We start from the raw sequence: 230,686 nt of genomic DNA, 5'->3' as shown, positions 1-230,686 counted from the left end.
TGTAGCTGCTTACGTTGCCGTCGTGTTTGTTCCGACGATCGATCTGGCATCGTGGGAGCCGTTTCATGCTTACTTGTTTCGAATCGCCAGTCGTAGTTCGTTAGGGTTTGCGATTGTCACATTGGTGGCGTCGGCGTTCATCCCGATGGGGTACTGCCGGCTGGGATGTCCAACGGGGCGGTTGATTGACTACATTCGGCTAACGGCGACGAGCGATCGGATTCGACGCGCTGATATCGTCGCGATCTCGCTGTTGATGATGGCTTGGGGTGTCCAGTTTTGGCGTGAAAGCTAGTCGCTGGGCGAAGTTCTGACGCCCGGTCGCGGTTTACGATTTCGGTTCGCCAAACGAGCCGCCGATAGGGACAATTGCCCAAACAGGCTAGGATACGAGCTGTCCATCCCCACGATTATTCAAGCTATGAATCCAAAACCGAGTTCACCATCGCTGACGTCGCCGCCCAGTGGAGCAACGAAACGATCTGATGCCAAACCGCCCGGGCCGAAATTGACTCCCGCGTTATCGTCAGACAAGGCGACGGCGGTGGAGATTCGGCAGGCAGCAAATCCCAAGATCGAATACCCGGCCGAACTGCCCATCACAGCGCATCGTGAAGACCTTGTGCGACTGATTCGCGAGCGACAGGTCATCGTTGTCTGCGGCGAAACGGGCAGCGGCAAGAGCACGCAGTTGCCAAAGTTTTGCCTCGAAGCCGGGCTCGGTCGCAGGGGTATGATCGGCCACACCCAGCCCCGACGTCTGGCCGCGCGCAGCATCGCGACTCGCTTGGCCGAAGAACTTGAAACGCCACTTGGCAAGTGGGTCGGATACCAAGTTCGGTTCGGTGATCATACGACGCCTGAAACGATGATCAAGTTGATGACCGACGGCATCCTGCTTGCCGAAACACAGTCGGACAAGCGACTGGATGCCTACGACGTCATCATCATCGATGAAGCTCACGAACGGTCGTTGAACATCGACTTCTTGATGGGTTATCTGCGGCAACTTCAATCGAAACGTCCGGACCTGAAGATCATCATCACTTCGGCAACGATCGACGCGGATCGATTTGCCGAACACTTTGGCGATGACGACGGCCCTGCGCCGATCGTCAATGTCGAAGGCCGCGGGTATCCGGTCGAGATCAAGTACCTGCCATGGGAAGACGTTAACCGTGACGAGACTCGCGGCTACGACGTTTCGCGGCACGTCATCGAAGGCATCGAAGTTGCCAGCCGTACCGGTCACGGCGACATGCTGGTTTTCTTGCCAACCGAACGTGATATCCGTGAAGTTTCGCACCGGGTTGCGGGGCACTACAAGCGATTGGGCGCGACCGGACGCGTGGATCTGTTGCCGCTCTACGCGAGGTTGCCGCAATCGGAACAGCAAAAAATCTTTAACCCGTCGGGCAACAAACGCCGCATCATCTTCGCGACGAACGTTGCGGAAAGTTCTTTGACCGTGCCTGGGATTCGGTTTGTGATTGATTCGGGAACTGCGCGGATTAGCCGCTACAGCGTCCGCAGCAAAGTCCAGCGTTTGCCGATCGAACCGGTCAGCAAGGCGAGTGCGAACCAGCGATCCGGGCGGTGTGGTCGTGTTGGCCCCGGCGTCTGCATCCGTCTGTTTTCGCTTGATGATTTTGAAAATCGCGAAGACTACACGACGCCCGAAATTCGCCGCACCAATTTGGCGTCCGTTATTCTGCAGATGAAAACGTTGCGACTGGGACGGCTCGAGGCGTTCCCGTTGCTCGACCCGCCGCGGCCCGAGGCGATCCGCGAAGGCTTGCGAACGCTGACGGAACTTGGTGCGATTGACGATCGGCATGACGTCACCGAGATCGGTTGGAAGCTCGGTCGAATGCCCGTTGACCCGCGAGTCGGACGGATCATCTTGGCCGCGCACGAAAACGGAGTCCTGGCAGAAGTCTTGCCGATCGCGGCGGCAATGGAGCTGCCCGATCCTCGCGATCGCCCGCCCGAAAAACAACAAGCAGCCGACGAAGCTCACGCGAAATTCGCGGATGGACGCAGTGACTTTCTGTCGTACTTGCGACTGTGGCGGTACTACGAATCGGCACGCGAAGAACACAGCAAGAATAAGCTGATCCGTGTGCTGCGGCAACAGTTTTTGTCGCCGACACGCATGCGTGAATGGTCCGATGTCTATCGCCAACTTCGCGAGATGGCAACGCAGGCCCTTTCGGACAAAGGCAAACCGAAAGCTCATGTGGGCAAGATGCGTTTCGTCGATGACGAAACCAAACTGGTCGCCGAAGACCACTACGCGGCAATCCATCAATCGCTGTTGGCGGGACTGCTGTCGGGCGTTGCCTTGGCAGGCGACAAGAACGAGTACACCGGCGCCGGTGGGTTGAAGTTGTTCTTGTGGCCGGGCAGTGGTGTGTTTGCAGCAAAGCCAAAATGGATCGTCGCGGGCGAGTTGGTTGAAACGGCGAAAGCCTTTGCGCGAACGGTGGCGCAGATTCAACCCGGATGGATCGAGTTAGCCGGCGCTCACATGCTGAAGCGGTCGCATCATGATCCGCACTGGAGCGAGAAGTCGGGGGCAGCGTTCTGTTACCAGAATCAAACGTTGTTTGGACTGCCTGTCGTTACTCGCCGTCGAGTGCCGTTGTCACCGATCGATCCTGCGACCGCGCGCGACTTGTTGATCGACCACGGGTTGGCCGAAGGCCAATTGCGTACCAACGCCAAGTTCGTCCGTCATAACGAAACGCTGCGCGAATCGATTGCCGGGCTCGCCGCCAAAACGCGCAGTCGTGACATGGTGATCGACGAGTATGTGGTGGCCGCGTTTTACCAGTCGCGTTTGCCCGCGGATATTTGCGACCGTGGCCGGCTTGAAAAGTTTGATCGTTCGATCGAGACACCGGATTGGACCAAATCGATTCGTGATTCGGCAGGCGTGTCGCAGTGGTTGGCCGAGCCACCCCCGGAGTCCGACGAACCGTCGTTGTATATGCGGCCAGATGACTTGATTGCAACGGAAACGAAGACGATTACCCGCGACGCGTTTCCGGATGAATTAGAAGTCGGCAGTTCACGATTGCCGCTGGACTATCGGTTTGAACCGGGATCGGACCGTGACGGCGTCAACGTCAAGATTCATCAAGCAGCGCTGTCTCAAATTAGTGACGACCGGCTTGGATGGCTGGTACCGGGACTGCTGCGACCCAAGATCGTTGCGATGATCAAGTCGCTGCCCAAGCGGATTCGTCGCAATTTGGTGCCCGCGGCCGATGTGGCTGAAAAGATCGCAAATGAATTGGCTGACGACTACGGAAAGGTCCCCTTCATGCCGGCCGTTTGTGCGGCAATGTCCCGTCACGCCGAAGTCCCGGTGTCCCCATTCGATTTTCAAGACGAAAAACTCGATCCCCATTTGCAGTTCTTGGTCACAGTTGTTGACGATGAAGGAAACTCGATTGCCGAAGGCCGACAGATCGCGCCGTTAGTCGCCAAAGTCGGCGCGGGGCCAGCAAACCTGCCTGAGTCGACCGCTAAAATCGACGACGTTTGGTCACGCGACAAATCGACGACATTTGATATCGATCAACTACCTCGGGAAGTCGTTCGTGTTCGTGGCGGTGTGCGGGTGGCACAGTACCCTGGGCTGATCGACGAGGGAGCGTTTGTGAAAACGACATTGTTTGCTGATGCGACTTCGGCCGAGTCGTCGATCCGCAACGGTTGTGTGCGTTTGTTTGCGATCGCCGAAAAGAAAGAACTTCGATCGCAAGTGCGACACTTGCCACGAATGGACCAAGCAAAAATCAAGCTCTCGGGTGTCGTCTCGGCTGGCGACATGGAAGAAGCAATGACAGACTTGATGGCGCGGATTGCGTTTGTCGAAAATCAACCCGCGATTCGATCGGCGGCCGAGTTTGAATCGCGTCGAACGGAACGAGCTCGCCGGATTGCCGAAGCGGCACAAGAAGTTGCCAGTTGGGTAGGGCATCTTGCCGACGCTTACTTTGATGCTCGAAAGGAAATTGAATCGGTTGGCAAGAGCGGAAGTGGTTCGCCGGCCGTGGGTGACGTAAAGCTGCAGTTGCAGTGGTTGGTGCATGATGGCTTTATGCGTCGTACGCCATGGGCTTGGCTAAAGCACTATCCTCGCTATTTCAAAGCGATCGCGTATCGGCTGGATAAAATGAAGAGCGGTAGCGCTGGGCGAGATGACGAATCTCGTAAGCTGGTTCAAAGTCTGTGGCAACGTTGGCTTTCGACGCAAACGACCTATGAACCAGTCGATCATGTCGAAAGTGAGTTTCGCTGGATGGTCGAAGAATTGCGTGTCAGCCTGTTTGCCCAGCCGCTCGGTACCGCCGTCAAGGTTTCACCAACACGATGCGAAAAATTGTTGAGCTGAACCTGCCATGCCCGAACCACTGCGATTGACTGAAGCACCACCGACACATCGTCAGCGACTGTCGTCATTCGTGGTGTCGTTGCTGCTGCATCTCGTGATCGCGGTCTTGATGGCTCTGATCATTCGCACCACGGTCATCCGCAAGCCAATCGTCCTTGAATTTTCGGCCGCAATTGAATCTGCGGACCAGGCGGATGAGTCGATCGCACTGGTCAAGCCAGCAACTCTGCCGGCTAAAGTTTCGTCCCAAAATGTCGTCGCAGAGGTCACAGCGACCGAGCCCGAACCACCGTCGCCTGAATCGCTGGTTCAGCCCGTCTCGCAAGCCATGAAGGCGGATTTGGACCCTCGAATCGACTTCTTTGGTGCGCAAGCCAGCGGCGACCATTTCGTTTTCGTGCTCGACAACTCGCTTAGCATGGATGCCCGTGATGGCGAGCGATACCAGCGAGCTTGCCGAGAACTACTTCGCTCGGTCAAAGGTCTCCGTTCGCATCAGTCGTATAGCGTGTTTCTGTTCAGTTGGGAAACAGCGGCGATGTATCACGAAGCTAAGCCGCGGTATCGCAGCGCCACGGGCGAACACCTTGCTGAACTTCGTCAGTGGGTCACCCGGGCAAGTCTTGGTCCCGGCACGGATCCAAGGCGAGCACTTGCCCTGGCTAGCCACATGCATCCTGACGCAGTTTTTTTATTGACTGACGGTGACTTCAACGAGCCCGATCAGCTTCGCCGTGACAGTGGCTGGGTTGATGAAGATGGCAATCCCTATACGGAATCGTTCGATTTGGCCATCGAGCACCTGTTCGTAGATCAAGAGATCCCTGTTCACGCGATTGCCTTTGAAAATCCATTCGCCAAAGGTCGATTGCAAGAGATCGCGGATCAGACCGGCGGCACTTACCGTTATGTCAAAACGAGCGATCACGCGCCGGTCAATTTGTCTCGCTTGCAGAAGGAAGTGGAGAAAATCGAACAACGAAATCGGCAAGAATTGACGCGGATCCGTTCGGCTCGGAATCTGATTCGCGACGGCGAATTGGCAATGGCCGAATACGTCCTTCGTCCCGTCGATTCTGAAAAGTTAACGCGACAACAAGATCGCGAACGCCTTAGCGAAGTCCAGTCGATTCTGATGGACGAACTGGGGCAAGTTCGCTTGGAGGACTTCACCGAAAAGTGAATTGCGATGTAAGCAAAGTGAGCGCACGAAAAAACCACTGGTGGTTTCGCCCAGTGGATTCGTTCTTTGAATTAGCAAAGGATCGACTAGGATGCGATCGCTTTGACCATCTTGTTCAGACGGCTCTTGGTGCGATCGGCCGTGTTCTTGTGCAGCAGGTTCTTGGCTGCGGCCTGGTCGATTTTCTTTTGGGCAACACGCAGCTCGGTTTGCGCCGTCGCTACATCGCCAGCCTTAACGGCGTCACGGACACGGCGAAGTTGGCCACGTAGCGTGCTGCGCTTGGCGCGGTTCGAGACGCGGAGTTTTTCGTTTTGGCGGAGACGCTTCTTCGCACTATCGGTATTTGGCATGTCAAAGGGACGCGTCGACGGCGTCGATTAATTGAGGTGAAACGTATTTCTAAGGGCCGGGTAGTATGCCAATCCGTCGGCCTCCTGTCCAGAGTCGATACAAAAAGCGCAGAATAAGCCTCTATGAACCACTCAAACCCCCTTGGGAAAGTCCATTTGATCGGCGCAGGCCCCGGCGATCCGGGGCTGCTGACGCTGCGCGGCGCCGAGCTGCTGCGTCGGTCGGATGTCGTTTTGTACGATGGACTTAGCAACACTGACTTGCTTGTCCACGCGGCCGCTGCACGCCATATTTGCGTCGGAAAGCATGGTCAGACGCGGATTTGGACGCAGTCCGAAATCATTGACGAAATGTTGACTCACGCCAGGGCAGGAAAGGTCGTTTCCCGGCTGAAGGGGGGGGATCCGGCTGTTTTCGCTCGTACGGCCGAGGAAGTTGATGCCTTACGAGCCGCTGGAATTGAGTTTGAAATTGTCCCCGGCATCACGGCCGCTTTGGCCGCAGGGTCGTTTGCCGGTATCCCGATCACCCACCGTGGGCTGGCGTCGGCGGTTGCATTGGTGACCGGGCACGAAGAACCGGACAAGACCGAGTCGGCACTCGACTGGGACGCATTGGCGCGGTTTCCCGGAACGCTGGTGATTTACATGGGTGTGACAACGGCTGCGGTTTGGAGCGGTGCCTTGATGGCGGCCGGGAAACCGCCCGGCACGCCAGTCGCGCTGGTGCGGCGATGCAGTCTTCCCGACCAGCAGACGGTTCATTGCCGGCTGGACGAGGTAGCGGATCGGATGACACCGGCTAGCAAGTTCCGTCCTCCCGCGATTGTGATCATTGGACCGGTCACGGGACTCGCCGAGTCAATGGACTGGGTCACGCGTCGGCCACTGTTCGGACAAACGGTGATGGTCAGCCGTCCAATCGATCAAGCGGAATCGATGGCCATGTCGCTGCGTGACTTGGGCGCCGACGTGATCATTCAGCCGGCAATCGAAATCGTACCGCCCGACGATTGGACCGACGTCGATGCGGCGATCGCAGACCTGGCAAACTTTGACGTCGTCGTCTTTTGCAGCCACAACGGTGTTCGGTACTTCTTGGATCGCTTGGGCGAAATCGGCTACGACATGCGGTCGTTGGCAGGGTTGCGAATTGCGGTCGTAGGATCGAAAACTGCCGAGACGCTTGCCAGCTATCACTTGCGTGCTGATCTGGTCCCCACGGACTTTCGTGCCGAGTCGCTAGCGGCGGACTTAGCATCGGATGTGCACAATCAGAGAGTGTTGTTGGTTCGCGCCAGTCGTGGCCGAAATGTGTTGCCAGAACAACTAACCACGGCGGGCGCGAAGGTCACTCAGGTCGTCGCCTATCAAAATCGTGATGTTGAGTCGGCCGATCCGGCGATCGTTGCACGTGTTGCGGCGGGGACCGTCGACTGGGTTACCGTCACCAGCAGTGCGTCCGGCGAGAGCTTGCACCGCATGTTTGGTCAATCGTTGCACCAATGCAAACTCGCCAGTCTGTCGCCGATCACATCGAAGGCGCTGCAAGACCTTGGTTACTCGATTGCCGCCGAAGCCGATCCCTACACCATCGAATCGTTGATCCAGTCCATCACTCAATCGCAAAGCGAATCATGATCCCCAAGCCATACAAGCAAATGCATCAGAGTTATCCTGAATTGATGCAAGCGTACGAGTCGTTTGGAAAAGCAGCCAAAGAGGCTGGGCCACTTTCGGAACGCGAAGTATCTCTGGTCAAGTTGGCCGTCTCGTTGGGCGCGGGACTCGAGGGAGCCGCCCATTCGCATTGCCGTAAAGCTCTTGAAGCTGGCTGCACCCCTGATGACCTGCGGCACGTTGCCGTGGTCACAGCGCCGACGGTTGGTTTTCCGACCATGATGCGATCTCGGTCTTGGGTTGAAGACGTCATCAAGAAACAGTCCCAATGAGCGAGCGTTTGCTTGGTGTCGTGCTGTGTGGTGGACGTTCCTCGCGAATGGGACGTGACAAGTCGGCTCTGCCCTATTCCAGCGGCGGTTCCAGCGGCGGCACATTTTTGAGTCATGCGATCGATCGAATGAATCGAGTCTGTGACGAGGTCGTGATCAGCGGCAATGCGATTTTTCCGCCGTACGTGTCGATTCCCGATCCGGTCGCGCATCGTGGTCCGGTGGTTGGCATTTCCGCAGCGCTCGCATTTGCGGCCGGTAAAGACTTCGAGGCCTGTTTCTTTATTCCTGTCGATGTGCCCGATTTCAGCATCAACGATCTACAGCAATTGAAGTCGACTTGGCGTGAAACCGGGCAAACAACGCTTGCGGTTTCGGATCGGACTGAACCGCTGATTGGCATCTATTCGGTTTCAAACCTGCCCGAAATTAATCGCTTGGCTGCGAGTGAAGATCGCAGTCTTTTTCGTTTCTTTAGACGCGATGCAGTGCCTCACTCGACTGTGTCGATCGATCCCCTTCGATGTCGCAATATCAATACACCCGAAGACTTGGAACACCATGGCCGGTAAGTTTGCGTTTGATCATCCCGACGAAGCACTGCGAGCGATTGCCGAGAAGTTGTCGGTCGTAGGAATCGAAAAGTGCGTGGATATCCAAGATGGCGGCGGGCGAGTTTTGGCTCGGTCGGTGATGGCTGACCGGGACAGTCCAGCGGCTGATGTTTCGGCGATGGACGGTTATGCGGTCCGGATCAGCCAATTGCAGTTGGATGCACCGGTAATTGTCGTCGGGCAGTCGGTTCCGGGCGGTCCACCGCCGGCGATGCCCGCCGAGGGAGTTGTGCAGGTTTTTACGGGAGCGATCATCCCCAGCGGTGCCGAAGCGGTTGTGAAACGTGAAGACACGGATGAAAACATAGCAGAAGGTGACGGGCAGATTCGCTTTCACTCCGTCGCGATGCAGACATCGATGGGCGAGAACATCCGACGCGCGGGCGAAAATGCGTCGGCGGGGAAATCCGTCCTTCCGCCCGGCAAACTAATGACGGCGGCCGACAAAGCCGTTGCAGTCAACTTCGGATGCTTCGAAAATGATTTTCATACACCGGTCAAAGTGGGCGTCATCACGACAGGTGACGAAGTCGGTTTGTTCGTCAATGAATGTCCCCAACCGTGGCAGTTGCAAAACAGTAACCGGTTTGCGCTGGATGGCTTGTTGGAAAATAAGCCGTGGATCGAGCGCTGTTTGAACGAGCATTGCCGAGACGACAAACAGTCGCTGGCCGAAGGGCTCGTCAAAGCGATTGCGATGTGCGATGTCGTGCTGATGACGGGCGGAGTCTCGATGGGCGACTATGACTACGTTCCGGACGTCGTCCGCGACGTGGGCGGCGAAGTCGTCTTTCACGGATTGCCCATTCGCCCAGGGAAACCGATCCTGGGTGCGGTAACAGGCGAAGGAAAGCTGATTCTCGGTTTGCCTGGTAATCCCGTCAGCGCCACCATTGGATGTCGCCGGATGGCGTTGCCGCTGATCGCGAAAATCAGCGGGCAAACGGATTGGTTGCCCAAGCAGGCTGTGGTCGAACTCGATGCGGCAGGTTCGAAGACGCTGCCGCTGCACTGGATGAGGCTAGCTCGCTTGACTGATCATGGCAAAGCCGTCGTCGTTGAAAGTCGAGGCTCAGGTGACCTCGTCTCGATGGCACAAAGCGATGGTTTTGTCGAAGTCGCAGCGACTGAACCTGGCGGCACTTGCAGCGCCGCTGGCCCATGGCCGTTTTACCCGTGGTAAACTTGCCGGGTCTGGTCCGGGGGCTTCCCGGTCGCGGACTTTAGCCAGGGGCGACCCTGGTCTGCAAAACACTTTGGAAAAGAGATCGCTCATGTCGCGAGCTTTGTTAGTGATTGATGTTCAACGCGAGTACTTCGACGGCGCGTTCCCAATCACGCACCCCGACGGTCACTTAGAACGCATTTTGTCGGTCATGGACTTTGCCGCCGAGGCGAAAATTCCGACGGCGGTGATCCGGCATCATCAACCTAGTCCCGATTCGCCGATCTTTCAAAAAAATTCCGACATGTGGCAACTGCATGCGGAAGTCGAGAAGCGTCCGCGACAAGTTCTGATTGACAAGCAGTTGCCGGGATCGTTCACCGGAACCAACTTGGGCGACTGGCTGCGTCAGATCGGTGCCGAGATCGTTACCATTGCCGGCTACATGACGCAGATGTGTTGTGACACGACAGCGAGACAAGCGTTTCACCGCGGCTATAAAGTCGAATTTCTACGCGATGCCACAGGCACGTTAGCCGTTGAAAACCAGGGTGGTAAAGTGACGGCCGAACAACTGCACACGGCAACCTTGGTGGCTCAGCAAATGTTCATCAGCGAAGTCATTGACTGCGATGCTTGGTTCGCTCGCTGTAAGACCAGCGAATGAAAAACGGAATCAATCCGTATCAACCCGTGATGCCCGTGGATGACGATCACAGGTCGCCTGGGAAACGCGTCGCCGATGACGTTTCGATCAGCACGGCCAGTTTTGAATTGACGCGCCGGGTGCTAAAGCGAGCCGAAGACCAGTATCTGTTGCAGCGACACATGACCCGTTTGTCGCTGGCGTCGTTGGTGTTGATTTTCTTAAGCCTGATGGTTGTTGTCCGGGCGACGTCGATGGGCGCGTTGGCTTTTGCCGCGGGAGTCGCGGCAAGCATGATCACGTCAACGGTCGTTTACTTAGCTTTAATTCACCGATCGAAGATGGCCGTCCGGAAACGTTTGTCGGAAATGGGGCTGGTCGCGGGCGCATCTTGCGAAGTCGAAAGTTCACCAAGCGAATTCGTGTTGGTCACGCCGGTCGACACGTTTCGGTGGCCGAATATGTTTTTGAAATTACACCGCTTCCGAGGCGGTTTCCTGGTCAGTTCGGGGCCGTTTGAATATGCGATCGTGCCCAAGCAAAGCCGTTTCGGAAACGAAAGCTTTCGTCACTTTCGCAAACGAGTCTCGCAGCGAGTGTTGAGTTGACGCGCCGGAATCGTGCCCCTCGATTCGTCCCCGATCTTCCGCTCGATAGTTTCGTCCGACTTTTCTTGCTTCGGTCACACGTGTCATGCAGAGCGTCTTCGGCTAGATGCAATGACAATATTTGCCATCTATTGCCACTGATGCTGTCTTTTAGGGAACACCAGCAAGGAACTACCTATGGCCAATACGCTTAATCTCTCACTGACCGATGAGCTTCGAGCATTCGTCGATGCCAATTCCGGGGACGGCACACTCTACGCCACTCCCAGCGAATACGTTCGCGACCTACTGCGACAGCAAAAGGTACGACAAGAAGCGCACGCGGCACGAGAAGCTATCCTGGATGGATACCAGGATGCGATTGCAGGTCGCACGCATGAATTCAAGGGCGATTTAGATTCGTTGCTCAAGAAAGTTCGCTAGTGGCCAAGAAGCAATCTGGCGTGACCCAAATTCACCTGACCGATAGGGCGCTTCGAGACATCGAAGGCATACGCGTCTATTCAGTCAAGGAGTTTGTTAAACGAGTAGCCACGCAGTGCGTCGCGAGCCTAGAAGTGGCGTTGACACACATCAGCGAGAACGCTGAGCTACTTCACGGCGAAACGGACTTCGATGCTAAGTTTCAGTTCTATTCCGCTGGCAAGCATTTACTCATTTGTGACCGCCAGCCGAATGGCATCTTCGTGTTGACGGTGCTACATGGCTCGATGGACGTCCCAACGAGGTTCGCCGAGCTACAGCCAACTCTCGTTGCCGAGGTCAGACCGTTGCACCCGAAATTGATGTAGGCGAAGGAGAAGCGGTCTTAGCGTATCGAGTCGGCAGCAAAGTGGTCAGGCCTCTTTTGCACGCATGGGCGACAAAACAGGCCTGACTCCTTTGCTGCCCTTCGCCGACTGGAAGTTCCGCGACTACGAAGATTCTAACTGGGGATGGCCACAACAATGGCTGCGATCAATGGCTCAGTATCCCCAGCAACACGACGCATGGCTGGGTGGTTCCTTCGCACTAGTCGCCAATGGCGAGCCACCGCAGCCACTGGCCTCCAACACAGCCTTCACGACCCTGTTAATGTTGGCCGACCAATCGCTTACCAACGACACCGGCGACAAGATCTGGCTCTATTGTATGACACCGCTTTACACCGAAGAACGGCAACTCGAAATAGACGAAGGAATCCCAGCTCTGCTAAACGCATTCGATGCCCACGACACTCCGATGATCGTCGACATGAACCGCAAAAATGTCGCCTTGGAATAGGCGGGCACAATCGACCTCCCATGTTGGCTCTCGAGAGCAGTGTTCAGGACCTTCCCTGAGTTTCGCAACCAACCAATCCGTTGGTCGTGCGTCTGAAGGACTGTGCCAAATCAACAAACGGTCAGAGTAAACGTGTTACGCCAAGATGTCTTTCGCGACCGTTCCGTGGACATCGGTTAAACGAAAGTCGCGGCCGGCATACTGGTACGTTAGCCGCTCGTGATCGAGTCCAAGCAGATGCAGGATCGTGGCATGCCAGTCGTGGATGTGACAGGGGTTTTCGACGGCTTCATATCCGTGTTCGTCAGTCGCACCATAGCTGAACCCTCCTTTGACTCCGCCACCCGCCATCCAAGTCGTGTATCCCTTGTTGTTGTGATTCCGACCATCGGTGCCCTGCGCGGCCGGTGTTCGACCAAACTCGCCGCCCCAGATCACCAAGGTGTCTTCCAGCAGTCCGCGATCACTCAAGTCTTGCAATAGTCCGGCGATGGGTTTGTCGCATTCTTCGGCGCGAGTCTTGTGGTCGGTCGACAATCGGACGTGTTGATCCCAATTGCCGTGCGTGACCTCGATGAAACGCACGCCCGCTTCGGCAAAGCGTCTGGCAAGCAAGCACTGTTTGCCGAAGCTATCGGTCGGGCCGCCGTCAACGCCGTACATCGCCAGCGTCGATTCGCTCTCGCCCGAGGTGTCCATCAAATCGGGCATCACGTCTTGCATTCGGAATGCTAACTCGTAGGACTCAATCACGCCCTCGACGCCGGGGTTCACCAAGTCATGTTCGAGTTTCTGTTCGTTGAGAGTTTGGATGAAGTCGAGTTGCCGTCGCTGAGCTGTTTTGGACAGTTTTGGATTCTTGATGTCGGGCACTGATTGACTACTCGCACCCGTCATGCCGCGAGACGCGAACCGGGCACTTGGACCGCCGACTTTGGTGCCGGCATAGATCGCCGGCAAGAACGAACTTCCGTAGTTTCGTGCGGTCCCAGATTGTGGACTCAGCGAAACGGATCCGGGCAGCGAATCGTTTTCGGTTCCCAGTCCGTACAGTGTCCAAGCACCAAGCGACGGACGTATGAACTGAGCGGTACCCGTGTGCATCTGGGTCATCGCGCCGGGGTGAACGGGTTGATCACACTGCATCGATCGAATCAGAGTCATCTGGTCGGCGTGCCGAGCGACTTCGGGGAACAGGTCCGAAATCCACAAACCGCTCTCGCCACGTTGCCGAAATTCAAACGGCGACTTCAGTAGCTGACCGCCATATCGACCTCGCTTGCCGTGATCGGCCACCAATTGCGGTTTGTAGTCGAACGTGTCGACATGCGACGGGCCGCCCTGCATGCACAAGAAGATCACGCGTTTGGCACGAGCCGGAAAGTGCGGTGCTTTGGGCGCAAGCGGGTTCACGCTCGCTTCCTTGGCCGCTGCGGCACTGCTGAGGCCAGCGAAAGCGAGGTAACCGAAACCGGCTGAAACACTGCGAAGAGCTTCGCGTCGAGAGAACATGATAAGGAATCCCAGGGGTAAGCTAATCGAGGTATCGGAATTCGGCGGACGCGAACAGGCTTTGGCAAACTGATGCAAGTGGTTGCATCGCAGAACCCTGCTCGGATTCGACGGACTTCATGTACGCCAACGTGGCCGAGCGTTCGGCATCCGTTGGGGGCCGTCCGAGTGCTAAGACAAAGGCGGCTTTGACTTGACCGGTTGGTCGCTTGACGAAACTCGCGATTCGTTGTGCCATCGCATCGCTTTGCGAGATCACGATCGGGTTGTTCATCATGAACAGCGACTGGTTTGCGGTATTGGATTCCTCGCGGGTTCCAATCACGGCACTAGGATCGGCGAAGTCAAATACTTCCATCGATCGAGGCAATTCGTCGCGGACCACCGGCAGGTAAACGCTGCGAAAGGTTGCGTCGTTCATGTCCAGTTGTTGACTGAGGCGTTCATAGGCTGAACTTGCCGGTTGACGACCACGGCCAAATCCTGACCGCCGTGACATCCCCACCATTTGTTGTTGCATTAGTTCGCGAGGGTCACCCAAGATGCCTCCGCGAACGCGAAGGTAGCCAGCCTTGGCGACCTCGGACCCGCGTGGTGGATCCATGTCGATCTGTCCGCTGGCTGCCAGTATCGCATCGCGAATGGCTTCGGAATCGAGTCGTCGTTGATTGGCTCGCCACAGCAACGTGTTGTCGGGGTCGCTGTCGAAACTGTCTTGATCGAAGGTCGACGCGATTCGATAAACACGTGATGTTGTAATTTGTCGGACCAGTTTTTTTACGGACCAGCCAGACTTCACAAATTCGATCGCCAAGAAATCGAGTAGCTCGGGGTGGCTGGGCGGCGAGCCTGTCGTGCCGAAATTCTCGGTCGAGGTGACCAGTCCGGTGCCGATCAAATGTTGCCAGATTCGATTCACCATCACGCGAGCGGCCAGCGGGTTCTGGTCGCTGCCAATCCATCGGGCCATCTCTAAACGACCGCTCGAGTCATCGTCGATTTTGACGGGCGATGCTGTCAGCACCGATGGAATGCCACGCGGGATCGCTCGTCCGGGCAAGTCGATTTCGCCGCGGGTTAAGAGCTTTGCGTTCGAAGGCTTTGGCGATTCTTGTACGCCCATGCAATAGCTAAGCGGCTGGCCGTTTTGATCGACAACTGCCAGTTTTGCCGAAAGGTCGGCGATCACGTTGTTGATTCGTATCCGCGCCGCTTGGTTTTGGTTCGGGTTGCTGCGGGTTTGTCGAGCTTCGTCAATCTTGCTCGTGATCTGCTGACGCAAATCCGCAAGCTCCGACGCCGTGTATCCCCGGTCGAACGGGTTCGGGTCATCGACGGGCAAGACTAGCAAGCTGCTGTTCTGGTTTGCCTGGACGGTATTGAAGCTGCCGAATTCCGAGGGCGGGTTTCCAAAGTAGGTCTTCATGCCTTGGAAGATGCCTGCCATTGCGTAGTAATCCGATTGCGGGATCGGATCAAACTTGTGGTCGTGGCATCTCGCACAAGCAACCGACGTTCCTAAAAAGACTCGCGTCGTCGCGTCGATCTGTTCGTCAGCAACATCCGCTGCGAACTGGATTCGGTTTTGCTCGTTTAAGTTCTTCGAACCAATCGCCAAAAACGTTGTCGCGACCAAATTCTGTGCCCACTGCGCATCACTTTCGGCAGGCAGAAGGTCGCCGGCAATTTGCTCTTGAATGAACTGATCATAGGGTTTGTCGTCATTGAAAGATTCGATGACATAGTCACGGTATCGCCAGGCGTGCGGGAAAGTCATGTTGACTTGACCGCCTGTGGATTCGCCATAGCGAGCGACGTCCAGCCAGTGCCGGCCCCAACGTTGACCGAAAGCTTCGTTTGCCAATTGGCTGTCCACGAATGCTGCGATCGCTCGGTCGGGATCCGATGCAAATAGGCGAGCAAAGGTGTCGATTTGTTGCGGCGTTGGTGGCAACCCGGTGAGATCAAAACTCAGCCGGCGCAGGATCAGATTCGGTGTCGCGTCGGTGGCGAGAGGCAGGTTCGCGGACTCAAGCTTCGAAGCAATGAAACGATCGATGTCTGTTTTGGGCCAGGCCGTTTGTTTGACGCTTGGCGGTGTCGACGGTGCTGGATGTCGGTATGCCCAGAAATCTTGCTTGGCCGTTTCAATGTCGTGTTCTGAGATCGAGGATCGATATTCAACAACTTCAGAGACTCGAGGATCCGGCGCGCCCATCTCGATCCAACGCCCCAGGTCAGCGATCTGCTGATCGGACAGTTTCTTCTTTGGCGGCATCGCCATGTCTTCGTGGTTGATCGCCGACCATAAAAGGCTGTCATTCAGTTCACCCGGAACGACCGCTGGGCCACTGCTGCCACCGATCAGGGTGAACGATTGGGTGTCCAGCCGAAGTCCGCCACGAACGTTGCCGCCCTCGTCGGAGTGGCATGAATAGCACTCTTTGACGAGGACTGGGCGAATCTTGGTTTCAAAGAAATTGAGTTGCTCTGGCGTTGGTTTTTCGTCCGCAATGCCGATCTGGCAAGCGAGGACCAGGAACGCGAAAGCGACCGGTAAGCGATGAAAGAGCATGATGAGATCCGAAAAGAGGTGGTCACCTCTTTTAACCCACCCAACACTCGAATGTCTCGCACGAAATGGCAAAGAGCATCCAAAATCGATTGAGAGCGGTGCGGCGGTCTCCACCCGTCGGGAATCCGCGGTCCGCTTGGGGCTGAGTCGACTTGGGGCCGAGTCGACTGAGTGCCGAGTCGACCCGTTTGCGACCGACGTAATCGATCCACCCGCCCACTGAACCCGTCCACTGAGTCACTGAACGAACATGGACGCGTCCACCAGTTCTGGTTCGTCGCTGTGATGCGACTTTTTCTTCAACCGGATCACGGCGTAGATCGCCAGTGCCGACAAGGTCAACAAGGCAATGCCCAACAACGGTCGCACGGCAATCCATGACAGGCCGATCACGATGCAGGAAACGATCACCCCTAGCAGCGCCGCGATCAGAAACAGGACCGCGCCGGTAAAGTCGCCTAGCAGAGGAACGAAGCTAGCGATCGCGCTGAGAGGTTTCAGGATCATCGAGAAGCCGATCACCGATAACGCTAGGCCAGCGACTCGCAATAACCATGCAATCACCGTGTTCTCGGTTGTCAGTTTTCCGATCACTTCGGTTGCTGTTAGCGATCCCATGTAGAGTCGCTCAATCGGTTCGCCATTGCTGGTGTGGAACTGAGAAAACGATTTGCCATTCTGTTGGGCGATCAAGCTTACCGTTCCCGGTACTACTTTTTCGAATCGAATTCGCAAGTCACCGATTTGCGGTTGGTCGGGCTGGGGAACGCTGCTGCTCCAATACAATTGGTTGCCCTGCATCAGATACTGGTTGCGTTCAGATTCGGGCACGGTCGCTAAAAAGTCGGTTCCGCTGAACTCCATTGGTTGCCAATCCTGCATTGAACGTTTTAACGGTTCATTTAGCGAGTAAGCGCCGATGTTGACATGTTTCGCCATGACTTCGCGGTTCGGGTACTTCATCGGTGGATTTTCGTGTCCCGCCGAACGGTGGAACTGATCGCTGTTGGCGACGTTACTGGACCAGGTTTGGTTGTAGGTGTAGGTCGTTGTGTGTTTTGAATTCGAGTTTGAATTGTTTTTCGACTTCTTATTTTCCTGCCACTGAAACATTTCGACCCGCCGCGCCAGATGGATGGCGGGCAACGAGACATGGAAGTCCGGATCCTCGAGCGTTTCGTCGGTTTCGGCGAGTCCGGTCAAGTGAACCAATTGGCCCTCGCGTGCAGGATCGACCGCGTTCGGATCCGAAATCGTTTCGACTAGCTCTGCCGCTTCGGCCAATCCGCGTGTGCGGTGCACCGTTCGGTATTCGTTCCATCCATGCAAAACCACTGCGCCCGGAACCATCAAAAAACCGACGATCATGGCGCCAAGCGCACTTTTTACGCGGCGAAAGTATCCGAACATGTTTTCCTCTGGGGGCGCAGGTCATTGGGGCATCGTACCACTTTAGCGGGCACGAACGCTCGGGCGGTTTGTCACCGCGTCGGAGTAAGTTCTGTCGTTCGTTCGGCTCAATTTACCTTGGCGGCAATATCTGTCATTTAGTTAAATCGGATTTTTGATATCCGAATGCAGTAGAATGTCTGTCAACTTATGACGACGGGACATTTTGTGTTCCCTATCTTTCAAAAATAACGACGAGACTCTTGTGATGCGAAGTTTGGGAACGTTTTTCTTGTGCCTTGTCGGCGTCGTCACTGCGACGGCCGATACGCCCATGAACTTGGTGATCATTCAAACCGACGAGCATAATTTTCGGACGCTTGGGTGTTACCGCGAAACGTTGCCGGCCGAGCAAGCGCTAGTGTGGGGCAAGCAAGCGGTTGTGCAGACACCCGCGATCGATGCGATTGCTCATCGCGGTGCCATCTGCACATCGTTTTATGCGACCAGCCCTGTTTGCACGCCGTCACGAGCAGCCTTCTTTTCAGGACGCTATCCGCAAAACACAGGCAGTTGGCAAAACGATCTGCCGTTGGCTGGTGACATCGTCACGTTTGCCGAAGTGCTTCGACAAAACGGCTACGCGACCGGTTACGCGGGCAAGTGGCATCTCGACGGTCCGGGGAAACCTCAGTGGGCGCCTGAGCGGCAATTCGGTTTTCAAGACAACCGTTTCATGTTCAACCGCGGACATTGGAAAAAGTTTGAAATCACGGACAAGGGGCCACAGGTTGCCGCGCGAGGCAAAAATGGCGAACCAAGCTACTCACTCGCCGGCGCTGATGAAAAGTCTTTTTCGACCGACTGGTTGTCCGATCGCGCTGTGGAATTTATTCGTCAACATGCGGGCGATCCGTTTTGTTATCACCTCAGCCTGCCTGATCCGCACGGTCCCAACGCGGTGCGTTCGCCCTACGATTCGATGTACGAGAATTTGCCAATTCGACCACCAATGACATTTGCGCATGAGGGCGAAAACCCGGGCTGGGTATCCGGCGGTGGAAAGAATTCGAGTTTGAAGTTTTCGGCTCAGCAAATGGCGTTGTATTTCGGAATGGTTCGTTGCATCGACGATAACGTTGCCAAAATCACGAAGACGATTGACCAGCTTGGTTTGACCGATCGGACGGTTGTCGTGTTCACGTCGGACCATGGCGACTTGTGTTATGAGCATGGGCGTCTGAACAAAGGCAACCCGTATGAAGGCAGTGCCAAGGTTCCGATGATCGTGGCTGCACCTGGCAAGATTCCGGCGGGCACGCGAGTTGATCAAGCGCTAGGCACGGTCGACTTCTCGCCGACGATCTTGACATTGTTGGGAATCGACTCGAAACTTCAACCCAAAGCCATCGAAGGACGCGATGCCTCTGCCTTGTTATTGGGCGAATCCAATGACGACTGGAATGACGTCACTTTCTTGCGATCAGCCGGAATGAAGCCCGGTTGGTTGGCTGCGGTCAGCGATCGTTACAAATTGGTCGTGTCGGTTTCTGATGATCCGTGGTTATTTGATTTGCAATCGGATCCCGATGAATTGGTGAACCAATTTGGGCGTCCCGATCATGCAGCGGTTACCAAGTCGCTTGCCCATGCACTGCAAGAGTACGCGCAATCGTATGGCGACACTCATTTGGAATCGTCGCCAATTGCCAAATCGATCGAGTCCATGATTGGTCGCTAGTTACGGTTGATCGCTGGTGATGGCTCGTTGCCTGTGGCAGTCGCTCTACTGATTGCCGAGATCGGCAAAGACCGATCTCGCCGCTTCGGCGTCTCGAGCGGCGCGTGTTTTCGAGTCTTCAGCCCACCACTCGGTTGGTGCCGAACCCTGGGATTGAGGGCTTAGCTGGATGGCCTGGAATTGTTCGAACGCTTCGGTGCGTTCAAAGCCGCGTGCGATCCGGACCGCACCGTCACTGCCGGTCCATTGCAATCGGTCCGGTGCAGATTCCCACTGAGAATTGGTTTGTTCCGAATAGATTTTGGCGATGTCATCGCCACCGTTTGAAGCGTAGCCGGTGGTCGATTCAAAACCGCTAGCCGATACGTGATAGTTCGTTCCGGTGATGATCGACCGGCCACTCGAAACGCTCATCGTGTCGTCGCCAACCGAGTCATAGATTTCGGCGTTGTCGAATCCACCCTGAGTTGCGTAAGCGTAGACGCGTTCAAATCCGTAGGCTAGTTGAAATGCATTGTCGCTTTTCAAACTTGTGAATTGCGGACGCACAGCAAGGTTGTCGTCGCCGGCGCTGTCTTGCAAAAACGCAACGTCGCTGCCGCCGCCGATTCCGTGGACATAGATTCGCGGCACATCGATCGCTTCGAACGAAAAGCCAGTGCCCTTCAACGTGGCATTCCCCGGACGCGATTCCAAAGTGTCCGATCCAGGTGAATCAAACAAAGTAGCTCGGTCGGGGCCGCCGCCGCCATGAAACGAGATGTTTTCGAAGCCACGCAGTTCAATCGTGAACGCATTGGTCGATAATGAACTTACGCCATCGGCATTGCCGCCCGCGCTGGCGATCAATCGTTCGGCGCCGGTGCTGCCTAAGATCGTCAGGGTGTCGTCACCGCCGCTGACATCAATCACGATTGCCGCATCGTTTGCGCTCGGGGCGAGTGAGTAGGCGACGCCGCCGACTCGAAGCACGATCCCATCGCGAAGATCCAGTTCAACTTCGTCGCTGCTGTTGGATCCGTCAAAGTGATCAAGGGTTGATGGCGATGTTGTCTCACCGTCAAAATTGCCAACCGCAGTGGCCAAGTCGAACGTGCGATAAGTTAGGCCCGACGTGGGATCGATTTGTTCGATCGACGAATCTCGCATTCGTTCCAGGATGTCATTGGCGGTCGGCGAGAGTCCTTCGCCGATCATCGCTTGTCGAACGAGCATCGAAGCGCCGGCAATCTGCGGCGTTGCCATGCTGGTGCCGTCCAGGCCGGCAAAGTCGTCGACTTTCCCGTCCCAGCCAAACACATGATCGGGAACCGAACTGACGATCTGGCGACCGCCGGTAGCAAAGATTCCGGATTCTCTTTGAGCAAAGTCGCTGAGGCTGCCGTCGGGATCAGTCGACGATACCGGCACGACGAACGGGCTGGACGCGGGATACAGCAGTCCCGTGTCGTCATCGCCATCGTCGAAAAAGTTGCCGGCGGCGGCGAAGACAAGAATGTTGTCTTGGCGAAGCAACGCAAATTCGTCTTCAAGCATATCCATCGCGACGACGCGATTGGCGTCCGACAGTGCGGCACCGACGGATAAGTTCACGGTCGTGATCGGTGATTCAAACGAGTGTTGGTTCGCGTGAACCCACTGCAGCGCCGATTCGATCCATTCCAGTTCGCTGTAACCGTTGTCATCAAAGACGCGCAGCGAGACAATGTCTGCTTCGGGAGCGACTCCGACGAAGTCATTTGTATTGCCCGCTAACACGCCGGCGACGTGAGTGCCGTGGTAGCCGGCGGGTCCGTCGTCATACGGGTCGCTGTCGTTTTCAGCAAAGTCCCAGCCACCGACCACTCGATAGCCCGGCCCAAATCCGGGGAGTGCTATGTCGGATTTCAGTGCGACGTGATCCCAGGCGACTCCGCTGTCGATGACAGCCACGGTTTGTCCGGCGCCAGTCAGGTTTACTGTTTCACGCAAGTCCGCTGCTTGGGCGATCACGTTGGAAGCGGGTTCAGGATCTGGCGAATCGTCCAGCAGCGAATCGTCAAACAGATGGGCGCTGTCGAGCGCCTGCAGTAGCACGTCGCCGGCTAACGACGCCGAAAGCGCGAGCCGCGGCTCGCACGGTTCGATGCGCGAACGATTAGCCTCGATTCCGTCGTCGATCGGCTTTTTTTTTTGTACGTCGCTTTTCATGCGTTGCCGTTTAGCAGGCGATCCGAAGGGAAAGGGGGGGCGATCAGTGGTGTCCATCGCGCGATACCTGGTGTCTACCACCAGAACCAGGGCCGTCCTTCAAGGAAGCCTAGGTCGTACACTCGCCCACGGTCTACCTAACCGGATCTTCGCGAGATGCATTCCACGAAGGTGGCGGAAGGTGCCGATAAATCTGGGTAAGTCGTTACATTCGCGCCTGTTCTTCTGGATTTTGAGGCTTCGTCCGATGCCACTGCTGAAACTTTGGAACTCAATTCGGGGCAAATCCAATTCTGAGGCTGCCGAACCGGCAAAATCGATTCAGGACCCCAGCGAGAATTCGGCCAAGCCGGCTACCGGTGCACCAGTGAATTCGAAAACGGCGAAAGCTGTGAATCCTGCGCCCGTCGCCGCCGCTCCGGCACCTGCTGCCGTTCCCGCTCCAGCCAAGTCACGTATTTCTGCGCTGGGGATCTTTGGATCCGCCAGTCCTCACGCTGCGCTTTGCAAGCAAATCAAGTCGATGACGACGCCCGGTCGCGGCGAAGCGAGCGTACGTGAGATTCGAACGGTGCTGGAAATCAGTGCCGAAGACGGATCGCGTGCGATCGCGGTGCTTGAGACGTTGGCCAAGACGCTACCAGTTGCCGCAACAACCGTGAAAATTGCTGACATCGATGCGGGCGACGCAGCTGACGATGCCGTGGCTGCGGCTGTCCCAAGTGTCCGCTACATCGTGATCGATCAGTTTGAAATGGCGGGTGGTGCGACCACGCTGAAGCAGTTCCATCAAACCCTACGTGGGGCGGATATCCGGCCCCAAGTTTATCCCGAGCCGATCGATCGCGGACTTATTCGTGTCGCCCATACGATCGGCGCAGTCGATTTAATCTTGTTTGCCGCACCGGCGGATCAATGGGACAAGCCTGAGATTGCCAAGCTGATCGGACGTGTCTCGCACGCTGATACGAAAGTTTTGGTTCGTGACGGTGACGCGTGGAAATCGCCCACGACCAGTGAAACGCCGGTTCGCCGCGCAGCCTAATGGCGGGTGATCGCCCCCGTCGCGGCGCGACTGTCGATCGAGACTTCCCTAGGGCGCCGTGTGCGCCTATCGTGTTTAGCCATCGAGGCTTGCGAAGCTGAAAAGTTGCGCGGGCGCTAATCGATTTTATGGCCTAGACTTTCGAAATCGTTGAATCGCTCTGGTTCAATGAATGATCGATATGGGAACGAGAAGACTATGTGCGGCATTGTGGGTTACGTTGGCGGCGATGATGCGTGTCAATTCTTGATCGACGGTCTACGTCGGTTGGAATATCGCGGCTATGACTCATCAGGGATCGCGATCCAAGGCGACAATGATTTTGCGATCACTCGGTCAGTTGGACGCATTGATTCACTGGTTGGACGGATCGGCGATGAATTACCGACCGGTACCATGGGCATCGGGCACACTCGATGGGCCACTCACGGACCAGCCACTGAACCGAACGCTCACCCGCATCAAGGCGGTGATGGCGAAGTCGTGCTGGTTCACAATGGTGTGATTGAGAATTTTCTGGATCTCAAGAAGGAATTGATCGAAAAGGGATATGTCTTCAAATCGGATACCGACAGTGAAGTCGTCGCTCACTTGGTCGCCGAGAAGTTAAAAACAACGGCTGAAATCGCTGGCCAGCCGAACATGCGTTACTTGAACGCCGTCCAGGCTTCGGTGGCCCGGCTGCGTGGGACGTATGGTTTGGCGATTGCGTTTCGGGACCGGCCCAACTTTATCATTGCCGCACGATTTGGCAGCCCGCTGGTCATTGGCGTTGGCAAAGGCGAGTACTTCATCAGCAGCGACGCATCGCCGCTAGCCGGTCGCACTGACCGTATCGTGTACTTGGCCGATCACCAGATTGCTGTGCTGACGCCCGAAGGCTTTTCTGTCATTCACCGTGATTCGGGGCGAGTTCGTGTTGACATCCGGCCCTTGGAAGTTGACACCGGCGATGTGAGCCTGAATGGTTTTGACCATTACATGCTGAAGGAAATCTACGAACAACCTGAATCGATTCGCAACGCGATGCGAGGTCGACTGGATGACCAAGACGCCACCGCAGTGTTTGGTGGATTGAACCTAACACCCCAACAACTGCGCAGCGTCGAACGAATCGTTTTGACAGGCTGTGGCACCAGTTGGCACTCGGCGCTGGTGGGTGAGTACCTGATCGAAGAACTCGCGCGGATTCCTGTTAGTGTCGAGTACGCCAGCGAGTTGCGGTATCGCAATCCGCCGATGGAAAACAACACGTTGGTGTTCGGGATCACACAAAGTGGTGAGACCGCCGACACGCTAGCAGCACTGCGTGAAACCAAACGCAAAGGGCACCGGACGCTGGCGATTTGTAATGTCGTCGCAAGTTCGATTGCGCAAGCAGCCGACGGCGGCGTGTACTTGCACGCCGGACCCGAAATCGGCGTGGCCAGCACCAAGGCGTACACGTCCCAGTGCTGTGTGCTTGCGATGTTGGCGTTGTACTTTGGTCGAACTCGGCACATGAGCTATGAGGGTGGCAAACGTTTGATCGAAGAGCTAAGACGCTTGCCCGCAGCCGTTCAACAAGCACTGACGACGGACGAACAAGTGCGTGACGTGGCCAAAAAGTACTGTAACGCCACCAACTTTTTGTACTTGGGACGCCAATACAATTTTCCGACGGCACTCGAAGGCGCTCTGAAGCTAAAGGAAATCAGCTACATCCACGCCGAGGGTTACCCGGCCGCCGAGATGAAGCACGGTCCGATCGCATTGGTCGACAAGGATACGCCAAGTCTGTTCATCGTCCCGCGTGGCACGACGCACGATAAGGTCATGGCCAACATGGAAGAAGTGAAGGCTCGCGGTGGTCCGATCATCGCGGTCGCTAGCCACGATGATCCGCACATCGAAGCAATTGCCGATGACGTGATTCGCGTCCCCTCGGTCCAAGAATTCTTGCAACCAATCGTGACGGTAGTTCCGCTGCAATTGCTGTCCTATCACATCGCGCTGCTGCGTGGCTGTGACGTTGATAAGCCACGAAATTTAGCAAAAAGCGTTACTGTCGAGTAAACTGGCCTGCAAGTCGGGGGGATGCTTGGTCGCCGCGGGTGTGCATTTGAACACCGCTGGAGGGTTTTCTTCGCATTCGCGTTTTCGTATCTTTTAGTCTCAATCTTCGATTTCTTTTCTTCTCCTCTTCCTGAATTTGCATCCAAAAGGCACAACGATGAAACAACATGGCCTCACCTATAATTCACGCAAAGCCCTGATGGTTAACCTTGGCGACGTCGCCGGTGGCGAAATCGCCAATCTGATCTCGCAAATGGCGGCGGAAATCGAAGAACTGCGGCGGACAAAGGTGAACGTCACCAAGATTGTCCCGGGCGTGGTCGATTCGATCAACGATCACCTCATCGAAGAACCTGTCTAGGGTTTTCCCATTCTTCGTCGGGCTGAGTATCTTTTTCCGCCCCCGGCACTCCGACGTTTTCGGCCTTCTATTACCTGACGCCCGCCCACCGTGTGGCGTCAGCCGGACTTAGTGCGGCGTCTGCAAACCGCGAAGGGCCTTCGCCACCATTTGCCACCGCGCAGCGTTTTTCCTAGCCGTCGTGTTGAGACGCCCGCCCTTAGCCGTTGACAGTCCGGCGGTCACAGTTGACAGTGGGTGGACGAAACGTTTCTCTCCTTTTATGCCGCCTTTCGCAGCGCCAAAACGCACATGACCGACGCTTCTTCGTCCGCCCCGCGGACCATGCTCGACAAAATCTGGGAACAACACGTCGTCGACGCACCCGAGTCTGGCCCCGCCATCATCTACATCGACCTGCACCTGGTTCACGAAGTGACCAGCCCGCAGGCGTTTGAAGGTCTGAGGCTGAACAATCGCCCCGTCCGCCGCCCCGAGCGAACAATCGCGACACCCGACCACAATGTTCCGACAAGCGACCGCAGCCTGCCAATTGCTGACCCAATCAGCCGCAAGCAAATCGAAACGCTGCGTCAGAACTGCAAAGAGTTCGGTGTCACGCTGTTTGACATCGATGACGTTCGCCAAGGCATCGTTCACGTTATCGGCCCTGAAAATGGCTATACCCAGCCCGGCATGACCATCGTATGCGGCGACTCCCACACCGCGACTCACGGTGCATTCGGTTCGCTGGCATTTGGGATCGGAACCAGCGAAGTCGAGCACGTGTTGGCGACTCAGACGTTGCTGCAGTTCAAACCCAAGACGATGGAACTGCGAGTCGACGGCAAGCTGCCTCGCGGTGTCACCGCCAAAGACATGATTCTATACCTGATCGGCAAGCTGGGCACCGCCGGCGGAACCGGATACGTGTTGGAATTCACCGGCGACTGCGTTCGTGCACTCACCATGGAAGAACGCATGACGGTTTGCAACATGTCGATCGAAGCGGGCGCTCGTGCCGGCATGATCGCACCGGACCAAACCACCTTTGATTATCTTCGCGGTCTTCCTGAAGCACCCAAGGACTTTGACGCCGCCGTCGAACGTTGGAAGCAATTGCCAACCGACCCGGGCGCAACCTACGACGTGTCAAAGGTGTTCCGTGGCGAAGACATCCAGCCGCAAGTGACTTGGGGAACCAACCCCGGTCAAGTCCGCAGCGTTACCGACAACGTGCCGGACCCGTCGGAGTTCACTGACGTCACGGAACAGAAGTCGACGGCCAGCGCGCTGGAATACATGGGGCTGAAAGCCGGCATGTCGATCGAAGACGTTTCGTTGTCCCGAGTTTTCATCGGTTCGTGCACGAACGCTCGCATCGAAGATCTGCGTGCCGCCGCCGCCGTCGTCAAAGGCTATCACGTTTCCTCGGACGTCAGCGCCATGGTGGTGCCGGGCAGTGGCCGAGTCAAATTGCAGGCTGAAAAAGAAGGCCTGGACAAGATTTTTGTCGAAGCGGGTCTCGATTGGCGCGAAGCCGGTTGCAGCATGTGCTTGGCGATGAACCCTGACAAACTTGAACCGGGCGAACGCTGTGCCAGTACCAGCAACCGGAACTTCGAAGGCCGCCAAGGAAAGGGCGGACGGACTCACCTAGTCAGCCCCGCCATGGCCGCCGCCGCAGCCATCGAAGGTCACTTCGTCGACATCCGTAACTGGAACTATAAGGAATAGGAAAAGAGGGTCTAGGTGTTAGGTTTTAGGATTCAAAACCCAAACGCCCGGACGCCATACCGTTTTTCCTACTACCCAACGCCTAATACCTAACACCTGCTTTCCACCCATGCAAAACTTTACCATTCACACCGGCGTCGTTGCCACGATGGACCGTGCCAACGTTGACACTGACCAAATTATCCCCAAGCAATTCCTAAAACGAATTGAACGAACGGGCTTTGGCCAGTTTCTGTTTTTCGATTGGCGTTTCTTGGACGATGGCAAAACGCCGAACCCCGAATTTGAACTCAACCAAGACAACGTCAAAGGTGCGTCGGTCTTGGTCGTTGGCCAGAATTTTGGCAGCGGCAGTTCTCGCGAACACGCTGTTTGGGCGCTCGATGATTACGGTTTCCGAGCCGTCATCGCACCTTCGTTCGCGGACATCTTCTTCAACAACTGTTTCAAGAACGGCGTGCTTCCTATCACGCTCTCCGAAGCCGATGTCGCAGAACTGTTCAAACGCGCCGCCGCGAATCCGTCGTATCAATTGACGGTCAACTTGGAAAACCAAACCGTGTCCGATTCGGATGGGTTTGAACGCTCGTTTGAAGTCGACGCTAGCCGCCGCGAGAACATGCTGAAGGGACTCGACGACATCGACCAAACCCTGCTTCGCGAAGCAAAGATTACGGCTTACGAGAACGCCCGCACCTGGTAATCGATTTTTCCTCTCAGCACATCCAACAAGAATCGGTTGCACTTCATGACCCATGATATCGGTCCCAAGAGCGTCGCAGCGTTCCAGCGTGCTAGCAAATTGATGCCTGGCGGCGTCAACAGTCCCGCTCGCGCGTTCGGTGCCGTCGGTGGAACGCCGCTATTCATCGACCATGCCGAAGGGCCGTACTTGTTCGACATCGACGGTCGGCGATACCTGGACTACATCGGTTCATGGGGGCCGATGATCTTGGGGCACGCCAACGGCGAAGTGATCGACGCGATCGTGCGAGCGGCCAGTCGCGGAACCAGTTATGGTGCGCCGACCGAAGCCGAGTCGATGCTAGCCGAGCAGATCATTGATGCCGTTCCAAGCATCGAAAAGGTTCGGCTGGTCAACAGCGGTACCGAAGCCACGATGAGTGCCATTCGCGTAGCTCGCGGTGCCACCGGACGTAACAAGATCATCAAGTTCTCGGGCAACTATCACGGCCATGTCGATTCGCTGTTGGTTGCTGCTGGTAGTGCCGCGGCGACTCTTGGCGTTCCCGATTCACCCGGCGTCACACCCGGTGCGGGCGGCGACACGATTGTGTTGGCGTACAACGATCCGCAAGGCGTCGTCGAAGCATTCCAGAAGTACGCCGGCCAAATCGCCGCTGTCATCCTGGAGCCTGTCGTCGGCAACATGGGATGCGTTCCAGGAACGATAGAGTTTCTGACCTGCCTGCGCGAACAAACGACCGCCGACGGCGCAGTCCTGATCTTCGACGAAGTGATGACGGGTTTCCGATTGGCATTTGGCGGTGCACAAGAGCGTTTCGGAATCACGCCCGACATGACGACCCTCGGCAAGATCGTCGGTGGCGGCATGCCGCTAGGCGCCTACGGTGGCCGAGCCGACATCATGAATCAAGTGATCCCAGCCGGAAAGATTTTTCAGGCAGGTACGCTGAGCGGCAATCCAGTCGCCGTCGCCGCCGGCAGCACCACGCTGCGGATCCTGAAGGAAAAGCCGCCCTACGAATATCTCGAAAAAATGGGACAGCGACTGGCCGACGGCCTGGACCGGGCAGCCACTGCCGCCGGCATCCCGCACACGATGGGGCACGTCGGCAGCATGGTCACGCTGTTCTTCAACCCGGATCCGGTTCACTGCTGGGCGGACGCAGATCGCTGCGACCGCGAGGCGTTTGGGCGGTATTTCTGGGGTTTGATCGGCGAAGGCGTCTACATGCCCTGCAGCCAATTCGAGTCGCTGTTCTTCAGCAGCACCCATACCGAAGCGAATATCGACCAGACCATCGCAGCGGCAGAAAAGGTGCTGAAAAAGATTGCCTAAAGACTTCTGCAAGCCCGGCTTGCAAAAACTGCCTCAGGTTTAGATACTTGTCCCTCTCGAGTAGTCGGAAACGGCAACGACGAGAAGCCGGAGTGGCGGAATGGCAGACGCGCTGGATTCAAAATCCAGTTCCCGCAAGGGAGTGAGGGTTCGAGTCCCTCCTTCGGTACTCTTTGTGAGAAAAGGACTTAGGGCTTTGGCTCTGAGTCCTTTTTTCATGCGCTCTCAGAACCATCAGTGGCAGATCAGTGGCACCCCTGCGTTTGTGTTGGGCTTGCGTCGCTGGCCTGAGCACGTCGCCCAGAGCTAGGCTCACTCTCACTTCAATTGAGAGAGACCGAGAAAATGGCATGGCTTCAAAATGATCCTTCCGGCAATTTCCACATCAGCTTTCGATTTGCCGGCCGCAAGTACAAACGCTCCCTGAAAACCAAAAACGAAACGGAAGCACAGACAAGGCTTCACCGACTGGAGGAGAACATTCGGCTGGTTGAAAGTGGGCGTTTGGAGTTGCCTGACAACGCGGATGCTCCAATTTTTCTTCTCTCCGATGGCAAGCTGGAATCCAAAAGGTCGGCCACCGAACGGGTTCAGCTTTCGGGACTGTTCCAGCGATACTTCGATGGCATACCGGACGATGCATTAGAGGACACTACAGTTGATGGCATGAAGACGCACCAGACCCACCTGGAGCGACACATTGGTGCTCGATTCCCCATAGATTCACTCACTCGTGAGACGTTACAGACCTACGTTCAGAAGCGAGCCAAGGCGCCAGGGATTCGCGGTCGAAAGCTGAGCCCGGCGACAATCAGAAAGGAACTCGTCACACTCCGTAGCGTCTGGAATTGGGCGTTGGCGGAGAGCATCGTCGCGACTCCTTACCCACTGAAGGGAGTTCGCTTTCCGAAGACGGATGAAAAACCGCACTTTCAAACGATGCAAGAGATTGCTGACCAAATCGAGCGTGGCAATTTGGACGAGGCTGCTTCCCTAGATTTATGGGACTGCCTCTTTTTGACGCGCGAGCAGATTGAAGAGTTGCTTGACTACGTTGAGCAAACCGCAAACCACCCGTTTATCTATCCAATGTTCGTTGCGGCAGCGCACACGGGTGTACGGCGGAGCGAGTTGATGCGTTCTCAATTCGTTGACTTCAACGCGACGCACATGGTCGTTCGCGAGAAAAAGCGAGTCCGTGGGCAACGGTCAACGAGGCGAGTCCCCATGTCGGATCGCCTGACCAAGGCGATCAAGCAGTGGAGAACGGTTCATCCAGGTGGCCTGCACACGTTTTGCATTCCTGATATCGCCCGCAGCAAAAAGAGTCGCGAGAGCCTGTTGCCAATTACTCGCAACGAAGCGAATGACCACTTCCAACGGACGCTGGCCGGCTCAAAGTGGGAAGTCATTCGCGGGTGGCACTGTCTTCGACACTCGTTTTGCAGCAACTGTGCGTCGCAGGGCGTCGATCAACGAATCATCGACGCTTGGGTTGGTCATACTACCGAAGCCATGCGGAAACGCTATCGGCATCTATTCCCGACAAAGGAGCAAGAAGTTATCAAGAGCGTGTTCGGCTAAGCCAATCTAAGACCACTGGCCGAACCATGTTGCTCCGAGTCACGAAGGCAACTCCGCGAAAGACCTGGATCACCAGAGCTTTCGTTCTGTACGAACATTATCTCGGGGAAAGCTAGCGACCAAATAGCCAATCAACCAGTTTCGCGAACCAAGACCTGGGCTTTTGCACTGCTTTGGGCATCGTCTCGCCAAGTTGGGTCTGAGTACCGTGCTGACGCTCTGTGGCAAGCCGATCTCTTCTTCGACCAGCAACGATTTGCTCGTCGGTCCATTGCCCCGCCTCGCGCACTCTTCCCCGCGTAATCACATAGTGCGAGCGGCATCGAAGCGTCCAGCTGCCGATCGACGGACTTAGCGAAATGCTTCGTCCGTCGTAGGTGATCTGCCAGTCCGCCGGACTCAGTGGAGTGACGACTTCTTCGCCACAACCGCAGCAGCAAAGATGCGACACGCTTTTGTACTCAATCGAAATGTAAAGCACTCCTGGTTCAGGTTGGTCAGGAAAGTGCGTTACAAATTCGTGTTTCAGCGTTTCATACTTCATCACGTTTCAAACCCGTTGGCGATCTTGTTGGTATCGATGGTGTAACTGGAATAGACCTCTTTTTTGAGATCACAATAGAAGCTCCTAATCTTTTTCCACTTCCCCACCGCGAGCATCGCATTCAACGCATTCAGGTCAGCGACCTGAATGTTTGATGCGTACAAGTCTTCTGCGTCATCACCTTTGAACGATACGCCTCCCTTGCGAACGTGATCGCGTTCGCCAGGAACACTAGTGGTGACTCGCAATATCCCGCTGAGCAATCCATCAATCAGCTCGACTCCCATCCCAACATCAATGAATGATGCGTCCATCGCTTCGAGTTTCTCGACAACCGCCCGCTTAGCCTCGCCAGCATCCATGCATAGGAAGGCAAACGTCACCCCGTCAAGCAAACCGACGTTAGAACTGTCGAGAGCTACGGCGTTGGGTGACCTGAAACTGACCGCCGTTTATCGGCGTCTGGCCGAGCAAGATTCATGCGGAACCACTGCAGTTCGAGAAGCGTTCGCCGGAAAGGCATCTGACACCGTCCGACGCAAGCTCGAACGATGTCTTCAGTTACCGGAAGAGTCTCTCAGCTATTCTTCACTTAGCGCGGAAGATTTGTTAACGAGGATTCGAGCTTCGCGCTACACCCACAACGAATGGGTTCGACACCACGACGAAGACACCTTCAAGCAAAGAGCTGAAGAATTGTGTCACCTTTCGCCGATGATTCAGGCGGCATTGGAGTTGCTAAAAGAGGGTCACTACGCTCTGAGTGAACAGTTTGAAGTACTTGACTCTGTCGAATGGCACGTGACCTACAAGCATCTTCTGGAGGATTCCAAGCAGAGCGAATTACAAATCAACAACCTGATTGGGCAAGCTATCGAGGCAGCCAGTCGAATTTTGCTGTACTCCGATCTGGATGAGCATCGCAACGCACGCGCCACCGCACTTATTGCCGAGTTCTATCATTTGCATGTCCCGCCAAGTGGAGATGTTTGGAAACGCGATGCCGTGACTCCCAAAGAGGCACGCGGTGCCTGCGCCTTCCACCGGAAATCGGATTTCTACTTTTCTGAGGCAAGCCGATGGGCAAGTAACAGCAACCCGCACTACGATTTCCGACGACTTGTGGAAGCTGAGGCGCAAACGCGATTGCTTGCGAAGGCAGACCTTGTGAATGAGGCATGTGAACAACTGGCAATCGCAGAAACGCTCGCACTTCAGATTCCGGTACAAGCAGTCCAAGCTGATATCCTCGTTCTGAAAGCGATGGTTGAACGAGCCAAGAACAACGATCTATCGGCGATCCGCCACACGAAGCAGGCAATTGGATTATACGAGGATGAACTGGGCAACGAACACCACTATCCCCAGTCGCTTCACCTGTTCCTTGCTAAGAACTATCCCAATGAAAGCACCGAAGATGGATTGGCGCAGGGACTCGATTTCTTCAGTCGTTCCGTCATGGCAACTCATTGGAACGTTGACTTGGCTGAACTGCCAACGCGAATTGACAATCGCAAATCGGTTTCTTTCCCTCGTAAGAAGAAGCCAAGATAGTCGTTCTCATCTAACTGTATCGCGTGCTTTTTTCCCTTTAGTACTTCTTGTCGAAAAAGACGATCATTCGCATCTTGCTGAGCGAAATCGTCCTGCTCGAAAATGGCGAGTGTAACGGAGTAACCCCTCTCGTCATGGCATCCCTCAGTAGATGCGTCGTGCCCCCTTCGCAAAAGTCTCAGCGGATCGAGAGCAACCCTTCGTTCTGGATTCGCTGTAGTTCGGTGTGCGAGATCATCCATTCTTTTGATCGCCCGCGCCCGCAAGGTCGTTTCTCTGCATGGATGCGGTACAGGCGGCACCATTCGCGGACGGTAAATTCGGCACGCCCCAGAATGTTGGCGACTTCCGAAGTCGTATAGAAATCCTTCACTTTTTCTTGCTGCACCAGCGAACTAAGCAACGTTTCGATTCGTTCGAGCCGTGCGACCACATCGGTCTCATTCATGTTGGATTTCCTTTCAATGGCGGGCGAACCCTTCCGAGTTGTCTATGCATGTTGATAAGCAATCAGATTTGTGATTCGACATGCTAGACAGACTCTTTGTAACAACAAAGAAGGTGGCGATTGCGATGGCACGCGAAACTGGCGATACCCTTTCCCTTTCGCCGGTTTTCACGGGGGAACTCTCGTTGTTTAATCTGACACCTACACCAACTCGGCATAGCGACGAAGTCGATGGCACATTGAATAACCGTGTGGTCTTTCGCTTGCCTCTGCTTCGGTCGCTCATCACAGCAACGCTTACGCCAGACTTCGTCTGTCATTCGCCTTGCCGTTGCTCGCCGCTCTCTTCGCATGCTGCGCGAAAGGCAAACAAAGATTTTTGAATTGTTTTCTTCCGAGCGGGCCTTCAGCAGGAGTGAAAGGCCACTCGGAAGGAAAACAATTTGCCTTCGGCGGGTGGCCGTTGGAAGAAACGGGCAACATGCCCATCATTGGAGACACCACCGTGAATAAGAACGCAACGCACGAGAGTATCAATAGAATAATCGAGATCACAAAGTTCTCGCTTGGGGCGTTAGGGGCGACACCGGGCGCGCTAGAGCACCTGGAGGAGCAAGAGTTGTACGATCTGGTGCAGCGCCACGCCTCAGGCGATTGGGGGAATTGCAGTGAACATGACCGCGAAGCCAACGAAGATGCAATTCGGACCGGAGCACGGATATTCTCGATCTACCAAAGCAAATCAGGCGAAAAGATCTGGATCATTACGGAAGCTAGCCGGGCCTCGACGACCGTACTGCTGCCAAGTGACTATTGACCAAACTGCCGGGCGTCGTGCCCGGCTTTACTGTTCAATCATGGCGATGTTTCATCCGCCTTGATTCTTCGCGAATATCCAGTCGTGGGCTTTCGCCGCAACCTTTTCGATTAGTGGCAAGTCGTCTCGCCCAAAACGTGTCGACTCGACCCAACTGTCACCATTCTTGAAAAGCCGCGTCAACGTCGTCGTGTATCGGCATCCCTGTTTCGTCTGGTTCTCCCATACAGTCGCCTTGATTAGGCCCATCCGAAATTCGATCACTGGTGGTTTGCTCATTGTCTATTTTCTCGTCGTTTGAAATTAGGTAATCCGGCAATCCGCGAACGGCTGCCGGGTGAAGTTTGCCGCACGGTGGACACCGCATCGGCTGAAACGGGGCAAACCATTTGCTCCCGCACCGCTCGCAGGACGCGATGAACCAATCAGCTTTCATCGTCGACCTGACAGCACTGCCATCCGCGAGCCGTCTTATTCGCAAAAAGCTCGACGTAGGGTCCGGGGCTGACGGCCTCGACCAGATCGCGGACGGCGGAGGGCTTACCGCCATTTCGTGGCTTGTTCGCCTTGATCCAGCTATGGACGGTCTTATCTTGGAATGGGCAATCACCTCGGACACCGAGCATCAACAGCTCGTGAGCGCGACGCCAATACGGGCCCGGGCCGCGTTTGGGCCTAATCCAAACGAGAATATCTTGCGGCTTGAACCCCCATGCCTCGACCACACGATGAGCCGCCGCGCACTGCTCATTGCAGGTCCACAAATGAAGGTGTGCATTCTCGGCGGCAAGATCACCGATCGGCAATCCACACAACTGATCAATGCTCAGCGTTCCCTCTCCGTCCCCCGTCGCTGGTGGTGCAGCATAGATGCAACCAAACTTAGCTCCCGATGCAAGGACCTCACTCAGCATAGCTGGCGGCAGCCAATCATTTTCCGTCGCGGACTTTCCACCCTTTCCAGGACCACGAATCGTTCTTGCGTAGCGAAGCGCCTCAGCGGTCGTTAGTTCGACACGACGAACGGTGAATTGCCCGATGAAGTCATCGAACAGGTTTTCGGGAACCGCCGCGAGCAGTTGCCAACGCGACGATTGATCCTTCGAGATTCCCAAGTCCTCTAGCGTTCTTCGGTCGGCACTTTGGTCACTGCGGCGGTCGCCTCCGTGCAGTTTCATTTCCGCGAGCATCTCGCCAGCTTTTCGCTCCGCTCGAAGCTTAAGTTCCGCGGCTTTGTTTTGGACCTCGAGCCCGAGACCTACGCTCTCGATGTACTTGCGAACGGCCTCGGCGCGGTCTCGGATCTCTTTGATGTCTTCGACCCTCGACACGACCGCCAACGCTTGCTGCACTCCATTGAGTGCAATTAGTTGTGCTGACGCCGCGTCATTGTGGTCGTTCGTAGCAGCGACTTCTCGACCCTCTTGCTTCGGTTCCGACTGCGATTGGTCGGAACTCTCTTCTTTCGTGAAGAGTCCCATGCGATTGCCTTTTGTTAGGAACAAACTGATTCGCCAACGGTTGGCGATTACCCTGACCATTGAAAACTCAAAACAGCCAATCGCGAAGAATGTGGACGTTGTGATGGCACGTCCACTGCAAGTTCGGTTGTCGTCGACGTTGATTTTCACGGCGAATACAGCCGTACAAGACCTGACACCCTTTCCGATTTGATTCGTCAAGCATGTGACGCAAAACCTGTCGAGATTGGGGGCGTTCCTCGGTCGGTGCAGGAGCCACGCGGGTACGTCATTTCCGCTTCGCGGAAGATGACCGTCATGCGTTTCCGCGTCGCGGAAAACGCACGCCGCCCTCTGCCATGCTGCTCGCTCGGCCGCAAGGTCCACTCCGCTGCGCTCCGTTCTCCACCTTGCCCCCGGCTCGACAGCACGTCAGGTGTCTCCTGCACCGACCGAGGAACGCTTCGGAGACGGTGCTAAGAATGAACCAACAAATGGAGACACGCCATGTTGAGAAGAAAGAAGGCTCAGCCAACCGCTCAGCCCCAACGAAACGAAACTTTAGATTTCGAGGAGAACCGCCCACTCAAGCAACGAATTTACGGGAGCGTAATCACAAGAATCTGGAAAAACGAAAGCATCACGGGAGAAATCAGCTACACGTTTTCCCAAAACCGCATCTACGAGAGATATGGCGAGGAGCGGCTCGCCAAAAGCTTCCGCCCGAGTGACTACCCGGACGTTATTCGTGGTTGCCAATGGATTGCGGGATTCGCCAAGGTGCCCGCTCAAGATAAGTCGCCCGCAAGCACGCGCCCCGAGCTGCGAGTACATCGCACACAAACGCGACGAACAGGAGGTCAATAATGAACTGGACAGCGGATGACTACCAGATTGAAGCGACGAGTTTTGGTTGCGTTGTTGTTGGAATGCGGCGGCAAACACCAAGCTCAGAAATCGAAATTGGCATGTTTCGAGACGAGAGCCTTGCTGGTGAAACGTCACGCTTCTTCAAAGCGAGCGACACCCGCGACATCGCACTCGCAGTCGCTTGGGTCGAATTGACGACTCGGAAGTGGCGGCGAGAATGTGACGCCTTAGCCGGCATGAAACTTGAAAACGCTACTAAGCAGTAAACACGGAGACAAAAAACATGAGCATGACAGTCAGAGAGAAAGAGCATTGGAAAGAGAGAATTGGAAAACGTATCGAGTCAACGATCGCGCGGATCGTTGCCGAACGCGATCCGAGCTACTTGGAAACGATCGAAACAAGAGCGGAAGAGTTGGCGCAACAGCGGCTTGGGCTTGACGAAACAGTGAAGCGAGCCGAAGAAATCGACGCAACAATCGAGCGGCTGAAGGAAGAAAGGGTGGAGCATCTAAAACGCAATGCCTCCCGATTGAGTGGGCGATCCGTCAGCAGCATCGCCGACAGGGGCGAGTGGGTCGCGAAGGGTATCATCGACAAACGCATGGAGTCACAGCAAAAGTTGGAGAAGCGTCGGCTAATGGAAAGCGATGAGCTTGGAAAGCTGATTTTGGCGTTGCTGGATGAGCAAGACGCAATGCTTGATACCGTTTGGCTCGCAACCTCACCACGTCAAATTCGCGACCTTTGGGAAAGTGTCTCGCGTCTGCTAAACGAGCAGACAACGTCCCTCCAAGAAGGTGTCCTTGCTGAGACTGAATGACGGACAGCCGGAGGCGACATCGTCGCTTCCGGCCTTGTACCACTAACAAACGAACAATCCAGTTCTGCAGCGCAAGCAGCGAGCCTAAGCAACGAATAGAGTGCAGTCGGAACCGTGCAATTTTTCGACAAGAGCGCACGTCGCGTTGCGACGTCCCCTCTGTCCTGGCGTACGATTCCCGATCGCGTGCGCGATCAGGAGATCGGAACGCCTGGCCGTGATTGGTCCGCGCGGCTGGGGCCGCGGGCTTTGTCTTGCCGCTGCTCTCGGGATTCCCCAGTGCTTCGCACTTGGGAGATCCCTCCCTCCGCAGCCATGCGTGCTAGGGCACGCGACCTGAACGGTCTTGCACGGGTCCGCTAGGGCGGACGCCATGAGCGACGAGGGTCGCTCCGCCTCGCTTGGCCGCTCGGCCACCGATCGAACCGCCTGGGGCCGGTTGCAATCGGTCTTGCGAGTCCTGGACGGACTCGCCATTCGGTCGGGCTTGGCCGCCCGACCTCACGCCGCTGCTTCGCAGCGGCTACTTCAGTGCAACGTCGTGGTGGCACCCCACCTCACCGTGCCATGTGCCGCGTCATGTGCCGCCTCTCAGTTCCAAATAGGCGTAAATTACGACGTAAAAGACTTCGTTTCGTGCTGAAGTGTCAGATCTGAGTATCTGGAAACACCTTGGAAACACGATCAATTTCTTTTGTTGAATTTTCAGCTCCACGAATCACAATATGGGAGTTTGGTAGTTCATCGTGACAAGATTAACCCCACGCGACAAGGAGATTCTCTCGATTCTGTGTCATCAGGTTCGAGTCTTGAATCGTATCCAAATTCGCGATACGTGGTGGCCTGATACAGTCGCGACAAGCGACGCAGCGATTCGTCGCATCAACAAGCTCGCAGAGGTCGAACTCGTTTCGATTCAGCACGTGTTTGCGTCGGAACTACCACCGATGGATCACCCCGTAGCAAGTTGGAAGCCAAAGACGCCTGCGCCTGATTTTGGTGCTGTTGCGTGGAAGCTACAGAGTCGATGGACGGCAGGTGTCGTCAAAACTCCGGTTTATACCGCGACATCAAAATCGTCCAAGATGTTTGGTGGCCGAGGCGGCAAACGCCTCAAACTTTCCTTTCATGCCACCCATGACTTGGGCGTATCCCAGATGTTTCTCAACCTCCGCCGCAACGACGCCGACAAGGCCGCGACATGGATTGGAGAGGATGATCTCGCACCGTTTCGCTATCGCCAGAAGCTACCCGACGCAGTTCTAGCAAAGGCACCCGATCAACGTCCGCGCTTGGTTCTTGAGTTCGGCGGTAGCTATGACAAGCAACGAGTTGAAGCATTCCATCGGGATTGCCAGAAACGTCACCTGCCATACGAGATCTGGTAATGGCGCGTCGAAAACCCACCCAACATAATCGTGCCGTTCGCGGTAAAACGATGGATCGAGATTTGGAGATTCTTGATCACGTGCGAGTCTACGGATTGACCACGCGTGATGTTTTGCATCGGTTGTTCTTCGACGATTCCCAGCTCAATGCTGTCACCAAAGTAACGACCAGGCTTATCCGCAACGGATTGTTGGAACGTCATAAGATTGATCATGAATCGGTCTACTACAGCTATGGACCTGCCGCGTGCGATTACTTTGGCTATTCAAGAAATCGAACCGGTGGGTTCGGTAGCCAAGCTTTGCCCACACGACTGGCGATATTGGAATACTGCAGCGCTGAGCCTCAAATAAGAGAGAAGCTAACGCGCGGGAAGATCGACAAAACTCAGCCGAAACTACTGGCCAAGAAAGTCGATGCCAAGAACTACTTTCTTGAAGTTGATCCTGAATTGGGCACAAAGCGACTTGGATTGATCGTCGTATGCCTCGGTGGCCCCGTCGATCACGCTGCTCGAAAATGCAAGGCAGAAATAGACAAACGATTGGAAGTGCCCGCGTTTCAGCAGCTAATCGAAAACCGTCTCTTCTTCATTGTCATGCTGACACCGAGCCAAGCTAAGGCTGACACTCTAGCAGCATCAATCAAGCGACGTCAGTTCCCTGTCTCCGTTCGTGTCGAGCCTTCGCGTTGGCTTGAAACGTTCGCAATCTGAGGCAAAGGAACAAAGAGTGAAGATCCAACAATTCATCGAAGGCTTTTTCCAAACTCCCGCATATCCAGACTCGGCTTACACTTCACGCGACAATCCAACGCAGTATTCGGAACTTCCAGACTACAGCAAATTGGATTTGGAACTTCCGATATTTGGAAATCGTCCCAAGCAAACTACCCCTTGGCTGCGTGAAAGGAGAAAGACCTGGGCAACCATATTGGCCGCGTTTGCTCTTGGTGCGAGTTGGCTAGCGATCGCGGGTCTTGGAGAATATCTGGCGTGGATTGCAGGCTTGGTCACACTGATCTACCTGCGAACAATCATGCTCTCAAGGTGCTCACACTGGCGAGTGACATCTGCGATGTTGCCCGCCTTGGTCGGTCTGGCGATTTGCTATTCGGCTTCTCTTCTCAGCCCATCCTTCGTCACGCTCTTTGTTGCAATGGTCATATCGGTGCATGCCGCAGACCGTTTGGCGACACAAACGATGGAGCTTCAGACTATTCCACCGACGCTCTTGTCCGAATGTAAGATGTTTCGCGAGAGTTGGAAGAAGCGATTTGCTCGGCAGTTTTCTTCGCAATACATTGAGTGGTATCCCCTCGTGCTATTCACGCCGGCGATTCTCTACATCGTTTCGTTCTCGATCTTTTTGCGCGGCTCCGACTCGCCTCTTTCTATTGCGACAACTCTACTCTTTTTGGTCACCGCATGGCTAATCATGTCTGTTAGCTTGCTACTCGCAACTGAGTTTGTACTTGGAAAGATACGTCTTCGTCCGTACCTCACACCGCGACGAATGTACTACGGAATGAAGCGAGCCGTTCGTCGATTTTGCGTATACAACTGGCGGAACCAACCGGGTGTGGGAAACTACCATGCAAGTACCGGCAACTGCCAGCAACGCTGGACTCAAGTCATCACAGTCGCGTCACTTGGCATCCTTGCCGCTGCTGCACAGATCAGCGTTCCGCAAGACTACCAAGCTCCTGCCAAAGCAATTCAGGCTTCCAGTAGCTCGCAATCAACGGTTCTACAGCCGTATCAGAAAGCTTTTCTCGACCGTCTTACGGAAGATGAACGAAATCGTTGGGAAATAGAGATTGCTGGTCCAAGATCATTCCAGAAGAACACAAACACTTCCACATTCGACGCAGAAACCGTTCGCTATCTCACGTGGATCGTTTCACCCATCGTTTGCTTTTTCGCCGGTCTGGCTCTCACACTTACGACACCAATGATCGTGGTTTCTAGATTAGGTGCCCGGTTTCCAAAAGGAGTCCGTGCCGGCCATTTCCTGACACCAGAGATTTGGCAAGACATCACCAAACGTGTCGCCAATTGCGATGACCGTCGCACAAACGAATCAATATTTATGGGGGTCAACTCCAAAGATAACACACCTGTTCTGATTCCTAGAGCGGCGTTTAAGGAGCATGTCCATATCTTGGGGAAAAGTGGTTCACACAAGACGAGCTGCGGATTGATTCCGCTGATTATTCAACTGATGGAGCATGGAGATGCATCCGTTGTTGTGATGGACCTCAAGGGTGGTGACACGGCTCTATTCGAGACGCTCCGTATCGAGAGCGAAAAACGAGCCATGCGATTCCGCTGGCACACACTGCAGCGAGGCGAGTCAACTTATGTCTTCAATCCTGTCGACCAGCAGTATTTAAAAGGGCGTTCGCCGCAAACCAAAGCAGACTTTTTGACTCAGGCTTTGGGATTGCAATATGGCGTTTCTTACGGTCCATCGTTCTTCTCCGACGCCAACTCTGATCACCTTGCAGAAGTGATCACATACGCGGAGAGGAAAGACGAGGTTCGATCGTTCCGCGAGCTTTGCAAAGCGAGTGAAGAGGTCTCGCTCCACAAGCCTAAGCGAGGAAAAGACGACTCAAGCCACGTAAAGATGGTGCTTAGACGAATGGCGGAGCTGGAGTCGGTCAATGCGATTTCTGGGATGGGGCATTCCAATGAAGCTCTCGAAAACGCCATCGACTGCACGCAGTTTTTCAGATCACCGCAGGTTTGCCACTTCGATCTGGGGAGTGGTGACGGAAGCATCACCAGTGCAAACCTCGCCCAACTCGCCCTCCATTCAATCTTCAAATCTGCGTTGCACTTACGAAAACAGTCACGAGTTCAAACCTACGTAGTAATTGACGAATTCCAACGCATTCTATCGCCTAGCCTAAAGGAAGTTTTCCAACAAGCCCGCAGCTTGAATATCAGCCTTATTGTTGCCCACCAGTCTCTTGAGGATCTGAAACAATCCGGCTTAGATTTAACGACCACCGTCGAAGCCAACGTGCAGGTGCAGCAGTATTTTTCGGTCACAACAAAGTCAGAGATTCAGGATCTTTCAATCACCTCCGGTAACAGCGTCGTTTTGTCCAGAAGTACAAGCCAACAACCGGGCGAGCAACCGACCGTATCATTTGCCGAAGTTGAGCATCCGCGTTTGACGGCCGTGGACTGCAATAACATAAGTGCCAAGCGAAAACGGAGCATCATCCGCCTCAAAGCAGACCGTGACTACGCTCAATACGGCGGACTGACGATGCCCATCGACTCCGAATTTGCAATGTCATTCGCCGAGCACGAACGACGCAGCAAGCAACCCTGGCCGGCACTCACCGAAGAAACTGTCATCTGCGAAGATGAGTGGACTCGGCAACGGCGACTCGAGGACGAAATCGCCGGGGCGGATGACGACGAACCGGACGCAGACACTGGTGACGCCGATGACCCACCAGCAGGGGAAAAGCCCGATCCCGATCCAGGCTCAATCCTCGAAAAATTCTGAATACATTCCAACCAGCCTCTGAGAATGCATCAATGACGAACAACGATAAAACTGAAGCAAAACCCACACCTCGCGAACGAGCACTCATTATTCGCGAGCCTGACAAAACCGCATGGACGAAGGCAATTGGCGTTCTTTCCAATCGTGGTTGGTTCAGCGTGCTGCTCGGATCGGCCGCAGTTCTCTTTTCTCTCTGGATGGTCCTGGCTTACGCATCTTCCTGGCGCACTGAGAATGTCTTGAGCGGAATGGAGAGTGACGTAGAACTGCGGACCCGAAAAGCTAACGCTGAACTTCAGGACAAAATACTTCGGCAGGCGGAGTTGGCGAATCAAGAGGCGTTCGCTGTTGCATCTTCCAAGCTGAGTCTCGCTTTGCGTGAAGTATCATCCGCGGGTTCGGCAATTGACCAACTCAAAGCCAACACAAAAGCGATTCAAGTCGAAACGGATCAGTTTCTCGATGGACCGCTAGGACGCAAAGTCGTAAGTGATGCAGCAATGATCGAGGAAGTTGAGTCTTTGGTTGGGGTCGCTTCTGATACGGAAAGCGTCGACGTTGAATTGCTTCAAGAACAATTGTCGACACTCGCGAAACCGCTGCTTGATGCACAAAAGGATTTGCCTGCCGACTTTTCGCCTAGCTCTGAGATTCTCGGCGCAGTGCGAGAGCTAAAGAGACAAGCTGAGCGTGACGACCAAGCTTCCGAGCGTACTCTACTCAGCCTTCGCGACCTCACATCGCGAGCCTCGAAGCTCACGAGCATGTCGGAAACGACATTGCGAAGCCTGCTTGCACAACGAGCCACCGACAGAAGATCTGCCGAACTGCGTCAGCTAGCAGAGCAACTTGAGATCTCACGTCGTGAGAACGCTGCAATGACGACCAACGCAACAATCGCGAAAGAACGTCAAATTGCTGAAGCAGAAAAATCAGCTCTGGAGAAAATCGCACGAGAAGAAGCCGAGCGAATCAGAATCGAGGCGAAGCGAAAAGCAGACGACTTAGCTGATGTTAATGAACGCAAACGGAAAGCAGCCGAAGCAACGAAGCTTGAACAGGAATTCCAGCGTGATCTTCCCGCGATCCGCCAATATCTCAGTCCCTTGTTTGGTAACGGCTATAGCTTGCGCGGAAAAGAATCCTCGAAGCCTGGCCCCGCGTCCTATTCTCACCTCGTTACGCTCGGAACAGAGGCAGCAACTCAAGATGGACTCATTCACATGATCAAGGTACTCGATGCAGGCTGGAACGACCGCACCACCACAAAGTGGGGTTCCGCCGACTATCGTTACCTCAAGCCGACTCATTGGGGTCAATTGGATATGACGACGCTACAGGCCGCACACGATCTGTTCAGAAAGTATGGGAAGACATTGAAGGACAAAGGCATGCTCGACCCCTGAATAGCTACCTGATGCGCGCATGAAAAAAGCCAGTTTTGACAGACCTGGCCCACGTCTGGCCCCCTTATTTTATAACCCGGCGGCTGGGGCAGTGAACCTTCATTATCTTCGCTGCTTCGTTCGTTGCAACCAATATTTTGGACGAAACTGCCGCTTAGTTCGTGACCGCTGACTGCATTCGTCCGCGATCAGTTACTGAATTCACGTCGCCGCATGGCAAAATCGCGAGATCGCGACGTGATTTCAGAATCTGCTCGCTCGCGTGCAATTCACGCTCCGCCAAAGGCACGGCGAGACAGGCAAGCTGCTCGCCCAGCCATCGGCTCCGCTCATTCGTGCCAGAGCCGATTTCGATTTCGACCAGCCCCAAGCGGAATCGAAACAACAAAGCCACTCGTTCGACGTATGGAGTGATTCCGCCAAAGCAGGCTTCATCGTCCTTTCACCGAGCGGGGCCAAGGGCCTTCGGCCTCTGCGGGGCGAGCCCCATCGGTGAAAGGACGACGAAGCCACTCTTTCTTGTTGTTGGCCAAAAAAGCGTGTTAAGGAAGCGAAACCATATGCGTGCAAATTCCTCACTTCTGTGGTAGGGAAAGCTAGCGACCGAGAATTGACAACTGAATCTGAGTAGACGTATGTCGGCTTTATGCCCCACGCTCAATCGTGCGGCATGAGGCCGGTGGTCTAAAAAGGTTTTCGCAGAACATCGCTGCTCGCTGGCAGCGAGCTGAATGTTGGACTGACTTACTTAGAGCCAGCCCATTGTTCAGCTCAAGCGATTTCGCTAACGCACCTTGTCGGTCGTCAACGAATCGTTCTCGCCAACACGCAGGAGTATCTGCCATGGCTACGCTCACCCGAGCAAACGAAGAATTGTTTCGGCGAACGCCGGACCAATGCTTTGCAACATTTGATGCGCTCTACCAGAAGTGTCAGGACGACCAAGAGTCGGCGGAGGATCAATGGATCCTTCCGCAGAACCTAGTTGTCACTCACGATTTGACCGTGTCACTAGGTGATACGCCCGACTACAACTTGAACGATTGGTCGTTCTCGCAATTGTGTCGCACCGCACGTGTCCACAAAGACACGATCAATCGGCTGTCTCCGAAGACGGCAAGTAAGGCTCTCGAGGAAACGCTGCCATCGACGGCGGACAAGCCTTACCAAATTCTTACGGTCAATGACGAGATTCGCTCGGTTCACGGAGTTGCGTACACGCGACTTTGGAACACCGAGATGCTCGACATCGCCAAAGAATTTGCATCGGACTTTGTGCCACCGCAAACAGCCGCCGACGGCGAAAGCACCGGTTTGTACTGTGGTCAACAAGACATGTTCGCGTTCCTGATTGACCCAACAGGTTGGGCGGAAATCGAGGGCGAAGCGTTTGCTCCAGGTTTCTTCCTTTGGAACTCCGAAGTCGGCCGGCGAACGATGGGCGTTCAGACGTTTTGGTTTCAGAAGGTCTGTCGCAATCACATTGTGTGGGACGCCACCGAAGTTGTTGAATTCAACCGCAAACACACCGCGAATGTTCGCGATGGATTGCCCGAGGTGCGCAATGTTATTGAGTCGCTAATTGCGAAGCGAGATGAACGTCGTGACGGATTCGTCAACTGCGTTCGGAAAGCAATGCGTGAAAAGCTGGGTCACGACGATGAGCAAGTGCTTTCGGTGCTCACCAAAGAGGGTGTGCCTCGGCATTTGATCAAGGACGCGATGGAGATCGCCCGTCAACACGGTGCTTTCACGATTTTCGCGTTAGTCGATGCGTTAACGCAGGTGACTCAGCGAGTGCAACTCGCCGGGGACCGCACGGAAATGGACGCCAAGGTTGGCAAACTTCTCTCTCTTGCACTGGCGGTTTGATGATGGACGCTCAGAAATACTGGAATGACTTGATAGCCGTTCGGCGTTTGGCAGATTACGAGTCAATCGAATCATTGGCAACTGATCTTCTCGCTTGCTTGGACGCTGGTGACGCGCCTCCGTCAACGCTTGCCAGCCTTGACCGCGACGACAGTCTCAATGGTCCGATCGCTAAGTTCGTCGCCACAGAGTTTAAGCGAGATGCTTCACTGTGTTTGCTTCAGCCAGAGACTGCAAGTCATCCTACTGCTAGCAGTGGGACGCAACCATTGGCTGAGTCGCAGACGCGATGGGAGGCCATGCTTGCAGCTTGGAGTCGTGAAGGTGGTCTCGAAGACGCGGCGGAAACCGCTGATTCGCTCCTGCTTGACCTGCATGACGGAATGGCTCCGCCGTATTCATTGACGGCTGTGCCATTCAACGATGCGATCCAAGGACAGCTTGCCCAATGGGTTTGCCAGCTCATCTTGCTTACACGTGACGGCGAACGAGACGGTGAATCCCGAGCCGCAATCGAGTCTGTTTGATGGACCCGCAGAAAGCTTGGATCGAGATGCTTCGATCGTGGACTGATCGTGAGTGGTTGGAAGTGACGGAATACGCACGAGCCCTGCTGGACTGGCTTGCTCGTGACGGTTGCGCACCCAAAACAACTCCGATTGGTAATCTCGGAGACGAGTGTCACCGGAAGATAACTCGAACAGTCGCACGATACATGCTCCGACGTGCGACAAGCGTTTTGGAAGACGCTAACGGCATTCCTCCAGGGGTCTACTTTTCGCTCTGTTGTGCGGATTGCTGTGATGAAGGCCCTGACCAATTTACTGTGGCAACGCAGCAAGGTTGGACGGGGATCGAGTACACGCCTGCGGGCTTGTCTGAAAATTTTCTTGGTCGATGCCCGGCATGCAGTCGCGGTGACTGAACCGGCAGCCAAATGCGTCGCCGCTCGCCAAGCGGATGACGTTCCTAACATCCTCTTTACCCAAGAGAATACCATGGCAACGAAAACGAAGACGCGACCCGTTCACGAAGTTCGACTAGGTGTTGTGAAAGCAGCAATCTGGGCGAACGATACTGACAACGGAGTCCGTCACAACGTGACAGTCAGTCGTATCTACAAAGACGGCGAAGAATGGAAAGATTCAACGAGTTTCGGTCGCGACGACTTGCCATTGGTGGCAAAGGTCTGCGACCAAGCTCACACCTGGATCTTCGAGAACGCCAGTAAGTCAACTGATTGAGTCACTATAAGGCGATCTTATGATCAGCCTGGAGAGGTTTCTTTGGTTCCCAGACCACCGATGCCTCTTCACGTTTCGTGTGGTGGCTCAGCCCTATAAGTATGCCTACAAAAGAAACATGTGTTGCGGCTCTTCCAGAATGATTCAACCTGAAAAATTTGAAAGAACCGCAGCGATTGTTCACGTTTTGAAGACTTAGCAACTTTGATGTATTTGCTACTTCTTCTTCTCGGGATCGCGTAACCACTGCCAATCTCGACCAAAAGGGTCTGGATCATCGATGAACATTGAAGCTCGATCATCTTGAGCACGTTGGTCACAGTTCGCAGCGTCTGCTTGATCCGGTGCGACTGTCGAGGGACTGACCACAGGCTCGTTTTCGTCTAGTACTGATCGCCGAAAAAACAGTGAGCGCAAGAATGCGTGCATCGCAAAAACCTTCCTAACTGGAGGACCGAAAGAACCGCCCGCCTAGGCTGCCTCAATTGCGAGGGCTGCGCAAACTGCTGGAATGGACGCTTCGTTGGGCGTCTCGGCGTTCAGGCGTCGTCTTCGCTATCCAGAAAACACTGAACGGCTGCAACACACTTCGCCAAGTGCGAATTCTCGGAAGGCCGCCAGCTCGATCCGACTTCCAACCATTCGCCAGGAACCTTCGTCGATTTCACGAGACGGAAGTACTTCAATATTCGCCATCGAATGCCGATAGTGGGACCGATGACGACCGCTCGCACCGGACCGGAACGTGTCTCGAATAGTTTGACTCCTTGCGGTTTACTCAATTGGTGGGCAGGCATAACTCGGAACGTTACAGCCAAATCGATCGTACGTCGAATCTAGTTTGGTCGATGGTCAGTCAAATGGCCGGCTTAGGGACACGGGCGTTTTCGTTAGCTGATTTTCGGTGGCCCCACATGACGACCAGTCTCTCAATCTCGGAACGTTTGAGCAAGTTCAGCAGGCCTTTATGACCCTATTGCTCGTCAACGTCGATGCCTACAACGAAACCGCGTCGGAGCGAACAGTGCCCAAACGCGTCGCCTTTCGCCAAGCGGCGGGCGTTTGCCCCTGGTGGCAAAAACAGCGACAGGCTCACGACTGGGGCTTCGACAGCGCTAACAAGTCAACGGACTGACAAGCGACATGGCGAAATCACGGTTCCGCCAGAAGAAGTTTCTTTGGTTTACAGATCACCGATGCCTCTTCACTTGTTCACCCAAGTTGCAGGCTCTAACGGATCACTCTGTTGTTCTGGCCAAGCATCTTCGCAACGTCCAATGCCGCGTAGGTCACGATTCCTGAACATCCCGATCGTTTCAAACTAAGCAGTGCTTCGACCATCACTCGGTCAGCGTCAATCCAGCCTCGTTCGCCTGCGGCCTTCACCATCGCGTATTCCCCACTGACGTGAAATGCGAAAGTTGGCATTTGGAACTTGTCCTTTATTTTACGAATGACGTCTAAATAGAAAGTGCCGGGCTTTACCATAATCATGTCCGCACCCTCACGGATATCCATCTCCACTTCATGGAGCGCTTCTTGGTAATTCCCGGGATCCTGTTGATATGTCTGCTTCCCATTCTTTCCCAAGTTCGCTGACGATCCCACAGCATCGCGATATGGTCCGTACAACGCGGATGCATATTTTGCCGAGTGGACGATGATCTTTACGTCGTGCATTCCTTCACTTTCGAGCCGACTACGAATTCCTTTCACTCGACCATCCATCATGTCAGATGGTGCCATCATATCAGCTCCCGCTCTAGCCTGAACAATCACTTGTTCTGCTAACGCCTCGACTGTCGCGTCGTTGTCCACGTTACCGGTACTATCGAGTATTCCATCGTGGCCATGCGATGTGAACAGATCGAGGGCAACGTCACACATGATACCCACATCAACCTTGGCCTCCCGAATCGCTCGCACAGCACGGCAAACCAGATTGTCACCGTTCCCAGCCTCAGAACCTCGATCGTCCTTCTTATCTTGCTTAATGACTGGGATGATGTTGACGACAGGGATTCCAGCCGAAGCTGCTTCCTTGGCGGCTGTAACTGCGAGATCGATGGACAATCGATCGACACCCGGCAATTCTTCGACAGACTCGCGGTGGTTGATTCCTTCAACAACGAAGATGGGCCAGATAAGATCGCTGGGAGTCAACTCGCATTCACGAACGAGGCGGCGGCACCAATCGTCACTCCTCAATCGTCTTAGCCTAGTCATGGGAAAATCACGCATTTCGATTACTCCTTGGTATTTGATTTAATGAGATTTTCTGCCCCTTGCTTCAAGAGCTTCGATGACAGCGAACGTCCAATCTCTTCGGCTTGCTCTATAGCACCTACTTCGCTCCCTGTAAGCTCTTCATCGCACTCCTGGGATCCAATCCATGCCCGTAGGAGAATTTGCCCGTTTTGGACTGACGCATAGATCCCGAGTACGCTGTCGCAACTCGCAGACAAGCCCTCAAGGCATGCACGTTCAGCAAGCCATGCCGACTCTGTCGTCGCATCCACGACTGATGTAATCAGCTTTTTGACCTCAAGGTGGTCGTCTCGATATTGAGCGACAAGAGTTCCCTGCGCGGCGCAGGGCATTAGCTCATTCACCGGAAACTCGCGAACGAATAGTCCACTCAGGTCCAATTCGCCGCTGGCGGAAAGTCGATTGACACCGGCACTTGCCAACACTACTCCATCGATACCATCGGACTCTCGAAGTTTGGTGAGTCGCGTAGTGACGTTGCCATTGATTGAAAATAGCTCGGCATTCGGAATCAACTTCCGCAAGCCAACAGTGCGTCGGAGGCTTCCCGTGGCGATACGAGGCCGCCTCAGTTCGTCCGCGTCTGAACTTGGAAGTTTTGTTACCAGTACGTCCGTGGCGTTCTCACGGACCATGACGGGGCGAAGCACCGTACCCGGCATCACTTCGGAGGGAAGGTCCTTGCCTGAATGAATCGCGAGGTCAGCTACACCAGACTGAACTGCGAGTTCCAATTCATACGTCCATTTGCGTTTCGCCGTTCCCGGATTTGCATCTGTAAACTCAACCCAAGACTCACGATATCTGTCACCGAGAGAGTCTTTGAAGATGATCTCCATGCAATCGCCGCCGTCAAGACTTTCGGTCAATGCCGAGCACACCAGACCAGTTTGATACTTCGCTAATTCACTTTTCCGGGTAATCGCTTTAAGTCTTCTCATTCTTGACGCTCGCTGAGGATGTGGGTGACAAATCTTGGTGAACGCTCTTCATCGCTTCGACGAATTCAGCGATCATTGACTCGGTATGTGCCGATGTGATCGCGACCCGGATTCGCGAAGCACCCGCTTCGACCGACGGAGGATTGATTGCCGTCGCTTCCATTCCAAATTCCAACCTCAGCCGTCGCTGAGCTTCATTGCAGCGTTCTGCCGATCCGAAAACGATCGGAAAGATGTGCGTGCCTTTTCCGAGATACGGCACATTCGCAGTTTGTAGCTCCGACGCGAGCAGGCTCGCATTCTGATGCAGACGTTCACGTTCTTCATTGGATGAAGAAAGATGCTGAACTGAAGCTAGGCATCCAGCAACCACATGCGGCGGCAATGCCGTTGTGAAAATGAAATCGTCGCTGTAGCTCCTGATTGCATCGATAGTGTCCCGGTTTCCGGCAATGTAGCCACCAAAGCAACCGAATGCTTTGCCGAGCGTTCCCATTACGACTGTTGCCTTTGCGCTGACAGCCTGTGCGGCTGCAATCCCAGCACCCTTAGGGCCGTAAGCGCCGACTGCATGGACTTCATCAACGAACGAAAACGCGCCAAAGTCCTCGCAAATATCAAGCATGGTTTCAACATCAGCAATGTCAGCGTCCATTGAGTGCAGCGATTCAAATACAACAACTTTGACCTCAGCAGTTGACCGCGATAGGCATTCGACGAGGTGTTGAGGGTCGTTGTGGTTGTAAACGGATTTTCGTTCACCTGTCGCAAGAATCCCTCGCACCAGAGACGCATGGTTGGCTTTGTCAGAGAAAAACTCAACCGAACCGCTGAATAGCTTGCCCAATGTGCTAAGGGCACCACGATTGGCGCAGTAACCCGAGGAGAATAGGAGCGAGGCTTCTTTGCCGTGAAGTCTTGCCAACTCGCTTTCAAGTCCGCAGTGAAGATGAGATGTTCCAGTGATATTTCGTGAGCCGCCCGACCCAACTCCGAACTCTTCCAGTGCGTCGCGGGTTGCCTGAAAGACAGTTTCGTGTTGGCCCATCGCGAGATAGTCGTTGGAAGCCCAGTTGACCAAATCGGCAGATCCGCCGTTTGAACGCATCAAAGGGAACTCGCCGGCAATCCTGTTGACCTCGGAAAACACCCTGAAGGTTGATGCTTCTTTCAACTCGCGAACTAAATCTCGGAGTCTACGTGTAAATGACATGGCGTCTCTCTTGTGGAGGCGTGGATCTTGATGGACTCTCGGCCTTGCTTTGGAGATCAACCCTACCGTCACTACTTCAAACCGCCATCTGAATGGCCATCTGGTAAACTGGGTAACATTGGTGCTAGGGCAACTTGTGGGGGGCTAACGTGCAGATTCCGGATTTACTAGGCGACAAGACAACATGACTGGCAAGCGTAAGACCGACGAGCGAGTCAACTTCGATGAAAGACGTTTTCGTGTCTTGGTTTCGAAACATGGCGGCGACCGTGGTTTTCGGGATCGATGCATTGAGCTAGGAATCATCACTCCGAAGAGGACGTTGGGTCATCGAACAATCACACCTGAGACTTTTCGCAAGGGCCTCTCATCTGGATTGCTAAATCGCAGCGTGCTTGAAAAAATTGGTCTGAAGTTTGAGAACGACGAATCGTTTTTCTTTGAAACCAAGTTGCAAGAGCACAATCGGCTGACTCAATACTTCAGATCACCCAATGTCTTCAACGGTTGGCTTCCAGGTGTCAGCAAGGAAAAGAAGCTAACCGGTTTGTCGAGTCATTCGGTCATAGATGACTACCAATTGCCAAACATGTATGCCCGTTTTTCACAATGGTTGCCCTTCGTGGGAACGTCAGATCTGTTCTGGAACGAATCTCGCTTCCTGTTAAGTTGCCTGGTTGAATTCTCCACGCATCAACTGATGGGAAATCCGGAAAGACTTCGGGTTAACCACCACAATCGGCTTTTGGATTCCGCTCTCAGCCAAATCGCCCTGATGAAGAAACGTGCCAATGATGAGCAACTCATCGAGCTTCTTGTCATTCGCGGTCAGCTCAATCGCAAGCGTGTGCCGGGAAAATTTACCTGCTGGGACAAAGATGACCCCAACCCCGATGCATCTCAAAAGAAAGCAGCACTACATCAAAAAGCGATAAAGGATTTCAAAAGGGCTCAAGCCTTAGCCCGGAAATTGGATGATCGCTCGATGGAGGCGAAAATCGAATCAATTATTCACCACGAAATGATGGCCTTGGCAAGAGTGTTAGCTAAACGAGGAACGCCGAAAGACTTGCGTGCGAGCGTTGATATTCAGAGAAAGTTCCCAGGCTTTTTGTCGATGTACGAGCAATCCGAAGATCTCACTATGCCTCAACCAATCTTGTCGACGAAGTTTGATCTTGTAGCGTCGATCGCACTGGCCAAAGATGGCCAAGTTCGTGAAGCACTGGCGACGCTCAACCAATGCAAATCCCGTCTTGTAATGAACAACATTCAAAACAACCGACTGGAGCATAGCGCGGTGTTGCTCGCTTGGAAAATCGGTTCGGCACACGGAATCAGGACGAATGATTCACCGACAACGGGATCTGACGAGTTGGAGCGTGCGATGAACTACTTCAATTCCGAGTCTCCGACACAGTTGGACTGCTTCGTCGAAGTTCCCTCAGTGGTCGCTCACCTCGACGGCCACTCTTCGTGAAAGAATTGCAAGTAGCGAGATCCGTTTGGCTTGCAGGGTGCACCTGGCACGTCCAAATTACGTTGCTATTCCTTTTCTGCTGGGGCAAAGTAACGCATCACAAAGGACGTTATGAGCTACTAACTCCGATGCCCGATAAGTTCACGATCGACTGATTCCCGATGTGGACGATGCGTAAAGCATTTGCTTGGTTACACCATGGAAGACTTGCCAACTAAATCAATTGCTTTGTTAGTCAACGACGAGACTCAAGTGGTGTCCGCGTCATCCGGCGACGAGTTGCCCGTTTTGGTCGCCAAGGCTGGTCCCAGTGCTCAGTTTGCCTGGGAGGAGTTCATTTACGGCAAGATTCGCAATCCCCACACCCGCGATGCCTATGGTCGCGCGGTGCGTCAGTTTCTTAAGCATTGCGACGGACTTGGTCGGCAACTTCCGAATGTTAGCCCTCGCGATGTCGGCGACTATCTCGATTCGCTCGACTATGCTCCCGCGACGAAGAAGTTGCATCTGGCTGCACTTCGTCATTTCTTTGACACTCTGGTCACGAGGCATGTCGTGGTCTTGAATCCAGCTGCGTCGGTTCGTGGAGAGAGATTGCAGGTCGTTGAAGGCAAAACACCAGAGATTACGATTCAGCAGGCTCGCAAGCTACTTCGTAGCATCAACGTTTCTTCTGCTGTCGGCTATCGCGACCGAGCCATCATTGCAATCTTGATTTACACAGCCGCCCGAGTGGGTGCGATTGCAAAACTTCGGCGGCGTGATTTCGTGGACGCCGGGGAACAATACTGTTTGCGTTTCAATGAAAAAGGCGGCAAGCAACGAGAGATTCCGGTTCGACATGATTTGCAGCAGTACATCGCGGAATACATGCGAGTGGCAGGACTCAGCAACGCGAGCGACAAGACTCCCCTTTTCCGAACAACGATTCGACGCACCAAACAATTGACCGACAAGGCGATGTCGGCAAACGACATGAGTCGCATGGTGAAACGTCGCATTCGTGACGCTGGGCTGCCGAACCGGCTTTCACCGCACTCGTTTCGAGTCGCCACGATCACTGATCTGTTGAGCCAGGGTGTGTCACTCGAAGAAGTTCAGCAACTAGCCGGCCATGCGGACCCGCGAACAACTCGCTTGTACGATCGTCGCCAGCGAAAAGTCACACGCAACATCGTTGAGAGAATCTCGGTTTAGCGAATTCGGCTAATTGCCACCGCAGGCCGTCATCTCTATGCAGCCTCCTATTGGAAAACCGGCGGAGTGATTCCCTTGGCTTTGAGGGCCGCGAGGTACTTGTCTGGTTCGGCGACCAGCTTTTTGGCACAGCCAGGACAGCAGATGTAGACGGCTTTTCCGTTGACGCTGACTTTACCTGGGACGCCCATGCCGCCCAGCGGTTCATCCATCACGGGACAGGTTTTCTGTGCGGCGATTGCGGCAGCATCGGCAAGCGTGGATTTGAAGACGCCTTCGCGCACCTGTTCGCCTTTGGCGGTGTAGTACTTTGTGAGGTACTGGTCGGGTGAGGCTTCGACTTTCTTCGTGCAGCCCGCACAGCAGACGAAGAGCGACTTGTCACCGATCGTGATCTTGGGTGGCTTGCCCATGCTGCCGAGCGGTTGGCCGCTGACGGGACAGGTGGCTTGCAGGCTGATGAGCAATTCGTCGGATAGCTTGCCGCTGGCGAGTTTACCCATGGCGTGGAAGATCAGTGGTTCCGTGCCGACTTTGGTGATACGGACGTTCATGTGTAGTGGTTGATCGACGACTTTGGAAAGGTCCACACCGACTCCGATGGCGAGGTTCTTGAGCGTCTTGAGTTCGTAGGTGTATTCCTTTTTACCTTCGCCGATTCGTAGTCTCAGATTTCCTGTCGCGTCGGGTGGTGCGATGGGTTGATCGTTCTGGCCAAGGATCATGAACATGATTCCCTTTTCGACGATCACCGTTTCGATTCTGCTGTCGCCAACGGTTTGAACGGTGCCACCATGTGGGCCAGTTGCATCGGCGGCATGGCTGTGGCCAGCGTGGTCGTGTGCGGAGTGGTCATGCGCGTGATCGTGCGGTGCGGCTGCTTCCTGCGCGATCACGAATTGAGGTGTCACCAGCAAAGCTGCTGTACAAGCGGCTGCAAAGAGTTGTCGTTTCATGGGAAGTTGCATTCGGGAAAAGGTCGAGGGAAAGGTAATCAGTCTTGCGTTAGCTGACGTGAGAATACACATGGAATACGGCTGCCCCGTACTTGTAAATTAGCGATTGCTCGAAGTAGTGATCGTTGACAAGTAATTTGGGGAAGCGGAATTCGTCGATGATAAGACACAAGTCTCGCGGATGATCCTTGAGCGACTGCCGTATCATCTCGAGAAATCGCTCTGTTACCGAGCAGCCGAACGGTGAATACAGAAAGAAGACGGTTTCGCTTCCGTCCATCTGATAGTCGAGGATATTGGTGCAGACGACTTTAATCGAACCCGTTTTGGGCTTCGCTTCTTTGAAGGTCGCGACGTTTCGCTCTGCGATCTGACACAAGCCAGGCGAGATTTCTAAACCGACGACTTGGTCAAATCCCTGCTCCGCAGCGAGCAACAGGATTCGGCCCTTGCCGCATCCAACATCGACGAACACTCCATCGCGGGGGAGATCGACTTTCTCCATGATCTTGCGAAAGTATCTCGCGCGAGTCGGTTTGTATTTGTCGGCATGCTCCTTGTCTTCTTGACTGATGTCCAGGTCGTCGATGGCGACCTCGGATCGAGTGTCAAGTTGATAGCGTTTATCGAACACGTAGTCGTCGTAGACACTCAAAGCACTTTGAAGAGTGCTTGTGGGTCGCATCGAGAAAACCCGTTTCAGAAATTCAGTCGTGGCCATTGGTGCTTTCGTTAGTAGACTCAGTCGGTGCCAATCACTTCAACTTCGCGAGGTACTTGTCGGGTGCGGCGAGCAGTTTGTCTTTGCAGCCGTCACAGCAAATCCAGACGGAGTTGCCATTCACGTCAACTTTCTCAGGGGCTCCCATCGTTCCCAACATCTCGCCGCTGACGGGGCACATGTGTTGGGCCATGGCAGACTTGTGATCTTCCGGCGATAGCTCTTTCAAACCCGACATCATCTTGGCCATCGACGAATCGGCATCGGCGGTGTCGCCGTGATCGTGATCGGCGTGGTCGTCATGCTCATGTTCGGCATGGTCCTCGGCCGTGTCGCTGGCAGGAGTCGTGGGTAGAGTCACTGGATCGGGTTCAGGCGAATTGCACCCGTAGATTCCGAGAATGAGTAGCCCGCAGAGTAGGATAGGAATGAGTTTTGAGCGTCGCATGGGGTTTTGCCTTCGCGGATGAGGAGGGCGGGTTTTTCGATTGACGTGCATTTGGATGCGTGGGCGGTCGCTTTCTTCACGCGGCGCGACAAGAATTCTTCTATTTGGTCTAAATGCGTGAAGAAACGTCGACTTCGGGCATCCAAAAACACATCAGCAGAAGCGTCTCACAGAGAATGAGAGGGTTATGTCATCCAACGATTGCAAAACGGTGCAGCCATACCTGTCGGCTTATCACGACGGCGAGCTTGCGGCTGGACAAGCGGATACTGTGGCGGAACACGTTGAGTCATGCGAATCGTGTGCGGCAGAGCTGAGTGCGTTTGAGTCACTCGGCTCGGCTTTCGCTCAAACTTCCTTCCCGGCAAAACCGTCTGATCTGTGGCAACGCATCGAACGTGAGCTGCCAACAGCCGCCGAACCGGTAACATTGTCGAAGCGATTCAGTCTTTGGGTTCGCGAGTCGCCATATGGTGCTGGGCTGGTGTCGATGGCGGCGTCCGTTTTGGTGCTGTTGGGTGCAGGACTGTGGTACGGCGGCGGAAACAATCACGACATGGCAGGCGGTGGTGCGATGGCGACGCACGGCAGAGATGGGCATTCGCATGATGATGAAATGTCTGCCGAACACATGGCTGAGTTCGCCGTGGTGATGGACGACTATTTGCAGAAACTGCCCAGCGATCCAGACGGAGCGGAACAGATGCTGCTCACCAAGTACGACGGTGAGACAGTCGACGCGGAGAGAGCCGTGAAGTTGGTCGGCTATCGACCCATTGTCTCGGGTGGATTGCCCGAGGGCTATTCCTTGGCGTCGACTAGCGTGTTGAAGATGCCTTGTTGCACTTGCGTGAAGGCGGTTTGCAAACGAAGTGACGGTTCGACACTGGTTCTGTTTGAACACGATGACGAAGAGACGGCTTGGTTTGGCGATCGCCCCCAGAGTATGGCAACATGTGGTGACAAAGATTGCTGCCTTGTTGATCTCGATTCCAGTATTGCGGCAACTTGGAGGCAAGGTTCTCGAAGCGTCACTGCCGTCGGCGTTCGCGACCAAGACGAAGTGACGAAGCTAGTGACCTGGTTGGACAAAATCTAGAGCGAACTCATGAACGAATTCTTCAAACGACACCGCGGAAAACTCTGGATTGCACAAGCGGTGGCGTTTGTGGTGCTCGGTATCTTCGTCGCATCTTGGTTTAGCGGCGGCTCGAATGAGCCGAAAGTCTCTCCGACTTCCGCTACGTCGAACTTGGAGGCAATGCAAAGTAAGCCGTCGATTTGGACTTGCTCGATGCATCCCCAAATACGTCGTGACGGGCCGGGCAGTTGTCCGATCTGCGGGATGGATTTGGTTCCAGTCAGAGAATCGGCAGACGGAGTTCGCACCGTTTCGATCAGTTCTGAAATCAAGAGCTTGATGAACGTGCAGGTCAGTCCCGTGCGCCGGCAATACGTGACATCCGAAGTACGCATGGTGGGCAAGGTTGATTACGACGAAACACGCCTCGCACACATCACAGCTTGGGTTCCTGGTCGCTTAGAACGCATGTTCGTTGACTTCACCGGCGTCGAAGTCAACAAGGGCGATCACATGGTGCAAATCTACAGCGAGTCGCTCTACACCGCACAAGAAGAACTGCTGGCGGTGACCAAGCGTGATCGACTGCTGAGTACCTCACGATTAATCAAACCACTCGATCTTGCCGAGTCCGCTCGCGAGAAACTGCGTTTGCTCGGTTTGACGACGAAGCAAATTCAAACCATTGAACAACGCGGCAAGTCTTCCGAAACCGTAACGATCTATTCGCCCGTCGGGGGTGTAGTGGTTGCAAAGAACAAGCAAGAAGGCGACCGCGTTCAAACTGGCGACCGTATCTACACCGTTGCTGACTTGAACGTCTTGTGGGTTCAGATGGATGCTTACGAATCGGACCTGGCTTGGTTGCGGTATGGGCAAGACGTCGAGTTCACGACGGAAGCGTATCCAGGCGAAGTGTTCCGCGGCCGAATCGCGTTTATTGATCCGGTGCTGAACGAGGACACACGAACGGTGAAGGTCCGAGTCAACGTGCCGAACGACGATGGTCGCTTGAAACCGGAAATGTTCGTGCGTGCGATTGTGCAGAGCGACATCGCGGCTGGCGGTCGAGTGCTGAGCGCTTCGCTGGCGGGAAAGTGGATCAGTCCGATGCACCCGGAAATCATCAAAGACCAGCCGGGTGACTGTGACATTTGCGGTATGCCGTTGGTGCGAGCCGAATCGCTCGGGTACGTCACCGCCGAGCCGACGAACGCCGCGAAGCCGTTGATCGTGCCGGTGAAGGCTGTGTTGCTTACCGGAACGCGAGCGATCGTTTACATCCAGGTTCCCGATGCTGATAAGCCGACTTACGAGGGTCGCGAGATTGTGATCGGTCCGCGAGCCGGCGATTTCTATCTCGTCAAAGCCGGTCTCGACGAAGGCGACTTGGTGGTGACCAACGGCAACTTCAAACTCGACAGTGCGCTGCAGATTTCCGCAAAGCCCTCGATGATGACGCCGCAAGGTGGCGGTGGCGGTGGACACAATCACGGCGGCATGGAAATGCCAAAGGCGGACGAAGGCGTGGCGATGGACGCGAGTCCGATGGAGTTGGTGCCAGCAGCACGCGATGCGATGCAGAGCCTCGTTGAGCAATACAAAACGATTCAGGAAAAGGTCGAAGCGGCGAACCTCGCAGAGATGCGTGCAAGCTACGAACGACTGGGACAAACTGTTGAGGCAGTGCCGGCAGACTTGATCGGTCCTCAAATGCGACCGCAGTGGCTCGAGGTTGCGATGTTGCTTCGCAATGACGTCACCGAAGGTCGCGAAGTCAAATCCATGCGTGAAGCCGACCGGGTATTCGCGTTAACTCGCCAGCACGTCAATCAGATGAAGGGCCAGTTTCCGTTGCCGATGTCACATGACGAGATGCAGATGCCGGCCATGGCGAACATGGATGCTCCGCCGGAGGTCGTTGGACAACTGAACGGCTTCGTCGCTCCCTACTTGGCACTCAGCCAAGCACTCGCGGCCGACGATTTGGATGCGGCGAAGCAAGCCGTCGAACCGTTGCATCAACGTTTGGCTTCATTGGCGCCGATCGTTTCTGAATCCAAAGCGGTCGGAATGTGGAGCAAAGAAAAACGCGACTTGTCCGAGATCATTGCAAGATTGCAGAAGGCGAATGATCTCTCCGCCTTGCGGAGCGGGTTCGCGTTGCTGTCCGAACAGATGTTGAGCCTGCAGCGAATGTTCGGGCTGCCGACTGACGAAACACTTTATGAGCTTCATTGTCCGATGGCCTTCGAGGGTCGCGGTGCGTCGTGGCTTCAATCCGATGACGCGGTTCGCAATCCGTACTACGGCGCTTCGATGCTGAAATGTGCCGACAAAGTCGAAAAGCTGTAGGCCAAGTAATCCAACATGACAAACAACGATGAGACCATTAAAAACGCGAAACGCTCAATCCTCGGCCGACTGATTTGGTTCTGCTTGACCAACAAGCTGGTCGTCATGTTGTTGGTCATTGCGACGATGGGTTGGGGCGTGATGGTCGCTCCATTCGATTGGGACACCGGAGCGTTGCCTCGCGATCCCGTTCCCGTCGATGCCATTCCCGACATCGGCGAAAACCAACAGATCGTGTTCACGCAGTGGATGGGACGCAGCCCACAAGACGTCGAAGACCAGATCGGTTATCCGCTGACGGTCGCACTGCTGGGAATCCCCGAGGTCAAGACGATCCGCAGCTATTCGATGTTCGGCTTCTCGTCGATCTACATCATCTTTGGCGAAGACGCGGACTTCTATTGGTCGCGAACGCGGGTGCTGGAAAAGCTGAACAGTCTGCCGGCTGGCACGTTGCCAGATAGTGTGCAACCGACGCTGGGGCCAGATGCGACGGCGCTCGGACAGATTTATCTCTACACACTCGAAGGCCGCGATCCTGATGGAAAACCGACCGGTGGTTGGGATTTGCGAGAGCTGCGAACGATCCAGGATTACAACGTCCGCTATTCGCTGACTTCGGCGGAAGGGATCAGTGAGGTCGCTTCGATCGGAGGCTTCGTTCAGGAATACCAAATCGACGTGGACCCTGATGCGATGCGGGCCGCCGGTGTGACGTTGGCCAGTGTGTTCGAGTCGATTCGCATGACGAACGTCGACGTTGGTGCGAGAACGATTGAACTGAACAAGGCCGAATACGTCATCCGCGGTCTGGGCTTCATCGAGAGCATCGAGGACATCGAAAAGACTGTCGTAAAGGTGACCGACAACGTGCCGATCACGGTGGCCGACGTGGGCAACGTGTCGCTAGGTCCGGCGTTGCGGCGAGGTGCGCTCGACAAAGCCGGTGCGGAAGCCGTGGGCGGTGTCGCGGTCGTACGCTACGGATACAACCCTTTGGCTGCGATCAAGAACATCAAGCAACGAATCAAAGAAGTCTCGCCAGGTTTACCCACGAAGGTGTTGGTCGACTACACGAAGGCGTCGGCTGATGAAGTTGACCTGTACGCCGAGCGTCATGATTTGGAGTCGATCACCGGTGCGACGACCACCAGCGACGCTTGGGTGAAGCACCTTCGTGGAATGTCACAAGAGGAGTGGCCGACATGGATCACGACCAGCCAAGTCGCGGTCGTGCCTTTCTACGATAGAACCGGGTTGATCTACGAAACGCTGGGCACGTTGAAAACTGCGTTGTTTGAAGAAATCCTTGTCACCATCATCGTGATTCTGGTGATGGTCATTCACTTGCGCAGCTCGTTCCTGATCAGTGCGTTGTTGCCGCTGGCCGTGTTGATGTGCTTCATCGCCATGAAGACATTCGGTGTCGACGCCAACATCGTGGCGTTGTCGGGAATCGCGATTGCGATTGGGACGATGGTCGACATGGGGATTATTGTCACGGAGAACATTCTTAAATATCTCGATGAGGCCGATCCCGAAGACGACAAGATGACGTTGATCTTTAAGGCCACTCAAGAAGTGGCCGGTGCGGTGCTAACCGCCGTGACAACCACCGTAGTCAGTTTCCTGCCCGTGTTCACGATGATCGGTGCAGAAGGAAAGCTGTTTCGGCCGCTCGCCTTCACCAAGACGTTCGCACTCGCAGCGTCCGTCATCGTTGCGTTGACCATCATTCCGCCGGTTGCCCACGTCCTGATGGGCGGACGAATTGAATCAAAGAGCCTGCGTCGTGGAGCTTGGTTCGCGTTGCTGATCCTCGGCATTGCTGCGTCGATGCTGCTGACATGGTGGGTCGGTGCAATCTTGATCGTGCTGTCGACCTACAAACTGTATGAAGATCGGATTCCCGAGAGTTACCAGCGTTACGGCCCGTATGCGACCAGCGCACTTGCGGCGCTGGTCGTCGGCGTGTTGCTGACTCAGGAATGGTTGCCGCTGGGGCCACAGAAAGGTTTGCTACTGAATTTGCTGTTCGTCGGCGGATTGATTGGCGGCATCCTGGGGTTCTTTACCGTCTTTCAACGATTCCTGTACGAACCGATCCTGCGCTGGTGCCTCAATCACAAACTTGCGTTCATGACGCTGCCGATCGCGATCCTTTTGTTCGGCGGCTCGGCTTGGCTGGGCTTCGACAAGGTGTTCGGGTTCATCCCCAAGGCGCTCTCGATGGTTGGCGTTTCGGAAACCACCGTTCGGCAATCCGGTCCCTGGAAAGCCGCAACGAACGTACTGCCAGGGCTTGGCAAAGAGTTCATGCCGCCGCTTGATGAAGGCTCTTTCCTCTACATGCCGACAACGATGCCGCACGCTTCGATCGGTGAAGCTCTCGACGTGTTGCAATTACAGAATCAATTGCTGGTGTCGATTCCCGAAGTCGAATCAGTCGTCGGCAAGATCGGTCGCGCCGACACGCCGCTCGACCCGGCTCCCGTGTCGATGCTCGAAACCTACATCACTTACAAATCGGAATACAAAACCGATCAGAACGGTCATCGGCTGAACTTTCGCTACGACAACGCATCCGAAGAATTTGTCCGCGAAGAAACAGGCGAATTGATCCCTGATCCCGGCGGCCGACCGTTTCGACAATGGCGTGATGAGATTCGCAAGCCGGATGACATTTGGCAAGCGATCACGACGGCGGCACAGATTCCCGGCACGACCTCGGCACCCAAGCTGCAACCGATCGCAGCTCGGATCGTAATGCTGCAAAGCGGCATGCGGGCACCGATGGGAATGAAGGTCAAAGGTCCAGACCTAGAAACGATCGAGCGGGTTGCCTTGGAACTGGAATCGCTGCTGAAGCAGATTCCCACCGTTCAATCATCCGCCGTGATTGCTGACCGCATTGTCGGCAAGCCGTATTTGGAAATCGACATCGACCGAGATGCGATCAAGCGGTACGGGTTGCACATCCGCAGCGTGCAGGACGTAATCGAAGTCGCGATCGGTGGCCGGCAAATCACGACGACTGTAGAAGGCCGCGAACGGTTCCCCGTCCGCGTGCGTTACGCTCGCGAACTACGTGACGATCTCGAGTCACTCGACCGAATTCTGGTCCCGACGCCGATGGGGCCACAGATTCCGCTCGGGCAGCTCGCCGACATTCGCTACACCCGCGGCCCGCAGGTCATCAAGAGCGAAGACACGTTCTTACTGGGTTACGTTTTGTTCGACAAGAAGCCAGGAGAAGCGGAAGTTGACGTCGTTGAGGATGCTCAGGCGTTCTTGCAATCGAAGATCGACTCGGGCGAGTTCACGCTACCAGCCGGAGTGACATACACGTTCGCAGGCAACTACGAAAACCAAATTCGATCGCAGAAGACGTTGGCAATTGTGTTACCGCTGGCACTCGGGATCATCTTCTTGATCCTCTACATGCAGTTCAAATCAGCCATCACGACATCGCTGGTTTTCAGCGGCATCCTGATCGCGTGGGCAGGCGGTTTCATCATGCTGTGGTTGTACGGCACCGATTGGTTCCTCGACTTCAGTTTGCTTGGCACGAATATGCGTGAACTGTTCCAAGTCAAAACGATCAACCTCAGTGTCGCCGTCTGGGTTGGCTTCCTGGCCCTGTTCGGCATCGCCAGCGACGACGGCGTCGTGATCGCGTCGTACCTCGACGAGAGTTTTCGCAAGGACCGCATCGAAAACGCCAAACATGCACGCGAAGCCACCGTGACCGCCGGCATGCGACGAGTTCGCCCCTGTCTGATGACCACGGCGACCACGCTGCTCGCCCTTATCCCCGTCCTCACCTCCACCGGCCGGGGCAGCGACATCATGGTGCCAATGGCGATCCCCAGTTTCGGCGGCATGACGATCGAAATCATGACGATGCTCGTCGTACCAGTTCTCTATTGCAGTGCGATGGAGTGGAAGTTGCGACTCGGCATCAAAGACGAACGCTTTACAAAGGACGCATAGATCAACACCATGCCCGTAGTCGCCAGAACCAAGTCGATCGTTTCGGCGATCAAGTTCAATTGGCAAGTCCAATCGTTGCCGGATCGCGTTTATCTTCGACAAGTGATGCTTCCAGCGATGGCGAGGATGAAACCCGCCAATGTGCTGCTTGCTGGAACACGCCGCTACACAAAGCGGTATCCCGAACTCTTTGACCGGGAGATGACGGCGGTTTGGACGATCGACTTCGATCCGTCGGCGGCACGTTTTGGCAACGGTCAACTTCACCGCACTGGCGATATGTGCGAGGTGGACAAGGTCTTTCGTGGCGTCCGCTTCGACATGATTCACATCAACGGGCTCTTGGGCTTCGGCGTCGATACGCCAGAAGGTGTCCGCGCCATGATCACGGCATGCCATCGAGCTTTACAACCCGGCGGCCACCTGATGCTCGGGTGGGACGCCGACCGAACACGCGATCCTTCCCACAACAAAGACATCACTTCCCTTTTTGAGCACACCGGATTCATCGACGCCCCCGAGAGACACGAAGTGCCAGGAGTAGACGGCTACGATCACGTTTTCGACTGGTTTTGGCGTAGAGACACCACACACGCTGGCAGTTCCGAATGTCCATCAATGGGCTTGCTTCGTTAGGACCCGAACATCCCCTGCAACTCGAGTGTCGTTACCAATATGATGGGTTGATCAGTGTTGACGCGGCCCATTCCCTGAATCATAATTCAGTCAGATAAAGGCATTCCTCGGCTGCGGTCGGGGATTGCGAATCTGCAAAGGAAAGGGTCGCTTCGGCGGCCCTTTCGACGTTTACAGAGGCAGATTCTTGTTCTTTCCACAACAGTATTGGTGGGACTCGGCCGCTTGGCAGGTTCCCGATGGGGTCAAATATCTGTCTGAGAGGTGGTGGGAACTACTTAAAGACTGGCACTGCATCACAAGCTACTCACTGCCAAGCAGTTTTTGCGTAAGTGTGCTCGAAGACATCGCAGAGGTTTTGGACGACCTTCAGGGTGGACGCCTTCGTAGCTGTCACCAGCTAGATGCGCTCTATGATGAGCTTGGGCAAATACTTTCGTCAAACCTATTGCTTGCACACGCGTTTCCAGCAGAAGTAAACGCAACGGTTGAGACCTTCAAAAATCTATATGACTCGCTACCCGCGAGTCCACAAGATAAGTACGCGGAGTTGAAGAAGCGTCATAAGGAGTGTCGGCGAGCAGCTGCTGCCGCGAGACGATTGCATCATCGGTGTTTTCGTCGCCGTGCTACCGAGGACGACATGACATGGACAGGGTACGGTGGTCTCGCTGCGATGGAGTTGTGTCGAGAAGTAGCAAAAGACGAGCCCAGCTACAACCGTCTTGATACTCTCGTTGAACAACTGTTACTCGATTGCGTTTACCGTGGATACAACGCAGACTACCTGACGTCTCTGCTCGACCGCTATCTTCCGATGAAGAGCGATCTTCGAGACGGTATGCTGCACATGTTCCGCAGACTAAGCAGTCTGAAACGTCATCGCTACAAAATCTATTTCGTTGTTGACGGAGCTACGGACGCTGAAATTCGTTCGAGCGAACTTCGCATCGATCAACATACAAAACAGAGCGTGGAGGATCTAAAGTCCAAGCTAGACGAGGGGCGATCTGCGCCAACAGAAATCGAGAGCGAAGAAGGCGAAATTGCTGACGCCGATGACGTCGATGAGGGGACTCTGTCAGCAGGTTCCGTCGATGTCGATGAGTTCTTATCGCAGCTGGATTGCGATCAGCTAATTTTGAGTATGCACTGGCAGGACAGCCCTGACGCGGGAGCGGCAGCAGACGATGCAAAAAGACGGCTTCAAGAGATTATTGATTTTCTCGATTTCCAGTCTCCGATGCAGCGGTACGACCTTCATCCAAAGATGTTGGTGACGTGGGAGGACAGGAATGGGAAGCTCTTCGCCCGCACTTACCCTGACGACTCGGCCCAGCAACCGCCTCAGGCGGACTACGCGGCACGTATCGATCCAAATTCCGCTGGAAAGCTGAGCGGTTTGGCCGAAGCGTTGCGATGGTCAGCAGTGGCGAGACGCGAAAAAACACCTGAGGTTTCGTTGCTGGCATCTTGGTTCGCATTTGAGTATTTGGCGGGCACTGTTGAACGAACCGCAGTTGAAGGGATTGTCAGCTATTTTCCCAAGGTAATCGCGATTGGAAATGTTCGTAGGCGATTGCTTTATTGGTGGAGTTCGTTTGCAGCATCTCCTGGTTTCCAAGGTCACGAGAAAAAAGATGCTCTCATCGAGATCGCGGTCGCGTACCGCAACCGTCCGAACCTTTCTGGTATCGCAACGTTGCTTTACGATTCTGCTCAGTCTTCACCCAATGAACTTGGACAGGCAGTCCTAGACATAGCGAGTCAGTCAGTTTTGCTTCGCCATCGTACAAAGATCGAAGGTAAGCGAATGGCCAACCACCAGGTCCTTGCACACACCGTGCAAGACGACGACAAAGAAATTCGCCGTGAGCTGTCACAGTTTCTGATGATACGCAACAAGCTGGTTCACCGAGCAAGAATTGATCACCCGCTTCTAACGGTCGTCAGTGATCGAGCAAAAAACCGACTATACGATCTGCTCCGCGACCTAAGCGTTCAACTCACCGCTGAGCGAATCGACGGCTCGGTCGACGAAGTTCTGATTGACTATCGCGATACGTTCGACGAACTACTCGACGAACTTGGGTCAGGTCCAATCGACATGAACGTACTTATTCAACGAATCTCGCTTGCGTAAAAACCTTCGATTGAAATGCGAGACGAACACACGCCTCATCACCTAAATCGACTTTCTTGTGATTTCTTGCCTTTTCGTCTCGATGGTCTGACGGGTTAGTGCTTGGACACAGGAGCGAAAACACTATCGATCATGTTGCCGGTGGTCTGCGGGATCATCTTTCAGACTTTCATCTTGAATTGAAATCAACCATCAAACCTTCGCTGGAATTCAGCTGCATCCCTATCGCATGGGCTGGCATGCTTCATCATGTTGTGGTTGAACTGCACCGATTTTTGAACTGGAAAGCAGATAATCGAGACTCTAAAGAGTTGTTAGAGATCGAAGGTCACTAGGTTTCCGTGAGTCGACGCAAACAGATGAAAGCCGTAATGGGCATCGACTGATGAGGAAAAGGACGCCGTAGGAAGCTCTTCTCCGCCCGGCTATTTACCCCCTGCGGGTATCGCTAGAATGGTGGCAATGGAGCCTTCGCATGAAAACCCTGCTCATGATTCGATTGACGACCCGACGGTGCAAGCTGCTGCGGCCGGCGATCGACGTGCGCTGCGGGAGATTTATGAGGCTACCAGCGATCGGGTATTTCGGCTGATGGTTCGGATGGTCGGCATTCAAGATGCGGACGATCTGACTCAGCAGGTTTACGTGCGAGCGTTTTCCAAACTCAGCCAGTTCAGTGGCGACGCAAAGTTCGAGACTTGGTTGTACCGCCTGGCGACCAACGAAGCCTTGCAGCATCTGCGACGCGAGAAGCATCGCCGGACGAAGGAGTTGGTCGTTGAGCCTGCGATGCAGGCAACCGACCCCGTCGAGCAAGACGAACGAGTCGCAATCGTTCGCCACGCCCTCGATCAACTCGATCCGGAACTAAGGGCGATCTTCACGCTCAAAGAAGAGAGCGGTTTGTCGTACCAAGAGATCGCAGCGACGCTCGGAATTCCCGAAGGCACCGTCGGATCGAGGCTTAATCGGGCGCGGCGGGAACTTCGGAGGTTAATTGACACGCCTCAATGATTTGCGCGCCCTGTTGCACTTGATCTCGTGCCAAGAAACTGTTGGTAGGAACACACGAAGGAGAAAAATGACAGACAAAAAGAAGAGCCGTCAGATGAATTGGTCAGCAATTTCGGCGATTGCAGCGGTAGTCGCCTCTCTCGTTGCCGTCGTCGCACTGGTGCTTGGAGCGAATCACGCTACAGAGCAACGCGCCTTGGCGGTCGATCAAATGCGGCAACAGCAACATCAATTCGATGCAGAGCGAGATATGAGGATGCAGCCTTTCGTTGCGTTTGATCGTGTCACGTTTGTATTTCCCGTTGAGGCTACGGACGTGAAAGGACACCGGTTTGATTTGGTCCGAAAAGACGGCGCCGTTATTGACCAAACACTCATTCCAACTCTCACCAACTACGGAGCCGGTCCAGCGCTGCACGTTGAGGTCAGCTACGAAGGGGATGACGAAACGCTTTTTCCGACTTCGCCAATGCACCTGCTTCCTGAGCAGCAAACTGGCTTCTTCGCCATCCCGGATGCCTTGAATAACAGCGAAAAACCAGAGCGGATGACTAAGGGCACCGCGCTTATTCGCTGTCGTGATTCCCGTGGCCGTCAGCATCGTGTCGAGCAAAAATACACCTGCAGCACGGATGGGAAGACCATGCAGTTTCAGTTTGGAACTATCACGACCCTACCCATCGACTTCACTATGCCGGAATACTCTATGTATAGTTCGTGGTCGGCTCCTGATGTGAAGCCGACCTATGAACTTCAGCCCTGACGTTCGTTATCGCCACCCAAGCGGGTCGTCCTCTTCCGTGTAGCGACCGAAGGGATCACGCAGTTGATCGGGGCGTTCCTGGCTCCGTGACGTTGCCGCTAAGACGACCATTCGGTCAGCTTCAAGGGTTTGTCGAACGATCTCTTTTAGACAGTCCGTTTGGGCCGATGAAGATCCGAACCATCCAGATCGGACCATGTTGCAAAATTCAGTGTTGTTCAACGAACGAGGTTTGCTTTCCCAATCAATTCGCAGGCCGCCTTTTGGGCCTTTCGATGCTGGAGATGCAGCAAAAGCATTCCACAAACCGAGTGGAATGTAGAAACCGGAGGCCATGCTGTTGTCCAGAGAACTCTTTTGTTTCGCCTCACAGAACTTCAGAAACAGCGTCTCTTCGCCCAGACGGTAGCTTGCAATGGATGGCTCAGCGTCCTCCAATTTTCGCAGCATCGTTGCTGCTTCATTCATCCGCTCCACTTCCCCTGCGTAATTCTTGTCGCTGTTGGGGTAGTAAGTCGGTTTGCCATCTCCTTTAGCGGATAGCCTTTTGTACTGGACCATTACGAACGATTCATGGACATGACTGAAATAGATCAAGTCCACGCCGAGCGTGTGTTCGAGCGGTTGACGATTGCAGTTGATAATCGAGAGCGTCTCACCGGTGTCGTTGGACACATCAACACGACTCGTGATGTAGGGTTTAATGAAGTTGAAACCCGGAAACGACATTGCATCCAAATTGATCTGCGAGTCTTCACGGACGTTGTAGTGTGACAATCGGTTCAGAAAGCTGGTTGCCTCTTGTTGTGCCGGTGTCGTGCCACGCAGGATCTCTTTGCGCAGACGCAACCCGCCGAATATTTCGAGCGACGTTACTACTGCGTCACGCTCGATGTCGGCGATGCCACCTTCGGCTTGGCTGCGAATGGAGGCGAGTTCAGCTATCAGCGATTGAATTCCGGGCATTCCCGCCCGCAAGCTCTGTGACACGCCCTGAAGTGCCCCAAGCAAGGCTTCCGACGTCTTTTCGGGCAATCGGGTCGCCTCACCGAAGTTCGTGTCGACTCTGTTGCGAAATCGCCCGTCCAATCGTTCAAGAACAACCTCAACGTCAGTCCGACCCGTTTCAACAACGCCGCTGACTTTCAATTGCTTCTTTCCCGTTGCGATCCACTTGCCCAGCTGGGACACGCCGACGAAGTCGATGCTTAGCTCGGGGCCATCATCGCTTAGTCTGCTTTCGTCGTCCTGTAGCGATACCAAGCAGATTTGATTCGTCTGTGGCGCCACGTCTGCTACAGATACGACCGCTGTAAACTCGCCTCGATCTTCGATTGCTTGCTTGATGCTTTCCGCATCACCGCCTCGAAATTTCAGCCATATCAATTCATTCTTCATGTGATTTTCCTCTTATAAGGGTTTGATTTACCTTAAAAGAGTTCGCTTCGCAGCACTCTCGCAGCAAATTTCAAAAATATTTTTTGGCCCGCAAATTACCGCGATTCCGTCGTGTACGGGCAGCCGACTGTTCGATCCAATTGAGCGATCGTGCCGGCCAATGTGGCGTCGATGCGGGCGAGTTGGGTCTCGAACATCAACAGTTCGCGGTAGGTTTCGATCAAGGTGAAAAAGTCGGTGCGTTTGCCTCGGTAGTCTGCGATTGACAGTTTGAGTGTGTCTTCTGTCCGTGGGATGATGCGTTCTTCGTAGATGTCGCGTTGCTCGACCAGGGCGTCGGCTTGAACAATCAGGCGGCGAATCTTGCCGTACAGTTCGTCGCGTTCGGCTTCTAGGCGTCGAGTCGTGCTGCTGCGACGGTGAGCTGCTTCGCGGACTCCGGCGTTGATCTTCTCTCGCCAGATTGGCAATGTTGTGCCGAAACTGACACTGAGTTGATCGTTTCCGTTGGCCACTGGGCTAAGGACATCATGGTTGTCGCTGACCAATCCCCAATTCAATCCGACACTGAAGTCTGGGTACTGCTGCAAGCAGGCCAAGCGTTCCTTGTCGCGATCGCGTTGGATTTCCCATGCGAGGCCGCGTAGCTTCGGGTTGCACTGCTCGGCCAACGCGATCAATTCTTCGATTTGCTGTGGCGTGTCAGTGATACTCAGTTCATCCGTCGCTTCGGGAAGAATCCCGACGGGTTGCTGTAGCAAAGTAGCGAGGTCGGCTTGGGCAACCAGCTTTTGTCTTGCAAGCGTGATGAGTTGTTCGTCGAGTCGATCGGTTTCGAGTTGTGCTCGCAGCACGTCTTGTTGAGAACCGCCACTGCGGTAGCGTGCCTCAGCAACGTCGGTCAGGTCGGCAACGAGGTCTTTGGTTTCTTCGATGATGTCGATCGCGCGGGTTGCGAACCAAACTTCGTAATAGGCGAGACGAACTGACTCGGTGATCTCGCGAGCAATCGCGTCAACTTCCGTTTGAGCAATTTGCACTTCGCGGCTGGCGATGACCGCTTTGGTTTTCAGCTTGTCAGGAAACGGCACCTTTTGGTTGACCGACATCTGGTTGGCGACCCGGCCAGCCGCGGTTTGAATGGCGGTATCGTGCAATGGCCAGAACGTGTTGTTGAACGTCGGGTCGGGCAAGGCTTTGGCTTGCGGGATAACATTGGTTGCCGCAGCGACACGTTGCCTGGCGGCGAGGATTTTGGGGTGACGTGCGAGGGCCGTGCCTACGAAATACTCGACGGGCTGGCCATTGAGCGCGGGCGTCGCGATCCGCTCGGCAGTGCGATCGGCCTCACCATCTTCGGAGCCTTCCTTTTCGTCGGATTCCCGATCCTTGGAGTCTTTGCCTTCGGTGTCTTTGTCGTCTTTCCTCCCGTCCTGCTCGTCGCCCTTTTCAATCAAGTCCGGTTCATCACCATCCTTCTCCCCATCTTCCTTCACTCCCTTCGATTCATCTCCCTTGGGCGGATCGAGTTGCAGAAAGTCTCCGAAGCTTCGTTTGCTGTCTTCCTGGGGTGGTTGAGCGAAGACGGCGGGCGATGCGATCACTACTCCGTCGTTGAAGACAACGGGCTGAACGACGGCTGTTTCCGGCTCGCTAAGGACTTGCTGCCAATCGACGTCACTGGTCGCGACCGAAGTCGGGGTGGAAGCGGCGACCGGAGCGGTGACTTTTGCTACCTGAACACCACGCTCGGAGGCACAACCGGACACCGACGCGGCAACCAATGCTGCTAGCAGCAGGCGCTTCGCTTGGGTTCTTCCGGGTCTCGAAGAATGCCGATCCATGGCGTTCAGGTCCTAATGAGCTATAATTGATCTGTCAAAGTTTGCCTAACCGGCTAATTCCTATTGAACTCTTCGGCCAAATTTCCGATACAGTTCATATACCGTGTATGGGTATCCTTTTCGGAAGGTCACAGTGAGTAACTCCCCCCTAATTCGCGCCGCCGTTAATCTTTGTCTGATCGCTGCAATAGTGATTCAGCCGATGGCGATCGTTGCTGCGCAGGGAACATGTGCTCAAGGTCAGTGCTGCGAGGCCGAAACGGTCTGCCAAGCTTGCAAATGCTGTGAAGTGAAAACAGACGGTGATCTGTGCGGCTGCTGTAGTGGCAACGAAGAAGACGCCGGCAGTTGCTGCAAGAAGAAATCCGAACGGCCAAAGCACGATGAGTTGTTCGGAGAAATCTCCGATGTCGTGCCTGAGCCACCGAAACCCGACGACGAGGACTTGGTTCAAGACCGGGTTGCATTGTCATCGTGTATGTGTGGAATTCGCTCGGAACCGATTGCACCAGCACCTCATCGCGTTCCTGTTCCGCAAGTTCGTGAATTGGTCGTGATCGCGTACTTGGATCACGTTGCATCCGAGGCTGGACTTTCAATTCGTCCAGATCAGCTGATGTCACGTTTGGCGATCGGCGATCACTCACCGCATTTCTCTCAGCGGTTTCTTTGCATCTGGCGCATCTAGCGTCGTCTCGATAGGAGAGCTGCGCGCTCGTAGCTCTTCGGTTTCAAGTTGGCTTTCACGTGAATGGTGCTGCGCGCTCATTCCCAGTGGAGTCTTTCCAGATGCAATCCCTACGCGATTTGATTCGCGTCACCCGAAACAATGAACCGGTCACAGCCTGGAGGCGATGACTGGTCGATGATGCGATCCCCCCGTCGCTTCATCGGCCAGTCAACTCTTGAGCTGACGTTCGTGGATGGATCCACAATCGCGTGCCGGAAAACGCTGTGAGAACTGTCATGAATCAGGACGAACCAATCAAGCCCGATGAAGCCGACGTTGACGACCAAGTCAGCAACGTGGATGCGGATGCGCCGACCGATAGCGAGCCAGTCGAGACTGCGACGGAAGCAACAATACCGCCAGTTGAAGCTCAACCGAGCGTTCCACAAAGTGGTGGCGGAATGAAGTGGCTCATACGCACAGGCGTGCAAGCCGCAACTATCGTCACCGTCGCCGGCCTCGTGTTTTTCCTACTCGGTATCGCACAGCGAACGAAGTGGTTGACCGCTGACGGATTTTCGGGCAGCAAAGGCGAAGCCGTGGCGGAAGCTGGCGGTGGCGAAGACAAGCGATACATCTGTCCGATGATGTGTACGCCGCCATCAACGGAACCGGGTCGTTGCCCGGTTTGTGCGATGGAATTGGTCGAAGCGACCGGCGGCGGAGGCGGCGACGGTATCTCGGTCACGATTGAGGCCTCGGCCCGTCGACTCGTTGGCATTCAAACCGCCATGTCCACGATGGGTGAAGTCAATCGAACCATCCGCACCATCGGCTCGATCGACTTCGATGAAAGCCAACTGTCGACCATCAGTGCGTACATCGACGGCCGTTTGGAAAAGATGTACGCCAACTACGCCGGCGTGAAGGTTAACGAAGGCGACGATCTGGCGTTGATCTACAGCCCCCAGCTTTATACCGCCCAAACCGAGTTCATCATGAGCATGAACAGCGACGGAAAAATCGGACGCTTTCAAATCTCTGGCGGCGATCTGAACAAGATGGCACGCGAGAATTTGGCTGAGCTTGGCATGACGCAGGGTCAGATCGACCAGCTGGGGCAGTCCGGAAAACCAATGTCGCGAATCCGCATCAAGTCACCGCAGAGTGGAACGGTAATCGAGAAGTCGGCGGTCGAAGGCGACTATGTCAAAACAGGACACAAGCTCTATCGAGTCGCCGACCTGAGCAGTGTTTGGTTGATGCTTGACCTGTTTCCCGACGACGCATCGGCGGTTCGATTCGGCCAACAAGTTGAAGCGGAAATTCAGTCGATGCCGGGCGAAGTGTTTACCGGCCGCGTTGCGTTCATTGATCCTACGGTCAATGCAACGACTCGAACGGTTCGTGTACGTGTTGAGATCATGAATTTCGACGGCAAGCTGCGACCAGGCGACTACGCGACCGCTCGCGTCACCGTTCCCGCGATACCCATGGACCAAGTTTACGATCCGGCACTTGCGAACAAGTTCATCAGCCCGATGCACCCGCAAGTCATCCGCGACCAGCCGGGCAAGTGCCCGCTTTGCGATATGGATTTGGTGCCGACATCGCAGCTTGGATTCGCGGCGGAGCCGTTGCCGATGCAGCAGGTCGTCACCGTTCCTCGCGACGCCGTGCTGTTGGCCGGCGAGAACAGTGTGATCTATGTCGAAACTGAACCGGGACGTTTTGAGATTCGCCGAGTCACGGTTGGCCCGATGAATCGCAAAGAAGCCGTGATCGTCGAAGGGCTTTCGGCTGGCGAGACGGTCGCCACTGGAGGCAACTTCTTGATCGACTCACAGATGCAGCTTGCCGGTAACCCCTCATTGATGGACCCGACGAAGGCACCGAGCTATTCGCCAGGACCGCTTGAGCTTCCCAATTCCATTCCGGTCATGTTGGCGACCGACGCTGGCAAAGCGCTTGATCGCACCTACGACGCCTACTTCGAGATTCAATGTGCGATGGCGGCCGACCAAACGCCTCCGCCCGTCGCCTTGAACACTCTAATCGCAGGACTCCGCGAGCTGGAAATGTCGGCCGGCGTCCCCGACGATGCCCAACGTAAGTTCGCAATCGCCCGCCGTGCGGCGTCTCGCATGGATGGATCGTTGGAAACCGCTCGCGAAGCTTACCGCGGCGTCAGTCACGCGATGTTGAAAGCGGCGACGGTTGCTCGTGGCCCGAAGACGGCCGTGAAGCTAACGCATTACTACTGTCCGATGGTTCCCGGTGGAGGTGGCGACTGGATGCAGCCCGGCGGCGATTTGCAGAACCCGTACTGGGGTAGCGAGATGCTGACTTGCGGCGAAGTCGTTCGTGACATGGCGATGCCGGTTGGCGAAGTTCCCTCGATCGCTCGCACCGTGCAGTAAGGAAACGAACCATGTTAAATCTAATCATTCGCTTTTGCGTCAAAGAACCTTGGCTGGTCGTACTGCTGACGATCGGCTTGAGCGTTGCCGGCTGGGTAAGTTTCAAGTCGATCCCAATCGACGCGATTCCCAACATTGGCGAGAACCAAGTCATCGTGCTGACGCCTTGGCCGGGTCGCTCGCCGAAGGACATCGAAGACCAGGTCACCTATCCGCTCAGCGTTTCGTTACTGGCTGTGCCGGGTGCCGAATCGGTGCGTGGCAAGAGCATGTTCGGCTACAGCTTCGTGCAGGTCACGTTCAAGGACGAAATTGACTTCTATTGGGCACGCAGTCGAGTTTCTGAGCAACTCGGCAGTGCGGCGTCACAGTTGCCCGATGGCGTTGTGCCACAACTTGGGCCAGACGCGACGGGCCTAGGGCAGGTCTACTACTACACATTGCAGCCACCTAATGAAGGCATGGGTCTTGCGGAACTTCGCAGCATGCAAGACTTCGTCGTGAAGTATGAGTTGCAAGCCGTCGAGGGCGTTAGCGAGGTTGCTTCGATCGGCGGTTACGTTCGCCAGTATCAGATCGAAGTGGATCCCGACAAGCTGCGATTCCATAACGTGTCGCTGGACAAATTGGCGATGGCGATCAAGGGATCGAACGTTGACGTCGGAGCGAAAACCGTCGAAACGACTGGCATGGAGTTTATCGTCCGCAGTAAGGGCTTCCTCGGCTCGGGTGGTGACAAGGACAAGGCGGTCGAGGACATCGAGGACACCGTCATCATGCAGCGTGACGGCGTTCCCGTTCGCGTCCGTGACATTGCCGCTGTGCAGATTGGTCCTGACTTTCGCCGCGGTGCGTTGGATTACAACGGAGCCGAAGCCGTTGGCGGCGTAGTCGTAATGCGATACGGCGAGAACCCACGCGTCGTGATCGACCGAGTGAAAGAAAAGATCGCCGCGATTACGCCATCGCTGCAAGGCGTAACCATCCATGGCGTCTATGATCGCAGCGGACTGATTGACGAGACGATGGCGACGCTGACGCATGCGTTGCGTGACGAAATCATCATCACGGCGATCATCATCCTGTTGTTCTTACTGCACATTCGCAGCAGTTTTGTCGTCGCAATTTGTTTGCCTGCCGCCGTACTGATGTCGTTCATCGCGATGCGGGTAGTCGGCGTCGGTGCGAACATCATGTCGCTCGCCGGCATCGCGATCGCGATCGGCACGATGGTCGACATGGCAATCATCGTTTCGGAGAACATTTACCAACACCTTTCTGATTGGGAATCAGGAAGCGCAGAGGCGAGAATCAAGCAACCTCGTGCGGAAGTTGTCTACGAAGCAACGGTAGAAGTCGCACCAGCCGTCGTAACTGCCGTGGCGACAACCATCGTCAGCTTTCTGCCGGTCTTCTTTTTGACCGGTCGCGATTACAAGCTATTTTCGCCGCTGGCTTATACCAAGACATTTGCGATTGCTGCAGCAATGATCGCGGCCGTCACGATCGTGCCGGCTTTATGTCGATTGATGCTGCGAAGCAATGTACGTCGCAAATCAACCGCGTTGGTTTCTGCGTTGTCGCTCTCCGGATTGCTAGGTGCCGTATCACATTTCCTTTGGGGATCGCGACTGGCAGAACGCTTTGGCCTGGATACTTGGATTGTGACCGCAGTCGCAGCCATGATCGGCTTCATTGGCGGTTGGCAGTTGATGCGAGAACGAATTCGACCCATCGAAGAAATTCCGTCGAGCCGCTTCGTTCGCTGGATTTACGCGGCGCGACTGCGACATGCGCTCAATCACAAAGCATTCGCACTCTCTTTTCCGCTAGTGCTGCTGTTCATCGGTGTAGGAGCCTACATTGGAATGCCGACAGTGATGCGTCCGATCGAGAAGTTCGCGAACCTATTTGGTGCCGAGCTGAATGATTTCCCCGGCTACGTCGACGCCAAGCACGTCTTCACGGGTTTGCAAAGTGACGACTGGATCGCCTTGGACGAGGGAAGTTGGTTCTACATGCCGACGCTGTACCCGGCGGCGAGCTTCTCGCAAGCGATGCAGGTCTTACAAACCCAGGACGTGCTGATCGGCCAGATTCCCGAAGTCAAAGATGTGCTCGGCAAGATAGGCCGCGTGGAATCGGCGCTCGATCCCGCGCCCGCAGCGATGGTCGAAACGTATGTGATGCTGAAACCTGAAAGCCAGTGGCGAGAGGGCGTCACTGCACGCGATGTGTGGGATGAGATCAACCGCGTCGCGACGTTACCGGGCGTCACGCCGGCCTCGGCGCTGCAGCCGATCGAAGGTCGTGTCGTGATGTTGCAGTCCGGTATCAAGGCACCGATGGCCATCCGTGTTTACGGCGACAAGCTGGACACGCTCGCCGACGCCGCAATGGACGTCGCCGCCGAGTTAAAGAAGTCACCACTGATCAATGCCGGCACGGTCAATCCCGACATTGTGCTCGGCAAGCCCTACGTCGAGTTCACTGTCGATCGTGAGGCAGCGTCACGCTACGGAATGAGTTCGTCGATGGTGAACCAGGTCATCGAGACGGCACTCGGCGGAATGAATCTGATCAAGACGGTCGAAGGCCGAGAGCGTTATCCCGTGCGGCTTCGATACAACCGTGACCTTCGCGAACAGATCGACGGGCTGAAACGTTTGCCAGTCGTCACGCACTCAGGTGCTGTTGTGCCGCTGCAAGAACTCGCAAAGCTGGAAACGACCTGGGGGCCAGGTGCGATTAACAGTGAAAACGGGCGACTGGTCGCTCACGTTTCTTTCATGGCCAATGGTAGCAAAGGCGACTTGGAATCGGTCGCTGCGATCGAAGAACAACTCCGCAAAGCGCAATCTCTTCCACCATCGGATCCCAATCGCCTGTCATTGCCAGCTGGCTACTCCCTTGAAGCCGTTGGAAGTTTCCGAAACCAGATCGAGGCAAACCGGCGATTAATGTGGATCATTCCGCTGGTCATCTGCATCAATCTGATGTTGCTCTACATGGAGTTCCGCAACTTCTCGATTTCGTTGGCCGTGTTCTCCGGTATCCCGGTCGCATTTGCCGGCGGCATGATCGCCGTCGCAACGATGGGCGTGGAACTCAACACGGCGGTGTGGGTTGGCTTCATCGCCCTGTTCGGTCTGGCGGTCGACGATGGCGTCGTGATGGCGACCTACATCCATCAACTTCTCAAGAAACGCAAAATCGAATCGGTCGAAGACATTCGCAATGTGGTTTACGAAGCCGGCCTGAAACGTATTCGACCTTGCATGATGACGACCGTGACGACGCTTGCCGCGTTAATTCCGGTGTTGATCGCGACGGGCCGTGGGGCTGACGTTGCCCGAGCGATGGCGATTCCAGTGTTCGGAGGAATGCTAGCCGAACCATTCACTTCATTCATCGTGCCGACACTCTATTGCGGCTATCTGGAATTGAAAATGCGATTTGGATTTCAAGACGAGCTTTGGGAAGGAACCGAAGCGATGCCGGAGGAGGAACTCATGAAAGCGGCATAAATTTCTTCATTTGCCCGTGAAGGAACTCACGACTCGGGCATCCAATTAATCAACCTCACCAAGATCGACGGACCCAACGGATGGCGTCCTGACTTTCACAACGGAGTTCTCCCATGAAACGAACACTCATTGTCACTGCTTTCTCGCTCGCGATGTTCACATCGTCTGTGTTTGGGCAAACGATTCAATCGCAGCACGACCACGCTGGACACAACCACGCGATGCCCGGCATGACCCAGGCTCGAGAAGCAACTCAAGTGGGGCCGCATGGCGGCAGTCTGAAACAAACCGGCAACCTGCAAATCGAAACAATTGTTTCCCAAGGCGGGCTGCAAATGTTCGTCTACGATCGCACGGGCCAGCCAGTCTCGGTCGACCAGGGACGCGGTGCTGTCTCAGTGCGCGTTGAAGGCAACGCGAAACGCTATCGCTACGACTTGCTTCCCGACGGCAAAGGAGCGCTAACGGCTCCAGTGAATCTTTCGCAGCTTGCTGGTCGGCAAATCGACGTCGATATTCAGTTGGTCGGCATGAAGGCTTCGGGCGGAAATGTCGTCAGTTTCAACGAGGTCGCAACGGTTCCCGCCAGCGAGCAACAACTGGCCGCCGCCGCAATTGGCCGTCAAAAGATATGTCCCGTCAGCGGAAAGCCGCTCGGCAGTATGGGCGATCCCGTGGCAGTCGATGTGAACGGACAGAAACTCTACGTTTGTTGTGCCGGCTGTGTGAACGCGGTCAAGTCAGACCCGGCTAAATATGCTGCCGGTCGCCCGCAAATAACGGTCACCACAGCGACACAAGCCGACGCTGCTGCGATTGCCGCCCAAAAGGTCTGTCCCGTGATGGATGAGCCTCTCGGTGGCATGGGCACACCGATCAAGGTGATGGTTGGTGACAAGCCGATTTATCTGTGCTGCAAAGGTTGCATCAAAAAGATTCAAGCTGAACCAGCGAAGTACCTCGCCATGGTTTATGGGAACGGTCCGCAAAACAGTGGCCAGCCCGCTGTCACGACTGCGGCAAAGATTACTGTCTCAACATCAACGCAAGCCGACGCAGCGGCCATTGCGGCTCAAAAGGTTTGCCCAGTGATGGATGAGCCTCTCGGTGGCATGGGCACACCGATCAAGGTGATGGTTGGTGACAAGCCGATTTATCTGTGCTGCAAAGGTTGCATCAAAAAGATTCAAGCTGAACCAGCGAAGTACCTCGCCATGGTTTATGGGAACGGCGATCAAGCGTCCGTCCCCGCCGGAACCGAGCAAGTACGCGACGGCATTTTCAAAGTAGTTTCTGCCGATGTTCCATTTATCGCAGCCCAGAAGAAATGCCCCGTGATGGACGAACCGCTCGATGCGATGGGTGGACCGTACAAGGTCAACGCGGCCGGGAAAGCAATCTACATCTGTTGCCCTGGATGCGCGAAGAAGATCGCAGCCGAGCCGCACAAGTGGTTAGCTGTCCTGAAATCACAAGGAGTCGAAGCTCCAACAATTCGTTAATCAACTCGGGAGCGAGTTTGCAAATTGGCTCCTCGCTTCCCCTCTGACTCACGCGGGGGCGGTGTCGCGTCTGATTCACGCAAGTGATGACGTCACCACGCCGTCCCTGCCTTTTTTGTTTCAACTCACGACAAGGAAGTCGTCATGAAATCGCTATGGAAATCCTGCGCTACCGCTGCGTTCATCTGCACCCTCTCGCTGTCTGCCGGATGCCAATCGCTGCCCTGGGTTGGCAATCGAAAGGACGAACCGTCTATGACTGCTCAGCAATATGCCGAACAGGCCGCTGCCAACATTCAATACGACACGGCGGTCGACCTCGATACTGACTATCAACCGCCAGTAGCAACCTCGTTCTCCGCTGCTTCCACTTCAGCATCGCCCCGCCCTTCGTCGGGCGGCGGAAGCTGCTGCCACTAACGCTGGCGGATTCCCACTGTGAAAATTACATCTTCACGCTCGCTACGGTGGTTGCCGTACCGAGCGATGCGGCGAATAGCGATTGCGAATATCTGTCAATTTTATCAATCGCCCATTGACCAGATGCCGCGAACACCCATCCCCGATGGATACACGATCGACTCGTGTTCCTCCGATCGCCTTCGCTCGCACGCGCACGAACTGGAATATCAAATCCCAGAACGTGACTTTGAGATGCTAGATGCTGGGCATGCCCGGTGCTTCACAGCGTTCCAAGCCAATTCGCTCGCCGGATTCGCTTGGGTCGCCTTCGGAGACATTCCCGGCCAGATGAACCACGACGGCAAGCCCGAAACTGGTCTGCCAATCCAGCTCTCCGACGATGCCGCGTTCGTATTCCAAGTGCTGGTCTTGCCCGCCTACCGAGGCCGTCGCCTTTACGCAGCAATCATGAGCCAAATGGCCGATCAGTTGCAAACCGATGGAATCCAAACGCTGGTGCTAACCACCGAAGGCTCCAACCAACGAGCATTGAAAGCAGTCGACCGCATGGGTTTCCAAAACGTCGCCCAAGCATCACTTTTTCGGCTTGGCCCACTATGCCGAGCAAAGTACCCGACATTGCCAAACGAAATTGGATTCACAATCGGACGGTATGTCGGCGACGATACTGCGGCCCAATCAAGTTAATTGTGCCACCAATAGCGTTGTGTCATCGAAAGCCTTTCGGCCCTTGCGAAACGCTTCGATGGATGACTCAAACGATTCAACAAGTTCACGAGCATTGCAGCTCTGGACGGAATGCAACAAATGTTCAATTCGTTTGGTGCCGTATTGCTCATCACTTGGATCAAACGCTTCAGTCACTCCGTCGCTAACGATGACTAAGCGAGCCGAATCGCCTAGTGGAATTGTTTCTTCGTCATAGTGCGTATCGTCCTCGACGCCCAAGATCAGATCGCCCACGTTCAATCGCACAGGCGTGTCGCGTCCTATCTGCAAGAACGGAAACTCGTGGCCAGCATTGGCGTAGGTCAGTTGCCTGTTTTTAGGGTCAACGACCAGTAACGCCATGGTCGCAAAATGTCCCATCATTACATACTCGCAGTAACGTTGATTGACATCTGTCAATATTTCAGCGGGGCTGGACGACTTCTTTGCTGCTTCCGACACGAACGCCTTCAACAACGTCGCCGCCATCGCGGCTGGAACGCCATGTCCCGAAACATCAGCGACGCAAAGTAGATAACGTCCATCGGACAATGGAATGACGTCGTAGTAGTCACCGCCAACATCGTCGGCCGGCTCAAACAACTCGGCGACGTCGATTCCAACCAGTCCATTCACTGTCGGGCGTAGGTTCTGTTGAATCTGGCGTGCCTTTTCCATGTGAACACGGTGGTCACGCTGAGCGTGATCCAACGCCTCAGTCATTGCATTGATCTGATCGGCAAGGTAACTCAGTTCTCGACAGCTTCGCGTGCGTGCCATCACGCTCAAGTCCCCAGACGCAACACTTTGTAACGCCGAAACGAAGCCTTGGATCGGTTTGGCAATCAATTGCCGCAGCACCGCGCTGACCACGAAGGCTGCAATCGCTCCCAGCAACAAGACGGCAAACATCTGGATCAGCAATGAGCGGCGTGTTGCGCCCACAACGGCTGAACGTTTCTCGGAAATGTAGACAGTACCCGCCGGTCCGGTGAAAGCGCCGACAACGTGCGCGCCGGAGGCTCTCGATTCGGTGCCTATTGAATCAGCTGCCGAACGCATGGCAGAGAGCATTTCGTCGGAAGCATGCCCATGCGAGATCGCTTGGTAAGGCAGCCCTCGCCAATCCGCAGCAATATGGTGACCGGGCGAATCGTCGGTGTTCATTCGAGCACAAACGTTGTCAACCAAATTTTGAATCGCGACATCTCCGTGGGCTTCGGCGACCAACAGTGATTCGTACATCGTTTTTGCTTCTTCGGTCAACGCGATCTGCTTCTCGTTCAAATGTCGATCCATCCGCAGGCGGTAGTCAACGACAAGAAACAAAACGACAAACCCAAAGAGAATCGCATTGACGAGGACAAGCAGTTGCCGGCTGATCGGCAACTGATGCCATCGGTGTTTGAATGTGTCCATATTAGCACCCTGAAAATAGAGAAGCCGGGCGAGTTTTCAGGCTCGCCCGGCTGATGTGGGATCGAACGAAATCAGAAGCGATTAGCTGCGGTAAGCGGGTTCGACTTCTGTGGAACTTGACGACCCTTTGCCGCAGCAGGCATCGCCAACGCTGCAACAGTACGCTCGCTTTGCGCAACAGGTCGGTTGACCGGCCGCGCTGACGACGTCGCTGGTTGTCGCATTCGTTTCAGCGTTCTTTCCGCAGCATCGTGCGTTCACCGAGCAGCAATAGGCACGCTTGGCACAGCAGGTGGGTTGGGAAGTTGCGTTCGCCACTTTGTCAGTGGTCGCTTTCGCTTCAGCCTGTTTGTCACAGCACGGTGCATGAACCGTGCAGCAGTAAGCGTGCTTTGAACAACACGTCGGCCGAGCCGATGCGGCGGTGTCAACATTGCCAGCGGGGACGAAGGAAACGGCGAACAGAACAGCAGAGAATACAGTCGCTAACATTTTAGAAACTCCAGGATTGATGGCGCAGCCGACATGGACATGCACCGATTGGGAAACAGAAACATCTTCGTTTTTTGAATTGGGTCCGGCTTCGCAGGTCGAAGCAGAGCCAACCGCTAAATCTGAAGACGAACGTGCCAATCAATCAGAGAGTTGAGACAGACAAAAGAATCCGGCCGACCAAGAGCGACCGATTCGGTCTTCCAACTGATCCGCGAGAAGTCGCTGCGTTCCAAGCCGCGAGGCGACGGATCGTCGCCAGAAGTTCGCGGCGGCAACCAGACTTTCGTCTCACATGAAGCCATTGCAGGGCATTCGTGCAAAGGATCACTGTCACAGCAGCCGTGCCCGACCGGCTGCGATTGGCAGCAAGCATGAGGGCAAGGCTTCGCGTCGTGTGATCCTGCCCGAGCGGCCGGCGAGGACGCCAACAGCACCGCGATTACTGCAAAAGCAGCAAACAATCGAGCGGCAGGGTTGGTGTGACGACGGTTCATGGCGGACAGTTCCAAGAGCTTTCAAAGGACTCCCACTGAGGGAATCTCTTCTTTGATGCTCTTTGGATGCACGGCCCCGACGTTTCTTCACGACTTCGATAAAGATTTCAGGATTCTTTTCGGGGTTCGCTTCTGGTGCAAACAGCAAGCGCGTTCAGGTCGTGAAGCCACTCGGATTGCTGATCGACAAAGGCGGATTTTAGCTGGTCCGATAAGTCGTCAGAGTCGCCGATCGACCGCGAAATCTCGATCGCCAACCGTGGGTCGGGAACGTCATGCGTCGAGTGACAGATCACGAAATGCCGTTTGGTCTCCTCCAGCATCTGCATGCTAGCGTGCCAAAGCCGATCGACAGCCTCGGCACTGGCGGCGGGCCTGGCAGTATCGACCTGCTGCGCCGCTCGCATCATTGAAGAAACCTCCAAACAGAATCGCAGCATTCGGCTCATCGCATAACGCGGTTCGCTAAATCGAAAGTAATGCAGGACAGGATAGAAATGATGCGACTCCAACAAGTCCGCTATGTTCGACGACATCGTGTATAGGTCTTGGTTGACCAACGAAGGATCGCTCTCGGTCAGATACGCTCGCAAATAGCTAAGGCTGTCGCCCGTTCGTCCGGTGCGATACTCAATTTCGTTGGCAAACTGGTTGCGTCGGGCGAGTGTTGAATAGACCGAAATGACATAAGCCAACACGAGCGTAAAGAAGCTGAACCCCAAGCCGGCAGCGGTGATTGTCAAGAACTGCATCGCTGGCGTTCGCGGCACCAAGTCGCCCACACCCAATGTGGTGATCGTGAAGCCAGCGTAGTACACCGCGCTCGCAAAACCAGTATCCGTCGGTGTCGATCCGGTAGCCGTAATGCCCGTGCCGAGTTGAGGCCACACGACCAGGCTGATGCCAATCAACAGCAACGTCGCCCAACACAACACTTGCGTCACGATCAACGCCGGTCCGCAGTAAACCAAAACTCGCGGATGAGCGAACATTCGCGTTCGGACTAAAAAGTGAAAGCCACGATTGATGCCTTTCGTGATCGGGCCAACCGTCGCACGAGGATGCAGAACTGCCATGAAGGTTTCCCAGACGCCAAGGCAAGTCATCAGAAACCCGCCAGCAGTCAAGAACCAGTTCATCACGTTAATTTTTCACTCGCCGTACTTACGAAAGACCGTCATCAGCTCTTCGATCTTCTCGTCACGTTCCTTGGCACTGCCACTCTTGATCGCCTCGCTGACGCACGTGCGGATGTGCTGCTCCAAGACAATTTGGCCGACTTTATTGAGTGCTCCCGTCGCGGCGGACAACTGCATCAGGATATCGACGCAGTATTCCTCATCCTCGATCATACGACCAACCGCTTCGACTTGCCCGATGACTCGTCGAAGTCGGTTGTTGAGCTTCTTTTTCTCGTCGTCTGAGAGCATTCGTGGAGACTTTTGGATAGGTTGGCTTTGCAAGAATTCCGATTTTAGCGTGATAGGTCGATAGTCGTTAGATGGGTATTGATTGGCTCCTTTAGAAGCGAAAGCCTGCTTTGCCACAGATTAGGCGAGTTTAGCGGCACGCAATCTCAACGCATTCGCGATCACGGACACGCTGCTGAAACTCATCGCTGCCGCTGCAATCATGGGGCTGAGCAACACGCCGAAGATCGGATACAGCAACCCAGCAGCGACCGGGATTCCCAATGCATTGTAAATGAATGCGAAGAACAGATTCTGACGAATGTTGCTCATCGTTTTGCGGCTCAAGTTCGCCGCCGCAGCCACACCGCGCAGATCGCCACCGACGAGCGTGACGCCAGCGGACTCAATCGCAACGCCTGTCCCGGTGCCCATGGCGATGCCAACGTTCGCTTCGGCGAGTGCCGGAGCGTCGTTGATCCCATCGCCACACATCGCAACTGTCTTGCCTTGCTTCTTCAGCTCACGAACGAAGTCATGCTTTTCCTCGGGCGAAACACCAGCATGAAACTCGTCGATGCCCAGCTTTGTCGCCACGGCTTTCGCAGTCGGCTCGGCATCACCGGTCAACATCACGACTTTCAATCCCAGGTCATGCAATGTCATTAGCGCTGCCGGCGTGCTCTCCTTGATTGGGTCAGTGATCGCGAGAATTGCTGCCAGCTTATTGTCGATCGCCACGAACACAACCGTCGCACCTTCTGCCTGATGCGATCCCGCTTTGTCTCGCCCCGCATCGACGCCCTCGATGCCTTGTTCATCCAACAAGTCAGCTTTGCCAATCAACACATCATGATCATCGACGCGAGCGCGAACGCCACCACCGGTGATACTGTTAAATTCACTTGCCTCCACAAGCTGCAGTTCGTCCGCCTTCGCTCGGCGAACGACCGCCTGTGCCAACGGATGCTCGCTCTGCGCTTCGACCGCCGCAGCCAACGTCAACAAATCGTTCTCATTCCAGTCACCAAACGTCTCGACGCCCGTCACTTCCGGTCGTCCCTGGGTCAGTGTGCCGGTCTTGTCGACGACGATCGTGTCAACCTTCTCCATGACTTCTAGGACTTCCGCGTTCTTAATCAATACGCCTTCCTTGGCACCGCGGCCAACGCCCACCATCACCGACATGGGTGTTGCCAGCCCCAACGCACACGGGCAAGCAATGATCAACACGGCAACGGCCGCTACGAACGCATGAGCCAGTTGCGGCTCCGGACCAAACACCGCCCAGCCGATGAACGCCGCAATCGAACAAACGATCACCGCCGGCACAAAGTAACGAGCCACCACATCGACCAGTTTCTGAATCGGAGCACGACTCCGCTGTGCGTCCGCGACCATCTGCACGATGCGGTTCAGAACCGTGTCGCCGCCAACACCGACGGCTTCCATGACGAGCGCACCGGTCTGGTTCAATGTCCCGCCCGTGATTTCGTCACCTTCCACTTTCTTCACCGGCATCGGCTCGCCCGTCAACATCGACTCGTCGACGCTGCTCGAACCGCTGAGAACATTCCCATCGACCGGAACTTTCTCACCAGGACGAACTCGCAGCCGATCGCCCTTGTGGACCGAATCGAGCGAGACGTCTTCTTCGCCATCGTCTGTGATTCGGTGTGCCGTATCGGGGGCAAGCTTCATGAGTTCGCGAATCGCTCCGCCCGTCTGCTGTCGTGCTCGCAGTTCCAACACTTGCCCAAGCAGCACCAAGGTGATGATCACTGCCGCGGCTTCAAAGTAGAGAGGTGGAACACCGTTCTCGAAGAACGCCTCTGGGATCACACCGGGAAGCAACACGACGACCAAACTGAACAGATAGGCCGCTAACGTTCCCACCGCGATCAACGAGAACATATTCAAGTTCATCGTGCGAAACGACTTGGCTCCGCGAACCAACAATGGCCATCCGCACCAAAACACGACCGGCGTCGCCAGGGCCAACTGCAACCAACCAAACACCATCTGGCTCATCCAATCAGCTACCCGCAATCCCACCATCGGCCCCATCGCGATGATGAGCAATGGCACTGACAACGCAACGCCCACCCAAAAGCGACGTTTCATGTCGGAATACTGTTTGTCCTCACCCTCATCAGTCAACGCGACGACCTTCGGCTCTAAGTCCATCCCGCAAATGGGGCAATCGCCAGGCCCAACCTGCTCGATTTCAGGGTGCATCGGGCATGTGTAAATAGCATCCGGGTCTGCCAGGGGATCGCTCGCCTTGGTCGACGATCCACCATATTTTCCGCTGCAACAGCAAGATGATTCCTTCATCGCAGTGGGTTTCTTCGCTGCATCTTTCTCTGCTCTCGATGCCAACGTGCCAGCGGGATCGGCCTCAAATTTCGTTTGACAAACTGCACTGCAAAAGAAATAGGACTTCCCTTCGTGCTCGCTACGACGCGAATTGCCTGGATCAACGGTCATTCCGCAGACCGGATCAATGGCAGAGATGGAAGTAGTGTTCATCGTTCATTCCTTCATGGTCAGTTTGTCAGCCTACAGTATACCCCATAGAGGTATGCAAGTTGCATTCCAAATTCCTAAAGGGGGCCTCGACGACAATGTCACAGGAGGCTCGCGGGTCAAAAGGCAAATTGACGAATGGTGGAAACAGCGACGCTGGTAGTCAGTGTCGGCGCGGGCTGAAGAAACGCTTCCACTGCTGAAGGGCTGCGGGGCAATGATTGATGCCACGATCATTATGATCGAGAATGCCCACAAATATATTGAGCACGAATTCTGCCGGCGATCTAACAAACGGAAAAGACCAACGACGCAACTAACGTGCCGAAGCGTTCAGGCATTGTACTCGGTCTCAAAATTACTGAGGTACTTGAACGCCATCTGTGGAACAGCCGACCGCTCGTTCGATCTGAGCTAGCGTGCTGGCGAGAACGGCTCGCGTGCGCGCTACCTGAATCTCGTGAGAAAGTAGTTCACGGTAGAGATCAATCACATCGGAGTACTCCGTCTTGTCACCTACGTACTCGACGAATGCAATTTGGAGCGCCTTTTCGGTTCTCGGGATGACTCGTTCGGTGAAGAGATCAAGCTGTTCGTTTGCGGCTTGTGCCGCCGCAACTTGTCGCCGAAGAAGTCCGCGTAGTCGATCCCGCTCGGCCTCACGACGGTTAATCGAGCTATTGCGCTGATGAATCGTTTCATTGATTCCACCGTTGATCTTGTCACGCCAGATCGGCAACGTAACAGCGACAGAGAAACTGATTGCATCGTGTCCATCAGCAACCGGGCTAATGACGCTGCTGTCATTACTAACAATCGAATAGCCGACACCCAACTGGAAGTCTGGATAATTTTGCAGATATGCCAATCGTTGTTTGGCGGCGTCGCGTTGAATTTCAGCAGCGAGTCCCTGGAGCTTAGGATTGCACTGCTCAGCCTGAGCGACTAGTAAATGCAGGTCAGGCATTACTTGACTGACATCCAACTCAGTCATCGCGGTCGGCGTGAGATCGACGGGCTGTCGCACGAGAACTCCGAGATCAGCCCGCGACTGGTCCTTCGATCGCCGCAATGCGATGAGTCGATCTTCCAGTCGGTCTTGCTCCAACTGAGCTCGGATAACATCCTGCTGGCTGCCACCTGTTTTGTAACGAGCTTCGGCCACGTCAATCAGATCATCGACTAGTTCCCGGTTCTCGTCCACAATTTGAATCATGCGACCTGCCAACCACAGCTCGTAGTAGGCGACGCGAACGGATTCGACGACATCTCGTTCGGCCCTGGCTACCTCGGCACGAGCAACTTGCACGTCCCTCGCGGCGACCGCTCCACGAGCGTCCAGTTTTTCCGGCCAAGGAATATTCTGGCTGAGTGCGAGTTGATGGCCGATACGGCCCGCCGCAGTCTGCACGGCCTGATCGTGGATGGGATGGAACGTGTTTCCGAATACTGGATCAGCCAAAGCCGTAGCTTGAGGGATGCGATTTTGCAGTGCAGCAACGCGTTGTCGAGCGGCCATGATCTCTGGATGCAAGGCCAGCGCCTTCTCGATCAAGCTTTGTAAATCGGTGGGCGTATCAATGCGGACTGCGTCTACCAACTCTGGCTTTACTTGCTCCAACAATTCGGAAGTCACGTCAGTGCTCTCCAACGCTTGTGCCGATTCATCCTCCTCTTCAGAAGAGTTCTTATCATCGATGTCGTCGGAAACAGACGGATTGGAGCTATCGTCCTCATTCTTCGACTCCCGCGATGCGAACTCGTCCCGAGCTTCCAACGATGGTCGAATGTCAGTTTTGGCAACGCGACCATTCCGAGGCGTGCTACAACCCGTCAAACAGCAAGCCAAAAGCAATGTTACTGCGAGTGTTGTAATGTATCTGCACCCATCCATTAGCCAACTCCATTTGGCGACTTGCTACTTCCGTACTGGCCTTCCACGACACTCGACACAATCCGATCGATGCTCCCACAAGTCAACAGCCGTCGTCAAAATCCCTGACACGCAACTGCGGATACTCTTTCCCTGAAGCGGACTCAGCATGGCTAACGACAATCACCAAGAATCAACTCGGCTAGGAAATAATTGTGATGATAGAATGCGGCGGCTTTGCGGAAAGCGGTATGCACTTCTCGCGTTGCGGAAGTTAATACTCAAAGCCTTCCTCGTCGCTAAATCGGCGTCTCGTTCCAAGAAGTGAAAAAAGTTCTTGCCACCACGCGACCGAGGGTGCTAGATGCTGAAAACAATGGCCCACCGAATCCTACATCGCCTTCTGGCAATTGCTTCAGCGTTTATCGTCCTCACGGTAGCCTCGTCGCATTTGCTTTGCGGCGATCACGATGCTCATGCGGATGAGTGGCAGACCGCTTCATTCACACACGGGCATGCAATCTGCGAATGTGAATCTTGTCCATGTGCAGATCGTGAAGCAACTCTCGCGGTTCAGTACCAGTCCATCGACGGGGTCGAATTCCAGCCCGTCGCGTTTGCCACCGTCTGGCATTGCGAGCAACCATTGCCAAATTCCATCCGATCCATTCGATCGCTGATGCCACCAGATTACGCGACGTCTCATTCTTGGCGCGTCCAAAGAACAACTGTCATTCTTATCTGATTCAGTCAAAGACATCGCTCTCATGCTTGGGACCTGCGTGTCCCGGTTATTGACTACACTCGATTGTGAATCAGCTAATGAAACCGTATCCGATATTAGGGTTGCTGGCGTCTGGATTGTTTGCGTTGACCCTCGTCAATTCGACTCAGGCCCAGGATCTTTCATCCAACAACAGACTTTTACTTACTGAGAACTCATCAGACGCGATTGCATGTTTCGCACAGGTGAGGAAGCGAGTGCTGACACACAACGCCCGGCTAAAAAGTCAGTCGGCTACGCTTCGTTCGCTACGCGCCCAAACTCAGCAGGCCGCTTTGCTGCCCAATCCTGTTATCACATTTGAGGCTGAGAACTTTGGCGGAGGCCGAACAGAAAACGATTTGGAATACACCGGTGGTGTGTCTCAACGCATCGAAACGGGAGGAAAGCGGCAGGCACGTACTTCGTTCGCAGAAGCCAATGCCGACGCTTTTGAGCTTCAACGAGGCATAGCCACTGCTGAGCTTCTCGCAAACGCTCGCGTGGCTTACGCGGAAGTGGTTGCCGCAAAAAGTCGAGTGAACCTTTCTAAAAAGGAGGTCGCAATTCGCAGAGAAGCTCGTCAACTCATTGAACGCAAATCTTCGCACGGCGGAGCGTTGAGGCTTGAGGTTGAGAAAGCGGAAGTTTCCCTGCAAACCGCTGTAGTTGTTCGAGACCAACGCTTACAGGAGTTTCAGGTTGCCAAACGCGTTCTTGCGTCGTTATGGGGCAGCAATCGACCACACCTGGAAATTGCGGCTCAGGAACTAAGGCTTGATGATCCAGAGGCGGAGCTTTTACGCACGGATGCGCGAGAGATTCCACAGATTGCCTTTGCAAAGGCCAACCGCTATGCAGCAGAACAATTCGCCGACATGCAGCGTGCATTGGCTGTACCCGACGTCACTGTTTCAGCTAGATACCGACGATTCGACGCCACTGATGACCATGCTTTTGTTTCAGAGGTCTCGGTTCCTTTACCTCTCTTTGACCGAAATCAATTCGCATCAGTTGGAGCTGAAGAGCAATTGAAGGCAAGTGAGTTTGATGTTGCGAACACCCAATCCACAGTCAATGCAGAGCTTGAATCTCGTCGAGATCGCCTGCGTTTTTTCCTTCGGGAGCGCAACGTTCTTCAGAAAAACGTCCTTCCACAAACAGAGAGAGTTCTTAAGTCGGCAACCGAAGCCTATCAGCTCGGTCGAATTAGCTATCTCGACTATATCGATGCACAGACTACCTATCTCGGACGTCGTGAGCGTCTTATCGCTGTGACGCTTTCGGCGATACGCAACCAAGTGGATATCCAACGACTCAACGGCACACTTATGGAACGAATTACTCAACTAGATCAGGGGAAGTGTAATGCTCAATAGAATTACGATTATCACGCAGAAGCTTGCGTTCTTGCTCTGCTGTGCCGTGGCCTTTGGAGGAAACGTCGTGGCCGAAGCAGGTTCTGATCACGCGACCGAAAACGAACGCAGCGATGAAGAAACTGAATTTCTTGAGTTTTTGTGGGACAAGGCGAAAGGTGAAGGAATCGAATTCGTCGGCGTCGGGCCAGCGGTGATTGGAGTGAGGCAAAGTTTTTACGGCGAGACAGTAATCAACGGCAATACCCTCGTCCACGTCGTCCCTCGCTTCTCCGGCACGATTAAAGGAGTGTCCAAGATGCTGGGTGACACTGTACGAGCCGGCGATGTGTTGGCAACGGTACAGAGCAACGAAAGCCTCAGCAACTACCAAGTCAAGGCTGAGATTGACGGCGTGATTATTGATCAAGATGCGACCAAGGGTGAATTCGTTTCCACCGATAAAGTGCTTTTCAAGTTGGCGAATCTCGAAACAACCTGGGCCAACATCTCCGTTCCGCCCATGATGCTGAAGTCAGTTAAGATGGGAACACCTGCGACCGCCATCTCTCAATCAACGGATGCGCGACTTGAAACCCAAATCACCTACGTTCGCCCGACACTGTCGGAATCTACGAGGTCGGGCCATGCGCGTTTAGAGTTGCCGAACAAGAACCTTGAATGGCCAGCGGGCATGTTCGTTATGGTCGAGGTCGTTTTGTCAGAGAAGAACGTGCCACTAGCGATTCCCGATACTTCAGTGCTGCTTATCGAAAACAAGCCATCGGTATTTGTCCAGAGCGAAGCGCCAGATGGTGACCAAGGATTCGAGGTTCGACACCTCAAGCTTGGTCGTTCTGACGGACGATGGGTTGAAGTCATTGACGGACTGAAGGCGGACGAAGTTGTCGCCGCAGGGAATACGTTTTTACTCAAGGCGGAGATGGGAAAATCTTCTGCTGAACATAGCCACTAAGAGGCACTGTGCTAACAGCAATCATTCGATTTTCAATCAAGCATCGCATTCTCGTCGTGCTTGCATCTGTCTTTGTTGCAGCTCTTGGAGCCTACAACTTCACACAGCTTCCCATTGATGCTGTCCCTGATATCACCAACGTTCAGGTGCAAATCAATACTTCGGTTCCGGCACTGTCGCCAATCGAGATCGAAAAGCGAGTCACTTTCCCTATCGAAGTTTCGATGAGCGGACTGCCTCATTTGGAAGAGCTCCGCTCCATTTCCAGATACGGGTTGTCGCAGGTCACTGTCGTCTTTGACGACGACACGAACCTGTATCTCGCTCGCCAATTGGTCAGTGAACGTTTGCAGACGGCAAAAGACTCGCTACCAAGAGGGCTGGCAGAACCATCAATGAGTCCCATCAGTACCGGACTCGGCGAAATTTACATGTGGGCGGTTGAAGCGGAACCCGACGCAAGAAAACCAGACGGAACAGCCTATTCCCCCACTGACCTGAGAACCATTCAGGACTGGATCATCCGACCGCAACTGTTGACCGTATCCGGTGTAGCCGAAGTCAACTCCATCGGTGGTTTTTCCAAGCAATACCACGTCACGCCGCACCCGGCACGCTTGCTGTCCCTTGGCTTGACGTTGCAGGACGTAGCGGACGCTTTGGAACGGAATAACGCATTTGCAGGCGGGGGATACATTGAACATCGTGGTGAGCAATACATCGTCAAGATGAGCGGGCTTGTATCGACGCTCGAACAGATCGGCAAGATTCCTGTCGTAACGAGAGACGGCACTCCGATCTTAATAAGAGATGTCGCTGGAGTGGAATTCGGGAAGGAACTGCGAACAGGAGCCGCGACGCTTAACGGAGAAGAATCGGTCGTCGGTACGGCCATGATGCTGGTGGGTGAGAATAGCCGAACAGTTGCGAAGGCTGTTGATCAAGCTATGCAGCAAGTCAACCGAACGCTACCTCCTGGCGTTCATGCAAAAACGGTCTACAACCGGACGCGGCTAGTCGATGCGACAATCGAGACGATCCAAAACAATTTGATGGAAGGTGCAATTCTCGTCATTGCTGTGCTGTTCGCGATTCTTGGCAATTTCAAAGTCGCGTTGTTCGTCGCATTGTCGATTCCGTTGTCGATGCTGTTTGCAGTCACTGGCATGGTTAGCAACAAGATAAGCGGAAACCTGCTGAGTCTGGGAGCCATTGACTTCGGAATCATCATCGACGGCTCCGTCGTCATGGCGGAAAACATCATCCGCCGTTTTTCTGAGAAGCAACAGTCGCTTGGTCGAATACTGAATCGTTCGGAACGCTTGAAGGAGACATTTGAAGCAGCTCGCGAAGTCGCCCCGCCCGTACTTTCCGGTGTTGGGATCATCATGATCGTCTATCTCCCGATTCTCACGCTGACCGGCATCGAAGGAAAGATGTTCGTGCCAATGGCGAAAGTTGTCCTTCTCGCACTTCTTGGTTCACTTTTCCTTTCCTTCACGTTCATTCCCGCAATGGCTGCGCTATTCCTGACGGGCAAAGTCAACGAGGGCGATGGGAGAATCATGTCGTTCTCGAAACATTGGTATCGGCGTGCGTTGCTCGCGTCACTCCGATTCAAAAAGGCATTCATTGGAGTCGCGGTTGCCATGCTATTGCTTTCGGGATGGATCGCTGCGGGGCTAGGAAGTGAGTTTGTGCCATCGCTAGACGAACAGGATTTTGCGATTCAATCGCTACGAATTCCCGCCACATCCCTTAGTCAGTCGATCGAAATGCAGAAGCGTATCGAAAAGCGACTTCTGGAGTTCCCGGAGGTAGAAACCGTTTTTGCTCGCATCGGAACTGCGGAGGTCGCTACCGATCCGATGCCACCGAACATAGCCGATGGCTATGTCATCGTGAAACAGAAGAGTCAGTGGCCCGATCCGAGCAAATCGAAGGCTGAATTGATTGCCGAGGTCGAAGAAGCCATCGAGAAGATTCCGGGAAACGCCTACGAGATTTCGCAACCCATCGAGTTGCGGTTCAACGAATTGATTTCTGGCGTCCGAAGCGATGTTGCTTTCAAAATCTTCGGCGATGATATGGATGTCATGCTTGCCAAGGCCAACGAAGTCAGCGGCCTGCTGAACAAGATCGAAGGAGCGAGCGATGTTAAAGTGGAACAAGTCAGCGGACTACCGACGCTACGGATTGACTTCAAACGTGAAAAACTGGCCCGTTTCGGACTAGATATTGCCGACGTGCAGGAGATCGTGTCGATGGCCATTGGCGGCCGGACGGTTGGCCAAGTTTTTGAGGGCGATAAACGATTCGACATCGTGCTGAGATTGCCCGAGTCGTTACGCGAAGACTTGCGTATGATCGAACAATTGCCCATCCCGCTTCCGGGCGACGCCAACTCTACATCCGAAGACGATGTCCACAATCCGGCGTATGAAGCCCGCGTTGTGGCCCTCAATCAGTTAGCAGATGTTTCGATCGTTGAGGGGCAAAATCAGGTCAGTCGGGAGAATGCTAAACGTCGAATTGTGGTACAGGCCAACGTGCGGGGGCGTGACATGGGTTCGTTTGTTGCCGAGGCATCGGATGTGATTGAACAAAAGGTCGAATTTCCATCCGGTTATTGGTACCGCTGGGGCGGTCAATTTGAAAATCTGGAGAGAGCGACAAATCGCTTAATGATCGTGGTCCCGGTTTCGTTACTGCTGATATTCATTATTCTGTTTTCCACATTCGGTTCCGTGCGAGACGCCTTGCTGATCTTCTCAGGTGTGCCGTTTGCTTTGACAGGCGGCGTTGCGTTTCTGGCATTGCGAGGAATTCCGTTTTCGATTTCCGCTGGCGTGGGATTCATCGCACTTTCTGGTGTAGCCGTACTTAATGGAGTTGTGATGGTCAGCTTTATTCGGCAGTTGCTTGCAGATGGGAAGGAAACTGCCGAAGCGGTTGTCGAGGGAGCGGTAACGCGACTGCGGCCTGTACTGATGACCGCTGTCACTGACGCTATTGGTTTCATACCAATGGCGCTTGCGACGGGTACGGGAGCCGAAGTTCAGCGACCCTTGGCAACAGTCGTGATTGGAGGGATTATCTCGGCAACAATTCTCACACTTCTGTTGCTGCCAACGCTCTACGCCACCTTCCATCATCAGGAATCGGAATCACTGAACTAATTGCCCGGCAAAGAGCGGCGTCCGAAGAACCGACTGACTCGACTGCAATACTCCCGATAGTCGGCCCCGTGAAGTTCTTCCAGCCATGTTTCCTCGGCAAAGGGCGTTAGAACAAACGCAATGATTCCACCGACGCACAAAGGCATTGCCCATAACGATGAGGAGAGAATCGCCCACCCGACGATGATTGCAATGTCACCAAGGTATTGTGGGTTGCGACCGTATTGATAGAGTCCATCGGTTACCAGCGGTCCCTTGCTGCCCGAAGTTGTTTTCATGCTTATCTGACTAACACCAACCCATGCGAGGACGTTTCCTCCAACGATTAGTGCTAAGCCGATCGGCCAACGTACGATGGCAGGCCAACCAAGACTATTCCAATCGAGTAGGCCTACGGCAATGAAGCCGCCAAACGAGAGAAGCGTAAGTAGCCAAGCAAAATAGTACTGCCAAGTTTGCTGTCCTCGCGGCGGCCACAAACGTCTTGACGGTCGCATGATCGAGTATGCGAGCATCGCGATTACTAGAAGCAGCAATGCACCGGTAAGGTAGGCGATAGCTAATCTCAATGTAACAATCCTCCTCTTAGGATGGCTGTTTGTAAGCAAGTAGACGCAGGGCGTTGAAGACGACAATCAAGGTGCTGCCTTCGTGCAAGGCGACGGCAGCACCGATGTTCAGGCCGAGGATCGTGGCGGGGACGAGGAAGGCGACCATGCCGAGACTCATCCAGAGGTTTTGACGGATGATTGATTTCGTCGATCGGCTCAGTCCGATGGCCAGCGGCAAGTGGTCGAGGTTGTCGGCCATCAGGGCGACGTCGGCGGTTTCGAGGGCTACGTCGCTACCGGCGGCTCCCATCGCGATACCGACCGAGGCAGATGCCATCGCCGGGGCGTCGTTGACGCCGTCGCCGACCATTGCGACGCCGCCTTCACTTTGTAGTTTTTTGATTTCGTTGACTTTGTCGTCGGGCATTAAGTCGCCTCTTGCTTCATCGAGGCCGACTTCTTTTGCGACCGCGTCGGCGACTTTTTGGTTGTCGCCTGAGATCATGATCATTCGCTTGATGCCGAGTTTGCGAAGCCGCGAGATCGTTCGCTTGGAAGCTTCGCGGGGTGTATCCATCAAACCGATGACGCCGAGGTAACGATCCCCGCGTCGGACGATCATGGTTGTGCGTCCGTTCTCTTCGAGCGATTCGACAATCTCGCGAACGCTTTCTGGTAGTGGCGGCCCGTCGACTTCGGCGAACAAATCGTCTTTGCCAATATGGACGATGTCTCCTTCGACCGTCGCTTGAATGCCGCGTCCGGTGATACTCTGCAAATCTGTTGCGTCGGGAATCGCTCCCCCACTCCCAGACTCCCCCTCTCCCAATCTTTTCTTCCCGTCACGAACGACTGCTTTGGCGAGCGGATGTTTGCTGAGGTCTTCCACCGCAATGGCGTTTCGTAATATTTCGGCCTCATCGACACCGTCAGCAGTGCGAACGTCGGTGACCTTCGGCTCTCCCTCGGTAAGCGTTCCGGTTTTGTCAAACGCGATCGCGTCGAGACTGCCGAGGCTTTCGAGTGGTCCGCCACCTTTGACGAGGATGCCGCCGCGTGCCGCTCGGGCGACTCCGCTAAGCACCGCACTGGGTGTTGCGATTGCCAACGCACATGGGCTGGCGGCGACCAAAACCGCCATGGCTCGGTAAAACGATTCGCTGAAGGTTTCGTCGATGACGAGCGGTGCGAACACCAACAGTATGACACCGGCAATGACTGACGGCACAAAGTATCGCTCGAACTTCTTGGTGAACTTCTGCGTCGGCGACACCCGCGTTTCAGCTTCGCTGACCATTGCGACGACGCGAGCCAGCGTGTTTTCGGATGCGAGCTTGGTGACTTGGATTTCGAGCGAACCCGATTGATTGATCGTTCCGGCGAATGCACGATGCTCCGGCGGAAGCGACTCGGGATCGGATGCCGCAGCGGCGACATCATCGACGGGGCGTTTGTCGACGGGCACGCTTTCGCCGGTGATCGGGGCTTGGTTGACGCTGGACTCGCCCGCGATCACGAATCCGTCTGCCGGGACTCGCTCGTCGGGTTTGATGATGACGATGTCGCCAACGACCAGCTCTTCGACGGGGATTTCTGATTCGTTGCCATCGCGTCGAACCCGTGCGGTTTTCGGAGCCAGTTCGGACAAGGCTTCAATGGCACGTTTGGCTCGCCCCATCGCGTAGCCTTCCAACGCATGACCGATACTGAAAAGGAACAACAGCAATGCGCCTTCGGCCCAAGCTCCCAACGACGCGGCACCGGCAGCGGCCACGATCATCAGAAAGTCGATCTCGAACTTGCTCGCCCGAATCTTCTCGATCGCTTCGGTGACGGTGTAGTAGCCGCCGAAGAAGTAGGCGGCGATGAAGCAACCGAGCGGAATCCAATCATTCAGTTCAGCAAAGGTCTCGATGAGCCAACCGACCAGTAGAAACGCACCGCACAGGATCGCGAAGATCAACTCCGACTTCGGGCCAAAGATGCCGCCGTGCTCGTGATCATGACCGGAGTGGTCGTGATTGTCTTTATGACCCTCGTCGTGCCGATGGTCCTCATCACCGCCGTGGTCTTGAGGAGTTGAGGATGACCATTCAGCGAGAGCTGTTTCGATTGCCGAAGCGTCAGTTTCTTGACGATCGAATTCGACTCGAACGGCACCGTCCGGAGAGACAACCGATTCCATGATGCCGTCGATGCGAGCCAGACGCGACTCGATAGCGGACGCCCGACGTGCGTGCATCGGCCCAACTCGCTTATGCCAATGCCCATAACGCTGATCAAGTTCTGCGCCAGCACGCCGTGCCAATTCGCGAACCTCGCCCGTCGAAGTCACGCTTGAGTCGAAGTGAACGCAGATTTGGCCTGGGCTTTCGTCACTCGGTTTGAGCGAGTGTGCCGCGTCTATTCCTGCTTTGCTTTGCAACAACTCCGCCAGCCGCCTGATGCACGAATCGTCCGCATTATTTACCGTAGGCAAAACCAGTTTGAGTTCAATTTTTTCTTTTTTCATTCGCATATCGCTCTGACACGGTATATCCGTTTAGTTCGGCTTAGAAAAGGTGATTTCACAGCGGACCACGGTGACGCTCGGAGTGGTCCGGGCGATAGCGACGACCAACGCACGATCGTTGACTTCGTCGAGAATACCGCTGAGAGTTACCTGCCCGGTCTTATCGCTGGAAACATGCACTCCATCAAAGCCGAATCGCTTGATGATGCGTTCGACTCTAGCGCTGAGCGATTTAGGATTCGCAGGAGGGTTTCGGGACTTGTTTGATTTCACTTTGCTGCCTCGTACAAGATTCGCTCGTACTTGAGCCAACGTCGAAGTTGCCGTTTCATCACGCGAGCGATGATGTAGAGAACAAGGCCGCAGCCGAACAGGATGTACCACGAGTTCTCGATGGCGACGTTGCCTTGCTGAGCTTCGTGCATTGCGAATTCCAACGCTGGGAATGTCAAAGCGATGACCGCGACAGCAGCAGATTCGGCTCGAATGACTTTGGGGATGTCTAACGGACGCTCCGCCGACTTCCATTGTCTTAGTCTTGGCAAGAATGCGGGGGTGCGATTAGACCAATCTGTAAACACACTGCCGAACTTTTTACGCAAAAACGCTTCCTCGGTGAACATGATGCGTTCGTAGTACAACGCGAATGCCATCAGGAAGGCCACGACCAACCAGGGGGATGCGGAGTGCAACACGATGCCCAGGGCAATCAAGAAGTTGCCGAGGTACATTGGGTGCCGAGCGACGGAGTAGAAGCCAGAGGTGTTGAGTGTTTCGGCAACTTGCGTTTTCGTGTTGCGCCCCGATGTTCCGTCAGCGGCATGCCCAACCGCGTGAGACCGAACCGCTAGTCCGATTAGCGAGACGCCTAGACTTACGATGCTCCAGACGAAATGCAAATTGGGATGCGATTCAATCACGGGATATCGAAGCACGGCGGTCACGATCAACGGTAGGAACACAAAGGGCAGATAACTGCGCCAGCGGAACAGCCAGGATCCCGTGCGTTCAAATTCTTCAACGAGTGCCATAGAAATTTCTGTATTCGGATTGGGAGACGAAAAACGGTTCCCGGTGCGTCGGCTGGTGAGTGACGCGGTCCGGGAACCTAGCTGACGGCTGAATAGCAGCCGCCAGTTTTCAAGTTGGGAGTTAGGAGACAAGCAGAGAGGGAGACAAGAGGACCATCTCTCGTACTCCCCATCTTTTGCTTACGCCGCCCGCGCCATTGCGATTTCATTCGTAACTCCGGCGACTAAGCGGATGGTGCGGTGCGCAAACGCAGCCGTGTCGGCGTCATGCGTGACCATCACGATCGTGCGTCCGTCCTTGTGAAATTCATTCAGGTAACTCATCACCTGTTGGCGGGTTTCTGAATCGAGGTTTCCTGTCGGTTCGTCCGCCAGGATGATTTGCGGGTCGTTGGCGAGTGTCCGTGCCAACGCGACCCGTTGTTGTTGTCCTTGGCTCATTTCTGAGGGACGGTGATCGGTTCGATCGGACAAGCCGACACGGTCGAGCATCTCCATCGCACGCTCTTCTTGTTGCTTGGCCGTTTTGCCGGACAACATCAGTGGGATCTGCACGTTCTCGCGAGCGGTCAGCCACGAAATCAAGTTGAACGACTGAAAGACGAATCCGATCTTTCGGCCTCGCAACGCCGTGCGTTCTTCCACCGACAGGTCATACAACGATTCGCCATCGAGCATCACGTCGCCGGTTGACGGGGCGAGCATTCCACCGAGGACGGATAGCAACGTGGTCTTGCCACTGCCGCTGGGGCCAACGATTGCAATGAAGTCGTTGTCGGGAATCGTGAGGTCGGCGTTGTCGAGTGCCGTGACGATCTGGCCTCGACGTTCGTAGGTCTGGGTAACGGAACTGAGTTGATACATGTTTTGGTTCGATTTGAAATGTGGTTTTTGATAATGGAGCACGACCTTTCGATCACGCGACGCAGCGATCAGGCGTCGTTGAAGACAAGGCACGGATCGAGACCAGCGGCTCGGCGGGCGGGCAGAAGGCTGGCGAGGACCGCGACGATCGTTGCTGTGGCCATTCCCACGCCCAGCAGTATCGGCATCGGGCGTACATGAATACCCAGCAACTGTGGCCCCAGTACTGCGGCGACAATCGTGCCGACAATGAAACCCGCTGCACCACCGGCGAGTCCCAAGATTGCGGCTTTGCCAAGAAACATCTTTGTTACAAAGTTGCGACTGGCTCCGATTGCCATCAGCGTTCCGATTTCTTTGCGACGCTCGGTCACGTTGGCATACATCACACTGGCGATGCTCGCTCCACCGACCAACAGCAGGATCGACAGAAAGACCCATGACAAACGCGACATCAATCCATTAACGGCTATTTGTGTTTGAACAACTTGTGCGATCGTGACGATTCGCGTTTCGGGAAGTTCAGCGGAAAGGTTCGTGATCAAACCGCCAGCGGCATCTTCACAGCACGCCATGATTTCGATGACGTTCACCACCGGCCCTGCACCCGACAAGTCTTGGACGCTGTGCAAGTGAGCGAACATGCGTCCGTCGTCGATCGTTCCGGTCGAAGGCAACACGGTGAGAACAGTGAAATCTTCACCGAGTAGCGGCAACGTATCGCCAGTTTTCGCACCAAGTTGGCTGGCGAGATCGCGTCCGAGGATCACATCGCGATCGCCCAGTTTGGCGATGGTGCGTGTCGTCGCCAACGAGTTTGGATCGTTGTCGGCTTCGCCGGTGTCAGCGGCGGTCGCACAACAACCGCGATCACTGCCGACCGCATTGCCCAACATACCGAGTCCCTGCCAAGAGGCTTTGGCTTGAAACTCACTCTTGGGCAGGATGCCGGTCAGTGTGACGGGAATCGTGTCCACTTCCGCTTCGACGCATAACTTGGGAGCGAGATTTTCAACGCCGGGCAATCGAGCGAGCGCGAGACGCGTGACGTATTCCTCGGGCATCGTATGCCCGTGCATGTCGGCACCGTAATAGTCTTGCAGCGTGACGCTGGGTGGCAGCACCAACACGTTCGCACCGAGCGACTCCATGTCACCGGCGATCTTGCGTTCTGAAAACACGGTGATGTTCTGAATCGCAACAAGCGCTGTGACGCCAAGCGTGACGGCCAGCAAACTGGTGAGCATCGGCGTCGGCCGTTGCCAGAGTTCTTTCCATATTAAGTGACGAAGTTTCATGGAGTCCGTTCCGTTTAATTGAAGGTTGTTGGGTGGAGATTGCCGACCAGGAGCACTAGCGTCGTGCTGGTTGCGAAGCCTGGGCCGATTTGTGGTGCTTGCAGTTTTCGTCGTCGCAGCATTTGCCGGCGGCGGCTAACTTCTCGGCCAACACATCGAAACTGACGTTAGCATTGAAGGTGCCAACCATGACGCCTGGAGGTGCCATGAATGCAACAACGGGTGTCGGTTGGCCTGGTTTCACTCCGATCTTGGTCAAGAACTCAGCCTCGGCAGGATCGTTCGCCAAAACCGTGACGACTTCGGTTCGAGAGGCGTACAGTGCGTCGGCTTGAAATTGTTGAACACCAACGGGAACCGGGGCACCGGCGGTGGGTTGAGCACACAGCAACACGAGCTTGCGGTCCTGCAGCGCCTTTAGGATTTGCGTCTGTCCAGGCGAAACGATCGCGGCGGCAAGTTGCTGCTCCGTCACACGTCGTGGGAAAACGCTGCACACCGCACCGTTGGGAGCGAGGGTGGCGACCGCTGGCATCGGCATTCGGGTTGCGTCGAATTGTTTGACCAAGGCTTGCTCGGCGACGTTACCAATTTGCACAGGCACGACCACGGCGTCTTGCCGGTTGGCCAGTGTTGACTGCAGCGTGCCGTGCATTGTTTTGGTCGCCGCATCGTTGCCGCGATAGAACATCACGAAAGCAAACTGGTTGTTGGCTTCGGCCGCTTGAATCGCTTGCTGAGCAGGACTTGCCGCGTGAGCGGTTTGGGCCATCGCGACACAAGCGGTTACCAGTGTCATCATCATTGCGATCGTCGTTTGATTGAAAATCCGTTTCATCGTCGTCATTCCCTTGGTAATTGGAGATCGAAAATTGGGGTCGCAGATCGACGAAAGCAGATTGGAGAGTTGGATTTCAATCTCCAATCTACGATCATCATTTTTAAATCACTCGTGGTCGTGACCTTCGTGGTCATGGTCGTGTGCGATCGTTCCTCGGAACGATTTGCCGTTGATCGTTAGGACGAGTTTTGGGTCGGCTCCTTCTTCATCTAGGTGCTCGCCGAGTTCCGCGTCTGTCGAAACAAAACGCGACGACTTGCCTTGTGGGTCATTTGCATCAGGCGAAGCGGCCAGCTTGAACTGCTCCGGCTTGCCGTCATGTTTGACATTGATCGTAATCTCGGTCGATTCGATCGGAATTTGCTCAGTCGCGGCTGCGTTGAGCACATAGATTGTTACCGAGCCAGTGTCTTCGTCGTGAACGAGTTCGGCGTGGTATTCCTCGTTGCCCAATTCGATCAATCCGCCATGATGCGGTCCTTCGCTGGGGTGTGCGTGTTCTGTGTGATCGTCAACGGTCGCCGGAGGTGCCGATGTTTCAACGGTCGTTCCGGTGTTGGTTCCCCCGTCTTTGCAGCCAACAAGACCGAAGGTCATGGAAGCGAGTGCGAGCGTGAAGAGTTTTGTTGAGCGTTTCATTGGATTTTTCCTGAAGGGAGTTGGTTGATCTGAGAGTTTCTAGTGAACGTGTTTCGCCTCGAAGCCCGTTTTTGTGAGCCACTGTTCCCAAGTTGTGGCAACTTGGTGCGAACCGACTTCGATGTGTTTCCATTGCGGACAGCGGAAACTCAAGTCGGCGTGGCCGGAATGCTGTGAGCTTTTCAGCTCGCATCCGAGTCCTTTCAACATCGCGGTAAGTTCGGCGAGCTGTTCTTGGTTTTCAATGTGTATCGTTTTCCAGTCGGTGATGCGGTAGTTGACCTCTTCGACTTGGCCTGCCGCGTGACTATGTCCGGCGTGATCGTGATCGTGTGCTGCATGGTCGTGACCTTCATGCCCAGCATGATCGTCGCCGCCGTGATCTGCCGCGTGACCGTGTAAGGTCTCGAATCCCGCTTTCTTGAGCCAAGATTCCCATTGGTGAGCCAGTTTGTCGTCGGCGACTTCCATGCTCTTCCATTTTGGTGAACGATAAACGACATCGGTGTGCCCACCGTGGTTGTCGATCTTGGCTTCACAGCCCAGTTTCTGTACGGCAGCAAGGTGCTGTTGCGCCTTGGCTGAATCGTCGAAGTGCATCTCTTTCCACTCGGGCAAGCAGAATGCGATCGACTCTTCGGCACTGGCAATACTGCCAACCGATGCGAGTGCGACGAAGCACAGCAGTCTTGATATTCTTTTCAACATAAAACTTTCCTTTTTGGAAAATGATCCGTTCGCTTCCTGTCTTAGGTTGCGGGTTCGGAAAGGGGTTGGGAAGTCTCTGTCGTCCTTGACCGAGAGTGGTTGAGTGGTAGGTGAGATTCCTCGTCTTCGGACTCTTCAAACAAAGGAATGTCGGTCTTCGATTCGTTGACAACTCGTTCAGCCGATTTCAGTCCGATCAGCCAGAACAACGCCGGGTGAACGAAGAAGTCGAGGAGAGTCGAACTCATCAGTCCGCCGAGAATCACGGTCGCGACCGGGTACAAGATTTCCTTACCTGGTTCGCCAGCCGCCATGACCAATGGGACCAAGCCGATGCCGGAGGTCAGAGCCGTCATCAGCACGGGAGCGAGTCGTTCCAGACCCGCCCGAACGATCATTTCTTTTGTCCAGTCTTCGCCTTCGTGCTGGACCAAGTGCAAATAGTGGTTGATCAGCAAGATTCCGTTTCGCGATGCGATTCCGGCAAGCGAGATGAAGCCGACCATTGCGGCAACGGTCAGCGTTTGGCCAGTGACGACCAACGCGATCACCGAACCGATGAACGCCATTGGCAGGGCCATCATCACTTGCAGCGAGAGGTTGACGCTGCGGAACATCGTGTACAGAACCAGGAACACGCCCACTAGCGAGACGGCGAACAGGATGCCGATGACTCGCGATGCCGATTGCTGGCTTTCAAATTGTCCGCTGTACTGAACGAAGTATCCCGGCGGCAACGACTCGACAATGGGTTGGAATTTCTTTTGAATGTCTTCCACCACGTCAACCACGCCTCGCTCGGAGACGTTGCACTGCAACACAATTCGGCGACGAACATCTTCGCGGTTAATTGTGTTTGGGCCGCCTGATTGGTAGATGTTCGCGACCGATTCCAATGGCACTTTCCCACCGTCGGCGAGGTCAATCGTCAGCCGCTTTAGAGTTTGCAGGTTCTCGCGGTAATCTTCATCGAGACGCAGCATCAAATCGAACGTGCGTTGGCCGATCAAGATTTCGGAAACGACTTGTCCGTTGAGGGCCGTTTGGATGAACTCGTTGACTTCGACGGCACTGAGTCCGTAAAGCAATAGCTTGTCGCGGTCGAGTTCGATCCGTAATTGCGGAATGATGACTTGGGGTTCGACCAGCACATCCTTCGTTCCGGACACCGTCTTCATTACCGCTTCCATCTCGCCCGCTTTGCGACGCAACAGATCGAGATCGTCGCCATAGATTTTGATTCCAATTTGAGCCTTCACACCGGAGATCATGTGCGAGATCAAGTGAGCGATTGGTTGCTCGACCGCAGTGACGATGCCGGGAATGTCGGCCATCGCCTCGCGAATTTCTTCGAGCTGTTCTTCGCGGGATCGCGGCGATTTGGGATCGAGTTCCAAGATGAACTCGCTCATATTCACGCCCTCGGCGTGTTCGTCTAACTCGGCGCGGCCGGTACGTCGAATGAATCCTTCGATGTCTTCAATCTCTCGCAATCGAGTTTCGACGCGGCTAGAAATGTCGTTGGAAGTAGCCAGTGAAGTGCCCGGCGGCAACACGACGTTTAGTTGAACCGCACCTTCATTAAATGGCGGCAGGAAGTCGCGTTCGAGACTCATTAGGAACATTCCGGACAAAACGACTAGTACCGCTGTGACGGCTAGATTGAATCGCGGAACCGTCAGGCTGAAGCGGATCACCTTGTCACCGACCCATTTGATACCTCGCAGGATGAAGCCGTCTTTCTCGTGCCCCTTGAGCTTCTGTTTGCCAAGCAACCAATACGACAACACCGGTGTGACAGTTAGCGAAACGAGCAGCGACGACAGGATCGAAACGATGTAGGCAATACCGAGCGGAGCGAACAGGCGTCCCTCCATGCCCGAGAGTGCGAACAGCGGTAGAAACACGAGGATCACGATCATCGTGCCGAACACGATCGAATTGCGAATCTCGATACTGGCACGGAACACAACCAGCAAAGGATGCTTGGGGTTATCGCTGGCCCGGTTTTCCTTTAATCGGCGATAGATGTTTTCCACATCGACGATCGCGTCGTCGACCAGTTCACCGATCGCAACGGCCAAACCACCCAGCGTCATCGTGTTGATCGACAAATCGAAGATTGAAAACACGATCGCGGTCATTACTAGCGACAACGGAATCGCGGTCAGCGTGATGAATGTCGTGCGGACGTTCATCAGGAACAGGAACAAGATAATGACGACCAAGATGCCGCCGTCACGAAGTGCCTCGGCAACATTTTCAATGGCACGGTCGATGAATGACTTTTGTGTGTAGAGCGGTTCGATGCGTAGGTCACCCGGCAAAGAAGGCCGCAACTCATCAATTGCCGCCATCACATCGTCGGTCACTCGCCGCGTGTCGGCTCCCGGTTGCTTGTTGATCGTAAGAATGACCGCAGGGCCACCGCTGTAATTTCTGTCCTCATCGCGTACCCAGGCTGAACTGTCGCCGCGTTTGACTTGCGCACCTTCGACGACGCGAGCGATCTGGCCCAGCGAAATGGGGCGGCCTTCCTTCATCGTGACGACGACCTTTTGCAGGTCTTCAATGCTCTGAACACGGCCCAGACCACGAACTAGCAATTCGTTCGGGCCTTGTTCATCCAAGTAGCCGCCCGTGGCGTTGTCATTGCTGTTCTGAACGGCTTGCTTAACCTCGTGTAACGCAATTCCGAATCGCAACATCGCATCGGGGTCGACCAACACTTGAAACTGCTTGCGTCCGCCGCCCATCGTGAATACTTGCGAAACGCCAGGGATAGTCAGCAATCGCTGCCGCACGACCCAATCACCGAGCGTTCGCAGTTCAAGCGGTTCGGTTGCACCGTCGTCGCTCCACATTCCCAACATCAGGATTTGACCCATGATGGAAGAGATCGGTGCGAGCGTTGGCTTTACGCCTTTCGGCATCCGTTCTTGAACGAGTTGCAACCGCTCGGCAACGATTTGACGGTCGTTGTAAATGTCCGTGTTCCAATCGAACTCGACATAGACGACCGAGATACCAACGCCCGATGAACTTCGGACCGCTTGAACGCCGTTCGCGCCATTGACCGCCGTTTCAATCGGAAACGTAATCAGTGTCTCGACTTCCTCCGGTGCCAACCCCGGTGCCTCGGTCATGATGACTACGCGTGGCCGGTTCAGGTCGGGGAAGACGTCGATCGGAGCCTGCATCGCCTGCCAAGTCCCGAATCCCACCAGGAACAGGGCAACGGCGATGACAAGCATGCGTTGCTTCAACGCAAAACGAATGATTGAATTAAGCATGATGTGGCTCCTTAGTGGTTGTGCCCTGCGTGTGGATCAACTCCACCGCCAGACTTGTTTTTGAGAGCCATTTGCATTTGATGAGCGCCACGCATGGCGATGACGTCACCAGGGAACAGCGAACCGTCGTTGTCGATCACGGCGGAATACTGATCGCGATACTTCACATGAACCGGCACGCGGTCGAAGTGACTGCCGTTCTGCTGGAACACGAAAGTTTCCGCTCCTTCGCTCGCCACCGCCTCGACAGGAACCACGATTTGTTCCGGCATTTCTTGGACTGGTACTCGCAACTGCATCCGTTGACCGGGGACGTAACGCCATTCGACGTAGCGATTGCCGTCGGCGCGATGATCCTTGGCGACTTCGTTAGGAAGGCGAACATAGAAATTCAGCGTTCGCGTCTTGGCATCAACTTGATTGGCGAGATACGCCATTTTCAAGCCCTCGATCACACGGGATTCGGAGCCTGGTTCTTCCAAGATCGCGTCAACTGCCCAGCCATTCTGGGACGCTTTCCGAAGCTGCTTAATGTCTTGCTCGAATGCGAGCCCTTCGATGAACAGTTCGTCGTAGTCGGTTAAGATGCAAAGTGTTTCGCCCGCGTTGATGGACTGGCCTTTGTGAACAGCCAAGTCTTGCAGGATCAATGGGCCAGTGTGTTTGGGTTGCTCGTCTTTGACATAACCCGCTTGAATGACTCGTTGGGTCAAACGCAATTCTTCCTCACCGTGGCTATCGACACTCGGAGCGAAGACTTGTAGCTCACGGAGCAATCGTCGCTCCCGTTCAATTTGCTCTACTTGGTTGTCTGACAATCCGTGCAGCCGAAGCGATTCACGCATGGCACTCAAGTTGGCGTTCAGCTTGTCGCGAGCGTACTGTCGTTCCAGCAAAACCTTGCCGGCGATCGCACCACTACTGGTGACCTGTTGCAAGCGAGCGACCTCGCGTTGTTCAACATCGAGTTCCCCGAGCGTGCGAAGGAAATCGGTTTGTGCGTTGACAAGGTCTTCGTGTGTCAAGCGGATCTGAAACAGTAGACTTCCCGGCTCGACCGCTTCGCCTTGCACCGCGTGAACATGCGTGACGACGCCGGTCATCGGCGTGGCAACTTGGACTCGTGAACGACCAGGCCGTTCGACGACGACGGCGGGAACCGTGATGGATCGACGGAAGGTTTCCAACTTGATCGGGCGGATCGTCTCGTCGGACAATCCGATGTTGCGGATCGCCTGCTTTGACAGTTCCAACGAAGTCGCCTCGTCGTGACCCGCATGCGCTGCGTGATCGTGACCGGCATGAGGATCAGCCTCGCCGGCCGCCTCACCCTCGTGCGATTCGCCTCCGCCATTGCGGAAAGAAACAGCGGTTTGATCGACCCACGCCTTGGTGGCCGGGAACCAACGCTGCCAAGTAAAACCACCGACGATCACAACGATCAGCGTGGCGATTAGCCAAACCCACTTCATGGGCACTTTGGGCATACGGATTTTCATGGTAACGAAACCAACGGAACAACTGCCGGAGAAACCGACCCACGATTCAATGTGTGTGGGTCAGAGTAAGGTCAACGCGAAGAAGCGTCCGTGGCAGATGATCGGCGAATGCCAGCAGCACAAATCAGTGCTAGCGGAACTCGCCAAAAGTGTTGGAGCTGATGCCCGAGGATCGAAAGTCTTGACGACTTCCGCTACGGCATAGAGGCACGCACACTCTCATCCAATCACGGACGAGAGCGGACCATTACAGACGCCAGACTTGCGTCTTGATGCGGAGAGGTGACTGCACGTCGTGCGGATCGGGCGGCGAACCGTACTCCGTCCGTAGTGCGAGTAGGTCTTGCGACGAAACCGACAAAGAGTGCGTCAGCAAGGGCGACCAATCAAGGGTCAAGATCAACGAAACGTCGTTGTCTCGTTGATCGGCAACGATGTTGCAGTCAGCTTCGTCACAGGATTCATGGGGGCCATGGGAACCTGAGCATGGCTGACTGGACTCGTCATCAAAGCACTCGCAAGTGATCGAGCCATCTGCGTCGTGCTGATGTTGGCAGGAAGCCTTGTGACCTTCGTGGGAATGTCCGTCGTGATCGTGGCCAGAGTCGGTAAGACCAACCACGTGCGGAACGTCCACCATCACCTGGTCAACGTCGTGACTGTGCGTGTGACCCGCGTGAGCGTGATGCACACAACAACCCAGCAGTGCGTGAAGCACTACGGCGGTCATCGTTGAGTAGGTGAGGAGCTTGTGAAACATGGTCGCTTTGTTGGGACACGGACAATCGGCGTATTGCGCCTAATCGTCGCAGTAGTTCTATCGGCTTGGCCGGGTCGGGGCTATACCGAAATCTTTAGCAGTCAGGTATCGCACAAGTCGTACCAATCACAAGAGGACTGCGAATCGTTGGGAATTATCGCAAAAGGGACGTCTGACAAATCTTGAAAATGTTGTCAATCTGACCTCGACACTGTCCTATCTTGAGACAATATCCAGCGGAATAGGCATCCAGCCTACTGTTGGCTGAGCGTCAAACCTCGCAGGCTATCGTCGCCACTGTTGTCCACCACGGCATCCAAAGCACCCGTCAAGACAAAGCCATCAACTCGGGCGCGGGCTTGAGCGAGTTGCTGCTGCGAAACGATGTACTGCAAGTTCGTGTCAAAGTAAGTTCGGCGGGCCACCAGGACTTGAACAAAGCTTGTCTCGCCAGCTTTGTAGGCAAGCTCGGCGAGCTTCAAACCGTCTTCTGAGTTGGGCAGGATGTCCCTGGAATACTGCTCGACGGCGACCAGTGATGAATCGTAGTCTCGCGAAACCTGGGCCAAGCGTGCCTTGATCGAGTTTTCGATTCGTTCGAGTTCGCGTGACGCACGCACATACTCAGCGCGGGCCGCCGAGATGTTGCCTTGGTTTTTGTTGAAGACGGGGATCGGTGCTCCGACTTGAAAGTTAATCATGCCGTTGTCCGTTCCGTTGTCATAACCCGAGGCGAGTTGCAAATCTAAGTTCGGAATCGGCTGAACCTGTTGGCGGCAAAGATTGGCTCTGGCTTGATTGATTCTCGCCTGCGCCGACTGTACTTCGGGGCTGGATGCAATCATCGTGGATGCAACGATCGACCAGTCCAAGGTGGTTTCCGTGTTGGGCAGTGTCCCTTGGAGTGGAACGGGCATCATGTCAGGGTTGCCAGCCAAGGCGGCCATCTCTCGCCACGCGGCGTCGAAACGAATCTGGGCTTGCCGGAGGGCCAAGTCAATCTCGTTCTTTTGAACCCTTGCTTGGACGATTTCCAGTTGCGAGCCTTCTTGTGCCTCTTTGAGTTGCTCGGCTATATCGACTCCCTTGTCAGCGACCGATTGGAAATCGCGGATCAAATTCACTCGTTGCTGTGCCGCCAAGGCATCGTAGAACGTGATACGAATGTCAGTCGCGATGCGATATTTCTGGGCTTCGAGCTGCATGAGTTGAGCACGCAAGGCTTCATTGAGCACGGCGCGGTTCAATGCCAATTTATCGCCGGTAATGATTGTTTGTGAGATGAACACCGAGTGCTGATCGGTACCTTGGTCGGCGAGTTGGACAGCGCTGTAGCCGAGTACAGGGTTGGCACGCAGCCCGACTTGGCATTTGAAACCCGCGGCTTTTTGCGTTGTCGCGACCAATTCAGCGATGGTCGGATTGTTCGCCAAAGCCATCGACTCGATCGCTTCGAGCGTCAATCCGGCGGGCTGTTCGCTGAGGTAGTACTCATTGCCGGTTGAAAATGGCACAACGGCGACTTCGCTGAGCGACTGTTCGGGCGAATCCAGCGCCATGATGTCTCGCAAGGAACCGGCGGACTCCTTATCGGAATCATCCTCTTCCGTTGCAACGGGTTTGTCGTCATCCGACTTGTCGTTGTACGCGACCGTGATCACGGGTGCCGCAACGATGGCCGTCGCCGGTGTCGAGGCGACGTTCGCTTCACTCGATTGAAGCATTGTGGGATTGTGAGCTGATGTCGCAACGTGATTGCCAACACTCTGGCAACCCGCCGTGAAACTCATCGCTGAACCCAGCGTCAATGTCATACTCAAGACCGCACGCAATCGCCGACGTCGCGATTGACGAAAACGATTGCTGGTCGGTTGGGATGCGATCACCGCATTTTCCTCCGTGAAAAAATAGACCAGCCGCTGTTTTCCATCGGTTTGGTACAAGCGAAACATCGAATCGAATCGCTGTAGTCCGTCTCATCCCACCTGATCCGAGTCCGGTGGTAACGGTTGTGCGGAAGAAGCCCGCAGAAGATGCTAAAACTCAGCCATCAAGCGTCGGATTCCATTCCGACGGAGGCAATTGGTTGCTGACGCTTCTCGGCCGATCTCAGTGGTGACCGTAATGAATATTCGTGGTCGTATGAGGAACCGCGTCAATGTGCGTCGTGGTGTGGGGAACGGCGTGCAAGTGATTGCCATGCCGTTGGTAGTCGATATGCGTTTGCGTGTGGGGAACGTAATCCGTGTGAGTTTGCGTGTGGAGGTGGCCGCTGGACTGATAGCTGGGACGGTACGATTGGTACGGTTGAACGTATCCGCTTTGCTGAATGCCATTTTGATAGATCACCCGCCCCTGTTGCGGATAGGTCTGACCCTGAATGTATTGTCCTTGAATCACTGGACGGGACGAGCGATAGGGTTGATTGTAAATCGGTTGGCTGCCGTAGGGCGAGACATTGTCAAAATGCGTCGTCGTGTGGGGAACGCGATCAATGTGAGTCGTCGTGTGAGGCACCGCATCGACGTGATTGCCATGCTGGACGTAATCAGTGTGTGTCGTCGTGTGCGGCACATTGTGGTGATGCGTGGTGGTGTGTGGCACGACCCACTGGGCTTGAGCGGTAGTCGCCAACGCCATGACGGCAACGGCTGCTGAGAGAAGAATCTTCATCGAACCAAACTCCTTGCGGGGGGATTTTTGCGGGGCAATCACAATCCGTCGGATTATTCACATCACCCACAAGGTTAATCGTATCCATCCACACGAGGGGCGGCAACTAAGTAAATTTACCGATCGAGTCTCGCTTTGTCATCAGAATGGAGTCACTGAGCAGTCATTTCGATGACATAGGATTGGTGAAGCCTCATGAATCGTTGGTTTTTCGGTTTGGCACACGCAATGCGTTAGAAGGCTAGCCAGCGGCACTTGCCGTGAACCTCCCCTCGAATGTCAGGACTGAACCTTATGAATCGTGCCTTCGCAATTGCCGCTCTCGCAGCAGGATTGTTCGCCTTTGCCGGAAATACCGGTGCCACCGCTAGCGACTACTTTCATGGTGGTCACGGTGGACACCACGTCTACTCCGGCGGCCATCACGGTGGCGGTCACCATGGCGGCTACGCTCAAGCACCCGTTCAAACCTATGGCAATTACGGCTATTCATCGAACTACGGCGGTTATGGATACGGCCAAACGTACCAACCGAGCTATCAACCGCAATACCAGCAACAGTACTCTCCTACCTACCGATCACAACCTTATCGTCAACGCGGTGGATTGCACCTTGATATCGGACGCTTCCATGTTCTAGGTGCTGGCGGCCATCACTAATCAAGCGTTGTTCGCTTGCGAATGTTACCGACCGTTCTGAATCAACTGGATGGGCGAGCAAGTCTCGTCCGTCCTTCTTGTTTCAGTCTTCTTGTCTCTGTGCAAAACTTACAACGAAATGAAAAACATGCCGAAACACGCCGTTGTTGCGCTCGCCGCATTCGCTTTCGCTGCCTTTTCGCAAATACAACCAGCAGCTGCTCAGCACTGGCATGGACATGGTCATGGAGCTCATCACCATACCGACCACGGACATTTTTACGGGCACTACCAGGGCGGTCATCACTATGCGCACGACTCGTACCACTACCAAGACAGCCATCACGGTCACGCCCCGATCGCTCTCGGATACGTCGACATGCCGCTGAACCAATATCACAGCAACAACAGCGTGTACTGCCCCGACGATGTCGGTTGCCCGTTGCAGTACAACCAGCCCGCACTAGGTGGATTGTCCCAACAGATTCCACCCCATCAGGATGCACCCTACCTCGACGCACCCCGTCAGTATGAAATTCCAAACGGCGCGACGGGTTCCTATAATGACCACGGCCACCATGCCAACGATGGCCATGATCATGGCGACCATTCACACGATGGTCACGCACACGGCCCTGTGAATCCAAGTCCCCGAAACCCCGCCGTCACTTTCGGCACGCCCGATCGTCAGCCGATGACTGCACCAACGCTTCCCAACCGCAATGCAGTTCCCGAGCTTCCACGCTACGAAGCTCCTCGCGACCGTCCAGCACAGCCAAGCAGTCCACCCACGAACAACGGCCCAATCAGAATGGACGGACCACCACCAAGCCTAACAGCTTTGGGAAGTCCATCTCTTACCGTCAGTTGACGCAGCGAAGGAACCTACCGTCACCGCTTAACTCGCTTCTTCGCCGGAACCGGCCATCCTGAGAATCTTGATGCCACCTCGCACAACGACGCTGGTGATCAGGATTCCGATGACCAGGTCGGGGATTTGCGAGCCGGAGAGTTTGACGATGAGGCCCGAGACGATGACGCCAATGTTGGCGATCACGTCGTTCGCCGAGAAGATGTAAGATGCTCGAAAGTTGACATCACCACTTTTGTGTTTGGCGATCAGCCACAGGCAAAAAGAATTGGCGATCAAAGCAATGAAGCCCATCGCCATCATCGCAACGCCGATCGGTTCCCCGCCACCGATAAAGCGGCGAACCGCTTCGATCAAAACACCAAAGCCGAGTGCCAGTTGCAACACGCCGCTGGCAGTCGCGGCGTTACGGCGGATGTTGGCGGCACGACCAACGGCGTACAGGCTGATTGCGTAGACGCTGGCGTCGGCCAGCATGTCGAGTGAGTCCGCGATCAGACCCGTCGAACTGGCAAGCACGCCAGCGATAATCTCGACGACAAACATTGCAGCGTTGATTGCCAGCACCACGCGCAGCGTCCTTCGCTGTGCGTCGCCTTCTGCTTCCAATTCGCATCCGCAGTCAGTCATGCTTATCCCTGGGGCTCGTGTCGTCGTCTGCTTCGATTGACGAACTGAGAAACGGCGAAAGAGCTTCTATTAGCTCGCCTTCAGTTTTTTCACCACTCAAACGATCGACTTCTTCGCCATTCCGAAAGATCAGCAGCGTCGGATAGCGGTCGATACCATACTTTTCTTTGATGAATGGGTTCTCGTCGATATTGAGTTCCGCAACCTTGGCTTGACCAGTCAGTTCTTCCGTGACCAGTCGCAACGTGGGTTTCATTTCGATGCACGGCCCGCACCATGGAGCCCACATATCGACCAATACCGGCAGATCCGACTCGATCACCTCCGTTTGGAAATTCGCATCGGTCAACTGGACAGGTTTGATGCCATCCGCTTGTGAATTATCCAATGGTTTCTCTGCAACGCGAGAGCCGCATCCAATTTGGAGAACCGCAACAACGGTTAGCAGCGCTATTGAGAGCTTGGCAGACCAGATCATTTAAGTCGTTCCCGCATTGATAGTTTGGCGTAACGCTAAGGCGGCGTTATCTGACCGCTTGGTCAGAAACAGACGACGCCTCAGCCACTACGCTGGGCAGTTCTACTCCTCCGGTTGCGGTGGCTTCTGGCCCGTTTTGGCTTCGTATCGCATTGCGAATTTGTCGAATCGTGCAGGGCTGCAAATGAAACATTGCGATTCTGGTCGATCGTGCTCGTCGCACCAATCTCCATCCTCCTTGAACTTCGACACCAGCGACTTGTCGCAGAGCGCACATTCTTCCTCAGGCACGCCATGTTCGACGCACCACCAACCACCGTGGCTGTGATCGACGTTGGTTGCCGCGACGGGATCTGCTGCACCGTCGCTTGTGACTTGGTCTTTATTGCATCCACTCAATCCGATCGCCATGGCGGCGATGGTTGCGAGCGAGATGCCTTTGAAGCTAGTCATCCAATTCATCATCGTCATCGTAAAATTCTCCTTCGGCATGGCCGAACTAAAGTTAGACCGATGCCGTTTCAGACGCGCGCCTGATATCCGGGTCAATCGGTTCATGGGGTTCAAGACGATGACCGTCATCGTCTCCGTCGTCGTCATCACCTGCATCAGCATCACTGCGCAGTTTTTCCATCGGCGTGTTGAACACGACGTAGAGCACTCGAAGCACGAGCAAACTCATCACCATCGCGCTGCACACGCCGCCAATGACCACCGTTGCCAGTGGTCGTTGCACTTCGGCGCCCATCCCGGTGCTGAATGCCATCGGGACGAATCCAAGGCTCGCCACGAGCGTCGTCATCAAGATTGGACGCAATCGTGTCATCGCGGCCTCTTCGACCGCTTCGTCAAGTGATCGCCCTTTTCGTCGCAGTTGCCGAATCGTTGACACAAGCAGCATGTCATCGAGCACCGCGACTCCGGACAATGCGATGAATCCAACCGCTGCCGAAATCGAAAACGGCATGTCGCGAATCCACAACGCCAGAATCCCGCCAATCCACGCGAATGGAACGCCTGTAAAGACTCGGAACGAGTCAACCCAGTTGCGATAGGTCATGTAAAGCAGCGAGAGAATCATTAGGAGTGCAATTGGCACCACGATCATCAGGCGGGTTTGAGCACGCTGTAGATTCTCGAATTGCCCACCCCATTCGATGCGGTAGCGTCCGGCGGGCAATTGCACCTTTTCAGCAACCACACGTTGAGCTTCGGCAACGAAGCTGCCCAAGTCGCGACCACGGACATTCGATTCAATTGTGATTCGTCGTTGATACCAATCTCGCTTGATCGTGTTCCAACCTTCCACGGTTTCGATCGTGGCCAGTCGGGAAAGCGGGATACGTTCGCCAGATGGCGTGGCAACCAAGATTTGCTTGATGGCCTCCGGATTAGCGCGAGCTTCTTCGGGCAGTCGGATGATCAGTGGAAACCGCAATTGGCCTTCGTAGACTTCGCCGACGTTATGCGTGCCCAAAGAGCGGACAAGATTCATGACCGTGCTGGCGGGGACTCCGTAGCGAGCGATCTGGTCTTGGTTGATGCGAATTTGCAGAACCGGCTGGCCAGAAACCTGTTCGACTTTCACGTCTTCCGAACCGGGAATCGAGTTGAGTGCCCGCTCAATTTCTTCGGCTTTCTCCACCATCACGTCCAAGTCATCGCCGTAAAGAATCGCGGCGACATCCGAGCGTACACCGGAGATCATTTCGTTCATTCGCATTTCAATCGGCTGCGACATCGCCAATCGCGGACCGGGTAGATCACGCAGCTCTTCCTGCACCTTGATCACCAATTCATCCTGCGTCTCGGCGCGCGTCCATTTCTCACGTGGATGCAGCGTCAGAAACAAGTCGGTCAACTCCGTACCCATTGGGTCGGTCGCCACCTCCGCCGTTCCGATGCGACTCCAGACCTGTGCGACTTCATCCGGAAACTTTTCCAGAATGACCTGTTCCATTTTCGTATTGTAACGCATGGATTCTTCCAACGTCGTCCCCGCCAGTCGCACCACGTTGATTGTGATAGCACCTTCAGAAAGTCGTGGGACGAACTCGCTGCCGAGATTCGGAGCGACGAGGCCAAACACGGTTACGAGTAACAACAGGGCCGATCCGATAATGAACGTCTTGTGGTGCATCGTGAACCGCAACACCGGCGCGTAGAGGCGTTTTAACACGCGAATCAGTAGCGGCTCGGTTTCCTTGATGTTCTTGGGAAGGAACAGACTCGCCAACACGGGCATCAGTGTCAGTGAAAGAACCATCGACCCGGCAAGAGCCATAATCACGGTCATTGCCATCGGTCGGAACAGCTTGCCCTCGATGCCTTCGAGCGTCAGGATCGGCAAGTAGACGATCATGATGATCAGTTCGCCAAACATGGTCGGCTTGCGAACCTCAACCGCCGCATCGCGAATGATCTGCAAGCGACTGCGACCGTCCGACTTGTGCGCCAAGCAACGAACGCAGTTCTCGATCATCACGACTGAACTATCGACGACCAATCCAAAGTCGATGGCACCGAGGCTAAGCAAACTGGCAGCAATGCCGAACTTCAGCATTCCTGAGAACGCGAACAGCATCGACAGCGGAATTGCGAGCGCCACAATGATTCCTGCTCGCAGATTTCCCAGGAAAATGAACAACACTGCAACGACCAGCAAACCGCCCTCGAACAGATTCTTCTGAACCGTGTGAATGACATGGTCAATTAGCTCGGTACGGTCATAGACTGTTTGAATCTTGACGCCAGCAGGGAGCGATTCCTGAATACCTTCGATCTTTTCTTTGATGGCCCAAGTGACGTCGTGGCTGTTTTCGCCCATCAGCATGAAGCCCAACCCCAATACCGCTTCACCGCGACCGTTTGCCGTGACCGCGCCCCGCCGAATCTCATGCCCAATCATCACATCGGCGACGTCGCGAATGCGAACTGGCACGCCATCCTTGGAAGTGATGACGATGTCTTCGATCTCCTTGATATTGACCGTTCGGCCAATTCCATGCACCAGCAGCATTTCGCTGCCGTCAGTGACCGTACCGCCGCCGACATTCTCGTTGTTCGTTTCAATTGCATCAGATACCTGCTCGAAGGTCAGGCCGTACTTGAACAGCCCTTCGGGATCGAGACGAATCTGATATTGCTTCTCGTACCCGCCCCAACTGTTCACTTCGGCCACACCTCGAACCGATCGCAATTGTGGCTTGACCACCCAGTCATGAATTGTTCGCAATTCGGTCATGCGTTTGACACGCTCGGCCTGAGAGGCTTCCGAGAAGTCAACACCGTCGTAAACCAGAACGTAGTGAAAAACTTCGCCCAAACCGGTCGAGACCGGACCCATCTGCGGTCGGCTGATACCGTCGGGTAGCTCGACTGTGGACAACCGTTCGTTAATCAACTGACGAGCAAAATAGATGTCGATGCCATCATCAAAAATGACCACGACCTGTGACAGACCGAACTTGGAGATCGAACGTAATTCGTGGAGTCCCGGCAATCCGCTGATTGCCTGCTCGACGGGAAAGGTGATCTGCCGTTCGATTTCTTCAGACGCCAGCGACGGGGCGACCGTGTTGATCTGAATTTGAACCGGTGTGGTGTCCGGGAATGCGTCGATATCGAGCTGTTGGAGTGAGAACACGCCTACAACCGCGAACAACGCCGCCGTTAGAATCACGAGCGCACGATGGCGCAGTGATACGTCGATTAGCCAATTTAGCATCCGTGCTCTCCTTTATTCTGCGACGCAGTCGCAGCCTGCACCAAGATTGTTTTTTAGTAACTGCGCTCGCAGCACGTCACTGCCCGCTGCGGCGATCACTTCACCGGGAAGCACACCAGAAATGACTTCCGTGAATTTCCCGTTCGTTGCACCCAAGCGTACCGAACGGACGTGAAAGACTTTGAAACTGTCGGGACTGTCGAAGTAATGTTTGTCACGCACGAAAACAACTTGGCAGCAACCTTCCCAGTGCGACGATCCTTTGGGAATCACGATGGCGTCTGACTCTTCCCTCAAAATGATTTGGCCCGTACCGAACGTTTCGCTTCGTAACTTGCCGTCAACGTTCGGCAGCATTGCTCGCACCTGCACCATCCGCGTTTGCGAGTCCGCCGCCGTGCTGATCCAGTCCAACTTGCCTTCCACTTCATAGCGACTGCCATCGGCTTGAAAGCGAATGGGTTGCCCGACAGCAAGCTGATCCATGTTCTCTAGTGGAACATTGAGTGTGAGCCACATCTGGCTGGTGTTCGCGACTTCAAACAGAATGCGAGTCGGGTCAACGACTTCACCCGGAGCAACATGCCGTTGCGTCACGAAGCCTTCGATCGGCGAAACGATCGGGATTAAGTTCGACGTGATTGTCTTGCTGTTAAGTTGGGCGCGAATCTCATCGGGAATTCCGAGCAAGCGCAGATTGTCGAGGACTTGTCGCTCAGACAGTCCTCGCAGCGATTCGGTGTCGATCGGAAATCCAAGATTTCGCAACGACTGTTCAGAGGACAGCACATCCGCTTGAGCTTTGGACAGGGCAGCTTCAGCATCGAGAATCCGCGACCCCGCAATTGCACTTCGAGCTTGATTAAGCCGCGAGACGTTTTGTCGTTGCAGGTTTTCTTCGGCCAACGCCCGCAGTAGATTCGTTTTTAGATCACCGACTTGTGCCGCATCCACGACGGCGAGAACTTCCCCCTTGGTGACCAAATCACCAACGCCCTTGGTTACCAACCAAACGCTGCCGGGAACTCGCGATGCCAAGCTCGCTTGCTTCGTGGGGTCGTAAACAATCTCCCCGCTGCCAGTGATCGCTTCGACAATCGGAGCACGTTCAATCAATTCCACATCAACGCCAGCCTGCTTCACTGACTCAATAGAAGCGAACTGAATCCGGGTCTGGTAAATCTTGCAGGCACTGTTGTTCTCTTTTCGCGGAGCCACGGCCAAAGCGCGAGCGGCTCGCTCAAGATCGCTTGGCAATATCGACGGCGTCTCCTTTATCTGTGCTACATCGGGATGATCAAGCACGCAGTTGTGAACGCCATGTACCTCGCACCAACCGTAGTCGGGGCCTTTGGGCATCAGGGTGGGATCACACTCGACACAAATGGATTCAGGCACGGCGTGTTCTTCACACCAATCGTCGGCGACCGTCTCGACACTCCCAGTCAAAGCGGCGAACTTAGGAATTCGCCAATCGTTGTGGTGCCCGTAGTAGAAGACGGCAGCAAAGCCGATCAGGACCAACGTCGGCCCGATGCTGCTCAGTACAAGTGACAGCCCTCGCCGGAGCGGTCTGCCTTGCTCTGTTTTCTTTGCCTTCTCAGGCTCGGCTGTATCGACCTGATGACCTTTGACGGACGGCTCCGCCGGATGACACGACGCGTTCTGTTTCGGCGCATCAACAATGGAATGACTCATGGAACGACTCCTGCTGGCAAAAGATTGGACAAGCTCGAATCGCAACCGTTGCGATCCCAAGCACGAACCGTGGGTGCAGGCCAACCAGACAAGTCAAATCAAACCGCGCAGCGACGAACCAAATTTGGTAACAGCAACGCAGTTCGCTGGTTAGCGAGCGACGGCCAGCAGCGACCTAGATTAAAAGAGAAGCGTGCGCAATACGCACCGATCGACCCGTAGGCAGATCAAGTCGGCGAGGTTGTTCCTCGAACCGAACCACGAGAGCTTCCGGCAGATCAAGCGTGTCCAAACAAAGCGGCGCAAAGTCCAGCATCGACTGAACGTCGATCGCTACCCGATGCCCCATCTCTGGTGTGATCTGGCACTCACATCCGGATTCACACGGACAAGGCGAATCCATGGGCGGCATTTCGCTCTCTCCACACGGTTCGTCCTGGTTCTTGGAGCAAGAGCACGAATGCGTGACCGCAGCCTCAACGCCATCCGCATGACATCCCTCCATTGCACAACACACGGGACAAGCAATTACCCGCAGCGCGATGAACGATAGAAGAAGCAGACGAAACATCAGGGAAATCGCAAATCCAAGAAGTAGGCTAGCGTGGCGATACAGTGTAGTCCGTGACACGCTGCGGGGCAATATCATCCGTCCGGCCAAATTCGCTCGAGCGCACCTCGCGTTTGGCGCCTGTCACAAGCAGCGGATTAGCTTCACTACCAAAAATGCGACTGCAAAATACGCGAACTCTTTTGGATGGGCCAGAATGAGGCATCCACCTGTCAGGAAATAGAAAACAAAGGCTGGTGCAAACATTACTTTGCACTCGTGTTCTTCTCTCTACGGTGCTCGAACGGCCGAACAACCCGTCGACGAAGCGGTAGAACATCAATTGGCACAGTTTGCTTTCCCGCAAGCTTTCGGATGCGGTTCACCTCGCGATGAATCGTCAACAGTTGACGTCGCACCGGTGCGTATGGAGCAATCGGCAATTCATAAAAGGCAAGCGCGAGCTTCGCGACAGACTCCACTCTTGCTCGCTCAGTGAACGTTGCTTTCAGATTAAGGTAGAGATCACGAGTCATCGCAACGTGCGCATGCCACTTATCATCGCGACTGCCGTCCTTCTTGCGACCACCCGGTTTGTAGCTGACACTATATCCTGCGTACTGAAGTGGCCTGCGCCGGATATCTTGAATCGCATTTGCCTCTTCTTTGTAGAATTGATGAATCCCCTTTGTCGCCAAAATGACAAAAACGTGTTGATGACGGATTAGCTGTAGATTTGCTCGTCCTGACTTCTTGCGGCGCGCTCGCGTCGATTCGCTCACGTCAATTTTGTACTTTGTAAGCAATTTGGCGTCGATGATCGACGGATCCTTGTCGAGTGGAATAAACCCTCGCACGTAAAACCAGTACCCGTGACGAAGATATGAACAGGCGATTTGCTGAACGAATCCCTGGATTGAAGTTGCTTCGACGCGATATTTCATGTGCCTCCTTGCCGAACTGGGAAAGACCAAATGGGAAGGATTGTTTAAGGCACAATCCCTCCAGAAAGCCGCGAACCGAAATGACAACACGAGTCGTGCAGTTTGAGCAAACGTCAGGCTTCGACGCAGACAGATGCGTTTCGCCAAGCGTAAAGCTCCGCACACGGCAGCAATTTCAAATTGCGCGGAACCATATTCTTGAATTGGCCCACGCTAATTCATACTGCCCGTCACCCAAAAAAACCGGCCGGCGGACAAGTTGAGTGCAGACGCACTCCTCTTGTCCGCCGTCGATCCGCCGCCTCAGAAGGCCCGTACGTCAATACAGGTCTTCTGAGGCCGCTCGCGCCCTTTCAAGGATCGTTGACTGAAAACTCAGTCATCAACACAAAACTTTGACAGCTAGATACTGCCCGTCAGTCCTTTCGTCGTGCTATGGCCGTCAGCACCATCTGTTACGACAGCAACGAGTTCCGACTGCCTTGCCGGATACATCGCCCAAACAAAAAATCGAGCTTCCGCCCGATTCTCGTTCGACTCTCTACTTGGACCACACTCCCATTCAACGGCGTTTGAAACACCCGGATGACTCGCGAGCTTGCACTCGCTCCGGGCACCGGTAACCACACCGGCTGCCGCTGAACTTCCTGCGTTAGTCAATTCCTTCACCTTGCGAATCACGTCGCTATCCCGTTTTAGCGGGAGGGACGTTGGCCGTATGCATGGCTCGTCAGAGCTAGCATCGTTTAGCGACTCAAGTTCAATTGAACCGTCTCGCATTTCTGGGGACCGAACATGGAAGCATCCCCTTACCCATCGACCAAGGTCTTTCGCTGCTCGGCAGCGTCTTTCGCAAAGTTCACCGACAAGCCCTCGCGGGCCTTTCATGGTTGAGCTATTCGCAGCCGCTGGATTTGCCAGCGGTCCCCGAGTCAAGTCACGCTCGGTTCGGCCTGTCGCCAGGCTCGAAGCTCCCCACGTCGGACACGTTGAACGAAGTCGATGACCCCGAACCCCGTGTGCAGGATTACTCATCATTCTCATGATTAAACCTCACCTGCTTTGGAGATTGACGGCCTCGGATCGCGTTCGACAAGAACGCGGCGAGGTTTTTCCGCATCGCCCCCGATCTGGAATACAGTCCCCAGCGGGATCAATCTCATCGGATCGAATCGTTGTATTACTCGGTGAGATTTCTCGGACATACGAGGCCCGATAGTCAAAACCGGATTACTCAACGAAGCCTCCGTCGAACTGGACAAGCACCTCTCGATGCATCCAGCTCTACGGGCCAATCGCGTCACGGGAGGTTAACTCCATGCCCTTAGCCTTGGTGGTAAGCCAAGGTTTACCGGGTGCGATTGGCTATCAAAGTTTGTCGTGCGTGCCACCACTGGCATGCCGAAGTTGCGGCACACTCGCAGCAGCGCGTTTAACGAAAGCGACAGCCGAAGCCGGGAATCCGAGCCCAGCCTCTACATTTTCCATAGCGCAACCCGAGAGTTAAGCAAGGATAATGAGCATAGCGTCGTTTTTATCCCTGCACTAAGGCGATCCAAACTTCATTTTACTTGTACGTCTTGCGTTTCATGGACAATCAAGCCGGGAAATGGTACCTGCGTTGTATGGAGCCAAAAACAGTTGATCAGCGGTTAGTCTTCTTCGATCTCATCGTAGCGGGAAATGAACTGACTCATCCAATCATCCAGTTTGCGGCGATCGCCGTCGACGAGCACTTTGGCGAAATAGATCGCTTTGAAACGAAGATCCGCTTCCGGCAAAAAGATGTGGAACAAAAGTCGTTGTTCGGCGGAATATATGACCGACGGACGTGGCGCCATTTCGCATTACCTGAACTCGATGCTCTACAACGCGCGCAAAGCTTCTTGCGCAGGCATTCAGCCATGGGTCAGTTCGCGGACGACGAAACCGACTCACCGTTTGCTCAGTTAGTTGCCTACGATGCAACCATGAAATCAGCGTTTCTAGATGCCTGGTTCGCACGTCATCACGCGTTCTTCCCTGCCTCAATGCGTCCCCTATGTACGATGCAGCGAGCGACTTGGCTTCTTTACGAAGACAGACAAATGACACCTATTAGCGATTTCAGATTTGCAACACTTGCGGACTATTTTGGCGTTGAGCTGCGACAAACGGTTCGACACGATTTGCTCGCCTGCGTTGAAGCAAACATCGGAATTTTTCGGGCCATGCAACGTTGGATGCCCAAGAGATCCGAAACGAATCTGTCATCACGTTCAGCGACCGTCTTGATGGCCACGAACTCCAACTGATTTATCACGATCATTGCTCATCGGCAGTTCGAGAGGCATTCCCCCGAACGGTCCATCCGTCTTTGGCCGACGCCGAACATGACAGGCGCACGGCGTGGGCCAACGGCGATTCCGCGACGGATCAAAGTTGGTGCCAGCAAAATCGTCTTTTGCGATTAGGTAAACCGCTTGTTCGGCGACACAGGGTAATGACCTGAAGTATTCATATTGCGGATCAAACTCTGATTCTCTCGCTTCGACCAGATTCGGAAGTTTCGCCGCGTTGCCGTCAATCACTTCCCTGTAGTCTGGATGCGCGAATCCCTGATTGTGTACGACTTCGTGCAGCACAATTCCTGCAACTTCCCACGCCAACCGCTCGCGACCGATTGGCTCATTCGGGAATACAACGTTATTCTCTTCAGCTTCTTCAAGAAAGTAACGCCAGTTCATTTCGATGTTGTTGTCATTCAGCCAAGCTGAGCCGACGGCAAAGTCACAATGTTCGTGCCGCATTGACCAAATGCAAAGTCGATTCTCATCCCCGTCATAGCGAAACTTGCCAAGCTTAAACAAATCCGTCAGATCAGCCGATTTGTAGCCGTTCAGAGGATCGGTGAGTTCAATCGGCGGATATTCGCTCAGGATGCGTTTGGTGTGCTCTAGGATCGTTCCCTTGCGGAGGTGACGATGCAGCAGTTCCATCGACCGCTCGAAGACGTCGAGCATGTAGAAATCGCCGAAGGTAGCAGCAACCAACTCATCGCGTAGAAACGGATGGATCTGCCAGTCGGTTGAGTCGAGAAAAGCCATGAAATTTGGTCCAAGATTTGGGGTTCCCCACCAGTCTAGTTGCCGAAATCCAGAAAGCCGGAGGCTGTGGATAACTTCAGTGACGGGTGTCGGTCCCGTCACGCGAATCACGCGAAAAGGCGTGTCGCTCCCGTCTCAGATCGACGAAAATGCGTGTCGCTCACGTCACAGAATATGCCCCATTCGCGTAACGCAATCTCATCTAAGTCGCCGAATTTACAGCCAAAATAGGGAAGTCTGAGCACAGGTGAGGGGAGGCCCCAAAGTACTTGTACAAAGTAAGTACTTGAAAACAAATGATCTTGCCTTTGAATCTATCCAACTGATCTCAAGATATCACTCGCTGAAGAGACGGAAGTGGGGGAGGAATCCTGGATCTTCGAGGTAACTTGGTCTCGGAAAATTTCTGCTCGGACTTTTTGAAATACTTCATTGCTTTGCGGAGTCATCTCATGAAGCTTGGCTTCTTTTCGCTTCAGATCCGCCCACCAGTCCGGAGGCGTTCGATTGCCTTTTGAAGCTTTGTCGAGTGAGTCCACCAAAAACGCCATTGGGCTTTTATGGAAGAATGACATTCCGTGCCGTTCAATGGCGGCTTGGGTAATGTCACACCATTCGTTGAGTAGGCGAGGGGAGAAACGCTGAATCATACGAATCGCTGGCCCGTCCTCAAAACCAATCTCGCGAAGTGTATCCAGAGTAGGGGAGTCGACCGGAGAATGTCGGTAGCTACCCTGCTTGGCCATCTGAAAGTAGGGGCCGCGATGCAGTCGTACAAACTGATTGCCGCAATTGGTCTTGAACACTTCCGCATCCGCAAGCACGTGAAGGTCCATTAGCCGCTTAAGACAGCGCTTCACCTTCGCCTTCATCTCACGCGGCGCCAACGTGGGGCTGAAGCCAAGCAAGTCCGTGGCGAGTTGCTCCAACCCGATCGCTCGCAAATGCGTTCGCCTCGACAGCACCTTGCTGACAAAGAGAAACAAACGTCGACTAGCCGCGTCGAGTTCACGGTAGACCGCAAGGTCAAAGCGGAAGTGACCGGCGCTAGACTTCACGATCTCGAAAAAGATTGGGTCCCAAGCGATTCGCCATGCTCGTGACGAGCGAGCGTCCTGGGGCAAGCTGTAGCTGAAAAAACTGAAGCTAACGCGTCGATGCTCAGAACGATTCGGATCGTAAAAGTTGTCGCTCATGTAGTTGACGACTGACAGACGACGCAGTGCTTCACCAAATGCTTTGTACTGCCTTCCGCCACGTTTACTTCCCTGGTTGATGATTCCTAGTTGCCTGAGAATCCAGTGGGGCGTCGCCACTAGCTCCGACTCTGGTTCGGCGGGTAAAAGGCTAAGAGCCAGCAAACCCCAAAGGTAAAGCTCGTCAGCGGCTGAGAGACCAAGTGGGCAGAACACGCGTGCTTTCGCATAACCTCGCTGTCCGGACTTGTTCACGAAAGAATGTTTCGCGGCATGCACCAAATTCTCTTTCAGTGATGTCCGTGAATCGAGGGGACATAGAGCGTGTTCGACAATTGACAGTTGCCCCATGCCAGTGACTCGTTTGGATTTTTCGTTTTGTTTCTTCATGTGCCTCCGTTGCTTTAACCTGCTTAAAGCACGTAGCACGTTGGACGTCACTCGGAAACCAAAAACACTCTCGCCCCCTCGACCTAGCTCAGCCCGAAAATGAAACAATTTCGGGCAGCTACCGAGAATTGCATTATGCAATCGAAATGACGGGTTGCATGAGGTGCGTTCTGGGGCACCGAAAGATGTGACGCAAACGACACGTACATACGCCCCACCAAACCGCGTGTATTTCCCTTGACGACCCTCAGCAACCCATGAGAGTTTATCAAGCGTGAAATCGGCAACTTATCGCGAATTGCATTGTGCAATTCGCGGCGTGCCGCTAGCCAAGGAAGCGTATGGCAGGAGTGACCCTGTGTTTGATCAATCAGAAAGGTGGGTGCGGAAAGAGTTCGACCTGTTTTCATCTCGCCGGTGCATTTGCTGGTCTGGGCTATTCTGTTTTGGCAGTCGATGCCGATCCTCAAGGCTCATTGAGCCAAGGATTCTTTGGAAGCGATGAAATCGAGAACCTTCCGCCCGAGGAGACGCTTGCGGCAATTTTTGATGAGTCGACGTTCTTTATTGATCGAAAACAGTTAATTCGCGAGACGGACTTTGAAAACATCTCCGTGCTTCCTACCAACCAGCATCTGGCGGCCTTCAACGCACCAACACCTGAGTCATCGGGCATGATTCAGTATTCACTTCGAGACGCCTTGGAAGAAGTTGGCGACTACGACATCACGTTGATCGATTGCCCACCGAATCTGTATCAGTGCAGTTGGAACGCAATGATTGCGGCGGACTTTGTTGTTATCCCCGTGCCACCGGAAGACTTCGGCACTCAAGGACTTCGAGCGGTTCATCAGTGCATTGACAATGCTCGCAGACTTAACCCAAACCTGCGGCGTCTTGGTCATCTGATTACACGATACGACAAACGACTGCTGGTCCATCGTTCTTACGAGGCAAGGTTGAGAACGCTGTACGAAGAAATGGCGTTAAACACAGTGATGCCCGAAGTCTCAGCCTTCAAGGTGGCTTTGGCTTGCCGGCAACCCGTCGAAGTCTACGCTCCAAAGTCAAAAGCGGCTTTAAGTATGCGAAGGCTCGTCGATGAATTGATGACGCGGATCGCGAGTCGCAAGAACCAAAAAACGATGGCGTAGAACAGAATGACTAATACTAGAAACACTCTTCAACGCATTCAGGGGAATTTGGACGAGTCGATGGGCGTGCGAGACCACGAATCCCGTCCAACACTTAGTCCCGTCGCAAAGACCAAGGATGTCGGGCGCCGAGCTCTGCGATCGTTTGGGACGCTCGACATCGACAAACTCATTCCTGATCCAGAACAACCTCGTGTCGATTTCAGTGATGACGAGATTGAGCAACTCGCCAATAGCATCAAGGAGAAGGGGCAGCTTCAGCCGATTAGAGTCCGTTGGTCCGAGGAACTGTCAACTTGGATTATCATTTCTGGGGAACGTCGGTATCGTGCATCGAAACAAGCCGGGTTGAAACTCGTCAATTGTCAGTTTGTCGAGGACTCACTATCGAAGAGTGAAGTGCTCCAGCAACAGTTGATAGAGAATCTGCTTCGTGAAAACCTGAAACCGATCGAAGAAGCCAAAGCCTTTGAACAGCTCCGAGAGATGACCGGATGGAACAGTAAGCAACTCGCCGAATCGATCCGAGTGACTCCGTCGAAGGTAACACGTTCTCTGGCCCTGTTGCGACTCCCCGAAGAAGTCCGCCAGCGCGTTGAAGAAGGCAAGCTTTCCGCGCTCGCGGCTTACGAGCTTTCCAAACTATCGTCGGATGATCAAATTCTTGCGGCTTTATACAGCGGCGGTGATAGCGTTACGTTTACAGCAGCCAAGGCGCAAAGCCAAGTTAAGCAACGTCGAGGAAAGAGCAGTCCCACGCGAAAGGGAGCGAGACTGACTTTCGCAAGTGAGGAGGGCGTCAAGGTCGTCGTCTCGACTCCGAAGGACTGCAACTACGAGCAGGTCGAGGAAGCATTAACGACAGCGCTCGCCGAAGTCCGACTGCGAATGGACAACAATGTGCAACTGTAACCGCCCTAACCCCCTGAAATCACTCAATATTTGCCGATAAGTCTTCTTATCAGGCGATTTGTTGATTCACAAGCATATGTAATCCAAGACCGAGCCGAAATGGAACTAAGAATCGTCAACACCATTCCACTGTCGGGATGACTTTACGTGTACGTCTGCCCTGCCCACTACGTACTCAGCAATGTACTCAGCCCAAGACTGTATTGCGACGAACCGTCGAGTAAGTGATTTACTCTCAAACTGCCTAAGATACGATGCACTACTGTCGCTCACCTGACTGTCGGATTTTGGCCGTCGGAGAAGACATCCAATGTTGGCGTGCAGCCGATCCAACATCGCAAGTTGCTTAATTCCATCTCGACTCGAATCGAAAGGATTTCTATTTGAACCATCCTGGCCGCATCGCCGCATCGTAATCGCTCTGATATTGGGTGATTTGAAGCCAAGTCGGTGTAATTCCTTGTCCTGGAAAAATCTTGGCTCGATCGTCTCCTCACGTCCCTCAATGTGCTTTTGTAGAAAGACAAGATGCAATAGTAAGTCGTCGGACAAGCGATTTCCCATCGCCAATATGGCCGCATCAACGAAATCAAACTTGCCGTAATCCTCATTTCTGCCCGCTAGCAGCTTTTCAAACATCAAGAGCTCAGGTGGAAGGAGCTGTAAACCATCAACCTCAGTTTTGCGAGAGCGACTTGAGACGAAATCGTCGACAAAGAACTCGAAAGTAAAAGGACTGCCGGTCGGCTGTATTCGACTGACAGAAACGCAATCAAGTTCAACCCCGCGATACTCGCTACAAAATTTGCGAGAATGAAAAAGCTTCTCATCCCAGTTTTCGGAAAACTCAAGCAGATCGTCACCACGCACAAGACTCCGAACGCAACGTCGGTGATCTTGTTCGGCTTCGACTTCTGGCATCCAGTCGATGTCGAGAGAAACCGGCCTGCTCACTTCCCTATGCAGCGAGGGGAGTTCGCTGAGTATGCCATTGGCATCGGTATTCAGGTGTGTTCGCGTACTGTTTGCATACAGAGAAACCGCAACCCCTCCCTTTAGGTAAAGACTGACACCTTGCTGCTTCGCCGTTTCTCCAAGGCATCCAAGCACCTCTGTTACAGCGATCGGCATATCACTAGTGGACGTTACTATTCGAGGCGTAGATATGTCAGTCGACATCATGTCGGCGGCGACAACTGCTTTTGCAACAACGGATTTGCCGAACTCGACTATCGCTGCTTTCGATATGGCTCTCGCGGGAGCATCGATCAAGATGGCCTCGGTATTTGAAATATTGTGGATGTAGCTGATGTCCACAAATCGCTTCAGCAACTCCTGCTGTGGCATTTCGTAAGACTCAAGATCGCGATTATCGAGAACCCTCTCGTCAAGTGATTCTCCGTAGCCAAACCTTGTTAAAAGTCGGGCAGCGATTAGATCAATTGGCACGCTCAGTCGAAGTAGGCCAATCGGGATACCCGGTGCCTCACGTGAGATTGCATATTTCAGCGACAAGAGCTTATCCAAATCTCCAGCAATGACGGCAAGCGTTAGTCGAGATCTTACCATATTCGGGATTGCGAATCCGTATCGCGTGCCGTACTTCTCGTAGAACCAAGAGCACTCACCAACTAGACGTTTTAAAGTTGCAGAGATTTGAGAAGAGTTGTCGTCTGGACGGAGCGGACGAGTGAGGTATCGTGAACCCTCACTGCTTACAACGTGGGCATCTTTCAGGGTTTGGATCAAGAAGCTTTGCCCCGATCCGCTCATGCCACTCACTAAGACGATTGCGGGTTTCATTGTATCGTTCACCTAACTCAATGTCGTTGACCAAGGGCATCTGTGCAAAACTCAACACGCTGAAAGCGCTCACGCAGCTGCAGCATTCTTTCTCGTATGTCGTCTAGTGAAACGCGAGACAGCAGGGCGTCGGCGATTGCTTCAGCGATCAAGCCCATTTCGTCAGGGCCCATCCCGAGCCTGGCAACTTCTGTTGTTCCAAGGCGAAGACCCTTAGCCCCAGCACCAGATTCTCCGCCGGTCGGCAGATACAAAGTGTTTACAATCAGTCCTACCGAATGTAGCGTCTGTACCGCTTCGATAGCAGTTAGTTTCGTGCATTTCTCGACGTCGATCCAAACATGTTGGGTGCTAGTGAACTCACCATTGAAACGACCATAGACGGTGATTCCGTTGCGATCAAGCTGGTGCGACAGCGCCCTCGCGCAGTGGAGCAGCATGGCTCCATACTCGAATCCAAACAGCTCAAATTCGGAAAAGCAAATCCCCAGGGCGGCCACGCTGGCTGGGTGATTATTTGAAATGTGGATATCCACCGTCTCTTGGAGATTTCTAAACACTGCGTCATTCCGCGTAACGGCAATCGCTTTCTGCGGACCATTCATTGACTTGTGAGTACTCCCGAAGATCAGGTCCGCTCCGCTGTCCAGTGGATTTGGGAAATCGCCACTGGCGACGAGAGCCATTACTTGGGAAATATCAACAGCGAGGATCGCGTCTGGATACTGATCTGCCAGTTCTACGTAGTCATGTGATCGCAGAACGTTTGAATGGTCGACAAGGACCAAGGCAGGGTCTTCCTCGGGATCCAGACTCTCTGTCGCGATCTGATGTTTTTCAGGATCGAATGGAAGCGAAGCACTTTGCCGACCGAGGTCTTTGACTATCGACGCCGTCGAAGCATGTCCGCCGTGCTCCTCGGATATTGAAAGAACGAGATCCCCAGGCGTACTGAACGATGCGACTACCAACTGCATGGCCTGCAGACCGGACAGGAAATCGGGACAGACATAGTTGCCTTTTAAAACACGTGCGATTACCTCGCATGTTTCCGAAAAGACAGACTGTAGGTGGTGAATATCTGGGTAAGCAATTGCCTTGTCTAGATTCTCTGGTGGGGCATGAAGATATCGACCACACTGAACCGACAAGTACATTTCCCTCTGTAGTTTGCTCATCAGTCCCTCAGTGGGGATCAGTCGGATTGCCATAGACGACTCCTGATCGTAGCAACGCACCGAGTCTAGTATGCGCTCCAGTGAAGCCGAATTACTTCCCGTCGCGGTAGGGGGCGACGTTCTGAAGGCCGTTGATGATCTGATCATTCTTTTGTCCGTTTCGCGTGTGTTCATCGTCGGCGACTTCTATTGCGTTCCGCCGGTTGTTGGCCGTGCTGTTCCGCTTAATCTGCACTGGTGTAGGGTTGCGTTTACAATCAGAGGATATGTTTCAGCTCGTCCAGCACGAAACGGAATTCCCAAGTCATCCCAGGTCATCGAGAATCGAATGAGCAAGCCTCGCAAGGACAGGAGATCTGCCTACGCAGACCATTTGCTTGACAGTCTCATCGAAGAGGTTGGAGAGGCGAAGTTCTTTCACCGTTGCTCGCATCTAATCGGAGACAAGGCTTCCGTGAAGAATGAGTCGGAGATCTCACGAAAGACCTTTGTGAACGGCCGATCGTCTCAACGAATGCGCGAGTCTGTTTTGCGCGGAATTGAGATCGAGTTCGATTTAGGCTCCAACTACTTCGCACCTCCAGCTGCCGGTGTTGAGCGGCTGTCGACTCACTTCCAAGACTTGCAATCGCTGCAGGGCTGGCTCGGGAACGACACTTATGGGCTGAACTACACAGGGCTTTCAAACCATGGGGTTATCAACCCAACGGATTTTGTTGAAGTGCAAGAGCTGCTTGAAAAACACCTGCGTTTCGTAGGTACGAATGAATTTACACCGTTCGATTCTTTCTCACTCGTCGAGATGGCAATTGAATTCTCAACGCACAGGCTCGTCACCTCTCCTGTGGACGATTTCGCGGAGCAGAGCAACCGGCTCATCGAACTTGCGAGAGGTGGAGTCGATCGAATGATGACACGTAGGCGTGCCAACACCGAGTGGATTGCCAAATTGATTCTTCTTCGCGGTCAGCTCACACGTCGATTGATACCAGGTAGTGAGCCTGTTTGGAGCAAGGATCATCCGAACGCTTCAAACGCGCTGGCAAAGGCGCGATTTCATCGGCTTGCGGCCCTCAATTTTGAAGCGGGGCACAGTCTAGCCATTGAGGATCTCGAAGACGAATCCTTGGCACTTCAGATTTTTGAGATGATTGTTCATGAACGAATGGGGATGGCGAGAATCGCCTCGAAATCCGCAAGTCAAGATGGAATGAAAATTGCGGCCAAGCAGTTTGCTTGGTTTCATGAGCAGCGAGAGTCGCTGGAACAAGTTAAGAACACGAATCGATTCCTGATCGATGTGAGATGGGATTTAGTTCGCGCAATTTGGGAATTTCGCAGGGGCGAGAAGTTGGTCGCGATGCGCATTCTCACGAGATGTTTTGAGAATTTCGAATCGTCTTCGATGACACAAAGGCATGACCTCTATCAGGTGCTGGTGCTGCTTCAGTTCAGCTTCGGTTGCCAGCCTTTTGCCAGGTCAGGAGTCGATGTAGTGTCGCGGACTGATAGTCGACTGGAGGTGGCTCGAGTGCATTTCGATAAGAGCCCGCTACGGTCCCATTGCTTCGTCGAGCTGCCGCTCATCCGACAAATGATCGAAAATGGACGATAGGGTGTTGGCTCTCGATCTGGACGTCGGCACGCTGCGGCTTTCGAGGGATCGCCTCCATACCGCGTAGGTGACACCTGTTTGCGCCATTGGCAAAGACCGCCTAGTCTTTCCGCGTGAACAATCTAACCGACAAAAACTTCGGCCTTGTCATTGCTTACCTCGTACCGGGGTTCATCGCGATCTGCGGTGCAAGTTTTCAGTCCCCCACTATCAAATCGTGGATCGCCGGTGACGGCGGAGTTTCAGTTGGCGGCTTTTTGTATTCGTCGTTGGCCGCAATTTTTGTTGGTTTGCTCAGCAGCACGGTTCGCTGGTTGGTGCTTGATCGAATCAACGAATGGACCGGGATAATTCGACCAAACTGGGACTTCTCCCGGCTGCAAGCCAACTCAGAAGCGTTCACCTTGCTGAACGAAAACCAGTATCGCTACTACCAGTTCTACGGAAATAGTCTTTTCGCTTGGCTATTCGCGTATGGGTGCTGGAGAACGGCTTACCTAGTCTCTTGGCCTGCCTGGCCAGACGTGGGAGCTTTGGCAATCAGCAGCCTGCTTTTTTTGGGCTCACGCGACACGCTTCGTAAATACTACGAGCGACTCGACCTGCTACTAAACCAAAAGCTAACCGGATTGGTTATCGCGTCGCCTTTCAATCTCCCGAAATAGCTTACTCAGCGGAACGTCCAGCGCAATGGCGAGCTTTTCGGCGACGCCGATACCGACCTGGACTTTCCCAAGCTCAATCGAGCTGATGTAAGTTCGATGCAGACCGGCAACATCGGCGAACCCCTCTTGTGAGTGGCCAGCCTTTTCGCGGTATTTGCGTACAACTTTTCCGAATTCGAGTTCAATTTGATCCATTTAGATAAGATCACCCCTTGAACTCGATAGCTCTACAGACGATGTTTATACAGACGATCGTCTGCATCGTCGTTTTTGCTTCTCACTCTCGAGGAATTTGCTATGACGAATGGTTCCGGTAGCCACGAGCCGAAGGGCTCGTCGAACGACAGCGACAAGAAGACCACCCAGTCGCAACCGAAAGAGAAACCAGCCAAGTAGTGCTGGAAAATGCCGCGAAAGTCCCTGCTTGCCTGGGGCTTTCGTTCTGTACGGACGATCTGATCTCGCTTCACCGTCAGCAGGACAGTTAGCACCTAAACGCGGATTGGAACTTCGATTAGCGGCGTCATCGGCTCAATCTGAGTTTGGAACCGTTGGACAATTTTATCGTACAGGTCCGGCATTTTGGGAGCGTTGATGGTAACGATCATTGCATACCGGATCTTGTCGCTCGCTCTCGTTGTGCGGCCCGATTCACGAACTTGGTAGTGGACGTCGAACATTGGGTCTTTCAAGGATTTTGGCTGAAAGCTCCGTTGCCGATGCAAAGTTGTTTCCCATTTGTGGGCGTTTCGTCGTAGCGACCCCTCAGTGTCGTAGTCGGAACTGCGGAAGAACGAGCTCGATTTTGGATGGGCAGCATCTACAGCATACTTGTCCGCGTTTGGCCGGAATGTCACGTCCAATCCGCCTCGCGTGTAGTTCCCCGGATCATTCGGGTCCGTTTCGCTGGCGAAGCAGAACGTGGCTGAGATCGAGACCATTCCTGTTAGCTTGCCAGCCGGCATGGGAACCGGGGCGCGCAGGTATTGTCCTGGTGTCAACTCACCTTGGAACACGACGCGCGCGACGCCATCACCGCAAACGACAAGCTGTTCCACGTCGCCGGGCACTCTCCCCCAACCTATCTCATCCGACGATTGTGTCTCGTGCGGTTCGCAGCAGTGGACCAGCAACGCCTTGATGGCGAGCGCTGAAAAGTCTGCGCCGAAGTGAGCACGCACTCCCATGCCAAGACGCAGCGTTGCGGGCGAAGCGAGACTTGTCCCCGCCTCCGGGATCGCAATTGTTAGTGACGAATCCATGACGAAGAACGGTTCTGCTGAGCAACCACCGAAGGACACGACCTCGGGTTTGATGACGCCGGGACTTCGCCCAGGACCATAGCAACTGTATTTTGCACGCGCCCATTTTTCATTCGATCTGTCTGTTGCTCCGACAGCCAACGCATTGACGCTGTCCGATGGCACTTGAACACGTGCGTTCCCAGAAGGCCGGTCTTTTTCGCCGGCGTTGCCGATCGCAACCGTCGCCAAAGTCTCGCCGCTTGAGAGAAGCGAATCCAAGACGGCGGTCCAGGCGTGAACGTCATCGTCTTCGATTGGTAGCGACGGGCCAATGCTCAGGTTGACGAACCCGTACTTCCGAACTTGCAGGACATCACGAATGCGGGCAAGGGTGTCGTAAAGATCGTAGGGATCTTTGGCAGAATGATCGTCGAGGACTCGATAGTGGTCGACTTGACCGTAAGGTTGCCGAACCGTATCGCCTTTTCGGAGCGGACCGTACAGAAGCGCCGACGTAACCGATGTGCCATGATCGACGAATGTCTCGACCGGCGCTCCGATACCAACGGGTTCGTGTCCATGCACGAACGAACCAAAGCTTGCTTCGTCAGTCAAACCACCATCGAAGACCGCAGCCTTTACCTGCGGATCGAGCGGAGGATCCTTGGGCAACTTTACTGCAAAGGGCTTGGACTTACCTGATGTTCGGATGATTGGTTTCATCGGTCGCAATTCAGGCATTTGCCGGATGGTTCGCAGAAAAGCGAACTGCCCAAGCTTATCAATGTCAGTATTTGCCGCTCGAACTGGTAAGAAACAAAGCGACCCAACTTCAAATCGGCGATCAAAATCAGGACGCAGGTTGAGCGTGTCTGCGTATTCCTCAAACGCCTCAACAATGCGGCCAGCGCGAGGAACGCCCGATGTATGCAACACGACTTCGAGCAACGGGTCTTTCGCTGTTCGGTCAACTCTTTGCGTTCGGTCATTGACATCCAGTGCCTTGAAAACCTCAATTTCAAAGAGTTGCTTCGTGCTCGTGTCAGATTCGGACAGGCCTGGTAGTTGGTTGGCGAAGCTTGCGAAATTGCGACGGCTTGCGGCAACGTATAGCTGGGTTGTCGGTGCCTCTTCCGGGCTAGCTTTTTTGTTCCAGGCTTGAGGTTTAACCCGAGCTGGTCGTGAGCCAATTGCCTCCATGCGAGCCTCGCGCAAAAGTTCGCCAGGGAAATAACTCTTTGCTGTGTATTCAGGATGAAGTGTTAGCAAGGCGACCGCGTAGTCGTCCGGGCAAGCGGCGTCTGGGATCTCCGCTAGCGACTTGGCAGTGGACGAAAATTGAGGAGCGAGTCTCGCCTTGGCCGTCTTGATGTCGTAGGGCGGCGGCTTTGGCTCCAAGATTTTGGTGACCTTCACGCGGCTCGTTAGGTTATGCCCGTTTCCCAGCAGGAATCTTGGTTGGTCCGCCATGTTTCAGTTTTCCCTCACAGCTCAATCTTGCGAATGGTGTCGCGGCTGAGTCCCGTTAATTCGTTGATCGCACGCTGCGACATTCCAGCTTCGACCAGTGCCGCAGCCACCTGCTTTTTCCCAGCCTTCGTTTGCGAGGCGATTCGCTGATGCACAAAATCAATCAATCGTTCTTCCAGCGTGCTTGATTCCAGCACGGCCTGTCGCTTCAGTTCTGTCGCCTCGCATTCAATGTCACTAAAAGACATGCCCGCAAACAAAAATGCCAACGCGGATTGCCAAGCGTTGGACATCTCTTCATGCCCGCCAAGAAACACATTCACAGCCAATTGAATCGCATCGCGTCCAGGACACTCGAACTCCACCTTCTTTTCAAAGCGTCGCCAAACCGCCGGATCAAGTAATTCGGCGTGATTACTCGCAGCAACAAGTAAGCCTCCTTCGGGCCAATCATCCACCTCCTGCAGAAGAACCGTCACCAGCCGCTTGAGTTCGCCAACTTCCTGGTCATCATCGCGTCGTTTTGCGATGGCATCAAGTTCGTCTAGTAAGAGTACGCAAGGTACACCCTTCGCGTAGTCGAGAACGTGCCGGACATTGTTTCCGGTTCGTCCAAGAAAGCTGCTCATTACCGCCGATAGATCAAGCGTCAGCAACGGGCGTTGGAGCGACTGAGCCAACCATCGCGCCGCCATTGTCTTGCCAACGCCTGGAGGTCCGGTGAAAATTGCCGTTCGTGTCGGCGCCAAGCCAGCGTCAAGTAACTCTTGCTGGCGTTCGTGCTCCATTACGATTCGCTTGAGCGACGCTTCGACTGATCCAGTCCAAATGGGTGCATGGTCAAGAGATGGCGAAAGTTCGTGTCGCAGAAGCTGCAAGCGGCTATCCCGGTCAACGGGAATGGCCGCGACAGTCTCACTTCGCAAGGGCGACTGGCGAGTTGGAGCCTGTTTTACGATCTCGTTGAGCTGCTCACCTAGCTCTGGGAGCCGCTTCTTGTAGCGGCGTGCCATGCGAACCACATACGTCTGTACGTCCTGAACGCGGCCAGCCAAAGCCAGCCGCGAAAGGTGGACTAAATCTTTCGACTGTTCTTGGGAATGGTCCATGTACACGCTCTGTTCCATATGGGTTGCTCTTAACTGTATCGCAAGATGGACTATTTTTCAATGCTCTTCTCTTGTTTTCGTCCATTGAGTGCGTTAGCTTTAGCGGGTAAGTATCAATTAGCGGACTGTTTTGGAGCCAGCGAATCGGGAATTCGTCCGCACAGCAGTCTGGCAGCAGCACGAGGGTTCAGTGGAAAATTTCATCCGAGAGTATTTGCGTGACGGGCTTATTGAGGTCGGTGACAGCGAGGACCACCTAAAAACGCTAAACGAGTCCGCAGAGAGCCTTTCAAGCGTTTTTGCCAATGACCTGCCTGCGTTAGTCCGCTTCATCAGGGCAACATTGGTGCCGTCGGTGGATGGCGAATCGCCTGCCCTTGTCAATATTTCCGAAAAGGTCGAGGTCAGTTGGCCGACATTCGTGGGCGTTGGCCCTGAGCGAAAAATCCCAATGTTGGTCGCTGTTGGCTGGCAAGCCGTATTTGAAGGCATCAACGAAGACGCAGATATTTTGGCGTTGGTCTGGTATGCGTCGGTAAATGCGATTACGCGGGGCGAGATTGACGAGCGAGTCCGACCAGTGGTCGGTCATGTGCAGGAGCTAGGAAAACGAGTCGAGCAGCGTGCGTGCGATGAATGGCGATCGACGATTGAAAAGCCGAGGAAGTACGTTTCTTCGATCGCAGTACCGGAGGTCAAGAACACCATCAACAAAGCCCTGCTCTGTGCGACGACTGGAACCGGAACGGATGGCAATGCGCTCGAGAACGGGAACACCAATACGATGGATAATTCTGGCCCATGGGGTCAACATTTTGCCAAGCAAGCCTCTTCCGCAATCACAGCGGCTATTAGTTCTCAACAGTCAGCGGTGATCACAAGCGTTGAGAAAGTGACCGGAGACCTTTCCAAGAAGTTCAACGTGATTCGTGAAGAAGCAGTGCGTAGCCACCAGGCCCAGAATGCGCGAACCGAGTTGCTTTGGCTCGCAGAATCGGCCTACTCCCCTCGGTTCGGTTGTGGTTACAGTGAACTCAAAGGTAAAGAAGCTGCCGCAGCGTTGGCGGTTGACATCGCGGAGGTCGCAATGGGCGCCGCTCCACTCAGCGTGGAGCATTTCCTTGCCGTTCAAACACAGAAGTTTGTGTCCGGTGCGGAGGTCAAGGTCGAGACCTTTGTCAAGGAACTAGCCAAGGCCGAGTTCTTTGCTTTGCTGCCCGAATCGCTGACGACGCCGCTAGATACGACCTCTCCCCTGGGACTCTTTGAAGCCGCCGGGGAATTGCAACGGCAGACGCTTAAGGCACCCCAAGTTTCAAAACGAATTGGCTACGCAAAAGCGACGACCATGCCGGTAGGCGAGCTTGCACGGATCATGTTTCGTGAAATCAAGTGCGCTGAATTCATGGGGGCGGAATTATGGGCGTAGACTCACACTGCTCGCAGACTGAATGCAATGAGACCGGAGAGTGCTTGTACGGAAACCATGATCGCTACACTTGCGAACATTGGCAGACCACAGAAATTGCTGCTGAGGAATCCTCGACAGAGCATGACACCCAAGTTGCACCGTGGCACAGTGATGCCCTATCCAAATTGGACATCAATTTAGTTTCAGTCCAGCGTCGGCCTCACGTGATCGCGTTAGTTGGCCCACACAATGCCGGAAAGACAACGTATTTGGCGGCAATTCATCTGCTTTGCCTGCGAGAACCGGTTCTCAAGGATTTCAGTTTTGCTGGCTCGCTGACGCTTCGCGGCTGGCAACGGATTATCGAGTCGATGCAGTACCCACGCGACAAGAATTTGCCGCCGAGTTACCCGCCGCACACTCCAAACTCAAATGAGCGTGTCCCCGGCCTCCTTCACTACACACTTCGCACAAATGAGGATGAAGGTCTGCAAGAAATACTGTTAACAGACGCTCCCGGCGAGTGGTTCACGTCTTGGGCATGCAACCCGGATGAGTCCATGTATCCCGGTGCGGTTTGGACCATCCGCAACGCCGATGCGTACCTGTTCTTCGTTGACTCCGACGCACTGGCCGGCGACGAACCGGGTGTGGCCAGAAGCACAATTGAGTCTATGGCGATGCGTTTGGCAGAGGAACGCAATGAAAAGCCCGTGGGTATCGTTTGGTCCAAGAGCGACGTGAAAATTGACGGCGTGATTGAGCAACAAGTCGAAACGATTTTGTCCCGCGAACTTCCAGATGCGACGTCGTTCCGAATGTCAGTGAGACCGCAAAAGGGCAACGATCCAGAGATGATGGTTGAATCGCTAAAAGACACGCTTGAATTTGCGACAACTAAGCAGCCGGTTGCGATTGATTTTCAAACGGATTGTCCAACTGGAAACCCGGAAGACCGATTCCTTAGTTATCGAGGTAACGGTCATGTCTAGTTCTACTGCTGGAAAGTCGATCATCATGGTTGGTGGCCCGAATGTCGGGAAATCCCATTACACCTTTCAACTTTACGGTCGCCTGAGTTCTAAAACATGCGGGCTCAAACTGAGGGCGATGCCAAATCAAGAACTGTTTCAGGAAGGTCTGGATCGGCTAAATCGCGGGCTAGCCGCCAAGCACACCAGCACTGCGCAGTACGACAACGCAGACTTGTTATTGACTGATGACGAAGGCAACGATTTCGATTTACTCTGGCCCGACTACGGTGGCGAACAGATTTCGCAGATGCTTGCGACGCGGGGCGTTGATGAAGCTTGGCAATCGAGGCTGATGTCCGCTCATGGAATTCTCTTGTTCATCCGCCCAGACACCATCTTAGATTTCAAGAACATTGTCGATCAGCCGATTGAATTGGAGTTGAAGTCAAGAGACGAGAAAAAGAGTGAATCAACCGATTGTCGATTGACGCTTGAAACTCAGGTTGGGCTTGTCGAACTTTTGCAGATACTGCTTTTTGCAGGGCAACTCAACCGAGTCACGCGGCTCTCATCACCTAAGCTGACCATTCTGATGACATGCTGGGATGAGATCATCAACCCCTCTGGAACTCCAGCCAAAGTCCTTCAGGGGCGTCTTCCATTGTTGCACCAGTTTATCACTTCAAACTGGCGTGAAGACAGCGTCAACGTGTACGGACTTTCCGCACTCGGACGATCCTTGGATAAGAAAAAGCCAGACCCCGAATTCGCCAAGCTTGGGCCGTCGAGCCAAGGCTACGTCGTGGGAACCGAAGGAAAGCAAACGGAAGACTTGACCGTCGTCCTGTCTCAACTCCTAAAGCCTAGCGATGCGAATTAGTTTCGACGTCGCGATCTTCGGCGAAAAAGGCACTGAGCACGGAATGCTATGGTCCACCAGCGAATCCGTGCCAAAGGGGCTCGTGGTCCACACCGACCTTCCGATTGATCTGCCTGAATCGGAAGGGTTCGAGCCGATGCTTGCGGGCTTCGCCCTGGATGGCAACTACGTTTTCCTTAGCACCATACGCGACACGACAGCGAAGCGTGCAGGGATGGCCAGAACAGTAGCTCTGTTTGCCCCAGCCGAAAGTGTCACGCAACTCGATGACCTTGGAGTGGTGGTTTCGGAACTTGGCCGCTTACAAGTAACATCCGGCAAAGTCAGTCCAGTAACACTCTCAACGGAAGTGGTCGACCAAGAGACCGCCGAACCAGACAAACCCGTTGCTGCCATTTTCGGTGCTCTCGCGGCAGAAGATGTGAAGCTGCCCGTTGTGTGGGAAGGCTTGCTTGGCTTCAGTTCTGTTCTCATCGGGCTTTGGAAAATGCTTCCCGAAGTGGCCCGTCCCGATTTTCAGTTTCGCATTGCCTGCCGGCCCAGTGACGGGGCGAGTCAAGGCTACGACTTGGTCTGTTCACCGACGGAACGAATCGCTCGCTGGAATGCCCATCAGATTGTCCGCCTGTCTTCGGAGAACAATGAGACATCCGTGGCGGTGAACCCGTTGGTAAGTCATGCGACGCGCCAACAAGTTTACTCGTTTGCAAAAGAACTTGGTCTGAATCTAGGTAGTCTTCGGAGCCTGCCAGCATTGATGCGATGCTACCTGAAATACACAGATCTGCCTGACAAGACAGATTTGCAGGTGACTACACTCTTCCGAACCGTCGGGAGGCTGTCACCAAAACCCACTGAAGGTCTGGCGATTAAGAAGAAGGTTTGCGAGGAACTGGCATCCCGTGTAAAGGGCGGCCCCGCTGAGACCCTGATGTTCCTTCGCAATCTAACTGTTGATGCGTACCCAAATGGGCGGAAGCGAATTTCGCAGGCCTGTGACGCAAGGTTCTATGATTTGCTTGTCGACGCAGACGAAGCCCCTACCCTATTCGTTCAAGAGGCCATCTCAGCGTCAAGTCTACCTTGGTCCCAAGGAGTTTTGCGGGCAACAAAACGGGCCGTTGAAAACTGTATTCCTGGTGCCGCGAAACTCGTTGCTGAATTATTTTGTCAAATGAAGCAACCAGCGGTGGCGGATTGGATCGAAAATTCCGTAGAGATGGCACCTTCGTTCGAGGACTGCCTAATCCTCCACGCAGCGGAGAGAGTCTGCGAGAACGCTTCGACGCAGCTTCTGAATCTGTGCAAGCAGCAAAATTGGATTCGCCTGCACGTTCGCGTCGGGAGCAAATTGCTTTCGCCTGCGGAATTGATGAGACAGCAAGCAGCGCTCAAGTCTGATTTGACACTCGGAGCCGCAGAGCTATCAGCACAGCTTGGCGATAAACGCTTTGCTTTGGAGGCGTCTAAGTCTGACGTTGTAGCCTATTGGGTGCAGGTCGCAATAGATTGTGAGCACGACGGTGCTTTGATGGCTTCGTTTGATTACCTCTCGCCATGCTGGAGGCATGTGTTCTGTCATTTTGCCGAACACTCTCTTCCACTGCCGAGATCAGTTGACGAAATGGATCAGAATATCCAGCTAAGTTGGCAGGCAATTGCGGGCGGCGAACTGACTGATTCACGGTATGTGCATGCGCTTTCGCAATCGCATTTTGCCAATGTGTTGGAAGTCCCTGATCGGGCATTGGTATGGGCACGACTTGAGTCAATTGATCGTGAAACCGTATTGGAGGCCACGGCTGAAGCTTGGTTTCAGGCCGCTGGTGATTCTTCAGTGAAGGCAACGGTACTTGAACCCGTGCTGCGAGCTGAAGTTCTCGCCGAGAGGTATCGAGCCGAGCTGTTGCCCGCCAATGAGGAAAGTGACCTTCGAGCCGCCATTCAAACATTTGAGAATTTTGACGAACTGGGCGAGGAAGACTTTGCCCAGTTTCGCGTACGCTACCTGTCGGCCAATTTGAACTTGTCGGAAGTAAACGCATCGAAGCTTGGGGAGTTCATTCAGCAACGTGACTGGTGGCGTTTGGCGAAGGCATTGCTGAATGATTACAAAAACTTGGGACGCATTGATCTATTTCCGGCCCTACAAGCCTGTCGAAAACAGTTCGGCATGTTCACTCGATACATCCACGGAATCAATGAAGGCCCGATGCCCGACGATGCATGGTGGGCTGAGGCAGTCGATGTACTTTCAGTGAGCTATCCGTCCGGCCCATCGCACAACTCGCTTTGGAGTCGTGCTGGTGGTGAGCTTTGCGAAATACCGCTCGAAGGCAGTGGCAAGGACCGCTGGGCTCAAACGGTCGCGATGCTGCGACGCGGTCGCGATCCGAAGCAAATGCACATTGGGAATCTACTCTGGCAGGTTCGCCAAGACGGCGCGGCAGACCATGATGTCAACGCACTGATTGACCATTGCCCTATTGAACTCGACCTAAGTTGTCATGAACCCTTCGTCGATTAGACGCTGACGGACCAACGCGATCGGAATGCCAGCGTTGCGGAAAAACATTCGACGTGACTTAGCCGAATGCTCAATCACAAATCCGCCGTTCTTGTGAATACCGATCACTTCCCAGTCGAGGTTGAAAACCGGAGCGCCGGACGATCCCCCGCTCGTTTCCGCGAGGTAGTGAATCGAATGCGTATCCGCGTAGGCAATTCGATTGTTCGCCAACGCAATGTGTTTCGGACCTCCACCTGGATGTTGGATGATTGTGGCTCGCGAATGCATCTCGGCTGGTTCCAACGCCAGCTTCAACGCCCCGAATTGCTCGCTGGGTGCTCCTTTTACAGCAACCACAGTCCAATCGTCTTCCTTCTCATCTGACGTTATGAATGTAGCCGAAGGATCAAGTTCGAGAGAAACGCCTTCGGACTGCGAACCATCTGGACGACTTTGAAAGTCAAACGTAATCTTCGCTTGGCTGGCTCGTCGTTCATTGCTAATCACATGATTGCTGGTAACGAGTAGATTTCCGCCAATGAGAAACCCAGTCCCCGATCCAAAGCCAGGAACGAAGACTTTGGCAACGCTTCGGCTGGCATGGACCCCGCATTCAAGGAACTGAATGGGCAGCAGTTCTGACTGGCTCGACAATTGACGTTCGAGTTCCGTACCCGAAAGGCTGCCTTTCCAGAGATCATCTCGAAGCGAAAGCAGCTGCTCGTTTGGTCGGCGATCCAATAAACAATTGTCGTAGAGATCCCAAGGCAGCTTGCCGTATTCGCGTTTCAGGACCGCGACAATAGCCTCATACGTGATTTGTCTCACCAGTTCTCGAAGAATTCCATCCCATCGAGCCTTCGCTGGACCGTCAAACGAAATAAGGTCCGCCGATGCTCCAAGGTCGAGTATGAAAGTCCGCGACTCGCTAGGAAAGGGAAAGAGGTCAGCAAGCAGTTGCACGAGATTGGGTGGAGGAGGTTCTTTCATCCGATTCAGATCCAGGTCACTACGCCGTCAGGGCATCGAAGATTCGCTTCGCAACCACTTTGTCGGAAAGGTAGCCAGCGATGCCATGCCGGTTGTCAGTAAAATTGTCGACGTCAGTCTTGTTTTCGATTGCTGGATCGACGGAGAAATGGTGTCCATTCAGCGCATAGAGCGCAACCACATCCCGCTCGTCCATTGCGTTGAACCACTTGCTGACGCAGGAAGGATGCTTGACCGGGGCAAGCAACTCTTTGATAGCCGTCACCGCCAGCGGCGATCCGAGTGTGACATAGAGCGGAACTTTCCATCCAAGATCTTTCCCGTCACGAGCTAGTAAATTATATGAAACGACAGATCCTAATGAGTGTCCGACAACAACCGTTTCCACGCCGGGCGTGATCGCCGCCCCCACTCCCCTATCGATGGCTGCCTTAAAACCTGGATTATTCAAATACGCGTATACGTCTTTCGTGATCCACGCAACGGTTGCCTTACTCATTCCAGGAACATGGCGATCGAGGGCTTCGAGAATGTTTTGCACCCATTCCCAGTTAGCGATACCTCGTTCAAGGGTTGCCGAATCGGCCTCTGCCCTCACTTGAGCGTCAGTAACGCCGAAGTGATCCTTCATCTCATCGAGCATCTTCTTGGCAAACTCAACTTCAGGTGAAGAATCGGCTTCCCCTCTGACAATAACATCAGCAATCTCGTCATCGTCTACGCCGCTGACTAGGTCAAACAACGTTTGACCATAATAAGGGAAGCGAATATCCGATTCCGCGATCGGTAGATCGAGGCCACTCTTTTCCAGGCCCTTCTTGAAGGCATCAATCCACGATGCTTTTAGTTCTCCTGAGTCCTTACCTTCTTGCGATCGTCCATGCACAAAAACCAACTGGCGTGTCATTGAATCTCTCCCTTTTGAATGCTCTGACGAATTAGGTCCACTCCTTCCGGAGCGTAAACGGTCCAGAGCGAAGTCTTGATGGTGTGTTGCTCAATGCCTCGTAACCGCGCAGGCGGATCATGCTTTCGCACTTGCAGAATCGGCCAGCTCTGCGACATCAAGGGCGCGAACGGAGCCAACCGCCGCATCTCGGAATGCGGAAACTTCTTTTCAGGTGTTGAAGAAAGCAATGCGACGTCAAACAGATCGACCTTCAGGTCGCGCCTAAGGAACCCTGCCATCTCATTGAGCCAGCGTTCGTTTCCTTGTTCACGATAGGCATGTGCGGCATACAATGCCAAACCTGGGTCGACGCTTTTTCCCAACTGCATCCGACGAGCAAGTTCCTCGTCGCCTTTGCCTAGCCGAAATCTTCCGCGACGTGACGAAGCCGCAATGACAGTGCGCAGGCCATGAATCTCCTTCTGACGCCGTTCGTATGCGTGATAGCGGTCTGAAGCTTCGTCTGGGACGAATGACAAGTCAGTCATAACTTCCTGGTCGAAAGTTAACCCTGCGAGGTATCCTTGCAGCCCTGGGATCACGACCCCGTGTCCTGATTCGACTACCACAAGCACGTTGGCGATGGTGGGACCGCGAGTTGAGAATTCGACGACCGAGCCAGATTCGGACACTTTCGTTTCGACGCCGGCGGCAACAGCGTCGACAACCTTAGCTCCCCGGACTTTCAAGCCTCGCTGATTGGGCAACGTTTTCGGTCCAAAGTCTTTGAAAGTTTCCCGGACCTCATCAGCGAACCGAATTTTCTCGGCCTTGATTGGCTCTAAACCCTCTGGCCAAGGACTCGTTGTTCGAGTGATATCGTCATGAATCGAAACAATATCAACTGTACGTGCATCGTCGATCACTCTTTGCGTTGCATCCGAAGCAAAAGCCATTTCCTTCAACAGAACATCGGCAAACTCTGTCGCTTCCTCCGAGCGTCCATCTGACTCAAGCGTCGATTTTTGGCGATCCACCGGCAGCGCTGACAAGTAGGCATCATCTCTCGAACTGATAATCGCATCAGGCGTTTGGTACTTGTCCTTGATTCCAAGGTCGTACAGACTGCCTGCCACATGACGCTTCAAGAATTCGTGTAGTGGCCACGGGCAGACCAAATCGGTTTTGTTGTCCTCGGATCGTTTGAGAATGTCAGCGTAATGTCCCTTGAGAGCGAATACCAAAGCGTCTGTGTACACAGCTCGGTATCCAGCAACTGCCTCGTCAATATCTTCAACCTCGTAGCTTGGGTCTCCGATTGCCGTTCCATAGAACACGTCAATAAAGCGTGCCCCAGTTGGAGAACTCTTCACTGGGAAGATACTCTGACCAATAACGGACTGTGCTTGAATACCCGAAGCAGCCGTTCGGCAAGCATCGGAGATAAAGACGACATGAGGAATGACGCCGTATCGAGCTAAGTCCATGCTGCCTGAAAGATTGACGGCGGCGTTCGGATTCTCCACAGCATCTGAAAGCAACCAGAACTCGGACCGAGCGCTGTTGACGCCGTGGCCGCTAAAGTAGACGACCAACTGATCGATCGTACCAAGGTCACAAAGTGAGCTAATCGCTTGGTAAATGCGATCCGCTGTGACGGGTGTTTCCTCATCAGTAATCGCGATCACGTCACGCGCTTTAGCACCTTGGCTCTCCGCCCACTCTCGCATTTCCGCAACATTTTCCCAAACAGCCTGCAGTTCAGGAAGCGTCTTGGCCTTCTTCACACCAATTAGTACATACGCTCGCTTAAGACCTGGCATTTCGCAGCTGTCCCCATCTATTTCGTTCGTGTTTCGGCACCGACCTCATCGAATTCAGCGAGATTTTAGCACATTTGTCGTTGTAGCCAATGTTCGTCGGAGTGCTCACTCATAACGTGACATCACCACCTCCTCGTGCTACGCCCCAAAGGAGGCTCTTAAAGGTTCAAACACACGAGGTTTTTCATGGCAGCAAAGTTTCCATTGGGACGTCTCACGATCACGCCCGCTGCACAACATCTGCTGAGCGAAGAAGAGGTGTTAACGGCGTTCAGGCGTCACGTTCAAGGCGATTGGGGCGATGTAGACGAACACGATGCTCAGCAAAACGAATGGGCTCTACTCAACGACGCACGCATCATGTCAGTGTATAGGACCGTTACCGGTGCTTCGTTTTGGGTAATCACTGAAGCGGATCGTTCGTCAACCACCATTTTGCTGCCAAAGGATTATTGAAAACTTCAGTACCATTAGCAGGTTGCCGCAAAGGGTGAGGTTCTCCTCACCCTTCCTCTCGTCTTCTCGCTGGCAAATTTGCTTTCTAAGCCCATTCGTGATATCCAAAAAAAAGACCTGTGCTGTTAAACACAGGTCAGGAAAACTTAAGTCGTCGACAAAATGGCCGCGTAGGTCATTATGACTGCGTAGAGAATCAAGAACAAAATTGCATTGGCATTCTGTTCTCGTCTTCTTGCATCTACATATGAACGACTCACTTTTTCCGTCGTTTTCCGTTTCGTCTTCATGGTGTCTCCGTTGTTTTGGGTTCATTCGATTCAGCAGTACTGGTGGACTGCTGAAACCAACAAGCAAAACAAAGGTTTGAAGCGATGGCGGAAAGCGACTCCTTCCTTATTTTTCACAAGCCAGAAGGGGCTGGGTTCCGATTTGGGTAGAGGGGGAACGGGGCTCTTATTACGGGAAACGAACATGGCGAGAAATCAGATCGACACCGTTCATGCTCCAAGCGTACCCATGGATCTGCTGCGATCAAGTTCGTTCTGACCCAAACTTTTTCTGAATAGTCTTGCGAGCGACGGAAGACGCTCGTGCACGAAAAGACCCACGCGCAAACGTGGGTCAGAGAGATCTACAGAAAGTACACGGCAAACCCGAAGACCACGGTGACGAACACGAGGTTCGCGATACTGTGGAAAACAAAAAGCCGGAGCAACAAATCAACATCCGCTGGGTTGAGCTGAATGGTGAAGTTGATCTGCTGTCTCTCGTTCCTTCGGTGTTTGCGTCGATTATTGCGATCGTACATGGTGTCATCCTTGTTCTGGTTCATTCGATTCACACCCCGCAACGGAGCATGAACGGAACACACCGAACTCAGAAGACGCATGCGGCACCCACCGAAGTCAGTCGCTTCCATATTTTTCACAAGCCAGAAGCTGGGCTGGGTTCCGATTTGGGTTGAGGGGGAACGGGTCTCTTTTGCGGGGAATGTGAACCGTCGCGGGACGCGATGCTAAAAGCCTAGCGAGCGATTCCTACCGATCAAGTTCGATGCCATATCCGTTCAACCTCTGCTTTGGTTTGACTAACTGCATTTTCCGCGTCGATACTTGGCCAACTGGAGTTCAGATCCAGTTCGAAAAATCAGTGGCAAATCAGTGGCAGGACTGCCCATTTAGGCCCAACTTGCTTACAATTCAGACTCAACGTGAGTTTCGATACTCGTCCGGCGATTCGCTGGGATAGCGTTGGTTTGTCAGCCCAAATCCAAGACTGATTGAGTGGATTCAAAATCCTGTGAGGGCAACCTCGTGTGGGTTCGACTCCCACCTTCGGTACTACTTGCGGACAAAGGACTTACGGCTTTCGAGCCGTGAGTCCTTTTTTATTGCCCTGTCCTAACACTCGGCAAGAAAGGCGATCGCCGCTCTGCGATCAAGCGTCTGGCGCGGATAGCGATTCCCCGTCTCCTTGCTCCATCAGTCGATCAACTCGTCGACGCCCATTCTTGAACAATCGCTGGCAAGCAACCGGCACGCGAGCGAGTATCGGAATAGAGGCTAACGTTCTGGGGGACGTCTTTACGCTTTCAACGCCGTTAGTGTGCCAGAGCCTAGTACGCTGATGCCGCTGGTTGTCGTAATCCGACAGTTTGGTTGCGGTGTCTTTGCTAGATACGAGGCTCGGGTTTCGGGGTCGTCCATTAAGTGACTCCGAGCGAAGCTCTCCCAAACAGGGCGGGTCTCTTTGGTCCGTTGTGCTTCACCGGATAGGCCTGACCCACTTTGATCTGTGTTTGGATCTTCGATCGAATCATGTGCACGTCGTCGTAGCTGCACCGGGCTACGAACCGGACGTTGGTCGTGATCCATTGAAGGCGTGGATCAGTCAGAAACTGAAAACGTCGCATCCGTATCGCGGGCGATCCTCGTCTGAAGGAGCGTGTTGCCGTTTCATCAACACCGACGGAGAACTCGGAGCAGCAATTCAATACGCCAGCAAAGCTCTGGGCTAAAAGGCTTTGGAATCGATACACGCACGGCAATCCAGCGGAAGCTTTTTGCCTATGATGTTTGGGCCCGTGCTTTGCCCCCGTTCCATGGATTTCGACGATGAGTCTTGATGTGACAAAACCGTTAGTGATTCTTCGCTTTGCCGCAATTCTATTTGCTGCGGTGGTCTTCCAGCATTCCGCTGCCATCGCCAAACCAACTACGAAGCCGAATATCGTCGTCATCTTTGCGGACGACTTGGGATATGGAGACGTCAGCTGTTATGGGGCGACTCAGATCAGCACACCCAACATCGATCGTCTGGCAAGCGAAGGAATGAAATTCACAGATGCCCATTCAGCCGCTTCGCTATGTTCGCCTTCGCGGTACGGACTGCTTACCGGACAATCTCCCTGGCGGCTGCACAAAAAGGGAAATGGTTATCGGCTTAGCTCCGGTCGACCAACGATCGCGTCTTTCTTGCGAGGCCACGGGTACACTTCGGCGGCGATTGGCAAGTGGCACTTGGGTTACAGCAAAGACTGGAACAAGCTGCCCATCACGGGCCCATTGGAAGTTGGCTTTGACTACCACTTCGGCGTACCAACGAACCACAACGATTCAACACGAGTGTTTATTGAAGATCACGATCTCGTGGGCAGAATACCGGGCCAAGAATATCGTATTGTCAACGGAACGGACTTCCCCGAAGGGCTCGCTCAACCGCGTGTCGACGACCAAGTCGACAGCACACTGACCGAGAAAGCGATCGCGTTCATTCGCAAGAATGCTGACGATCCATTCTTTTTGTACTTCACTCCGTGCGCCCCGCACACTCACGTCACTCCGGCAGCGGAGTTTCGTGGCACTAGTGACGCGGGACTGTTTGGCGACCACGTTCAAGAATTAGATTCGCATGTCGGATCGATTCTGCGCACGCTTGAGGAACTGAATCTGGTCGAGAATACGATCGTCATTTTTACTAGCGACAATGGCTCCACGCCCAAGGATTTCAAAGGGACAAACGGCGTACGACTGAACCTCGCCGACGATTCGGGTGACATACGCACCCGTTTCAAGACCGCCAAAGAAGACGCTAAGAAACTGGGGCATGCCACCAATGGCTCTTGGCGAGACGGCAAAGGCTATGCGTACGAGGGCGGGCATCGCATCCCGTTCATTGCACGCTGGCCCGGACACATTGGTGCAGGCAGTTCGTCAAACTGCACTGTGAATATGACTGACTTGTTCGCCACAGCAGCAGAAGTCGTGGGCAGTGAGTTGCCAAAGGATGCGGCAGAGGACTCCTTCAGCCTGCTGCCGGTGCTGTTAGGGAAAGAAGATCGCATCGCTGGACGGGAAGCGGTCTTCATTCAGGGAAACGGAAAGGACAGCTCGGTCGCTGTTTGCTCGGGTCAGTGGAAGTTGATTGTGCGATACGGCAGCGACAGCGACCAAGGCCACGAACTCTACGACTTGTCAAACGATCGTGGTGAAACGTCAAACCTTGTTGATCAGCACCCCGACGTTGCAAAACGACTGCTGTCCAATTTCGAAAGCGCCGAAGCAAACGGAAGAACGCGTCACTAAAATTTCATCACAGCAAAAGTTCCAGGTCGAATTGGCAGCGACAGTCGTCAACGTCTTATCGATTAAGTCCCCAATCCAAGACAATGGGTGATGATTCGCGCGACAGCGAAACGGCTAATGCGTTTGGACATGCTGCGAATTACGATAACATCCGCCCGACAGGGGCGTTGTGTAGTTAGCCACTATCTAAGTTCTCCTTTCCTCCCAAGGTCATTCATGTTCATTCGCACAATCCTGATCAGCAGCATCGCTTGCATGGCAACGGGTGCCGGCACCCCAAACGTGATTGCTCGAGATGCTGCAGTAAAAACCGAAAAGGAAACACAACCTGCGGATCGCCCCAAGTCCTTGGACGCGATCAAGGAAGCTGTCAAAGATCTGACGGACGAGCAAAAAGAAAAACTGGAGTCACTTCAGAAGAAAGCCGTCGCGCAGCAAAAGGCTCTCTTCGAAACCGCAAGCATCACCTGGAGCATGTCCAAGCAACGCCGCGAAGCCTACGAGGCGTTGAAGGCCAAGGGCATCAAGGGCAAGGAACTTTCTGCCCAAGCCAGCAAGGAAGCCGACTACACCGAAGAGCAAGTTGCGGCCCAATCCAAGGTCGGCAGAGTCTGGAATGACTATCGATACGCGATCATCAACGTCTTGACTGCCGAACAACAAAAGCAACTACCAAAGTGGCTAGTCAGCGGCCACGCCGCCCGTGTGAAAGCCGAGAAAGAAAAAGCCGCTGCGGAGAAGCAGTAGTGGTTTGGGGGCAACGCCTGCGTGGATGCAGAAACATAGCAAAATAAACGCCCAAGACACGGCCGGCCGACCGTAAAATCGATCCCGTTGGCGTACGGGTGCTTGATGGGCGACGTGGACGCGTCCGCGTTGCCTTGGCGGAGCCAAGCCTGATGTTTCTATTCAAATAAGATGCATTAGACTTCCGGTCTGGAAGGATCCGGTGCGGCAGTCATGATTCAACCCCCGAGCAGGCCTGATTCAATGCACGTTTTGAACGCAGTTTCGAGCACGATTCTGTTTTGCTTACTAAGCGTTTCCATCACTAATATCACGATGGCTCAGACGCTGAGTCCCATTCGCGTTTCTGACGATGGAGATCACTTTGTTCTCGCAGAAACTCAGCAACGATTTCGTGTTTGGGGTGTGAATTATGACCACAACGGCTCCGGTGAATTGATTGATGAATACTGGATCGAGCGTTGGGACGAAGTGGTGGAAGACTTCGCTGAAATCAAATCGCTCGGTGCAAATTGTGTTCGCATTCATTTGCAAGTCGGTAAGTTTCTTGACGCTGCCGACAAGGTGAATCAATCGGCAGTGGATCAACTGAAAAAGCTGCTGAAGCTGGCCGAGCATCAAGGGCTTTATCTGGATATCACAGGACTGGCCTGCTACCACAAAGTTAACGTTCCTGAGTGGTACGACCGTTTGGACGAACAGGATCGCTGGCAGACGCAAGCTTTCTTCTGGAGATCGATTGCAAAAGTCTGCCGCGATAGTCCTGCTGTGTTTTGCTATGACCTGATGAACGAGCCGATTTTTCCCGCGGAAAAGCAAGTGGTCGATAGTTCTGACCGTGACTGGTTAACCGGTGAGCTCGGCGGCAAGTTCTTTGTGCAGCGATTGACGCTCGATCTGAATGGTCGCACTCGCCAGGAAATCGCTAAGGCGTGGGTCAATCAAATGGTTGATGCGATTCGAGAACACGACGATCAACACCTGGTCACCGTCGGCGTGATCCCTTGGGTGTTCGCGTTTGGAGGCGGAAAGCCGTTGTTCTATTCACCAGAAGTGAGTGAGCGTCTGGATTTCGCATCGGTGCATTTCTATCCTCAGAAAGACAAGGTCGACGAAGCGATCACTGCCTTAAAGGCTTACGATATTGGCAAACCGTTGATCGTCGAAGAGATGTTCCCGCTGAAGTGTTCTGCGGCGGAACTTGCTGATTTTATTGATCGATCGGCCAAGTTTACCGACGGCTGGATTAGTTTCTACTGGGGAGAAACTTCCGAGCAACTCAAGCAGAAGTCCGATGCCACGATCGCGCACGCCATCACCGCAGCTTGGCTGGAGAAATTTCAGGCTATGTCTGAACAGGTCCCCGTGCTGCCGTCGCGATAAATGCGAGTCAGAAGAAATTAGGTCGAGGTGTGTCCGGGAAAACCAGTTTTGGATAGCCGGCGAAGGTCTCTTCGGATGAACAACTGACTATCGAATTCGGTCTCCCGCTGAAATGCCTGGCACTGCAAATAGGTGTTGGTTGCCGATGCTCCTTCGGTGCCCGCAGACAAACCGGATTGCGAGGCAGCTTCGTTGCGTCCTGAACCCACCGACAGACTTCATGCAGGACATCTGTGTCCGGCATCACTCGGCAGAAGTGGTACCATTGAGGCTTGATCTTGGTCCTCGGTTCATGATGTATTGGACGGTTTTGTTGTATGTCGAAAAGCACGAATGTCAGCTACTGGATTGATTTGGTGAAGGCTGGTGATTCGGCCGCGGCGAATCAGATTTGGCAGCACTACTTTGACCGTCTCGTGCGTGCGGTTCGCGCCCGACTGTATGGACAAAATCGAGCAGTCTCGGACGAGGAAGACATTGTGCTGAGTGTCTTCGACAGCTTTTACGTCGCGGCTGAAAATGGGCGGTTTCCGGACTTGTCCGATCGCGACGATCTTTGGCGTCTGTTGCTGCGAATGTCGGCACGAAAGGTGGTCGACAAGCGAAGGCACGACAAACGCCAGCGACGTGGTGGCGACGTTCAGGTTCAATCGTTGGATCAAACTGGCGATGATGGCAAACTGATCGAAGCGATCGGGGACGAGCCGTCGCCTGAAATGGTGTTAATGATGCAGGAATCGGTTGCGGAGTTTTTTTCTCATCTGGGTGTCGGGCAACTCAGCGATTTAGCGGGTGCCAAGTTAGAGGGTTATTCAAATGCGGAACTCGCCGAGCGTTTTGGCTGCTCCGAGCGGACAATCGAGCGACGTCTGCACCTGATCCGAGAAAAATGTCACCAGGAAGTCTTCGAACATCATGAAAATCCGCATGAAAAAACTACCGATCGCAGCCCTCGAGCGGATCGATGACCTCTGCGCCGATTTCGAACAAAAATGGCAATCCGGACAACCGCCATCGATTGAGTCGCTGATCGAATCGTTTGTCGAATCACTGGGCGACACCGAAGACTCGCCGAACCAACGTGACGCGCTGTTGGCCGAACTGATCGCGTTGGAAGTCGATTACCGGCGTCGTCGTGGGGAGACACCATCCGCGCAGGAATACATCGACCGGTTCCCCGCCGATGCCAAAGTCATCCATGATGCGATCAGCCAGGACGCTAAGCCAACCGGCGCGTTTGCACCGATGAGTGTCGAGCGGTTGGCCGAGTTGTTTCCGGCGCTGCAGATCATTGAACTGATCGGGGCCGGAGGGATGGGGGCGGTCTACAAGGCTCGCCAAGAAGGACTCGACCGCGTGGTCGCGATCAAGATCCTGCCCGAGGAGTTCGGTCACGACGTCAAATTCGCACTGCGTTTCACTCGTGAAGCACGCACGCTGGCGAAACTGAATCATCCCAACATCGTCGCCCTGTACGAGTTCGGTCACGTCGCCGACACGTATTACTTCTTGATGGAGTACGTCGAAGGCTCGACGCTGCGGGACGTCGTGAAGGCTGGCGAGTTGTCGCCCAAACACGCGCTCGCGATCGTCCCGCATCTTTGCGATGCGCTGCAGTATGCCCATGACAAAGGCGTTGTGCATCGCGACATCAAACCCGAGAACATTCTGATGTCCGTCGATGGCGCAGTGAAGGTAGCTGATTTCGGACTCTCGCGAATCCTTGGTAGCGAAAATCAGCAATCTCTGCTGACTGGAACTCACCAAGTCATGGGCACGCCAAGGTACATGGCGCCCGAGCAGCTGGAAGGCACGCACAACGTCGACCACCGAGCCGACATCTATTCGCTAGGGGTTGTCATTTACGAGATGCTAACGGGCGAGCTTCCGATTGGCCGGTTTGCAGCGCCGTCGACGAAAGTTGAGATCGACGTCCGGCTTGATGACATCGTGCTTCGTACTCTCGAAAAAGAACCACAGCGGCGCTACCAGCGCGCTAGCCAGATCAAATCGGACATGCAGTCAATCACGTCTGCCAACGAATCGGCACTCGCGCCCACGCTGATCCACGACGCTGCTTCCGTCGCCACTTCCGACGCAGTGGTAATGCCTACCAATTCCGCGAACTTGGCGCAACAGGAACTCGCCGGGCGATTGTTGCTGACGCGTCGCCAGTTGATGGATCGCGTCGAAGCATCCCTGCGACCGTTGTTCCGTTGGCAAGTGTTACAGGCACTATTTGGCGTGGCTTTGATTCTGGTCGGCGTGCAGTGCTGGGCACGAAACACGCAGATTTCACACCGGCTTGCCAGCGGTATCATGGTGCACGTTTACGGCGTGATTGTAATTTCACAAGCGGCACTCGTGTGCACCCGAATCCGACGAATCGATTACTCGAAATCCGTTGATGATATTCGCGGCAATCTCGATAGTGTGCGATCCGCGTATTTGCGTGCCGGCGTTATCATCGGGTTTGTGTGGTGGTTGATGTGGATTCCCGTTTGCGTTGCCGTTGGCTTCGACCAGGTGGTGCTGTATCGGAATGCACTAGTCCCTTCGTTGGTTGTCGGAGTGATCGGATTTGCCGTCTCGGTATGGCTGTATTGCCGTACTCTGAATTCAAACAGTAAAACCAGCGAATTATGGCGACGAAAATTTGCCGGCGAGAGCATTGCCACGGCCTATCTTGCACTCGACGAAATTGAAAACGCTCAGATTCGCTGACCAGGAAATTTCGTCGAGGTGCTGTGGTGAATCTCGGCCAACTTAGCGTGCCGATCGACTTGAACCTTGGTCACCAAATGGCCGCTTTTGTGAGATCTGGATAGTCATGGGGTATAGTTCAGCGTAGCAACCGTGGAAAACGCATGGTTCTTGCGAAGCAGTGAGAAAGACGTTTCCACTTGCCTTGTCGAAACACTGCCGCGTGACGCGACACACGCGTGCTGTCATGCGAAACTATCGCACCGGTGGAATGCCTTGGGGTAGATCATCGACAAGAAGGAGCAAGTTGTTTTCAATGACTTCTAGGTTCATGCCGACGCAGCAATGAGTGGCGTCAATGGACTGTGCAAACAAAATTTTGATTTCGTCTTAACGAGCGAGAAAGGTAATGATCCGATGACAGAGCGAGCTGTATTGGCGGGTGGATGTTTCTGGGGAATGGAAGATTTGTTCCGAAAGCTGCCCGGAGTCATTTCGACTCGGGTTGGCTACACTGGCGGCGACGTGCCGAATGCAACCTATCGAAATCATGGGACTCACGCAGAAGCGATCGAAGTGGTCTATGACCCCACCAAGACTGACTTTCGCAAGATGCTAGCGTTCTTCTTTCAAATCCATGACCCGACAACCAAGAACCGTCAAGGTAATGATCGCGGCACGTCGTACCGGTCGGCGATCTACTACACCAGTGAAGATCAAAAAGCAGTCGCCTTGGACACGATCCAGGATGTGAACGCGTCGGGTCTGTGGCCAGGAAAGGTTGTCACCGAAGTCGAGCCGGTCAGCGATTTTTGGGAAGCTGAAGCCGAGCATCAAGATTATTTGTTGCGAACGCCGGGCGGTTACACCTGTCACTTCCCTCGCAAAGATTGGGTGCTACCTAAACGAACCGAATCGACAAAGTAAGGGCGATCAAGATCGGCGCGGCAACGCATCCACTGAATCGCCGGGCGATTTTAGCGAGAACCATTGGCAACCATGAAACTGAATTTAGACGACCATTTCAATGTCGAACTACCTGCCGACACGGATTCATCGAACCGCCGCCGGCAAGTGCATGATGCTGCGTTCTCATCGGTAACGCCGCGGGTTCCAACCGCACCTCGCTTGTTGCATGTGGCGCCGGATGTTGCAGAGCTGATTGGTTTGTCAGCGGATGACGTGGACTCGAAAGAGTTTCTTGAAACATTCAGCGGTGCACGAGTGCCCGATGGTGCGAGGCCATACGCGATGTGCTATGGCGGTCACCAGTTCGGCAATTGGGCTGGTCAGCTTGGTGATGGTCGTGCGATCAATTTGGCCGAAGTTTCGCACGCGGGAAAACGCTGGACCTTGCAATTGAAGGGAGCCGGCGAAACACCCTATTCGCGTACCGCCGATGGACTAGCGGTGCTTCGTTCGTCGCTGCGCGAACACTTGTGCAGCGAGGCGATGCATCATCTGGGCGTGCCCACGACGCGGTCGCTGTCCCTGATCACGACGGGTGACAGTGTGACGCGCGACGTGATGTATGACGGGAATCCTGCGAACGAACCTGGGGCAGTCGTGTGCCGTGTTGCGGCCAGTTTTATCCGCTTCGGCAACTTCCAGATCTTCGCTTCACGCGGTGATCTCGATTCGCTGCGTCGACTGACCGATTATACGATCAAACACTACTTTCCAACGATCGAGGCTGGCGATGATCGTTACAGCCGGTTCTTTGCGGAAGTCGCTCGCCGCACGATCGACATGGTCATTGACTGGCAACGCGTCGGGTTCGTGCACGGTGTCATGAACACCGACAACATGTCGATCCACGGCGAGACGATTGACTATGGACCCTACGGTTGGCTGGAAGGCTACGACCAAGACTGGACCCCAAACACGACTGACGCCGGGCAAGGTCGTTATCGTTTTGGGAACCAACCACAAATCGTGTTCTGGAATCTGGTGCAATTGGCAAATGCCATCTATCCACTGACCGAGGACGCCGAACCGTTGCAAGACGCACTCAACCAAGCTGTCCAGCAGTACGAGCACTCCTATGACGTGATGCTTGGTTCGAAGATTGGCTTGGACAACGTTGGCGAAGGCGACTCTGCGATGTTGGCCGAGTTGGAGTCCACGCTGCAATTGACCGAGACCGACATGACGATCTTTTTCCGGTGTCTGGCCCGTGTGCCAGCCAATCATTCGCTTGATGGGGGAAGCGAGTTCTTAGCTCCGGTGATGGGCGCGTTCTACCAACCCGAAGAGCTTGTCGGCGAGACACTGCAGCGGTGGCGAAGTTGGTTTGAACGTTATCTGCATCGCCTCAGTCAAACGACGGTCACTGACGAAGAACGTGCGAAACGCATGAACTTGGTCAATCCCAAGTATGTGCTGCGTAACTACATGGCGCAACTTGCGATCGACAAAGCGGGCAGCGGAGACCCATCATTGATCGGCGAATTGTACGAGATGCTGCGTCATCCCTATGATGAACAGACCGACAACGAACAGTGGTTTGCAAAACGTCCGGACTGGGCTCGGCACAAGGTCGGCTGCTCGATGCTGTCGTGCAGTTCTTAGCTGGAAACGTCCGGCACACAAATTCGATCACACGTTTTTTTCTTGATTCAGCTTGTTTTACCGTGAACAGTCGTTCGCGTCGGAGTTGTCGATTACCCGAAACCAAACAGATTGCGTTTGAGTTATTCACCGTACGTTTGGATCAGCGTGTTTAGGAAGTCTTCGACCTGAATATGCACATCTTTCGTTGTTGAAATGATCAAGACATGATCAAGTGCGGTCGCGGTCGACGGTCCACCTAAAACGGCCCAAGTGTCGGGAACGATGGTTGATTGCAACACCACCAATACCTTGTCCGATTTCTTGATTAAGCTGGCGGGCAAACGGTACATCCGTGTGCCGAGATTCATTTCGACACGTTCAATGGTTGTGATTTGCATGACTTCGTCTTCGATCATATAGGTCAAATTATTGGCACGAAGCAGCAATCGAAGGAAGCTGTGCAGTGAAACATTCTTAAGCGAGAGATTGATTGGCACGTCTGACGCAATGCCGATCTCCTCGAGCGCAAGTTGGTCGATCACAATGGGAATGTCGTGGGCTTGTGATAACACTCGCATCGCCTCGTTCAGCGGCGTATCGATAAATGACTGTGTCGTCTCAGACTTCAGCGCCGCAAGAATCCGTTTTTCCGTTTCACTGTCATTGACAATCGCAACATAGATGCCAGGTTGACCGCTGGCGTGCGTGTTGATGTTGTGGCCGGCAGTGATGGTTTTAATCGCATCGGTTGATCGCGTTTGACGGGGGCTCCGTTGTTTGGGTTGGGGCGTTTGTTGCGGCGCGACAGTCGAACTACCGAACGGATCGGCTGCCGGGTCTCCAAACGGATCAAATTGTGCCCAAGCCGTTGGCACCACCGTTGCACTGGCGAAGGTAGCCACAGCCAACAGCAGAGTTGTCATTCGAACTTGCATGGAACCACACTTAACAGAGAAGAGAAATCGGAAGGTGTTTTCCTTCACAACTTAATCGTCTCCGATCAGCGAAACGGATGCAAGTTTTTCATCCTCAGTACTTATCTCTGCGCTCCATCCTTACGTTTTGGCTCGATGTGATCGGAGTTTTGAGCTTGAGCTTTCCGTCGTCCAAATACGAACGCTTTAGCTACAAAGACAAATGCAAACGATGAGGGCTTCGATACTGCGGTTGCAAAGAGTCGGATATCGTCGAAGTCAGCTTCAAGAGTGGCGGTTGTCAAGAGAGGGCCGACTTCGCTTTGGTTGACCCAATGAAATGATGAACGGAAACAAGTCGCCGTCGGCAAAAGCGATGTTTCGGCGTAGCTCGAATCACTTTTGCCCTGCGACTTCGGTTTCTCGAGCGGAAGAGTATTTGGGATTGGCGGTCGGAAATTGGGCCCCCACGGATTTTTGCCACTGATGCAACTTGGTTTGCAGTTGCTGGGCTTTTTCTGGCAGTGATGCAGCCAGGTCATGTCGTTCGCTAATGTCGGCGGGGAGGTTGTAAAGTTCGATTCGGTTGTCTTCGTGAAATTCAATGAGCCGGAACTCTCCCGAGCGAATTGCGCTGTAAGGACTGTCACCGCCCGCATGGTAATGGGGATAGTGCCAAAACATGTCTCGATCGATATTGGTCGCAGGTGTGCGCAGCAGCGTGACCAAACTTGTGCCGTCTGATACCGCCTGAGAATCCGGTTGGACACCGGCCATTTCTTGAAAGGTAGGAAACAAATCCATCGTGATGATCGGAGTGTCACAGACGGTGCTGGGACTCGTGACGCCTGGCCAATGTACGACCGCCGGAACGCGCACGCCACCTTCGTAAGCGGAGCCCTTGCCGCGTCGCAAAGGCGTGTTGTCAGTGAAGCCAGTTGCTTGCCCATTCCTTTGGGTTAGTCCGCCGTTGTCGCTGTAGAACACGATCACCGTGTTTTCGGTAAGGCCGTTTTTGTCCAACTGGGCAACGATACGACCAGCACTTTGGTCGAGGCTGGCGACCATGGCGGCGTAACTGGGGTTGTTGTGCTTCGCCTTCGTATCAAGCTTGTCATTGAACTGCTTGACCAGATCGCGGCGTCCATCGATTGGCGTATGGGGAACGTTGTAGGCGAAGTACAGGAAGAACGGATCGGATTTCGATTCGTCGATGAACTCACAAGCTTGGTCAGTCAACAAATCGGTCAGGTAACTCGATTGGGATTCCCCTGTCGAAGGCTGTTTTAGCAAGTAGCCTTTCGATCCAGGCGGTCGTTCAAATGAGACGTCGAAGCCTTGGTCCGTGGGCATCGTGCCGTCCGCTTCGGCGCCGCGCCCATTCAAATGCCATTTGCCGATGTGCCCCGTCCGGTAGCCTGCGTTTTTTAGAACTTCGGCAATCGTGATGTGCTCGGATCCGAGCCGCTTTGTCCAGTCAGGAATGAGGAGTTTAGCGTGAGGTCGAAACTGGCCGGCGATGAAGTCGGTTAAATGCAGTCGCGCAGGATACTGGCCCGTCATGATCGACGCGCGTGTTGGCGAGCAAACGGTACAAGCGGCGTAAGCATTGGTGAATTTGACGCCTCGCTGGGCTAAAGCATCCAGATTAGGTGTCTCGTAAAAATCGCTACCGTAGCAACCCAGTCCGGTCCAACCAAGGTCGTCGGCTAGTAGCAACACAATGTTGGGCCGCTCGGCTGCGATTGCAAGCGATCCGGTGCTTGAGATGATTCCCAGCAACAATGCCGCGGCGAACCTAGACGCGGTGCAAAACAGCGGAGTGAGCGAACGACGCGTCATACGGATTTTACCAAATGGGAGTGGAAGGGTTTTCGCTGATTGGGTTATCGAAAAGATTACTGTCCGGATGTTTGGTTGAGTGTATCTGGCGATGCGAAGCCGAACGCGTCCGAATTTTCGACCAGCAGCCAAGACGTTGCCGAATCTGAACAGTCGAATGGTTGCCGTTTGCCATTCGGCCATGTCACGAAAACCGTAATCGGGGCTTCGTCAATCGTTGTTTCGCTGGGCAAAGTAAAGCGGATCACATTTTCGTTTTGGCACAGAAATCCGTCGCCAGCCACCAGCGATTTTCGTTCGCGATGATCACCGGATTCAAGTTCGACAATCGACCCAACCGCATCGCGACAGCCAACCGTCCCTCGCAATTCGAAACTGACGGATTTGTGGATCGGTTCAGTGTGGTTGATCAGAACCGCGACCGGTTCAGTTTGGTGGGTGATCACCAAATCAACTCGGTCGTCTCTGTTGACATCCGTCGTCCACAGTGCACGCCCAACATGGTTTTGCGACAAGTATCCATCGTCGTTGGGCACATCTTTATTTCGGATTGGCGGTTGTGCGTAAGTCGATAGTTCGGACCTTTGGTAAATCTGCATCGGCTGTGCATAAAAAGCGTCCGCGGGATTGGCCGAATAGAAATCGACATGCCCGTTGGTCACGACGATTTCTTCCCAGCCGTCATTGTCCAAGTCAACGAATTGAGTCCCAAAGCCGACCAACGGACGCGTCACGTTCAGCAATCCAGATGCGAACGTGTTGTCGATCCAAGCCCGCGATGAATCCTGAAGATGAAGCGTATTCGATTCAAAAGCGAAGTTGGTGACATAGAAGTCAAGGTCGCCGTCACGATCAAGATCGCCCGCCGCGATCCCCATGGATCCAAGGGCTGATTGTTGCGAATCGCCTGCCAGGCCCCGCGATATTGCTGCGTCCATGATGGGGAGCTCACGTTTGCGATCTGTTCGGGCCGGGATTGGAAAAAAGTGATTCAAGCTCATATCGTTGGCGACAAAAACTTCCAGCCCGGCTTGGTCGTCAAGCTGGCCGATCACCAAGCCGAGTCCTCGGTCAGCAACGGCAAGATCCCCGCGTTCTGATTCGCCGATCGGTTGTAATCGGCCGTCCGGTTGTCCAAGCAGGACTTCGTCGGGCTGTCCGCTGAAAGCGGCGGGTGAGCATGCTCGATGCGAGGGGATCGATGTGGTTTCGTCGTTCTGCGTTCTGCCACCGCAAACCCGGTCGATAGGATCCGTTCCGGCGCAGTAGTTGACCACAAAAACATCTGGAATCCCGTCGAGATCAAGGTCGGCGATCGCGCCACTCGTTGACCAGCACCATGAGGAATCGGGAAGCCATCGCCGTGATTGGTCCGTGAAGGTACCGTCGCCGTTATTAACGAGGATACGGTTTTTGCCGTAGTTGAGCAGTAGCAGGTCGGGGAACCCGTCGCTGTTGATGTCACCGACCGAGACACCCTGGCCAAAACCCATATCGCCGGTTCCGGTCGACGTCGTGGCTGATTGATAGGTGCCGTCAAGGTTCCGAAACATTGCATTCGCAACCGAATCGTCTTGGCCCGGTCGGCCTCCCGCAGCCATCAAGTACAGGTCTTGCCATCCATCAAGATCAAAGTCGATCGTGCCTCCTCCGCATCCGAGCGTCGCGTAAAACGCGATGCCAGGCTCGTCTAAATGTTCTGCGGTTCGGCCCTGAAAGTGTATTCCTCGCTGACCGGCTTCATCGCGTAGATCGACCAACAATTCAGCGTTTGGCTTCGCGATCTTTGCTGGGGCCCGTTTGGCTGCGGCGTTGGTTGCCCTTGTGTTTTCTGCCATCGCAGCACCCATTGATAGCGGATCGCTCTCTGTATCAAGATCGAGCGACAACATCAGCGGCGTCGTTTGCCATGGCGTGTTCTTGCGTAAATCGCTGACCAAAGACTGACGCAGCGTCACGACTTTTTCGTGCCATGCGTTGTATTCATCGAGAGAGCTTTTTTCCGCATTGGTTGTCAGCAGTTCGGGTGGTGGCCGTAGCGTCTGCGCCTTGGCCGCCCATGCTTCGGCGAGCCAGAGTCGACAGTCTTGTTTCAAAATTTCGGCGATTGAAATCACGTGGCGTAGAGTGTCGGTCGTTGCTGTCGCTTGATCACCTCTGGCAAACTCGCTGTACGATTGTCGAAGCTTGAAAAGCAACCGAGCTTTTTCCACCACCGCCGATTCGTTTGGTAACACCTCGGCGAGCTTCGCCCAAACCAGAGCGTTGTCGCTGGATATCTTTGCCGCTTCCCAGAAAGCACGCCTGGCACGTGGGGCGTCGCCGTTTTGCCGATGCAAATCGCCTAGCGTTAACCAATCGGACCAAGACTTTTCAACCGAATTGTCTTGCGAGACGATGTTGGTCTTTAGCCATCGTGCAAGCGGTTTCCATTGTTTCGAATTCGCCAGCGATCGACCGTATAGGTCTCGCGCGGGCACGAAGTCCGGATACGTCGCAAGAATCAACTCGCAGCTCTCGGCGGACTTCAAGTAGTCCGAGTCGTCAAACTCCGTTCGTGCCGTTCCAATCAAAACTCGCCGATCATCCGCACTCCGTTTGAAGATGATCTTCATCGGGCCATTGTCCTCCATCCGGCGATGATGGTTGTCGAGTGAAAGCAACAGCGGAAAGTCAAAGGCGCGCTGTGTCACCAGAACGCGTCCATGCCGAGCCGCGCGGTCACGATATTCGGCACCCACCAGCAGATCAAAAAGCAATCGTCGCAACACAGGACGCTCGGGATACTTTTCTACGGCTAGCTCAAGCAAATCGATCGCGCGAAACATGTCGCCAGCATCGATCATTGCGATCACTGCGCGATTGACCAGCGATTGGTCGGCGTACTGGTCGATCTTCGTCGCGTCCAACAGCAGGTCGACTGCAAAGTTTTTGTGGTCAGTTCTGTAGGCGACTTGGGCGACTTCGACCATGACAGCCACTTCGCCCGGATGGCTGACCAGCACCGGACGTGCCAAATCCCAAGCCGTGGGCCAATCGTTTGCCGCAACGGCTAAACGCAACTGAACAAGTGGATCCGCCGCCGGTGAATCTTTGGACGCAGCAACGCTCGCGTGTCCCTGTTCAGCGATTGGAGCAGGCGATTTTGACTCGCATCCCAGCAAGACGCAAAGCATACATCCGATGATTGCAATGCAGCGTTCCAAATATCTTTGCTTCATCAATCAACCAAATTCATATCGCTGTCAGGAATGTCCCGGATCACCGGTGATCGTCGGGGTGCAGGAAGACTGGTGAAATGCGAGAAAAACGGTCTCGGCATCACAACGGATCTCTCCCGGCATTTAAGATCATCAGGTGCGTGACTCACGCCTATCGTATGCGATGTGTCGTTGGAAATGCTCTCGGATACCCGACTCAGAAATAGGTAAGTCGAGAGCTCATTTCATCGCTTGGGGGTGCGTCGCATACACACTGTTCTTTAATCCTTTGACCTAGAAAGAGTACCCGTGAATCGTTTCACATTCATCGCCGTCCTATTGACGTGTTTTGGCTCGACGCTTGTGCGGGCCGCCGAAACGGCGGCCACCAAGCCGAATATTTTGTTCATTTTTGCCGATGACTGGGGTTGGGGCGATCTGAGTTGTCACGGACATCCTTATGTAAAAACACCGAATATCGATCGATTGGCTCGCGAGGGTACTGACTTTCATCGGTTCACGGTCGCTAGCGGAGTTTGTTCGCCGAGCCGAACCGCGGTCATGACGGGACATTTTCCGGCACGGTTCAATATCGATGGGCACTTTGCCTGGGTGCCCAGCAATGCAAAACGGAACATGCCTGACTGGCTGGACACGAATGCGATAACCATGCCGAGGCTATTGCAATCGGCGGGATATGCGACAGGCCATTTTGGAAAGTGGCATTTGTCCAACGACATGATTCCCGATTCGCCGACGCCTTCGGTTTACGGTTACGACGCGTATGGTGCCTTTAATTGTTCGGGCGAACAAATGCCGGTTCACGAAGATGCGACGAACGCTGTGTCGTTTATCGAAAACAGTCAAAAAGCTGGCAAGCCATTCTTTGTCAACCTGTGGATTCACGAACCTCACACACCGTTTCACGTCGTTCCAAAGTATCGATGGCGATTCCGTGACAGCGGGCTCGGCGAAAATGACGAAATCTATGCATCGGTGTTGTCGCACGCAGACGATCGAATCGGCGAAGTTTTGCAGGCGCTTGAACGTTTGGACTTGGTCGACAATACGCTCGTCATTTTCAGCTCAGACAATGGGCCGGCGCGAGCAAAGTCGTCGGCGGCTCTCGACCTAACATACGATTCGGCAACCGGTGCCGGTTTCGGTATCGCAGCGTCCAAAGGCATCACGGCAGGACGAAAAGGCTACAAGGCTTCCTTGTTCGAAGGCGGCATCAATGTGCCGTTCATCGCTCGTTGGCCAGGTAAAATTGCTGCAGGCAAAGTTGACAACGATTTAATGATTTCGGCGGTCGACCTGTTGCCAACTTTTTGTGATATCGCCGATGTTGAACTTCCCGGCGGATATCAGCCCGATGGTATCGGCCAGCTTGCTGAGTTGACGGGGAAATCTAGCTTGGGACGCAGTAAACCGCTATTTTGGAAAATGTCCGGACATGGGAAGCCGGGGCAAGTTGAGTCTTACCACTGGGTTGCGTTCTGTGTCGTTAGTAAGAACTGGAAGCTGTTGGCGAGCCAAGATTCTTCTTACGTTGAACTCTATGACATTGTCGCTGATCCCTATGAAGCGACCGATCTTAGCGACAGCAAACCGGCGGTTGTCAAAGAGCTCGTAGGCGAGCTGAAAAAATGGAAAGCCACTTTGCCAGCTCACCCTGATGCGAAGAATTTTTCGTCACTGCGTCAGCAGTAGACTTGAATTCTGGACTGAATCAAGATGCTGATTGCAGGCGTGTTCATTGATAGACACGAACGAAATCAATCAGCATCTGTTGTGGGAACGATGTGGAGTCGTCGGGGGCGCCGACAAATCCGCCGCCGACGGCCAAGTTCAGCAACAGGTGGAACCGTTGGTCAAAGGGGGCTGGGAATTCGCCGCCTGCGGACGTCCAACTGGTCTGGGTTTGGTAAGGTTTTCCATCGACGGACCACGTGATTTTTCCTTCTTGCCAATCCATAGCAAAGGTATGGAAGTCGTCCGAAAAGTTGCCTTGGTCTAGCTTCATGCTCGCGCCGGTGTGCGTATTGTTGGGCCACACGCCGCCATAGTGCAAAGTTCCCAGAACTTCGTTGGGCGTTTGCCCGCGGTATTCCATGATGTCAATTTCACCGCTCGATGCCCAGGTACCGTACTTGTTGTCAGTCGGCAGCATCCAGATCGCCGGCCAGATTCCCTGTCCAATGGGTAGTTTTGCACGGACTTCGATGCGTCCGTATTTCCAATCGCCACGGTTCTTCGTGCGAACTCGGCCGGCTGAGTATTCGCGAGTCGTTCCGCTGATGCCAGCGTTATCGTGGCGAGCTTCTAAGACTAGGTTGCCGCCTTCGACTCGGACGTTTTCGCTTCGGTCGGTATAGATTTGCAGTTCTTGGTTGCCGCCACCAAACGCGTTCTCCTCGATGCCCCATTTGCTGTAGTCAAGGGAGGTGCCGTTAAACTCGTCGCTCCAAACCAGTTTTCTCGCCTTGTCATTTGCTTGATTGGCCGGCGAGATCGTCGAAGCGGCCTTGTCTTGGGCTGTCGCCGATGAAATCACAAACGCAAGGGCAAAGACGCCGGTGGAAACCGTTTTGGAAAGGTGTTTCGTGTTTTTCAAGATGACTCGCTTTAAAGTTAGCGGAGGGAATGGTTCGAACGAAGAAGGTGTTTGTAAGTCTCAGGTAGGGCAGAATCGGACTTCAATCAAAGTGATTTCGCCGCGGCGAGCGAATAGCGATTCGCTCTCCGGTGTGGTCAGCGCTAGATCGTCGCGAACCACTTGTGGTTGGTCTAAGCGATGGACGGTGATGCCAGGTTGATCGCTTTGGCAATAGACGATCGGAACTTGGCAAAGCGTCATGGCAAAGCATCCAGTCGGAACTGGCAGCGAGCTTCGGTTTCCCCCGACATCAACGAAGTCAAGCGACGAATCGTGTTGCATGAGTTCTGTGATGTCAAAAAAGATTGGATCAAAACGCAGTTGCCCATGCTTGATTCGGATCCCAATTTCGGACCATCGCGAGAGAATGTCTTCCTTCACTTGCCCGGTCATTCCAGGTTGCTGGACACCGGCGCCGGCGGGAGAATGTGAGTAGGGGTCGGATGGGAATGCGCCGTACTGGGACGGCGTCTTCGTCGATCCGATGCCACGACAAATGTCGCGATAGTGTTGCAGCAAGCCCGGCAGAGCCTGGGATCTGCCTCCGCGATTTGCTTCACGCTCTTCCACGCACAAGTTCATAACAGCTAACGCTAGTTTTGAAACCATGTGCCAATAAATCGACCCAAGTCCTTCGTAGCCAAAGAACGTGCCCGAGCGACCTGTAAAACTGCGATGCTGGAATGTGTCTTCGTAGATATCGACTAACAAGTCGCGTTCCGATGATGCTAGGTCGCGATACGTGGGCGTCGTTCGCAAGGTGTCTAGCGCATCTATCAAATCCGCAGAGTTGCAAAAACTGCGGTTGAAGTGAACGTTGCCCAGCACATCCCGTCGAACCAAAGTTGTATTTCCATCGGCCAGCATTTGCTGCACAAGCTTCGATCGCAACACCGATTCGGGACTGACATGGTTCTTGTCCAGGAATCGCGGCAACTCGCGGTCGGGGTAAAGCATGTAGCTTTGTTGATCGGCGCGGTACATCCGACTGCCGCGAAGCGAGTCAAGGACTGAGAGCGACTCGGCCGCTGTCAGCAGTCCGCTACTGAGTACCGCAACTTGACCTTCGAGCATTTCATAGAGGTGAATGACCGCAGCGCTATCGGAACTCAGATGCATTAGGTTGTACGCGTGGTACATGCCATCGTCGCGTCGATTTGACGCGATCGTGTGGTCGATCATGATTCTTGATCGTTGCAGCAGTTTGACCAAGGACTCGATCGGGACTGCCGTCTTTTCGCCAGACATTCCGGCAGCGTACAAGTTCGCTCGGTAATCCGATCCTGCATTCGCCAGCTGATTCAAAATTTGACGTCGTGTGACATCGTTGATCGGTCCTGTGAAACTGCTAGCGTGAGTCGTCACAATCTCGTTGATTCGATCGGCCAAGTCTGCAACTTCACGCGATAGGTTTGCAGACTCCGGGATAGATTCTTTGTCGCTTTCAAACCAATCGATCAGAAAGCTAAGGTACTGACGTAGGTAGCAAGCGGTTACTACCGATAGGCCATTACCGACCAAAGCGTTGTTGGCGTCGTTCCATTCGGGGCGCTGAGTGTTCAGCCACACGCCTCCGCCAGGCACAAAGTTAGTGAGCTTGGCCAGCACGGGAACGAGTAGTTTTTCGATCAGTTCGACGTGATAGGGTTCTTGGCCGTTTCGCCACAGTAGCGTTCCGTCGCTACCAATCGCTTCCACTCGGCGATCGATCTCCGCCGCTCGTGCCAAGTCGAAATCGATCGTTGTTTGAGGGTCTTGGAACAGAGATTCTGCCGAACGAATTCGATACGGAATGTCGGCGTACGTGCAAGTTGGCTGTGACAAACAATCGTTCAGACGAGACGGTGTCATTGCACGCCCGCGCTTTAGCAGTTCCAGCAAATAGATGATCTGGTGGTCGCCCCAGTATCCAATGTTCGCCCAGGGGTCATTGGTATCAGGGACTTCCCAGTCGAAACCATTTTTCGAGATTCGGTACGGATTGTGGCCGTCAGCCGTCGACGCGTTGACGAAGCGAAAGATCATGCTGACAGCGAATTGAGGGTACGAGACCGCCAGTGCTTCCCAGTTTTGAAAAATGTCTCGCCAATTGCCTTGGTAAGTCAAATTCGGTTTGCCCTCCTTGGTCCAAACGTCGATCGAGAATTCGTTCCACGGACGTGTGGGGTCGCCGTGCCGACGGCTGAACGTCAGCGGCAAGTACTCCGACGCGATTCGAATCAAATCCAGGTCGCCGGTTTGGAAGATTTCCGATTGCAGTCTGTCGATCCGTATCGTTTCCGGCAGATTTGCGAGAAACGTTTCGCATCGTTGGGCGACTGTACGATTGAGTTGCCGAGCATGATTTCGGAAATCTGCTGTGTCGACTTCATAGCCCCGCGCTGGGAATCCGCCCCGCATCACGTTGAACAGCACGCTGGACTGGTGCCGGTGGATGCGTGAACGATTCTCGCCCATTTGCCGTCCGTCTGTCGCCGACAATATCTCTAACAACTGGGCTTCATTCTCAGAAATATCGTCGGCAATTTGCTTGCCGATGTCCGTGCCGTGATCGGCAGCTTGGTTTGTCTGTTCGAGCAGTTTTTCTCGCAAATTGGTCACGTCGGTGTGGTCATAATTTACGTCCGCAACGATGGACCACCGAATCGTCTGGTGCGGCTCAGTTTCCAACTGCTTGGAAATGAAATAAGCGCCACGGCGTCCACGGACATCTCGTTCGGTTTTCAATTGATCACCACGGCGGATATTTTCCCACTGATCGTTGCTGATTGCGATCGCCGGGGTGTCGAGTCCGTGTTGCCAAGCCACCGATGTTGTTAGTCCTTCGTTGGGTTCGGCGCGGTCGGTCGGGATGGAACTGAGGTAGTACAGGCCAAGCCCGCATTCGCTTTCGAGTTCATTCTTTTTGTAGGCGTCTGCCAGGTTGCTGAATCGAAGTTGAAAGTCTTTTCCGAGGCCGCTCGGCAATAGGTTTTGCAGTCCATCGGTGACGGTTGTCTGGATTGTTTCGTTGGTCGTGTTAAGCAACTCACACTGTCGTATGAAGCCGAACTGATGCCCAGATGCCCACGTGTACCGAAAAACCAATCCCAGTTCGTGGTGGACTTCTTCGAATCGGATTTGATTTCCAATCGCATTCTTGTACAAGTTTTGCACACGAGTTTCGTCGCGAATGGGGGCAGCTGAAAATGGTTCCCAAAGCACTTCGTCTCCGTTTTGCTTGCTGATTCGCAGCAGAGTTTTGGGACCTGTGCTGGCTGAGGTGTCGACAATCTTGTCGGCGCTATAATAGGGAAACATCGCCGAGTCTGCGTTCTGGCGTCCGGCGGTCAGTGCCCCCTTGCTAGAGATGAACATCCAGTGATCGCTTGAACTGACGATGCTCATGAAGAATTCAGGCATCAAATGGCTGTTGGTGATGCGGTACCATGCTGCGTCCTCGATCGTTACGAACTCGCCCATGACGGGATTGTCCGATTCGGTGTTTGCGATGGCATTGTGTTGCATTGCGCTGTGTTGCATTGCGTTAGGGAATGGTTGGTTCGGGGCGATCGTGGCAGGCAATCGGAGGTCCAAGTGATTCATGAGTCAGCGCTTGGTAGGTTGCGATTCAAGTTGGGTGCGGACGGAGGCTAAGCGACAGTCGGTTCAGTTGCCTTGCGTGCTTGCAGGTCCGCCTCAATTTGCTGTTCAAGGCTGTGGCTGATGTTGTAAAACAGCATGCAAGCCGCCGCTGCCAACAGAAAGCCCGCAGGGATCACGCTCATCATCATGCAGAGGCCATTCAGGGTTGTGTCGGATTGCAGCTGGTCGACTCCGTCGATTGGTTGCGAATAGCTGTAAAAGTCCAGCGCGAATCCGGTCATTGCGGCGCCCACTGCACAGCCCATTTTTTGCGAGAACGTCGCAGCCGCGAAAACTAAACCCGTCGCGCGGCGATGAGTCCGCCATTCGGAATAGTCAGCCGTGTCGGCATACATCGCCCATAACAAAACGGGGATTGGGCCGCCGATAAACGATCCAGCGACTTGAAGTGCAAGCATTGCGTTGACTTGGTCTGGCTTTAGGAAAATAAAGCAACCGCATAGGATGCCGACACCGGCATTCAATCCGATCATCAGTGCCTTTTTGCCGAAGATTCGCGTGAGCGGTTTGGTCAGCAGCATGCCTGCGATCGCAGCAAAACTGCCGATCACCCAGAAATTCGGCGCTAGGCCTGCATCGCCACAGTAGTACTTGAAGTAGTACAGAATCGCGCCTCCGCGAACGAACAAGCCCGATAGTTGCAGTAGCCCGAATCCAAACAATACCATCCAAGGGCGGTTGTGAAGCAAGTCTATGAAATCGGATTCAAAGGTCGACGCTTCGGTGGAGTCTGCAAAACGATGAATCGCATATTTTCGAACACCCAGCATTAGCAAGTTGAGGGTCACGTAGCTGGCCAGGATCGGAATCAACGTCGATGCCGAGAACGCAGTTGCCAGGCAAGCAAGAAATGCGATGCCGCCGAGCATCAGTTGGTGCAGCAAGTTGTTGGTGAGCACAAACTTTAAATCGGCGCGGAACGTTGACTTCACGTCTGTTGCTGGCTGGACTCGTTCGGTGGTCGTTGCAAACGTGATCAAAAACAGAATCACAGCGGCGACCGAGAACACCAGCATGGTCCAGAAGAATCCCATCTGCTCGTTGATCACAATCTCTTTCTCGACACCGTCGACTAAGATTGTTTCGCTGCCGCCAAAGTAACGCACCATCCCCAGGGTGCAGTACTGGACCACAATGCCGCCGCAAAACGCAGCGATGAACCGGTACGTTGACACGCTGGTTCGTTCAATCGAACTGGAAGTGATCACGCCCATCAGCGCGCCGTACGGGATGTTGATCGCCGTGTACATCATCATCACCAATGTGTACGTGACGTAGGCGTAGATCAGTTTGCCGGTCGGCCCCAGGTCGGGCGTGAAGAACGTCAGCGTTCCAGTGATCGCAAACGGTAAAGCCATCCAAACCAAGTACGGGCGAAATCGACCCCAGGTCGTACGAGTACGGTCCGACAAGTAACCCACGAACGGGTCGTTGATCGCGTCCCAGATCCGCGTCACCAACATCAGCGTGCCCGCCGACTTGGCCGTCAAGCCGAAGACGTCGGTATAGAAGTACACCAGAAAGAACTCGAAAGTCTTCCAGTACAAATTCGAAGCGGTGTCGCCCAGGCCGTAGCCCACCTTTTCCCCAACGCTTAATTGACCGTTGGACACCGTTTTCGCAGCCGCAGTGGCACCGTTGGGCTCGGAATATGGCACTTCGGCGGTGCTCCGGTCAGTCGAATGAAGAGAAATTTGACACAAAGCTGCAAGCAGTTGCAGCGTAGCGGTGCTTAACGGCACCGTTATCGACATCGAAAGTACATTCGTTTGCAACCGGTTGCAACTTCATGGGGGTTGTTTTTGGTTGAAATGAAGTTTTTTTGTGAATTTTAAGAAACCGGTTGCATAATTGCGGGGTTGGGTGTACAGTCGAGCACAGGTGACTTGGTTTCCGCCTGTTCGGAACCTTCCCCGCTCTTTTCGCAAGCCGGTTTGATGAAGCTCAATAACACGACAATCAGTGACATTGCTGAGCGAGCAAACGTTTCGAAGAGTACCGTTTCGCGCGTGCTCAACGACAAGTCGATCGTCAACCAGCGGACTCGCACGACTGTGCTAGAAGCGATGGAGTCGCTCGGGTACGAGCCGAATATTTTCGCTCGCAGCCTCGCTAGCGGCCGGTCGATGACTGTCGGGGTGGTGACTCAGAAAATTGGTAGCCCGTTCTACGACACAATCATGCAGGGTGTGATTCAAGGTTTTTCCGGCACTGGCTACTCTCCATTGTTTGTCGATGGACAGTGGGAAGAAGGAACCGAGTTGCAGGTCATTCAGACCGTACTCGGTCGCAAAGTCGACGGGCTGCTTTTGCTTGGCGGTGACGTCTCGCTGTCGGATCTCGATCAGTTGCGGAAGCGATTGCCGACGATCGTCATCGGCAAGGAGCTTCCCGGCTGGGAAGGTCAGTGCGTTTACGTTGACAATCGGGCGGCGGCATATGAGGCAACCAAGCACCTAATTGACTTCGGGCATCGCGACATCGCGTTGGTCCGCGGAATCAAACATCACCAGGATGCGATTCGTCGATACGAAGGCTACGCCGACGCTTTGGCGGATTCGGGGATTGAATTGGATCCTGATTTGGTGATCGAAGGGAACTTTTCGGCCCAGTCGGGAATCTTGGCGGTTAGTTCTTTGTTGATGCGAGGCAAGGTGTTCACGGCGATTTTTTGTGCTAACGACATGGTTGCCTATGGCGCGCGTTTGGCGTTACAGCGAAGCGGAATTCGAGTCCCTGAGGATGTCTCGATCATTGGTTTTGACGATCAGGCTGAGTCCGCATTTGTGACTCCCCCGCTTACGACGGTGCGTCAGCCAGGGCACGAAATTGGCGTTGCCGCTGCGGCTGGTTTGTTGAGCTTGATGCGAGACGAACCCTGCGAACTTCCTGTCATGAAGGCAGAGTTGCAAAGGAGAGAATCGGTTGCCCGAATCTAGTTGGATCTGCCAGCGTGGGTTTGTTGGCCCATTCGGGACCATTCTGTTGAATCGCTTGAACGAGATCTTGTTGACTTGCGATCGAGTTGTCTGTCTGTCCCCTTAAGCAGTTGTTTCTTTACGTTTCCCTTATCTGAAGGTAGTGTTTCATGAGTCGTCCTAAGTCTCTTCGTTCGGGCTTCACGCTCGTCGAACTGTTGGTGGTCATTGCCATCATCGGTGTGTTGGTAGGCCTATTGTTGCCTGCCGTTCAAGCTGCCCGCGAAGCGGCTCGCCGCATGAGCTGCAGCAACAACTTCAAGCAAATCGGCCTTGGGGTCCACAACTATCACTCTGCGTTCAACCAGTTGCCCAAGCAGAAGAGCGGCACTGGCCTGTCGATGGGCGCCGGCAATTGGTGGGATGGTTCGTCCGTCACTAGTCAAAGTCAATTGAGCTGGCTGGTTGGTCTGACACCATTCATCGAGCAGCAAGCCCTTTGGGAGCAAATTGCTAACCCGAACGGATTCGAGTTGGTTGGCGGTGCCAAGCAAACTCGGACTCCACCGTGGAACGCGATGGGTCCTAAACCTGAAACGACGACCTACATTCCAGCGATGACTGAAGTTCCGTCGTTCCGCTGCCCTTCGGACCCAGGTCGTGGCTTGCCATCGATGGGACGCACGAACTACGCAGCCTGCCTTGGCGACTCGTTCTCGAAAGCAGAATCAGGCCCAGTCAACGCTCAGTTGGTCGTCAACTCGGGTGACGCAGAATGGTCTCGTGCCGGCCAACGCGGTGCGTTTGTTGTTCACACGAAGATGGCATTCCGCGACATTCTTGACGGTCTGTCGAACACGATCATCGCCGGTGAAATGAACACCGACCTTGGTGATCGCGACATCACTACAACGGCCGCTTACAACAAGAACGATCCATCAACCGGTGTCAAGGCGAAGCCTTCGGTGTGTCAAACCGACGGTTCGGTTGATCCACTTCGGCCTCGATTCTGGGCCTCGACGACACCGACCTTCGCGGTTGATCGCGGTGCGGATACCGGTCGCGGGTATCGCTGGATGTCGGGCGAGCACATGTACACCGGCATGATGACGATCCTGCCACCGAACTCGACTTTGTGTTACCAAGGCGACTGGGTTGGACAGGAAGGTATTGTTCCGCCAAGTAGTCGTCACCAAGGTGGGTGTCACGTGCTGATGGGTGACGGAGCCATTAAGTTTGTGACCGACTCGATCGAGTCTGGCAGCCTAACTACCAAAATGGTTGAGTACGGAAACGTTGCTCCGAATCCAGTTCCAGGTGCTCAGAGCCCGTACGGTCTCTGGGGATCATTAGGGACTCGTGCATCGAAAGAAACGATCGAAGAAGAGCTGTAAGATCTTCGACTTATTCAATGGCCTCATGCAGTATCAATCTGCATGAGGCCTCTTTTTATCAAGGCACAATTTATGAAAACATCAACCCCCAAACTGATCTTCGCCGCTTTGATGCTCGCGATGTCCGCAATCACTGGATGTGGTGGCGGCAACGAAGCAACTCTGGTCGAAGGCGACAACACGCAAATCGAACAGCAACGCATCGAACGGCAACAATCATACGCCGAAGCGATGAAGTCGGCAGATAAAGCCGGCCCCGGAAACTAAGTGTGACGCGGTGGTTTCGTCCGCAGTCAAAGAAGCGTCATTGAGCCGATTCGCAAATTGCGAGTCGGCTTGATTCGTTCGCGGAGGCTCTGTTTTGTGTTAACGCAGAAGTCCGTTCAGTGACGTCGCGAACGCGACTGTCTAATGTCGTGGCAGGGCGAACGGTTCTGCATCGCCTTCGACTAGCAGCATGCTCTGGTCGGCAGGCAAAGTGTTGAAGGTCTGAATCTTTCCGCTTGGCCAAGTTACCGTCGCTTGGTCGAGTCGCGCTTCGGCTCCGATTCCGAAATGGACCACTGATTCGTTTTTGCAAAGGAATCCGTCGCCTGCCGTCACCCAAGCCGACCATTGCTGATCACCCGCTGTGATCTCGACGTGTGCCCCAATTGCATCTCGCTCGCTAGTGGTGCCGACGAGATGAAAAGAAACCCAGTGATGATTGGTCGGCGACTGATTGATCAGCAGCGAAGCGGGGCCCAGCAAATCTGTCATCGCAAAGTCCATTCTTCCATCGCGATTAAAATCAAGTCGAGCCATCGCTCGTCCCAAGCGAGGCGTCGACCAGTACTCTGAATCGCGTGGCTGGGTGATTTCGAAACGGTCACCTAAGTTTGCGAACAATTGCAACGGTTGCTGGAACGGTTGATTGCCTCGCCGTCGCAGGTCTTCAATGTGTCCGTTGGTGACGACGAGGTCCGGCCATCCGTCGTTGGAATAGTCGATCGCTTGCGTGCCGAATCCGACCATCTCCGTGCTCTCGCGATCGACCCCGAACTTGACATTCATGTCGCGGAACAGGCCATTTCGGTTTAGGAAAAGACTTACCGGTTCGTTCATGTAATTGGTAACATGCAAATCGACCGATCCACTGCGATCAAGATCGGCAGAAGCGATTCCCATCGCGCCAGTAGCTGATCCAATCGATCCGTACGCGCATCCGCTGGCAATTGCCAAGTCGGTCAGTTTGTGTCCTTCGCCTTGTGCCCAAAGTTGATTGTTTCGCACGTCATTTGCGATGTAAGCTTCATTGCCATCGTGATCTGATAGCAAGTCGGTCAGGATAATTCCGAGCCCCGTACAAGCGTTGGATACATCGTCGCCAACCACCGATGCCTTCCATCGACCGTCGCCGGTGTTTGCGTAAAGAATGTCTCGAGTCGGGGCGACGCTTAGCGGCGCGATCGCGTCCACAACGTCACCGGCGGAGTCAACGGTGGGGAGTTTGGCGATGTTTTCATCGCGCAGGTAATTGAGTGAAAATAAATCGGGCAAGTGGTCGCCGGTCATGTCGCCCATCGCAAGCGACGTGCTTAAATTCGTCAGGTCCGATATCTCGTCCAGCGGCTCGGGTCGATAGGTTCCATCGCCTTGGTTGATCATGATTTGGTTGGCACCGATGTTCGCGATTGCCAAGTCTGCGAACCCGTCTTGATTCCAATCGCCTGACGTGACACCGACGGTATAGCTTCGTTCGTTCAACCCAGACGGCGTCGTCACGTCCACGAGGTGTTGGTCGTTTGATTGCACGTCATTCGTGCGATTCTTATCGGTACGTTCCACCGTCCGATAGAGTCGGTCTGAATCGATGGCGACAAAATTATCGGGATCGGCGGCGCCTTGGCAAAAATAGAGATCTGGCCGGCCGTCAAGGTCGAAGTCAGTGACTGCAACGCCGCCGCCCAGCGACTGGTAGATTGCGAAGCCTTTTGCGATCGGTTCTTTGGCAATTCGGTAGCTATGCTTCAGGCCAACTTCGTTGGAAATGTTAACGAAGTCGGCCGGATCGGGCACTGTTGGTTTCGCGAAACCCTTTGAGGCTGAATCGTTCTTGTCGCCGATCGCCGCGATTCGCGAAGGGAATGGGGGCAGTGGCCGATCGGCCAAGTTCATGTCGCACCAAATTTCGGACGGTTCGGGAAAGGCGGTTCCATCGGCGAGTGTTTGCTGCAGGTCTGTTTTGAAACCCGCCAAGTTGTCCTGCGAGTCGCCGCTGCGGGTGACTAAGACCACTTGCCATAATAGGGCTTCGAGTCGGCGTCCAATGGAGTCCAGATCCTTGGCCAAAGCTTGAAACGATTCCGTGGCCGGTGCGTTCGAGGCGGCGATCGCGTTGCTTTCGTTCAAGATTTGATTCAGCAAGGCGTAGCGGTCGATCCATGTCTGGGCTTTTTCAGTTTCGTTCATCGAACGCAGCCCTTGGAAAATTCGCCGCGTTGACCGCAGGTCGGTCGGGTCCAATCGCACCGCTTCGGCCAGCGCCCGAACCGCGTCGGCGTATTCCGCTTCGGCAATCAACTGGGTTCCGATCGCCGCCCAGTATTCGGGGAATTGTTTCACCGACTCGTTCAAGTGGCCGTACCACCACGCCACCATTTCGTCGTCTTGCGCCTCGACAGCAGCTCGGCCGTAGAAAGCGATCATCGAATCGGCGGCTTCGCCCAACTCGATCACAGGACGCACAAGCTCAGCGGCTTCGCGGTACTTTTTCTCCGTGAACAAATGCCGAGCTTGCCCACCCGGTCCGATCGGCCAGTACGGGCGAGTCCCGTCGGCGGGCGGCGTTCCCGGTGCGTCGTAAATCGCGTCGGCTTCGACGATCAACGCGTGCAATTCGTCTTGCATCACGTCACCAGATCGGCACAGTTCGCGGATCAACAGGTTCGCCTCGTGCCGTCGCCCTTGCCGGTTCAGTAGATACGCTAGCGATCGTCGTACCAAGTTGATCGTCGGATCGATTTCAAGCATTTTACGATAACGATTTTCTGCTTCACGGTACCGACCGACGTTCAGGCACCAGCCTGCCGAAACACCCAGCGCCGGCAATCCGGCGTCCGGATGATCCGTTGGAATCTCGCTTAGTAGTTCAATTCCTTGGTCATATTTACCTTGAAGGGCGAGCGTATTGGCTAAGTGAAACAGGACCTCATAGTCTTGAGGATTGCGAACCAGCAGGTCGCGTAAAAGTCGGACAGCTTGGTCAGTCTCGCCCGCACCTTGCGCCGCAACTGCGTTATCAACTTGCTGCTGGCGAGCAAGCATCGGCGCCGGTGCTTCGGGCACCTGGGGGGGCGTTGGCACCATCGGTGGGGCTTCAGCTGTGTTGTCAGCATCCGTTGTCGTATTCGCGGAAGCGTTTGATTTCGTAGCAGGCTTTTGAGAGCACCCGGCCAGCAAGGCCGCTGCAACCCACGCACTCAAAAAAACAAGCTGGCGAATGCGATTCGATGATGACTTAACTCTCTCAACTTGGTCGTGCATGTTCCGTCGCAACTGGCGTAGGGCTATCATGAAATCACTCAAATCGCTCGTGGAGATGCGACGATGGATTGTAGACTGAGGGAACATCAATGCGGTCAGTTTTTCAACGACATTCTCCCAGTATCGCGTTTGCATTTTCATGCGTTTTTCTTTTCGCTGGATGTAAGCCATCGCCTCCGATTACGAAGCAGGTTACGCAAACCGAGCCTGGTAAAATTCAGGACTCCACGCCATCGTTTGGATCCGACGCATCGGTTGTCGATTCGCCATCCTTGGCAATCTCAAGATCGCGGCGTCTCCAAAACGCATCGCAATTGGTCCAGAACGGTGCGATGGATCAGGCATTCGATGCGGTGCGAAATCTGTTGATCGAGGATCCCGATAGCGTAGCGGCCAACGCGCTGATGTTGCGAGTGATGATTCATCGCAAAGATGCCGGTGCCGCCGTAAACATTCTTGATCGATTAAAATTGCTTGATCCTTCACGCCGGGATGACTACGACGCACACGCCGCAAGTATTCAGTACCAAGACGGTGAAGCACTGGCAGCGACAGCGAGGCTTGAAGCACTGCTAAAGGTGTCGCCCGAATTCGACGAAGCTCGCCGGCTGCTGGTCAAGATCTTAGACCAACAAGGTCTCTCGCATGATGCTAACCAACACGTTCGATCGATGATGGGGCACACGGGACTGAGTCTTGAAGAACTCGTTGGTTTGGTGTTCCCGACGCGATCGAGGAATGGGGCGCCGGATCCTGTAACGGCGACTGTCGATACCGGCACCCTGGACCCGTATGTGATCCGTGTGGCGTCGGCATTGCGGATTAACGGAAATCCCCGCGAGGCGCTCGCATGTTTGGACGCTAGCGGTTGGTTGGTCGACCATCGCAGTCTGGCGGCCGTTTCGCTTTATGGTCGGACGCTCGCTGATGCGCAGTTGTTTGACGAATTGGAGGCCTGGGCGGCTACGACGCCACAGTCATGCCAGCGGTATCCCGATTACTGGATCGCATGTGGAACGCTGGCTCGGCGTCAAGACAAAGAAGTCGCGATCGAGTGCTTCATCAGGGCAATCCAGCGAGAGCCTGGTAGTATTGACGCGTTCTATGGCATCGTTCAGTCACTCGAGGAAGAAGGAAAACTAGAATTGGCGAAGCCGTTTCGAAATCGGTTGACCGAACTGGATAGCATCGCACGCGATGTCAGGGAACTGCGTGGATCTGCTTCTCCCACGCCACGGGCCTTCGTGGACATTGCAACTCAGCTCGCCAACATCGGGCGCCCGCTTGAAGCCGTTGCGTGGCAAGAGTTGGCCATTTCGAGTTTTTCGCCTGATTCAGAGCAACTGCGTTTGATCCCACAATACAAGGCACAAGTGCTCAGCCGCTTTCCAATGGGTTACGACGAAACTGAAATCCAGTGCGGATGGGTAAGCCCAATTGAGGATGTGGCGTCGATGTGGTTAGCCGAAATTCGTTCGAAGGATCCAACCCAGCTCAACAGCAAGCACTGGACCAAGCAGTCGTCGATCCCGTCCGGCCTTTCGGTGACAACGCCCAATTTTAAGAACGTCGCTGAGCAGAAGCGATTGACGTTTCGGTACCTCAACGCGGCCGAGCCTGTCGAACGCGAGTTTCAGATCTTTCAAGCGTTCGGCGGTGGCGTCGCCTGCTTAGATTTTGATTGCGATGGTGCCGTCGATTTTTATTTCGCGCAAGCAGGCACGACACCGCCCGATGGCCGATCTGATCATCCGAACGAATTGTTTCGTAATCTTGGAGATGAATTTGTCGGTGTAGTTTCAAGTTCTTATTCGGACGATCGCGGATACACCGTAGGCGTCTCGGCAGGCGATTGGAACCAAGACGGCTTCGCCGATTTGTTGATCGGTAGTGTTGGACACAATAGGCTGCTGATCAACCAAGGTGATGGGACATTTCGTACCGACCAGAATTCAGCACTTCGCGACCAAGTTGCCTACACCAGCAGCTTGGCAATCGCTGATTTAACGGGCGACGGTTTGCCGGACATTATCGAGATCAACTATCTTGATGATCCCGCTATCTTCGAACCGATCCGATACGGGGCCGATGGAAAACCAAAATCGTTACCCGGGCCATTGCAGTTCAAACCAGCGATGGATCGCCTGTTGGTTTCGGTCGGTGACGGTTCGATGCTTGCATCGCCGCTTGGCAACCAAACTGATGACGCTTTTCGTCCCGGGCTTGCCCTGTTGGTCACGGACCTGGACGGCCAGCCTGGTAACGAAGTTTTTGTTGCCAACGACCTGCGTGCCAACCAAATGTGGTTTCGCGGTAAATCAAGCGACGGAGTTTCTCGGTGGGATGATGGTGCGGTCGGGCTTGGCGTTGCTTATGGGGCCGGTGGAAAGCCAATGGCTTGCATGGGAGTCGCTGCGGCAGATTTTGACCAAAACGGCCGCCTTGATTTGCATGTCTCGAATTTTGAGGACGAATGGTCCAATCAATACATGCAGACGACTTCGGGAACATTCGAAGATTGTGTGGTGTCGTACAAGCTAGACGTCGTGACACGAAAGATGCTCGGCTTTGGCACGCAAGCGATTGACTATGACAACGACACGGTGTGGGATTTGATTGTCGGCAATGGTCACATCGAAGATCAAACTGACAAAGGCAGCATGTTCGCGATGCCGACTCAAGTGCTTGCAGGTCGGTCGGATGGTTTTCTGTTGCAACAGTGCGCTGGCGACGATGACTACTGGAATTCGGCGCACTTTACTCGTGGAATGGCTAAGTGCGATTTCAATCGCGATGGTCTTGTCGATGTCGTCGCGACCGACTTGAAAAAAGATGTCGTCCTGCTGCAGAACCAAACTGTCACCGACAATCACTGGTTGCAACTTGAATTGGTTGGGACGTCGTCGGAGCGTGATGCTGTGGGAGCACGTGTGACGATTGAATTTAAATCAAAAGCTCTCGTGCAGGCGGTCCAAACCGGAGACGGTTATCTTTCGAAAAACGAGTCGGCCTTGTTCGTCGGACTTGGAAAAGCCGATTCAATCGATCAGGTTCGGGTGCTGTGGCCCAGCGGAATTCAGAGTGTTTATCGCGATCTTGCTTGCGATCACCGTTGGCTCTTGGTGGAAGACCAAGCCGACGCTTGTCTAGCATGGTGAGAACAGGCTAGTCTTGCACCCGTCGCATCTGATTGACCTGTCTGTTTCCCTATGCACTCGCAGATTAGCTGAGGCCGCCTTTGCAATCGACGGCGTGTGTGTCGATGGATCGGCTGTAGAGTCGTCTTGTCGAAGCCGATACGTTCACGGGAAACATGAAGTGTTCGCGAGGGATCAAGCGATAGGCGTCGCCCGGGCGCCGGATTTCGACAGCGTCATTGCCGAATGCTGCCGTCATCAACGTACGGATGACGCCAAACTCTCGCATCCCCGACATTGGCATTCACGGGCGAGGCAAGAAATATGCCTAACGCTGCAGACCGCTTGGCCGCGACTATGATTTCGCAAGCGGAAACAAGCCAAGCGATCGCCGACCGAGACAGCCCAAGCCAGGCACACCCTTCGACGATGCAGCGATCCCACGACAGCATTGATGAAGCTGTTCTTTCCGTGCCGCTTGATCAATGCGAACTTGAGGATGCCTAACTAAGAGCCCGGACCACCGCATCATTTTCAAAGATGTATGCTAGCGCAGTTCGATGAACCGCGTCTGCGCGTGGTCCAGCGGAATGAAGGTTAGGTTTTGATTGGGCGCGCCGCTAGTTGCGAATTGGGGATTCCATGGGATCGCGTACGCACAAACACGGCCCGAGGTTTCCTCTGAAACGTAGATCACGCCACTGGCCATTCGATCGTTACTTTTGAATCCGCGAAAATCGGCCAATCCCGCTGCCATCAAGTACGCGCCTTGATGCTGTGGAAAGTCTTGCGTCAAGTTGTATCGGTAGCGGATAAAAAACTGGCCATTGGTTCGGTTGAGCACATAGCCAGTCATGTCGCCGGTGATGTGATCCAGCGTGACAACAGCCTCCATGCCTGCCTCCAGCGGAACGGTCAACATTGTCTTTTTGTCAGTCCCGTGCACCGTCATCGCTTGAGCTGTCGTCGGCACTCGATCGACCAGCACGATGACCAGTGCCGCTGCAACGAGAGCAGCGTGCATCCCATAAACAATTTTTTTGAACATCATTTTTCGGCGATGACTGCGACGATTGGATTCGAAAAAGCGAACGGACCGATTGTCGATCGAATGATTTACTTCGAGCTGACGCCCCGTTCACCATTGCCCGTACTATAGGACTTTCAAGCAATCGCGAGCTATTCGTTTTTCATCGGCTGCGATCGGTTTTATCAATGGTTCAAGATTGACGACGGGGCGTAAAGTTTCCCGTCAGCGAATGTTAGTCGGCCAAAGCAGGCCAATCGCTGGCGTGCCTGCCTGTTCCAGCCAACCTTCGGAGTCTGTTGATGTTGATGTTACCTACCACAGCGAACTCGCCCTTAGCCAACCCAGCTTATGACCGGGGCGCTGTCTCGCTGATTCCGCTCGACGAGCCAACCGCTTATAAGCAGCTTGATGCGTACTTCGAACGAGAATCCTGCAAACGCTCGCTTTGCGAGGCCGCAGGCATTGATGACGGTGATCTGATTGATCGACTTGCCGACGCAGGTTTCACGTCTGATACCCTGTCTGCGTTACAGCTTGCCCCGATCGCGCTAGTTGCCTGGGCGAGCGATTCCGTCTCGGACGAAGAATCGCAGGCTGCGGTTCGGTCGATCTATAAAAACCGACTCTTCGCGCAACCGGCGGCCGCGTCGCGGGTGCAATCGTGGCTCGATGTGCGACCCGACGAATCGCTTCGGGATTTGTGGGTGGACTACACCGAATGCCGGCTGCAAAGTTCGCCGTTCGTTGTTCGTCTCTATTTATGGGCCAACGTCACCACAGCTCAAAATCGAAAAGTGTGTCCCGGCCAGCATCATGACATTCAAGACCGCGTGGTTCACCGAACAGAACAGGTCGCGCTCGCTTCGGGGGGCTGCTTTGGATTCGGAATGATTTGCATGGGTGAGCAATCGGTCATCGATCGTGTGCGCGAGATTGTTCAACACTCGCCGAGGTAGTGCTCGTGCTTAGCGATCTCGTTTAACTACCGTCAGTGAATAGGTTGTCGCGAGCCGATTGGGAGATTGCGACAACTGCTGGGTGCTTCAATCTTCGTTCCACCGAGATCGCATAGAACCTTTCGATGATTTCAGGAATGCGACCGACTTGCTTGAGCGAGTAGTGAGAAGCGACGTCGTTTGCGACTGCGGTTGGGACGAAGATCATTCCTTCGCCTGCTTGACCAAAAACTTTTAGGACCGCACTATCCTCGAATTCATGCGCCACCTCTGGGCGAATGTCTTGGTCGTCGAACCATTGTTCAAGTGAGCGACGCAGCGTTGTGTTTTGTGTCGGTAAAAGCATCGGTGCACCGTCGAGTGACTTTGGAAAGCCTTTCGCATACTTCTTTGCCATTGCCGCGGTTCCGAATACAGTCACATCGCACTGTCCCAAAAGGTGATTGAATGCGCGCACATTCAATTCTGGCGTGAGTGGCGAATCTGCGAGCACGACATCCAAGCGGTGCATCGCAAGGTCCGCGAGCAGGTCCTTCAGCTTGCCTTCGGTACAGACCAGTTTCACACGCTCATCTAAAGCGAGTACTGGTTTCAAAATTCGATAAGTGACTAGCTTGGGAAGCACGTCGGGAACCCCGACGAGCAAACGAATCGAATTCTCGGTGGGCCGTCCGCGGATCGCATCTGCAAGTTCATTGCCGAGACCGAATATCTCATCCGCGTACCGAAACACCATCTGACCACTGTCGGTCAGGAGCATCGCTCGTCCTTTGCGTTCAAATAACTTGACGCCCATCGATTTTTCTAGCTTTTGGATTTGCGTGCTGAGCGTCGGCTGGGACAAGTGCAGCAGTTCCGCAGCGGGCGTGATTCCACCCTCTTTAGCGACCATCCAAAAGTACATCAGGTGGTGGTAGTTGAGCCAATCAACCATCGTCAATCTCGATTAGTTTTTATCTATGATTCGTGCGTTGGAATTCTAATTGTCTAACTGTACGAATCTGCCGTAGAGTTAAACAGTAGTTGAACAGTATCAGCCATGGATTTTTTCTCTGATGGCACAATCGTTGAATCACGGAATGTTTAGGAGTAACCGAAGTGTCAATCAACATCACTGACCGTAGCAATCTTCTTGACACCGAGGCACGCCAATTGGCGCAGCGGCGTCTGCTGTTTGCGCTATCGAGATTTGATTCGCGAATCAAGCAGATTGACCTGGTGGTTGAAGACGAGAATGGCCCCCGAGGTGGAATCGACAAGTCGTGTCGCATTTCAGTGTCGTTAGATCATGCATCCGACGTGGTGGTCTCGGGCAAAGATTCTGACGTCTGCCGATGTATATCCAGAGCCGCCGAGCGAGCCGGACGTGCGGTAGCGAGGACCATCGAGAAATCGAACGATTTTGCACGTCTTCGTCGAACTTTCATCGATCCAAAAGCAATCACGCAGACCTAGCTTGCCCCCTTTTTTCCGGAGAACCGCTCGATGATTCATTCCACCGCACTGAAGGTCTCTCTTCAGCATCAGCAGTCGCTTCAGCATCACGGAGGCGGCAAATCCACGGAACTTCGTACGTATGGTGATCAAGAAGGCGACTTCTTTTTCTTGAGCATCTTTCGCAGCGAATCTGCGAGCGAGATGTTGTTGGGGCCGATGCCGGCAACCGAGAAGACACCCCCATCGAAGCCGCCGCGAGGGTTGCCTGCCTACCTTGCTCATCTATGGACGGTGCCGCTGTTGACGGCGGAGCAAGAGCAGCACCTTTTTCGAAAGCTGAACTTCTTGAAGTACCGCAGGTCATGTTTGGAGTCCAGGCTTCGTTCCTGCAGCGGATATGCTGCGATGGTTGACGATCTGAAGCAGCTCGGTGATCGTACGGTTGAAGTCCGAAATTCAATCGTCGAGTCAAATCTTCGGCTAGTCGTTTCAATGGCCAAGCGATATGCAGGTTGGAACTCGAACGAATTTGATGAAATCGTCGGCGTCGGAAATGCGGCTTTGGTTCGCGCTGTTGATCTGTTCGATTTCCGCCGCGGAGTCCGATTGAGTACCTATGCCTACCAAGCGATTCAGACATCCATATTCAGCAACTACCGAAAGGAAGGGCGGATGAATCGCGGGTTCATCGCCAGCGGAACCGAGGCCGTTGAGTCGGCAATCGCGGATGCTGGCGAGAGCGACCTCGCAGAATTAGAGTCGGTCGAAGCACGCGAGCAAGTGATCGAGTTGATGAAGACACTTGACGAGCGTGCACGAAAGATCGTAATGGCTCGGTTCGGGATCAATCAAGAACGCAACGGTGTTGCGTTCCATGTCATTGCGAAAGAAATTGGGCTCAGCACAACTCGGACGGCGCAATTATTTCATCGCAGCATCGCAAAGATGCGTGGACTATTAACTAAACGGTACAGTGTTAGCCTGTAACGGCAACAGTGTTTCTATTCGTGAGTCGCAGTACCATTCATGCCTGATTTCAACGACCAGACTACTCCCAGCGAGGGCACTCTTTTTCGCGTTTTAACGCGGGTTGGCATTTCGCTGGGAACTACGATTCAGCGTGCCGATTGGTGGGCTGCAGAGACGTCCGCAGGCGACCGAGGATACGATCCGCTCGATTCGCTCATTGCCAGCGCCAAGCACGCAGGTATCTTGCTAAACGAGACAACGTTCGAATCAGCCAGCGAAGTGTTTGGTTTTCTGCGTGAAGAAATTCCGATACTGATTTGCAATGCAGATGGCAGTTTCAGTGTCCTCGAGAAATTGTCGGGGCGACGAATCCAGGCTAGCTTGGTCGGCGATCGTACGGAATCTCGAACCTACACCAATCGTCAGCTTCGTAAGCTACTGATCGCGACGCCGGGGCCGCGGTGCTTTTCTTGCAAGCGAGAGCTGCAGTGCGATTCGATTTCGGCTGCGGATGGTCATCATGCCCATGACGGCCATCACCACCACGCGCATCCATCCCCGCTTCGTCGATTTATCGGCTTGTTAAATCTTGATCGCCGCGATATCTGGTCCGTCGTTCTGTTCGCATTTGTCGCTGGCCTGCTGTCGCTGGCGTCACCGCTGGCGATTGAGTCATTGGTCAATGTCGTCAGCTGGGGGACGTATCTGCAACCGCTGATCGTACTAGGTTTGATGCTGCTGGCGTGCTTGGGTTTGGCCGGCGTCTTGAAGGTCTTGCAAACCGTCGTCGTTGAAATGATTCAGCGTCGCCAGTTTGTTCGGATCGTAAGCGATCTGGCGCATCGGTTCCCGCGAGCCAATCAAGCGTCTTTGGTTGGCGAGTATCCACGTGAATTGGCAAATCGCGTGTTTGACATCATGACGATTCAGAAAGCGACGGCCGTGCTGCTGCTCGACGGGGTCACGATCGTTTTGACGACTCTGCTCGGGATGATTCTGCTGGCGTTTTATCATCCATTTTTACTTGGGTTCGACATCGTGTTGTTGATCTCGATGATCTCAATCACTTGGGTGCTAGGCCGCGGGGGGATCCGCACTTCGATCGAGGAATCGATCACCAAGTATCGCGTGGTGCATTGGCTACAGGACGTGATCGCGTCGCCTTCGATTTTCAAAACCGGCGGTGGTGAAACGTTAGCGATCCAGCGAGCCAACCAATTGTCGGCAGATTACATCAGGGCTCGGCAGGGACAGTTCCGAGTCGTCATTCGTCAGGTCACGTTTGCGGTTGCGTTGCAAGTGTTAGCGTCAACGGCAGTGCTGGCTCTAGGCGGTTGGCTCGTTATCTCGGGGCAATTGACCCTCGGTCAACTTGTCGCCAGCGAATTGGTGGTTACGGTCGTGGTTGGGGCGTTTGCAAAGGCCGGCAAGTCGCTCGAAAAGTTTTATGACTTGATGGCAGGTATCGACAAAGTTGGTCACTTGATCGATATACAAGTTGATCCTCGTCACGAACTTACCGACTTAGCGGTTGGCCCCGCCGAAGTCAGTTGGACAGACCTAGTGTTTTCCGAGAATTCCTCGAAGTCCAAAGTACCATCGTCCGCGATCGAAGCGGGGACGCGAGTCGCCCTCGTCGGCGACGATGTTACCGGGCGTCAGAGGCTCTCGCGTACTCTTGCTGGATTGCTGGAACCCACCAGCGGAACGGCGCAGATTGCCGGATTGGATGCTGCCAGTTTTGCGACAGGCGACGCTTCACGGCTGATCGGTTATGCCGGACGCAACGATATCTTTCATGGCACGCTGCGAGAAAACGTCGACCTGGGACACAGTGGGATTGGACAGAGCCGAATCCTAGAGGCTTTGAAGCAAGTAGGACTCGACAAAGCGGTTCTGCAACTTCCAGACGGCATTCAAACGCGACTGCAGACCGGCGGATATCCGCTGACGGAGATCCATGCCAAGCAGTTGTCGCTCGTCCGTGCGATCGTCGCAGCACCAAAGTTGCTGATCGTTGACGGTTTGCTGGACGAACTGTCGAGCGAAGACAGGCAACTGGTCTGGCAAGCGATTGCCGCGACGGATGTTCCGTGGACGCTGATTATCAATACAAACCGAGACGACGTGGCTAAACTCTGCGACGTTCAAATCGCAGTACGTCGTTAATTGAACACGCGACCGGACCGAAATAACGCAAGCCGCAGCCACGATCGCCAAGATGTATCCATGATAGAAGAACCTGAAAATCAAGAAGACTTTTCGACCTTGCAGTTGGTTCGGACGGGTAATCTCGTTCGCGTTTTCAGCCGCCTGACTTTCATCGTCCTGGTCCTGACGTTCATCGGGCTAGTCTTCGTTCCATGGCGGCAAACCGCGCGCGGCATCGGTACCGTCGTGGCACTTGATCCACAACAGCGGCCGCAACCCGTTCTTAGTCCTTCCAAGGGTGTGGTTAGCTACGTCAAAGACGGTTTGCGAGAGGGAACCTACGTCGAGCAAGGTGAACTGCTGCTGCGGCTAACTCCGTTTGCTGCCGATGGTGTATTACAAATCGACACACAGATCATCGCGACTGAATCGAAAGAAGCGTCGGCCATTTCGAGTCTCGAAGTTGCAAAGCAAGCTGCGGTATTGCAACAAAGCAGCGGCGACAGCCTGGCGCTGTCACTTAAGCAAGACCTGCTGGCGGCGAAACAAAAGTGGGAGCAAGCCAAAAACGAAGTTGCTTCGATCCAAGCCGAATTGACCGACAAACGAAATCAGCTTCGAATCGCCGAGCAGGTCGCCAGCCGTGGTTTGGTTTCCAAAGAAGAGCTGTTCTCCAAGCAACAGGCTGTTGAATCACAATCCGCCAAACTCAGTAAAGCCGAAAACGCAGTTCACGAAGTGTCGGCGATGCTGCTGTCTAAGGAAGAAGAGATTGAATCGAAGATGCAAGAAATTGACATCAAGAATCGTGAAGCGAGCCAAAAGGTTCTCGAGTCGATGCAGAAGATCAACACGATCGAAAAGGAATTGCTCGACTTGCGAAACAAACGCAACGAATTCGATCGCCTCGAAGTGACCGCTCCGCGATCGGGCTATATCCAACAATGGTTTGGCTTAACCGGCAGCGACACGATCAAAGAAGGCGATCAGTTGTTTGTCATCGTTCCCGACACGGACGAACTGGCTGTGGAGATGAAAGTGAGTGGCAATGACATGCCGCTATTGCATGAGGGTGACCGAGTTCGCTTGCAATTCGAGGGTTGGCCTGCGGTTCAATTTGTCGGCTGGCCGTCCGTTGCTGTCGGCACGTTTGGCGGTAAAGTCAACCGAGTCTTCCCAACCGACGATGGAAAGGGGAACTTTCGGGTGGTTGTGACCCCGGATAATCATTTTGACCGGGAGGACGGATGGCCGGATGACCGATACTTACGGCAGGGTGTCCGCGCCAACGGTTGGGTGCTGCTTAAACAAGTTCCTCTCGGTTATGAGATATGGCGTCAACTAAACGGATTTCCGCCTGTGGTCGCAGTCGACGAGCCTGGCAAAGACAAGGACAAAGGCAGCAAAGTCAAATTGCCAAAAATATAACGATTGCGTGTTTTTTGATCTTTGTTTGCGTTTTTGTTGCGTCCCGCAACGCGGCTGCCCAGGACAAACAGCTTGCGTCTGAAAAATCGTTTGCCCAGTTTTTGATGCTGGTCGACGAGGAGGTCAGCGAAGAGCTTGAAGCGCAGTCAGGCGAGGAAATACTCGCTGAGGAAAACTCCGTCGACCCGCTCTCGCTCGCCGACGTCGTTGCCAGTCTGTATCGTTCGTATCCCGACATCGCCCGCGCTCGCCAGCAGCCAGGCATCGCGAGCGGGCAATTGCTTGCGGCATACGGGGCATTTGACACCAAGCTGCAAGCCCACTCGCTTTCCGAGCCGACTGGTTTTTACAGGAATTATCGCAACGGATTGGGCGTCGCTCGGCAGACTTGGTGGGGCGGATACGTTGCTGCGGGGTATCGCATTGGTCGCGGCTTCTATCAGCCTTGGTACAAAGAACGTCAAACCGACGATGCCGGTGAATTCAAAGTTGCGTTCACACAGCCACTGCTTCAAGGTCGCGCGATTGATCCGCAGCGTGTCGCTGTTTTTCAAGCTTCTCTTGCCCAGCAAGCTGCCGGCCCAATCATCCAGCAAACGATCTTGGACATTTCACGTGATGCAGCCGCCGTCTATTGGGAATGGGTTGCGATGGGCGGCGTCTTAGAAGCACAACGCGAAATGCTAAAACTTGCGGAGGAACGAGGTGAGCAATTCGAAGTTGGAGTTAAAGCAGGGAAGTTTGCTGAAATTGACCTGATCTTGAATCAACAGTTGGTCGCTGAACGACAAGCAAAAGTCTTCGAGACCGAGCAGAAGTTCCGTGCAACGTCATTCAAGTTGGCGTTGTTTCTGCGAGACCCAAATGGCCAGCCGATGGTACCGGAGGATACGTGGTTGCCAGAACGTTTTCCCGTCATTGAGCCGCCACCGCTCAGCGATTTTCAATCGGACTTGGCTGCGGCCCTGAGTCGCCGTCCCGAGCCTAAATTGCTTCAGCTTGACATCCGGCACGTCCAATATGACCGTCAATTGGCTTGCAATGAAATGTTGCCGCGATTTGATTTCGTCACCGAAGCGTCGCAGGACATGGGCGATCCAGCTACAAAATCGGACGACAAGGGCGACTTTGAACTAGTGATCGGATTCACTAGCGAGGTTCCGGTTCAGCGTCGTAAAGCACGCGGCAAGATTCAAGAAACCAACGGTAAGATTGTCCAGATCAACGAGAAGCTTCGTATGGTTCGTGACAAAATCGGGATTGAGCTGCAAACCGCTTACAACGCTCTGTTGCTTTCCGAGCAAGTCGTCGAGCAAACAGAGGTCTCGCTTCGCGCGGCGTTGGAAACGCTCGATCGATATCGTTTTGCGTTCGAGCAGGGAAAAATTGATTTGATCTATTTGAATCTGTTGGAAACCAAGGCCAACGAAACAGAGATCAAACTTGTCGAAGCTCAGCGAAACTGGTTCGCTGCGTTGTCGCAAATGCAAATTACTCTTGGGCTCGACCCACTTGATCAAGCGATGGCTGTGTCGTCGCTGCCCGATAGCGACATGCCAGGCCCAGGTAACCTTCCCCAAACCAGTCGATGGAAGCCGGCACCGCCAAAGCCTGCTGTGCCGAAACCCGAATGATCGACTGCGGGATCTCGACTTTGTGACAGTCGCTCGGCTCGCCAGTGGTTATCCTTTTAAACAAGGAATCAGACCACCACGCTAAGTCGCCATCGCGGAGTCCCGAATGAAGCCCTCCCTTGTTCTGCTCGCACTTGTTCTGACTGCGTCAGGGATCCATAAGTCCGCGGCCGCAGGTCCAGACCGTCCCAACATTCTTTACTTCTACGTTGACGACATGGGTTGGGGCTCCATCGGTCCCAATGGACAGGCGGAACGGAACGCCAGAGGTCTGCCCTATGTGCGAACGCCCAATTTGGATCGGCTCGCGGCGCAAGGTCTCAACTTCACTCGTGGGTACGGTTGCCACGTTTGTTCGCCGGCGCGTTCTTCACAGCAAACGGGTTTTCATCAGGGGCACACCTTTGCCGACCGTAACGACCCTGACAATGCCAAGAAGGCGATCCGCGCGGCTGATATCACGATGGGTGACGCGTTAGCTGCTGCTGATTACTTGACCGGCTATTGGGGGAAATGGGGTTACGGCGGATCCAAAGACATACAGAATCCGAAACTGGAAAATCTGCAAACGCTACCTACCTCGCATGGTTACCAGCACGTTGTCGCGGAACTGCATCACGTCCGAGCCCACACGTTTTTCCAACCGACGCTTTGGACGGCTCCGGCGCCCGAGGGCTCGCAGGGCGGGCTGTTTCTGGCGTCCAACTCAATGGCAAAGTATCGCAACAATAAGGCGTATCCCAACACACCGGCGCTTCAAAATCATCCCGCCTATCCCGAGACAGCTTACTGTGATGATGTCTACGCGTTCGCGGCGCTGGATTTTGTTTACCAGGGCGGTCAGAACTACAACAAGACCGGGCAGCCGTTCTTTGGCCTACTCGCCGTGCAGATTCCGCACGCACCGTTCGGTGAGATCACCCAACTTCCGGATTGGGACAAGGGCTATTCCGGTGACCCGGATTTTGCGTCGCTATCGGATCAGTCCAAACAGTGGGCCGCGATGGTCACGCGAATCGACGCGCACTTCGGTAACATTCTGGCCGCCCTCGAAGACCCAAACCATGATGGCGATAAATCCGACTCCGTCGCTGATAATACGCTGGTGGTTTTTCAGTCTGACAACGGAGGCCCCGCCGGCAACAACGTTCGTGAGCTTGGTGTCAACGGCGGCTTGAAAGGTTACAAGGGCAGTATCTGGGAGGGCGGTATTCGTGTCCCCTTGGTGATGCGTTGGCCAGCCAAGATCAACGAGACTTCGAGGCTTAAGGCAGGTGCCCAAACTGACATGGTGGTGGACGTTTCCGACTTGTTGCCAACGTTTTGTGAGCTTGCCGGTCAGCCCGTGCCGCTGGGTGTGGATGGCGTGTCCATTGCCCCAACACTTCGTGGTCTGGGGCAACAACGACGCCGCGACTTTCTCATCCACGAAGCCGGCGACGGTCAGTCCATCATCCGAGGGAATTTCAAGCTCGTCAGTGCTGGTTCCTCAAGTGCGAGAATTTCTGCAAAGCGAAAAAGCAAGAGAAACGACGAGCCTGCTTTAAGTCTTTTTAACCTAGAGGTCGATCGTGGTGAGACGAACAATATTGCCACCAAACATCTCGGACTTGTCAAAGAACTGTCTGACCTGTTGAAGGGCGAACGAGTCTACGAACCCAAAGGGTTTGCTAACACTTATCACCGCTGGACCGGCGACGACGGCGCCAGCGCGTCGGACGCCAATCATTGGTCCGATTACGTTTACGAGAACGCAGGGATCACCTACACGACGGATCGTGGGGCTCCCCAACTTTCATGGATTTCACAAGTCGTTAACGAAGGCCGACGATCCAATACGGTTCGAGTCGATGTAGATGTTGAATTCCTGGGACTCGAGATTCGAGGTAACTCAGCGACGAGCGCCAAGCAGTCCGTTGTCCTGGGGCCTGGTGTCAGCCTAACCGGGCGAAACGAAATCCATCTCGCTGCCCAAAGCGATCTGACCGTCAATGGTGGAACGGTTAGTTCGCTGCGCTGGATTGACATCGACGCAGATGCCAACCTAAACGGTTCAGGCACGGTCGACGCGACTGTTTACAATAATGGGGCTGTCTCGGTAGCGGGATCTAAGCAACCAGGCCTAAAGATCACACGTGATTATCATCAATCAACTGATGGCACGTTGAATCTTGTGTTGAGTAGCAGGAACAGTCCTGCCTTCGTCGTCGGCGGTCTTGCCGAGCTTGGCGGCGTTCTAGCGATCAGGATCGAGAACGGAGTATCACCATCTTCCGGTGATGCGTACACCGTTTTGGCGGCTGGCCGAGTCGAAGGCCAGTTTGCAAATTTTCGCGGCAAAGTTGTCGCCACTGATGGCTCAAGCTTTCGCATCCACTATTCAAAGACTGCCGTGACGGTGGTTGCTGATTAGCTCATCACTGGCCCCCTTAAGATACGTTTGCGAGCACGAACGGGTGGATCGGATAAAACGTTTCCGAGCACCTTTGCTAAGGCTATATTGGTTCTTTATCGATCCCGTTGTCCCAATCGCCCTCAACCATTGCCGCGCCTTGAAAATTATATCCGATAGTCTTTCAAGACACTGGATCGCTATTAAGAACGTCGTGTGTTGAGTTTAAATTTAGGGCAGCAATTGCCTGGAATTCGTCACTGGATTTTCACTTGTTCACGTTAGACGCATGCACAACCCAACCAAAAATACAAACGAGATAACGATGAAAATTCTGATGCTATTTTGCTTTGCGATGTTTGCGTTTTCAGTTTCCAGCCTGCATGCCGACGACAGCAAACCCAACGTCATCCTACTGATGGCAGACGACCTTGGCTGGGGCGACACTGGATTCAACGGAAACGAGGTTATCAAGACTCCGCATTTAGACCAAATGGCAGCGGAAGGACTTCTGCTCGACCGTTTCTATTCTGCATCGAGTGTATGCTCACCCACGCGTGCGAGTGTATTGACGGGACGTAATCCCTACCGCACCGGCATACCAACAGCCAACGCTGGCTTTTTGCGTCCCGAGGAAATCACGCTTCCTGAAGTACTACGTGAACAAGGTTACGCGACGGGACATTTCGGGAAATGGCACCTGGGAACGTTGACGCATATCGAAAAAGACGCCAACCGTGGCAAGCCGGGCAATACTCGTGATTACAATCCGCCGAAAGTTCACGGCTATGATGCGGCGTTTGTAACGGAATCCAAAGTGCCAACTTACGATCCGATGGATAAACCGATGAGCTTTGAAAAGGGCGAGTCCTTGCAACTTGGTTGGTCGTATCTGCTCGATGGCGAAGCGAGAGCGTCCTATGGCACAAGTTACTGGGATATCGAAGGCAACAAGGTTGCCGACAATCTTAACGGTGACGACAGCCGAGTCATCATGGATCGCGTCATCCCATTCGTTGACGAAGCTCTTGCCAATGACAAACCTTTTCTTTCGGTGGTCTGGTTTCATGCTCCCCATTTGCCCTGCGTCGCCGGGCCGAAGCATCAGGAAATGTATAAGGACCACCCGCCCCACCTTCGTAATTACGCCGGTTGCATCACGGCGTTGGACGAGCAAATCGGTCGGCTCCGAAAACACCTCGCCGACCGCGATATCGCCGAAAACACAATGATCTGGTTCTGTTCTGACAACGGACCAGAAAACCAAGCACGCAAAGACAATGGTACGGCAGGTCACTTCCGAGGACGAAAACGTGATCTCTATGAAGGCGGCGTACGAGTCCCGGCCGTGATGGTCTGGCCCGCAAAGATCAAATCGCCTCGCAAGGTGACGACGCCCTGCATCACTTCGGACTACCTTCCGACCGTATTGGATGCCCTGGGTGTTGAACATCCAGAACCGAGCTATGCACAAGACGGTCGTTCGCTGATGCCAATCATCAACGGCGGAAATATCGATCGTGTAAATGGGATCGGTCTGATGTACGACGCTAGGGCCGCATGGCACAAGCAAGATTTGAAGCTGATTTCGTATGACGGTGCAGCTACATTTCAGCTCTACAATCTGACCAAGGATCCTTCCGAGACAACTGACTTGGCTGCTCAGTCGCCCGAAATCGTCGAACAGATGACCAAGGAACTGATAGCTTGGAATCTTTCCGTGCAGAGCAGCTTTGAGGGCGCCGAATATGGAACGGAGTCATTTGAACGATCTGGAAAGAAGTGGAGCTCGGCAATCAAGGCGGCAGCGAATCAGCCGAAAGCAAACAACGATACTGAGAGACAACCGAAAAGAAAAAATAGCAAGAAGTAGAAGTGTTTGCCGATACGGTCAGCTGTATTGAATCGGGAAAACCGTCGGGCTAGGTCGTTCAACGCCTTCGTCTGAGGTAATGCTCTGTTAGTTAGAAATGAACAGCTTTCAAAGAATCGGTTTTTAATATCACAAGATTGCAGCCTGCCGACGCTTCTTGATCAACTGCGCCTTCCCATTGTCAGCAGAGTGCTCAATGAAACTTCTATTGCCGTTCCGTTGATCGTGTGGATGTTGCCTGGGCTTTCTTTCCCAACATGGCCGCCTCTGATAAAAAGCAACCGCTGCGGAACGTCTATACATTGTCTTTGTTCTGACCGATGACCATGCTGGGACAGTTGCCGTTCCGCTGGCAACCATCACACTCGGCTCCCCAGTCTCGATTGGATTGCGTTGCGTGGCACGCTTGTTCCAACGCCAATGCGACATTGGCGATCTGTTCGCCCAGTTGAGTAGCTGGCCTGACCGGATAGCAAGGCAGCGCCAACGGTGATGTCGGTTGGAACGACTCGGTTGGACGAATGTGACTCGACTTTTTTACAGCATTTCGCAAGTCCGGGTACACGACAGCCGCGACTGAAAAACGGCATCTCAAACCACGCCGCAAGAATGCGGATTTGACTTTGCTTTCAACCTGTTGATCCAACGGCACTTGGTGCGGCCGCGAGTTTGCGGTCGCCGGTGAAAAGAAGATCATGTCGGGCTTCGTCGACGACGTAAAGGCTGACGAGTCGATTTTCTTTATTGACCAATCCGCAAATGCAGACACTCCGTTTGTGCGTGAAAGTGTACATGGTTGCCTTACGTGGATGACGAACTCACTTGGCCAGCAAGAGCAAAAGTTTTCGCGTGATTCACGACAGGAGAGTTTTCACACTGTTTCGTATCCGTCCGAATACGTGACCGAGAAAGTGATTCCGCTGTGCGGAAAGGCACACGCCGTGCGGTAATAGAGACGAAGGTTCGTGATTTCGTGAAGATCGAGCGGAAAACGCTTGTGATCGCGAGTTCGGGTCCAATTGCGGTAGTAGCCGCCAATCACTTTCAAGATGTCACATCGACTTAGGATGCCTAGCAAATATTTGCCACACCGGACCGATTTCGCACGATGGGTGTGGACTGCATTGCGAATTGTCGGCGTATGCTCAGTCACGATCTTTCAGGCTGGGGTGCAGTTCCGACCAACGGCGTCCCTGCTGACGCAGAAGTAGCAAAGTGTTGAGAAGACTCTGCTGTTGATCCGCTGATTGAGTACCCAAATGACTCAGCAACGAACCGCAAGCGGCTGCATGGTCGAGGCCGTGTTGGAGTTGCTCTTGCCACTGCTTGACGCGTCTCTTGGTCGGCTTTGCATCATCAGAAAGCGATTGCAGTTCGACGACCGCTCTGAGTATCTCAGCGTGCTCGTCGTAGAGCCTCGCTGTGTACGTCTCTCCGCGACTTTCCTCAACTTCGGGGTACAGACAAGTCTCCTCAAACTCAATATGAGGCCCGGCAACTTTGTCGAGATCCGAGGCGAGCCGAGATGCGGATTCAAAATCGCCAGACTGCACCGCTTCGAGTAGATCCCGATATCCATGCGTCATCGCAATGTGATCGTTTACAAATGCGGTTTGCAGTTCGTTCCATGCAGTATTCATTAATTGTTGTACTCCCTGCCCAAAGGTCTCATGTTTTGCTGGCAGGAGACACTTGCAAAACCTATTCCATTTGATTTGGAACGTGACTTGCATCTCTAATTGACATCGTTGCTTATCTCAAAACGGAGGTGTGTCCAATGTGTCGCCTTTATGGTTTCCGAGCCAATGAGCCCACGAAGGTCGAGTGCACGCTTGTGCACGCCCAGAATGCACTGTTGTTGCAGAGCCAATCTGACGAGCTTGGACGGGCCCATCCGGATGGTTGGGGCATTGGTTACTTCGAACACAATCTTCCCATGCTCGAAAAGCACGCCAGCGCTGCATTCCATGGACTTCATTTCAGCAACACTGCCGAACGCGTCTATTCAGAGTCTGTCGTTTCACATGTGCGGCTCGCGACAGTCGGTACAACGTCGATCGTGAATTGCCATCCGTTTCAGTGGGGCGGCTGGATTTGTGCTCATAACGGAACCGTAACCGCGATCAAGCAGCTCCGCGACGAAATGTTGTCGGAGCTCTCGGACTCTCTCCGCTGCTGCATTCAGGGCGAAACGGACAGTGAGTTGCTTTTCCATTGGCTAATGGATCGTTTTCTTCGATCGGGAGCCGTCGATGCGACCGCGTGCGTGTCGCTATCGCAATTGACGGACGAGCTGGCTAAAGGGGTCCTTGAAATTGACCGCCGTTGTCAACTCGCACTTCCGGCAAAGCCAGCAAAACTGAACGTCGTTTTGACGGACGGACGAGTGATGGTTGCATCGCGTTTTCGCAACTCGCTTTGTTGGGTTCATCGCGATGGCATTCGAGATTGTGAAATTTGTGGTATCCCCCACGTTGCTCACACGCCAGGCAAACGATACCACGCCGTCGTAATTGCTTCGGAGCCCGTCTCGCATGAGGCATGGGAGATCGTTCCAGACGGGACTGTCATTTCAGTTGACCAGGATGTTCAGACAGCGACTTTGAAAATCTCTCAGGTAACTGCTTTTGGCGAGGCCTAGAAGATATGAGCCATCTTATTCCCGTCGTGCCTCATCAGTGTTGTAGCCTCTCGCCGTCCGAACTTGACTCGGCGAAACTCACGGCGGAGAGGCTGCGACGTGAAAAGCCAGAACTGGGTGTTGATCCGTTGTTCCGAAACCTAGTGCCTCATGAGATCGTTGACGCACCGGCGTTGCATATCGACGACTTGACATCGATCCAGAATCCTGACTCAAGCATCATTCTGTTTCAGGAGCGGGCTCGCCTGCGCGCAATGGATGGTGATGTGCTGGCGACGAGCTTGACACCAGTCGAGGGTTACGAGTCGTACTGCCGCGATTCTTTGGGAATGGGGTGTGTCGTTTGGGTCACCCCAAAGCCGCTGAATGATCCTCTAGAACTTGCGGGAGCGTGTTGGGAAGATCGTCGCGTCCGCCGCGAACTCGTTCGTCGAGTACGCCAAGACGGGTTGCGCTACATCCATCCGCACATGGGTTCCAAAGCCGCTTGGGAGTTAGCCTTATTGCTTAGCCAGGCAAGTCACCGGTCTGTCGAAGTAATCGGTCCTCCTCCGTCGGTCACTCAGTTCGCTAACGACAAAGGCGAATTCTCGAAATTGGTGACGGCCATGTTTGGTTCCGGTGCAATACCTGCCAGCGCTGTCGTGTGGAATAAGGCGACTGCTGCCAAGCGGCTCAAAGAACTCGATTCGTTTGCGCAATTCATCGCAGTCAAACTGCCAAGCGCGGCAGGCGGAACCGGAAACGTGTTGATTTCAACTTCTGAAATTCGTGACCGAACGTTGCAGCGGATCGAGGAGATACTCGATGACCGACTCCGGCATTTGAAATATGAAGTCGGCGATGAACTTTTGGTTACTCAGTGGGTCGATAATTTGATTGGCTCGCCGTCCGCACAAATCTGGATTCCGACGCGATCACAAGGGCTTCCGATCCTGGAAGGACTGTTCATGCAAAATGTCAGCCCAGGGCAAGGTTGTTTTTTAGGATTTGGGCCCGCTCAACTTACTGACGAGTTAAAAGAAACCATCACGCGAAGATGCCTGCAACTAGCGAGAGTGTATCAGTTGCTCGGATACGTCGGTCGCTGTTCGCTGGACATGCTATTGGTCGGCCCGAATCTACAAGAAGCCAAAATGGAATTCATTGAATGTAATGGGCGCTGGGGCGGGACGTCACTGCCCATGACGGCGATGAACCGAATGTTTTCTGATTGGCGATCCCGTCCCTTTTCTGCTCGTACATTAAAGGTCGACGGTCTCTGTCAGATGACATTCCCAAATTTGTTGCGACTACTTGAGGGCCAGCTCTATCAGAAAAAATTGAACTCAGGAAAGTTTGTGTTGTTTAACCCTCGGCGTACACTCGTGCACAGCGAGGTGTCGGTGATCGCGTTACACCAGCACTGGAACTCCGATGACAACGCGTTCGAGAACTTAGAACAAACCATTCTCGCGGCCCTCGAAAGCTCCGACGGAGTCATCTCACGTGCATAGTGTCAGAGCGAGCGGTGGTGCGGTGCTCTTCAATCGCTCGGCAGCCGAAGGTTCACTAATAGGGTCGCGGATTTCGGATTTTCGGAGCAGCGTTTAACTACGACTGCAACTATTTCCAAAACACGTCCAGGACCCATCAATTTCGGATAACCGTCATTTGCAGGTGCTTCCCCGTCCGTGCGCATGCGGCATTGACGACTCAATAATTCTTCTTCTAACCCTAGCAGATCTGACATGGTTTTTGAAATTTCCACGGCCTTCCCGAGTTCGAAGTTTTCGATCTTCAATCCAGCAAAATAGATCGCGACGTGGAAGTAGGTTCGGTTTCGGTAACGCGAACGGTTTTGTTAAGCCAGTGACAACGGAATGGATTTGGATTCCAGGATAGGAAGATTGCGAACCACCGCTTGCTTTTCAAAGGTGCTCTTCGGAATCGTCGACCGGAACGTTGGCGACGGGGTCGATCAGTGCATTTAATAAATTGCGAGTGTTGCCCGAACTGCTGTATCCCCATTTGACCGGAATGACATCTCGATCAATCTATTGGGCGATTGGATCCGCATTCTTGCGTGCGATTTCTAGTTCGGATCGCGTTAACTAGCATTCATCGAGTTCACAAGTCTCGGCGAGAAGTTGCGATCCTCGATTGTCATACGGGAATTTGCACTCGAGCAATTTCGGTTGGTGACGGAGTCTGTTGATGACGTCGGATCAAAATAACTCGGTTCCGGAGAGGTGCTCAACCATCGTGGCCACTTTTGTTGTCGTGATTGATGGTTGTTGCGGAGGTTCCAGCCGTAGCAGAATGCGCGCCGCAGCCGTGGTGCTAAACGTGAGTCTCGCGAGATATTGCGTTAGCCTTGTTGTCAAAATGAATGTTGAGACTAACATTGACGTGCCGATAGTTTACGTGTAAGGTAATTGCGGCTCAGCCTACATTATGGAGAGAATCCACGGCATGGCCGGACAATTGCAGCGAGAACTAAAGAAACGTAAACCGTTTGAATCGGCGGAAGCAGAGGCACTGTTGAATTTGCTTCGTACGGCGGATCAGTTTCAGAATCGCATCGGCCGTTTTTTTCGTGAGTTTGGTTTGACCAATTCGCAGTACAACGTTTTGCGAATCTTACGTGGCGAAGGCAGGCCCTTGCCCTCGTTGGAAATCGCTAGCCGAATGGTGCAGGTCGTCCCCGGAATCACGGGGTTAATCGACCGGCTAGAAAACCAGGGGTTCGTTAAACGCGAGCGTTGCACCAAGGATAGGCGGGTGGTTTACGTCGAAATCACCAAAAAAGCCGCCAATTTGCTCGCGGAAATCGATGGACCTGACAAGGAGCTTCATCGCGAACTGATCGGGCATCTGACTGGGAAGGAATTAAAGGAATTGAGCCGTTTGCTTGAGAAATCGCGTAAATCATTGCCTTCGGACAACAATGCACCGTAGTTTTTTTGCCTGATGCTTGACGTGTTAAATTTTTACATGTGTGGTTTCTAGTCTGCGCCGTCGGGTTCGGATCAGGGTTAGCTATTTGGAATCAACAGAAGAAACAAATTCGATGCAGAGACGCAAAATGATTGAGAACATTACCCGGAACACGTCCGCTGCGGCGCCGATGGATCTGGGGCGTTTGGTAGATGTCCAAGCTTATTCGCTCCCGATGGACGCCTCGAGATGTGTGCCGGCACTGTTTTGGCAACACGGCAACTCGGTTTGCGATGTTTCCGAGAACGGGTTCTTGAAACCCACTGCAGAGTTCGAAAGGTCGATTCTGTCGCCGTAAAGATTCAGCCATTGTCTTGAGTGCTGAGGGAGCCTGCCCGAAAAGCGAGCATCCTGATTGGGAACCACCATTTCAATGGAAGCCCGCTCGATGAAAAATAGCTCTTCGGCAAATTGATCGATCTCGTCATCCGACGAACACTTAAATCGCTTTGTAACCGCGAATCACCACCTACTTCTATGGAAAACCGAATGAATCTTTTGAAATCGATCGCAATCGCGATGCTTGCGATCACGGCCTTGACGGTAACAAGGCCAGCGTCTGCGGCCGACTATGTGTTGGATGACCAACACACTTCGGTCGTGTTTGCCGCCAACCACTTTGGTTACAGCTACACGTATGGGATGTTCGGCAAATACAAGGGTGACTTCTCGATCGACATGGAGAACCCGGCTACGGGGAAATTCCAATTTTCGATTGATGCGGCCAGCATTGATACGAAGTCTGAAAAACGTGATGAGCACCTTCGCGGGCCGGACTTCTTCAACGCGAAACAGTTTCCGGAGATTTCGTTTCAAAGCACCAGTATTGTTGCAGACGGGAAGAAACTCAGCATCACTGGTAACCTAACGATGCATGGTGTGGAGAAACCGATCGTGCTACCGCTGACCTATCTTGGTGCAGGCAAGGGGCCATATGGGAAGGAACGCATCGGATTTGCGGGCAGTTTTAAAGTGAATCGGTCTGACTTTGGAATCAAGGCATTTGTTCCAAACGTCAGCGACGAAATTTCGTTGATCATTAGCTTCGAAGGTCTTTTGCAATGACCCCATCGTCTATTGCAATCGCGATGTCAGTGACGTTGTTGACGGGGCTGCTTGGCGGATGGCTCGCGAGTGAGCGTGCGACTGCCAGGAACTGGTCGCTTGCGATGTCGGTGGCGATTGGTTTGTTCCTATTTCGGGTATCCAACTTTGGCGATCTCTTTGATGAATTGATCCCGACGTCTGGGATCGGTTGGCTTCCCTGGATTGCTTTGGCGGTCGTCAGTGTCCAGACGATCGCACACACGCAGTTGCGCATCATTAGTGCTGTGGTTCTGGGCTTTGCCATTTCGCTTCGACTACTTTGGGGCAGTGTCTACTTAGGTGCAGCAAGTCCAAGTGTTGGGGTTCTGTTTGCGATTGCCGCGTGGTCGTTATCCATTGGAGCTGCAATCGTGATCAATCAACCGGCCGCCCAAGGGCGATTGAGTACCAATGTGATTAGCTGGGCAATCTTGGTTGCTTCGTCCGTTGGCGTGATCGTCACCACGGGCAGCGTAACGTACGCCGTTGCGGCTGGAGTGGTCGGCATCGCAGTCCTTGCCAACTTGCTCGGTGCGTCCCGGTTGCCAGTCCAGGGCACAGCAATTTTGGTTTGTCTGATTGGATTGAGCGTCGCATTCTCGGAGACGTCTGTGTGGATCGGCATCGTGTTGGTCGCTGCCGCGCTGGCGATCTCGTACTTGAGCCAAGAAGGTTCGCCCGAAAGGAAAAGCTCTAGGTTGGTTCAGCTTGCTATTCGGATACCGCTAATCTTCATCTCGGCGTTTCCGGTAACGAGATTGCTCGCCCCATCCGATGATTACGCTGGCTATGATTTGGCGCCGGGTGAAGTTGCGAAAGACGTCATCACGGTGCAACCTTCGTCGCCGCTCGGACAATCCGCAGACTCGCCAACAGTCGAAGTGTCCGATTCAGCGGCGATGCCAGACCCATTCGCAGGATTTCAGTTTTAGCACAGGTTGTCAGCCTGCAAATTGTGATACGAGTCCGTTCACCACACACGATTGCACCACAAGATTGCACAACAAGTTTTACCAAGGTTTCATTGTGAGTTTATTGAATCTGTTCAGCCTTCGGCTCGGCACGACGCATTGCAGTTTGATTGCGTTATTGTTGTTGGTCGGTTGTTCCAAAGGACCGTCTGGTCCACCGCAAATGCCAATGCCGACGGTTACCGTCGCTGCACCGGTGATGAAGCAAGTCGTGGAATGGGATGCTTACACCGGACGTCTTGAAGCGGTCGACTTGGTCGAAGTCCGCGCACGCGTGGCCGGGTATTTGATGTCTGTCCACTTTGACGAAGGGCAAATCGTTGACGAAGGCGACTTGTTGTTTGTCATCGACCCGCGACCTTTCGAAGCCGAACTTAATGCGGCCAAAGCAACGTTGCAACAAGGCAAGTCGCGGTTGTTGCAGTCCAAGGCAATGCTGAACGAGGCCAAGGCGAGGTCGTTGCAATCCGATGCTCAGCTTCATTTGGCCGAAGTCCGATACAATCGAACGCGAGAATTGAGCCAGCGGAACGCATCATCGCAAGATGAACTTGACGAGCGCGAAGCGGAATTGATTAGGGCGAAAGCTGACATCGAAGGTGTCAAAGCAAGTGTTAGTTCAGCGGAAGCCGCCATCGCAACTGCCGAAGCCGAGATCGAATTGGCCCAGGCAGGAGTCGAAACTGCGGAGCTGAATTTGCAATACACACAAATCCGGTCTCCTGTGAAAGGACGGATTAGCCGAAAAGAAGTCACTGAAGGCAACTTGATCGCAGGCGGAACCTCCACTTCCTCGCTGTTGACGACGATCACGTCAATGCAACCAATTTATTGTGTCTTTGATGCGACCGAGCAAGACGTGCTGAAGTACATCCGGTTGGCGGCTTCTGGTGAACGGGAAAGCTCGCGAGACGTCAAGAATCCGGTCTTCTTGGGCTTGGTCGACGAGACGGGATTCCCGCATCGAGGCCACATGGATTTTGTCGATAATCGTTTCGATGTTAACACCGCCAGCATGAGAGCACGTTGTGTGTTCCCTAATGAAAATCAGTTGCTTTTGCCTGGCATGTTTGCGAGGATCCGAATTCCCGGCAGCGCGTCTCGCCAAGCGGTATTGATTCCCGATTCAGCTATTGAAACAGATCAGTCGTCGCAATTTGTTTACGTAGTGGTGGATGGCGTGATTGAGCGTCGACCGATCAAGCCAGGCCCAATCGTCGACGGGCTGCGAGTGATTCGCGAAGGACTTGTTGGCGATGAATCCCTTGTAATCGAAGGACTTTTGCAGTCACGCCCCGGTGCAAAAGTGGACACGGTCGAAGGCATAATCGAAGCTGTCGAAGACGGATTGCCCGATACCTATCAACCCGTGCCAAAGGAAGATTGGATCTCGCCTGCGGTGAGCCCAGAAGAACGAAGTTCAAGAAACGGTAGCCAGCGGAAGTGATCTCGTACCACCGGCTCTCTTCTCTTGGCTCATGCACCCTGACTCACGCACCTTTCGACTTTTGACTCGCAATTCATGAAATTCCCTCACTTCTTTATCGAGCGGCCGATCTTCGCGGCTGTATTGTCGTTCCTAATCGTGTTGGTCGGCGGCATCACCTATTTTTCGCTGCCGGTGTCACAGTACCCCAATGTCGCACCGCCGACAGTTCTGGTGCGTGCTAGTTATCCGGGCGCGACGCCGCAAGTGATCGCTGATACTGTTGCGACGCCAATCGAACAAGAGATGAACGGCGTTGACGACATGCTGTACATGGAATCGTCGTCCAGCAGCGACGGCACGATGCAGTTGACTGTCACGTTCAAGCTGGGGACGGACCTCGACGATGCTCAAGTGTTAGTGCAGAACCGTGTCGCCATTGCCGAATCACGTTTACCCGAGCAAGTTCGTCAAATCGGAGTCACGACGACCAAGCAAATCCCGGACATGTTGATGGTCGTTCACCTCAACTCGCCCGACAATAGTCGCGACAATCTTTACATCAGCAATTACGCATTCTTGCGTGTCCGTGATGCGCTGATGCGGCTCGACGGTGTTGGTGAAATTCGTATCGCGGGCGGCAATGAATACGCGATGCGTATTTGGCTAGATATTGAAAAGATGACGCACGTCGATTTGACGGCAGGCGAAGTTGTGCAAGCCATACGCGGGCAAAACGTGCAAGTCGCCGCAGGCGTGATTGGGCAGCCGCCCACTCCGGATGCGGGTGACTTTCAATTGAACGTCACCACGCAAGGTCGGTTGATTCAAGAAGATGAATTCGGCGACATCATCGTCAAACGTGGCGACGATGGTCGCGTCACACGACTTCGCGATGTGGCTCGCGTCGAACTGGGGGCCCAGGATTACTCGCGACTCAGTTACTTGGACGGGCAATCGGCGATTGCGGTACTCATCTACCAACGCCCCGGAACCAACGCGGTAGACACGGCTGCGGAGGTGAAAAAGACGATGTCCGACATGAGTAAAGAGTTTCCGCAGGGAATCGGTTACGAAATTGCATACAACCCAACCGACTATGTGGAAGAGTCCATCAATGAAGTGATCACCACGCTTTTTCTTACAACCTTGTTTGTTATCTTTACGGTCTTCGTTTTCCTGCATGGATGGCGTCCGACGATCATCCCGGTGATTGCGATCCCGATTTCTCTGATCGGCACGTTTGCCATCATGCAGTTCATCGGTGTCACGCTGAACACATTGTCGTTGTTCGGATTGGTGCTGGCGATCGGGATCGTCGTCGATGATGCGATCGTGGTGGTAGAAAATGTCGAACGTTTGATTGCCGAAGGCTTGACGCCGCGACAGGCAACGCACAAGGCGATGGACGAAGTGGGTTCTGCCTTGATTGCTACGACGTTGGTCTTGATCGCGGTGTTCGTGCCGACTGTTTTCATTTCCGGGATCAGCGGTCAGTTTTATCAGCAGTTCGCTTTGACGATTTCGATTTCGACAGCGATCTCGACTTTTGTTTCACTAACGCTTAGCCCTGCCCTGTGCGCGATCTTGCTGCGAGACAAACAGCAAAGTGCAGAGAACGGTTCGAAAGCATCGACTGGTCGCTTTGCTCCCCTGGTTGGGCTTTTGACTTACCCGGCTCGCTTGTTCAATCGAACGTTTGATTTTACAAGCAACATTTATGCCGGAATCATTGCTCGGCTCGTTAAGAAAACCGGCCTCTCGTTTGTGGTGTACGCGGTGTTGCTTGTCTGTACTGGGCTTAGCTTTGGGTTGGTGCCGACAGGGTTCATTCCGGATCAAGACCAAGGATACGTGATTGTCGCAATCAATTTGCCCGACGGTGCGTCGCTCGCGCGAACCGATAAAGTCACTCGCGAAGTGGCGGAAATTGGTGGCCGAATCGACGGGGTTGCGCACGCAGTGGGCATCGCAGGGCTCTCGGGAGCGACGTTCACGATCAAGCCGAATGCAGCCGTCACGTTCTTGCCGCTTGAAGATGCCAAGGAACGCGCAGAACGTGGGCGTAGTGTTCAAGCGATCGTGGCGGATATGCGTCGCGAGGTTGCTGCGATCAACGAAGCACAAATCCTGATCATCCCGCCGCCGCCGATTCGTGGCATTGGCCGTGGTGGCGGGTTCAAGATGTACCTCCAAGACCGGAGTGGCGCGGGCCTCGAAACGCTCAGCCAAGTTGCGGACGCGATGCTGGCAAAGGCGAATGCACAGCCAGGCGTAACGCAGGTGTTTACAAATCTGCGTATGAACGTTCCTCAGGTGTACGCCGACGTCGACCGCACCAAAGCTCAAATGCTTGATGTGCCGGTTAGCAACGTGTTCGACGCGCTGCAAATCTACCTCGGTTCAATGTACGTCAACGACTTCAACTTTCTGGGGCGGACCTATCGCGTCACCGCACAGGCTGAACCGCAGTTTCGCGACGATGCTAGCGACATCGTTAATCTTCGTACGCGCAGTTCACGCGGGGCAACCGTTTCACTCGGTTCGCTTGTCGACGTCACGTCGACCGCTGGACCAGACCGGATTGTGCGATTCAATCTCTTCCCCGCAGCCGATTTGAATGGGTCGACCGTTCCGGGATTCAGTTCGGGGCAGTCATTGGCGACGATGGAAAATATTGCCGCAGAAACGATGCCACCTGGGTTCGGTTACGAATGGACTGAACTTGCGTATCAAGAGAAGCAAGCGGGCAACACCATCTTGTATCTGTTCCCACTGGCTGTCTTGTTCGTGTTCCTCGCATTGGCAGCTCAATATGAAAGTTGGCTATTGCCGTTGGCGATCATTCTAATCGTGCCACTGTGTTTGTTGTTTGCGTTGGTTGGCGTTTGGTTTCGTGGCATGGACAACAACGTGCTAACGCAAATCGGTTTCATCGTCTTGATTGGTTTGGCATGTAAGAATGCAATTCTGATTGTTGAATTTGCCAAAGCCGAAGAGGACGCCGGCAAGAATCGTTTCGACGCGGCGGTCACGGCGTGCCGATTGCGATTGCGCCCCATTCTGATGACGGCGTTCTCGTTCATCCTCGGCGTGATTCCATTGCTAGTGGCAACGGGCGCCGGGTTTGAAATGCGCCGCGTGCTGGGGACGGCAGTCTTTGGTGGAATGCTGGGTGTGACACTCTTTGGGCTGTTCCTAACACCTGTGTTCTATGTCGTCCTGCGTCGGTTCGCCCGTTAACCGGAACGCCCTTCTAGGGTCACCGGCGGACGCTGGTTTGATTTCGATGAGGCTGTGGATGGTCACGAGAGAGTGCCTCACCGATTGCGAAGATAGTCGACGATTTGGTTAAGTTGTTTGGGTGAAAGCTTGGCTTCAAAACCTTCGGGCATCATGGAAACGCCAGAGTCTTCGATTCGCTCGATTTTATCTCGGGCGATAAGGACTTGTCGGCCGTCGGCCAATCCCATTCGCACGTCCGATTCGGCTTGGTCGATCACAACGCCCGCCATGACTTGGCCAGACTTTGTCAGAATTCGATATTGTTTGAACTTGGATTCAATGTTCGCATTCGGGTCCAGAACGGCGGTGGCCCATTGAAGTGTGTTCCACTTCTTTAGATTCGCCAAGGGCGGGCCAAGGCTCTGCACCGATGCAGAAATCGGCTGAGACTTATCCGAAGGTGGCTCATGACATATTGCACAATTTTCTCGATATAGCTTTTGAGCGATCTTGATTTCGCCCTGTGGCGAAGAGCTCATTTCTGCGACATAACGGTCGATCAAATCTTTCCGTTCGCTTGGGGTCGAGATGGAAAGCAGGCTGCCGAATTTCTTCATGATTCCGTAGTCGTCGTAGTTTCGAAGACCGCTGAGTGTAGAAGCGTCCAAGTCGTTGATCTTGATTTTTTCGTCGACCAACGATTCAATAAACCGGCGAGTCCAGTCCCTTCGTTGCAGGAGCGTTGCACCAGCAGTCGTCCGCTCGTCCGGAAGTAGTTGCTTCCAAGCATCGATCAATAACTGTGCCGTCTGTTCGGACTCGATACGGTACGCCGCTGCCAAACCGGCTCGACGCAGTGCGCCAGGTTGATCGGGGCGAAGCATTTCTTTCAAGTCGGCAAGTTGATTCTCAATGGGAATCAGAGAGCATCCCAGCAGTTGAGCGGCTCGTACTTGCATGCTGATCGGCTGGTCGCCCGATCGCAGTTCCTCTCTTGCGCGGTCGACGACCTGTTTGATTAGTTGATTCTGCTTGCCGCTGGAATCAAACGATTGAGGGGAAACGACCAACGCAATCATCAACTGCGCCGAAGTCATTTGTGCTTGTGTTGAATCGAACAATCGCTCGAGAATCATTTGTTGATCGCTTTCCCTGCAAGTCGCCCAGAGGGCCGCGATTCCGTCTTGCGTTTGGTTCCACTGCGTCGGGTCCAATTGTGCGTCGGCCAGGTTGATTGCGGTTAACAATCGATTGACAACAATTGGGGCTCTTTCGACTGATGCTAGCGACATCGCTTCCATTCCCCATGCACGCATCCAGGTTCTGTCAACCAAGCGAGTGAGCTGGGCATCCGCATCAGCAGAAGGAGCGTTCGCAAGGGCAAGCAGCAATGCAGAGTCGATAGCCGGATGATGTGTTGACGCCGACAAATACTTCCGAGTGAATGCAACGACTGGTTTCCCAGCCGTTTCCCACTTTCGTCGAGCGAGTTGAATCACAGTTGCGACAACGAGGGGCTCCTTGTCATTCAGGATGCGTGCCCAGTCCTCAGCGGTGTGCCAGTCTTTGAAGCAAAGGCAGCCAAAGGCTTGAAGTCGAATAGCGGGGTCGGTTGCCTGGCGTGCGACGCGTCGCAACGGTTCAAGGGCTTCGTCATCGCTGGTGAGTTTGATCTGTTGTGCCGTGAGGTCTCGAACGGCGGCGCTGGTACTCGCGATATTGCGAGCATAGTCTTTTGGATCAGCGAGGTTCATCTGTATTTGTGCCAGATGATCGACTTTTGAAACGCGGTAAATTCGTCCTGCTGTGCTACCGGCACGAAGATCCAGACTCTGTTGCCAAGAATCGGGGATCCATTGCGGATGCTCGATCACTTTTCGATACATATCAACAATCCAGACGCTCCCGTCGGGCGCTTCGATGACACGCACGGGCCGGAACCAGGTATCGGTCGACGTTGCCCAGTCCAAGGATTGGTCTTGTTCAAATCTCGTTCCTTTCACCGTCGCCTGGTCACTTTGCAATCTGAACCGCGCCACCAAATTATGCACTGGTTCGCAAACGAGAGCGGCGTCAACCATGGCTTGGCCCATCCCGTCTCCTCGTAGCACGATACTGCTGCAAGCACTCGTGATGCGATTCTTGGCGAACAGATCGTTGAACCGATCAACTGTTCGACTGCTCGGGAAAACAGGCGGAGCCACACCCGGATCAAGCACGAGCTGTTTTCTCGAAACGGTCGCGTTTCGTTTTAATAGATCAACGTCGTCGATTCGGTAATGAAACAAAGGAACGCTATTAGTGTTTCCGTACCAACGACCCCACCGATCGCGTGAGCGGATGAATTGCGTCTTACCAGGAAGCCTTTCGAGATGGCCTGATTCCGGATCCCATCGGACGTCGCATCCCTTGACGTTTACAGTAACGTCAGCGCGCAAGCTATGCAGATTTTCGGTGTCGTCGCCTGCGCCAAAGTAGATCATGCCGTCCAAACCCCACTCAAATCCACTAGCGCGGTGTTGTGGATTCGCTTTTCCGATACCGGTCAACAGAACTTCTCGCTCATCGGCTTTGCCGTCCCCGTCGGAGTCGCGAGCGAAAAGAACGTCGGGGGCTGCGATGACGATGGCTCCGTCACGCCACGGATAAACGCTCGTCGGATAATCCAAGCCATCCAAAAACAGCGTAGCCGCATCCAGCGTGCCGTCGCCGGTTGTGTCCTCTAACCGTTTAACACGCCCACCGGTCGGCGAACCCTGTGGGTAGTCACCCATCTCTACGACCCACACACTGCCATCGGCGGCAAATGCGACGTTGATCGGATCGACAACCAACGGCTCTGCAGCGACCAAGTCGATTTTGAATCCTTCGGGCACTCGCATGCAATTCAGCGAGTCCGATGGAGATTGAAACCCTTCATTTTGCTTTGGTGATCGCAATACCTCTTTGACCCGATTAACAAGCAAGTTTTCGGTTCCTGATTGCCAACGTCCTGGTTGGTTGTAGTAAACCATCGAGTAGTCGACTTCGTATCCGCCAGCCGATCGCATGCGCTGGCTGGCAACGTACGCGAAAACATCATCGGTGTAGGCGGCGACCCAAACGTCATCAAATGCATCGAGCTCGTCTTCCAACCGCATTTGATATTGGACAACGACTTCGCCACCGAGGAATACCCAAGCCAAAGAGTCGCCGAATGTCCAGGTATGAACTGGACTCGGATAGGATTCGGGTAATCGCCCTTTGGTATTCCAAAGGTCGAGCATGTTTCGTGCCCATCGTTGGCGAGTGACCTTGGGGTCATCCAAATACGCAGTCAGCTCTTCACGAGAGGGTTGCTCTGCGGACAGCCCCGCATATCCGAATCGAGTCGTCGGCGTGCCCGGAAGCGAGGTGAGCGAGTCCATCGCGAGGACCGATTCAACGGCCGCAGCCATCTCGTGGCCGTGTGCGACGGCCGCCTCGTAGCTGTCGCGCGGTTCGGGATTCGCATCGGCGCCGCAGCCGATCACCGGTAGGAAAACTGCCGAGTCGTTGTTGGTTTCAAGTTCCGCAGCTGACAAACCAGCCCAGTCGCCGGTCACTTCGTTAAAGCTTGGTCCCAGCGTCGTGCAGTGACATGCATATTGATAGACGGCACCTCTAAGCTTTCCATTTCCATCACGGGCGACCAACACGCGAACTCGTCGGTCGGTGGGGCCATCTTCGGAAACACCAAACCCCGACCAAACGCCATCGGTGATCACGCGTCGGTGGGCTGCAAAAGACGCTCTGCTGGATCCCACGGTCAACTGACACGGTTGCTGATTCTTAATCGCCGCTTCGACACACTTTAGGCTCTGCAGTTGAACAATGTCCAAGTAGTCCTTGAGATCCTTGACCTGTGGTTCGGTAGGAGGATTTTGCAGCAGATTTGTCAGTCCACCGTAAATCTGTGGCGCGGCATGTGAATGCGTCGAACAGACGACCAGTCGCGATCGATCGATGGAGTGGTGTTCATCGATCCCCGCGAGCAATCGCTTCGTTTGTTCCGCTGTGACAACAATGCCTTCGATCGAAAGCATCACGCAAAGTTTGTCGTCTTTTCCCATCGCCATGGCGCGAACGAATATCTTGTCACGCACTCCCGTCATCACGTTGTCTCGAGAACCGTATCCACTGAGCCGCACATCGCGGTCGGGCGTGATATCCTGTCTGGCGAATCCGACTGGCACGAGTTCGGCTGCGCTAACCGACACGCGAAAAACCGCCATGGAAATCAGAATCAGCCAAATGCAAGTTCGGTCGTTCATTGTTCGTTTGGATGAAGAGTGGATTGATTTTGATGGTGAATGAGGATGGCATAGGCTGCCATCCGGCATCTCGAATTCGCGTGGTTATCCGGCCAGAAAGTCAGCGGATTCTCGGTGCTATCTTCACTTTTTATCGCAGGTAAGAAGTAATTTACATGCTCAGCGAGGCCTTCGCTTCCTTTGCTGTCACGTCGGGAAACTGGCGGCCATGCAAGCAGTCGGCGGCGCTGCAACTGACAACGTCGTCCAGCCCGCGCAGTTCGACCGGTGCCGTAGCTGAACCCTAGCGGGGTCAGCTGCGACAGTAATTTACCGCCCGTTCCTTAGTCGAACCTACGGCTTTCACGATCGTTTCTTCGTTCGAGGCTTGAATTGAAAAGAGAGGTTTTGAATCAAGCTTACGAACACGAATCGCAACGAGCGTGCCAATGACAGCGAGCGATGTAAAGCACGATCGCGCCGCCGAGCCGACTTGCGACAGGACAGCAAGTTGCTCGCTCGTACGCCGTTCGGTATCCACCTGTCACGCCGAGGAAAGCATTCCGGCCGCAAATGCTTGACGGGGCGGAAACGAGGCTTCGTATCGAGGATTGCTATGTCCTAACCGACGCGCAAGTTTTGATGTTGCGCCAAATCGATCTTTTAGTGGATGTCGAGCGGTAAAACACTGAGGAAAACGTCGTTTTAGAATTCACTCTCCCTCCGGGACAGTCGAGCCTAAGCGAGGAAAGGGGCAATACGATAAAACTACGATAGACTTGCTCTGGTGCTTTTCCCTCCCCGGCCGCTTTCGCGTCCGACCCTCCCGCAAGCGGGAGGGTGAAGTTGGACGCAACATCAAAACGCGCAAGCGAGTTGCACTGCCAAGTCTTCTTCTTCCTTGTCGGCTTGTTTACTCGATTATTCGAATTGACGAATCGGAAACCTGCCCCTACCGAAGGTCGTCCACTTTCGTGACGGTCACACCATCGACATGCAACAACCCGCCTCGTTGCGACTCGGTATTGTTGAAGAAAACCGTCGCTGTTTCGTTGGCGCTACCGGTCGTGAATTCGATGCTGTATGACTGAAACCAATTGTGAAAAACCTTGCGGGTCAGCCTGGGGGATCCGTGGTCCTCGACGCCCATCCATCCTGCGTGAAATACCACTGGTTTTACTCGAAGGTTGGAAGGCTCTAACGTTCCCGTGGTTGCGGGAGTTCGCAGGTGCGCCGTTAGGAGGTACTTGGTATTCGGCTCGACCGAAATCACTTGACTCGCCGATCCTGTACCGCCCGCACCTATTTGCATCGCGTTGGGGTCCAGGGAAGGATTGTTGTCTTTCCAAAACTTCCATTTGGAAACATCCTGAATGGCAACCGTGCCTTGTGTCTCCCATCCATCCAGATTCGTCTGAAAGTTCCCGTTACGAATCAGGTTTGCTTGATGATCGTCTTGACCGTGCTTGCCATCGGATCCTCGTTTCCAAACACGAACGTAGTCCACTTCGAAGACGGCCTCGTCGCCAAACATGTCAGCTTTCAACTCGGACACACGGCCCTCCCAATCGAATAACTCACAATCAATCCACACCCGCTGGCCTTGGTCAATGACCCAACCGCCGAGCCCGTTCAGTTTAACGCCGTCTGCTTCTTCCTTGGTCAAGGTGCGGATCAAAGTTCCATCCACATAAAACTTGATGTAATTTTCCGTCCAGTCAGCCGCATAGACATGCATCCCATCGGTGACGTCAAACCCCAGCGAGTGTTTCTGGGTCCAGTGCCTTCGATTGACAAGATTATCATTGAGCGATCGACTCCAGTTATGAATCGACATCTGCATGGTCCTCGAGATGTCCGCATTGTCCTTTTGCGAGTCCCAGCCTTGGCCGACATGTTCAAACACGTCCAGTTCTCCCCGATTGCCAGTACTTTGGCCATTGCCTACCGCCCAGAATGCACCAGACATCGGGCTCTTGCCGACACGACATTTGATTTCCATGTAGCCGTATTTTAGAAGTTCCTTGCTGATCAGCGCGCCGGTTGTGATCGGAGGAACGCCGTATCCTTCGTCGAAAGGGAAGCTCGGATTCCAGTCGGACTTGATCCTGAGCATTCCCTCACTTTGGGAGATAGCTTCGGGAATGAACTGCGAGTTTCTTCCTTTGTTGCTGTTGTAATAAGGACCTTGCCCATCGTCCTTACCCTGTACATGCCAAATGCTTGAGCGCGTTTCGTCATTAAACTCATCGCTAAACGCATTCTGAACCTGCCACTCGCCCAAGTTCTCCGGATCAGTATGCGGAAGACACTCCGCACAAAGATCATCCGACTGCGCCACTGACCGACTGACAGGAGCCGCCAAATTCATGACGAATATGAGCAGATAGAACGCACGAAATGACATAGTGTTCATGATTGGCAACGATGCAATAGGATTCTGAAACAAGATAATTGTACTTTGCGAACCCAAGTATGCGACGAGGAATCCCAGCAATAGAACGCCCAAGCAGAATTCGAAGAACCCGACTAAGGAAGTTCCGGCACTGGGGGACGCTCAGCGAATCCAACCTTGTTACCTCGACTGCCTTCGCGCCGAAACTGAAGAGATAGCGATTGATCGGCTGGTGCCTCGTTGATGATCCTGGCTAAATCATCAACGCTCTTAACCATTTGGTTATTGCACGTGTTGATCAAATCACCATTGCGCAATCCAGCAGCACCGAATTCCCGATACCCGGGAGTAAAGAGCACCATCACGCCACCAATTTCTGGCGAGATACTCCAGACGGAATACTCTGCACCTTCAATATTGCGAATTTTTCCTCCGAGCCAGTCGTACACGATGGACTTGGGATCACTCGAAATATTTCGTAGTGCTGGAATCTCCGGGGTTCGTGCATCGGCACGTAACTGCGGATCACGCACACCAAACTGATCCATTGGGGAATTTTGTGGACCTTGATGCGGCGATTGTAGTTGTTAACGAAAACAGCATTCCCACCAAATGGTTCCAACGTGCAGTGATGTTCCCATTGCAGGTCAAGCTTCGTACCACCGCTGATCACGGCACCGCCATCGTTCTCGGCGCGATACACCACCGGATACCGGGCTGTTCCAGAATCGGCCGCAGTAAATGTCAAGGTTTGCGGCAGACAATAGACACCGTCTGCGACGTGAACCAGAACCGATTCCTTGCCGGCAAAAATCTGCGTCTTTTGTTGCGCATCAGCGAGTGAATATAAGGGCTTCGATTTTGTTCCCGGATTGTTGTCGTTGCCGACCGGACTGACATAGAGCTCCGCCGCCTGCAATGAACCGAGTGTCCAAAACAGAATAGCGACGGGACGTGTGGTCCATTTAATCATTGCACTGATCCTAAAGTGAATCCAATTTGCGGTAGTTCGATTTGCCAATCTTTGTTCCGACGATTCCAAGGCGTTGCGTTGCACTCAAAGTGCTTTAGGTTCATTGATTTTTTCAGGAACTAGGGTTCGAAATGCAGTTGGACTTGATCGAGGATCGGTTTGGATTTGTTTTCCGGGGTGTCGGTTAGACGCAGTTCAAATTGGTAACCGTAACCCGCTGGCAACGCACTCAGATCCAGTTCTGCCGGAGTCCTCGTAACTTGTTTGGCAAAGTCGGTGATGTAGTCGTAGCCCTCTTTGACTTCCTGCCAGTCGGTCCACGTGTCAATCCTCGCATCGTGGTCCGTGTCCACGCCGATACGCACCTGGATGCTCTCTGTCCAAGGGCCGCGGCTTATGGAATCCTCTTCAGGTTGGGTTGCCAGCCAGAAACGTCCTTCGGCAAAACAGACATCCGGATCGGGATGCCCCTGACCGACGCTCCCGCAAAACTCAAACTGCTTATCCAGACTCGATGAAGTGAACCATCCAACACTCATATTGCTACCGCCATCGCCAAAAGATCCAGCGCCGTGGGATCCGGCAGGATCATAATCGCCGAACAACTAATACTGTCCGTCGATACAGATCGATGCCCAATCGCCGTAAGCATTTTGTTCCGACAAATGGACTTCGTACTCGCCGATATCTGACTTGAACCGTTCAGGGGATTCCACGACCCAGTGCGGGTGTTTGTACGTTTTGATCACGCCGGTCAGATTGGTGCGCTCGTCCACCGCCGGTGCCAGAATCTTAACGTCACCCTTCTCGTCTTTGCTCACCGCGTGGCCGGCTAGTGGTGAATCGAACGAATGACTGTTGGCATGAATGGGGCTCCAGTCCTCGTAGATCACGTGAAGTTGCCCTCCAGATCCCGAGTGAAAACACAATCGGAACCATTCGCCGGATCGTCGAACGCTATGCCCATTTTCTTACCGACTTCGCCATCGGCGTACTCGGCGCTTGTCATCCACCCCGACTCTTTGTCGGTGATCGGTCCGTGGTGTACCCCGTTGACCATGTCCCGACTCTCCCAAGCATGATAGCCGCCTAGACTTCTTTTCTTTCTACCGGACGCGCGGAATTGGTTCACGTTTGACCCGTTTCTGCTTCGAAGCCGTGGGCGGTTTCCGGCTGGTGGCCGCAGACGCCTCTTTGTAATAGTGCTGGTGGCCCGGCAGCCGAGTGGTCTTCTCGTTCAGCCCGAACAGATTGCGATCCGATTCGGCGACTGGGATCGGTTTGATCGTCAAATCAACTTGTCCCAAAGCAACTGGCGCAAACGTGACGCTTTGCCCTTTTTTGAGTGGGACTTCATAACTACCGTCCTCGCGGGCAATGATCGTTACGTGAGAGCCGTCGATCGTGATTTTCGGGTTCGGGATGTCTGTCCGCACCACGCAAGGCGAACCAATCAAACTTTTTACGGTCACGAACTGAGTCGCCCCCGCCTGCTTTTTGGCACTGACCAGGAAAGCTCCTTGCCCGCGCAGATCCTTGAAGGCAACATCGTCCCACAGCTTGGGCGACGCAGGAAAGACACGTAGAACACCGCCCCAACTTTGCAGCAGCATGTCGTGAATGCAGGTAGCAAAAGAGAGCGGGCTTTCGATCACTGGATTTCCTTCGGCGTACATCGTCGTCGGAGATACGCGATCGTGCTTGATCAAGTAGTTGAGATAGTGATACGCCTGATCTGAATCGCCAAGCCACGCGTACATGGAAGCGGCCCCGGTTGCGGTATAACCAGTCACCGGCATCGCAGTCACTTTAATGCCACTGTTGAACGTTACGTCCAGCCAGTGATCCAGCGAAGTGCGCATAAGCTGTTTGCCTTCCGGGGTGTCCGGGGTCAGGACAGCCAGCGGATAGAAAGGCAGCAGGTGAGAATAGTGGCGGTGCGGCTTGTCGAAAGGAATCTCCTTGCCGACGCGCAGACCGTTGTCATCGATCTGGAAGTCGACCAGATTGTCGACGATGTTCTGCCACTCATTCGTCAGCGGATCGTTCAGGCTGTGCTCTTGGTTGATGTCGAGCAGGGTTTGGAAACACCACTTCATCAACCCGATGGTGAAATTGATGTCCTTCCCGCGACCACCAGGGTATTCTGGCGACCAGCTCATCTTGATGTGTATTTTTCCGTCGTCGGATGACACCGGATTGTCCTTCAGATAGTTCAGATAGCTATTTCCTACGCCACGAAGTTTAGTGAACAATCCCTCACGGATCCGATCGCGGTCGCCCGCGAACTGACAGTGCAGCCAGTAATCGTGAAGAATCCAGCAGAGCATGTCCGGCACGGTCGCGCCTTGGCCTGCCACTAGATCTTGCGGAAACAACGTGGCCAGACCGGCGCTTTCTTTCCAGCGCTCGGCCACATTCTTAAATAGCTGCGCCTCATGTTTATCGAACCAGTTGCACAGTGAGGAGCCAACGTCCAGTCGGTTGGCCGTCAGGTGCGTCCAGTACTGCAGTTCGACATTCAAATCGCCCCAGACCATTGGCCAGAACGTGCTGTGGTACCACGGCCCCATCAAATCCATCACCGGTCCGTTGCCACGGGTCGCCGATGCAAATTTATACATTTGGATCCAGTAGAAGGCTTCCTTTTCCGGATCATCAATGGTCAGGAAGCTGAGTGGGTAATAGTTGTTCCACCATTTGCGGTGGGCAGAGATGAACGTGTTCCCGGCAAGCAGATCTGTGGCTACCTGCAAATTGTTCGCCACCTTTTCCATGCTGTCGTGTTGCGGAAAGCTGTGATGGACGCTGGCCAGCAGGATCTGTTTGCCGGACGGCTTACCCTGAATCTTCCAGCCGGTCGTTGTTTCGCCCCGATCTTGATACAAGGGTTGAAAACAGAACTGCATCTCGTCCTTTTCGCTCAAGGTCGGCTCCGGCGGCAACTCATACGGAGCCTCACGCATCTTGTTCCAACTTGCGCCCTTCGGTCCGCCGCCGTTTTCCAAAGTCGTGCGTACCGGAGCCTTGGGAACATCCGGGTGCCAGGACACCTTGATGGATTCGTGATCCGCATTGGTTTCGAAATAGATCACGTCATGCAAGCTGTGTGAGAAACCTCGCACCGCATATGAGCCCTTGTTCGTGTTGACGGTGCCGGTCAGTTCCGCGTTCCATAGATCCAGTCGCAGATCCACCGCAGTGATATCACCATCAGACGTCAGGTTGAAATGCCCGAGTGGTAGCCGACTTCGATAAATCCACAACAGTTCGTCACCATCATGCGGCGCGCGGTGGTCGTAGTAGTCGTGACGTCCCGTATAGATCGAAATCACATTTTTCGCTTCGCCCTGCGCCTGATAGAACAAAAATCCGACATTGCCGTTTCCTGTATACGGCGCCACTTCCCAGCGGTTAGGAATCCGGTCCCACACCATATCGTGCTGCGCTAGAAACGATTGAAATTCGATCTCGGTTTCCGAGGCGGCGACGTTATCCGCTGCGATTGCAAGCCCAAACCAACCGGACAGCACAACCACAATCAAAGTTGTCTTCATGTTCATAGTGTTATTCCTGATTCTCATTCTCGTATGCATGACAATAAGTGCTGGGTCGTTGCCGAGCCGCTTTGCCGGTTTGTTCGCAAAACTTCGACCGCCGTGGCGATCGGGCGACAATTCTTGTTCCCGTGATCTTTACTCGGCCAGTTCGACGACGAGTTCTTGGCAACGGTCGCGATAGGTTTGCAGAGTCACTTCGTACTCGGGGCTTGATGCCAAATTCACCAACTCGCGTGGGTCGGTCTGCAAATCGAATAGTTCTTCGTAGATTGGTTTCTCGCCCGCGATGGATGCGTCGGGCAAGTATTGATCGCGATCGTTTTCCTTGCTGAAGTAGCGGATGTATTTGTACCGCTCTCCGCGCACGGCTTCTTGTCGCGGGTAACCTTGCATGGTGAACAAGTTTTCGAGGAACACGTCGCCACGCCAATCGACATGCTTGCCTTCGATTAGCGGCAGCATGCTGACGCCCTGATATGTACTCGGTACATCGAGTCCACACATGTCCAAAATCGTTGCCGGGATGTCTTGCCCCACCACGAACTCGTCACGCTGCGTGCCTCGGACTTTTTCGGGAAGGAAAGGCGAGTAAACGATCAGTGGAACGTGAACGGATTCTTCGTAAAGCATGGTCTTGCCGCCAAAACCGTGTTCGCCCAACAGCAGCCCGTTGTCCGAACAGAACACGATGATCGTGTTCTTGTCTTCGTCGATGTCGGCAAGCATTTTTCGCAAGTTGCCGATGAATTGGTCGATGGCATACACCGCACGATTCATTTTGATTTTCGTGTTCAGCAAACCCTTTCGATTGCCGTGTCGGTAGTACGGCATCAGATCGTCATTGCTGAAAACATGCTTGGGCAAAGTAACGTTCAGTGGATATCCGTCTGGAAACGGAACTGCGTCTGCTCGGTCGTTGTACAACGACGAGTAGAACTCTGGGTCAGTGGGTTCGGACCCCATCGGGCCGATGCTAGCCGCATGGGGGAGATTGAAATTGACCCACGCTGCGAACGGCTTGCCGGGGTCGCGTTGCTTCAAACAATTTGCGACAGATTTGTCGGCGTTTCTGTAGAAGTAATCGAAGTCATGTCCCGGTCTTAAAAATGCCTCGGTCGCCTCGAACAGTCCTTCGACTTGACTGCGGTTTTTCAGGTTCGTAAACGCTTTGTGCTTCCCAAAATGAAAGCCAAGATGTCCCTCGCCGTAATAGCAGAAGTCTGTGTTTTTCTTCAGCGGTGTGTTGCCGCGATCGACAATTTTTGCGTGGTGTTTGCCGATAAAGGCGGTGCTGTAGCCGGCGTCCTTCAGCTTCATCAGCCAACTGTTGGCAAAGGCTTCCTCGGTGATAACGTTTTGGGAAACCATCGTGAATCCGATGTGGTTCTTGCGTTCCCATTGCCCGGTGAAAATGTTTGCTCGGCTCGGTCCACAAATCGGAGTCGTGATGAAGGCTTGGTTGAAAAACACGCCTTCAGTCGCCAAACGATCCAAGTGAGGCGTTTGCGTGACGGGATCGCCTGTCATGCTTAAAGAATTGTATCGCTGGTCGTCCGAGAAGACGAAAACAACGTTCGGCTGCTCGGCAGCCTCCGTTCGGTTCTGGCCGAGCAAGTTCGTGCAAACGACGAACGTTAAAAGAAGTGTATAGCGGTAAGCTGCGGTCTTCACGGCTTTAGTTCCCATGTTTCAGGTCAGATCGTTTTCCAGGTTTCGGGGTACCACCCCGAGCGCGCAGAACGCCAAATTGGTGGCCTGCAGAACATCTCGAGCGTCGTGAAGATCGCCCAGTATGCTGACCAGATAGGCGACTAAACTGCCCTGTCATTTTTTTAATTGATTTACGAATTCTTTATCGAGGTCCGGCATTCATGCCCCAGTGGAATGAAGGAACAGTGGAATGCAGGAACAGTGGAATGCAGGAACAAAAGCAACTCAGCACAGCAATCTCTGTCCAGTGTGTAAACCCAACGCTCTGCAACAAGAGACCGTCCACTCTACTGATCACCTGGATTCGTCAATCCGCTACATCCTTTCTTTCTGTTTTCGGTTTTTCCGTCGTTCAGGTTGTTGGTCTCAGCCTTGGCTCCGCGCGGAGCGGCCTCGATCGCTTTTGCTTAATTTTCGCGAAGCTCGTCTCGAGATCTGCAAAGACCGAGCCGCGGGCATATTGGGGTTCGCCTGAATCGATCGCGGATATTACGTCGACAATTCCGTGCGGGAAGTTCCTCGTGAAAACCGTGGATGGTTCATGCAGCGAAGGACTTTAGTTCTTGTCCCGTCGCCCCATTTGGGAGACGTCTAGCGACTCGATCCCCAATTCCAAGGCGGGGCTACCGGGCTGGAAATTGAAGTCGCTGCCGGCAGGATCCACAAACAGAGGATCGCCGACCAGACTTGCCTTCTCTTTGCCGACCGCCCGCATCCTTTGCAGATGCTCGTCCATCCAGTTTGGGTTGGTTGGATGGTAATACAGATTGGAATCCATGTCCGTTGATTCAAGCTTGGGGCCGACGGTTGTCTGCCCACTTCTCAGTCTTTCGGATTGGGCACGTCCACCATCGGCATGCGAGACGATGATATTTCGCTGTACCTTGGAACCCGTCACCGGAGCCCACTCAAAGCTGATGTAACCGTTTCTGGGCACAACCGCTGGCGCCACAATGAAATTGTTGACGATATCGTTCACTCCCTTTGAAGCAATGCCCGCTGAAAATCCGCCGTTGTTATAGAGGACGTTTCCATAGATGAGCGCATCATGTTGGTCGTCGTCGCAGCGGATCGGTGCCGGCAGGGAATTTGCATTGTTGTCGTGCACATAATTGTAACGCACGATACTTCCCGTCCCCGCCCCGGAGACATAGATGGCGTTTCCATCGGACAGCAACTGTACCGCATGCGAAATTTCGTTGTACTCAAAGAGATTGTGGCGGGAGTGCGTGTACTTCTCGCGACGCTTCCAGTTCTCGTATCCACCGCGTCCTCGACCGCCGTCTTCTTCTGCGATCTCGTGGTGACGTACGGTCCTGCCACCTTCACCGGTTAAGCGCCCGCCAGGAGTCACTCGAGTGGTGATCAGCACCGACGAATAGCCGCTGTGATGCAACTCGTTGTGGACCATTCGGTTGTGCCCACTTTGCCAAGCCCATAGTCCGGGGGAATGCCATGTGATTTCACTAAAATGATGAATATGATTGTTGACGATGTCGTTGTGGTGATTCGCGTCTTTGGTGCCGGGGCCATATCCTGACAATAGGATTCCGGCTTCGCCCAAGTGTGCAAATTCGGAATCGACAATCCGATTACGTTGGGCATGCAGATCCAAACGAACGCCCGAGCCACCGGAATTGATAAAGCGACAGTCCGTCACTCGGCAGTCCTCGGCACCGCGGAAACGAAGGAGTGCGGTTGGCCGGTCAAACATGTCCCAGTCGTGCTGCATTCCCCAGCCAACACGGCCTTCGTCGCTCGTCCAAGCCCAGCGATCGGCATGGGAAAAAGTCAATCCAACAAAAGCGATGCCTCGGACGGGCGTATCCGTGGGGCCGTCGTAATCGATCGTCCCCTCGACACGAATCAGTTCGGTCGTCGTCGGCGCCAAGATCCCACGCGGCGATCCATCGTCGGCAGGATCAGAAGGCCACAGATAGATCTTGCGAGTTTTCGTATTAACAACCCATTCCCCGGGTTCGTCCAAGGCCTCGAGGATATTCTCGACCCACACAACCGAGGCGCCGGGGTCGTGAAGATACCCAGGCAACGGCCCCATAGGGTAGGTCGCGGAAACGCCGGTTGTGGCAACACCCGAGGCTTCATCGATCGATGCGAGCGGCAGCATATTGATTGCCCAGGCTCGGCCTGGTCTTACCTGGATTTCGACGTCTTCAATGTTATCCCAAATCTTAAGCGCCCCTTTGGGAAAGTGGAGTGTCCGTTGAGTGCCCTGCTTCATGTAAGCGAATCCAGAATCTCTGGCGCGGCTAAGGCGACCGTGACTGTCATAGAGCGTGTAGAACCGTTCCATGCCGTCAGGCATGTCAGCCACCCAGACTTTGCCGGTCGCTTTGGCCGGCAATTCATCCGGCGTTGATTCCAATCGCTTCCAGCCGGTAACAGGAACTCCCGCACTGATGACAGGATGCTCGCCAGGGTAAGCAGCGAACGTCAAAAAAGCCGGCTCCGTCACATCACCGGCACCATGCAGTTCGAACGTCACATCCTCGGCGGGCATATTTTCAGCGGGCACCGGGGAACCATCTTCCCTACCCAATACCAATGACCGCTCCAACGAATGGCGTCCCTCGCGAAGGACAATCGCTGCCGGTTCCGTATCGCCCGCTTTGCGTAATGCACGAACTGCTTCTACGGCGTCAGGAAGAGATCCATAGGGTTTTGCAAAACTGCCATCTGCTTGGGAATCTCCATCAACGGAAACGTCGACGGAAACAAAGATGTCCAAGGCAAAGCTTGAGTCGGGTACCGCGAAAAACACCGGCAAGAAAAGCCAAGGGAAAAACATCTTCGTTGAACGAAAGGACAGGCGTTGTATTTTCATAACGTTGGTCTTATTTCTCGACTTCATTTCCAGACAACATCCGTTGGACATTCGGCGCAGTCATTGTCGCCGATATCGTGAATGTAACTCAGTGAGCAAGGGTTCGCTTGCGACGGCGGAATCTAGATGTCACCACCAAGGTGAGTCGACACGAGTCGAGCATTCGTAGAACGCGATGCTGCCTTCGTCTGAAGTCGAGGAACGGGCAAGCAATAGCTGTCGTAGCAGCAGGCTGCGAGGCTGAAACTCAGGCTGGCAGCCTGAACAACGAGCTTCCTCTGTTTAGTTTTTGGGCGTGCAGCTTGCGAGGCTTGATCGGGTCGACTGGCTGGCGACGAAAATCGCTTGTTGGTCGTAGACGTTGGATTCCTTCAAGTGGACCAGGTATCGTGCGAGTCGGTCGAGCGCCACGAAGCGGCCCATCGGGCAGTGACGATCCGTGCTGATGGATCCAAACCCAAAGACGTCTTTGATTTGGGGGCAACGAACAGCCGTCCAGGCAAGCTGTGTTTGCATCAACGCGTTGACTTCGTCTTGCATGTCTCGCCAACGACTGCGGTGCATCATCGGCCAGAGGTATCGAGACGCTAGGCCGTGTAACCCTAGTCGATGATCGCCGGGAACGGACACGCTTTGATGCGTGATCAACAGGTATCGAGTCTTCCTGGTTCGTTGCATCTCGGCCAAGGCGATCTTGGTGATGCTCGCGCTGGTTAGTTGGTCATGGGAACCGACAAAGTTGCCCACGTTGCAAAGATTGATGACACAGGAACTGCCTCGAACGACATTTTGGACATCGCGAGCGAGGAAGCCGTCGCTTCGCAAAACTCGCAGGTCCACGTCCGCAGGATGTTGCAACTTGCTCTGCGTTAACGCTTGAACTTGATAGCCGCAGCGAAGAGAGACTTCGATAATCCGGTGACCGAGTTGGCAGTTCGCACCGAGGACTGAAATGATTTCGCGATCGACCGGCTCATGCACTCCGCTGGATGCTCCGCCAGTGGGCTGAGCGTAGGGAGTTCGGACCGAATTGGATTTGCTGAAAGCGACCATGATCTTGACTCGATGGAGGAAGTTGGAATTCACCGCCACCCTTCGTAAGGACCCTTCGCTTTGCCCAATGTCACACTTTCGTTGTCAAAAAATTCGCATCGAAGTGTGACACGATCGCGAGCGAAATTCCCTGTTGGATTGGAGAGAGCACCTCAGTTCCAAGGGAATGCTAGGCGAATGAGAATGTCAAACCGCCGATTTCGACTGGCTTGGATACCGACTTGGATGCTGGGGCTGGGCGCCATTTGTCTTGCCGGCTTGCCAATCGCTCGAGCTCAATCAGGAACGATCCTGCTCTCTGAGTTGCCTCCACCGCCCGTCGCGATCGCGGAACTGCTGAAACAGGCAGACATTCGTTTTTGCTACGGTTGGCAGGAAAAACCTTCCTCGATGACAATGCCGAGCGGGCGTCGCTTGGATGCGTTAACCGTTTACAAAATGAAATATGACTTTCGTACGCAAAACCGTCTGCAGCGACGAGGCAGTCGTCAACAGATGGTGACGACAATCCGCCTCGGGCGAACCGGACTCACCTGCGGCCATGTCGTTTGGTTTCGCGATCTGCCGAACCGAGAAACGTTTTGGACGAACTGGCTGGTATTGCACGAACTCGATCATGTGCGGATTTCGAGTGACCCGCGGCATGAAAAACAATTCAGGAAACGACTGTCCGAAAACGCGGTGCTTGTTCAGCAATCGGGCGGCAGCGTGTCAACATTCAATGGCCAATCGCAACAGTCTGCAAAGGGGCGCGTCGAGGCTGTCTTTCGAGAAATAACAACGCTGGTCGACATCCGCTACAAAGAACTCGATCGTCTGACCGACCATGGTCTGAGGGCATTGCCTAAGGACACAACCCTTGATGCGATTCTAAATGGATCACCATGAGACGCCGCGAACGAGTCGGCGCTGAGTGCAGAGTCGTAGCGGACGTCGCCAAGACGTTCGATTGCTGGTATCGAAGCGGGTCACTGATTCCGAGCATCGCTCCAAAGGAATCCGCAACGGCCAGCCTAGTGTGTGCCGACGCTACTGGTAGGCCGTCTTTTGCTCTGCACTAACCGTTTATCGGATCCGTTCAACGTAGGCGTAGTAGGCACCGCAGATTTCATTTTCGTTAGAGTCCAAGAATGATGTTCTCATTTCGATGGGGCCCTCCGTGAGATTGACCTCCGTGATGAACGATTCTTGGTCCAGCTGCGGATTCAGCTTTAGCGTTACGTCTCCAACCTGCAGAGTTGCCGACGAGATTGGCAACGGTTTTCCAGGCACGAATACGCCGTCGGTAACGCGGGTTTCTGCGAGGCCGTCCGTCAGTTGCAGTCCAGACTCGCGAGGCCACCGGCGCAGTTCGATTCGGTAGGTTCCAGTCGTCGCGACTTGCAAGTGCCATGTCCCGTTCTTCAACGCAGCATCTCGCACTTGTCTTTGCTGATCAACGAACACATCCAGCCATTCACAAGCAGTCAGCATCATTGGATTTTCCTTGGCGGATCCGATGACCACGCGCTGAGGAGTCATCACGTCATCTTTGACACCGTCCCACCACTGATCCAAGTGAGCATGCATTTTTGCGACGACATCAGGATATTCGGCAGCGACGTCATGGTCCTGGTGGGGATCACTGACAATGTCGAACAGCATGCGATTCTCAAGCAGTCGCCAATGTTTCCATAAAACACCCGCGCCATTGCGTCTTGGAATCGCTGGGCTTTTTTGCGTATAGTTCACTTTTGCGCCCGGCATGCGACTGTAATTGATGACAAGCATCCGATCGCTCAGACTGTCTTTTTCACCGCGCAGAATCGGTGCCAGACTCTGCCCATCGAGTTGGTTAGGCACACCAGCGACGCTAGCCAAGTCGGCAAGCGTTGGCAATAAGTCTTGGACATGCGATAGCTCGGCGACATCGCGTGCCGGTCCGATTAAACCTGCCGGCCAGCGAATAAAACAAGGGACTCGGTGCCCGCCTTCCCAGAGCTGAGTCTTCTTGCCACGCATCCCTGCGTTGAAGTAGTCCTGCCCCATCGTGCTGCCGTTGTCAGTCAGAAAGACGACGATCGTGTTGTCTCGTTCGTCGGACTGTTTCAGGCACTCATCCAATTTGCCGACGTTCTCGTCGATGTTGGCACCCATGGCGAGGAAGCTCACCAGGTCTTCCTGCTGAAATTTGTTCAGGCTTTCGACAACTTCGGGATTCTCTCGGATCGATTGGCGAATTGGCTCTCGATACTTGTCCGGAACAAACCATGGCCAGTGAGCCGCGTTCAATGCAATGTAAGTAAAAAACGGACGTTCGTCTTTTTGCGCCATCCACGCTGCGGCTTCGTCGAAAAAGATGTCGGTGCAGTAGCCTTGATACTTCTTGCGCTGACCGTTGCGAATGTAGGTGTCGTCGAAGTAATCGTTGTCCCAAAAGTCGGGAACGCTGTTGATGTGTGATGAGGGAAACCAGAGAGCTTCGTCGAAGCCACGGTCCTCGGGCCGAAACGGATAGTTGTCACCAAGGTGCCATTTGCCAAAGATGCCCGTCCGGTATCCTGCGTCATGAAAAACGTTGGCGATCGTTTTCACGTCCGTTTTCAAAAGCGTGCGACCACTGCTGACGTTACTTGCACCATTGCGAAATGCATCCAGTCCGGTCATCAACTGGCCACGCGTCGGCGTGCACATTGGCGCGACGTGAAAATCCGTCAAGCGAACGCCTTCGCTGGCGATCTTGTCAATGTTCGGTGTCTGCGTGATCGGATTCCCGTGACAGGAAAATTCGCCGTAGCCTTGGTCATCTGTCATGATGACGATCACGTTGGGTTGCTCGGCAATTGCCGCTGACGCCAAACAAATCAGCAATGCGATTGTCGGGAGAGCATGTTTCGTCATTTCGTTTTCTCGCGTGTTAGATTCGTGAGTTCGTCTACCGTTTCAATCATGCCAAAGGGTGTTTACCTCACTTCGTTGTCATCAATTCGTCGATAACCTTAGTCAGCCGGTCGGGAGTACCGGCAATCTCGACGTACTGGTGGTGCCGGTCTCGATCGGTTCGGAACTCCGTGTGTCCGTCAGAATCTACAATCACGCGTCCACCCGAGATCACTTTCCAAAACGACGGCTCCGGGCCTCGAACGGCCAGCAAAACGGCGGCTTGGTCATGCGCGGGCTTTCCTCGATCGATCGCAAAACCATCAAGAAACGGTCGCAATTCAAAGGCTCGTCGAATTGGGTTGTTTCTTTGGACGTTCTTTAGCGGTTCTCCGCAATGCAAAGCCGCTCCGACTTCGTATCCTTGCCAGAGAATTTTCCCTGGCCACTGATTGACCACTGAAACTGCCGCTGCGATATCCAATCGAATGTTCGTTTCCGGTTTAGGAGATTTCGGAAACTCGCCACCCATGATGACGGTGCGGCGAACCTTCTTCATGATCAGCTCTACACCGCTGAATTCGCTGTATCTGTCGCCGCGAGAATTGACGAGATCTTCCAGATTGCTCAACGCGCCCACACTACAAATCACGATGGAGTGATCGGCTGCGTCGGCGAGTGTCTTGCGGTACAACGGCAAGGCGTCGGGCATTTCATCATCAGCACGCGCATCGTGCGGAAACTCATCGCGTAGTGCAGGCGTATAGGCGCTGACTTTGTTCCAAGCGAACTTGGCTCCATCCTTGTCAGTGCCGATCGGAATGTCGGGGCGACCGTAAAAGGTGTTGATCACATCGCAGGTAGCCGCCGATGCGGTCGAGGCCCCTCGCCGATTCGTCACGACCGCAAGAATCTCAGCCTCCCCTTTATCAGCAAGCGCATGAAGGACGGCCAGCGCACCGGCGTCGTCGCAATCGTTGTCCATGTCAGTGTCAAAGATGACCTTCACTGATGATTGACCGTTCGCGACCACAACGCAGTGAAATGCTAACAGGACAGTCAGGCAAACTTTCATCATCTTGGTCACTCCGTGGATGGTGGTTGGCTGACAAGAGTCCGCTGAACTTCGACCACTCGCACGGTTTGGATGTTGTTCATCTTCAAGTAGCGATGACGTCCGGATTCGCTTTCCGTGAACTCAGTGAAGCCGTCATCGGCCACAGACACTGATCCGGCTGGCGACAGGCCAAAGTAGCCATCGTTTGGGCGAACCGCGTAGAGCACGCTCGTCAAATCCCAAGTGGGACGGTCATGCTCGGGACCGCAGTACAACAAGTACGATTCGCGAATGACATGATGCTTTGTGTAACCAAAGTCCCTGGCAATGCTCTTCCTTGGATAAGCAGCGCGAATGCCGATGTTGAAGTCGCTCCAAACGACGGGGATTTCGTTTGGCCACTGCTGGACAAAACGCTGCATCGACCCGACGTGATTGCGGACGTTGGCTTCCAAGTAATGGGCGTTTTCGTTCACGGGGTTAAAGGCTCCGGCCATGATGGACAGCAGCTTGACCTTTTGGCGAACCAGATCGTCGCCCGGTAGCGGGCTGATCTCGTCAGCAGGTGACTCCAGCAGATCGGCGATGTTGACGGCAAGCCCGACGGAAACGATCGAGATCGAATTCGAATCTGCACCGGCCAGCACTTGTCGCAATAGCTTGACTGCGTCGGGCGCGTCGGAACTTTTTAGCAAATCGTGGGAGTAACGAAACGCACCGTTGTCCCTTTTGTCGGCCAGCCCGACATACTTGCTGTCTCTCGGGTAATCCCCTTTCGTGACACCGATGGGAACATCCGGTCGACCATAGAACGTATTGATCGCGTCGACCATCGGTCCGTTTTGCGGATGCGTTTTTGAAACCGTCACTGCCTCGATGGTGCATTCGGCACGGTCGGCCAAGGTGTGCAACATCGCTAGTGCCAGTGCATCGTCGACGTCACCGGCGATGTCGGTGTCAAACACAATTTTTGCGGGGGCGTCGGCCCAGCCGATGATCGGAATCCAAAGGGTGAGGCACAATACGGAAATTTGATTCTTCATGCTTCTGATTTCTCCCAGTTGCGTCGTACGGTGTCGATCAACACGGCGATGATGATCACGACTCCGGTAATGATTTGTTTGTTTGCGTCCTCGACCGACATGCGGCTGAGTCCCGTTTGCAGCACCGCGATGACCAGCACACCGAGGAACGTGCTGATCGCGTTTCCCCGTCCTCCCATCAAGCTGGTTCCGCCGATCACGCACGCTGCGATTGCGGATAACTCGATGCCGTTGCCCATGCCGGGATCGGCCGCTTCCATCAGTGATGTTGGGGCCAATCCAGCCAGTCCGCACAGCAGGCCGCTGATGACAAAGACTGCGATCGCGTACGGAGTCGTGCGGATTCCCGACATGCGAACGGCTTCCGCATTGGTGCCGATGGCCACACAGTAACGACCGAACACTGTGCTGCTGATCAAGAATTGCACGGCGAAAACGGCAACGATGGCGATCAAGAACGCCGGTGACAGCCCAATCCCCGCCAGCGGTTCGCTGATCACCGCGACGTCGGAACCGATCGTCAATGTTTTCGATTCGAGTAATCGGCGGGTGGCTCCGCGGGCGATCTGCAGCATGCCAAGCGAGACGATGAACGACGGAATCCGAAACCAAATCGAGATTGCTCCGGTTGCCCAGCCGCACGTTGCAGCGGTTGCTAAACTTGCCAAGATCGCCGGCCCCAACGACCAATCGTGCTTCGCCATCAATACGCCCAGCACGGCGCCGGCGAGCGCCATCACACTGCCGACCGACAGATCGATTTGCCCGATGACCAAGACCAGCGTCATCCCGACCGCCAACAGCGTCAACTCAGGAATTTGGTTGGCGATCAGCTTCGCCGTGCTGATCTGAAAAAAACTATCCGTTCGCAAACTGAAGACCAAAATCAACAGGGCAAGTGCCGTCAGCAAACCACCGTACTGCAATACGGTTCCCTTCATCTGTTTCGTGATCATGCGATCGCCTCTGCCCTTCGGTAACCAGCGAATGCAGCCTGCATGATTTGATCCGAGGACCAACAGCCGCGTTGAAAGTCGGCGATCCATTTCCCGGCCGAAATGACACCGATTCGGTCGCACGTTTCGAGCAACTCGTCTAGATCACTACTGACGATGACGATCGCTTTACCTGCCTGGGCGAGCGACTCGATCAGTCGATAAATCTGCCGGCGCGCAGCGACATCGATGCCTCGAGTCGGCTCGTCAAAAAGGAATACTTCGGCGTCGCGAACCAACCATTTGGAGATAGCGACCTTTTGCTGGTTGCCTCCACTGAGCGTGGCGACCAGTTGATCGATGTTGTTACATTTCGTTTCAAGTTTGCGGGCCATCGCTTCTGCCGCCTGTCGTTCGCGTTGTTTGCGAATGACTCCCAGCGATGCAAACCGCTTGCCCAGCGAACCAATCGACGTGTTGAATCGGATCGGCTGTCGCAGTAGCAAGCCGTTTTGCTTGCGATCTTCGGTGACCATCGCAAGCCCCGCCGTGACAGCTTGGCGGGGATGCGAAAAACGTGTGGCCAGACGATCGCCGACTTGGACGGTTCCTTGCTCGGCTATGTCGGCACCAAAAACAGCTCGCAACAGTTCGGTGCGGCCTGAACCGACCAAACCAGCGATCCCGAGCCGCTCGCCGTGACGCACGGAAAATGAAATGTCTTGGACGACACCCGCCGTGATGCCACTGACGTGCATCGCCGTTTCGCCTGTCGCATACGAATGAAAGGAGTGCCGCTGGCCCGTCGATTTCCCCGCCATCAGGTTAACCATGTCGTCGGTGGTCAGCGATGACGTTTCTTCGGTGCAGACGTGTTTGCCGTCACGCAATACCGTGATGCGATCCGATAGCTCGGCAACTTCATCCAACCGATGACTGATGTAGATGATGCCGATTCCTTGATCACGTAATGCTCTCAATCGCTCGAACAGACGCTCCGTTTCGCGAACACCCAGAGCCGCCGTCGGTTCGTCCAGGATCAGCAATCGACACTGGCGATCCAAAGCCG

The 230,686-nt window shown here is 54.1% G+C and carries 182 protein-coding genes and 1 tRNA gene (2 of these 183 only partly in view); 95 read left to right on the top strand and 88 right to left on the bottom strand.

The features are described from left to right. From Poly59_RS11215 to Poly59_RS11205, 3 genes are all read left to right on the top strand, one after another. Nucleotides 1-295, top strand: partial view of an FMN-binding protein gene (locus Poly59_RS11215; protein ID WP_146534120.1) — the end only. 1,292 nt of this gene lie to the left of the window's left edge; the window shows 295 of its 1,587 coding nt (coding positions 1,293-1,587); its start codon lies beyond the left edge, outside the window; it ends in the stop codon at nucleotides 293-295. Nucleotides 296-421: 126 nt separating this feature from the next. Beyond that, on the top strand, nucleotides 422-4,405 hold the full coding sequence (gene hrpA / locus Poly59_RS11210) for an ATP-dependent RNA helicase HrpA (protein WP_146534119.1): 3,984 nt from the start codon (nucleotides 422-424) through the stop codon (nucleotides 4,403-4,405). Between the two features lie 7 nt (nucleotides 4,406-4,412). Next, on the top strand, nucleotides 4,413-5,588 hold the full coding sequence (locus Poly59_RS11205; RefSeq protein WP_146534118.1) for a VWA domain-containing protein: 1,176 nt from the start codon (nucleotides 4,413-4,415) through the stop codon (nucleotides 5,586-5,588). Nucleotides 5,589-5,674: 86 nt separating this feature from the next. On the opposite strand, the gene rpsT is transcribed toward Poly59_RS11205, so the two are convergent. After that, nucleotides 5,675-5,941: a 30S ribosomal protein S20 gene (gene rpsT / locus Poly59_RS11200; protein WP_146534117.1), complete on the bottom strand. Its 267-nt coding sequence runs from the start codon at nucleotides 5,939-5,941 to the stop codon at nucleotides 5,675-5,677. 123 nt (nucleotides 5,942-6,064) lie between these two features. Here rpsT and cobA point away from each other — a divergent pair, with 123 nt between their 5' ends. From cobA to Poly59_RS11155, 9 genes are all read left to right on the top strand, one after another. Then, the gene (cobA, locus tag Poly59_RS11195) at nucleotides 6,065-7,582 is read left to right on the top strand and encodes a uroporphyrinogen-III C-methyltransferase (protein ID WP_146534116.1); all 1,518 of its coding nucleotides are present in this window, start codon (nucleotides 6,065-6,067) and stop codon (nucleotides 7,580-7,582) included. Then, the gene (locus Poly59_RS11190; RefSeq protein WP_186776176.1) at nucleotides 7,579-7,893 is read left to right on the top strand and encodes a carboxymuconolactone decarboxylase family protein; all 315 of its coding nucleotides are present in this window, start codon (nucleotides 7,579-7,581) and stop codon (nucleotides 7,891-7,893) included. Before cobA ends, Poly59_RS11190 begins: the two co-directional genes overlap by 4 nt. Then, entirely contained in the window at nucleotides 7,890-8,465 is a 576-nt protein-coding gene (gene mobA, locus Poly59_RS11185) for a molybdenum cofactor guanylyltransferase (protein WP_146534115.1), read from the top strand. The genes Poly59_RS11190 and mobA overlap by 4 nt, the downstream gene beginning before the upstream one ends. After that, nucleotides 8,455-9,690 carry a molybdopterin molybdotransferase MoeA gene (locus Poly59_RS11180; RefSeq protein WP_146534114.1) on the top strand — a complete coding sequence of 412 codons (1,236 nt, stop codon included), beginning with the start codon at nucleotides 8,455-8,457 and terminating at the stop codon, nucleotides 9,688-9,690. Before mobA ends, Poly59_RS11180 begins: the two co-directional genes overlap by 11 nt. Before the next feature lie 91 nt (nucleotides 9,691-9,781). Continuing rightward, nucleotides 9,782-10,339 carry a cysteine hydrolase family protein gene (locus Poly59_RS11175; RefSeq protein WP_146534113.1) on the top strand — a complete coding sequence of 186 codons (558 nt, stop codon included), beginning with the start codon at nucleotides 9,782-9,784 and terminating at the stop codon, nucleotides 10,337-10,339. Next, on the top strand, nucleotides 10,336-10,926 hold the full coding sequence (locus tag Poly59_RS11170) for a hypothetical protein (RefSeq protein WP_146534112.1): 591 nt from the start codon (nucleotides 10,336-10,338) through the stop codon (nucleotides 10,924-10,926). Before Poly59_RS11175 ends, Poly59_RS11170 begins: the two co-directional genes overlap by 4 nt. Before the next feature lie 177 nt (nucleotides 10,927-11,103). Further along, a complete protein-coding gene (locus tag Poly59_RS11165) occupies nucleotides 11,104-11,349 on the top strand; it encodes a ribbon-helix-helix domain-containing protein (RefSeq protein ID WP_146534111.1) in 246 nt (81 codons plus the stop codon). After that, nucleotides 11,349-11,717 carry a type II toxin-antitoxin system RelE/ParE family toxin gene (locus Poly59_RS11160; RefSeq protein ID WP_186776175.1) on the top strand — a complete coding sequence of 123 codons (369 nt, stop codon included), beginning with the start codon at nucleotides 11,349-11,351 and terminating at the stop codon, nucleotides 11,715-11,717. Before Poly59_RS11165 ends, Poly59_RS11160 begins: the two co-directional genes overlap by 1 nt. Nucleotides 11,718-11,781: 64 nt before the next feature. After that, nucleotides 11,782-12,189, top strand: a complete 408-nt coding sequence (locus tag Poly59_RS11155; protein ID WP_146534109.1) for a suppressor of fused domain protein — start codon at nucleotides 11,782-11,784, stop codon at nucleotides 12,187-12,189. Nucleotides 12,190-12,324: 135 nt separating this feature from the next. Here the strand turns inward: Poly59_RS11155 and Poly59_RS11150 are convergent, their stop codons facing one another. From Poly59_RS11150 to Poly59_RS11140, 3 genes are all read right to left on the bottom strand, one after another. Continuing rightward, nucleotides 12,325-13,701: a DUF1501 domain-containing protein gene (locus Poly59_RS11150; RefSeq protein WP_146534108.1), complete on the bottom strand. Its 1,377-nt coding sequence runs from the start codon at nucleotides 13,699-13,701 to the stop codon at nucleotides 12,325-12,327. A 22-nt stretch (nucleotides 13,702-13,723) separates the two neighbouring features. Further along, nucleotides 13,724-16,276, bottom strand: a complete 2,553-nt coding sequence (locus Poly59_RS11145; protein ID WP_146534107.1) for a PSD1 and planctomycete cytochrome C domain-containing protein — start codon at nucleotides 16,274-16,276, stop codon at nucleotides 13,724-13,726. A gap of 237 nt (nucleotides 16,277-16,513) precedes the next feature. Beyond that, nucleotides 16,514-17,686 (bottom strand): TMEM43 family protein, encoded by a 1,173-nt coding sequence (locus Poly59_RS11140; RefSeq protein WP_146534106.1) that lies wholly within the window; start codon nucleotides 17,684-17,686, stop codon nucleotides 16,514-16,516. 247 nt (nucleotides 17,687-17,933) lie between these two features. On the opposite strand from Poly59_RS11140, the gene Poly59_RS11135 reads away from it, so the two are divergent. Beyond that, entirely contained in the window at nucleotides 17,934-19,406 is a 1,473-nt protein-coding gene (locus Poly59_RS11135) for a sulfatase family protein (RefSeq protein ID WP_146534105.1), read from the top strand. Nucleotides 19,407-19,451: 45 nt separating this feature from the next. Here Poly59_RS11135 and Poly59_RS11130 read toward each other — a convergent pair whose 3' ends face one another. Further along, nucleotides 19,452-21,596, bottom strand: coding sequence for a S8 family peptidase (locus Poly59_RS11130; RefSeq protein WP_186776174.1), 2,145 nt, complete (start codon nucleotides 21,594-21,596; stop codon nucleotides 19,452-19,454). A gap of 247 nt (nucleotides 21,597-21,843) precedes the next feature. On the opposite strand from Poly59_RS11130, the gene Poly59_RS11125 reads away from it, so the two are divergent. The 8 genes from Poly59_RS11125 (at nucleotide 21,844) to Poly59_RS11090 (ending at nucleotide 30,401) form a co-directional block, all read left to right on the top strand. Continuing rightward, nucleotides 21,844-22,641: a hypothetical protein gene (locus Poly59_RS11125; protein WP_146534103.1), complete on the top strand. Its 798-nt coding sequence runs from the start codon at nucleotides 21,844-21,846 to the stop codon at nucleotides 22,639-22,641. 198 nt (nucleotides 22,642-22,839) lie between these two features. Continuing rightward, nucleotides 22,840-24,696, top strand: coding sequence for a glutamine--fructose-6-phosphate transaminase (isomerizing) (glmS, locus tag Poly59_RS11120; RefSeq protein WP_146534102.1), 1,857 nt, complete (start codon nucleotides 22,840-22,842; stop codon nucleotides 24,694-24,696). 157 nt (nucleotides 24,697-24,853) lie between these two features. Further along, on the top strand, nucleotides 24,854-25,057 hold the full coding sequence (locus Poly59_RS11115) for a hypothetical protein (protein WP_146534101.1): 204 nt from the start codon (nucleotides 24,854-24,856) through the stop codon (nucleotides 25,055-25,057). Between the two features lie 291 nt (nucleotides 25,058-25,348). Continuing rightward, on the top strand, nucleotides 25,349-26,773 hold the full coding sequence (leuC, locus tag Poly59_RS11110; RefSeq protein ID WP_146534100.1) for a 3-isopropylmalate dehydratase large subunit: 1,425 nt from the start codon (nucleotides 25,349-25,351) through the stop codon (nucleotides 26,771-26,773). A 109-nt stretch (nucleotides 26,774-26,882) separates the two neighbouring features. Then, nucleotides 26,883-27,476, top strand: a complete 594-nt coding sequence (gene leuD, locus Poly59_RS11105) for a 3-isopropylmalate dehydratase small subunit (protein WP_146534099.1) — start codon at nucleotides 26,883-26,885, stop codon at nucleotides 27,474-27,476. A 45-nt stretch (nucleotides 27,477-27,521) separates the two neighbouring features. Next, nucleotides 27,522-28,817 (top strand): glutamate-1-semialdehyde 2,1-aminomutase, encoded by a 1,296-nt coding sequence (gene hemL, locus Poly59_RS11100; RefSeq protein WP_146534098.1) that lies wholly within the window; start codon nucleotides 27,522-27,524, stop codon nucleotides 28,815-28,817. 86 nt (nucleotides 28,818-28,903) lie between these two features. Continuing rightward, nucleotides 28,904-28,986: transfer RNA gene (locus Poly59_RS11095), tRNA-Leu, on the top strand. Nucleotides 28,987-29,162: 176 nt separating this feature from the next. Continuing rightward, entirely contained in the window at nucleotides 29,163-30,401 is a 1,239-nt protein-coding gene (locus Poly59_RS11090) for a tyrosine-type recombinase/integrase (RefSeq protein ID WP_146534097.1), read from the top strand. 112 nt (nucleotides 30,402-30,513) lie between these two features. Here Poly59_RS11090 and Poly59_RS11085 read toward each other — a convergent pair whose 3' ends face one another. Both Poly59_RS11085 and Poly59_RS11080 read right to left on the bottom strand, forming a co-directional pair. Then, nucleotides 30,514-30,945, bottom strand: coding sequence for a DUF6527 family protein (locus tag Poly59_RS11085; protein WP_246151607.1), 432 nt, complete (start codon nucleotides 30,943-30,945; stop codon nucleotides 30,514-30,516). Next, nucleotides 30,945-31,328 carry a hypothetical protein gene (locus tag Poly59_RS11080; protein WP_146534095.1) on the bottom strand — a complete coding sequence of 128 codons (384 nt, stop codon included), beginning with the start codon at nucleotides 31,326-31,328 and terminating at the stop codon, nucleotides 30,945-30,947. Before Poly59_RS11080 ends, Poly59_RS11085 begins: the two co-directional genes overlap by 1 nt. 43 nt (nucleotides 31,329-31,371) lie before the next feature. On the opposite strand from Poly59_RS11080, the gene Poly59_RS11075 reads away from it, so the two are divergent. Continuing rightward, nucleotides 31,372-32,499, top strand: a complete 1,128-nt coding sequence (locus Poly59_RS11075; protein ID WP_146534094.1) for a hypothetical protein — start codon at nucleotides 31,372-31,374, stop codon at nucleotides 32,497-32,499. A 178-nt stretch (nucleotides 32,500-32,677) separates the two neighbouring features. Here the strand turns inward: Poly59_RS11075 and Poly59_RS11070 are convergent, their stop codons facing one another. Beyond that, nucleotides 32,678-32,947, bottom strand: a complete 270-nt coding sequence (locus tag Poly59_RS11070; RefSeq protein ID WP_246114348.1) for a helix-turn-helix domain-containing protein — start codon at nucleotides 32,945-32,947, stop codon at nucleotides 32,678-32,680. A 325-nt stretch (nucleotides 32,948-33,272) separates the two neighbouring features. Between Poly59_RS11070 and Poly59_RS29930 the strand changes: the two genes are divergently transcribed. Beyond that, entirely contained in the window at nucleotides 33,273-33,764 is a 492-nt protein-coding gene (locus tag Poly59_RS29930; protein ID WP_222436080.1) for a hypothetical protein, read from the top strand. Nucleotides 33,765-33,815: 51 nt separating this feature from the next. Here Poly59_RS29930 and Poly59_RS11060 read toward each other — a convergent pair whose 3' ends face one another. After that, entirely contained in the window at nucleotides 33,816-34,043 is a 228-nt protein-coding gene (locus Poly59_RS11060) for a hypothetical protein (RefSeq protein WP_146456207.1), read from the bottom strand. Between the two features lie 146 nt (nucleotides 34,044-34,189). Then, nucleotides 34,190-35,245 carry an MT-A70 family methyltransferase gene (locus Poly59_RS11055; protein ID WP_186776173.1) on the bottom strand — a complete coding sequence of 352 codons (1,056 nt, stop codon included), beginning with the start codon at nucleotides 35,243-35,245 and terminating at the stop codon, nucleotides 34,190-34,192. Between Poly59_RS11055 and Poly59_RS29415 the strand changes: the two genes are divergently transcribed. From Poly59_RS29415 to Poly59_RS11025, 7 genes are all read left to right on the top strand, one after another. Beyond that, on the top strand, nucleotides 35,244-35,438 hold the full coding sequence (locus Poly59_RS29415) for a hypothetical protein (RefSeq protein WP_186776172.1): 195 nt from the start codon (nucleotides 35,244-35,246) through the stop codon (nucleotides 35,436-35,438). The genes Poly59_RS11055 and Poly59_RS29415 overlap by 2 nt on opposite strands. Nucleotides 35,439-36,090: 652 nt before the next feature. Further along, nucleotides 36,091-36,360 (top strand): hypothetical protein, encoded by a 270-nt coding sequence (locus tag Poly59_RS11050; RefSeq protein ID WP_146534092.1) that lies wholly within the window; start codon nucleotides 36,091-36,093, stop codon nucleotides 36,358-36,360. 17 nt (nucleotides 36,361-36,377) lie between these two features. Beyond that, entirely contained in the window at nucleotides 36,378-36,917 is a 540-nt protein-coding gene (locus Poly59_RS11045) for a hypothetical protein (RefSeq protein WP_146534091.1), read from the top strand. Between the two features lie 746 nt (nucleotides 36,918-37,663). Next, on the top strand, nucleotides 37,664-38,305 hold the full coding sequence (locus Poly59_RS11040; protein WP_146456216.1) for a hypothetical protein: 642 nt from the start codon (nucleotides 37,664-37,666) through the stop codon (nucleotides 38,303-38,305). Continuing rightward, nucleotides 38,305-39,021 carry an alpha/beta hydrolase family protein gene (locus Poly59_RS11035; RefSeq protein WP_146534090.1) on the top strand — a complete coding sequence of 239 codons (717 nt, stop codon included), beginning with the start codon at nucleotides 38,305-38,307 and terminating at the stop codon, nucleotides 39,019-39,021. Before Poly59_RS11040 ends, Poly59_RS11035 begins: the two co-directional genes overlap by 1 nt. A gap of 16 nt (nucleotides 39,022-39,037) precedes the next feature. Then, complete coding sequence (locus tag Poly59_RS11030) at nucleotides 39,038-41,833, top strand: type IV secretory system conjugative DNA transfer family protein (RefSeq protein WP_146534089.1); 2,796 nt, start codon at nucleotides 39,038-39,040, stop codon at nucleotides 41,831-41,833. 32 nt (nucleotides 41,834-41,865) lie between these two features. After that, the gene (locus Poly59_RS11025) at nucleotides 41,866-43,239 is read left to right on the top strand and encodes a coiled-coil domain-containing protein (RefSeq protein WP_146534088.1); all 1,374 of its coding nucleotides are present in this window, start codon (nucleotides 41,866-41,868) and stop codon (nucleotides 43,237-43,239) included. Between the two features lie 154 nt (nucleotides 43,240-43,393). On the opposite strand, the gene Poly59_RS29410 is transcribed toward Poly59_RS11025, so the two are convergent. After that, complete coding sequence (locus tag Poly59_RS29410; RefSeq protein WP_186776171.1) at nucleotides 43,394-43,624, bottom strand: hypothetical protein; 231 nt, start codon at nucleotides 43,622-43,624, stop codon at nucleotides 43,394-43,396. Between the two features lie 458 nt (nucleotides 43,625-44,082). On the opposite strand from Poly59_RS29410, the gene Poly59_RS11020 reads away from it, so the two are divergent. From Poly59_RS11020 to Poly59_RS11010, 3 genes are all read left to right on the top strand, one after another. Continuing rightward, nucleotides 44,083-45,111: a DUF932 domain-containing protein gene (locus Poly59_RS11020; RefSeq protein ID WP_146534087.1), complete on the top strand. Its 1,029-nt coding sequence runs from the start codon at nucleotides 44,083-44,085 to the stop codon at nucleotides 45,109-45,111. Next, nucleotides 45,111-45,638: a hypothetical protein gene (locus tag Poly59_RS11015; protein ID WP_146534086.1), complete on the top strand. Its 528-nt coding sequence runs from the start codon at nucleotides 45,111-45,113 to the stop codon at nucleotides 45,636-45,638. The genes Poly59_RS11020 and Poly59_RS11015 overlap by 1 nt, the downstream gene beginning before the upstream one ends. Before the next feature lie 471 nt (nucleotides 45,639-46,109). Beyond that, on the top strand, nucleotides 46,110-46,355 hold the full coding sequence (locus tag Poly59_RS11010; RefSeq protein ID WP_146534466.1) for a hypothetical protein: 246 nt from the start codon (nucleotides 46,110-46,112) through the stop codon (nucleotides 46,353-46,355). A gap of 216 nt (nucleotides 46,356-46,571) precedes the next feature. On the opposite strand, the gene Poly59_RS29405 is transcribed toward Poly59_RS11010, so the two are convergent. Continuing rightward, nucleotides 46,572-46,784: a hypothetical protein gene (locus Poly59_RS29405; RefSeq protein ID WP_186776170.1), complete on the bottom strand. Its 213-nt coding sequence runs from the start codon at nucleotides 46,782-46,784 to the stop codon at nucleotides 46,572-46,574. 538 nt (nucleotides 46,785-47,322) lie between these two features. Here Poly59_RS29405 and Poly59_RS29400 point away from each other — a divergent pair. Continuing rightward, a complete protein-coding gene (locus Poly59_RS29400) occupies nucleotides 47,323-47,490 on the top strand; it encodes a hypothetical protein (RefSeq protein WP_186776169.1) in 168 nt (55 codons plus the stop codon). Between the two features lie 95 nt (nucleotides 47,491-47,585). On the opposite strand, the gene hemB is transcribed toward Poly59_RS29400, so the two are convergent. The 3 genes from hemB to hemA are packed head-to-tail and all read right to left on the bottom strand — an operon-like array spanning nucleotide 47,586 to nucleotide 50,777. After that, the gene (gene hemB / locus Poly59_RS11005; protein ID WP_146534085.1) at nucleotides 47,586-48,596 is read right to left on the bottom strand and encodes a porphobilinogen synthase; all 1,011 of its coding nucleotides are present in this window, start codon (nucleotides 48,594-48,596) and stop codon (nucleotides 47,586-47,588) included. 5 nt (nucleotides 48,597-48,601) lie between these two features. Then, nucleotides 48,602-49,564 (bottom strand): hydroxymethylbilane synthase, encoded by a 963-nt coding sequence (gene hemC / locus Poly59_RS11000; protein WP_146534084.1) that lies wholly within the window; start codon nucleotides 49,562-49,564, stop codon nucleotides 48,602-48,604. Beyond that, complete coding sequence (hemA, locus tag Poly59_RS10995) at nucleotides 49,551-50,777, bottom strand: 5-aminolevulinate synthase (RefSeq protein ID WP_146534083.1); 1,227 nt, start codon at nucleotides 50,775-50,777, stop codon at nucleotides 49,551-49,553. Before hemA ends, hemC begins: the two co-directional genes overlap by 14 nt. Nucleotides 50,778-51,228: 451 nt before the next feature. On the opposite strand from hemA, the gene Poly59_RS10990 reads away from it, so the two are divergent. Further along, nucleotides 51,229-52,257 (top strand): hypothetical protein, encoded by a 1,029-nt coding sequence (locus tag Poly59_RS10990; RefSeq protein WP_186776168.1) that lies wholly within the window; start codon nucleotides 51,229-51,231, stop codon nucleotides 52,255-52,257. A 198-nt stretch (nucleotides 52,258-52,455) separates the two neighbouring features. After that, nucleotides 52,456-53,454, top strand: coding sequence for a tyrosine-type recombinase/integrase (locus Poly59_RS10985; RefSeq protein ID WP_146534081.1), 999 nt, complete (start codon nucleotides 52,456-52,458; stop codon nucleotides 53,452-53,454). A 47-nt stretch (nucleotides 53,455-53,501) separates the two neighbouring features. On the opposite strand, the gene Poly59_RS10980 is transcribed toward Poly59_RS10985, so the two are convergent. From Poly59_RS10980 to Poly59_RS10970, 3 genes are read right to left on the bottom strand one after another with little or no spacing between them, the layout of a single operon-like run. Further along, nucleotides 53,502-54,410: an eL24 family ribosomal protein gene (locus tag Poly59_RS10980; protein ID WP_146534080.1), complete on the bottom strand. Its 909-nt coding sequence runs from the start codon at nucleotides 54,408-54,410 to the stop codon at nucleotides 53,502-53,504. 49 nt (nucleotides 54,411-54,459) lie between these two features. Further along, on the bottom strand, nucleotides 54,460-55,131 hold the full coding sequence (locus Poly59_RS10975; RefSeq protein WP_146534079.1) for a class I SAM-dependent methyltransferase: 672 nt from the start codon (nucleotides 55,129-55,131) through the stop codon (nucleotides 54,460-54,462). A gap of 34 nt (nucleotides 55,132-55,165) precedes the next feature. Next, nucleotides 55,166-55,579 (bottom strand): hypothetical protein, encoded by a 414-nt coding sequence (locus tag Poly59_RS10970; RefSeq protein ID WP_146534078.1) that lies wholly within the window; start codon nucleotides 55,577-55,579, stop codon nucleotides 55,166-55,168. 187 nt (nucleotides 55,580-55,766) lie between these two features. Here Poly59_RS10970 and Poly59_RS10965 point away from each other — a divergent pair, with 187 nt between their 5' ends. The 7 genes from Poly59_RS10965 to Poly59_RS10935 all read left to right on the top strand — a co-directional run bounded on the left by Poly59_RS10965 (nucleotide 55,767) and on the right by Poly59_RS10935 (nucleotide 67,564). Continuing rightward, a complete protein-coding gene (locus tag Poly59_RS10965) occupies nucleotides 55,767-56,678 on the top strand; it encodes a zf-HC2 domain-containing protein (RefSeq protein ID WP_146534077.1) in 912 nt (303 codons plus the stop codon). A 9-nt stretch (nucleotides 56,679-56,687) separates the two neighbouring features. Continuing rightward, nucleotides 56,688-59,015, top strand: a complete 2,328-nt coding sequence (locus Poly59_RS10960) for an efflux RND transporter periplasmic adaptor subunit (RefSeq protein ID WP_146534076.1) — start codon at nucleotides 56,688-56,690, stop codon at nucleotides 59,013-59,015. 15 nt (nucleotides 59,016-59,030) lie between these two features. Further along, nucleotides 59,031-63,008: an efflux RND transporter permease subunit gene (locus Poly59_RS10955; RefSeq protein ID WP_146534075.1), complete on the top strand. Its 3,978-nt coding sequence runs from the start codon at nucleotides 59,031-59,033 to the stop codon at nucleotides 63,006-63,008. A gap of 9 nt (nucleotides 63,009-63,017) precedes the next feature. After that, entirely contained in the window at nucleotides 63,018-63,644 is a 627-nt protein-coding gene (locus Poly59_RS30120) for a class I SAM-dependent methyltransferase (protein WP_246151550.1), read from the top strand. Between the two features lie 187 nt (nucleotides 63,645-63,831). After that, nucleotides 63,832-65,787 carry a hypothetical protein gene (locus Poly59_RS10945; protein WP_146534074.1) on the top strand — a complete coding sequence of 652 codons (1,956 nt, stop codon included), beginning with the start codon at nucleotides 63,832-63,834 and terminating at the stop codon, nucleotides 65,785-65,787. Nucleotides 65,788-66,249: 462 nt separating this feature from the next. Continuing rightward, nucleotides 66,250-66,801 carry an RNA polymerase sigma factor gene (locus Poly59_RS10940; RefSeq protein ID WP_146534073.1) on the top strand — a complete coding sequence of 184 codons (552 nt, stop codon included), beginning with the start codon at nucleotides 66,250-66,252 and terminating at the stop codon, nucleotides 66,799-66,801. Nucleotides 66,802-66,868: 67 nt separating this feature from the next. After that, the gene (locus Poly59_RS10935) at nucleotides 66,869-67,564 is read left to right on the top strand and encodes a hypothetical protein (protein WP_146534072.1); all 696 of its coding nucleotides are present in this window, start codon (nucleotides 66,869-66,871) and stop codon (nucleotides 67,562-67,564) included. Nucleotides 67,565-67,570: 6 nt separating this feature from the next. Here Poly59_RS10935 and Poly59_RS10930 read toward each other — a convergent pair whose 3' ends face one another. After that, a complete protein-coding gene (locus tag Poly59_RS10930) occupies nucleotides 67,571-68,962 on the bottom strand; it encodes a hypothetical protein (protein ID WP_146534071.1) in 1,392 nt (463 codons plus the stop codon). Nucleotides 68,963-69,057: 95 nt separating this feature from the next. Further along, nucleotides 69,058-70,806: a TolC family protein gene (locus Poly59_RS10925; RefSeq protein WP_146534070.1), complete on the bottom strand. Its 1,749-nt coding sequence runs from the start codon at nucleotides 70,804-70,806 to the stop codon at nucleotides 69,058-69,060. Between the two features lie 133 nt (nucleotides 70,807-70,939). Here Poly59_RS10925 and Poly59_RS29395 point away from each other — a divergent pair, with 133 nt between their 5' ends. From Poly59_RS29395 to Poly59_RS10890, 6 genes are all read left to right on the top strand, one after another. Continuing rightward, a complete protein-coding gene (locus Poly59_RS29395) occupies nucleotides 70,940-71,494 on the top strand; it encodes a hypothetical protein (protein ID WP_246151549.1) in 555 nt (184 codons plus the stop codon). 278 nt (nucleotides 71,495-71,772) lie between these two features. Continuing rightward, complete coding sequence (locus Poly59_RS10910; RefSeq protein WP_146534069.1) at nucleotides 71,773-73,896, top strand: efflux RND transporter periplasmic adaptor subunit; 2,124 nt, start codon at nucleotides 71,773-71,775, stop codon at nucleotides 73,894-73,896. 11 nt (nucleotides 73,897-73,907) lie between these two features. Beyond that, nucleotides 73,908-77,423 (top strand): efflux RND transporter permease subunit, encoded by a 3,516-nt coding sequence (locus tag Poly59_RS10905; protein ID WP_145171112.1) that lies wholly within the window; start codon nucleotides 73,908-73,910, stop codon nucleotides 77,421-77,423. 113 nt (nucleotides 77,424-77,536) lie between these two features. Beyond that, nucleotides 77,537-78,925 (top strand): hypothetical protein, encoded by a 1,389-nt coding sequence (locus tag Poly59_RS30115; protein WP_246151548.1) that lies wholly within the window; start codon nucleotides 77,537-77,539, stop codon nucleotides 78,923-78,925. A 144-nt stretch (nucleotides 78,926-79,069) separates the two neighbouring features. Next, the gene (locus tag Poly59_RS29925) at nucleotides 79,070-79,345 is read left to right on the top strand and encodes a hypothetical protein (protein WP_146534068.1); all 276 of its coding nucleotides are present in this window, start codon (nucleotides 79,070-79,072) and stop codon (nucleotides 79,343-79,345) included. Nucleotides 79,346-79,363: 18 nt separating this feature from the next. Next, the gene (locus Poly59_RS10890; protein ID WP_044257156.1) at nucleotides 79,364-80,035 is read left to right on the top strand and encodes a GNAT family N-acetyltransferase; all 672 of its coding nucleotides are present in this window, start codon (nucleotides 79,364-79,366) and stop codon (nucleotides 80,033-80,035) included. Here the strand turns inward: Poly59_RS10890 and Poly59_RS10885 are convergent. The 8 genes from Poly59_RS10885 to Poly59_RS29380 all read right to left on the bottom strand — a co-directional run bounded on the left by Poly59_RS10885 (nucleotide 80,027) and on the right by Poly59_RS29380 (nucleotide 88,981). Beyond that, nucleotides 80,027-81,475: a PP2C family protein-serine/threonine phosphatase gene (locus Poly59_RS10885; protein WP_146534067.1), complete on the bottom strand. Its 1,449-nt coding sequence runs from the start codon at nucleotides 81,473-81,475 to the stop codon at nucleotides 80,027-80,029. The genes Poly59_RS10890 and Poly59_RS10885 overlap by 9 nt on opposite strands. A gap of 81 nt (nucleotides 81,476-81,556) precedes the next feature. Continuing rightward, nucleotides 81,557-81,967, bottom strand: coding sequence for a hypothetical protein (locus Poly59_RS29385; RefSeq protein WP_186776166.1), 411 nt, complete (start codon nucleotides 81,965-81,967; stop codon nucleotides 81,557-81,559). A gap of 116 nt (nucleotides 81,968-82,083) precedes the next feature. Beyond that, nucleotides 82,084-82,464 carry a hypothetical protein gene (locus tag Poly59_RS10880; protein WP_246151547.1) on the bottom strand — a complete coding sequence of 127 codons (381 nt, stop codon included), beginning with the start codon at nucleotides 82,462-82,464 and terminating at the stop codon, nucleotides 82,084-82,086. 107 nt (nucleotides 82,465-82,571) lie between these two features. Beyond that, nucleotides 82,572-83,603, bottom strand: a complete 1,032-nt coding sequence (locus tag Poly59_RS10875) for a potassium channel family protein (RefSeq protein ID WP_246151546.1) — start codon at nucleotides 83,601-83,603, stop codon at nucleotides 82,572-82,574. Nucleotides 83,604-83,615: 12 nt separating this feature from the next. Next, nucleotides 83,616-83,894, bottom strand: coding sequence for a metal-sensitive transcriptional regulator (locus tag Poly59_RS10870; RefSeq protein ID WP_009104476.1), 279 nt, complete (start codon nucleotides 83,892-83,894; stop codon nucleotides 83,616-83,618). A 120-nt stretch (nucleotides 83,895-84,014) separates the two neighbouring features. Then, nucleotides 84,015-86,405 (bottom strand): heavy metal translocating P-type ATPase, encoded by a 2,391-nt coding sequence (locus tag Poly59_RS10865; protein WP_146534066.1) that lies wholly within the window; start codon nucleotides 86,403-86,405, stop codon nucleotides 84,015-84,017. A 355-nt stretch (nucleotides 86,406-86,760) separates the two neighbouring features. Next, nucleotides 86,761-88,038, bottom strand: a complete 1,278-nt coding sequence (locus Poly59_RS10860; protein WP_246151545.1) for a TolC family protein — start codon at nucleotides 88,036-88,038, stop codon at nucleotides 86,761-86,763. Nucleotides 88,039-88,774: 736 nt separating this feature from the next. Continuing rightward, on the bottom strand, nucleotides 88,775-88,981 hold the full coding sequence (locus tag Poly59_RS29380; RefSeq protein ID WP_186776165.1) for a hypothetical protein: 207 nt from the start codon (nucleotides 88,979-88,981) through the stop codon (nucleotides 88,775-88,777). A gap of 116 nt (nucleotides 88,982-89,097) precedes the next feature. Here Poly59_RS29380 and Poly59_RS10855 point away from each other — a divergent pair, with 116 nt between their 5' ends. Genes Poly59_RS10855 through Poly59_RS10845 form a run of 3 tightly spaced genes read left to right on the top strand, consistent with a single transcriptional unit; the run spans nucleotide 89,098 to nucleotide 94,551 of the window. Further along, nucleotides 89,098-90,417: a TolC family protein gene (locus Poly59_RS10855; RefSeq protein ID WP_146534064.1), complete on the top strand. Its 1,320-nt coding sequence runs from the start codon at nucleotides 89,098-89,100 to the stop codon at nucleotides 90,415-90,417. After that, entirely contained in the window at nucleotides 90,407-91,372 is a 966-nt protein-coding gene (locus Poly59_RS10850; protein WP_146534063.1) for an efflux RND transporter periplasmic adaptor subunit, read from the top strand. The genes Poly59_RS10855 and Poly59_RS10850 overlap by 11 nt, the downstream gene beginning before the upstream one ends. A gap of 8 nt (nucleotides 91,373-91,380) precedes the next feature. Beyond that, nucleotides 91,381-94,551 carry an efflux RND transporter permease subunit gene (locus Poly59_RS10845; protein WP_146534062.1) on the top strand — a complete coding sequence of 1,057 codons (3,171 nt, stop codon included), beginning with the start codon at nucleotides 91,381-91,383 and terminating at the stop codon, nucleotides 94,549-94,551. Here the strand turns inward: Poly59_RS10845 and Poly59_RS10840 are convergent. The 14 genes from Poly59_RS10840 to Poly59_RS10775 form a co-directional block, all read right to left on the bottom strand. Next, the gene (locus tag Poly59_RS10840; RefSeq protein WP_246151543.1) at nucleotides 94,548-95,120 is read right to left on the bottom strand and encodes a methyltransferase family protein; all 573 of its coding nucleotides are present in this window, start codon (nucleotides 95,118-95,120) and stop codon (nucleotides 94,548-94,550) included. The two genes, Poly59_RS10845 and Poly59_RS10840, sit on opposite strands and share 4 nt — an antisense overlap. 16 nt (nucleotides 95,121-95,136) lie before the next feature. Then, a complete protein-coding gene (locus Poly59_RS10835; protein ID WP_146534060.1) occupies nucleotides 95,137-97,614 on the bottom strand; it encodes a heavy metal translocating P-type ATPase in 2,478 nt (825 codons plus the stop codon). A gap of 30 nt (nucleotides 97,615-97,644) precedes the next feature. Beyond that, a complete protein-coding gene (locus Poly59_RS10830; protein ID WP_146534059.1) occupies nucleotides 97,645-97,887 on the bottom strand; it encodes a BON domain-containing protein in 243 nt (80 codons plus the stop codon). Next, entirely contained in the window at nucleotides 97,884-98,645 is a 762-nt protein-coding gene (locus tag Poly59_RS10825) for a methyltransferase family protein (RefSeq protein ID WP_146534058.1), read from the bottom strand. The genes Poly59_RS10830 and Poly59_RS10825 overlap by 4 nt, the downstream gene beginning before the upstream one ends. Nucleotides 98,646-98,825: 180 nt before the next feature. Continuing rightward, nucleotides 98,826-99,509: an ABC transporter ATP-binding protein gene (locus tag Poly59_RS10820; protein WP_146534057.1), complete on the bottom strand. Its 684-nt coding sequence runs from the start codon at nucleotides 99,507-99,509 to the stop codon at nucleotides 98,826-98,828. A 68-nt stretch (nucleotides 99,510-99,577) separates the two neighbouring features. Further along, a complete protein-coding gene (locus tag Poly59_RS10815; protein WP_146534056.1) occupies nucleotides 99,578-100,807 on the bottom strand; it encodes an ABC transporter permease in 1,230 nt (409 codons plus the stop codon). 55 nt (nucleotides 100,808-100,862) lie between these two features. Then, nucleotides 100,863-101,645 (bottom strand): hypothetical protein, encoded by a 783-nt coding sequence (locus Poly59_RS10810; RefSeq protein ID WP_146534055.1) that lies wholly within the window; start codon nucleotides 101,643-101,645, stop codon nucleotides 100,863-100,865. 108 nt (nucleotides 101,646-101,753) lie between these two features. After that, entirely contained in the window at nucleotides 101,754-102,287 is a 534-nt protein-coding gene (locus tag Poly59_RS10805) for a hypothetical protein (protein WP_145171090.1), read from the bottom strand. Nucleotides 102,288-102,326: 39 nt separating this feature from the next. After that, nucleotides 102,327-102,995: a hypothetical protein gene (locus Poly59_RS10800; RefSeq protein WP_145171088.1), complete on the bottom strand. Its 669-nt coding sequence runs from the start codon at nucleotides 102,993-102,995 to the stop codon at nucleotides 102,327-102,329. A gap of 41 nt (nucleotides 102,996-103,036) precedes the next feature. After that, nucleotides 103,037-106,288 carry an efflux RND transporter permease subunit gene (locus tag Poly59_RS10795; RefSeq protein WP_146534054.1) on the bottom strand — a complete coding sequence of 1,084 codons (3,252 nt, stop codon included), beginning with the start codon at nucleotides 106,286-106,288 and terminating at the stop codon, nucleotides 103,037-103,039. Nucleotides 106,289-106,299: 11 nt separating this feature from the next. Beyond that, entirely contained in the window at nucleotides 106,300-107,787 is a 1,488-nt protein-coding gene (locus Poly59_RS10790; RefSeq protein WP_246151542.1) for an efflux RND transporter periplasmic adaptor subunit, read from the bottom strand. 247 nt (nucleotides 107,788-108,034) lie between these two features. Further along, nucleotides 108,035-108,547, bottom strand: a complete 513-nt coding sequence (locus tag Poly59_RS10785) for a hypothetical protein (RefSeq protein WP_146534053.1) — start codon at nucleotides 108,545-108,547, stop codon at nucleotides 108,035-108,037. Between the two features lie 254 nt (nucleotides 108,548-108,801). Beyond that, nucleotides 108,802-110,499, bottom strand: a complete 1,698-nt coding sequence (locus Poly59_RS10780) for a TolC family protein (protein WP_246151541.1) — start codon at nucleotides 110,497-110,499, stop codon at nucleotides 108,802-108,804. A gap of 157 nt (nucleotides 110,500-110,656) precedes the next feature. Then, nucleotides 110,657-111,220, bottom strand: a complete 564-nt coding sequence (locus Poly59_RS10775; RefSeq protein ID WP_146534052.1) for a hypothetical protein — start codon at nucleotides 111,218-111,220, stop codon at nucleotides 110,657-110,659. Between the two features lie 294 nt (nucleotides 111,221-111,514). On the opposite strand from Poly59_RS10775, the gene Poly59_RS10770 reads away from it, so the two are divergent. Together Poly59_RS10770 and Poly59_RS30110 are read left to right on the top strand one after the other, a co-directional pair. Continuing rightward, the gene (locus Poly59_RS10770) at nucleotides 111,515-111,880 is read left to right on the top strand and encodes a hypothetical protein (RefSeq protein ID WP_146534051.1); all 366 of its coding nucleotides are present in this window, start codon (nucleotides 111,515-111,517) and stop codon (nucleotides 111,878-111,880) included. Between the two features lie 127 nt (nucleotides 111,881-112,007). Further along, a complete protein-coding gene (locus Poly59_RS30110; RefSeq protein ID WP_246151540.1) occupies nucleotides 112,008-112,730 on the top strand; it encodes a hypothetical protein in 723 nt (240 codons plus the stop codon). 27 nt (nucleotides 112,731-112,757) lie between these two features. Here the strand turns inward: Poly59_RS30110 and Poly59_RS10760 are convergent, their stop codons facing one another. The 9 genes from Poly59_RS10760 to Poly59_RS10720 all read right to left on the bottom strand — a co-directional run bounded on the left by Poly59_RS10760 (nucleotide 112,758) and on the right by Poly59_RS10720 (nucleotide 125,429). Then, nucleotides 112,758-113,360 carry a cation diffusion facilitator family transporter gene (locus tag Poly59_RS10760; RefSeq protein WP_146534050.1) on the bottom strand — a complete coding sequence of 201 codons (603 nt, stop codon included), beginning with the start codon at nucleotides 113,358-113,360 and terminating at the stop codon, nucleotides 112,758-112,760. Continuing rightward, nucleotides 113,353-113,838 carry a thioredoxin family protein gene (locus Poly59_RS10755; RefSeq protein WP_246151539.1) on the bottom strand — a complete coding sequence of 162 codons (486 nt, stop codon included), beginning with the start codon at nucleotides 113,836-113,838 and terminating at the stop codon, nucleotides 113,353-113,355. The genes Poly59_RS10760 and Poly59_RS10755 overlap by 8 nt, the downstream gene beginning before the upstream one ends. A 102-nt stretch (nucleotides 113,839-113,940) precedes the next feature. After that, on the bottom strand, nucleotides 113,941-114,300 hold the full coding sequence (locus tag Poly59_RS10750; protein WP_145422584.1) for an RND transporter: 360 nt from the start codon (nucleotides 114,298-114,300) through the stop codon (nucleotides 113,941-113,943). Between the two features lie 43 nt (nucleotides 114,301-114,343). After that, the gene (locus tag Poly59_RS10745; RefSeq protein WP_146534049.1) at nucleotides 114,344-117,565 is read right to left on the bottom strand and encodes an efflux RND transporter permease subunit; all 3,222 of its coding nucleotides are present in this window, start codon (nucleotides 117,563-117,565) and stop codon (nucleotides 114,344-114,346) included. Between the two features lie 12 nt (nucleotides 117,566-117,577). Then, the gene (locus tag Poly59_RS10740; RefSeq protein ID WP_146534048.1) at nucleotides 117,578-119,263 is read right to left on the bottom strand and encodes an efflux RND transporter periplasmic adaptor subunit; all 1,686 of its coding nucleotides are present in this window, start codon (nucleotides 119,261-119,263) and stop codon (nucleotides 117,578-117,580) included. An 816-nt stretch (nucleotides 119,264-120,079) separates the two neighbouring features. Further along, complete coding sequence (locus tag Poly59_RS10730) at nucleotides 120,080-120,757, bottom strand: hypothetical protein (RefSeq protein ID WP_146534046.1); 678 nt, start codon at nucleotides 120,755-120,757, stop codon at nucleotides 120,080-120,082. A 1,652-nt stretch (nucleotides 120,758-122,409) separates the two neighbouring features. Then, nucleotides 122,410-122,598 (bottom strand): hypothetical protein, encoded by a 189-nt coding sequence (locus Poly59_RS29375; RefSeq protein WP_222436079.1) that lies wholly within the window; start codon nucleotides 122,596-122,598, stop codon nucleotides 122,410-122,412. A 417-nt stretch (nucleotides 122,599-123,015) separates the two neighbouring features. Beyond that, complete coding sequence (locus Poly59_RS10725) at nucleotides 123,016-123,843, bottom strand: hypothetical protein (protein ID WP_146534045.1); 828 nt, start codon at nucleotides 123,841-123,843, stop codon at nucleotides 123,016-123,018. 314 nt (nucleotides 123,844-124,157) lie between these two features. Next, nucleotides 124,158-125,429: a hypothetical protein gene (locus Poly59_RS10720; RefSeq protein ID WP_146534044.1), complete on the bottom strand. Its 1,272-nt coding sequence runs from the start codon at nucleotides 125,427-125,429 to the stop codon at nucleotides 124,158-124,160. Between the two features lie 341 nt (nucleotides 125,430-125,770). On the opposite strand from Poly59_RS10720, the gene Poly59_RS10715 reads away from it, so the two are divergent. Together Poly59_RS10715 and Poly59_RS10710 are read left to right on the top strand one after the other, a co-directional pair. After that, a complete protein-coding gene (locus tag Poly59_RS10715) occupies nucleotides 125,771-126,583 on the top strand; it encodes a ParA family protein (protein WP_146534043.1) in 813 nt (270 codons plus the stop codon). A gap of 6 nt (nucleotides 126,584-126,589) precedes the next feature. Then, on the top strand, nucleotides 126,590-127,495 hold the full coding sequence (locus tag Poly59_RS10710; RefSeq protein WP_146534042.1) for a ParB/RepB/Spo0J family partition protein: 906 nt from the start codon (nucleotides 126,590-126,592) through the stop codon (nucleotides 127,493-127,495). 105 nt (nucleotides 127,496-127,600) lie between these two features. Here Poly59_RS10710 and Poly59_RS10705 read toward each other — a convergent pair whose 3' ends face one another. Together Poly59_RS10705 and Poly59_RS10700 are read right to left on the bottom strand one after the other, a co-directional pair. After that, nucleotides 127,601-129,298 (bottom strand): hypothetical protein, encoded by a 1,698-nt coding sequence (locus Poly59_RS10705; protein ID WP_146534041.1) that lies wholly within the window; start codon nucleotides 129,296-129,298, stop codon nucleotides 127,601-127,603. A 17-nt stretch (nucleotides 129,299-129,315) separates the two neighbouring features. Then, on the bottom strand, nucleotides 129,316-130,509 hold the full coding sequence (locus tag Poly59_RS10700; protein ID WP_186776161.1) for a PLP-dependent aminotransferase family protein: 1,194 nt from the start codon (nucleotides 130,507-130,509) through the stop codon (nucleotides 129,316-129,318). Nucleotides 130,510-130,546: 37 nt separating this feature from the next. Between Poly59_RS10700 and Poly59_RS10695 the strand changes: the two genes are divergently transcribed. After that, on the top strand, nucleotides 130,547-132,091 hold the full coding sequence (locus tag Poly59_RS10695) for a hypothetical protein (protein WP_186776160.1): 1,545 nt from the start codon (nucleotides 130,547-130,549) through the stop codon (nucleotides 132,089-132,091). Nucleotides 132,092-132,204: 113 nt separating this feature from the next. Beyond that, complete coding sequence (locus Poly59_RS10690; protein WP_146534038.1) at nucleotides 132,205-132,756, top strand: hypothetical protein; 552 nt, start codon at nucleotides 132,205-132,207, stop codon at nucleotides 132,754-132,756. Here the strand turns inward: Poly59_RS10690 and Poly59_RS10685 are convergent. The 3 genes from Poly59_RS10685 to Poly59_RS10675 all read right to left on the bottom strand — a co-directional run bounded on the left by Poly59_RS10685 (nucleotide 132,712) and on the right by Poly59_RS10675 (nucleotide 136,579). Continuing rightward, nucleotides 132,712-132,951: a helix-turn-helix domain-containing protein gene (locus tag Poly59_RS10685; RefSeq protein ID WP_146534037.1), complete on the bottom strand. Its 240-nt coding sequence runs from the start codon at nucleotides 132,949-132,951 to the stop codon at nucleotides 132,712-132,714. The two genes, Poly59_RS10690 and Poly59_RS10685, sit on opposite strands and share 45 nt — an antisense overlap. A gap of 296 nt (nucleotides 132,952-133,247) precedes the next feature. After that, nucleotides 133,248-135,470, bottom strand: a complete 2,223-nt coding sequence (locus Poly59_RS10680; RefSeq protein WP_146534036.1) for a S8 family peptidase — start codon at nucleotides 135,468-135,470, stop codon at nucleotides 133,248-133,250. A gap of 14 nt (nucleotides 135,471-135,484) precedes the next feature. After that, nucleotides 135,485-136,579 carry an AAA family ATPase gene (locus Poly59_RS10675; protein WP_146534035.1) on the bottom strand — a complete coding sequence of 365 codons (1,095 nt, stop codon included), beginning with the start codon at nucleotides 136,577-136,579 and terminating at the stop codon, nucleotides 135,485-135,487. Nucleotides 136,580-136,769: 190 nt separating this feature from the next. On the opposite strand from Poly59_RS10675, the gene Poly59_RS10670 reads away from it, so the two are divergent. Genes Poly59_RS10670 through Poly59_RS10655 form a run of 4 tightly spaced genes read left to right on the top strand, consistent with a single transcriptional unit; the run spans nucleotide 136,770 to nucleotide 142,371 of the window. After that, on the top strand, nucleotides 136,770-138,008 hold the full coding sequence (locus Poly59_RS10670) for a GTPase-associated system all-helical protein GASH (RefSeq protein ID WP_146534034.1): 1,239 nt from the start codon (nucleotides 136,770-136,772) through the stop codon (nucleotides 138,006-138,008). 44 nt (nucleotides 138,009-138,052) lie between these two features. Continuing rightward, entirely contained in the window at nucleotides 138,053-138,982 is a 930-nt protein-coding gene (locus Poly59_RS10665; RefSeq protein ID WP_146534033.1) for a TRAFAC clade GTPase domain-containing protein, read from the top strand. Beyond that, nucleotides 138,975-139,844 carry a TRAFAC clade GTPase domain-containing protein gene (locus Poly59_RS10660; protein ID WP_146534032.1) on the top strand — a complete coding sequence of 290 codons (870 nt, stop codon included), beginning with the start codon at nucleotides 138,975-138,977 and terminating at the stop codon, nucleotides 139,842-139,844. Before Poly59_RS10665 ends, Poly59_RS10660 begins: the two co-directional genes overlap by 8 nt. Continuing rightward, nucleotides 139,834-142,371, top strand: a complete 2,538-nt coding sequence (locus tag Poly59_RS10655; RefSeq protein ID WP_146534031.1) for a GAP1-N1 domain-containing protein — start codon at nucleotides 139,834-139,836, stop codon at nucleotides 142,369-142,371. The genes Poly59_RS10660 and Poly59_RS10655 overlap by 11 nt, the downstream gene beginning before the upstream one ends. On the opposite strand, the gene Poly59_RS10650 is transcribed toward Poly59_RS10655, so the two are convergent. The 3 genes from Poly59_RS10650 to Poly59_RS10640 are packed head-to-tail and all read right to left on the bottom strand — an operon-like array spanning nucleotide 142,342 to nucleotide 146,055. Beyond that, entirely contained in the window at nucleotides 142,342-143,343 is a 1,002-nt protein-coding gene (locus Poly59_RS10650) for a trypsin-like serine peptidase (RefSeq protein ID WP_146534030.1), read from the bottom strand. The two genes, Poly59_RS10655 and Poly59_RS10650, sit on opposite strands and share 30 nt — an antisense overlap. Before the next feature lie 19 nt (nucleotides 143,344-143,362). Next, nucleotides 143,363-144,250, bottom strand: a complete 888-nt coding sequence (locus tag Poly59_RS10645; protein ID WP_146534029.1) for an alpha/beta hydrolase — start codon at nucleotides 144,248-144,250, stop codon at nucleotides 143,363-143,365. Further along, nucleotides 144,247-146,055, bottom strand: a complete 1,809-nt coding sequence (locus Poly59_RS10640) for a caspase family protein (protein ID WP_146534028.1) — start codon at nucleotides 146,053-146,055, stop codon at nucleotides 144,247-144,249. The genes Poly59_RS10645 and Poly59_RS10640 overlap by 4 nt, the downstream gene beginning before the upstream one ends. A gap of 186 nt (nucleotides 146,056-146,241) precedes the next feature. On the opposite strand from Poly59_RS10640, the gene Poly59_RS10635 reads away from it, so the two are divergent. The 9 genes from Poly59_RS10635 (at nucleotide 146,242) to Poly59_RS10595 (ending at nucleotide 157,502) form a co-directional block, all read left to right on the top strand. Next, the gene (locus tag Poly59_RS10635; protein WP_146534027.1) at nucleotides 146,242-146,511 is read left to right on the top strand and encodes a hypothetical protein; all 270 of its coding nucleotides are present in this window, start codon (nucleotides 146,242-146,244) and stop codon (nucleotides 146,509-146,511) included. A gap of 619 nt (nucleotides 146,512-147,130) precedes the next feature. Then, complete coding sequence (locus Poly59_RS29370) at nucleotides 147,131-147,478, top strand: hypothetical protein (RefSeq protein ID WP_186776159.1); 348 nt, start codon at nucleotides 147,131-147,133, stop codon at nucleotides 147,476-147,478. Between the two features lie 1,150 nt (nucleotides 147,479-148,628). Then, nucleotides 148,629-150,098, top strand: a complete 1,470-nt coding sequence (locus tag Poly59_RS10625; protein ID WP_146534025.1) for a sulfatase family protein — start codon at nucleotides 148,629-148,631, stop codon at nucleotides 150,096-150,098. 216 nt (nucleotides 150,099-150,314) lie between these two features. Continuing rightward, nucleotides 150,315-150,845 carry a Spy/CpxP family protein refolding chaperone gene (locus Poly59_RS10620; protein WP_146534024.1) on the top strand — a complete coding sequence of 177 codons (531 nt, stop codon included), beginning with the start codon at nucleotides 150,315-150,317 and terminating at the stop codon, nucleotides 150,843-150,845. A gap of 243 nt (nucleotides 150,846-151,088) precedes the next feature. Then, nucleotides 151,089-152,228 carry a cellulase family glycosylhydrolase gene (locus Poly59_RS10615; protein ID WP_146534023.1) on the top strand — a complete coding sequence of 380 codons (1,140 nt, stop codon included), beginning with the start codon at nucleotides 151,089-151,091 and terminating at the stop codon, nucleotides 152,226-152,228. 317 nt (nucleotides 152,229-152,545) lie between these two features. Then, on the top strand, nucleotides 152,546-153,196 hold the full coding sequence (locus tag Poly59_RS10610; RefSeq protein ID WP_146534022.1) for an ECF-type sigma factor: 651 nt from the start codon (nucleotides 152,546-152,548) through the stop codon (nucleotides 153,194-153,196). Continuing rightward, nucleotides 153,156-154,952 (top strand): serine/threonine-protein kinase, encoded by a 1,797-nt coding sequence (locus Poly59_RS10605; protein ID WP_246151537.1) that lies wholly within the window; start codon nucleotides 153,156-153,158, stop codon nucleotides 154,950-154,952. Before Poly59_RS10610 ends, Poly59_RS10605 begins: the two co-directional genes overlap by 41 nt. 396 nt (nucleotides 154,953-155,348) lie before the next feature. Beyond that, nucleotides 155,349-155,858 (top strand): peptide-methionine (S)-S-oxide reductase MsrA, encoded by a 510-nt coding sequence (msrA, locus tag Poly59_RS10600; protein WP_146534020.1) that lies wholly within the window; start codon nucleotides 155,349-155,351, stop codon nucleotides 155,856-155,858. Nucleotides 155,859-155,930: 72 nt separating this feature from the next. Beyond that, complete coding sequence (locus Poly59_RS10595; protein ID WP_146534019.1) at nucleotides 155,931-157,502, top strand: protein adenylyltransferase SelO; 1,572 nt, start codon at nucleotides 155,931-155,933, stop codon at nucleotides 157,500-157,502. A gap of 122 nt (nucleotides 157,503-157,624) precedes the next feature. Here Poly59_RS10595 and Poly59_RS10590 read toward each other — a convergent pair whose 3' ends face one another. The 3 genes from Poly59_RS10590 to Poly59_RS10580 form a co-directional block, all read right to left on the bottom strand. After that, entirely contained in the window at nucleotides 157,625-158,419 is a 795-nt protein-coding gene (locus Poly59_RS10590) for a hypothetical protein (protein WP_186776158.1), read from the bottom strand. A gap of 375 nt (nucleotides 158,420-158,794) precedes the next feature. Next, the gene (locus Poly59_RS10585; protein WP_186776157.1) at nucleotides 158,795-160,240 is read right to left on the bottom strand and encodes a sulfatase; all 1,446 of its coding nucleotides are present in this window, start codon (nucleotides 160,238-160,240) and stop codon (nucleotides 158,795-158,797) included. A gap of 56 nt (nucleotides 160,241-160,296) precedes the next feature. Then, nucleotides 160,297-163,461, bottom strand: coding sequence for an FG-GAP-like repeat-containing protein (locus Poly59_RS10580; protein WP_146534016.1), 3,165 nt, complete (start codon nucleotides 163,459-163,461; stop codon nucleotides 160,297-160,299). Nucleotides 163,462-163,767: 306 nt separating this feature from the next. On the opposite strand from Poly59_RS10580, the gene Poly59_RS10575 reads away from it, so the two are divergent. After that, a complete protein-coding gene (locus Poly59_RS10575) occupies nucleotides 163,768-165,153 on the top strand; it encodes a sulfatase family protein (protein ID WP_390621463.1) in 1,386 nt (461 codons plus the stop codon). Nucleotides 165,154-165,196: 43 nt separating this feature from the next. On the opposite strand, the gene Poly59_RS10570 is transcribed toward Poly59_RS10575, so the two are convergent. The 3 genes from Poly59_RS10570 to Poly59_RS10560 are packed head-to-tail and all read right to left on the bottom strand — an operon-like array spanning nucleotide 165,197 to nucleotide 171,402. Beyond that, nucleotides 165,197-166,057, bottom strand: a complete 861-nt coding sequence (locus Poly59_RS10570; RefSeq protein ID WP_186776156.1) for a glycoside hydrolase family 16 protein — start codon at nucleotides 166,055-166,057, stop codon at nucleotides 165,197-165,199. Nucleotides 166,058-166,117: 60 nt separating this feature from the next. Beyond that, nucleotides 166,118-169,684, bottom strand: a complete 3,567-nt coding sequence (locus Poly59_RS10565) for a hypothetical protein (protein WP_246151536.1) — start codon at nucleotides 169,682-169,684, stop codon at nucleotides 166,118-166,120. Nucleotides 169,685-169,731: 47 nt separating this feature from the next. Next, nucleotides 169,732-171,402 carry an MFS transporter gene (locus Poly59_RS10560; RefSeq protein WP_246151535.1) on the bottom strand — a complete coding sequence of 557 codons (1,671 nt, stop codon included), beginning with the start codon at nucleotides 171,400-171,402 and terminating at the stop codon, nucleotides 169,732-169,734. A gap of 279 nt (nucleotides 171,403-171,681) precedes the next feature. Between Poly59_RS10560 and Poly59_RS10555 the strand changes: the two genes are divergently transcribed. From Poly59_RS10555 to Poly59_RS10545, 3 genes are all read left to right on the top strand, one after another. Next, nucleotides 171,682-172,683, top strand: coding sequence for a LacI family DNA-binding transcriptional regulator (locus Poly59_RS10555; protein ID WP_146534012.1), 1,002 nt, complete (start codon nucleotides 171,682-171,684; stop codon nucleotides 172,681-172,683). Nucleotides 172,684-172,832: 149 nt separating this feature from the next. Continuing rightward, complete coding sequence (locus Poly59_RS10550) at nucleotides 172,833-174,056, top strand: DUF1559 domain-containing protein (RefSeq protein ID WP_146534011.1); 1,224 nt, start codon at nucleotides 172,833-172,835, stop codon at nucleotides 174,054-174,056. Nucleotides 174,057-174,128: 72 nt separating this feature from the next. Further along, complete coding sequence (locus tag Poly59_RS10545; protein WP_146534010.1) at nucleotides 174,129-174,323, top strand: hypothetical protein; 195 nt, start codon at nucleotides 174,129-174,131, stop codon at nucleotides 174,321-174,323. 141 nt (nucleotides 174,324-174,464) lie between these two features. Here Poly59_RS10545 and Poly59_RS10540 read toward each other — a convergent pair whose 3' ends face one another. Then, entirely contained in the window at nucleotides 174,465-177,404 is a 2,940-nt protein-coding gene (locus Poly59_RS10540; protein ID WP_186776155.1) for an FG-GAP-like repeat-containing protein, read from the bottom strand. 509 nt (nucleotides 177,405-177,913) lie between these two features. Between Poly59_RS10540 and Poly59_RS10535 the strand changes: the two genes are divergently transcribed. Next, entirely contained in the window at nucleotides 177,914-180,739 is a 2,826-nt protein-coding gene (locus Poly59_RS10535) for an FG-GAP-like repeat-containing protein (protein ID WP_186776154.1), read from the top strand. Nucleotides 180,740-180,803: 64 nt separating this feature from the next. Here Poly59_RS10535 and Poly59_RS29365 read toward each other — a convergent pair whose 3' ends face one another. Further along, the gene (locus tag Poly59_RS29365) at nucleotides 180,804-181,022 is read right to left on the bottom strand and encodes a hypothetical protein (protein WP_186776153.1); all 219 of its coding nucleotides are present in this window, start codon (nucleotides 181,020-181,022) and stop codon (nucleotides 180,804-180,806) included. Nucleotides 181,023-181,042: 20 nt separating this feature from the next. Between Poly59_RS29365 and Poly59_RS10530 the strand changes: the two genes are divergently transcribed. Continuing rightward, nucleotides 181,043-181,225, top strand: a complete 183-nt coding sequence (locus tag Poly59_RS10530) for a hypothetical protein (RefSeq protein WP_146534007.1) — start codon at nucleotides 181,043-181,045, stop codon at nucleotides 181,223-181,225. Nucleotides 181,226-181,265: 40 nt separating this feature from the next. Here Poly59_RS10530 and Poly59_RS10525 read toward each other — a convergent pair whose 3' ends face one another. Continuing rightward, nucleotides 181,266-181,769 carry a hypothetical protein gene (locus tag Poly59_RS10525; protein ID WP_146534006.1) on the bottom strand — a complete coding sequence of 168 codons (504 nt, stop codon included), beginning with the start codon at nucleotides 181,767-181,769 and terminating at the stop codon, nucleotides 181,266-181,268. Nucleotides 181,770-182,047: 278 nt separating this feature from the next. On the opposite strand from Poly59_RS10525, the gene Poly59_RS10520 reads away from it, so the two are divergent. Beyond that, nucleotides 182,048-182,704 carry a hypothetical protein gene (locus Poly59_RS10520; RefSeq protein ID WP_146534005.1) on the top strand — a complete coding sequence of 219 codons (657 nt, stop codon included), beginning with the start codon at nucleotides 182,048-182,050 and terminating at the stop codon, nucleotides 182,702-182,704. 22 nt (nucleotides 182,705-182,726) lie between these two features. On the opposite strand, the gene nhaR is transcribed toward Poly59_RS10520, so the two are convergent. After that, nucleotides 182,727-183,638 (bottom strand): transcriptional activator NhaR, encoded by a 912-nt coding sequence (gene nhaR, locus Poly59_RS10515; protein ID WP_146534004.1) that lies wholly within the window; start codon nucleotides 183,636-183,638, stop codon nucleotides 182,727-182,729. Nucleotides 183,639-183,802: 164 nt separating this feature from the next. Here nhaR and Poly59_RS29360 point away from each other — a divergent pair, with 164 nt between their 5' ends. The 7 genes from Poly59_RS29360 (at nucleotide 183,803) to Poly59_RS10485 (ending at nucleotide 194,588) form a co-directional block, all read left to right on the top strand. Then, nucleotides 183,803-184,159: an HPF/RaiA family ribosome-associated protein gene (locus Poly59_RS29360; protein ID WP_186776152.1), complete on the top strand. Its 357-nt coding sequence runs from the start codon at nucleotides 183,803-183,805 to the stop codon at nucleotides 184,157-184,159. Between the two features lie 30 nt (nucleotides 184,160-184,189). Beyond that, a complete protein-coding gene (locus tag Poly59_RS10510; protein ID WP_146534003.1) occupies nucleotides 184,190-185,128 on the top strand; it encodes a sigma-70 family RNA polymerase sigma factor in 939 nt (312 codons plus the stop codon). Between the two features lie 39 nt (nucleotides 185,129-185,167). Beyond that, the gene (locus Poly59_RS10505; protein WP_146534002.1) at nucleotides 185,168-187,279 is read left to right on the top strand and encodes an ABC transporter transmembrane domain-containing protein; all 2,112 of its coding nucleotides are present in this window, start codon (nucleotides 185,168-185,170) and stop codon (nucleotides 187,277-187,279) included. A 60-nt stretch (nucleotides 187,280-187,339) separates the two neighbouring features. Then, nucleotides 187,340-188,689 (top strand): HlyD family secretion protein, encoded by a 1,350-nt coding sequence (locus Poly59_RS10500; RefSeq protein WP_146534001.1) that lies wholly within the window; start codon nucleotides 187,340-187,342, stop codon nucleotides 188,687-188,689. A 14-nt stretch (nucleotides 188,690-188,703) separates the two neighbouring features. Further along, the gene (locus Poly59_RS10495; RefSeq protein ID WP_246151534.1) at nucleotides 188,704-190,323 is read left to right on the top strand and encodes a TolC family protein; all 1,620 of its coding nucleotides are present in this window, start codon (nucleotides 188,704-188,706) and stop codon (nucleotides 190,321-190,323) included. Between the two features lie 106 nt (nucleotides 190,324-190,429). Further along, entirely contained in the window at nucleotides 190,430-192,736 is a 2,307-nt protein-coding gene (locus Poly59_RS10490; RefSeq protein ID WP_146534000.1) for a sulfatase-like hydrolase/transferase, read from the top strand. A gap of 304 nt (nucleotides 192,737-193,040) precedes the next feature. Then, nucleotides 193,041-194,588 carry a sulfatase family protein gene (locus tag Poly59_RS10485; RefSeq protein ID WP_146533999.1) on the top strand — a complete coding sequence of 516 codons (1,548 nt, stop codon included), beginning with the start codon at nucleotides 193,041-193,043 and terminating at the stop codon, nucleotides 194,586-194,588. Between the two features lie 295 nt (nucleotides 194,589-194,883). Here the strand turns inward: Poly59_RS10485 and Poly59_RS10480 are convergent, their stop codons facing one another. The 3 genes from Poly59_RS10480 to Poly59_RS10470 all read right to left on the bottom strand — a co-directional run bounded on the left by Poly59_RS10480 (nucleotide 194,884) and on the right by Poly59_RS10470 (nucleotide 196,228). Beyond that, nucleotides 194,884-195,285 (bottom strand): hypothetical protein, encoded by a 402-nt coding sequence (locus Poly59_RS10480; RefSeq protein WP_146533998.1) that lies wholly within the window; start codon nucleotides 195,283-195,285, stop codon nucleotides 194,884-194,886. A gap of 174 nt (nucleotides 195,286-195,459) precedes the next feature. Beyond that, nucleotides 195,460-195,741, bottom strand: a complete 282-nt coding sequence (locus tag Poly59_RS29355; RefSeq protein ID WP_186776151.1) for a hypothetical protein — start codon at nucleotides 195,739-195,741, stop codon at nucleotides 195,460-195,462. Next, nucleotides 195,734-196,228 carry a hemerythrin domain-containing protein gene (locus tag Poly59_RS10470; RefSeq protein ID WP_186776150.1) on the bottom strand — a complete coding sequence of 165 codons (495 nt, stop codon included), beginning with the start codon at nucleotides 196,226-196,228 and terminating at the stop codon, nucleotides 195,734-195,736. Before Poly59_RS10470 ends, Poly59_RS29355 begins: the two co-directional genes overlap by 8 nt. Nucleotides 196,229-196,365: 137 nt before the next feature. Between Poly59_RS10470 and Poly59_RS10465 the strand changes: the two genes are divergently transcribed. Beyond that, a complete protein-coding gene (locus Poly59_RS10465; protein WP_146533995.1) occupies nucleotides 196,366-197,229 on the top strand; it encodes a class II glutamine amidotransferase in 864 nt (287 codons plus the stop codon). A 5-nt stretch (nucleotides 197,230-197,234) separates the two neighbouring features. After that, nucleotides 197,235-198,725 carry a hypothetical protein gene (locus tag Poly59_RS10460; protein WP_146533994.1) on the top strand — a complete coding sequence of 497 codons (1,491 nt, stop codon included), beginning with the start codon at nucleotides 197,235-197,237 and terminating at the stop codon, nucleotides 198,723-198,725. A 597-nt stretch (nucleotides 198,726-199,322) separates the two neighbouring features. On the opposite strand, the gene Poly59_RS30625 is transcribed toward Poly59_RS10460, so the two are convergent. Beyond that, complete coding sequence (locus tag Poly59_RS30625) at nucleotides 199,323-199,427, bottom strand: hypothetical protein (protein WP_390621462.1); 105 nt, start codon at nucleotides 199,425-199,427, stop codon at nucleotides 199,323-199,325. A gap of 256 nt (nucleotides 199,428-199,683) precedes the next feature. On the opposite strand from Poly59_RS30625, the gene Poly59_RS10455 reads away from it, so the two are divergent. The 6 genes from Poly59_RS10455 to Poly59_RS10435 all read left to right on the top strand — a co-directional run bounded on the left by Poly59_RS10455 (nucleotide 199,684) and on the right by Poly59_RS10435 (nucleotide 206,934). Continuing rightward, nucleotides 199,684-200,169: a MarR family winged helix-turn-helix transcriptional regulator gene (locus tag Poly59_RS10455; RefSeq protein WP_146533993.1), complete on the top strand. Its 486-nt coding sequence runs from the start codon at nucleotides 199,684-199,686 to the stop codon at nucleotides 200,167-200,169. A gap of 112 nt (nucleotides 200,170-200,281) precedes the next feature. Continuing rightward, the gene (locus Poly59_RS29350; protein ID WP_186776149.1) at nucleotides 200,282-200,506 is read left to right on the top strand and encodes a hypothetical protein; all 225 of its coding nucleotides are present in this window, start codon (nucleotides 200,282-200,284) and stop codon (nucleotides 200,504-200,506) included. A gap of 191 nt (nucleotides 200,507-200,697) precedes the next feature. Continuing rightward, nucleotides 200,698-201,273, top strand: a complete 576-nt coding sequence (locus Poly59_RS10450; RefSeq protein ID WP_186776148.1) for a YceI family protein — start codon at nucleotides 200,698-200,700, stop codon at nucleotides 201,271-201,273. Then, nucleotides 201,270-202,226 (top strand): hypothetical protein, encoded by a 957-nt coding sequence (locus Poly59_RS10445; protein WP_146533991.1) that lies wholly within the window; start codon nucleotides 201,270-201,272, stop codon nucleotides 202,224-202,226. Before Poly59_RS10450 ends, Poly59_RS10445 begins: the two co-directional genes overlap by 4 nt. A gap of 202 nt (nucleotides 202,227-202,428) precedes the next feature. After that, nucleotides 202,429-203,712, top strand: coding sequence for an efflux RND transporter periplasmic adaptor subunit (locus Poly59_RS10440; RefSeq protein WP_146534458.1), 1,284 nt, complete (start codon nucleotides 202,429-202,431; stop codon nucleotides 203,710-203,712). A gap of 75 nt (nucleotides 203,713-203,787) precedes the next feature. Further along, nucleotides 203,788-206,934 (top strand): efflux RND transporter permease subunit, encoded by a 3,147-nt coding sequence (locus tag Poly59_RS10435; RefSeq protein WP_146533990.1) that lies wholly within the window; start codon nucleotides 203,788-203,790, stop codon nucleotides 206,932-206,934. 77 nt (nucleotides 206,935-207,011) lie between these two features. On the opposite strand, the gene Poly59_RS10430 is transcribed toward Poly59_RS10435, so the two are convergent. From Poly59_RS10430 to Poly59_RS10420, 3 genes are all read right to left on the bottom strand, one after another. Continuing rightward, on the bottom strand, nucleotides 207,012-211,208 hold the full coding sequence (locus Poly59_RS10430) for a neutral/alkaline non-lysosomal ceramidase N-terminal domain-containing protein (protein WP_186776147.1): 4,197 nt from the start codon (nucleotides 211,206-211,208) through the stop codon (nucleotides 207,012-207,014). Between the two features lie 931 nt (nucleotides 211,209-212,139). Next, nucleotides 212,140-213,594, bottom strand: coding sequence for a family 16 glycosylhydrolase (locus tag Poly59_RS10425; protein WP_222436078.1), 1,455 nt, complete (start codon nucleotides 213,592-213,594; stop codon nucleotides 212,140-212,142). A gap of 122 nt (nucleotides 213,595-213,716) precedes the next feature. Then, nucleotides 213,717-214,130 carry a PDZ domain-containing protein gene (locus Poly59_RS10420; protein WP_146533987.1) on the bottom strand — a complete coding sequence of 138 codons (414 nt, stop codon included), beginning with the start codon at nucleotides 214,128-214,130 and terminating at the stop codon, nucleotides 213,717-213,719. Between Poly59_RS10420 and Poly59_RS10415 the strand changes: the two genes are divergently transcribed. Next, nucleotides 214,130-214,426 (top strand): hypothetical protein, encoded by a 297-nt coding sequence (locus tag Poly59_RS10415; protein WP_146533986.1) that lies wholly within the window; start codon nucleotides 214,130-214,132, stop codon nucleotides 214,424-214,426. The two genes, Poly59_RS10420 and Poly59_RS10415, sit on opposite strands and share 1 nt — an antisense overlap. 248 nt (nucleotides 214,427-214,674) lie before the next feature. On the opposite strand, the gene Poly59_RS10410 is transcribed toward Poly59_RS10415, so the two are convergent. The 7 genes from Poly59_RS10410 to Poly59_RS10385 all read right to left on the bottom strand — a co-directional run bounded on the left by Poly59_RS10410 (nucleotide 214,675) and on the right by Poly59_RS10385 (nucleotide 223,756). Beyond that, nucleotides 214,675-215,094 (bottom strand): hypothetical protein, encoded by a 420-nt coding sequence (locus Poly59_RS10410; RefSeq protein WP_146533985.1) that lies wholly within the window; start codon nucleotides 215,092-215,094, stop codon nucleotides 214,675-214,677. 66 nt (nucleotides 215,095-215,160) lie between these two features. After that, a complete protein-coding gene (locus Poly59_RS10405; RefSeq protein ID WP_146533984.1) occupies nucleotides 215,161-215,448 on the bottom strand; it encodes a hypothetical protein in 288 nt (95 codons plus the stop codon). Then, nucleotides 215,445-215,615 carry a hypothetical protein gene (locus Poly59_RS29345; protein ID WP_186776146.1) on the bottom strand — a complete coding sequence of 57 codons (171 nt, stop codon included), beginning with the start codon at nucleotides 215,613-215,615 and terminating at the stop codon, nucleotides 215,445-215,447. Before Poly59_RS29345 ends, Poly59_RS10405 begins: the two co-directional genes overlap by 4 nt. Before the next feature lie 46 nt (nucleotides 215,616-215,661). Continuing rightward, the gene (locus Poly59_RS10400) at nucleotides 215,662-218,118 is read right to left on the bottom strand and encodes a glycosyl hydrolase family 95 catalytic domain-containing protein (protein WP_186776145.1); all 2,457 of its coding nucleotides are present in this window, start codon (nucleotides 218,116-218,118) and stop codon (nucleotides 215,662-215,664) included. Nucleotides 218,119-218,250: 132 nt separating this feature from the next. Continuing rightward, nucleotides 218,251-219,801: a sulfatase-like hydrolase/transferase gene (locus tag Poly59_RS10395; RefSeq protein ID WP_146533983.1), complete on the bottom strand. Its 1,551-nt coding sequence runs from the start codon at nucleotides 219,799-219,801 to the stop codon at nucleotides 218,251-218,253. A gap of 580 nt (nucleotides 219,802-220,381) precedes the next feature. Continuing rightward, complete coding sequence (locus tag Poly59_RS10390) at nucleotides 220,382-222,670, bottom strand: right-handed parallel beta-helix repeat-containing protein (protein ID WP_246151533.1); 2,289 nt, start codon at nucleotides 222,668-222,670, stop codon at nucleotides 220,382-220,384. Nucleotides 222,671-222,952: 282 nt separating this feature from the next. Continuing rightward, entirely contained in the window at nucleotides 222,953-223,756 is an 804-nt protein-coding gene (locus Poly59_RS10385; RefSeq protein ID WP_222436077.1) for an NAD(P)H-binding protein, read from the bottom strand. Nucleotides 223,757-223,900: 144 nt separating this feature from the next. Here Poly59_RS10385 and Poly59_RS10380 point away from each other — a divergent pair, with 144 nt between their 5' ends. Next, nucleotides 223,901-224,611, top strand: a complete 711-nt coding sequence (locus tag Poly59_RS10380; protein WP_146533981.1) for a hypothetical protein — start codon at nucleotides 223,901-223,903, stop codon at nucleotides 224,609-224,611. Between the two features lie 177 nt (nucleotides 224,612-224,788). Here Poly59_RS10380 and Poly59_RS10375 read toward each other — a convergent pair whose 3' ends face one another. The 5 genes from Poly59_RS10375 to Poly59_RS10355 form a co-directional block, all read right to left on the bottom strand. Further along, nucleotides 224,789-226,603, bottom strand: coding sequence for an arylsulfatase (locus Poly59_RS10375; protein WP_146533980.1), 1,815 nt, complete (start codon nucleotides 226,601-226,603; stop codon nucleotides 224,789-224,791). A gap of 67 nt (nucleotides 226,604-226,670) precedes the next feature. After that, a complete protein-coding gene (locus Poly59_RS10370; protein WP_146533979.1) occupies nucleotides 226,671-227,660 on the bottom strand; it encodes a nucleoside hydrolase in 990 nt (329 codons plus the stop codon). Nucleotides 227,661-227,665: 5 nt separating this feature from the next. After that, nucleotides 227,666-228,682, bottom strand: a complete 1,017-nt coding sequence (locus Poly59_RS10365; RefSeq protein WP_146533978.1) for a nucleoside hydrolase — start codon at nucleotides 228,680-228,682, stop codon at nucleotides 227,666-227,668. Continuing rightward, a complete protein-coding gene (locus Poly59_RS10360; protein ID WP_146533977.1) occupies nucleotides 228,679-229,638 on the bottom strand; it encodes an ABC transporter permease in 960 nt (319 codons plus the stop codon). Before Poly59_RS10360 ends, Poly59_RS10365 begins: the two co-directional genes overlap by 4 nt. Then, nucleotides 229,635-230,686, bottom strand: partial view of a sugar ABC transporter ATP-binding protein gene (locus tag Poly59_RS10355; protein WP_146533976.1) — the 3' portion only. The gene runs 478 nt beyond the window's last position; the window shows 1,052 of its 1,530 coding nt (coding positions 479-1,530); its start codon lies off the right edge, out of view; the stop codon is at nucleotides 229,635-229,637. The genes Poly59_RS10360 and Poly59_RS10355 overlap by 4 nt, the downstream gene beginning before the upstream one ends.

The sequence above is a fragment of the Rubripirellula reticaptiva genome (assembly GCF_007860175.1).
In the GTDB taxonomy this organism is placed as follows: domain Bacteria; phylum Planctomycetota; class Planctomycetia; order Pirellulales; family Pirellulaceae; genus Rubripirellula; species Rubripirellula reticaptiva.
This window is presented reverse-complemented; position numbering and strand designations above follow the sequence as displayed.

Bases quoted from the DNA above. Each gene is read 5' to 3' on its own strand.
- hrpA (WP_146534119.1), top strand. From the start codon at position 422: ATGAATCCAAAACCGAGTTCACCATCGCTGACGTCGCCGCCCAGTGGA.
- Poly59_RS11205 (WP_146534118.1), top strand. From the start codon at position 4,413: ATGCCCGAACCACTGCGATTGACTGAAGCACCACCGACACATCGTCAG.
- rpsT (WP_146534117.1), bottom strand. From the start codon at position 5,941: ATGCCAAATACCGATAGTGCGAAGAAGCGTCTCCGCCAAAACGAAAAA.
- cobA (WP_146534116.1), top strand. From the start codon at position 6,065: ATGAACCACTCAAACCCCCTTGGGAAAGTCCATTTGATCGGCGCAGGC.
- Poly59_RS11190 (WP_186776176.1), top strand. From the start codon at position 7,579: ATGATCCCCAAGCCATACAAGCAAATGCATCAGAGTTATCCTGAATTG.
- mobA (WP_146534115.1), top strand. From the start codon at position 7,890: ATGAGCGAGCGTTTGCTTGGTGTCGTGCTGTGTGGTGGACGTTCCTCG.
- Poly59_RS11180 (WP_146534114.1), top strand. From the start codon at position 8,455: ATGGCCGGTAAGTTTGCGTTTGATCATCCCGACGAAGCACTGCGAGCG.
- Poly59_RS11175 (WP_146534113.1), top strand. From the start codon at position 9,782: ATGTCGCGAGCTTTGTTAGTGATTGATGTTCAACGCGAGTACTTCGAC.
- Poly59_RS11170 (WP_146534112.1), top strand. From the start codon at position 10,336: ATGAAAAACGGAATCAATCCGTATCAACCCGTGATGCCCGTGGATGAC.
- Poly59_RS11165 (WP_146534111.1), top strand. From the start codon at position 11,104: ATGGCCAATACGCTTAATCTCTCACTGACCGATGAGCTTCGAGCATTC.
- Poly59_RS11155 (WP_146534109.1), top strand. From the start codon at position 11,782: ATGGGCGACAAAACAGGCCTGACTCCTTTGCTGCCCTTCGCCGACTGG.
- Poly59_RS11150 (WP_146534108.1), bottom strand. From the start codon at position 13,701: ATGTTCTCTCGACGCGAAGCTCTTCGCAGTGTTTCAGCCGGTTTCGGT.
- Poly59_RS11145 (WP_146534107.1), bottom strand. From the start codon at position 16,276: ATGCTCTTTCATCGCTTACCGGTCGCTTTCGCGTTCCTGGTCCTCGCT.
- Poly59_RS11140 (WP_146534106.1), bottom strand. From the start codon at position 17,686: ATGTTCGGATACTTTCGCCGCGTAAAAAGTGCGCTTGGCGCCATGATC.
- Poly59_RS11135 (WP_146534105.1), top strand. From the start codon at position 17,934: ATGCGAAGTTTGGGAACGTTTTTCTTGTGCCTTGTCGGCGTCGTCACT.
- Poly59_RS11130 (WP_186776174.1), bottom strand. From the start codon at position 21,596: ATGAAAAGCGACGTACAAAAAAAAAAGCCGATCGACGACGGAATCGAG.
- Poly59_RS11125 (WP_146534103.1), top strand. From the start codon at position 21,844: ATGCCACTGCTGAAACTTTGGAACTCAATTCGGGGCAAATCCAATTCT.
- glmS (WP_146534102.1), top strand. From the start codon at position 22,840: ATGTGCGGCATTGTGGGTTACGTTGGCGGCGATGATGCGTGTCAATTC.
- Poly59_RS11115 (WP_146534101.1), top strand. From the start codon at position 24,854: ATGAAACAACATGGCCTCACCTATAATTCACGCAAAGCCCTGATGGTT.
- leuC (WP_146534100.1), top strand. From the start codon at position 25,349: ATGACCGACGCTTCTTCGTCCGCCCCGCGGACCATGCTCGACAAAATC.
- leuD (WP_146534099.1), top strand. From the start codon at position 26,883: ATGCAAAACTTTACCATTCACACCGGCGTCGTTGCCACGATGGACCGT.
- hemL (WP_146534098.1), top strand. From the start codon at position 27,522: ATGACCCATGATATCGGTCCCAAGAGCGTCGCAGCGTTCCAGCGTGCT.
- Poly59_RS11090 (WP_146534097.1), top strand. From the start codon at position 29,163: ATGGCATGGCTTCAAAATGATCCTTCCGGCAATTTCCACATCAGCTTT.
- Poly59_RS11085 (WP_246151607.1), bottom strand. From the start codon at position 30,945: ATGAAGTATGAAACGCTGAAACACGAATTTGTAACGCACTTTCCTGAC.
- Poly59_RS11070 (WP_246114348.1), bottom strand. From the start codon at position 32,947: ATGAATGAGACCGATGTGGTCGCACGGCTCGAACGAATCGAAACGTTG.
- Poly59_RS11060 (WP_146456207.1), bottom strand. From the start codon at position 34,043: ATGAGCAAACCACCAGTGATCGAATTTCGGATGGGCCTAATCAAGGCG.
- Poly59_RS29415 (WP_186776172.1), top strand. From the start codon at position 35,244: ATGCGATTGCCTTTTGTTAGGAACAAACTGATTCGCCAACGGTTGGCG.
- Poly59_RS11055 (WP_186776173.1), bottom strand. From the start codon at position 35,245: ATGGGACTCTTCACGAAAGAAGAGAGTTCCGACCAATCGCAGTCGGAA.
- Poly59_RS11050 (WP_146534092.1), top strand. From the start codon at position 36,091: ATGAACTGGACAGCGGATGACTACCAGATTGAAGCGACGAGTTTTGGT.
- Poly59_RS11045 (WP_146534091.1), top strand. From the start codon at position 36,378: ATGAGCATGACAGTCAGAGAGAAAGAGCATTGGAAAGAGAGAATTGGA.
- Poly59_RS11035 (WP_146534090.1), top strand. From the start codon at position 38,305: ATGGCGCGTCGAAAACCCACCCAACATAATCGTGCCGTTCGCGGTAAA.
- Poly59_RS11025 (WP_146534088.1), top strand. From the start codon at position 41,866: ATGACGAACAACGATAAAACTGAAGCAAAACCCACACCTCGCGAACGA.
- Poly59_RS11020 (WP_146534087.1), top strand. From the start codon at position 44,083: ATGGCTACGCTCACCCGAGCAAACGAAGAATTGTTTCGGCGAACGCCG.
- Poly59_RS11015 (WP_146534086.1), top strand. From the start codon at position 45,111: ATGATGGACGCTCAGAAATACTGGAATGACTTGATAGCCGTTCGGCGT.
- Poly59_RS11010 (WP_146534466.1), top strand. From the start codon at position 46,110: ATGGCAACGAAAACGAAGACGCGACCCGTTCACGAAGTTCGACTAGGT.
- Poly59_RS29405 (WP_186776170.1), bottom strand. From the start codon at position 46,784: ATGCACGCATTCTTGCGCTCACTGTTTTTTCGGCGATCAGTACTAGAC.
- Poly59_RS29400 (WP_186776169.1), top strand. From the start codon at position 47,323: ATGACCCTATTGCTCGTCAACGTCGATGCCTACAACGAAACCGCGTCG.
- hemB (WP_146534085.1), bottom strand. From the start codon at position 48,596: ATGCGTGATTTTCCCATGACTAGGCTAAGACGATTGAGGAGTGACGAT.
- hemC (WP_146534084.1), bottom strand. From the start codon at position 49,564: ATGAGAAGACTTAAAGCGATTACCCGGAAAAGTGAATTAGCGAAGTAT.
- hemA (WP_146534083.1), bottom strand. From the start codon at position 50,777: ATGTCATTTACACGTAGACTCCGAGATTTAGTTCGCGAGTTGAAAGAA.
- Poly59_RS10985 (WP_146534081.1), top strand. From the start codon at position 52,456: ATGGAAGACTTGCCAACTAAATCAATTGCTTTGTTAGTCAACGACGAG.
- Poly59_RS10980 (WP_146534080.1), bottom strand. From the start codon at position 54,410: ATGAAACGACAACTCTTTGCAGCCGCTTGTACAGCAGCTTTGCTGGTG.
- Poly59_RS10975 (WP_146534079.1), bottom strand. From the start codon at position 55,131: ATGGCCACGACTGAATTTCTGAAACGGGTTTTCTCGATGCGACCCACA.
- Poly59_RS10970 (WP_146534078.1), bottom strand. From the start codon at position 55,579: ATGCGACGCTCAAAACTCATTCCTATCCTACTCTGCGGGCTACTCATT.
- Poly59_RS10965 (WP_146534077.1), top strand. From the start codon at position 55,767: ATGTCATCCAACGATTGCAAAACGGTGCAGCCATACCTGTCGGCTTAT.
- Poly59_RS10960 (WP_146534076.1), top strand. From the start codon at position 56,688: ATGAACGAATTCTTCAAACGACACCGCGGAAAACTCTGGATTGCACAA.
- Poly59_RS10955 (WP_146534075.1), top strand. From the start codon at position 59,031: ATGACAAACAACGATGAGACCATTAAAAACGCGAAACGCTCAATCCTC.
- Poly59_RS30120 (WP_246151550.1), top strand. From the start codon at position 63,018: ATGCCCGTAGTCGCCAGAACCAAGTCGATCGTTTCGGCGATCAAGTTC.
- Poly59_RS10940 (WP_146534073.1), top strand. From the start codon at position 66,250: ATGGAGCCTTCGCATGAAAACCCTGCTCATGATTCGATTGACGACCCG.
- Poly59_RS10935 (WP_146534072.1), top strand. From the start codon at position 66,869: ATGACAGACAAAAAGAAGAGCCGTCAGATGAATTGGTCAGCAATTTCG.
- Poly59_RS10930 (WP_146534071.1), bottom strand. From the start codon at position 68,962: ATGAAGAATGAATTGATATGGCTGAAATTTCGAGGCGGTGATGCGGAA.
- Poly59_RS10925 (WP_146534070.1), bottom strand. From the start codon at position 70,806: ATGGATCGGCATTCTTCGAGACCCGGAAGAACCCAAGCGAAGCGCCTG.
- Poly59_RS10910 (WP_146534069.1), top strand. From the start codon at position 71,773: ATGAATCAGGACGAACCAATCAAGCCCGATGAAGCCGACGTTGACGAC.
- Poly59_RS10905 (WP_145171112.1), top strand. From the start codon at position 73,908: ATGTTAAATCTAATCATTCGCTTTTGCGTCAAAGAACCTTGGCTGGTC.
- Poly59_RS30115 (WP_246151548.1), top strand. From the start codon at position 77,537: ATGAAACGAACACTCATTGTCACTGCTTTCTCGCTCGCGATGTTCACA.
- Poly59_RS29925 (WP_146534068.1), top strand. From the start codon at position 79,070: ATGAAATCGCTATGGAAATCCTGCGCTACCGCTGCGTTCATCTGCACC.
- Poly59_RS10885 (WP_146534067.1), bottom strand. From the start codon at position 81,475: ATGGACACATTCAAACACCGATGGCATCAGTTGCCGATCAGCCGGCAA.
- Poly59_RS29385 (WP_186776166.1), bottom strand. From the start codon at position 81,967: ATGTTAGCGACTGTATTCTCTGCTGTTCTGTTCGCCGTTTCCTTCGTC.
- Poly59_RS10880 (WP_246151547.1), bottom strand. From the start codon at position 82,464: ATGAACCGTCGTCACACCAACCCTGCCGCTCGATTGTTTGCTGCTTTT.
- Poly59_RS10875 (WP_246151546.1), bottom strand. From the start codon at position 83,603: ATGAACTGGTTCTTGACTGCTGGCGGGTTTCTGATGACTTGCCTTGGC.
- Poly59_RS10870 (WP_009104476.1), bottom strand. From the start codon at position 83,894: ATGCTCTCAGACGACGAGAAAAAGAAGCTCAACAACCGACTTCGACGA.
- Poly59_RS10865 (WP_146534066.1), bottom strand. From the start codon at position 86,405: ATGAACACTACTTCCATCTCTGCCATTGATCCGGTCTGCGGAATGACC.
- Poly59_RS29380 (WP_186776165.1), bottom strand. From the start codon at position 88,981: ATGAGACGTCGCGTAATCTGGTGGCATCAGCGATCGAATGGATCGGAT.
- Poly59_RS10855 (WP_146534064.1), top strand. From the start codon at position 89,098: ATGAAACCGTATCCGATATTAGGGTTGCTGGCGTCTGGATTGTTTGCG.
- Poly59_RS10850 (WP_146534063.1), top strand. From the start codon at position 90,407: ATGCTCAATAGAATTACGATTATCACGCAGAAGCTTGCGTTCTTGCTC.
- Poly59_RS10835 (WP_146534060.1), bottom strand. From the start codon at position 97,614: ATGAAAAAAGAAAAAATTGAACTCAAACTGGTTTTGCCTACGGTAAAT.
- Poly59_RS10825 (WP_146534058.1), bottom strand. From the start codon at position 98,645: ATGGCACTCGTTGAAGAATTTGAACGCACGGGATCCTGGCTGTTCCGC.
- Poly59_RS10820 (WP_146534057.1), bottom strand. From the start codon at position 99,509: ATGTATCAACTCAGTTCCGTTACCCAGACCTACGAACGTCGAGGCCAG.
- Poly59_RS10815 (WP_146534056.1), bottom strand. From the start codon at position 100,807: ATGAAACTTCGTCACTTAATATGGAAAGAACTCTGGCAACGGCCGACG.
- Poly59_RS10810 (WP_146534055.1), bottom strand. From the start codon at position 101,645: ATGAAACGGATTTTCAATCAAACGACGATCGCAATGATGATGACACTG.
- Poly59_RS10805 (WP_145171090.1), bottom strand. From the start codon at position 102,287: ATGAAACGCTCAACAAAACTCTTCACGCTCGCACTCGCTTCCATGACC.
- Poly59_RS10800 (WP_145171088.1), bottom strand. From the start codon at position 102,995: ATGTTGAAAAGAATATCAAGACTGCTGTGCTTCGTCGCACTCGCATCG.
- Poly59_RS10795 (WP_146534054.1), bottom strand. From the start codon at position 106,288: ATGCTTAATTCAATCATTCGTTTTGCGTTGAAGCAACGCATGCTTGTC.
- Poly59_RS10790 (WP_246151542.1), bottom strand. From the start codon at position 107,787: ATGAAAATCCGTATGCCCAAAGTGCCCATGAAGTGGGTTTGGCTAATC.
- Poly59_RS10785 (WP_146534053.1), bottom strand. From the start codon at position 108,547: ATGTTTCACAAGCTCCTCACCTACTCAACGATGACCGCCGTAGTGCTT.
- Poly59_RS10780 (WP_246151541.1), bottom strand. From the start codon at position 110,499: ATGTTTCGCTTGTACCAAACCGATGGAAAACAGCGGCTGGTCTATTTT.
- Poly59_RS10775 (WP_146534052.1), bottom strand. From the start codon at position 111,220: ATGAAGATTCTTCTCTCAGCAGCCGTTGCCGTCATGGCGTTGGCGACT.
- Poly59_RS10770 (WP_146534051.1), top strand. From the start codon at position 111,515: ATGAATCGTGCCTTCGCAATTGCCGCTCTCGCAGCAGGATTGTTCGCC.
- Poly59_RS30110 (WP_246151540.1), top strand. From the start codon at position 112,008: ATGCCGAAACACGCCGTTGTTGCGCTCGCCGCATTCGCTTTCGCTGCC.
- Poly59_RS10760 (WP_146534050.1), bottom strand. From the start codon at position 113,360: ATGACTGACTGCGGATGCGAATTGGAAGCAGAAGGCGACGCACAGCGA.
- Poly59_RS10755 (WP_246151539.1), bottom strand. From the start codon at position 113,838: ATGATCTGGTCTGCCAAGCTCTCAATAGCGCTGCTAACCGTTGTTGCG.
- Poly59_RS10750 (WP_145422584.1), bottom strand. From the start codon at position 114,300: ATGAATTGGATGACTAGCTTCAAAGGCATCTCGCTCGCAACCATCGCC.
- Poly59_RS10745 (WP_146534049.1), bottom strand. From the start codon at position 117,565: ATGCTAAATTGGCTAATCGACGTATCACTGCGCCATCGTGCGCTCGTG.
- Poly59_RS10740 (WP_146534048.1), bottom strand. From the start codon at position 119,263: ATGAGTCATTCCATTGTTGATGCGCCGAAACAGAACGCGTCGTGTCAT.
- Poly59_RS10730 (WP_146534046.1), bottom strand. From the start codon at position 120,757: ATGAAATATCGCGTCGAAGCAACTTCAATCCAGGGATTCGTTCAGCAA.
- Poly59_RS29375 (WP_222436079.1), bottom strand. From the start codon at position 122,598: ATGGCGCCACGTCCGTCGGTCATATATTCCGCCGAACAACGACTTTTG.
- Poly59_RS10725 (WP_146534045.1), bottom strand. From the start codon at position 123,843: ATGGCTTTTCTCGACTCAACCGACTGGCAGATCCATCCGTTTCTACGC.
- Poly59_RS10720 (WP_146534044.1), bottom strand. From the start codon at position 125,429: ATGAAGAAACAAAACGAAAAATCCAAACGAGTCACTGGCATGGGGCAA.
- Poly59_RS10715 (WP_146534043.1), top strand. From the start codon at position 125,771: ATGGCAGGAGTGACCCTGTGTTTGATCAATCAGAAAGGTGGGTGCGGA.
- Poly59_RS10710 (WP_146534042.1), top strand. From the start codon at position 126,590: ATGACTAATACTAGAAACACTCTTCAACGCATTCAGGGGAATTTGGAC.
- Poly59_RS10705 (WP_146534041.1), bottom strand. From the start codon at position 129,298: ATGAAACCCGCAATCGTCTTAGTGAGTGGCATGAGCGGATCGGGGCAA.
- Poly59_RS10700 (WP_186776161.1), bottom strand. From the start codon at position 130,509: ATGGCAATCCGACTGATCCCCACTGAGGGACTGATGAGCAAACTACAG.
- Poly59_RS10695 (WP_186776160.1), top strand. From the start codon at position 130,547: ATGCGCTCCAGTGAAGCCGAATTACTTCCCGTCGCGGTAGGGGGCGAC.
- Poly59_RS10685 (WP_146534037.1), bottom strand. From the start codon at position 132,951: ATGGATCAAATTGAACTCGAATTCGGAAAAGTTGTACGCAAATACCGC.
- Poly59_RS10680 (WP_146534036.1), bottom strand. From the start codon at position 135,470: ATGGCGGACCAACCAAGATTCCTGCTGGGAAACGGGCATAACCTAACG.
- Poly59_RS10675 (WP_146534035.1), bottom strand. From the start codon at position 136,579: ATGGACCATTCCCAAGAACAGTCGAAAGATTTAGTCCACCTTTCGCGG.
- Poly59_RS10660 (WP_146534032.1), top strand. From the start codon at position 138,975: ATGTCTAGTTCTACTGCTGGAAAGTCGATCATCATGGTTGGTGGCCCG.
- Poly59_RS10655 (WP_146534031.1), top strand. From the start codon at position 139,834: ATGCGAATTAGTTTCGACGTCGCGATCTTCGGCGAAAAAGGCACTGAG.
- Poly59_RS10650 (WP_146534030.1), bottom strand. From the start codon at position 143,343: ATGAAAGAACCTCCTCCACCCAATCTCGTGCAACTGCTTGCTGACCTC.
- Poly59_RS10645 (WP_146534029.1), bottom strand. From the start codon at position 144,250: ATGACACGCCAGTTGGTTTTTGTGCATGGACGATCGCAAGAAGGTAAG.
- Poly59_RS10640 (WP_146534028.1), bottom strand. From the start codon at position 146,055: ATGCCAGGTCTTAAGCGAGCGTATGTACTAATTGGTGTGAAGAAGGCC.
- Poly59_RS10635 (WP_146534027.1), top strand. From the start codon at position 146,242: ATGGCAGCAAAGTTTCCATTGGGACGTCTCACGATCACGCCCGCTGCA.
- Poly59_RS10625 (WP_146534025.1), top strand. From the start codon at position 148,629: ATGAGTCTTGATGTGACAAAACCGTTAGTGATTCTTCGCTTTGCCGCA.
- Poly59_RS10620 (WP_146534024.1), top strand. From the start codon at position 150,315: ATGTTCATTCGCACAATCCTGATCAGCAGCATCGCTTGCATGGCAACG.
- Poly59_RS10615 (WP_146534023.1), top strand. From the start codon at position 151,089: ATGCACGTTTTGAACGCAGTTTCGAGCACGATTCTGTTTTGCTTACTA.
- Poly59_RS10610 (WP_146534022.1), top strand. From the start codon at position 152,546: ATGTCGAAAAGCACGAATGTCAGCTACTGGATTGATTTGGTGAAGGCT.
- Poly59_RS10605 (WP_246151537.1), top strand. From the start codon at position 153,156: ATGAAAAAACTACCGATCGCAGCCCTCGAGCGGATCGATGACCTCTGC.
- msrA (WP_146534020.1), top strand. From the start codon at position 155,349: ATGACAGAGCGAGCTGTATTGGCGGGTGGATGTTTCTGGGGAATGGAA.
- Poly59_RS10595 (WP_146534019.1), top strand. From the start codon at position 155,931: ATGAAACTGAATTTAGACGACCATTTCAATGTCGAACTACCTGCCGAC.
- Poly59_RS10590 (WP_186776158.1), bottom strand. From the start codon at position 158,419: ATGCAAGTTCGAATGACAACTCTGCTGTTGGCTGTGGCTACCTTCGCC.
- Poly59_RS10585 (WP_186776157.1), bottom strand. From the start codon at position 160,240: ATGACGCGTCGTTCGCTCACTCCGCTGTTTTGCACCGCGTCTAGGTTC.
- Poly59_RS10580 (WP_146534016.1), bottom strand. From the start codon at position 163,461: ATGAAGCAAAGATATTTGGAACGCTGCATTGCAATCATCGGATGTATG.
- Poly59_RS10565 (WP_246151536.1), bottom strand. From the start codon at position 169,684: ATGAATCACTTGGACCTCCGATTGCCTGCCACGATCGCCCCGAACCAA.
- Poly59_RS10555 (WP_146534012.1), top strand. From the start codon at position 171,682: ATGAAGCTCAATAACACGACAATCAGTGACATTGCTGAGCGAGCAAAC.
- Poly59_RS10550 (WP_146534011.1), top strand. From the start codon at position 172,833: ATGAGTCGTCCTAAGTCTCTTCGTTCGGGCTTCACGCTCGTCGAACTG.
- Poly59_RS10545 (WP_146534010.1), top strand. From the start codon at position 174,129: ATGAAAACATCAACCCCCAAACTGATCTTCGCCGCTTTGATGCTCGCG.
- Poly59_RS10540 (WP_186776155.1), bottom strand. From the start codon at position 177,404: ATGGTGCCAACGCCCCCCCAGGTGCCCGAAGCACCGGCGCCGATGCTT.
- Poly59_RS10535 (WP_186776154.1), top strand. From the start codon at position 177,914: ATGGATCAGGCATTCGATGCGGTGCGAAATCTGTTGATCGAGGATCCC.
- Poly59_RS29365 (WP_186776153.1), bottom strand. From the start codon at position 181,022: ATGCCAATGTCGGGGATGCGAGAGTTTGGCGTCATCCGTACGTTGATG.
- Poly59_RS10530 (WP_146534007.1), top strand. From the start codon at position 181,043: ATGCCTAACGCTGCAGACCGCTTGGCCGCGACTATGATTTCGCAAGCG.
- Poly59_RS10525 (WP_146534006.1), bottom strand. From the start codon at position 181,769: ATGATGTTCAAAAAAATTGTTTATGGGATGCACGCTGCTCTCGTTGCA.
- Poly59_RS10520 (WP_146534005.1), top strand. From the start codon at position 182,048: ATGTTGATGTTACCTACCACAGCGAACTCGCCCTTAGCCAACCCAGCT.
- nhaR (WP_146534004.1), bottom strand. From the start codon at position 183,638: ATGGTTGATTGGCTCAACTACCACCACCTGATGTACTTTTGGATGGTC.
- Poly59_RS10510 (WP_146534003.1), top strand. From the start codon at position 184,190: ATGATTCATTCCACCGCACTGAAGGTCTCTCTTCAGCATCAGCAGTCG.
- Poly59_RS10505 (WP_146534002.1), top strand. From the start codon at position 185,168: ATGCCTGATTTCAACGACCAGACTACTCCCAGCGAGGGCACTCTTTTT.
- Poly59_RS10500 (WP_146534001.1), top strand. From the start codon at position 187,340: ATGATAGAAGAACCTGAAAATCAAGAAGACTTTTCGACCTTGCAGTTG.
- Poly59_RS10490 (WP_146534000.1), top strand. From the start codon at position 190,430: ATGAAGCCCTCCCTTGTTCTGCTCGCACTTGTTCTGACTGCGTCAGGG.
- Poly59_RS10485 (WP_146533999.1), top strand. From the start codon at position 193,041: ATGAAAATTCTGATGCTATTTTGCTTTGCGATGTTTGCGTTTTCAGTT.
- Poly59_RS10480 (WP_146533998.1), bottom strand. From the start codon at position 195,285: ATGATCTTCTTTTCACCGGCGACCGCAAACTCGCGGCCGCACCAAGTG.
- Poly59_RS10470 (WP_186776150.1), bottom strand. From the start codon at position 196,228: ATGAATACTGCATGGAACGAACTGCAAACCGCATTTGTAAACGATCAC.
- Poly59_RS10465 (WP_146533995.1), top strand. From the start codon at position 196,366: ATGTGTCGCCTTTATGGTTTCCGAGCCAATGAGCCCACGAAGGTCGAG.
- Poly59_RS10460 (WP_146533994.1), top strand. From the start codon at position 197,235: ATGAGCCATCTTATTCCCGTCGTGCCTCATCAGTGTTGTAGCCTCTCG.
- Poly59_RS10455 (WP_146533993.1), top strand. From the start codon at position 199,684: ATGGCCGGACAATTGCAGCGAGAACTAAAGAAACGTAAACCGTTTGAA.
- Poly59_RS29350 (WP_186776149.1), top strand. From the start codon at position 200,282: ATGCAGAGACGCAAAATGATTGAGAACATTACCCGGAACACGTCCGCT.
- Poly59_RS10450 (WP_186776148.1), top strand. From the start codon at position 200,698: ATGAATCTTTTGAAATCGATCGCAATCGCGATGCTTGCGATCACGGCC.
- Poly59_RS10445 (WP_146533991.1), top strand. From the start codon at position 201,270: ATGACCCCATCGTCTATTGCAATCGCGATGTCAGTGACGTTGTTGACG.
- Poly59_RS10440 (WP_146534458.1), top strand. From the start codon at position 202,429: ATGCCAATGCCGACGGTTACCGTCGCTGCACCGGTGATGAAGCAAGTC.
- Poly59_RS10435 (WP_146533990.1), top strand. From the start codon at position 203,788: ATGAAATTCCCTCACTTCTTTATCGAGCGGCCGATCTTCGCGGCTGTA.
- Poly59_RS10430 (WP_186776147.1), bottom strand. From the start codon at position 211,208: ATGAACGACCGAACTTGCATTTGGCTGATTCTGATTTCCATGGCGGTT.
- Poly59_RS10425 (WP_222436078.1), bottom strand. From the start codon at position 213,594: ATGTCATTTCGTGCGTTCTATCTGCTCATATTCGTCATGAATTTGGCG.
- Poly59_RS10420 (WP_146533987.1), bottom strand. From the start codon at position 214,130: ATGGATCAGTTTGGTGTGCGTGATCCGCAGTTACGTGCCGATGCACGA.
- Poly59_RS10410 (WP_146533985.1), bottom strand. From the start codon at position 215,094: ATGAGTGTTGGATGGTTCACTTCATCGAGTCTGGATAAGCAGTTTGAG.
- Poly59_RS29345 (WP_186776146.1), bottom strand. From the start codon at position 215,615: ATGGTCAACGGGGTACACCACGGACCGATCACCGACAAAGAGTCGGGG.
- Poly59_RS10400 (WP_186776145.1), bottom strand. From the start codon at position 218,118: ATGAACATGAAGACAACTTTGATTGTGGTTGTGCTGTCCGGTTGGTTT.
- Poly59_RS10395 (WP_146533983.1), bottom strand. From the start codon at position 219,801: ATGGGAACTAAAGCCGTGAAGACCGCAGCTTACCGCTATACACTTCTT.
- Poly59_RS10390 (WP_246151533.1), bottom strand. From the start codon at position 222,670: ATGAAAATACAACGCCTGTCCTTTCGTTCAACGAAGATGTTTTTCCCT.
- Poly59_RS10380 (WP_146533981.1), top strand. From the start codon at position 223,901: ATGAGAATGTCAAACCGCCGATTTCGACTGGCTTGGATACCGACTTGG.
- Poly59_RS10375 (WP_146533980.1), bottom strand. From the start codon at position 226,603: ATGACGAAACATGCTCTCCCGACAATCGCATTGCTGATTTGTTTGGCG.
- Poly59_RS10370 (WP_146533979.1), bottom strand. From the start codon at position 227,660: ATGATGAAAGTTTGCCTGACTGTCCTGTTAGCATTTCACTGCGTTGTG.
- Poly59_RS10365 (WP_146533978.1), bottom strand. From the start codon at position 228,682: ATGAAGAATCAAATTTCCGTATTGTGCCTCACCCTTTGGATTCCGATC.
- Poly59_RS10360 (WP_146533977.1), bottom strand. From the start codon at position 229,638: ATGATCACGAAACAGATGAAGGGAACCGTATTGCAGTACGGTGGTTTG.